Source organism: Xanthomonas sp. WHRI 6108, assembly GCF_040202385.2.
Lineage (GTDB): Bacteria > Pseudomonadota > Gammaproteobacteria > Xanthomonadales > Xanthomonadaceae > Xanthomonas > Xanthomonas arboricola.
Map to the genome: position 1 here is coordinate 3,143,156 of NZ_CP168198.1, position 229,336 is coordinate 3,372,491.

Annotated in this window: 202 protein-coding genes, 1 other RNA gene, 2 pseudogenes and 1 riboswitch (1 of these 206 only partly in view); of the genes and pseudogenes, 114 read left to right on the forward strand and 91 right to left on the reverse strand. The window is 65.9% G+C overall.

Annotated features, from left to right (window positions below; all coding sequences use genetic code 11):
* The 3 genes in view from ABQ039_RS13215 to ABQ039_RS13225 are tightly spaced (at most 1 nt apart) and all read left to right on the forward strand, a layout consistent with a single transcriptional unit that may run on beyond the window.
* Positions 1–160, forward strand: partial view of an EAL domain-containing protein gene (locus ABQ039_RS13215; RefSeq protein ID WP_039519918.1) — the 3' portion only. The gene continues 1,124 nt to the left of window position 1, outside the view; the window shows 160 of its 1,284 coding nt (coding positions 1,125–1,284); its start codon lies off the left edge, out of view; the stop codon is at positions 158–160.
* 1 nt (position 161) lies between these two features.
* Positions 162–968: a protein-glutamate O-methyltransferase CheR gene (locus ABQ039_RS13220; protein WP_016904063.1), complete on the forward strand. Its 807-nt coding sequence runs from the start codon at positions 162–164 to the stop codon at positions 966–968.
* Entirely contained in the window at positions 965–2,092 is a 1,128-nt protein-coding gene (locus ABQ039_RS13225; RefSeq protein WP_026064711.1) for a chemotaxis response regulator protein-glutamate methylesterase, read from the forward strand. The genes ABQ039_RS13220 and ABQ039_RS13225 overlap by 4 nt, the downstream gene beginning before the upstream one ends.
* A gap of 25 nt (positions 2,093–2,117) precedes the next feature.
* On the opposite strand, the gene ABQ039_RS13230 is transcribed toward ABQ039_RS13225, so the two are convergent.
* From ABQ039_RS13230 to gpmA, 4 genes are all read right to left on the reverse strand, one after another.
* Complete coding sequence (locus tag ABQ039_RS13230) at positions 2,118–3,680, reverse strand: phospholipase D family protein (RefSeq protein ID WP_349778042.1); 1,563 nt, start codon at positions 3,678–3,680, stop codon at positions 2,118–2,120.
* A 151-nt stretch (positions 3,681–3,831) separates the two neighbouring features.
* Positions 3,832–5,931 carry a M13-type metalloendopeptidase gene (locus ABQ039_RS13235; protein ID WP_349778041.1) on the reverse strand — a complete coding sequence of 700 codons (2,100 nt, stop codon included), beginning with the start codon at positions 5,929–5,931 and terminating at the stop codon, positions 3,832–3,834.
* A gap of 249 nt (positions 5,932–6,180) precedes the next feature.
* Complete coding sequence (locus tag ABQ039_RS13240) at positions 6,181–6,498, reverse strand: hypothetical protein (RefSeq protein ID WP_102581373.1); 318 nt, start codon at positions 6,496–6,498, stop codon at positions 6,181–6,183.
* Between the two features lie 165 nt (positions 6,499–6,663).
* On the reverse strand, positions 6,664–7,413 hold the full coding sequence (gpmA, locus tag ABQ039_RS13245; protein ID WP_016904068.1) for a 2,3-diphosphoglycerate-dependent phosphoglycerate mutase: 750 nt from the start codon (positions 7,411–7,413) through the stop codon (positions 6,664–6,666).
* A gap of 103 nt (positions 7,414–7,516) precedes the next feature.
* Between gpmA and nfi the strand changes: the two genes are divergently transcribed.
* The 3 genes from nfi to ABQ039_RS13260 all read left to right on the forward strand — a co-directional run bounded on the left by nfi (position 7,517) and on the right by ABQ039_RS13260 (position 10,259).
* Positions 7,517–8,230: a deoxyribonuclease V gene (gene nfi, locus ABQ039_RS13250; RefSeq protein WP_349778040.1), complete on the forward strand. Its 714-nt coding sequence runs from the start codon at positions 7,517–7,519 to the stop codon at positions 8,228–8,230.
* A 424-nt stretch (positions 8,231–8,654) separates the two neighbouring features.
* A complete protein-coding gene (locus ABQ039_RS13255) occupies positions 8,655–9,545 on the forward strand; it encodes a pirin family protein (protein WP_104544089.1) in 891 nt (296 codons plus the stop codon).
* A gap of 252 nt (positions 9,546–9,797) precedes the next feature.
* Complete coding sequence (locus ABQ039_RS13260) at positions 9,798–10,259, forward strand: hypothetical protein (RefSeq protein ID WP_054592994.1); 462 nt, start codon at positions 9,798–9,800, stop codon at positions 10,257–10,259.
* A 91-nt stretch (positions 10,260–10,350) separates the two neighbouring features.
* Here the strand turns inward: ABQ039_RS13260 and ABQ039_RS13265 are convergent.
* Positions 10,351–10,790 (reverse strand): annotated as a pseudogene (locus ABQ039_RS13265) (OsmC family protein).
* A 34-nt stretch (positions 10,791–10,824) separates the two neighbouring features.
* Complete coding sequence (locus tag ABQ039_RS13270; protein WP_184518428.1) at positions 10,825–11,682, reverse strand: pirin family protein; 858 nt, start codon at positions 11,680–11,682, stop codon at positions 10,825–10,827.
* Between the two features lie 229 nt (positions 11,683–11,911).
* Here ABQ039_RS13270 and ABQ039_RS13275 point away from each other — a divergent pair, with 229 nt between their 5' ends.
* Together ABQ039_RS13275 and ABQ039_RS13280 are read left to right on the forward strand one after the other, a co-directional pair.
* Positions 11,912–13,984 carry a carbon starvation CstA family protein gene (locus ABQ039_RS13275; protein WP_054592997.1) on the forward strand — a complete coding sequence of 691 codons (2,073 nt, stop codon included), beginning with the start codon at positions 11,912–11,914 and terminating at the stop codon, positions 13,982–13,984.
* Positions 13,984–14,208, forward strand: a complete 225-nt coding sequence (locus ABQ039_RS13280) for a YbdD/YjiX family protein (RefSeq protein WP_016904074.1) — start codon at positions 13,984–13,986, stop codon at positions 14,206–14,208. The genes ABQ039_RS13275 and ABQ039_RS13280 overlap by 1 nt, the downstream gene beginning before the upstream one ends.
* A gap of 393 nt (positions 14,209–14,601) precedes the next feature.
* Here the strand turns inward: ABQ039_RS13280 and ABQ039_RS13285 are convergent, their stop codons facing one another.
* Positions 14,602–15,306 carry an HAD family hydrolase gene (locus ABQ039_RS13285; protein WP_184456984.1) on the reverse strand — a complete coding sequence of 235 codons (705 nt, stop codon included), beginning with the start codon at positions 15,304–15,306 and terminating at the stop codon, positions 14,602–14,604.
* A gap of 240 nt (positions 15,307–15,546) precedes the next feature.
* Between ABQ039_RS13285 and ABQ039_RS13290 the strand changes: the two genes are divergently transcribed.
* A complete protein-coding gene (locus tag ABQ039_RS13290) occupies positions 15,547–16,311 on the forward strand; it encodes an ankyrin repeat domain-containing protein (RefSeq protein ID WP_184456981.1) in 765 nt (254 codons plus the stop codon).
* Positions 16,312–16,347: 36 nt separating this feature from the next.
* Entirely contained in the window at positions 16,348–17,514 is a 1,167-nt protein-coding gene (locus ABQ039_RS13295; protein ID WP_154832369.1) for an XVIPCD domain-containing protein, read from the forward strand.
* A 178-nt stretch (positions 17,515–17,692) separates the two neighbouring features.
* Here ABQ039_RS13295 and ABQ039_RS13300 read toward each other — a convergent pair whose 3' ends face one another.
* The 8 genes from ABQ039_RS13300 to ABQ039_RS13335 all read right to left on the reverse strand — a co-directional run bounded on the left by ABQ039_RS13300 (position 17,693) and on the right by ABQ039_RS13335 (position 27,618).
* Positions 17,693–18,943, reverse strand: coding sequence for a DUF819 family protein (locus ABQ039_RS13300; protein WP_349778092.1), 1,251 nt, complete (start codon positions 18,941–18,943; stop codon positions 17,693–17,695).
* Positions 18,944–19,164: 221 nt separating this feature from the next.
* A complete protein-coding gene (locus ABQ039_RS13305) occupies positions 19,165–19,380 on the reverse strand; it encodes a hypothetical protein (RefSeq protein WP_024939372.1) in 216 nt (71 codons plus the stop codon).
* A gap of 512 nt (positions 19,381–19,892) precedes the next feature.
* A complete protein-coding gene (locus tag ABQ039_RS13310) occupies positions 19,893–20,501 on the reverse strand; it encodes a nucleotidyltransferase family protein (RefSeq protein WP_046343576.1) in 609 nt (202 codons plus the stop codon).
* A 737-nt stretch (positions 20,502–21,238) separates the two neighbouring features.
* Positions 21,239–22,255: an XdhC family protein gene (locus ABQ039_RS13315; protein WP_046343577.1), complete on the reverse strand. Its 1,017-nt coding sequence runs from the start codon at positions 22,253–22,255 to the stop codon at positions 21,239–21,241.
* Entirely contained in the window at positions 22,252–24,459 is a 2,208-nt protein-coding gene (gene paoC / locus ABQ039_RS13320; RefSeq protein ID WP_104573633.1) for an aldehyde oxidoreductase molybdenum-binding subunit PaoC, read from the reverse strand. The genes ABQ039_RS13315 and paoC overlap by 4 nt, the downstream gene beginning before the upstream one ends.
* Position 24,460: 1 nt before the next feature.
* Positions 24,461–25,411 carry a xanthine dehydrogenase family protein subunit M gene (locus ABQ039_RS13325; RefSeq protein ID WP_039526229.1) on the reverse strand — a complete coding sequence of 317 codons (951 nt, stop codon included), beginning with the start codon at positions 25,409–25,411 and terminating at the stop codon, positions 24,461–24,463.
* Positions 25,408–26,058, reverse strand: a complete 651-nt coding sequence (gene paoA, locus ABQ039_RS13330) for an aldehyde dehydrogenase iron-sulfur subunit PaoA (protein ID WP_374057802.1) — start codon at positions 26,056–26,058, stop codon at positions 25,408–25,410. The genes ABQ039_RS13325 and paoA overlap by 4 nt, the downstream gene beginning before the upstream one ends.
* A 552-nt stretch (positions 26,059–26,610) precedes the next feature.
* Positions 26,611–27,618, reverse strand: coding sequence for an NAD(P)-dependent alcohol dehydrogenase (locus ABQ039_RS13335; protein ID WP_065032554.1), 1,008 nt, complete (start codon positions 27,616–27,618; stop codon positions 26,611–26,613).
* 272 nt (positions 27,619–27,890) lie between these two features.
* Here ABQ039_RS13335 and ABQ039_RS13340 point away from each other — a divergent pair, with 272 nt between their 5' ends.
* On the forward strand, positions 27,891–29,396 hold the full coding sequence (locus tag ABQ039_RS13340; RefSeq protein WP_349778038.1) for a sensor domain-containing diguanylate cyclase: 1,506 nt from the start codon (positions 27,891–27,893) through the stop codon (positions 29,394–29,396).
* A 297-nt stretch (positions 29,397–29,693) separates the two neighbouring features.
* Here ABQ039_RS13340 and ABQ039_RS13345 read toward each other — a convergent pair whose 3' ends face one another.
* On the reverse strand, positions 29,694–30,218 hold the full coding sequence (locus tag ABQ039_RS13345; protein WP_016902371.1) for a single-stranded DNA-binding protein: 525 nt from the start codon (positions 30,216–30,218) through the stop codon (positions 29,694–29,696).
* Between the two features lie 273 nt (positions 30,219–30,491).
* Here ABQ039_RS13345 and ABQ039_RS13350 point away from each other — a divergent pair, with 273 nt between their 5' ends.
* Positions 30,492–31,490: a polyprenyl synthetase family protein gene (locus ABQ039_RS13350; RefSeq protein WP_016902370.1), complete on the forward strand. Its 999-nt coding sequence runs from the start codon at positions 30,492–30,494 to the stop codon at positions 31,488–31,490.
* Positions 31,491–31,760: 270 nt separating this feature from the next.
* On the opposite strand, the gene ABQ039_RS13355 is transcribed toward ABQ039_RS13350, so the two are convergent.
* From ABQ039_RS13355 to ABQ039_RS13375, 5 genes are all read right to left on the reverse strand, one after another.
* Positions 31,761–32,561: a dienelactone hydrolase family protein gene (locus ABQ039_RS13355; protein ID WP_349778037.1), complete on the reverse strand. Its 801-nt coding sequence runs from the start codon at positions 32,559–32,561 to the stop codon at positions 31,761–31,763.
* A gap of 159 nt (positions 32,562–32,720) precedes the next feature.
* Positions 32,721–34,130 (reverse strand): UDP-N-acetylmuramoyl-L-alanine--D-glutamate ligase, encoded by a 1,410-nt coding sequence (gene murD / locus ABQ039_RS13360; RefSeq protein ID WP_349778036.1) that lies wholly within the window; start codon positions 34,128–34,130, stop codon positions 32,721–32,723.
* A complete protein-coding gene (gene murL / locus ABQ039_RS13365; RefSeq protein WP_167763938.1) occupies positions 34,111–35,466 on the reverse strand; it encodes a UDP-N-acetyl-alpha-D-muramoyl-L-alanyl-L-glutamate epimerase in 1,356 nt (451 codons plus the stop codon). The genes murD and murL overlap by 20 nt, the downstream gene beginning before the upstream one ends.
* On the reverse strand, positions 35,463–35,921 hold the full coding sequence (locus ABQ039_RS13370) for a membrane protein (RefSeq protein WP_039813229.1): 459 nt from the start codon (positions 35,919–35,921) through the stop codon (positions 35,463–35,465). The genes murL and ABQ039_RS13370 overlap by 4 nt, the downstream gene beginning before the upstream one ends.
* Positions 35,905–38,514 (reverse strand): bifunctional aspartate kinase/diaminopimelate decarboxylase, encoded by a 2,610-nt coding sequence (locus ABQ039_RS13375; RefSeq protein ID WP_104553034.1) that lies wholly within the window; start codon positions 38,512–38,514, stop codon positions 35,905–35,907. Before ABQ039_RS13375 ends, ABQ039_RS13370 begins: the two co-directional genes overlap by 17 nt.
* 182 nt (positions 38,515–38,696) lie before the next feature.
* Here ABQ039_RS13375 and ABQ039_RS13380 point away from each other — a divergent pair, with 182 nt between their 5' ends.
* On the forward strand, positions 38,697–39,575 hold the full coding sequence (locus ABQ039_RS13380) for a PhzF family phenazine biosynthesis protein (protein ID WP_184608956.1): 879 nt from the start codon (positions 38,697–38,699) through the stop codon (positions 39,573–39,575).
* A 31-nt stretch (positions 39,576–39,606) separates the two neighbouring features.
* Positions 39,607–40,488, forward strand: a complete 882-nt coding sequence (locus ABQ039_RS13385; RefSeq protein ID WP_184608953.1) for a PhzF family phenazine biosynthesis protein — start codon at positions 39,607–39,609, stop codon at positions 40,486–40,488.
* 132 nt (positions 40,489–40,620) lie between these two features.
* On the opposite strand, the gene ABQ039_RS13390 is transcribed toward ABQ039_RS13385, so the two are convergent.
* From ABQ039_RS13390 to ABQ039_RS13410, 5 genes are all read right to left on the reverse strand, one after another.
* A complete protein-coding gene (locus tag ABQ039_RS13390; RefSeq protein ID WP_184608951.1) occupies positions 40,621–41,217 on the reverse strand; it encodes a glycine zipper 2TM domain-containing protein in 597 nt (198 codons plus the stop codon).
* A gap of 144 nt (positions 41,218–41,361) precedes the next feature.
* Positions 41,362–41,802, reverse strand: a complete 441-nt coding sequence (locus ABQ039_RS13395) for an OsmC family protein (RefSeq protein WP_016902361.1) — start codon at positions 41,800–41,802, stop codon at positions 41,362–41,364.
* Positions 41,803–42,082: 280 nt separating this feature from the next.
* Positions 42,083–43,030, reverse strand: coding sequence for an aspartate carbamoyltransferase catalytic subunit (locus ABQ039_RS13400; protein WP_016902360.1), 948 nt, complete (start codon positions 43,028–43,030; stop codon positions 42,083–42,085).
* A 15-nt stretch (positions 43,031–43,045) separates the two neighbouring features.
* Complete coding sequence (gene ruvX, locus ABQ039_RS13405; protein ID WP_024939388.1) at positions 43,046–43,513, reverse strand: Holliday junction resolvase RuvX; 468 nt, start codon at positions 43,511–43,513, stop codon at positions 43,046–43,048.
* Positions 43,506–44,072 (reverse strand): YqgE/AlgH family protein, encoded by a 567-nt coding sequence (locus tag ABQ039_RS13410; protein WP_047126906.1) that lies wholly within the window; start codon positions 44,070–44,072, stop codon positions 43,506–43,508. Before ABQ039_RS13410 ends, ruvX begins: the two co-directional genes overlap by 8 nt.
* 79 nt (positions 44,073–44,151) lie before the next feature.
* On the opposite strand from ABQ039_RS13410, the gene ABQ039_RS13415 reads away from it, so the two are divergent.
* Entirely contained in the window at positions 44,152–45,996 is a 1,845-nt protein-coding gene (locus ABQ039_RS13415) for a DUF4153 domain-containing protein (protein ID WP_349778035.1), read from the forward strand.
* Entirely contained in the window at positions 45,993–46,538 is a 546-nt protein-coding gene (locus ABQ039_RS13420) for a DNA-3-methyladenine glycosylase I (protein ID WP_184608947.1), read from the forward strand. Before ABQ039_RS13415 ends, ABQ039_RS13420 begins: the two co-directional genes overlap by 4 nt.
* A 136-nt stretch (positions 46,539–46,674) precedes the next feature.
* On the opposite strand, the gene ABQ039_RS13425 is transcribed toward ABQ039_RS13420, so the two are convergent.
* From ABQ039_RS13425 to ABQ039_RS13435, 3 genes are all read right to left on the reverse strand, one after another.
* A complete protein-coding gene (locus tag ABQ039_RS13425) occupies positions 46,675–47,349 on the reverse strand; it encodes a YitT family protein (RefSeq protein WP_024940756.1) in 675 nt (224 codons plus the stop codon).
* A 285-nt stretch (positions 47,350–47,634) separates the two neighbouring features.
* Complete coding sequence (locus tag ABQ039_RS13430) at positions 47,635–48,765, reverse strand: PilT/PilU family type 4a pilus ATPase (RefSeq protein WP_016902355.1); 1,131 nt, start codon at positions 48,763–48,765, stop codon at positions 47,635–47,637.
* 112 nt (positions 48,766–48,877) lie between these two features.
* Positions 48,878–49,915 carry a type IV pilus twitching motility protein PilT gene (locus tag ABQ039_RS13435; protein ID WP_003489919.1) on the reverse strand — a complete coding sequence of 346 codons (1,038 nt, stop codon included), beginning with the start codon at positions 49,913–49,915 and terminating at the stop codon, positions 48,878–48,880.
* 322 nt (positions 49,916–50,237) lie between these two features.
* Here ABQ039_RS13435 and ABQ039_RS13440 point away from each other — a divergent pair, with 322 nt between their 5' ends.
* From ABQ039_RS13440 to ABQ039_RS13470, 7 genes are all read left to right on the forward strand, one after another.
* The gene (locus tag ABQ039_RS13440; RefSeq protein ID WP_102251601.1) at positions 50,238–50,930 is read left to right on the forward strand and encodes a YggS family pyridoxal phosphate-dependent enzyme; all 693 of its coding nucleotides are present in this window, start codon (positions 50,238–50,240) and stop codon (positions 50,928–50,930) included.
* 61 nt (positions 50,931–50,991) lie between these two features.
* Positions 50,992–51,837 carry a pyrroline-5-carboxylate reductase gene (gene proC, locus ABQ039_RS13445; protein ID WP_039519851.1) on the forward strand — a complete coding sequence of 282 codons (846 nt, stop codon included), beginning with the start codon at positions 50,992–50,994 and terminating at the stop codon, positions 51,835–51,837.
* 575 nt (positions 51,838–52,412) lie between these two features.
* A complete protein-coding gene (locus ABQ039_RS13450) occupies positions 52,413–52,838 on the forward strand; it encodes an HU family DNA-binding protein (protein ID WP_184608945.1) in 426 nt (141 codons plus the stop codon).
* A 135-nt stretch (positions 52,839–52,973) separates the two neighbouring features.
* Positions 52,974–53,594 (forward strand): M23 family metallopeptidase, encoded by a 621-nt coding sequence (locus ABQ039_RS13455; protein WP_184608943.1) that lies wholly within the window; start codon positions 52,974–52,976, stop codon positions 53,592–53,594.
* 92 nt (positions 53,595–53,686) lie between these two features.
* Positions 53,687–53,995 (forward strand): DUF3861 family protein, encoded by a 309-nt coding sequence (locus tag ABQ039_RS13460; RefSeq protein ID WP_024940752.1) that lies wholly within the window; start codon positions 53,687–53,689, stop codon positions 53,993–53,995.
* 279 nt (positions 53,996–54,274) lie between these two features.
* Positions 54,275–54,595 (forward strand): hypothetical protein, encoded by a 321-nt coding sequence (locus ABQ039_RS13465; protein WP_080639692.1) that lies wholly within the window; start codon positions 54,275–54,277, stop codon positions 54,593–54,595.
* A gap of 55 nt (positions 54,596–54,650) precedes the next feature.
* Positions 54,651–55,247 carry a DUF1439 domain-containing protein gene (locus ABQ039_RS13470; protein WP_016902348.1) on the forward strand — a complete coding sequence of 199 codons (597 nt, stop codon included), beginning with the start codon at positions 54,651–54,653 and terminating at the stop codon, positions 55,245–55,247.
* Positions 55,248–55,391: 144 nt separating this feature from the next.
* Here ABQ039_RS13470 and ABQ039_RS13475 read toward each other — a convergent pair whose 3' ends face one another.
* A complete protein-coding gene (locus ABQ039_RS13475; protein ID WP_184608941.1) occupies positions 55,392–55,934 on the reverse strand; it encodes a type 1 glutamine amidotransferase domain-containing protein in 543 nt (180 codons plus the stop codon).
* 104 nt (positions 55,935–56,038) lie between these two features.
* Positions 56,039–56,506, reverse strand: coding sequence for an SET domain-containing protein (locus ABQ039_RS13480; RefSeq protein ID WP_016902346.1), 468 nt, complete (start codon positions 56,504–56,506; stop codon positions 56,039–56,041).
* Positions 56,507–56,679: 173 nt separating this feature from the next.
* On the opposite strand from ABQ039_RS13480, the gene ABQ039_RS13485 reads away from it, so the two are divergent.
* The 15 genes from ABQ039_RS13485 (at position 56,680) to ABQ039_RS13555 (ending at position 72,369) form a co-directional block, all read left to right on the forward strand.
* Positions 56,680–57,138, forward strand: coding sequence for an SUF system Fe-S cluster assembly regulator (locus ABQ039_RS13485; RefSeq protein ID WP_016902345.1), 459 nt, complete (start codon positions 56,680–56,682; stop codon positions 57,136–57,138).
* 16 nt (positions 57,139–57,154) lie between these two features.
* Positions 57,155–58,612 carry a Fe-S cluster assembly protein SufB gene (gene sufB, locus ABQ039_RS13490; RefSeq protein WP_024938771.1) on the forward strand — a complete coding sequence of 486 codons (1,458 nt, stop codon included), beginning with the start codon at positions 57,155–57,157 and terminating at the stop codon, positions 58,610–58,612.
* Positions 58,613–58,721: 109 nt separating this feature from the next.
* On the forward strand, positions 58,722–59,486 hold the full coding sequence (sufC, locus tag ABQ039_RS13495; protein ID WP_039519836.1) for a Fe-S cluster assembly ATPase SufC: 765 nt from the start codon (positions 58,722–58,724) through the stop codon (positions 59,484–59,486).
* A complete protein-coding gene (gene sufD / locus ABQ039_RS13500) occupies positions 59,486–60,748 on the forward strand; it encodes a Fe-S cluster assembly protein SufD (RefSeq protein WP_024938769.1) in 1,263 nt (420 codons plus the stop codon). Before sufC ends, sufD begins: the two co-directional genes overlap by 1 nt.
* The gene (locus tag ABQ039_RS13505; protein ID WP_104543136.1) at positions 60,745–61,989 is read left to right on the forward strand and encodes a cysteine desulfurase; all 1,245 of its coding nucleotides are present in this window, start codon (positions 60,745–60,747) and stop codon (positions 61,987–61,989) included. The genes sufD and ABQ039_RS13505 overlap by 4 nt, the downstream gene beginning before the upstream one ends.
* Before the next feature lie 205 nt (positions 61,990–62,194).
* On the forward strand, positions 62,195–62,734 hold the full coding sequence (locus ABQ039_RS13510) for a GNAT family N-acetyltransferase (RefSeq protein WP_102581297.1): 540 nt from the start codon (positions 62,195–62,197) through the stop codon (positions 62,732–62,734).
* A complete protein-coding gene (locus tag ABQ039_RS13515) occupies positions 62,731–63,060 on the forward strand; it encodes a non-heme iron oxygenase ferredoxin subunit (protein ID WP_184608938.1) in 330 nt (109 codons plus the stop codon). Before ABQ039_RS13510 ends, ABQ039_RS13515 begins: the two co-directional genes overlap by 4 nt.
* 567 nt (positions 63,061–63,627) lie before the next feature.
* The gene (locus ABQ039_RS13520; protein ID WP_047126918.1) at positions 63,628–65,946 is read left to right on the forward strand and encodes a TonB-dependent siderophore receptor; all 2,319 of its coding nucleotides are present in this window, start codon (positions 63,628–63,630) and stop codon (positions 65,944–65,946) included.
* 48 nt (positions 65,947–65,994) lie between these two features.
* The gene (locus ABQ039_RS13525; RefSeq protein ID WP_047126919.1) at positions 65,995–66,681 is read left to right on the forward strand and encodes a Fe2+-dependent dioxygenase; all 687 of its coding nucleotides are present in this window, start codon (positions 65,995–65,997) and stop codon (positions 66,679–66,681) included.
* Complete coding sequence (locus ABQ039_RS13530) at positions 66,674–67,399, forward strand: tetratricopeptide repeat protein (protein ID WP_184608935.1); 726 nt, start codon at positions 66,674–66,676, stop codon at positions 67,397–67,399. The genes ABQ039_RS13525 and ABQ039_RS13530 overlap by 8 nt, the downstream gene beginning before the upstream one ends.
* 7 nt (positions 67,400–67,406) lie before the next feature.
* Positions 67,407–68,045 carry a PepSY-associated TM helix domain-containing protein gene (locus tag ABQ039_RS13535; protein ID WP_184608932.1) on the forward strand — a complete coding sequence of 213 codons (639 nt, stop codon included), beginning with the start codon at positions 67,407–67,409 and terminating at the stop codon, positions 68,043–68,045.
* A 22-nt stretch (positions 68,046–68,067) separates the two neighbouring features.
* On the forward strand, positions 68,068–68,583 hold the full coding sequence (locus tag ABQ039_RS13540) for a DUF2271 domain-containing protein (RefSeq protein ID WP_039519819.1): 516 nt from the start codon (positions 68,068–68,070) through the stop codon (positions 68,581–68,583).
* A gap of 171 nt (positions 68,584–68,754) precedes the next feature.
* Positions 68,755–69,558 (forward strand): DUF4198 domain-containing protein, encoded by an 804-nt coding sequence (locus ABQ039_RS13545; protein ID WP_126965869.1) that lies wholly within the window; start codon positions 68,755–68,757, stop codon positions 69,556–69,558.
* 67 nt (positions 69,559–69,625) lie between these two features.
* Positions 69,626–70,600 carry an FAD:protein FMN transferase gene (locus tag ABQ039_RS13550; protein ID WP_349778034.1) on the forward strand — a complete coding sequence of 325 codons (975 nt, stop codon included), beginning with the start codon at positions 69,626–69,628 and terminating at the stop codon, positions 70,598–70,600.
* Positions 70,597–72,369, forward strand: coding sequence for a flavodoxin domain-containing protein (locus ABQ039_RS13555; protein WP_349778033.1), 1,773 nt, complete (start codon positions 70,597–70,599; stop codon positions 72,367–72,369). Before ABQ039_RS13550 ends, ABQ039_RS13555 begins: the two co-directional genes overlap by 4 nt.
* A gap of 170 nt (positions 72,370–72,539) precedes the next feature.
* Here ABQ039_RS13555 and xopAW read toward each other — a convergent pair whose 3' ends face one another.
* The 3 genes from xopAW to ABQ039_RS13570 form a co-directional block, all read right to left on the reverse strand.
* On the reverse strand, positions 72,540–73,205 hold the full coding sequence (gene xopAW, locus ABQ039_RS13560) for an EF-hand domain-containing protein (protein WP_102251588.1): 666 nt from the start codon (positions 73,203–73,205) through the stop codon (positions 72,540–72,542).
* A gap of 152 nt (positions 73,206–73,357) precedes the next feature.
* A complete protein-coding gene (locus tag ABQ039_RS13565) occupies positions 73,358–74,167 on the reverse strand; it encodes a HutD family protein (RefSeq protein WP_349778032.1) in 810 nt (269 codons plus the stop codon).
* Positions 74,168–74,527: 360 nt separating this feature from the next.
* Positions 74,528–74,902 (reverse strand): helix-hairpin-helix domain-containing protein, encoded by a 375-nt coding sequence (locus ABQ039_RS13570; protein ID WP_016904771.1) that lies wholly within the window; start codon positions 74,900–74,902, stop codon positions 74,528–74,530.
* A gap of 157 nt (positions 74,903–75,059) precedes the next feature.
* On the opposite strand from ABQ039_RS13570, the gene ABQ039_RS13575 reads away from it, so the two are divergent.
* The 4 genes from ABQ039_RS13575 to murU all read left to right on the forward strand — a co-directional run bounded on the left by ABQ039_RS13575 (position 75,060) and on the right by murU (position 78,783).
* A complete protein-coding gene (locus ABQ039_RS13575) occupies positions 75,060–76,553 on the forward strand; it encodes a M20 family metallopeptidase (RefSeq protein WP_349778031.1) in 1,494 nt (497 codons plus the stop codon).
* A gap of 169 nt (positions 76,554–76,722) precedes the next feature.
* Positions 76,723–76,995, forward strand: coding sequence for a GlsB/YeaQ/YmgE family stress response membrane protein (locus tag ABQ039_RS13580; RefSeq protein ID WP_006452367.1), 273 nt, complete (start codon positions 76,723–76,725; stop codon positions 76,993–76,995).
* Between the two features lie 58 nt (positions 76,996–77,053).
* On the forward strand, positions 77,054–78,076 hold the full coding sequence (locus tag ABQ039_RS13585) for a phosphotransferase (protein ID WP_349778030.1): 1,023 nt from the start codon (positions 77,054–77,056) through the stop codon (positions 78,074–78,076).
* A complete protein-coding gene (gene murU, locus ABQ039_RS13590) occupies positions 78,073–78,783 on the forward strand; it encodes an N-acetylmuramate alpha-1-phosphate uridylyltransferase MurU (protein WP_024938751.1) in 711 nt (236 codons plus the stop codon). Before ABQ039_RS13585 ends, murU begins: the two co-directional genes overlap by 4 nt.
* A gap of 382 nt (positions 78,784–79,165) precedes the next feature.
* Here the strand turns inward: murU and hda are convergent, their stop codons facing one another.
* From hda to ABQ039_RS13605, 3 genes are read right to left on the reverse strand one after another with little or no spacing between them, the layout of a single operon-like run.
* Positions 79,166–79,876, reverse strand: coding sequence for a DnaA regulatory inactivator Hda (hda, locus tag ABQ039_RS13595; protein WP_245102719.1), 711 nt, complete (start codon positions 79,874–79,876; stop codon positions 79,166–79,168).
* Positions 79,873–81,039: an AI-2E family transporter gene (locus ABQ039_RS13600; RefSeq protein ID WP_039813322.1), complete on the reverse strand. Its 1,167-nt coding sequence runs from the start codon at positions 81,037–81,039 to the stop codon at positions 79,873–79,875. Before ABQ039_RS13600 ends, hda begins: the two co-directional genes overlap by 4 nt.
* On the reverse strand, positions 81,036–82,148 hold the full coding sequence (locus ABQ039_RS13605) for a DUF2066 domain-containing protein (RefSeq protein ID WP_046343651.1): 1,113 nt from the start codon (positions 82,146–82,148) through the stop codon (positions 81,036–81,038). Before ABQ039_RS13605 ends, ABQ039_RS13600 begins: the two co-directional genes overlap by 4 nt.
* A gap of 22 nt (positions 82,149–82,170) precedes the next feature.
* Between ABQ039_RS13605 and purM the strand changes: the two genes are divergently transcribed.
* The 5 genes from purM to ABQ039_RS13630 all read left to right on the forward strand — a co-directional run bounded on the left by purM (position 82,171) and on the right by ABQ039_RS13630 (position 86,047).
* Complete coding sequence (gene purM / locus ABQ039_RS13610; protein ID WP_181097655.1) at positions 82,171–83,304, forward strand: phosphoribosylformylglycinamidine cyclo-ligase; 1,134 nt, start codon at positions 82,171–82,173, stop codon at positions 83,302–83,304.
* 14 nt (positions 83,305–83,318) lie between these two features.
* Positions 83,319–83,777, forward strand: a complete 459-nt coding sequence (locus ABQ039_RS13615) for a hypothetical protein (RefSeq protein ID WP_024938747.1) — start codon at positions 83,319–83,321, stop codon at positions 83,775–83,777.
* Between the two features lie 36 nt (positions 83,778–83,813).
* Entirely contained in the window at positions 83,814–84,467 is a 654-nt protein-coding gene (gene purN / locus ABQ039_RS13620) for a phosphoribosylglycinamide formyltransferase (protein ID WP_349778029.1), read from the forward strand.
* A gap of 65 nt (positions 84,468–84,532) precedes the next feature.
* Positions 84,533–85,360 carry a DUF3108 domain-containing protein gene (locus tag ABQ039_RS13625; protein WP_024938745.1) on the forward strand — a complete coding sequence of 276 codons (828 nt, stop codon included), beginning with the start codon at positions 84,533–84,535 and terminating at the stop codon, positions 85,358–85,360.
* 3 nt (positions 85,361–85,363) lie between these two features.
* Positions 85,364–86,047 (forward strand): DUF3108 domain-containing protein, encoded by a 684-nt coding sequence (locus ABQ039_RS13630; protein ID WP_016904621.1) that lies wholly within the window; start codon positions 85,364–85,366, stop codon positions 86,045–86,047.
* Positions 86,048–86,195: 148 nt separating this feature from the next.
* On the opposite strand, the gene ABQ039_RS13635 is transcribed toward ABQ039_RS13630, so the two are convergent.
* The 3 genes from ABQ039_RS13635 to ABQ039_RS13645 form a co-directional block, all read right to left on the reverse strand.
* Positions 86,196–86,519, reverse strand: a complete 324-nt coding sequence (locus ABQ039_RS13635) for a hypothetical protein (protein ID WP_046343664.1) — start codon at positions 86,517–86,519, stop codon at positions 86,196–86,198.
* Positions 86,516–87,790, reverse strand: coding sequence for a UDP-N-acetylglucosamine 1-carboxyvinyltransferase (gene murA, locus ABQ039_RS13640; protein WP_039515184.1), 1,275 nt, complete (start codon positions 87,788–87,790; stop codon positions 86,516–86,518). Before murA ends, ABQ039_RS13635 begins: the two co-directional genes overlap by 4 nt.
* 119 nt (positions 87,791–87,909) lie before the next feature.
* Entirely contained in the window at positions 87,910–88,137 is a 228-nt protein-coding gene (locus tag ABQ039_RS13645) for a BolA family protein (protein ID WP_016905061.1), read from the reverse strand.
* 53 nt (positions 88,138–88,190) lie between these two features.
* Here ABQ039_RS13645 and ABQ039_RS13650 point away from each other — a divergent pair, with 53 nt between their 5' ends.
* The 10 genes from ABQ039_RS13650 to rapZ all read left to right on the forward strand — a co-directional run bounded on the left by ABQ039_RS13650 (position 88,191) and on the right by rapZ (position 95,800).
* Positions 88,191–89,192, forward strand: a complete 1,002-nt coding sequence (locus tag ABQ039_RS13650) for a KpsF/GutQ family sugar-phosphate isomerase (protein WP_024938742.1) — start codon at positions 88,191–88,193, stop codon at positions 89,190–89,192.
* A 49-nt stretch (positions 89,193–89,241) separates the two neighbouring features.
* Positions 89,242–89,790 carry an HAD family hydrolase gene (locus tag ABQ039_RS13655; protein WP_024938741.1) on the forward strand — a complete coding sequence of 183 codons (549 nt, stop codon included), beginning with the start codon at positions 89,242–89,244 and terminating at the stop codon, positions 89,788–89,790.
* Positions 89,787–90,362, forward strand: coding sequence for an LPS export ABC transporter periplasmic protein LptC (gene lptC / locus ABQ039_RS13660; RefSeq protein ID WP_039526175.1), 576 nt, complete (start codon positions 89,787–89,789; stop codon positions 90,360–90,362). Before ABQ039_RS13655 ends, lptC begins: the two co-directional genes overlap by 4 nt.
* On the forward strand, positions 90,340–90,900 hold the full coding sequence (lptA, locus tag ABQ039_RS13665; RefSeq protein ID WP_184456885.1) for a lipopolysaccharide transport periplasmic protein LptA: 561 nt from the start codon (positions 90,340–90,342) through the stop codon (positions 90,898–90,900). Before lptC ends, lptA begins: the two co-directional genes overlap by 23 nt.
* Positions 90,900–91,619, forward strand: coding sequence for an LPS export ABC transporter ATP-binding protein (lptB, locus tag ABQ039_RS13670; RefSeq protein ID WP_016904606.1), 720 nt, complete (start codon positions 90,900–90,902; stop codon positions 91,617–91,619). Before lptA ends, lptB begins: the two co-directional genes overlap by 1 nt.
* 82 nt (positions 91,620–91,701) lie before the next feature.
* Complete coding sequence (locus ABQ039_RS13675; RefSeq protein WP_374057803.1) at positions 91,702–93,099, forward strand: RNA polymerase factor sigma-54; 1,398 nt, start codon at positions 91,702–91,704, stop codon at positions 93,097–93,099.
* 87 nt (positions 93,100–93,186) lie between these two features.
* Positions 93,187–93,504: a ribosome hibernation-promoting factor, HPF/YfiA family gene (gene hpf / locus ABQ039_RS13680; protein WP_016904608.1), complete on the forward strand. Its 318-nt coding sequence runs from the start codon at positions 93,187–93,189 to the stop codon at positions 93,502–93,504.
* A 21-nt stretch (positions 93,505–93,525) separates the two neighbouring features.
* Positions 93,526–93,984, forward strand: coding sequence for a PTS sugar transporter subunit IIA (locus ABQ039_RS13685; RefSeq protein WP_026064839.1), 459 nt, complete (start codon positions 93,526–93,528; stop codon positions 93,982–93,984).
* Positions 93,981–94,931 carry an HPr(Ser) kinase/phosphatase gene (gene hprK, locus ABQ039_RS13690; RefSeq protein ID WP_016904610.1) on the forward strand — a complete coding sequence of 317 codons (951 nt, stop codon included), beginning with the start codon at positions 93,981–93,983 and terminating at the stop codon, positions 94,929–94,931. Before ABQ039_RS13685 ends, hprK begins: the two co-directional genes overlap by 4 nt.
* Positions 94,928–95,800, forward strand: a complete 873-nt coding sequence (gene rapZ, locus ABQ039_RS13695) for an RNase adapter RapZ (protein ID WP_024938736.1) — start codon at positions 94,928–94,930, stop codon at positions 95,798–95,800. The genes hprK and rapZ overlap by 4 nt, the downstream gene beginning before the upstream one ends.
* Before the next feature lie 451 nt (positions 95,801–96,251).
* On the opposite strand, the pseudogene ABQ039_RS13700 reads toward rapZ, so the two are convergent.
* Positions 96,252–96,503, reverse strand: a pseudogene (locus ABQ039_RS13700) (GNAT family N-acetyltransferase); the annotation flags it as partial.
* Here ABQ039_RS13700 and ABQ039_RS13705 point away from each other — a divergent pair.
* The 5 genes from ABQ039_RS13705 to ABQ039_RS13725 all read left to right on the forward strand — a co-directional run bounded on the left by ABQ039_RS13705 (position 96,393) and on the right by ABQ039_RS13725 (position 101,219).
* Positions 96,393–96,716, forward strand: a complete 324-nt coding sequence (locus tag ABQ039_RS13705; protein ID WP_369920304.1) for a PTS sugar transporter subunit IIA — start codon at positions 96,393–96,395, stop codon at positions 96,714–96,716. The pseudogene ABQ039_RS13700 and the gene ABQ039_RS13705 sit on opposite strands and share 111 nt — an antisense overlap.
* On the forward strand, positions 96,709–96,978 hold the full coding sequence (locus tag ABQ039_RS13710; RefSeq protein ID WP_016904613.1) for an HPr family phosphocarrier protein: 270 nt from the start codon (positions 96,709–96,711) through the stop codon (positions 96,976–96,978). The genes ABQ039_RS13705 and ABQ039_RS13710 overlap by 8 nt, the downstream gene beginning before the upstream one ends.
* 58 nt (positions 96,979–97,036) lie before the next feature.
* A complete protein-coding gene (gene ptsP, locus ABQ039_RS13715) occupies positions 97,037–98,767 on the forward strand; it encodes a phosphoenolpyruvate--protein phosphotransferase (RefSeq protein WP_349778027.1) in 1,731 nt (576 codons plus the stop codon).
* 143 nt (positions 98,768–98,910) lie between these two features.
* Positions 98,911–100,272, forward strand: coding sequence for a magnesium transporter (mgtE, locus tag ABQ039_RS13720; RefSeq protein ID WP_024938734.1), 1,362 nt, complete (start codon positions 98,911–98,913; stop codon positions 100,270–100,272).
* A 107-nt stretch (positions 100,273–100,379) separates the two neighbouring features.
* Positions 100,380–101,219, forward strand: a complete 840-nt coding sequence (locus ABQ039_RS13725; protein ID WP_184456883.1) for a prolyl oligopeptidase family serine peptidase — start codon at positions 100,380–100,382, stop codon at positions 101,217–101,219.
* A gap of 37 nt (positions 101,220–101,256) precedes the next feature.
* On the opposite strand, the gene cydB is transcribed toward ABQ039_RS13725, so the two are convergent.
* The 8 genes from cydB to ABQ039_RS13765 form a co-directional block, all read right to left on the reverse strand.
* Entirely contained in the window at positions 101,257–102,273 is a 1,017-nt protein-coding gene (gene cydB / locus ABQ039_RS13730; RefSeq protein ID WP_039519768.1) for a cytochrome d ubiquinol oxidase subunit II, read from the reverse strand.
* Positions 102,273–103,670, reverse strand: coding sequence for a cytochrome ubiquinol oxidase subunit I (locus ABQ039_RS13735; RefSeq protein WP_024938732.1), 1,398 nt, complete (start codon positions 103,668–103,670; stop codon positions 102,273–102,275). The genes cydB and ABQ039_RS13735 overlap by 1 nt, the downstream gene beginning before the upstream one ends.
* Before the next feature lie 185 nt (positions 103,671–103,855).
* A non-coding RNA gene (locus ABQ039_RS13740) (sX9 sRNA) lies at positions 103,856–103,932 on the reverse strand.
* Between the two features lie 221 nt (positions 103,933–104,153).
* Entirely contained in the window at positions 104,154–105,383 is a 1,230-nt protein-coding gene (locus tag ABQ039_RS13745; protein WP_349778026.1) for a dipeptidase, read from the reverse strand.
* Positions 105,384–105,667: 284 nt separating this feature from the next.
* On the reverse strand, positions 105,668–107,056 hold the full coding sequence (locus ABQ039_RS13750) for an amino acid permease (protein WP_349778025.1): 1,389 nt from the start codon (positions 107,054–107,056) through the stop codon (positions 105,668–105,670).
* Positions 107,057–107,313: 257 nt separating this feature from the next.
* Positions 107,314–108,375 (reverse strand): polysaccharide lyase family 1 protein, encoded by a 1,062-nt coding sequence (locus ABQ039_RS13755; RefSeq protein WP_046343682.1) that lies wholly within the window; start codon positions 108,373–108,375, stop codon positions 107,314–107,316.
* Between the two features lie 833 nt (positions 108,376–109,208).
* Positions 109,209–110,150, reverse strand: coding sequence for a proline iminopeptidase-family hydrolase (locus ABQ039_RS13760; protein WP_166770654.1), 942 nt, complete (start codon positions 110,148–110,150; stop codon positions 109,209–109,211).
* A 256-nt stretch (positions 110,151–110,406) separates the two neighbouring features.
* Complete coding sequence (locus ABQ039_RS13765) at positions 110,407–111,171, reverse strand: LuxR family transcriptional regulator (protein ID WP_039515206.1); 765 nt, start codon at positions 111,169–111,171, stop codon at positions 110,407–110,409.
* Positions 111,172–111,366: 195 nt separating this feature from the next.
* Between ABQ039_RS13765 and ABQ039_RS13770 the strand changes: the two genes are divergently transcribed.
* From ABQ039_RS13770 to ABQ039_RS13785, 4 genes are all read left to right on the forward strand, one after another.
* Complete coding sequence (locus ABQ039_RS13770; RefSeq protein ID WP_166770652.1) at positions 111,367–112,752, forward strand: APC family permease; 1,386 nt, start codon at positions 111,367–111,369, stop codon at positions 112,750–112,752.
* A 450-nt stretch (positions 112,753–113,202) separates the two neighbouring features.
* Positions 113,203–114,600, forward strand: coding sequence for a serine protease (locus ABQ039_RS13775; protein ID WP_047129084.1), 1,398 nt, complete (start codon positions 113,203–113,205; stop codon positions 114,598–114,600).
* A 227-nt stretch (positions 114,601–114,827) separates the two neighbouring features.
* On the forward strand, positions 114,828–115,232 hold the full coding sequence (locus ABQ039_RS13780) for a hypothetical protein (protein ID WP_024938724.1): 405 nt from the start codon (positions 114,828–114,830) through the stop codon (positions 115,230–115,232).
* Between the two features lie 248 nt (positions 115,233–115,480).
* Positions 115,481–116,488 (forward strand): MBL fold metallo-hydrolase, encoded by a 1,008-nt coding sequence (locus tag ABQ039_RS13785; RefSeq protein WP_184608905.1) that lies wholly within the window; start codon positions 115,481–115,483, stop codon positions 116,486–116,488.
* A gap of 467 nt (positions 116,489–116,955) precedes the next feature.
* Here the strand turns inward: ABQ039_RS13785 and ABQ039_RS13790 are convergent, their stop codons facing one another.
* From ABQ039_RS13790 to soxR, 6 genes are all read right to left on the reverse strand, one after another.
* A complete protein-coding gene (locus ABQ039_RS13790; RefSeq protein ID WP_184608903.1) occupies positions 116,956–118,473 on the reverse strand; it encodes a tryptophan halogenase family protein in 1,518 nt (505 codons plus the stop codon).
* 175 nt (positions 118,474–118,648) lie between these two features.
* A complete protein-coding gene (locus ABQ039_RS13795) occupies positions 118,649–119,686 on the reverse strand; it encodes a cupin-like domain-containing protein (RefSeq protein ID WP_184608900.1) in 1,038 nt (345 codons plus the stop codon).
* Positions 119,687–119,690: 4 nt separating this feature from the next.
* Positions 119,691–120,455 carry a SapC family protein gene (locus ABQ039_RS13800; RefSeq protein ID WP_184608898.1) on the reverse strand — a complete coding sequence of 255 codons (765 nt, stop codon included), beginning with the start codon at positions 120,453–120,455 and terminating at the stop codon, positions 119,691–119,693.
* 445 nt (positions 120,456–120,900) lie between these two features.
* Positions 120,901–124,059, reverse strand: coding sequence for a TonB-dependent receptor (locus ABQ039_RS13805; RefSeq protein ID WP_024938719.1), 3,159 nt, complete (start codon positions 124,057–124,059; stop codon positions 120,901–120,903).
* 793 nt (positions 124,060–124,852) lie between these two features.
* Positions 124,853–126,844, reverse strand: coding sequence for a M1 family aminopeptidase (locus ABQ039_RS13810; RefSeq protein WP_349778024.1), 1,992 nt, complete (start codon positions 126,842–126,844; stop codon positions 124,853–124,855).
* Positions 126,845–127,045: 201 nt separating this feature from the next.
* The gene (gene soxR, locus ABQ039_RS13815; protein WP_065032607.1) at positions 127,046–127,492 is read right to left on the reverse strand and encodes a redox-sensitive transcriptional activator SoxR; all 447 of its coding nucleotides are present in this window, start codon (positions 127,490–127,492) and stop codon (positions 127,046–127,048) included.
* 100 nt (positions 127,493–127,592) lie between these two features.
* Between soxR and ABQ039_RS13820 the strand changes: the two genes are divergently transcribed.
* A complete protein-coding gene (locus ABQ039_RS13820; protein WP_184608894.1) occupies positions 127,593–128,963 on the forward strand; it encodes an MFS transporter in 1,371 nt (456 codons plus the stop codon).
* A gap of 554 nt (positions 128,964–129,517) precedes the next feature.
* On the opposite strand, the gene ABQ039_RS13825 is transcribed toward ABQ039_RS13820, so the two are convergent.
* From ABQ039_RS13825 to pdxH, 9 genes are all read right to left on the reverse strand, one after another.
* Positions 129,518–130,684, reverse strand: coding sequence for a glutathionylspermidine synthase family protein (locus ABQ039_RS13825; protein WP_184608891.1), 1,167 nt, complete (start codon positions 130,682–130,684; stop codon positions 129,518–129,520).
* A gap of 1 nt (position 130,685) precedes the next feature.
* On the reverse strand, positions 130,686–131,261 hold the full coding sequence (locus ABQ039_RS13830) for a DUF1190 domain-containing protein (protein ID WP_024938714.1): 576 nt from the start codon (positions 131,259–131,261) through the stop codon (positions 130,686–130,688).
* Positions 131,262–131,273: 12 nt separating this feature from the next.
* Entirely contained in the window at positions 131,274–131,678 is a 405-nt protein-coding gene (locus ABQ039_RS13835; protein WP_005995053.1) for a DUF350 domain-containing protein, read from the reverse strand.
* Between the two features lie 37 nt (positions 131,679–131,715).
* Positions 131,716–132,393, reverse strand: coding sequence for a YjfK family protein (locus tag ABQ039_RS13840; RefSeq protein WP_005995051.1), 678 nt, complete (start codon positions 132,391–132,393; stop codon positions 131,716–131,718).
* Positions 132,390–133,472, reverse strand: coding sequence for an ion channel (locus ABQ039_RS13845; protein ID WP_102581276.1), 1,083 nt, complete (start codon positions 133,470–133,472; stop codon positions 132,390–132,392). The genes ABQ039_RS13840 and ABQ039_RS13845 overlap by 4 nt, the downstream gene beginning before the upstream one ends.
* A 25-nt stretch (positions 133,473–133,497) precedes the next feature.
* On the reverse strand, positions 133,498–134,268 hold the full coding sequence (locus ABQ039_RS13850) for a PspA/IM30 family protein (RefSeq protein ID WP_024938711.1): 771 nt from the start codon (positions 134,266–134,268) through the stop codon (positions 133,498–133,500).
* 12 nt (positions 134,269–134,280) lie between these two features.
* On the reverse strand, positions 134,281–134,697 hold the full coding sequence (locus ABQ039_RS13855; RefSeq protein ID WP_005995044.1) for a YjfI family protein: 417 nt from the start codon (positions 134,695–134,697) through the stop codon (positions 134,281–134,283).
* Positions 134,698–134,826: 129 nt separating this feature from the next.
* Positions 134,827–135,282, reverse strand: coding sequence for an aminoglycoside 6'-N-acetyltransferase (aac(6'), locus tag ABQ039_RS13860; protein ID WP_184608889.1), 456 nt, complete (start codon positions 135,280–135,282; stop codon positions 134,827–134,829).
* Positions 135,279–135,878 (reverse strand): pyridoxamine 5'-phosphate oxidase, encoded by a 600-nt coding sequence (gene pdxH / locus ABQ039_RS13865; protein WP_005995039.1) that lies wholly within the window; start codon positions 135,876–135,878, stop codon positions 135,279–135,281. Before pdxH ends, aac(6') begins: the two co-directional genes overlap by 4 nt.
* 340 nt (positions 135,879–136,218) lie before the next feature.
* Between pdxH and ABQ039_RS13870 the strand changes: the two genes are divergently transcribed.
* From ABQ039_RS13870 to ABQ039_RS13950, 17 genes are all read left to right on the forward strand, one after another.
* On the forward strand, positions 136,219–136,761 hold the full coding sequence (locus tag ABQ039_RS13870; RefSeq protein WP_005995037.1) for a shikimate kinase: 543 nt from the start codon (positions 136,219–136,221) through the stop codon (positions 136,759–136,761).
* Positions 136,758–137,870 carry a 3-dehydroquinate synthase gene (gene aroB, locus ABQ039_RS13875; protein ID WP_184608886.1) on the forward strand — a complete coding sequence of 371 codons (1,113 nt, stop codon included), beginning with the start codon at positions 136,758–136,760 and terminating at the stop codon, positions 137,868–137,870. Before ABQ039_RS13870 ends, aroB begins: the two co-directional genes overlap by 4 nt.
* A 187-nt stretch (positions 137,871–138,057) precedes the next feature.
* Positions 138,058–138,309, forward strand: coding sequence for a WGR domain-containing protein (locus tag ABQ039_RS13880; protein WP_006449079.1), 252 nt, complete (start codon positions 138,058–138,060; stop codon positions 138,307–138,309).
* Positions 138,310–138,322: 13 nt separating this feature from the next.
* Positions 138,323–139,387 (forward strand): uroporphyrinogen decarboxylase, encoded by a 1,065-nt coding sequence (hemE, locus tag ABQ039_RS13885; protein WP_184608884.1) that lies wholly within the window; start codon positions 138,323–138,325, stop codon positions 139,385–139,387.
* 792 nt (positions 139,388–140,179) lie between these two features.
* Positions 140,180–140,467, forward strand: a complete 288-nt coding sequence (locus ABQ039_RS13890) for a RebB family R body protein (RefSeq protein WP_024938706.1) — start codon at positions 140,180–140,182, stop codon at positions 140,465–140,467.
* A gap of 35 nt (positions 140,468–140,502) precedes the next feature.
* Positions 140,503–140,772, forward strand: coding sequence for a RebB family R body protein (locus ABQ039_RS13895; RefSeq protein WP_024938705.1), 270 nt, complete (start codon positions 140,503–140,505; stop codon positions 140,770–140,772).
* 30 nt (positions 140,773–140,802) lie between these two features.
* The gene (locus ABQ039_RS13900) at positions 140,803–141,069 is read left to right on the forward strand and encodes a RebB family R body protein (RefSeq protein ID WP_054591479.1); all 267 of its coding nucleotides are present in this window, start codon (positions 140,803–140,805) and stop codon (positions 141,067–141,069) included.
* A gap of 52 nt (positions 141,070–141,121) precedes the next feature.
* The gene (locus ABQ039_RS13905; RefSeq protein WP_022973268.1) at positions 141,122–141,400 is read left to right on the forward strand and encodes a RebB family R body protein; all 279 of its coding nucleotides are present in this window, start codon (positions 141,122–141,124) and stop codon (positions 141,398–141,400) included.
* Positions 141,401–141,506: 106 nt separating this feature from the next.
* Positions 141,507–141,842, forward strand: coding sequence for a hypothetical protein (locus ABQ039_RS13910; RefSeq protein ID WP_184608881.1), 336 nt, complete (start codon positions 141,507–141,509; stop codon positions 141,840–141,842).
* Positions 141,843–141,865: 23 nt separating this feature from the next.
* A complete protein-coding gene (locus ABQ039_RS13915; RefSeq protein WP_024939223.1) occupies positions 141,866–142,111 on the forward strand; it encodes a RebB family R body protein in 246 nt (81 codons plus the stop codon).
* Entirely contained in the window at positions 142,108–142,770 is a 663-nt protein-coding gene (locus ABQ039_RS13920) for a RebB family R body protein (RefSeq protein WP_080689427.1), read from the forward strand. Before ABQ039_RS13915 ends, ABQ039_RS13920 begins: the two co-directional genes overlap by 4 nt.
* 79 nt (positions 142,771–142,849) lie before the next feature.
* Positions 142,850–143,197 (forward strand): hypothetical protein, encoded by a 348-nt coding sequence (locus ABQ039_RS13925; protein ID WP_024939226.1) that lies wholly within the window; start codon positions 142,850–142,852, stop codon positions 143,195–143,197.
* A gap of 19 nt (positions 143,198–143,216) precedes the next feature.
* On the forward strand, positions 143,217–144,287 hold the full coding sequence (locus tag ABQ039_RS13930) for a hypothetical protein (protein WP_184608879.1): 1,071 nt from the start codon (positions 143,217–143,219) through the stop codon (positions 144,285–144,287).
* Positions 144,288–144,409: 122 nt separating this feature from the next.
* A complete protein-coding gene (locus tag ABQ039_RS13935) occupies positions 144,410–144,904 on the forward strand; it encodes a hypothetical protein (protein ID WP_349778023.1) in 495 nt (164 codons plus the stop codon).
* A gap of 173 nt (positions 144,905–145,077) precedes the next feature.
* Entirely contained in the window at positions 145,078–145,764 is a 687-nt protein-coding gene (locus tag ABQ039_RS13940) for a glycoside hydrolase domain-containing protein (RefSeq protein WP_349778022.1), read from the forward strand.
* Between the two features lie 609 nt (positions 145,765–146,373).
* Positions 146,374–146,997, forward strand: a complete 624-nt coding sequence (locus ABQ039_RS13945) for a hypothetical protein (RefSeq protein ID WP_223293132.1) — start codon at positions 146,374–146,376, stop codon at positions 146,995–146,997.
* 223 nt (positions 146,998–147,220) lie between these two features.
* Positions 147,221–148,438: a hypothetical protein gene (locus ABQ039_RS13950; protein ID WP_184608874.1), complete on the forward strand. Its 1,218-nt coding sequence runs from the start codon at positions 147,221–147,223 to the stop codon at positions 148,436–148,438.
* Between the two features lie 398 nt (positions 148,439–148,836).
* Here ABQ039_RS13950 and ABQ039_RS13955 read toward each other — a convergent pair whose 3' ends face one another.
* A complete protein-coding gene (locus ABQ039_RS13955; RefSeq protein ID WP_184608872.1) occupies positions 148,837–150,360 on the reverse strand; it encodes an AraC family transcriptional regulator in 1,524 nt (507 codons plus the stop codon).
* A gap of 445 nt (positions 150,361–150,805) precedes the next feature.
* Here ABQ039_RS13955 and mdtD point away from each other — a divergent pair, with 445 nt between their 5' ends.
* A complete protein-coding gene (gene mdtD / locus ABQ039_RS13960) occupies positions 150,806–152,227 on the forward strand; it encodes a multidrug transporter subunit MdtD (RefSeq protein ID WP_184608870.1) in 1,422 nt (473 codons plus the stop codon).
* A gap of 75 nt (positions 152,228–152,302) precedes the next feature.
* Here mdtD and ABQ039_RS13965 read toward each other — a convergent pair whose 3' ends face one another.
* Both ABQ039_RS13965 and ABQ039_RS13970 read right to left on the reverse strand, forming a co-directional pair.
* Positions 152,303–155,839 carry an ATP-binding protein gene (locus tag ABQ039_RS13965; RefSeq protein WP_221232333.1) on the reverse strand — a complete coding sequence of 1,179 codons (3,537 nt, stop codon included), beginning with the start codon at positions 155,837–155,839 and terminating at the stop codon, positions 152,303–152,305.
* A 243-nt stretch (positions 155,840–156,082) separates the two neighbouring features.
* Positions 156,083–159,649, reverse strand: coding sequence for an ATP-binding protein (locus ABQ039_RS13970; RefSeq protein WP_349778021.1), 3,567 nt, complete (start codon positions 159,647–159,649; stop codon positions 156,083–156,085).
* Positions 159,650–159,745: 96 nt separating this feature from the next.
* Between ABQ039_RS13970 and ABQ039_RS13975 the strand changes: the two genes are divergently transcribed.
* The 4 genes from ABQ039_RS13975 (at position 159,746) to ABQ039_RS13990 (ending at position 162,328) form a co-directional block, all read left to right on the forward strand.
* Positions 159,746–160,402, forward strand: coding sequence for a YceI family protein (locus tag ABQ039_RS13975; protein ID WP_184456847.1), 657 nt, complete (start codon positions 159,746–159,748; stop codon positions 160,400–160,402).
* 2 nt (positions 160,403–160,404) lie between these two features.
* Positions 160,405–160,968, forward strand: coding sequence for a cytochrome b (locus ABQ039_RS13980; protein ID WP_046343717.1), 564 nt, complete (start codon positions 160,405–160,407; stop codon positions 160,966–160,968).
* Between the two features lie 10 nt (positions 160,969–160,978).
* Positions 160,979–161,548 carry a YceI family protein gene (locus tag ABQ039_RS13985; protein ID WP_184608866.1) on the forward strand — a complete coding sequence of 190 codons (570 nt, stop codon included), beginning with the start codon at positions 160,979–160,981 and terminating at the stop codon, positions 161,546–161,548.
* 150 nt (positions 161,549–161,698) lie between these two features.
* Positions 161,699–162,328, forward strand: coding sequence for a cold shock domain-containing protein (locus ABQ039_RS13990; RefSeq protein WP_349778020.1), 630 nt, complete (start codon positions 161,699–161,701; stop codon positions 162,326–162,328).
* Between the two features lie 415 nt (positions 162,329–162,743).
* On the opposite strand, the gene ABQ039_RS13995 is transcribed toward ABQ039_RS13990, so the two are convergent.
* Positions 162,744–162,977, reverse strand: coding sequence for a glutaredoxin family protein (locus ABQ039_RS13995; RefSeq protein WP_024939239.1), 234 nt, complete (start codon positions 162,975–162,977; stop codon positions 162,744–162,746).
* 85 nt (positions 162,978–163,062) lie between these two features.
* Here ABQ039_RS13995 and ABQ039_RS14000 point away from each other — a divergent pair, with 85 nt between their 5' ends.
* Both ABQ039_RS14000 and ABQ039_RS14005 read left to right on the forward strand, forming a co-directional pair.
* Entirely contained in the window at positions 163,063–164,445 is a 1,383-nt protein-coding gene (locus tag ABQ039_RS14000; RefSeq protein WP_024939240.1) for an L-serine ammonia-lyase, read from the forward strand.
* Between the two features lie 171 nt (positions 164,446–164,616).
* Positions 164,617–165,612 carry an alpha/beta fold hydrolase gene (locus tag ABQ039_RS14005; RefSeq protein ID WP_046343724.1) on the forward strand — a complete coding sequence of 332 codons (996 nt, stop codon included), beginning with the start codon at positions 164,617–164,619 and terminating at the stop codon, positions 165,610–165,612.
* A 199-nt stretch (positions 165,613–165,811) separates the two neighbouring features.
* Here ABQ039_RS14005 and ABQ039_RS14010 read toward each other — a convergent pair whose 3' ends face one another.
* From ABQ039_RS14010 to ABQ039_RS14020, 3 genes are read right to left on the reverse strand one after another with little or no spacing between them, the layout of a single operon-like run.
* Complete coding sequence (locus tag ABQ039_RS14010; RefSeq protein ID WP_349778019.1) at positions 165,812–166,900, reverse strand: homoserine dehydrogenase; 1,089 nt, start codon at positions 166,898–166,900, stop codon at positions 165,812–165,814.
* On the reverse strand, positions 166,897–168,114 hold the full coding sequence (locus ABQ039_RS14015) for an O-succinylhomoserine (thiol)-lyase (protein ID WP_349778018.1): 1,218 nt from the start codon (positions 168,112–168,114) through the stop codon (positions 166,897–166,899). Before ABQ039_RS14015 ends, ABQ039_RS14010 begins: the two co-directional genes overlap by 4 nt.
* Positions 168,111–169,142, reverse strand: coding sequence for a homoserine O-succinyltransferase (locus ABQ039_RS14020; RefSeq protein WP_126966169.1), 1,032 nt, complete (start codon positions 169,140–169,142; stop codon positions 168,111–168,113). Before ABQ039_RS14020 ends, ABQ039_RS14015 begins: the two co-directional genes overlap by 4 nt.
* 71 nt (positions 169,143–169,213) lie before the next feature.
* Positions 169,214–169,334: riboswitch (SAM riboswitch) on the reverse strand.
* A gap of 128 nt (positions 169,335–169,462) precedes the next feature.
* On the opposite strand from ABQ039_RS14020, the gene ABQ039_RS14025 reads away from it, so the two are divergent.
* The 4 genes from ABQ039_RS14025 (at position 169,463) to ABQ039_RS14040 (ending at position 174,857) form a co-directional block, all read left to right on the forward strand.
* The gene (locus ABQ039_RS14025) at positions 169,463–170,383 is read left to right on the forward strand and encodes a M23 family metallopeptidase (RefSeq protein WP_126966170.1); all 921 of its coding nucleotides are present in this window, start codon (positions 169,463–169,465) and stop codon (positions 170,381–170,383) included.
* A 135-nt stretch (positions 170,384–170,518) separates the two neighbouring features.
* A complete protein-coding gene (locus tag ABQ039_RS14030; RefSeq protein WP_024939243.1) occupies positions 170,519–172,123 on the forward strand; it encodes a peptide chain release factor 3 in 1,605 nt (534 codons plus the stop codon).
* Positions 172,124–172,198: 75 nt separating this feature from the next.
* Complete coding sequence (locus ABQ039_RS14035; RefSeq protein ID WP_024939244.1) at positions 172,199–172,843, forward strand: hemolysin III family protein; 645 nt, start codon at positions 172,199–172,201, stop codon at positions 172,841–172,843.
* 49 nt (positions 172,844–172,892) lie between these two features.
* Entirely contained in the window at positions 172,893–174,857 is a 1,965-nt protein-coding gene (locus ABQ039_RS14040; protein WP_126966171.1) for an AsmA family protein, read from the forward strand.
* Between the two features lie 527 nt (positions 174,858–175,384).
* On the opposite strand, the gene ABQ039_RS14045 is transcribed toward ABQ039_RS14040, so the two are convergent.
* From ABQ039_RS14045 to mtgA, 3 genes are read right to left on the reverse strand one after another with little or no spacing between them, the layout of a single operon-like run.
* Positions 175,385–175,813 (reverse strand): CBS domain-containing protein, encoded by a 429-nt coding sequence (locus tag ABQ039_RS14045; RefSeq protein ID WP_184608854.1) that lies wholly within the window; start codon positions 175,811–175,813, stop codon positions 175,385–175,387.
* Positions 175,773–176,819, reverse strand: a complete 1,047-nt coding sequence (locus ABQ039_RS14050) for a glycosyltransferase family 2 protein (RefSeq protein ID WP_184608852.1) — start codon at positions 176,817–176,819, stop codon at positions 175,773–175,775. Before ABQ039_RS14050 ends, ABQ039_RS14045 begins: the two co-directional genes overlap by 41 nt.
* A gap of 2 nt (positions 176,820–176,821) precedes the next feature.
* Positions 176,822–177,562 carry a monofunctional biosynthetic peptidoglycan transglycosylase gene (gene mtgA / locus ABQ039_RS14055; protein ID WP_184608850.1) on the reverse strand — a complete coding sequence of 247 codons (741 nt, stop codon included), beginning with the start codon at positions 177,560–177,562 and terminating at the stop codon, positions 176,822–176,824.
* Between the two features lie 74 nt (positions 177,563–177,636).
* Between mtgA and ABQ039_RS14060 the strand changes: the two genes are divergently transcribed.
* The 3 genes from ABQ039_RS14060 to ABQ039_RS14070 all read left to right on the forward strand — a co-directional run bounded on the left by ABQ039_RS14060 (position 177,637) and on the right by ABQ039_RS14070 (position 182,526).
* A complete protein-coding gene (locus ABQ039_RS14060; RefSeq protein WP_024939249.1) occupies positions 177,637–178,527 on the forward strand; it encodes an Hsp33 family molecular chaperone HslO in 891 nt (296 codons plus the stop codon).
* A 153-nt stretch (positions 178,528–178,680) separates the two neighbouring features.
* Positions 178,681–179,514 carry a hypothetical protein gene (locus tag ABQ039_RS14065; protein ID WP_184608848.1) on the forward strand — a complete coding sequence of 278 codons (834 nt, stop codon included), beginning with the start codon at positions 178,681–178,683 and terminating at the stop codon, positions 179,512–179,514.
* Between the two features lie 240 nt (positions 179,515–179,754).
* Positions 179,755–182,526 (forward strand): TonB-dependent receptor, encoded by a 2,772-nt coding sequence (locus tag ABQ039_RS14070; RefSeq protein WP_184608846.1) that lies wholly within the window; start codon positions 179,755–179,757, stop codon positions 182,524–182,526.
* 100 nt (positions 182,527–182,626) lie between these two features.
* Here the strand turns inward: ABQ039_RS14070 and ABQ039_RS14075 are convergent, their stop codons facing one another.
* Positions 182,627–183,235 (reverse strand): TetR/AcrR family transcriptional regulator, encoded by a 609-nt coding sequence (locus tag ABQ039_RS14075; protein ID WP_016902764.1) that lies wholly within the window; start codon positions 183,233–183,235, stop codon positions 182,627–182,629.
* A 137-nt stretch (positions 183,236–183,372) separates the two neighbouring features.
* Between ABQ039_RS14075 and ABQ039_RS14080 the strand changes: the two genes are divergently transcribed.
* A complete protein-coding gene (locus ABQ039_RS14080; RefSeq protein WP_349778017.1) occupies positions 183,373–184,296 on the forward strand; it encodes an alpha/beta hydrolase in 924 nt (307 codons plus the stop codon).
* Positions 184,293–186,767: an acyl-CoA dehydrogenase gene (locus ABQ039_RS14085; RefSeq protein WP_184608842.1), complete on the forward strand. Its 2,475-nt coding sequence runs from the start codon at positions 184,293–184,295 to the stop codon at positions 186,765–186,767. The genes ABQ039_RS14080 and ABQ039_RS14085 overlap by 4 nt, the downstream gene beginning before the upstream one ends.
* A 241-nt stretch (positions 186,768–187,008) precedes the next feature.
* Here ABQ039_RS14085 and ABQ039_RS14090 read toward each other — a convergent pair whose 3' ends face one another.
* On the reverse strand, positions 187,009–187,362 hold the full coding sequence (locus tag ABQ039_RS14090) for a DUF1304 domain-containing protein (RefSeq protein ID WP_024939255.1): 354 nt from the start codon (positions 187,360–187,362) through the stop codon (positions 187,009–187,011).
* Between the two features lie 420 nt (positions 187,363–187,782).
* Positions 187,783–189,144 carry an NTP/NDP exchange transporter gene (locus ABQ039_RS14095; protein WP_184608840.1) on the reverse strand — a complete coding sequence of 454 codons (1,362 nt, stop codon included), beginning with the start codon at positions 189,142–189,144 and terminating at the stop codon, positions 187,783–187,785.
* A gap of 369 nt (positions 189,145–189,513) precedes the next feature.
* Between ABQ039_RS14095 and ABQ039_RS14100 the strand changes: the two genes are divergently transcribed.
* Positions 189,514–190,857: a serine hydrolase gene (locus ABQ039_RS14100; RefSeq protein WP_184608838.1), complete on the forward strand. Its 1,344-nt coding sequence runs from the start codon at positions 189,514–189,516 to the stop codon at positions 190,855–190,857.
* Between the two features lie 588 nt (positions 190,858–191,445).
* Here ABQ039_RS14100 and ABQ039_RS14105 read toward each other — a convergent pair.
* The 10 genes from ABQ039_RS14105 to nudE form a co-directional block, all read right to left on the reverse strand.
* Complete coding sequence (locus ABQ039_RS14105) at positions 191,446–191,925, reverse strand: hypothetical protein (RefSeq protein WP_039519650.1); 480 nt, start codon at positions 191,923–191,925, stop codon at positions 191,446–191,448.
* 220 nt (positions 191,926–192,145) lie between these two features.
* The gene (locus tag ABQ039_RS14110; RefSeq protein WP_374057804.1) at positions 192,146–192,574 is read right to left on the reverse strand and encodes a hypothetical protein; all 429 of its coding nucleotides are present in this window, start codon (positions 192,572–192,574) and stop codon (positions 192,146–192,148) included.
* A 363-nt stretch (positions 192,575–192,937) separates the two neighbouring features.
* Positions 192,938–193,333, reverse strand: a complete 396-nt coding sequence (gene gcvH, locus ABQ039_RS14115; RefSeq protein WP_024939260.1) for a glycine cleavage system protein GcvH — start codon at positions 193,331–193,333, stop codon at positions 192,938–192,940.
* Positions 193,334–193,478: 145 nt separating this feature from the next.
* On the reverse strand, positions 193,479–194,588 hold the full coding sequence (gcvT, locus tag ABQ039_RS14120; RefSeq protein ID WP_184608833.1) for a glycine cleavage system aminomethyltransferase GcvT: 1,110 nt from the start codon (positions 194,586–194,588) through the stop codon (positions 193,479–193,481).
* 162 nt (positions 194,589–194,750) lie between these two features.
* Positions 194,751–195,185, reverse strand: a complete 435-nt coding sequence (locus ABQ039_RS14125; RefSeq protein ID WP_102251534.1) for an NfeD family protein — start codon at positions 195,183–195,185, stop codon at positions 194,751–194,753.
* A gap of 3 nt (positions 195,186–195,188) precedes the next feature.
* On the reverse strand, positions 195,189–196,154 hold the full coding sequence (locus ABQ039_RS14130) for an SPFH domain-containing protein (RefSeq protein WP_024939263.1): 966 nt from the start codon (positions 196,152–196,154) through the stop codon (positions 195,189–195,191).
* A gap of 215 nt (positions 196,155–196,369) precedes the next feature.
* Positions 196,370–196,705: a YnfA family protein gene (locus tag ABQ039_RS14135; protein ID WP_024939264.1), complete on the reverse strand. Its 336-nt coding sequence runs from the start codon at positions 196,703–196,705 to the stop codon at positions 196,370–196,372.
* A complete protein-coding gene (gene mazG / locus ABQ039_RS14140; protein WP_104609323.1) occupies positions 196,702–197,658 on the reverse strand; it encodes a nucleoside triphosphate pyrophosphohydrolase in 957 nt (318 codons plus the stop codon). Before mazG ends, ABQ039_RS14135 begins: the two co-directional genes overlap by 4 nt.
* A gap of 177 nt (positions 197,659–197,835) precedes the next feature.
* Positions 197,836–198,636 (reverse strand): 3'(2'),5'-bisphosphate nucleotidase CysQ, encoded by an 801-nt coding sequence (gene cysQ / locus ABQ039_RS14145; RefSeq protein WP_016905000.1) that lies wholly within the window; start codon positions 198,634–198,636, stop codon positions 197,836–197,838.
* The gene (gene nudE, locus ABQ039_RS14150) at positions 198,633–199,181 is read right to left on the reverse strand and encodes an ADP compounds hydrolase NudE (protein WP_016905001.1); all 549 of its coding nucleotides are present in this window, start codon (positions 199,179–199,181) and stop codon (positions 198,633–198,635) included. Before nudE ends, cysQ begins: the two co-directional genes overlap by 4 nt.
* A 41-nt stretch (positions 199,182–199,222) precedes the next feature.
* Here nudE and bioA point away from each other — a divergent pair, with 41 nt between their 5' ends.
* Together bioA and ABQ039_RS14160 are read left to right on the forward strand one after the other, a co-directional pair.
* Positions 199,223–200,641 (forward strand): adenosylmethionine--8-amino-7-oxononanoate transaminase, encoded by a 1,419-nt coding sequence (gene bioA / locus ABQ039_RS14155; RefSeq protein WP_184608830.1) that lies wholly within the window; start codon positions 199,223–199,225, stop codon positions 200,639–200,641.
* Entirely contained in the window at positions 200,632–201,366 is a 735-nt protein-coding gene (locus ABQ039_RS14160) for a 16S rRNA (uracil(1498)-N(3))-methyltransferase (RefSeq protein WP_046343762.1), read from the forward strand. The genes bioA and ABQ039_RS14160 overlap by 10 nt, the downstream gene beginning before the upstream one ends.
* A gap of 297 nt (positions 201,367–201,663) precedes the next feature.
* On the opposite strand, the gene ABQ039_RS14165 is transcribed toward ABQ039_RS14160, so the two are convergent.
* Positions 201,664–202,662, reverse strand: coding sequence for a glucokinase family protein (locus ABQ039_RS14165; RefSeq protein WP_184456977.1), 999 nt, complete (start codon positions 202,660–202,662; stop codon positions 201,664–201,666).
* Between the two features lie 717 nt (positions 202,663–203,379).
* On the opposite strand from ABQ039_RS14165, the gene ABQ039_RS14170 reads away from it, so the two are divergent.
* The 10 genes from ABQ039_RS14170 to ABQ039_RS14215 all read left to right on the forward strand — a co-directional run bounded on the left by ABQ039_RS14170 (position 203,380) and on the right by ABQ039_RS14215 (position 224,144).
* Positions 203,380–206,040 carry a TonB-dependent receptor gene (locus tag ABQ039_RS14170; RefSeq protein ID WP_054590992.1) on the forward strand — a complete coding sequence of 887 codons (2,661 nt, stop codon included), beginning with the start codon at positions 203,380–203,382 and terminating at the stop codon, positions 206,038–206,040.
* Between the two features lie 208 nt (positions 206,041–206,248).
* Positions 206,249–207,931, forward strand: a complete 1,683-nt coding sequence (locus ABQ039_RS14175) for an alpha-L-fucosidase (protein WP_349778015.1) — start codon at positions 206,249–206,251, stop codon at positions 207,929–207,931.
* A gap of 14 nt (positions 207,932–207,945) precedes the next feature.
* Complete coding sequence (locus ABQ039_RS14180) at positions 207,946–209,001, forward strand: glycosyl hydrolase family 18 protein (RefSeq protein ID WP_016903894.1); 1,056 nt, start codon at positions 207,946–207,948, stop codon at positions 208,999–209,001.
* Between the two features lie 247 nt (positions 209,002–209,248).
* A complete protein-coding gene (locus tag ABQ039_RS14185; RefSeq protein WP_374057805.1) occupies positions 209,249–211,735 on the forward strand; it encodes a family 20 glycosylhydrolase in 2,487 nt (828 codons plus the stop codon).
* 21 nt (positions 211,736–211,756) lie between these two features.
* Positions 211,757–214,438, forward strand: coding sequence for a glycoside hydrolase family 2 protein (locus ABQ039_RS14190; protein ID WP_349778014.1), 2,682 nt, complete (start codon positions 211,757–211,759; stop codon positions 214,436–214,438).
* A gap of 237 nt (positions 214,439–214,675) precedes the next feature.
* Positions 214,676–217,345 (forward strand): glycoside hydrolase family 3 C-terminal domain-containing protein, encoded by a 2,670-nt coding sequence (locus ABQ039_RS14195; protein ID WP_349778013.1) that lies wholly within the window; start codon positions 214,676–214,678, stop codon positions 217,343–217,345.
* 435 nt (positions 217,346–217,780) lie between these two features.
* Positions 217,781–219,241, forward strand: a complete 1,461-nt coding sequence (locus tag ABQ039_RS14200) for a glycoside hydrolase family 125 protein (protein ID WP_184433875.1) — start codon at positions 217,781–217,783, stop codon at positions 219,239–219,241.
* Positions 219,242–219,376: 135 nt separating this feature from the next.
* Positions 219,377–221,719 carry a GH92 family glycosyl hydrolase gene (locus tag ABQ039_RS14205; protein WP_184608816.1) on the forward strand — a complete coding sequence of 781 codons (2,343 nt, stop codon included), beginning with the start codon at positions 219,377–219,379 and terminating at the stop codon, positions 221,717–221,719.
* A gap of 49 nt (positions 221,720–221,768) precedes the next feature.
* Positions 221,769–223,610 carry a beta-galactosidase family protein gene (locus tag ABQ039_RS14210; protein ID WP_349778012.1) on the forward strand — a complete coding sequence of 614 codons (1,842 nt, stop codon included), beginning with the start codon at positions 221,769–221,771 and terminating at the stop codon, positions 223,608–223,610.
* A gap of 318 nt (positions 223,611–223,928) precedes the next feature.
* A complete protein-coding gene (locus tag ABQ039_RS14215; RefSeq protein WP_016904393.1) occupies positions 223,929–224,144 on the forward strand; it encodes a hypothetical protein in 216 nt (71 codons plus the stop codon).
* Between the two features lie 62 nt (positions 224,145–224,206).
* Here ABQ039_RS14215 and ABQ039_RS14220 read toward each other — a convergent pair whose 3' ends face one another.
* Positions 224,207–224,536, reverse strand: a complete 330-nt coding sequence (locus ABQ039_RS14220; RefSeq protein ID WP_104573688.1) for a RebB family R body protein — start codon at positions 224,534–224,536, stop codon at positions 224,207–224,209.
* A 405-nt stretch (positions 224,537–224,941) separates the two neighbouring features.
* Here ABQ039_RS14220 and ABQ039_RS14225 point away from each other — a divergent pair, with 405 nt between their 5' ends.
* Positions 224,942–226,027, forward strand: a complete 1,086-nt coding sequence (locus ABQ039_RS14225) for a sialidase family protein (RefSeq protein ID WP_349778011.1) — start codon at positions 224,942–224,944, stop codon at positions 226,025–226,027.
* Between the two features lie 1,140 nt (positions 226,028–227,167).
* Here the strand turns inward: ABQ039_RS14225 and ABQ039_RS14230 are convergent.
* On the reverse strand, positions 227,168–227,899 hold the full coding sequence (locus ABQ039_RS14230; RefSeq protein ID WP_349778010.1) for a copper homeostasis protein CutC: 732 nt from the start codon (positions 227,897–227,899) through the stop codon (positions 227,168–227,170).
* Complete coding sequence (locus ABQ039_RS14235) at positions 227,896–228,960, reverse strand: N(4)-(beta-N-acetylglucosaminyl)-L-asparaginase (RefSeq protein WP_349778009.1); 1,065 nt, start codon at positions 228,958–228,960, stop codon at positions 227,896–227,898. The genes ABQ039_RS14230 and ABQ039_RS14235 overlap by 4 nt, the downstream gene beginning before the upstream one ends.
* Between the last annotated feature and the right edge of the window lie 376 nt (positions 228,961–229,336).

The following is a 229,336-nucleotide window of genomic DNA, read 5'->3' on the forward strand; positions in this document are numbered from 1 at the left end:
CTGGCGCCTGCTGCGCGAGCTGGGCTGCGACCTGGCCCAAGGCTACCTGATGGGCTCGCCGATGCCCGGGCCGATGCTGTCGGAATGGTGGCGCGAACACGCCGTGCGCATCGCCCGCCTGTGCGGCAACGCACTGCCCAGCGATGCGGATGTCGCCTGACATGAGCACGGCCACCGCCATCACCGAACAGGAATTCGGCCGCTTCCAGCGCTTCATCTTCGAAGCGGCCGGCATAAGCATTTCCTCGGGCAAGAAGGCCATGTTGTGCGGCCGCCTGGGCAAGCGCCTGCGCGAACACCAGTTCAGCAATTACACGCAGTACCTGCAGTTGCTGGAAAGCCGCCAGGACCGCGCCGAGATCCAGACCGCGATCGATCTGCTGACCACCAACGAAACCTACTTCTTCCGCGAGCCCAAGCACTTCGAGCTGCTGCGCAAGCTGGCCGGCGAACATCGCGGCGGCCTGCCGTTCCGCTGCTGGAGCGCGGCCAGCTCCAGCGGCGAAGAGGCCTACAGCATGGCGATGGTGCTGGACGACGCCTTGCAGGGGCGGCCGTTCGAAGTGGTTGGCAGCGACATCAGCACCCGCGTGCTGGCCAAGGCCCGCACCGGGCACTACGCGCTGCAACGTATCGACGGCATTCCGCAGGCGTATCTGAAGCGCTATTGCCTGCGTGGTCAGGGCGAGTACGACGGCACCTTGCTGGTGGAGCGCCGCCTGCGCGACCGGGTCAAGTTCGTGCATGCCAACCTCAACACGGCCCTGCCGATGCTGGGCAGCTTCGATGCGATCTTCCTGCGCAATGTGATGATCTATTTCAACGGCCAGACCAAGCGCGAGGTCATCCTGCGCGTGCTGTCCAACCTCAAGTCGGGCGGATATTTCTGCATCGGTCATTCGGAAAGCCTGAGCGAACTCGACATCGATCTGGTCCAGGTGGCACCCTCGATCTTCCGCAAGGCCTGAGCCAAGGATCCGCCGTGTCGATAGCCCTCAACCGCCCTGCCGCCAGCCCCAGTCCCATCAAGGCCATGGTCGTCGACGACTCGGCGGTGGTGCGCCAGGTGCTGGTGGGCGTACTCAACGACGCGGCCGACATCGAGGTCATCGCCACCGCGGCCGACCCGTTGCTGGCGATCGAGAAGATGCGCAAGCAATGGCCGGACGTGATCGTGCTGGACGTGGAAATGCCGCGCATGGACGGCATCACCTTCCTGCGCAAGATCATGAGCGAGCGCCCCACCCCGGTGGTGATCTGTTCGACGCTCACCGAAAAAGGCGCACGCGTCACCATGGATGCCCTGGCCGCCGGTGCGGTGGCCGTGGTGACCAAGCCGCGGCTGGGGCTCAAGCAGTTCCTCACCGACTCGGCCGAGGAACTGGTCAATACGGTGCGCAGCGCCGCACGCGCCAACGTCAAACGGCTGGCCGCGCGGGTTGCCGCAGCGCCGCTGGAAGCGGAGGTCAAGCACACCGCCGATGTGATCCTGCCGGCGCAAAGCGGGCGCGCGCTGGCGCAGACCACCGAACGCATCGTCGCCATCGGCACCTCCACCGGCGGTACCCAGGCGCTGGAAGAAGTGCTGACCGCCTTGCCGCGCGTCTGCCCCGGCATCGTGATCGTGCAGCACATGCCGGAGAAATTCACCGCCGCCTTCGCCGCGCGCCTCAACGGCCTGTGCCAGATCGCAGTGAAGGAAGCGGCCAACAACGACCGGGTGATGCCGGGCCGCGCACTGATCGCGCCCGGCGGCAAGCATCTGCTGCTGCGCCGCAGTGGCGCGCAGTACTTTGTCGAAGTGATGGAAGGCCCGCCGGTCAACCGGCATCGTCCGTCGGTGGATGTGCTGTTCCGCTCGGCCGCACGTGCGGCCGGCAGCAATGCGCTGGGCATCATCATGACCGGCATGGGCGACGACGGCGCCGCCGGGCTGCTGGAAATGCGTCAGGCCGGCGCGCGCACGGTGGCGCAGGACGAGCACACCAGCATCGTATTCGGCATGCCCAAGGAAGCGATCAAACGCGGCGGCGCCGACCGCATCCTGCCGCTGGGCGCGATGGCGCGCGAGATCGTGACACAGCTGCAGTAGCGCACTGCACGCGCGCGCCGCGGAACTACAACTGCGACTCCAGCGGCAACCAGCCCATCACCGTCGCCGCGCCACGCCGCCACACACTGGCTGCGGGCTCCTGCGACCACACCTCGGGCGGTTGCGCCGCATCGTCGTGCCAGCGCAACTCGCCGTGCTCCAGGGTCACGCGGTAACTCACCGGCGCACCGATCTTGCGGTTGTAGACCTGTTCCAGTTGCGCGGCCACTGCGCGATCGTTGAACAGCAGGCCCATCTCGGTATTGAGATTCATCGAGCGCGGATCCAGATTGAACGAGCCGATGAAGCCGCTGCTGTCGTCCACCACGAAAGCCTTGGTGTGCAGGCTGGCCCCGCTGGACCCGAACAGGCTGCCGTCCGGCTTGCCCATCGGCTTGAGCTCGTACAGGCGCACGCCCTGGGTGAGCAAGGGCACGCGGTAACCGGCGTAGCCGCTGTGGACGGCAACCACGTCGTTTGCCGCCAGCGAATTGGTCAACACGCTGACGCGCACATTGCGCTGGCGCAACTGGCCGATCCAGCGCATGCCTTCCTCGCCCGGCACGAAGTACGGCGAGATCACCTTCAGCTCGCGCTGCGCACGCGCCATCTCGCCGATCAGGATTGGCGTCATCCAGTCCGCCTGCGGTGGTGCGCCTTCGGCCTTTTCCGGCGGGTCGGAGACGATGCGCGCCTGCTCCAGCCAGTGCACCTGGCGCTGGCCCTGCGTCAGGGCCTGCACGCTCGGCGACTGGCGCAGCCGCTCCACGTAGGGATGCGCGCGTGCCGATGCCAGGCCGGCGTCCAGACTGCCGCGCAACGCATCCAGTGCCTGCGGCCGTGCGGTCACCAGCGCGTCCAGCGGCAAGGCATTGGGGCTGTTCCAGTACGCATCGAAGACCTGCTCGGCCTGGCCCACGGCCGGCCCCATCAATGCCGCATCCATGTCCATGAAGTTGGTGTCGCGCGCCGCATCGAAATACTCGTCGCCGACGTTGCGGCCGCCCACCACCGCCATCCGGCCATCGGCAATCCAGGCCTTGTTATGCATGCGCCGATTGATGCTGAACATGCGCAGCACCATCTCCACGCCGCGCATCAGCGTGCCTTCGCGCGCACGGGTGGGATTGAACAGCCGGATCTCGATCAGCGGGTGGCTGTCCAGCGCCGCCAGCACCGAATCGCTGCCGTGGATGTTCATGTCGTCCAGCAGCAGGCGCACGCGCACGCCGCGATCGGCCGCATGCAGCAGCTCGTTGTGCAGCAGGTTGCCGGTGAAGTCGGCATGCCAGATGTAGTACTGCAGATCCAGGCTGCGCCCGGCCGCACGCGCGGTGAGCGCGCGCACCGCAAACGCATCGACGTTGTCGGGCAGGATCACCATGCCGGTCTGGCCGGCATGTGCCTGCTGCAGCGGCGCGACGACCTGATCGATCGGCGTGGCGATCGCCGTGGCAGGCAGCGCATGGCTCACCGCACCGCGTTGACGATCGGCAAAGCGCCCGTAGCCGTACAACGACAGCACGCTGCCCAGCACCAGGATCAGCACACCGATCCCGATCGCCTTGAAGATCTTTCGCCTTGTCACTGCCGCTCCCCGCCGGTCGAAGCGCGGCAGTCTAGACGTTACGCAGGCAGCCCGATGTGCAGACGCAGCCGCAAGCAGGCTCTACAAAGCCGCTAAAACGCGGCAACTGCAGCACGCGCGGTCGCAACCGCACGTGCTGCAGTTGCGCCGATCACCAGATCGCAACGCGTTGCTTGTCCCCACGCACCATCGCATCGCCGGGCTTGCACTGGAATGCCTGCGCGAATGCCGGCATGTTCGACGGCGCGCCATTGGCGCGGAAATTGGCCGGCGCATGCGGATCGGTGTTCAGGCGCACGCGCAGTTCGCCGTCGGTGAAGTTGCGGCGCCACACCGTGGCCCAGTTCATGAAGAAGCGCTGGTCCTGGGTATAACCGTCGATATCCTTGCCGGCGTCGGGTTGTTCCTGCAACGCCATCTGCAGCGCGTCGTAGGCCACGGTGAGACCGCCCAGGTCGCCGATGTTCTCGCCCAGGGTCAGCTTGCCTTTGACATGTACGCCGGGAATCGCCTCATAGCCGTCGAACTGCGCCACCAGCTGATCGGTGCGCTGGGTGAACAGCTTGCGGTCCGCATCGGTCCACCAGGTATCGAAGTTGCCCTTGGCATCGAACTGGCTGCCCGAGTCGTCGTAGCCATGCATCATCTCGTGCCCGATCACCGCGCCGATACCGCCGTAGTTCAACGCCGGGTCGGCCTTGGGATCGAAGAATGGCGGCTGCAGGATCGCCGCCGGAAACACGATCTCGTTGCGCGTGGCGTTGTAGTACGCATTGACCGTCTGCGGGGTCATATGCCACTCGCGCTTGTCGACCGGCTTGCCGATCTTGTCCAGCATGTAGCGGTAGTTGAACGCCTGCGCGGCCTGCATGTTGGCCAGGAAGCCATCGCCACGGGTTTCCAGGCCCGACCAGTCGCGCCATTGGTCCGGGTAGCCGATCTTGGGCGTGAAGCTGGCCCACTTTTCCAGCGCGCGCTGCTTGGTTTCCGCGCTCATCCAGTCGAGTTTTTCCAGCCGCGCCTTGAGCGCCGCCGAGAGGTTCTGCACCAGCTGCTGCATCTGCTGCTTGGACTCGGCCGGGAACGCGGACTGCACGTACAACTGGCCCAGGGCCTCGCCCATCGCCTCGTTGACCGCGTTCAAGGTGCGCTTCCAGCGCGGCAGCATGTCCTGCTGGCCACGCAGCGTCTTGGCATAGAAATCGAAATTGGCCTGCTCGAACGGTTTGGCCAGATACGGCGCTGCCTCATCCACGCTGTGGAAACGCAGGTAGGCCTTCCAGGTGTCCACCGGCGTGTCGGCCAGCATCGCATCGAGCTCGGCGAAGTAACCCGGCTGGCTCAGCGAGAAGGTCCCGGCCGGCACCTTGAGCGCGCTGAAGAACGCCTGCCAGTCGAAATGCGGCGTGACCGCATTGGCGCCGGCCACATCGACCGGGTTGTAGCGCTTGGCCGGGTCGCGCAGTTCGATGCGCGACAGCGAGGCATTGGCCAGGCGCGTTTCGAACGCCATCACCGCCTTGGCCTGGGTTGCCGCCTGCGCTGGCGCAACGCCGGACAATTCCAGCACGCGCGCGATGTAGGCCACGTACTGCTCACGGATCTTGGCCTGCGCCGGATCCGTGTAATAGCCCTTTTCCGGCAGTCCCAGACCGCCCTGGCCCGCGTAGGCGATCATCTGTTCGGAATTCTTGTAGTCGGCATTGGCGCCGAACGAGAACACGAAGCCCTGGCCCTTGGCATAGCTGTCGCGCAACCACGCGGCGATGGACGGCGCATCGGTCAGCGCATCGATCGCCTTCAGCTGCGGCTGCAGCGGCATGATGCCGGCCTTGTCGATCGCCGCTTCGTCCGAGCCGGTGCGCCACAGGTCTGCGATCTTGGCATCCACCGAGCCGGCCGACAGGTTGCCGCGCGCCAGTTGCTCCACCAGCGCGTGCTGGATGGTCAGCGAACGCTCGGCCAGCACTTCGAAACTGCCCCAGCTGGTGCGGTCCGATGGCACCGGATTGGCCTTGAGCCACTTGGCGTTGACGAAGCCGTTGAGGTCCTGGCACGCGTTGATGGCCGGATCCAGATCGTTGATGCCGAAGGCCACGATCGGTGCATCGAGCTTGGACACATCCACCCTGGTCGGTGCGGCCGGCGTTGCGGCCGGTGCCGGCTTGGCGCTGTCGTCGGAACTGCCGCACGCCGCGAGCGTCACCGCGATGGCCACCGCAAGCGACAGTGGCGCGAATTTGCTCAACATCTTTCCATTCTCCAAGGCAGACGACCGCGTCGGACGCAGTCAAAAAAGTAGGCAATCAGCGCAGACACACCAACCACACCATCATCGCAACGGCACCGCAACGCCCTGACGTCCGGTGCCGCGCCTTATCGAAGAACGCACAACGACCGACAAGACACTGCGCGTCAGCCGGGCACGCGCGTGCCAGCGCCATCTACCGCCGCGGGAACCACCCAGCAGTCCGGCGCAGCAGCGCGCCATCGACTGCCATCATTTGCGTGCGTACACCGGCGCCATCAACAGATACACCGGATACGCCAGCGCCATCAGCACCAGCGCGACCTCATGCCCGGACGCTGCCTCCGCCCAGGATTCCATCTGCCGCGACGGCCCCAGGAAACCGAACATCAGCAGCGCCACACCCATGGCGCAGATCAGCAGCGCCACGCCGATCGCCGAAGCGGACACGCTGCCCCAGGCCAGCACCGCAAACGCAGCGCTGCCACCGGCCAACAGCAAACCCAACGTGACCAAATATGCGCGGCAGTAGGTGGCACTCATCTGTTGCCTATTACGCTTGCTGGACATCATGTCTCCCCTGCAAGAACACACGCACGCTGCCCTGCGGTACCCGTTCGATCCGCGAACAGGCGCCGCCTGCGTGTCAAACCCGCACGCCTCGTTCAAACGCGCGTTGCGAAACCCACGCCACGCTGCGCGCCATGCACGCAGCGCAGCCGGCGGATGCGGCGATTACTTCGCCTTGCCCTGGTTGGCCACCGCTTCGGCGGCACGTTTGGCCGCTTCCGGGTCGCCCAGATAGCGGAAGCTTTGCACCTGCAGGTTGTCGTCCAGCTCGAACAGCAACGGGATCCCGGTCGGGATGTTGAGCTCCAGGATCTGCTCGTTGGAGACATCGTTGAGGTATTTGTACAGCGCACGCAGCGAGTTGCCGTGCGCGGTCACCAGCACGGTCTGCCCGGCCTTCAACTGCGGTGCGATCGCGTCGTGCCAGTACGGCAGCACGCGCACCAGCGTGGTCGCCAGCGACTCGGTACCCGGCAACGCGTTGCGGTCCAGGGTGGCGTAGCGACGGTCGTGACACGGATGCCCCGGATCGTTGACGTCCATCGCCGGCGGCGGGATGTCGTAGGAACGGCGCCAGATCTTGACCTGTTCTTCGCCGTGCTTGGCTGCCGTCTCGGCCTTGTCCAGCCCCTGCAGGCCGCCGTAGTGGCGCTCGTTGAGGCGCCAGCTCTTGGACACCGGCAACCAGTCCTGGTCGAGTTCCTTCAACGCGCCCTGTAGCGTGTGGATGGCACGCTTGAGCACCGAGGTGTGCGCCACATCGAACTGCAGGCCTTCGTCCTTCATCAGCTTGCCGGCCGCAGCGGCTTCCTGGCGGCCTTGCTCGGTGAGTTCCACATCCACCCAGCCGGTGAAACGGTTGTCCAGGTTCCATTGGCTCTGGCCATGGCGCAGCAGTACGAGTTTGCGGGTCACTACGGTTCTCCGATTGGGGGCCGATCAGCCTGCGATTGTAACGGCAGCCAGCGCATCGCAGGCGTGCACGACACCGCCACGCCCGGCGCGCGATGCTGCAGCCATGCAAACGATCGATCCCGTCTTTGCCGGTTGGGATGGCAGCGTCATCCAGGCGCGACAGTTGCAACAGCAACTGGCACACCGCGTGGTGCTGCAGGACCAGGCCGGCGCAACACCGCAGCTGCTCGCCGGCTTCGACGTCGGCTTCGAAGACGACGGCCAGACCACACGCGCAGCCGCGGTGCTGCTGGATGCAGACACGCTGCTGCCGCTGGAGACGCATGTCGCGCGCGTGCCCACCTCGATGCCCTACGTACCGGGGCTGCTCAGCTTTCGCGAGCTGCCGGCCTTGCTGCAGGCGCTGGCACTGCTCTCGCGCCCGCCCGATCTGGTCTTCATCGACGGCCAGGGCATCGCGCATCCGCGCAAGCTCGGCATCGCCGCGCACTTTGGCGTGGTGACCGGCTTGCCCAGCATCGGCGTGGCCAAGCAACGCCTGGCAGGCAGCTTCGTCGAGCCGGGACCCGAGCGCGGCGACCACAGCCCGATCCTGCTGGGCGGCACGCAGATCGGCTGGGCGTTGCGCAGCAAGCTGCGCTGCAATCCGCTGATCGTCTCGCCTGGCCATCGCGTCTCGATGCAGGGCGCGCTCGACTGGGCGCTGCGTACCCTGCGCGCCTATCGCCTGCCCGAGCCCACGCGCCTGGCCGATCGGCTGGCCTCGCGGCGCGGCGAGATCGCCCTGTACACCGCTGCGCCCTCACAACTGCTCTAGCGCGCGGCAGTCAATCGCGATCGACACGCTGCGTGCCTGCAGCCGTCGTCCACGACGAACGAGCTCGGTGCGCCCGCGCTGGCCGCCAGCGCGCCATGCAACGACGTTCCAGTGCGCGGCATCCAGGCCTGGCGCGCATCGGCGCTAGCGATACCGGCGCGAACTCTTTCGCAATCGAGCGATGATGCTTGCTGCGACAAGGCACGTCATCGTCGCGAAAGATTTCATTCCTCCCATCAATGCAGCACATCGCTGCACGCGGCTCGACTGCCATCGCGCGGCATGCGCCGCTCGCCCTTGAAAACACGTCGCCCGCCTCGTACGTGACACTGCCTCCGGGACGATCTGTCTTGGTGGAGCGCTCGCCCGGCCGCGTGCGCGCATGCAAAGCTGGCGGCCACTCCAGCCACTGCGAGCCGCCGCCATGACCACCTTGATCGCTCCCCGCGTGCACGACATCGGCGGGCTGGAAGTCCGCCGCGCCGTGCCCACGTTGCAGGCGCGCAGCGTCGGCCCGTTCGTGTTCGTCGACCACATGGGCCCGGCGGTGCTGGAGCCGGATCACGGCATCGACGTGCGTCCGCATCCGCATATCGGCCTGGCCACGGTCACCTTCCTGTGGTCCGGCGAGATCGGCCACCGCGACACCTTGGGCTCGGACCAGGTGATCCGCCCCGGCGACGTCAACTGGATGACCGCCGGCCGCGGTATCGCCCACTCCGAGCGCACGCCCGGCCCCGAGCGCGCCCGCACGCATGCGCTGCACGGCATGCAGACCTGGATCGCACTGCCGCGCTCGGCCGAAGAAACCGCGCCCGCCTTCCATCACCACGCCGCCGCCAGCCTGCCGCAGCAACGCCGCGATGGCGTATGGCTACGCGTGATCGCCGGACGTGCGTATGGCGAGGAATCGCCGGTGCAGGTGTTCAGCGGCACGCTCAATGTCGCGCTGGATCTGCAGCCGGATGCGGAGATCGACCTGGACACCGGCCATGCCGAACGTGCGCTCTACATCCTGGAAGGCGAGGCGCAGCTGGATGGCGCCGACGTGCCCACGCGCCACCTGATCGTGCCCTCGCCCGGCAGCCGCGGACGCCTGCGCGCCAGGACGCCGCTCAAGGCGATGCTGCTCGGCGGCGAGCCGCTGGATGGCCCGCGCCACCTGTGGTGGAACTTCGTCTCCAGCTCCAAGGAGCGCATCGAGCAGGCCAAGGACGACTGGCAGGCCGGTCGCTTCGGCAGCATTCCCGGCGACGACAAGGAATTCATTCCGCTGCCGGAAACCCCGGCCCCCAAACCGGTCAACTACCCCTGACCGCAGGCTGTCGCGCGAGCGCCGCGCAACCCACCCAGGTCTCGAAACGGAAGTGCCGGTGTGCACGACCGATTGCAGCCCAGCCTGCGAATTGCGCTTGAGCTTGCAGCCACACCTGTGGTAGTGATGCCCCCATAGGTTGGGGACAGGTTGCGTGCGGGCACAGCCGGGCGGGGAGCGCACGGGGCTGATGCGGCGACACGCGCGACGACGCTGTCCCTGCGCAGACATCCAACGCCGGGGAACACTTGAATGAAGTCCGCATCCTGCCTTGTCGGCCTGAGCCTGTTGCTGGCCGCCGCCACCGTTCACGCCCAAACCTCACCGGTCTGCCCGCCGCTACCGCCAGCCTCCGGGCTGCAGTGGAGCGAGCTTGCAGGCGCGGACTATCTGGTCTGCAAGGCCATGACTGCCGACGGTCGCCAGGTCGTCGGGGTGATGCTGACCACCCGCGACCCGGCGATGACGCTGGCGCGCGACCGACGCGCGGAGAAAGGCCAGATCCAGCAGGAGGAGTTCTACTGGTACAAGCTCGACCTGGGCGGCCGCGAGCTGCCGGGCATGGAGTCGCGCCGCGTCACCGTGGTCGAGCTGGGCAAGAAGCGCTACGCGCAGCTATGGATCGACGGCGCCAACAGCGAGGAACTGGCCTCGATGCAGTCGCTGGTGCAGAACATGGACCTGCAGCCGGCCAGCCTGGCACTGCAGCGCTGAGGCAAGCGGTCGTGACGCGCCAGGGTATGCCGACCTGACGCGGTCTTTCAGGAGAGCCGGCGGAGCACCCGCATGCGGCTCGCCTGCGCTTTCAAACGCCTGCCGCCGCAGCTGACGCGTCGCCGTCGCCCTGCAATGCCGTATCGATCCTCACCTCGCCGGTGAGCAGGCGATGGATCGGGCACTTGTCGGCCACCTCCAGCAGGCGCGCACGCTGCGCATCGTCCAGCGTGCCTTCCAGCTCGACCTGCCGCGTGATCCGCGTGCCCGCAGCGCCGCGCTGGGTGTAATGCAGATGCACATGCACCGCCGTCAACGGCCACTGCTTGCGCGCGGCCACCATCGACACCGTGATCGCGGTGCAGGCACCCAGGGCGCCCAACACCTGCGACTCCGGATCCGGCCCGGCGTCGGCGCCGCCATTGGCCGGCTGGGTGTCGCCGCTCCAGCTATGCCTACCATCATGCCATCATGGATGCTCACGGTGTACGGCACCGCGCCGGTGCTGACACTGACGGGCCGGTCACTCATGCCGCTAACCCCGCGGTGGCTGCAGCGCGCCGGCTCAAAACCGGCCTTCCTGGAAATCGACGAAGGCCTGCATCAGTTCCTGCTTGGTGTTCATCACGAACGGGCCGTGCCGCATCACCGGCTCGTTGAGCGGGCGGCCCGCCACCAGGATCAGCTGCGCACCGTCTGCACCGGCCCGCAGCGTCAGGCGCTCGCCGCCGCCGAGCACCGCCAGTTGCTGCGCCGGCAGCACACGCGCGGCATTGCCCTCGCCCACCGTCACCGCGCCTTCGAATGCGTAGGCAAACGCGTTGTGGCCACTGGGCATTACATAGTCCCAGGCCGCATCCGGTGCCAGTGCGATATCCAGGTACACCGGTTCGGTGGCCGGTTGCACGATCGGGCCACGCACCTCGCCCACCGCGCCGGCGATCACCTTGACCGTGACGCCAGGCGCCGGCTGGGCGACCGGAATGCGTTCCGGGGCGTACTCCTGGTATTTGGGGTCGGTCATCTTGTCGCGCGCCGGCAGGTTCACCCACAGCTGGAAGCCGCGCATGCGCCCGGATTCCTGCTCGGGCATTTCCGAATGGATCAGCCCGCGCCCGGCGGTCATCCATTGCACGCTGCCCGGGGTCAGCAGCCCCTCGTTGCCGTGGTTGTCCTTGTGGCGCATGCGCCCGTCCAGCATGTAGGTCACCGTCTCGAAGCCGCGGTGCGGATGGCTGGGAAACCCGGCCAGATAGTCTTCGGCCTTGTCGGTGCCGAACTCGTCCAGCATCAGGAACGGGTCTAGGTCCGGCAGCTGCTGGGTGCCGATCACGCGGGTCAGCTTGACTCCGGCACCGTCGGAGGCAGGCATGCCACGGATGGTGCGCAGCACGTGCGCCGCTGCGGTGGTGGTGGTGCTCATCGACCTCTCCCTGCGTGAATGACTGGCTCGAATAATGGATGCAGCCGGCACGCGGCCCAACCGCGACCGGCGCAACCGATCGTTCCAAAACCCGCCGGCACCGCCGCGCGGTCCGGCAGGCGTCACCACGACGCTCTACAACTAAAGTTTTACCTCGGCCCGGAACGGCGCCATTGACCCCGGGCGGGCAGAGGGTGACCCTTGGGTGAATCGTTCCTGAGGGGCATGCATGAAAGGGTTCTCAAAGCTGGCCTGGGGCGCGCTGGCGCTGCTGGCCGCGTTCTGTCTGGGCACCGTGGCGCTACGCCGCGGCGAACACATCAACGCGTTGTGGATCGTGGTGGCGGCGGTGTCGATCTATCTGATCGCCTACCGGTTCTACAGCCTGTTCATCGCCGACAAGGTGATGCAGCTGGACGTCACCCGCGCCACGCCCGCGGTGGCCAACAACGACGGCCTGGACTACGTGCCCACCAACAAGCACGTGCTGTTCGGCCATCATTTCGCCGCGATCGCCGGTGCCGGGCCCCTGGTCGGCCCGGTGCTTGCCGCACAGATGGGCTACCTGCCCGGCCTGCTGTGGCTGGTGGTCGGCGTGGTGTTCGCCGGCGCGGTGCAGGACTTCGTGGTGCTGTTCCTGTCCAGCCGCCGCAACGGCCGCTCGCTGGGCGATCTGGTACGCGAGGAAATGGGCCAGGTGCCCGGCACCATCGCCCTGTTCGGCGCCTTCCTGATCATGATCATCATCCTGGCGGTGCTGGCGATGGTGGTGGTCAAGGCGCTGGCGGAAAGCCCGTGGGGCATGTTCACCGTCATCGCCACGATGCCGATCGCGCTGATGATGGGCGTGTACATGCGCTACATCCGGGTCGGCAAGATCGGCGAGATCTCGGTGGTCGGCCTGATCCTGCTGCTGGGCGCGATCTGGCTGGGCGGCAAGGTCGCGGCGGATCCGAGCTGGGGCCCGGCATTCACCTTCACCGCCAAGCAGATCACCTGGATGCTGATCGGCTACGGCTTCGTCGCGTCGGTGTTGCCGGTGTGGCTGCTGCTGGCGCCGCGCGATTATCTGTCCACCTTCCTCAAGATCGGCACGATCCTGGCGCTGGCGATCGGCATCCTGGTGGTCATGCCGGATCTGAAGATGCCGGCACTGACCCAGTTCGCTTCCACCGGCGACGGCCCGGTCTGGAAGGGCGGTATCTTCCCATTCCTGTTCATCACCATCGCCTGCGGCGCGGTTTCCGGTTTCCATGCGCTGATTGCCTCGGGCACCACGCCCAAGCTGCTCGCCAATGAAGGCCACATGCGCTACATCGGCTACGGCGGCATGTTGATGGAATCGTTCGTGGCGGTGATGGCGCTGGTGGCCGCATCGATCATCGAGCCGGGCATCTACTTCGCCATGAACAGCCCTGCCTCACTGGTCGGCAGCGACACGGTGGCGGTGGCGGCCAAGGTGTCCGAATGGGGCTTTGCGATCACGCCGGAGGTGCTGGAAGCCACGGCACGCGACATCGGCGAGCACAGCATCCTGGCACGCGCCGGTGGTGCGCCCACCCTGGCGGTGGGCATCGCGCAGATCCTGCACCAGCTGCTGCCGGGCGAAGACACCATGGCATTCTGGTACCACTTCGCGATCCTGTTCGAAGCACTGTTCATCCTGACCGCCGTGGACGCCGGGACGCGTGCGGGCCGCTTCATGCTGCAGGACCTGCTGGGCAATTTCATCCCGGCGCTGAAGAAGACCGAATCGTGGGCGGCCAACATCATCGCCACCGCCGGTTGCGTGGCGTTGTGGGGCTACCTGCTGTACACCGGCGTGATCGACCCATTCGGCGGCATCCAGACCCTGTGGCCGTTGTTCGGCATCTCCAACCAGATGCTGGCCGGGATCGCACTGATGCTGGGCACGGTGGTGCTGTTCAAGATGAAGCGCGACCGCTACGCCTGGGTGACCCTGGTGCCGGCGGTGTGGCTGCTGATCTGCACCACCTATGCGGGGCTGATCAAGATCTTCGACAGCAACCCGGCGCAGGGCTTCCTGGCGCAGGCGCACAAGTACCAGGACGCCATCGCCAGCAACACCATCACCGCGCCGGCCAAGACGGTGGCGCAGATGCAGCAGATCGTCACCAATGCCTACGTCAATACCGGGCTGACCGTGCTGTTCCTGTTCGTGGTGGGTTCGATCCTGATCTACGCAATCAAGACCATCGTGATTGCGCGCCGCAATCCGCAGCGTAGCGACCGCGAAACCCCGTACGTGGCCTTGCAGCCACACCAGATGGCGGATCTGTAATGGGCACCCAACTCGTTCTCGCCAGCCAATACCAGGTGCATCGCCGCATCTGGCGGCGGCTGATCCAGACCGCACGCCTGTGCTGCGGCATTCCCGATTACGACAACTACGTGCGCCACATGCTGGAAAAACACCCCGACAAACCGGTGATGGACTACCCCACCTTCTTCCGCGAGCGCCAGGACGCGCGTTACGGCGGCAAGAGCGGGTTTCGCTGCTGCTGACCGGATGATCGGATAGGTGGCGACTCGGAACGCAACAGGGCGCGATGCGAATCGCGCCCTGTTGCGTTGATGGCTTGGGATTGCTGCAGGGCCCTTGCCCGCCCACCCTCGCGGGACACGCCGCAAGTACGTCCGTGTAGGCTCTTACGCGGCATCCATGCCGCGTAAGGTCCCGCGACGGTGGGCGGGCAAGGACCCGTCGAGAGGGTCGGTGTGCGTGGTTGCAAGCAGTGCATGAGGTGCATTGGTCGGATCGGTGTGCGTCGACCAGCGTCTCACCACCCCTCTGTCATTGCAGGTCGATTGCACGGTCCGGCCCGGTCGGTTGCAGAATGAGAGGGCTGCGATTGCGCCACCATCGACACTGCGTCCAAGACGTCCTGCCGGCAGCTCTCAGCTAGCGCGTTTTTGCGCCAGCCGCTCGAACAACGCAGGCAACTCGCGCATATCGTCGAACACCGCCAGCACACCGATGCGACGCAGGGTGTCGGCGTGGCCCTGCGGAATATGGCTGGCGCCGGTAAACCCCAGCACCTGCATGCCGGCCGCCAACGCGGCAGTCGCACCGGTGGGGCTGTCTTCGATCACCAGGCAGCGCTCCGGCGCAACGCCCAGGGTGCGTGCGGCCAACAGATAGACATCCGGCGCCGGCTTGGGCCACTCGACCATGTCGGCACTGAAGATGTGCCCTGCCGCGCGTGCGGTGAGCCCCACCCGCTCGACCGAGGCGATCACATTGTGGCGGCGGCTGTTGGAAGCCACCGCCAGCGGCAACGGAATCTGCTCCAACGCGTCGCGCACGCCGGCAATCGGCTGCACCTCGGCCTTGATCAAGGCTTCGCTGCGCGCCTGGATCTGTGCCAGCAAGGTCTCCGGTAGCTTTACTGCGAAGTGTTCCTGCACGCGTAGCAATACCTCGCGCGTGGTCTGCCCGAACGTTGTGCCGAGCAACTGCTCCAACGCTTCGGCCGGCACGAAGGCCGCCAGCGCCTCGCGCATCACCCGGTCGGCCAGTATCTCGCTGTCGACAAGCACGCCATCGCAATCGCTGATCAGTAATTCGTAGACCATTGCACCCATCTGCTCGCAAAGCACCATTATGCCGGCCGCGTTGTGACCGTTGGCTGTGGCGGAGTGCATGCGCGCGTGAGACTCGTCGTGATGCATCGGCGACATGCCGATACAACGACGACAAACGGCCTCGACCAGCGAAACCCGCGGCGCCGGCATGTCACAAAATCTTACCGCGCGTCGTCCAGGCAGCTGGTAGGATCGGCCCGGCTGCGGAAGGACACACCGCAGTGCCACCAGGAATGCGATCAGGAGAAGGAGATTTCGATGCAGACGCGATTCCCCACCCTGCTCGTTCTTGCGACCTCGTTTTTCGCGGTCTCATGCACCGCCTCGCCCGGTGCCAAGGAGCAAACCACCATGTCAGCTACGCTGCAGGACCACACCGTTGCCTTCCGCGACCCCGGCCTGACCGATATCGCCAACGCCATCGCGCACGGTGATGTCGCCCGAATCCGCACGCTCGCACCGACAGTCGATCTCGCCGCACACGGCGACCAGAACGTCACCTTGCTCGAGTGGGCGATCTGGAACGAACAACCCCGTGCCCTTGCGGCATTGCTCGATGCCGGCGCAGATCCGTCGTTGCCGGGCATGGACCAGGAAACGGTCGTGCATATGGCGGCCATGGCGAAGGATGCGGAATATCTGAACATCCTGTTGCAGCACAAGGCGCCGGTCGATGTGGTCAGCGCGCGCGCCGGGTGGACGCCGTTGTTCCGCGCCGTGCAGAGCAAGCGCGATGCGCAGACCGCGTTGTTGATCGAAGCAGGCGCCGATCTACAGCGCGTCGACAATACCGGCAACAGCGTGCTGCACCTGGCCGCACAAAGCGGCGCGGCAAGCCCGGCAGTGCTGCAATTGCTCGAGGCCGGGGTGGATCCCACGCTGCGCAACGCGCAACAGAAGACCTTCCAGGCGTATTTCTTCACCACCCCGGACCGCCTGCTCAATGCCGCCGGCCAGCAAGCCAGGTCGGACGTGCGCGCATGGTTGAGCGCCCACAACATTCCCGTGGAAAGCAGCCGCTAAGCGGGCTTTTCGCACGACGAACGCAAGGAGCCGCGCATGAGCCCGTCAAATTCCTCGTCCACCCCATTCGCAGAGTCGATGCGTGGACAGCAACCGCAGCCGGAAGACCGCCAGTTCCCGGCGCTGCTGCAAGACCTCTATGCCACTGCCTCGCAGCGACGCGAAGGCGGCGCCGAAACCTTTGCGCCGCTGCCCAACGGCTGGACGCGCATGGACGACAGCACGCTGCAACGGGCGGGCATCGACCCCGGCCTGCTGCACGATGCCAAGAGCGGCTTCGATGCCGCGTTCTACCGCAACGAACAGGGCCAGGTGGTACTCGGCTTCTGCGGCACCGACGAAGGCAAGGACTGGAAGCACAATCTTGGCCAGGGCCTGGGCTTCGACGACGCGCAATACGCGTCTGCCATCCAGCTCGGCAGCCAGGCCAAGCAGGCGTTCGGCGACCAGGTGGTGATCTCGGGGCATTCGCTCGGCGGCGGCCTGGCGGCCGCGTCGGCGATGGTCAACGACATCCCCGCCGTGACCTACAACGCCGCCGGCGTCAACGACCGCACGCTGGAACGCCAGGGCCTGGATGCCTCGGCAGCCAAGGACTACGCCAGCAGCGAGTTGATCCGCGGCTACCACGTCAAGAACGAGATCCTCACCCATCTGCAGGAAGACAGCATTCCGCTGAAGTGGGCGATGCCCAATGCGGCCGGCCATCAGATCGAGCTGCCGGAACCGGACCCATTGTCGTTCGGACGACGCCTGGTGCCGGGCATGATGTTGAAGCATCGCCTGGACCTGCACGGCATGGACTCGGTGATGAAGGCACAGGAGATGCAATCGCCCGGGCAGGCGCAAGGTGCAGGCAGCCAGTTGTTCAACGACGCGGTGGTGCGCCTGGACGGCCAGCGCGAACGCCTGGGCCTGCGTGACGACACCGCGTTTCTCAACACCGCCGCCAGCGTGGCCGCGCGTGCGAGCAGCGACGGCCTGCAGCGGATCGACCACCTGGTGCCCAACCGCGACGGCGACAGCCTGATTGCGGTGCAAGGCCGGATGGACGACCCGGCGCATCTGCGTAGCCATGTGCAGACTGCCTCGGCGGCCAACGAGCCGGCGCACGGCAATGTCGATCAGCTGCAGCAGCACAATCAGCAGCAGTCGCAGCAAAGCACGCAGCAGGAAGCGCAGCGGCGCGGCCTTCAGCAGTAACCATGACCGGGCACTGGCGCTGGCCAGTGCCCGCCTCAAGGCTGACAGCACCTCGCAAGCGCTCGCCGAAGGGATGTAGCCAGTACATCCGGCACTGCGCCAATGCGTGATACCTCCAGGTAACCCCGGCACTTCCTGCCCCCCCCCCCGACGACTACACCGACCGTGCGACGGTCGGTCAGCCCGCTCCCGCCATCGCGCGCAAGGTGATGCCGACCAGATAGGCCAGATAGGTGCCGGTGGCGTAGCCCATCGTGCCCAGCAGCACGCCGACCGGGGCCAGGGCCGGGTGGAACGCGGCGGCCACCACAGGTGCCGAGGCCGGCCCACCGATATTGGATTGCGAGCCGATCGCGAAATAGAAGAATGGCACCCGCAACAGGCGGCCCAGGCCCCACAGCAACCCGATATGCACCGCGATCCAGATCAGCCCGAGCAGGAACAGCCAGGGCCGGTCCAGCAGCGCCAGCAGATCCATCTGCATGCCGATACAGGCGATCAGGAAGTACAGCAGCAGTGAACCGATCCTGGAAGCTCCGGCTCCTTCCAGCGTGCGCGCACGGGTGAAGCTCAGCAGCAAGCCGATGCTGGTTGCCAGCACCACCACCCACACGAACGGCGTGTCCAGGCTGAACTGGCTGGACCAGCGCAGCTTGGCCTTGCACCACGCAGCCAGCGGACTGGCCAGCGCGTGCGCCAGCCCGACCCCGCCGAACGCCACCGCCACGATCAGCATCAGGTCGGCCAGGCTGGGAATGCGCGCGTGTTCGGCCTGGAACCGCGCCATGCGCTCCTGCAGCGCATCCAGCGCGCGGGTATCGGCGCCGCTGCGCGCATCGATGCTGCGCGCGCGCCCGGCCAGGAAGATCAGCGCCGCCATCCACACATAACCGACGCCCACATCCACCACTGCAAACTGCCCGAAGGTGGTGGCATCCACATCAAACACCTCGCGCATCGCCAGCATGTTGGCCCCACCGCCGATCCAGCTTCCCGCCAGCGCGGCCATGCCGGCCCAGGTATCGCCGGCCACCGTGGCCGGATGCACCCAGCCCATCACCCAGAACGCCACCACCGCGCCCAGCATGATGCTCAGTGACGCACCCAGGTACATGGCGACCAGCTTGGGCCCCAGCCCCAGGATGGCGCGCAGGTCGATGCTCAGCGTGAGCAGGATCAGCGCGGCCGGCAACAGCACGTCGCGCGCGATCGGGTTGTACAGGCGGGTATTGGCACCGTCGATCAGGCCGACGGTGTTGTAGATGCCCGGCAGCAGGTAACACAGCAGCAGCGCCGGCACCACGGCGTAGAAGCGTCGCCACATCCCCTGCTCGCGCGAGGAGGTCCAGAACACCGCTCCCAGCGTGGCGGCGATCAGGCCGAAGACCACGATATCGTTTTGGATCAAGGCAGAACCGGCGGCATTCACTAGGGGCGACATTCTCGACAGGGGCCGCCAAGGTGCGGATCGCAGCAAGAATGGCCGATCGGTCGTGTCCAGTCGACTGGATCCGCAGGCGACTCCCGGCGTGACTGCAAGGCCGCCGGCTGGCGCACTGCGCTAGGGTTGCCGGGTGCAAGTGGTCGGCCACCCTGCCCGGGCAGGATCGTCAGCGTCTTCCTTGCGCTTCCTGCAAGCGGCCGGCTCGGTCAGCCGTAGCGGCGCACCACGCGTTCGCCTTCGGCGGTCTTCAACACCACGCCGCTGGGCTGACCGGTGGTCATGCAATGCAGCTTGGCCATCAATTCGGCATTTTCCAGCGCGCCCTGCTCGCGCAGATAACGCAGCGGCGACCACTGCGGCCGGGTCACCCACCAACCGCCCTGTTCGGGATGAATACGCACAACATAACGGGACTCGTCCATCAGGGCCTCCGGCCGGCAGATGCAGCGGTACAACGACAGAAGTGGGCGGCGCGCAATGGCGCAGCGCACCAGCGATGGGAGTGCCGGGGTCCCGTTGGGGATGCCGGCGCGCCCTTACTCAAGGGGCCGCGGGAGAGTGGCCTAGGGCCCCGCGTCCGGCATAGCCAGCATGTCTTTTTGCTAATGCCAACGCCGTCGGGCGGACACTGGCATGAAGGTAGGAAAATTCTTACGTGACACCGATCGAAGCTGGCGCTAAATTCGCGCTCGAGCGGCGACCAGACGTCGCGGCTGGCCGTCAACGGGCGCAGACGGCGCGGGGGAATTCGTCGCTCTTGAAGATGCCTCGGGGGAGGGGTCGCATGCATCTGCTCAGGAAGTTCCAGTTTCCGGTCAAGACCGCGATGGTGGTGGGCTATGTCCTGGTGATCAGGGAAGCGCTCGTGCTGTGGTCGTGAGACAACCTAGCCACCAGGCTGCCGGATAGCGCGTCAAGCACCCGTCACGGTGTCTCAATCCGCATCCACCCAGCCACGCTGTTGCGCTGCGACCAGGTCGGCGGGCGTGTCCACGTCCAGCGCGAGCGCCGGGGCGCTGACGCAGCCCAAGCTCTGCACGTCCAGGCCGGCGAACAAGCCGCGCAGGCCGCTGTCACCGTGGAGCGGCACGTCGGCCCAGGCCGCATGGGTGACCACCGCCGGGATACCACGCACACCGGCGTACCCGCTGGTGGCGCATCCGGATGCGGCCCGGTCCGCTTCTTCCAGCAAGGCGCGCAGATGCGGCGTATCCAGCGCGGGCTGGTCGCAGCCCAGGATCAGGCTGCGCCTCAGCGACGTATCGTCCTGCACATGCTGGCGCAGCGCCGCCAGGCTGGAGCCCATGCCGGCGGCCCAGTCGGCATGACGTAGCACTTCCACCTCCAGGCCTTGCAGGACCTCGCTCAATGCGTCGGCATCGGCGCCCAGCACCACCACGCAGCGGCGCGGCGCCGTCTGTAGCGCGATGCGTGCGAAACGCCGCAACAACGGTTCGCCGTCGCGCAACAGCAATTGTTTGGAACGCCCTAGCCGACGTCCTGCACCCGCGGCGAGCAGCAGCGCAACGTGATCGCTGCTCATGCGTCCGATGCCAGGGCGCGCGGCGAACGATGGCGCGACGTACGCAAGGTCGGGCACACATCGACGAGCGCACTGCTCCGGACCTGGCCGAGATGACCGGCAACAAAAGGCGACGGCAATCGAGCTGCGTCGCCAGAGACGTCGTCGTAGTGATCAAGTAATTCGGTCATGGCGACGTGGTGTGCATATTGGGGATGCGCCAGCCTAAAGAGGTAACTGTGCGCGCGGAGTGACTAAATGCAACGCATTCTCCGATCCAGGTAATGACGCTTTCCGACGTCTACCACCCGACCGTTGCGCATTGCACTGCTGCGGCAGCATGACGAAGAAATGTGCGGAGCTGCAGTAGCGCTGCGATCACGACGGCAGCGACTGATTGCCAGCGTTGGATGGCGCAGTTACCGGCAGAAGCGCGGATCACAAGAGCATGCCTTAAAAGGCATATCAAAAATTACTTACCCTCCAGACGGATACTTTTCAGCACCAGAAACTTTATCGACAACCACGCATCCACCATCTGGCGACTGCACATTGAAATTCGTATCGAAGTTAATGCAAACGCGCGATTGAAGTGCCCTTCCGACCTCACGGCGACACGGCTCGGAGTGGCTAACGGAACGTAGCGAGCGGTCGTCAAGCCGATGCGGATGGCGCCAAGCAATCGCAGTATGAGTGGTACCTACGACTACTGTCCGCGCTCTGCATGGCGGTGAGCGCCGCCGTCTTGGTGGCCGTTCCTAGCCAGCCAACGCAGCAGTAGCCTGCCCATCGGCGACCGCCTGGGTGGCTTCGGCAATGATGCCCAGTGCAATCGTATGCGGGGAGGAGCGCCCCATGCGCCAGCCCGCCGGCAAGCGCAATCTGGCCAGCGCGGCATCGTCATAGCCGAGCGCACGCAGTGCTTGCAGGCGTGCTTCCCGCTTCTGGCGGCTGCCCAGGATGCCGATGCAGGCAGCCCTGGAGGCAAGCCCGCGGCAGGCGACCTGCAGGTCGCTGTCGCCGTCATGTGCGAGGCTGTAGAGCGCCGTGTCCGCATCCAGATGCAGGTCCTGCAGCGCGTCGCCCAATGCACGGCGATCGTAATGGTCGGCGGCCAGGCCGGGCGGTGGTTCGCTGGGACCATGCGGCCGCAGCACGCGTACCTCGATGCCCATCTGGCTGGCCAGCGACACCAGCACTAGCAGCGCAGGATCGGCACCGACCAGCACCAGCCGCAGCGGCGGCCGGTGCGTACGCAGGAATTCATCGGGACGCAGGTCCTGCGCGCTGACCGGGTAACGGACGGCGCCGGTGCTCCGATCCAGCGCGACATGGAACGGGCGACGGTGCTGGCGCGCATTGCGCCAGCGCGCCAGATGCTCGCCCAGGTCCTGGACCGGCCAGACCAGCACGCCGATACGGCCGCCGCAGCTGAGCTGGATGTCCAGCACCTGGCTGCCCTCGCCGTAGTCCAGCCAGCGCGGCATGCCGTCGCGCAAGGCGGCGCTGGCCTCGTGCGCCACTGCCGCTTCCACGCAGCCGCCGGAGACGTAGCCAGCCACCCGGCCATCGGCGCTAATGGCCATCTCGCTTCCCAATGGGCGCGGCGACGAGCCTTGCACGTCGATCAGCGTGGCAATGGCCACGCGCTGCCCCGCCCGATGCCAGGCGGTCAGCGTGGGCAGCAGGTCATCGTGCAGTGCATAGCTCGGCCATGCCGGCCACGCCGGCTCGGCCGGCGCTGCATGCGTGACCGGGGCCACCACCGCACTCACGCGCGCAGCAACTCGGGCAGATGCGGCAGCAGCTTGTCCAGCGTCACCGGGTAATCGCGGACGCGCACGCCGGTGGCGTTGTAGACCGCATTGGCGATCGCCGCTGCCACGCCGCAGATGCCCAGCTCGCCCACACCCTTGGCCTTCATCGGCGACGACATCGGGTCGCTTTCTTCCAGGAAAACCACCTCCTGATGCGGGATGTCCGCATGCACCGGCACTTCGTAACCGGCCAGGTCGTGATTGACGAAGAAGCCCAGCCGCTTGTCCACCGCCAACTCTTCCATCAGCGCTGCACCCGCGCCCATGGTCATGCCGCCGATGACCTGGCTGCGCGCAGACTTGGGGTTGAGGATGCGTCCGGCCGCGCACACCGCCAGCATGCGGCGGATGCGCACCTCGGCGGTGGCGACATCCACGCCGACTTCGACAAAGTGCGCGCCGAAGGTCGACAGCTGATGCGTCTTGGAAAGCTCGCCGAACTCGATCTTGTCCTCCACCACCAGGGCGCCATTGGCCGCGGCATCACCGAGCGCGATGCGCTTGCCGCCGGCACGCACATGGCTGTCGGCGAATTCGGCCTTGGCCGGGTCCAGCCCCAGCTGCTTGGCGACGGCTTCGCGCAGTTTCACTGCCGCGGCATACACACCGGCTGTTGAACTGTTCGCACCCCACTGGCCGCCGGAACCGGCCGAAGCAGGAAAGCTGGAATCGCCGAGGCGCACATCCACCCAGTCCAGCGGCACGCCCATCATCTCCGCAGCGGTCTGCGCAATGATGGTGTAGGAGCCGGTACCGATATCGGTCATGTCGGTTTCCACTACCACCCGGCCGCCCTGCTCTAGCCGCATGCGTGCACCGGAGGTCATCACCGGCGCGTTGCGGAACGCGGCCGCCACGCCCATGCCGACCAACCAACGCCCATCGCGGTTGCTGGCCGGCTTGGCCTTGCGCTTGGACCAGTCGAAACGCTTTGCGCCGTCTTCCAGGCACTTGACCAACTGACGCTGCGAGAACGGACGCTGCGGGTTTTCCGGATCCACCTGGGTGTCGTTGACGACGCGGAACTTGACCGGATCCATGTCCAGCTTCTCGGCCATCTCGTCCATGGCCACTTCCAGCGCCATCAGACCCGGCGCTTCGCCCGGCGCACGCATCGCGTTGCCTTCGGGCAGATCGAGCACCGCCAGGCGCGTGGAAATCAACCGATTGGCGCCGGCATACAGCAACTGGGTCTGCGCGGCCGCGATTTCCGGGCCGCCCTCGGGCAGGTCGCCGGACCAGCTCTCGTGCGCGATCGCGGTGATCTTGCCATCACGCTGCGCACCGATACGGATGCGCTGCACGGTGGCCGGGCGATGCGTGGTGTTGTTGAAGATCAGCGGCCGCGGCAGCATCACCTTGACCGGGCGTCCGACCTGGCGCGCGGCCAGCGAGGCGAGCACCGCATCGGCACGCAGGAACAATTTGCCGCCAAAGCCGCCACCGATGTACGGCGACATCAGACGCACGTTTTCGCGCGGGATCCCCAGCGTCTTGGCCAGATCGCCCGCGCTCCAGTCGATCATCTGGTTGGAGGTCCACACGCTCAGCTTGTCGCCTTCCCACATCGCGATCGATGCGTGCGGCTCCATCATCGCGTGCGAATGATCGGGCGTGGTGTACTCGGCATCCAGCTGCACCGGCGCTGCCACAAAGGCGCTATCGAAATTGCCGACCGCACTGTTCGGTGCCCCGCCCTCCTTGGTGACCTTGGCGCCATCGCGGGCCTTTTCCAGATCGTAGGCGCCGACATGGCGACCGTAGTCGACCTTGATCAGCTGGCCTGCGGCACGTGCCTGCTCGAAGGTCTCGGCAACCACCACCGCAATGGCCTGGTGGTAATGCTGGATCTCCGGGCCGCCGAGCAGTTTGGCCGTGTTGTACTTGCCTTTCTGCAACTTGCCTGCATTCTGCGCAGTCACGATGCCGAGCACGCCCGGCGCATTGCGCGCGGCGCTCAGATCGATGCTGCGAATGCTGCCTTTGGAGATGCCGGCGCCAACGATATGGCCATAGGCGGCACGGCCAGGCAGATCGTGATGCTCATATGCATACGGCGCCTGCCCGGTGGTCTTGAGTGGACCGTCGATACGATCGACCGGCTTGCCGACCACCTTGAGCTGGTCGATGGGATTGGTACTGGCGGGAGTGTCGAATTTCATATCAGGCCCTCGTGTCGGCCAGGATCGCGGTCAAGGTGCGCTCAACCAGCGGCAGCTTGAAGGCGTTGTGTTCGGTGGGTTGTGCGCCGTCGAGCAGCACGGAGGCAATCGCACGTGCGCCCTGGCGCGACTGTGCTTCGGCCGCCTCGCTGCGCCACGGCTTGTGGGCGACACCGCCGACGCCGACACGCACGCTGCCATCGCGTTGCACGACCGCCGCAACCGACACCAGGGCGAATGCGTAGGAGGCGCGATCGCGCACCTTGCGGTAGACATGCGTGCCGCCGAGCGGTTTGGGCAGGCTCACCGCAGTAATCAATTCGCCACGTTCCAGCACGGTTTCCAGGTGCGGTGTCTTGCCAGGCGCACGATAGAACTCGGATAACGGCACCGCTCGCGTCTGCCCATCCGGACGCACCGTTTCAACCACCGCATCCAGCACGCGCATGGCAATGGCCATGTCGCTGGGATGGGTGGCGATGCACTCCTCGCTCACGCCGATCACCGCCAGCTGACGGTTGAAGCCACCGATCGCCGCGCAACCGCTGCCCGGCAGGCGCTTGTTGCATGGCTGGTTGGTGTCATAGAAATACGGGCAACGCGTGCGTTGCAGCAGATTGCCTGCGGTGGTGGCGCGGTTGCGCAACTGCCCCGACGCACCTGCCAGCAATGCGCGCGACAGCACGGCGTAATCGCGACGCACACGGGCATCGGCTGCCAGATCGGTATTGCGCACCAGGGCGCCAATGCGCAGGCCGCCATCGGGTGTTTCCTCGATGGTATCCAGGCTCAACCCGTTGACATCGATCAGGTGCGAGGGCGTCTCGATCTGCAGTTTCATCAGATCGAGCAGGTTTGTACCGCCAGCGATGAACTTGGCACCCGGCTGGCGCGCGGCCTTGGCCGCAGCGTCGGCGGGCGAAGTCGCACGCTCGTAGCTAAACGCCTTCATGCGCGCTCTCCCGCAACATCATTGATCGCATCGACGATGTTGGAATACGCACCGCAGCGGCAGATGTTGCCGCTCATGCGCTCCTGCAATTCCGGCGTGGTGAGCCTGGTCTTGGCGGTCAGATCGTCAGTGACATGGCTGGGGATGCCGCGCTTGACTTCGTCCAGTACCGCCACCGCCGAACAGATCTGCCCGGGCGTGCAGTAGCCGCACTGGTATCCATCGTGCTTGACGAAGGCCGCCTGCATCGGATGCAACTTGTCCGGCGTGCCCAGTCCTTCGATGGTGGTGATCTTGCCGCCCTGATGCATCACCGCCAGCGACAGGCAGGAATTCATCCGCTCCCCATCGACGATCACGGTGCAGGCACCGCATTGGCCATGGTCGCAGCCCTTCTTGGTGCCGGTCAGATGCAGGTGTTCGCGCAGGGCATCCAGCAAGGTGGTGCGATTGTCCAGGGTCAGCGTCACCGGCTTGCCGTTGACTTCGAACGCGACCTGGCTCGATGCGTTGGCAGGCTCGACTGCCTGCCGCTGCGACATCGCATTGGCGGCAGTGGCCGCCATCGACTGGGTTGCGGCAACGCTGGCTGCCGACGCCGTGCCAGCGATCAGTACCTCGCGACGGGTCATCTTGATATCTCTCATGGCTGGCATCTCCAACAATGCTGGCTTATACAGTTCTTAAATAATGTGCAGCGCGGCCGGTCACAATCGCGTGAGCATGCGGCGAGTGTGTGCGGGCGCGAATCGGCGGTATGGCCCGATTCTAGAGGCGCTGCAGGCGGGCATTGACGGCATGGACTGCATGCGCCTATGAAACGCGCTCATCATTGTTGGAATGGGTTGCGTACTCGCTGCACAACGATCGTGCGTGCTGCAGGCAGCTCGCGTTTGGCAGCGCGCCTCAGGTTCTGGAGTAGTTCGAGACCTTTACAGGTGCTGACAACGACGACGTCATCTGCGTCAGCGCGCTGGCTTCGGTATCCACCACGCGGTGCTTGTCTTCCGAATCCGGATGCGCTGCATCGAAAACATCCGGATGCGAACGACCGCTCTTGAGCGGCCGCCAGCGCGTGGCGATCGGCCGTCAGGCGAGTGTGGATAGCGTGGAATCGCGATGTGTGCAAGTGATCCATTCCGATCCCACGCAGCGGCCGCGCCCGCCTGACGGCAAGCGCGGCACGTTTTCAACCGCTTCTAGAATTCCAGCACGATCTTGCCCAGATGGCCGCCTGCCTGCTGCAGCGCGAAGGCGTCGGCGATATCGTCGAGCGCGAAGGCGCGATCGATCACCGGCCGCAGCGGCAAGGCATCCAGTGCACGCACCAGCTGCTGTTGATGCGTGCGACTGCCGACCACCAGCCCCTGCAGGCGCTGCTGCCGGCCCATCATTTCCGCGGTCGGCACCGGGCCCGCGGCACCGGTCAATACGCCGATCAAGGCGATATGTCCGCCAACCCGCGCAGCGCGGATCGATTGCGCCAACGTGCCCGGCCCACCGACCTCGACCACGTGATCCACGCCACGGCCATTGGTGATCTCCAGCACCTGCGCCGACCACTCGGCATGCTGTCGATAATTGATGACATGGTCTGCGCCCAGCGCGCGCGCCTTGGCCAGTTTTTCGTCGGACGACGATGTCGCGATGACGGTGGCACCCATCGCCTTGGCGAACTGCAATGCAAAGATCGATACGCCGCCGGTGCCGAGCACCAGCACGCTGTCGCCGGCCTTGAGTCCGCCGTTGACCACCAGGGCGCGCCATGCGGTGACGCCGGCCGTGGTCAGGGTCGCCGCTTCGGCATGGCTGTAGCCGGCCGGGGCGTGTGTGAACGCATGGGCGGCGGCCACCACCGCAGAGCGTGCATAGCCATCGACGCCATCGCCGGGCGTGGTGGCAAAGCCGGCATGCAGCGGCTCGCCATCCAGCCACTCGGGGAAGAAGGTGGACACCACATGATCGCCAACGGCGAACTCATCCACCTCAGGCCCGACGGCCTCGACCACGCCGGCACCGTCGGACATGGGGATACGGCCGTCAGCGGTCGGCATCTGCCCTGACACCACGCCAAGGTCATGGAAATTCAACGAGCTTGCATGCAGCCGCACCCTGATCTGACCGCGTGCCGGCTGCCCGGGGTCGGGCAAGGCAACACCATGTAATGCATTCAGGCCTGCAGGCTGAGCTAAACGAATCGCGCGCATGGGGCGCTCCTTGCTGTGATCGATCTTCGGGATAACACGCCGGGCGTTATCCGCATGCAGTCGAGCTGGCTTTGGAATCTGTTCTGGGCTCGCGATTTCGTAGCAGCATCGAGCGCGTAACGACAGCAGGCTGGACAGCAACGCAGTCGCATACCGGGCGAGCTGCCGTGCAACGCATGAGGCATCAATCACAGATCGGCATTGCGCCTCACGATGCAAACGATTCCACCCAGCGCCCACGGCTAAGCTGGCACGGCGGTTGCAACGTTCTGATGTCCAGACAGGTAACTCCCGTGACATCACCCGGCAAGCGGCGACGGCAACGAGCACAACGCATCGCGCTGCACTTCGTGCTGGGCATTTCGTGCCTGCTGCTGCTTGGTTCGGAATACTGGTCCATCCACGACGAGCGTACGAGTGCGCTGCGTACCGCCGAAGCGCAATCGTTGAATCTCGCCAATTCGCTGGCGCAGCATGCCAGCGATACCCTGACGATCGCCGATGCCGTGCTGTCGGGACTGGTGTCGCGGGTGGAGCACGACCAGGGCTCGGCCAGTGCGGGACCGGTCATGCATGACTTTCTGGTGCATGAAGCGCGTCGCTCGGACCGGCTGCATGGCATCTTCATCTATGCAGCCGACGGCAGCTGGGTGAGCTCGTCACTGGACAGCACGCCCAGGAAACACAACAACGCCGATCGCGCCTATTTCAAATATCACCGCGATCATCGCGACGCCTTGTCGCTGGTCGGGCCGCCGGTGCAGAGCCGCTCCGATGGCAGTTGGGTGCTCACCTTGAGCCGGCGCCTCAATACCCCCCGCGGCGAATTTGCCGGCGTGGTCCTGGTCACGCTGCAACTGAAGTATTTCCAAAACTACTACAGCACCTTCGAGGTCGGCCCGAACGGCACCATCGGCATGACCAATGACGACGGCATCGTGCTGGTGCGCCGGCCCGACAAACCGGGCGTGATCGGCACCTCGATCGCAGGCACTTCGATCTACGTCACCATGCGTGCGCGCAGGCATGGCACGGCCACCTATCGTTCGCCGATCGACGGCGTGGAGCGCATTTCCAGCTTTGCGCCAGCGCAGGCCTATCCATTGACCGTATTGACCGGGGTCGCCGTCGATGACGCGTTGGCCAACTGGCGGCAATCCGCACGCCAGCGAATCCTGATCGCCGCGCTGGGATGCGTATTGTTGTTGGGCGTCGGTATCTGGCTGGATCTGCAACTGCGCCGCATGCATCGCAACGAGGACAAGCTCAGCTCCGAAGCCTGGATCGATGCACTCACCGGCATTGCCAACCGCCGTGCGTTCGACCACCGGCTCTCGCGTGCCTTGCAGCAGGCTGTGCATCGACAGGCACCGCTGTCGGTGCTGATGATCGATGTCGATCATTTCAAGCTCTACAACGACACCTACGGCCACGTTAACGGTGACGCCTGCCTGCGCCTGGTCGCAGGCGCGATTGCCGGTTGCTCACGGCGCAGCGAAGACATTGCCGCGCGCTACGGCGGCGAAGAGTTCGGCATGATCCTGCCGCAGACAGATGCCGCCGGCGCACTGCGGCTGGCCGACGCAATTCGCAGCGCCGTCGCCGGGCTCGGGCTGATGCATCTGTCCAGCCCGACCAGCGCACACGTCACCGTCAGCGTCGGCGTCGCGACGTTCGAACCGGGCGAAACGCCACGCACCCCGGATGCCTTCGTGCAAGACGCCGACTCGGCCTTGTATCGCGCCAAGCAGAACGGCCGCGATCGGACGTCGGCGTAGCGCACCTGACAGTAAAAACTGCGCGCAACGCCAGGTGGGCGCGGCTCATGTCCGGAATCGGCACGTGTCAGGCAGACACCCCATAGGTGCGCGGCGTTCTCAGCCACCTGACGATTGCGCGCGAGGTGCTGTTAGCCACGCTTGGTCGAGACTGGTGAGCGGCACCGTCGTACCGACCAGGTCTGCACGTCCAGGGAGCTTCGGAACAGCCCGGCCTGCGTCGATGCAATCAGCAACCGGCAAGCAAAAGGCCCGCACGATGCGGGCCTTTTGAATGACAAACAGGCTGGCTGCCGATCAGAACGGGATATCGTCGTCGGCAAAATCGTCCATCGGCGGTGCCGACTGCTGCTGGGCCGGCTGCTGACGACGCGGGGCGTAATCCTGACCGCCACCCTGACCACCACCGCCACCGCCTTGCTGCTGGCGCGGCGCCTGGCTGCGCTGCGGGCGATCGCCGCCCATGCCGCCACCACCGCCGCCTTCGCCACGGCCGCCGAGCATCTGCATCTCATTGGCGACGATGTCGGTGCTGTACTTCTCCACGCCGTCCTGGCCGGTGTACTTGTCGTAGCGCAGTTCGCCTTCGACGTACACCTGCGAGCCCTTGCGCAGGTACTCGCCGGCGATCTCGCCCAACTTGCCGAAGAACACCACGCGGTGCCACTCGGTGCGCTCCTGGTTGTTGCCATCGCGGTCCTTGCGCATGCTGGTGGTGGCCAGACTCACGCGCGTGATCGCCATGCCGGCCTGGGTGTACTTGGTGTCGGGATCGTTGCCGAGGTTGCCGACGAGGATGACTTTGTTGATGCCGCGGGCCATAGATGCTTCCGAGATGGTGCGCCGGCGCCAATGGGCGCGGCGGTGAATGTCTTGGTGCCAATGTTACCGCACCTGCCGGCCACGGTCCCGGCGGATCGCCGCAGCGCCGGGCCGGGAAATGCCGCGCCGGCAGGTCGGAATCCGGACGCTCCCGGACAGGCCCGACGCTGGCGCCGCAAGGGTTTGCGGCCACGCCGGAGGCCTTTGGACACGGCCAGCGGGACGGATCTGGCCCAGACACCTATAATCGGCGCACATCACGAACGCCTGCGCATGACCATCGCCGAAGACCTCCCTACCGTCCTGGGCCTGCCCCAGATCCAGTCCCTCGCCGCGCCCGACATGGCCGCGGTCGACGCGCTGATCCGCCGCCGTCTGGCCTCGGATGTCGTGCTGATCAACCAGATCGCCGATCACATCATCTCCGCCGGCGGCAAGCGCCTGCGTCCGATGCTGGTGATGCTGGCCGGCCACGCCGCTGGCGGCTCCGGTCCGGAGCACCATCAACTGGCGGCGATCATCGAGTTCATCCACACCTCCACATTGCTGCACGACGACGTGGTGGACGAATCGGACCTGCGCCGCGGGCGCAGCACCGCCAATGCGCTGTGGGGCAACGCGCCCAGCGTGCTTGTCGGCGATTTCCTCTATTCGCGCAGCTTCCAGTTGATGGTGGAGCTGGATCGAATGGAAGTCATGCAGATCCTGGCCGACACCACCAACCGCATCGCCGAAGGCGAGGTGCTGCAGCTGCTGCACGTGCACAACCCCGACACCGACGAAGCCGCCTACCTGCGCGTGATCGAGCGCAAGACCGCGGTGCTGTTTGCCGCCGGCACCCGCCTGGGCGCGCTGGCCTCGGGCGCGGATGCGCAGGTGCAGCAGCGCCTGTACGACTACGGCATGCAGTTAGGCTTTGCCTTCCAGATTGCCGACGACGTGCTCGACTACGCCGCCGACGCCGCGGACCTGGGCAAGAACCTGGGCGACGACCTGGCCGAAGGCAAGGCGACCCTGCCGCTGATCCACGCCATGGCGCACTCGGATGCGGGCACCCGGGAGCGCCTGCGCCAGATCGTCGAACAAGGCGATGCGAGCGCAATGCCCGAAGTGCTGGCGGCGATTCATGCCACCGGCGGCCTGGATTACAGCCGCCAGCGTGCGGCCGAATATGCCGCCGCTGCCGAACAGGCGCTGGACACGTTGCCGCCCAGCCCCGCGGTTGCCGCATTGCGTGGCCTAGCGCGGTATGCGGTGCAACGCACGCATTGAGCCGGGCGGCGGCAGGTTCGCCTGCCGCGCTCACTGAACGGGCTGACAGCCGACGGGCACCCTCGCCTTTCCGGCGGAAACGCTGCCGCAACCCATGCCGGGGCTGCGGCGCCTTGTCACACGGCCTCTGAACGCATCACACACCGACGCTGCGTGCGCGATCCGATCCATGTCCGGGATCGGCACCCCACTCCCGCATCGCATGTCTGCGCGCCATCCGCCACACCCGACGACCGCCAGTGCGGCGGTCAGCCGCCTCTGGCCACCTCGTCAATCGCCAAAGCGTTCGTCGAGGAAATCGCCGAGCATGCGGTAGGCACGTTTCGCCGCACGCGGGTTGTACAGGCAGCCTGGCGGGCTGTTGGCATCGGCTTCGGCAAAGCAATGCACTGCGCCGCTGAAATTGACGAACTGCCAGTCCGCGCCGGCCGCATTCATCTCGGTTTCGAAGGCGGCGATGTCCGCCTTGCTCACGCTCTTGTCGTCGGCGCCATTGAGCACCAGCAGCGGCGTCCTGGCCGAACCGGCCGTCGCCGGGCTGGGCGTGGCGATGCCACCGTGCAGGCTGACCACACCGGCCAGCTGCGCACCGGCGCGCACCAGCTCCAGCACCGTGGTGCCGCCGAAGCAAAATCCCACCGCACCGATGCGCGATGCATCCAGCGGCGCCTTGCCGGCCTGCGCCTTGAGCACATCCACCGCCTTCAGCGCGCGGGCGCGCAGCGTCGGCGGGTCCTTCTTCAGCGCACCGGCAAACTGCCCGGCCTCGCTGTCGTTGGCCGGACGCTTGCCTTTGCCGTAGACGTCGGCAACCAGCACCACGTAGTCGTCGCCGGCCAGTTGCTTGGCCTTGGTGACCGCCGAATCGTTGACCCCGCGCCAGTTCGGCACCATCACCAGCCCTGGGCGCTTGGCGGCACCGGCGTCGTCGTAGACCAGCACGCCGCTGAAGGTGTCCTTGCCGATCGTCCATTCCAGCGGTTTGGCCTGCATCGCTGCGGCGGCGGGCAACGCCAGCGACGCCAAGACACCGAACAACCCAACGCCACGCCATCTCCATTGCTTGTGCATGTGTCTGCTCCCGGGAAGGTCCGGCGAGTGTAGGCGCTGCCGCCGTGCAGGCCGGGTCAGCGTGGATGCCGACGGACCGATCGCGTCGGCGTTCTGCCACGGCCGTCGAAAAACCCCGGGGCGGATGGCGCCGTCGCTCCGCGTGCGCGCAACGCAGCGCTACTGCACGCCCAAGCCGGGAATCGCGCTGATCGCCGCCGGATCGAATCCGGCCAGCTGGGCGAAATGGCGGCCGCGCGCGACGTAGTCGCTATAGGCGCCGAAGCTGGGCGCACCCGGCGACAGCAGCACCACGCCGCCCTGCTCGCCCAGCGCCTGGCGCGCCAGCCGCATCGCGTGTTCCAGGTCGTCGGCAGCATGCAGGCCGAAGCGGCCGCTTACGGCCAGCGGCGCCAGCAACGCATGGATCCGCGGCCCGTTCGCGCCCATGGTGACGATTTCCAGCGGCGCCTGCTGCGCCATCTGCGCGGCAAAATCCTGCCAGTCCAGCCCGCGATCGTGGCCACCGACCAGCAAGGCCACACGGCGTTGCGCAAAGCAGGCCAGCGCCGCCAACGAGGCATGCGGGGTGGTGCTGATGGAGTCGTTGACGTAGCTGATGCCGTCCACGCTGCCGAGCAGCTGCAGGCGGTTCGGCAACGGGCGGAAGCCCGCTGCGGCCGGCGCCAGCGTGGCAGCGTCCAGCCCCAGGGCTTCCAGCGCTGCCAGCACCGCGCACAGGTTGCGCCGATTGTGTTCGCCGGGCAGCGGCACGTTGGCGGTGTCGAACACCGGCTGCTCGCCGCGATACACCACATCGCCGCGCAGATGCCAGCCATCGGGATGGTTGAACCAACGCACCTCGCTGTCGGGTAACTGCAACTGGGTCAGATGCGGATCGGCGGCATTGAGCAAGGCAATGCGCGGGCGGCCTTCGGTGACCAGCGCCAGCTTGTCGCGCACGTAGCGCGCCTCGTCGCCATGCCAGTCCAGATGCTCGGGAAACAGGTTCAGCACCAGCGCCAATTCCGGACGCGCGCCGCTGCGCCCCACTTCGCCGGTCTGATAGCTGGACAACTCGATCGCCCAATAGCCCGGCGGCGGTTGCGGCGCCAGCACTTCCAGCAAGGGTTGGCCGATATTGCCGACCAGGGCGGTGCGATGGCCGGCCGCGCGCAGCAGATGCGCCAGCAGCGCGGTAGTGGTGCTCTTGCCCTTGGTGCCGGTGACGCAGATGGCGCCAGGCACATAGCCGTCAGGCTGCGCATGCTCGGCAAACCACAACGCGGTGCCGCCGATGAATTGCGTGCCGTGCTCGGCTGCGGCGGTGTGCGCCTCGGGGCGATACGGACTGATGCCGGGCGATTTCACCACCACATCGAACCGGCCCAGCGCCCGCGCGCTGGCGTCGGTTTCCACATGCAACGCAGCATCGGCCAGCGTCTCGAGCTCGCGCGCTTCGTCGGCGTTGCAGAACACCGTCAGCGTTTGCGTGGGCAACGCGGCGCGCAGTGCGCGATACGCGGCGCGCCCTTCGCGCCCCCAGCCCCATAACGCAACCGCCTTGCCCTCAAGCTGCGAAATTCGCACGCACGCGCTCCCACAGCGCCGACGGAATCCGGTGTTCGCCGTCGATCGCCAGCAACGGCTCCAGCTGCAGCGCCTGCTGGTCCAGCTGCGGCTGGATCTCGCGGATGAAACGCAGCACCAGCGCGTCCTCCTTCCATTCGGCACGGCTGGCCAGCACCGCCATCGCCGCGCGCGATTCGCGGCCTTCGCCGACGCATTCGAACGGCTTGTGGTCCTGGAATTCCAGCAGCGCATCGTAGCCGCCGGCCTGGGTTGCATCGTCGAGCAGATTGCGTCCGAAGATCTTGACCAGCCGCGTCTTGGGCATGAACGGTGCCAACGCCAGGAACACGAAATGGCACTTCGGGCAGACCCCGCACCAGCGGTGCACCGGGCGCTCGCCCATGATGTGGAAGTTGCGGTTGCAGCTGGAAAAATGCGCGTCGTAGTGATCGGTCTTGGCGAACTGGCGCGCCACCGCCAGCTCCGACAACGGCCGCAGCAGCGAGTAATAGCGCAGGTCGGCCGCCACGTGCCGCTGCACGTAATCGCCGAACGCCTGCTCGAACGCCCAGCCCTTGGACCACTGGTGATTGACCTCGCCGGTGCCGGGAATCTGGCTGCCGTAACTGGCCGAACGCTCGTTGGAAAACACCACCTGGTCCACGCCATTGAGCAAGGCCGACAACACCAGGATGGCCGAGTTCACCGCCGTGACCGGGATATGCCCGTTCCAGGCGCCCTGGCGATTGAGCTCGAACAATTCCGGCGCCAGCACGCGGCCGATATTGAGCACTGGCAGGCCGGTGCGCTCGGCGCAGGCACGGATCAGCTGCGAGCCGCCGATCCAGCTGACGGTCTGGTCGACACCGGCATGCCGCAGCGCTTCGATGCTGACCAGCGAATCCTTGCCGCCACCGATCGCAACCAGGGCATGCTCGCGCAGGCCCAGCGCCGGCGCATCGGCAGCAGCCGGCGCAGCCACCGGCAAGTGGATCTTGCCGTGCAGGTTCAAGCCATTGCGATAGGCGAACTCGCCCAGGCCGTGCAGGTAGACGCTTTCCACCAGCGCAGCGGTATCGGCATCGATGCTGTAGCTGTCGATGGCAATGGTCGGCGGCACTGCGGCCTTGTAGTAACTCACGCCCGCAATGAGGTGCAGCAACTGCAAGGCCTGTTGCACGGCGGCGGCACGCGCGCCGTCCAGCACGAATGGCGCGCCGGGCACGGCAACGGTTTCCACAAGTTCCGGCCCCTGATCGAAGGCATACACCAGCGTCGCCACGCCGGTCTGCGCGTCGAGTGCGCAACGCACGAAACGGAAGGTGGAAATCTGGTGTTTGTCGAAAGCGCTCATGGACTACCTGCAGGAACACGTACGCGACGCAGATAACGCCGGCACAGGACATATTCAATCATGGAAAACGGCACCGCAGCCCACAGCAGCGGCAGGCAACCGAACAGCACCGCCAGCAACAGCACATCCGGACGTGCAGCCGTGGCATCGCCGGACACCGCGAAGGCGATGGCGAGATACAGCGCCACCACCGGCACATAACTCAGCGCGCTCAACAGCACCGTGCGCACCGCCATTCCGCCACTGCGACGCGTGGGACCGCGCGCGTCGCGCCGACGTTGCCAACGCCCGGCCAACCATGCGCCGATACCGGCGGCGACCAGCGCGGGCAGCGCCCATTTGAAGGTGTCGCTCCACGGCATGCCCAGGCTCAGTTGCTGCAGCGCGGTGGCGAACACGATCGCAGCACCACCGGCCAGCGTACTGAGTGCAATGAACTCAGCCTGCGGGCGCATCGATCACCTCTTCGCGCGGCAATTCGCGCTGGTTGTAAGTGCTGGCCATCGAGTAGCCGTAGGCACCGGCATCGGCCAGCAGCATCACATCGCCCGGCGCGGTGGCGGCAGGCAGACGACGGCGCTTGCCGAACACATCGGAGGATTCGCAGATCGGCCCGACGATATCGAAGCTGCCATTGGCCGGCGCATCGAGCTGGCTGAGGTTTTCGATGTCGTGCCAGGCGTCGTACAGCGCGGGGCGGATCAGCGTGTTCATGCCTGCATCCAGGCCCACGCGCTGCACGCCGTCCTTCTCGATCACCTGGGTCACCTGCGCCAGCAGCACGCCAGCTTCGGCCACCAGGTAGCGGCCCGGCTCGATCGCCAGCCGGTAGCCCGGATGCACCGCCTTGACCTCGGCCAGGCCCTTGGCCCACAGCTCCAGATCGAACGGTTCGTCCTCTGCGCTGTACGGAATCGGCAGGCCGCCACCGATATCGATGGTCTCCACCGTGCCGATGCGGCGCGCGAAGCCGGCCAGTTCGTCGTACATCATCCGCCAGTGTTCGCCGGTCTCCACGCCACTGCCCAGGTGCGCATGCACGCCGGTGATGGTGACCTCCAGCGTGCGCGCCACTTCCACGAACTCATCCACGCGCGTGGACGACAAGCCGAACTTGGACGCCTTGCCGCCGGTGTTGACCTTCTCGTGATGGCCGTCGCCATGCCCCAGGTCGATGCGCAGCCACACGTTGCGGCCACGGAACACCTCCGGCCAGCGCCGCAATGCTTCGACGTTGTCGACGGTGACGGTCACGCCCAGCGCAAATCCGGCTTCGTATTCGGCCTTGGGCGCGAAACTCGGGGTGAACAGCACGCGTCGCGGCGACAGCTCGGGCAAGGTATCGAACACGCGGCGCAGCTCGCCGTGCGAAACGCATTCCAGCCCGAACCCGGCCTGTTCCAACGCCATCAGGATCGCCGGATGCGCATTGGCCTTGATCGCGTAATAGCGCTGATCCACCGCCGCAATCTGCGCCAGCGCCTGCGCCCGCGCACGCACCGTGGGCAGGTGATAGACGTAACGCGGCGTGCCGGCCTTGGACAGTGTCAGCAGGTGCGCGCGCTCGGCATGCCACCACGGCGTGGGCCGCGGGCGCACCGAGCCGATGATCTCGCGCCAGCGCGGCCCGAACACCTCGCCTTCGCTCACCGGCATCGCACCGCTGTCGATCAGTTCCGCATGCAGGATCGGCAGCAGGCCATCGGCATCGGCTTCGTCGATGACGAAGGTCAGATTCAAGTCGTTGGACGACTGCGAGATCATGTGCACGCGCTCCTGTCCGAACGTGGCCCACACGTCGGAGAGCTTGTGCAGCAGCGAGCGCATGCCGCGCCCGACCAGGGTGATCGCCGCACACGGCACGATGATCTTGACCTTGCAGATCTGCGACAGATCGGCCGACAACGCCGCCAGCACATCGGTGTTGACCAGGTTCTCGGACGGGTCCAGCGACACGGTGACATTGGTCTCGGCCGAACCGATCAGGTCCACCGACAGGCCATGTTTCTTGAACAGCGTAAACACATCGGCCAGGAAGCCCACCTGCTGCCACATGCCGATGCCTTCCATCGACACCAGCACGATGCCGTTGCGCCGGCTGATCGCCTTGACGCCCGGCACCGGCTCGGCATTGCCGTCGATGCTGGTGCCGGGCAGATCGGGGCGCTCGGTATCCAGGATCGCCATCGGCACGCCGGAATCACGGCATGGCTTGATCGACCGCGGATGCAGCACCTTGGCACCGGTGGTGGCGATTTCCTGCGCCTCGTAATAGTCCAGGCGGGTCAGCAGCCGCGCGTCCGGCACGTCCTTCGGGTTGGCGCTGAACATGCCGGGCACATCGGTCCAGATTTCCACCCGGCTGGCGCCGAGCAGCGCACCGAAATACGCCGCCGAGGTATCCGAACCGCCCCGCCCCAGGATCGCGGTGCCGCCATCGGCGTGCCGCGAAATGAAGCCCTGGGTGATCAGCAGGCGCGTGGGCTGCGCAGCGAAACGCGCGCGCCAGTCGGCGTCGGACTGCCACTGGCAGGACACCGACAGACGCTTGGACCATTCGCTCTGATTGGGCTGCGGCGGCAGCGCCGACAGCCACTGGCGCGCATCCAGCCAGCCCATGTCCAGGCCGCTGGCATGCAGATACGCCGCACCGATGGTGGAAGACAGCAACTCACCCTGCCCCAGCACCTCGGCCTGCCAGTCCAGCGTGCGGGTTGCCGCGCGCGCATCGCCGATCAATGCATGCAGCGCGGCAAGGCGCTCGCCCAGCACTGCATCGGCATCCAGTTCCAGCTCGGCCAGGAACTCGCGATGACGCTGCTCCAGCGCCGCCACGCGCTGCGCGCTGTCGGCGGCGCCATCGGCAATCGCGGTGAGTTCGTTGGTCACGCCCGACAGTGCGGACACCACCACCAGCACGCGGCCGCCGGTCTCGTTGGCCCGTTTGCTCGCCAGTTTCCCAATCGTGTCCCAGCGATGACGACGCGACACCGAGGTGCCGCCGAACTTGAGGACGATCCAACGATCGGTAGAGTGGGGAGCTGACATGGAGATAGGCGTTTAGGATGAGGGGGAAGACGCCCGGTACGCCGGGCGGAACCTCCGATTCTACTGCCAATGCCGCCCCATGACCCCGTGTACGGTCACAGCCTGCCGGCGGCCACGGCCATCACCGCAACGGTTTGCGCTGCAACCATCGACGCGCCTTCCATCACCGAGATCCATGCCCCATGAGCAAGCACCGCTACCTGCAACTGGATGTGTTCGGCGGCCAGGACGGCCACGGCAATCCGTTGGGCGTGGTCCTCAACGCGCAGACGTTGTCGTCGGAGCAGATGCAGCAGATGGCCGCCTGGCTGAACCTGTCGGAGACGATCTTTTTCCTGCCGGTCAGCGCGCCCGATGCGGACTACCACATCCGCATCTTCACGCCACGTGCCGAGCTGCCGTTCGCCGGCCACCCTAGCGTCGGCGCTGCGTGGGCGGCGGCGACGCACGGGCTGGTGGCGTTCAAGCCTGATGGCCGGATGCGCCAGCAATGCGCTGCCGGCGTGCTGCCCGTAGAGGTGATCGACCGGCATGGCGCCGTGCTGGTGCGGCTGCGGGCACCGCGTGCGCAAGCAGTCGAAACCGGCGATGCGCATGTTGCGGCATTGCACGAGGCCTGCGCCGGCCTGCGCATGGCCGAACGCCCGGCCGCACTGTGGAACAACGGCCCCGGCTGGTGGCTGCTGGAACTGGCCGACGCGCAGGCGGTACGCCAGGCGCTGCCCGATCTGGCGGCGATCAGCCGCCTGACCCAGGCCAGCGCAGCCACCGGCCTGGCCATCTACGCCCCGCAGGCCAATGACGATGCGGACCTGGTGGTGCGCGCCTTCTGCCCCGGCGACGGCATCCCGGAAGATCCGGTCACCGGCAGCGCCAACGCCTGCATTGCCGCGCGCCTGCACGGCGAAGGCCGCGTGCCGGGCCAGGCGTCGCGCTATGTCGCCAGCCAGGGGCGCGAAGTCGGCCGCGACGGCCGTGTGCACGTGGAGGTGGATCACGAAGGCGAAGTCTGGATCGGCGGAACGACCAGGCAAGTGATCGAAGGCCGCATCGATTGGTAAGCTGCCGCGCCCTGTTCGCCGAGCCGCCACCATGACCACTCGCCGTTTCCTGCAATTGGATGTGTTCTCCGCCCGCCCCGGCAGCGGCAACCCGCTGGCGGTGGTGCTGGATGCCCAAGGCCTGGACGATGCCGCGATGCAGGCCATCGCACGCTGGACCAAGCTGCCGGAAACCACCTTCGTGTTTGCGGCGCCGGATGCGCACAGCAGCTATCGGCTGCGGATGTTTTCCCCGCAAAAGGAAGTTCCGTTTGCCGGCCACCCCAGCGTCGGCACCGCCCACGCGGTGCTGGAAGCCGGCCTGGCCGCACCGGACGACGGCGTGCTGATCCAGGACGGCATCGCCGGCCAGCTGCCGCTGCGCGTGGAGCAGATCGCAGGCCACCGCAGCATCGCCATCCGCACCCCGCGTGCGCACGTGGCCGAGCAGGTGGAGGCCGACGACCCGCGCCTGCGCGGTGCGGTGGGCGGCTGGCCACTCGGCAGCCTGCCGCCCGCCTTGATGGACGGCGGCCGCACCTGGTGGGTGGTGGAGCTGGCCAGCGAAGCGGCGCTGCGCGGCCTGCAGCCGGACTGGGACGCGATCGCCGCGCTGGCCGAATCCACTGGCAGCATGGGCGTGTTCGCCTATGCCCGCGCCGCAGCGCCCGGCGCCTACGATCTGGCGGTACGCGCCTTCGTCGGCAATGGCCGGCGCTTCGAAGATGCCGCCTCCGGCGCGGCCAATGCAGTGCTCGCCGCCTGGCTGGACAACCGCCAGGCACTGCCGGGCAAGGAACGGCGCTACGTGGTCAGCCAGGGCCGCGAGATCGGCTTCGACGCCTTGCTGGAATTGCGCATCGACGCCAATGGCGATGTGTGGTCTGGCGGCCAGGTGCAGACGGTGATCCGCGGCACGCTGGATTGGGCGTGATCGCGCCTGATCCCGCAGGCTGAAGAGTGCTTGCGCGGAAACAAAAAAAAAACGCTGCGGTGGCCCGCAGCGTTTTCGTCATTCCATCGGCCGATCTCGATCGCCTGAGCGCAGCGTGCGGCAGCGCGGCGGTCAGTCCGGGCGCACGTCCACGCGCACGCGGATGCGGTCGCCCGGGTTGTAGTCGCTACGCGTGTGGTAGGTGCGGCCGGCGTATTCGTAGGTCACGTCGTAGCCATCGACACGGTCGCGTTCGCGCCGGTAGGACACCGGCTCGCAGACGCTGACGTTGCCCTGATAGTTGCGATTATTGGCTTCGTAGATCGAGCGGCCCGCCGCGACGCCGGCCATGGTGCCGACCGCGGTGCCGACCAGGCGGCCATTGCCGCCACCGACCTGGCTACCAAGCACCGCACCGGCAATACCACCGATCACGCTGGCCACGCCACGGTTGGACACACCGGCCTGGCCATAGCTGCCGCCATCGCGGTAGTAGCCGTCGTTGCGGGTGTAGTAGCCATCAGCCGGGCGGTTGTAGCAGCGCTCGCTGCTGCGCTCGTTATACGAATCGGTCACGATGATCGGGTCCACGCGCACTACCCGCGCATATTCGTAGCGACCATCCTCTTCGCTGCCACGTCCGTAGTAGCCGCTGTCATAGCGCTGCGCCGTTGCATTGCCTGCAACTGCCAGACCCATCACCAGAGCACCAAGCACAAGAGTTTTCATTGCGGCAGCTTCACAGGGAGGACACGCTGCCGATGCTCGGCCTGCGCCAGTGAAACCGCCCTGAACCAAACCGCCCTTGCGACGCCCTATTCAGGTCGCCGCCAGCTGCGTGCGCCGGCAGCCATCGCCGGCGCACGCAGGGAATCACGCCTGGTTGGAAAACTCGCTTTCCAGACTGATCGGCACAGCGCTCAGCGCCTTGGACACCGGGCAGTTCTTCTTCGCGGTGTCGGCCAGTTCGCGGAACTTGGCTTCGTCGATCCCCGGCACCACGGCCTTGAGCTTGAGACGGATCTGCGACAGCTGCGGGCCGCCTTCCATCGACAGATCCACGTCTGCGCGCGTATCCAGCGAGGTCGGCGGAAAACCGGCTTCGCTCAGCTGTGCCGACAGTGCCATGGTGAAGCAGCCGGCGTGCGCGGCGGCAATCAGCTCTTCCGGGTTGGTGCCCTTCTCGTCGCCGAAGCGGCTGCTGAAGGCGTAGCGGGTCTTGTCCATCAGCCCGCTTTGCGGCGTGCTGAGCTGGCCCTTGCCGGTCTTGAGGTCGCCTTCCCAGTGAGCGGTGGCGTGACGCGAAATACCCATTGCGATCTCCTGCGATGAAAGGAGCGGCCACGATAGGCGAGTGGATGTTATGGCGTGGTGGCTGGATTCGGGATTCGGGATTCGAGAATCGGGATTCGAGAATCGGGAATCGGGAATCGGGAATCGGGAATCGGGAATCGGGAATCGGGAATCGGGAATCGTAAGAGCAGGCCGCGTGCGGGTTCTGATGGCAAGGGCTTTGCGAGAGTCTGCGCGAAGACGCTCGGCCGGCGGCGACCGCGACCGCAGTGTGGGTGCGCAGTCGCGTCGCCGGGCTCGCTCAACCCAGCAGGGTTTCCAGTACGGCCATGCGCACCGCCACGCCGTTGGCGACCTGGCGCAGCACGCACGATTGCGCGCCGTCGGCGACTTCGTCGGTGATTTCCACGCCGCGGTTGATCGGGCCCGGATGCAGCACGGCAGCGTCGCGGCCGGCGCGTGCCAGGCGCTCGCGGGTCAGCCCATAGACGGCGTGGTACTGCTCCAGCGACGGCACCAGGCCTTCTTCCATGCGCTCGCGCTGCAGGCGCAGCATCATCAAGGCGTCAGCACCTTCCAGCATGGCGTCGAAGTCCTGCCCGACCACGCAACCATCCAGCATGTCGTCGTCGGGCAGCAGGCTGGCCGGACCGCAGACGCGGATCTCGCCGGCGCCGAGCGTGCGCAGTGCATGCAGGTCCGAGCGCGCAACGCGCGAATGCTTCACGTCACCGACAATCACCACCTTGAGCTTGGAAAAATCGGTGCCCTTGGCCTGGCGCAGGGTGAGCATGTCGAGCAGGCCCTGGGTGGGATGCGAACTGCGTCCGTCACCGGCGTTGATCAAGGCGGTGCCCTCGCCTGCGGCCGCGGCCAGCGCTTCCACCGCACCGTCGTCGGGATGGCGCACCACGAAGCCGCGTACGCCCATCGCCTCGAGGTTCTTCAGCGTGTCGCGCGCGGTCTCGCCCTTGCGGGTGGACGAAGTGGAGGCATCGAAGTTGAGCACGTCCGCGCCCAGCCGCTGCGCAGCCAGATGAAACGAGCTGCGCGTGCGCGTGGACGGTTCAAAGAACAGCGTGCACACCGCGGTGCCGGCGAGCACGCTGCGCTTGCCCACGCGCCCCACCGCCGCATCGCGGATCTGGCCGGCACGATCGAGCAGCTGCAGCAGCGTGGTGCGCGGCAGTCCTTCCAGGGTGAGCAGGTGGCGCAGGCGTCCGTCCGAATCGAGTTGCATGGTGGTCATCGCAGGTCGGGAGTGTCAGGGAAGAAGAGTGGCTTGGTCGGGCGCGGCCAACCAGCGTTCGACGATCACCGCCGCCGCCATCGCGTCCAGTGCCTCGGCATCGCGGCGGCGCTTGCGCCCGTCGGCGCGCTCGCGCGCGAAGCGCTGCGCGGCTTCGACCGAACTGGAGCGCTCGTCGATCAGCACCACCGGCAGCGCATAGCGCTCGCGCAGTTGGCGGGCGAAGGCATGCGCACGCTTGCGTGCGGGCTGGTCCTTGTCGTCCAGGGTCAGCGGGTCGCCGACCACCAGGCCGTCGGGGCGCCATTGCTTGTGCACGCGGTCCAGCGCGACCCAGTCCGGGCCATTGGCATGCACATTGATGACGGCAACTGCACGCGCACCGGCACCGAGCGCAGTGCCGATGGCCACGCCGATGCGGCGCGACCCCACGTCGAAGCCCAGCACCGTGCCATCCGGGCGGATCGCGCCCGCCTCAGGCATGCCCGGAATAATCCGTCAGCCGGAACAGATCCACGCCGATGCGCCCGGCAGCGGTCTGCCAGCGATCTTCCAGCGCGGTGGCGAACAGCACATTGGCATCCGACGGCGCGGTCAGCCAGCTGTTCTCGCCCAGTTCGAATTCCAGTTGCCCCGCGCCCCAGCCGGCACAGCCCAGCGCCACCAGCGCATTGCGCGGGCCTTCGCCGGCCGCCATCGCTTCGAGAATGTCGCGCGAGGTGGTCAGGTAGACACCCTGCCCCACTTCCAGGCTGGAATCCCAGTCGCGCGCATCGTCGTGGATGACGAAACCGCGCTCCGGGTGCACCGGCCCGCCGCTGAGCACGACCTGCTCGCGCAGGTGCTCGTCGACGGTGTCGATGCCCATCTGCGACAGGACCTCGCCCAGCGTGTATTCGGAGGGCCGGTTGACCAGCACGCCCATGGCGCCGTTCTCGTCATGCTGGCAGATCAGCGCAACGCTGCGCGAAAAGGTGGGATCGGACAGCGCCGGAAGCGCGATCAGCAGTTGGTTGGCCAGAGGCGTGGGCAAAACAGACATGGCCGCATTCTAGCCGTTCGTTCTGCCGCGCGCAGAGCCGATGCGATACTGGGGGGCAGACTAACGCCAAGGACCGACGATGCAGACCACACCAGAATCCGTCACCGCGGTCGCCGATGCGCCATTGCCCCGCCGGATCCGCACATTCATCGTGCTGATCGCACTGCTGCAGGGCGGCCTGCTGTATCTGGCCGCACTGGGCCAGCAACACGGCGTGTGGCTCTTCACCGACTTGGGCGCGCGGATCTGCTGGTACACCGTGGTGCTGACGGTGCCTGGCCTGGTGCTGCTGAGCGTGCAGGATCTTCGCGATTGGCGGTTGTGGCAGCACGTGGCGGCAAGCACGCTGGTATTGGCCGCCCTGGGCAGCTGGGCGGCGTGGAGCGCCACCGGCGCGCCGACCCTGCAGATCGCCACGGTGCTGTGGTCGTTCGGCTTCACCGTCACGGTCGGCTGGTTCGTCGCCCTGCCCTGGCTGCAGCACCGGCAACTGCACGGTCATTGGCGGGCGGGCTACCACGCCCTGTTCGAATACGCCTGGCAGAACGCGCTGACGCTGGCGCTGGCACTGCTGTTTGTGGGGGTGTGCTGGATGGTGCTGGGGCTGTGGGCCAGCCTGTTCGCGCTGGTCAAGATCAGCTTCTTTGCCGAACTGTTCCGCGAACAGGCGTTTGTCTACCTGGCGACCGGCGTCATCACCGGGCTGGGCATCCTGATCGGGCGCACCCAACACCGCGCGGTGCAGGTGTTGCGGCAGATCCTGTTCGCCCTGTGCACCGGTCTGCTGCCGCTGCTGGCCGGCATTGCGCTGCTGTTCCTGCTGGTGCTGCCGTTCACCGGGTTGCAGGCGCTCTGGCAGACCCGTTCGGCCGCCACGATCCTTATCAGCCTGGTGTTCGGGCTGGTGCTGTTCACCAACGCGGTGTACCAGGATGGCAGCGGGCTGCCGCCGTATCCGCGCTGGTTGCGTCGGATGATCGAGGCCGGCCTGCTCAGCCTGCCACTACACGCAGCGCTGGCCGCATACGCGGTGGGCCTGCGCATTGCGCAGCACGGCTGGACCAGCGACCGCGTCTGCGCCGCATTGCTGGCCGCACTGGCGCTGGCCTATGCGGTGGCCTACGCGTTGGCGGTGTTGCGACCACGCACCGATCGTTGGCTGCCGCAGCTGGCCGGCGGCAACAAGGTGCTGTCGTGGGTGGTGATCGGCCTGGCCGTGCTGGTCAACACTCCCGTGCTCGACCCCTACCACATCACCGTGCAGAGCCAGATGCAGCGCCTGGCCAGCGGCACGCAAGAGAGCGTAGACAAGAACCTGGAATTCCTGCGTTTCAAAAATGGCCGCCGCGGCTATCTGGCGGTGCAGTCGCTGCGCCAAACCCCCGCCTTTGCCGGCAACCCCGCACGCAAGCAGAAGCTGGAACAGCTGTTGGCGCGCACCAGCCGCTGGGGCGGCAATGACAGCGTGGAAGATCAGAAGGACAAGCAGCTGACCGACCTGGCCAAGATCCGCCAGCATGTGACCGTGGCAGCCGGCCAGGCAGACCCGCCGGCGGACTGGTGGCAGTACCTGATGAGCTCCAAGCCGCTCTCGGGCGCTTGCACCCAGGGCAACAGCAACTGCGTGGTCAGCAGCAGCGACATCGATGGCGACGGCCAGCTCGATCTGCTGCTGTGCAATCTCAACGGCGACTATGCGGTCGCCTGCGAGCTGCAGACCCGCAACCGGCATGGCTGGTATCAGGCCGGTACGGCACAGCTCTATTCGCTCGACGACGAGGCCATGAGTGAAGTGAGCCAGGCGCTGCGCAGAGCTCAGATCCAGACACGGCCCACCCGCTGGCCGGACCTGGCGCTGCCGGGAGACCGACGCATCCACATCCGACCCAGCGAAGAAGGCATCCGTCCGGAGTCCCGGCCATGAGCGGCTATTGCGCCATCGCACCGGGCCACCCGATTCATGGCCATTACCACGACCACGAATACGGCTTCCCGCAGCGCGACGAGCGCGAGCTGTTCGAGCGCCTGGTGCTGGAGATCAATCAGGCCGGGCTGAGTTGGGAAACCATCCTGCGCAAGCGCGGCAACTTCCAGCGCGCCTACGACGGCTTCGACGTGGACACGGTGGCCGCCTATGGCGAGAGCGACATTGCGCGGCTGCTCGGCGATGCCGGCATCATCCGCAACCGGTTGAAGGTGCTGGCGGCTATCCACAATGCGCAGGTCATCCAGCAGTTACGCGCTTCGCACGGCAGTTTCGCGCAATGGCTGGATGCGCAGCATCCGCTCGACAAAACCGCCTGGGTCAAGCTGTTCAAGAAGACCTTCCGCTTCACCGGCGGCGAGATCACCGGCGAGTTCCTGATGAGCCTGGGCTACCTGCCAGGCGCGCACCATGCCGATTGCCCGGTGTTTAAGCGCATCCAGGCGCTGTCGCCGCCGTGGCTGCAGCACGGCAAGGCCTAACGGCGGCATCAGCGCGCAGACGCCGGCAGGCAGTTGCCCTGCCGCAGCTGCCGCGGGCATGCGCATATACCGCTCCGGCGTGATGGGTGCCGCTGCCGATCGCAGCGGCACCAAGGGCTTCAGGTAACGCGTTGGATCAAACGCCCATATAACGATGCGGGCGGTGATTGAACATCAGCACCAGGCTCAGCATCAACGCGCCCAGCGCCGAATACAGCACCTTGTCCGGGGTGAGGACACTGAAGGCGACCAGCATCAGCATCGCATCGAAACTCATCTGCACCTTGCCGGCGCTCCAGCCGCGCTCGCGCTGCAGGTACACCGCCAGGATGCCGATGCCGCCCAGGCTGCCGCGATGGCGAATGAAGAACAGGATGCCCAGGCCCGCCAGCGCGCCGCCGACGATCGCCGAAAACAGCGTGCTGATGTGCGCGTAATCGGCCCAGCGCGGCAGCAGGTCGGTGAGCGCACCGCAGGCGCCTACCGCGGCAAAGGTCTTCAGGGTGAATTCCCAGCCCATGCGGCGCACGCTCAGCCAATAGAACGGCAGGTTGACCAGCACGAACACCAGGCCGAAGTTCCAGTGCAACGCGTAATGCAGCAGGAAGGCCACGCCGGCCATGCCGCCGATCATCAGGCCGCCCTTGGCGAAGATCGCCAGGCCCAGCGAAGCCACCAGCGTCGCCAGCACCATGCCCTGCACGTCCTCGGCCACCGAGTGATGGAACGCGTGGTCGTCGGCCGGGGTGCCGGCCGAATCCGGTGGCGGCGTCAACGGACCGGAAGTCATCACTGTGCCGTCGTCGGGCAACGGCTGTTGCTCCGGACGGAGATCGGAATCGGGAAGGCTCACGGGCTGGGCACTGCGGTGGGGTGCGGATATTAGACACTATCGGCCCGCCTGGTTACATCTGAAACATCACCCAACGCGTGCGTTGCGCCGCTGCACGTTCATCGGCCATGGCGGCGCCCGCCGCCGGCATCGCGCGCAAAACAGCTGCAAGCAGCACGCTGGATCGGATTCAGCGCAGACCATCCCGCTTCCTTCCATGCACGCCTGGCCATCCGCCACGGCGTGCAGCGCTCCTGCAGGCGCTCAGCGAACCTCGGCGATCTCCACGCCATCCAGGCCCTGCGCCAGGGTCTTGGCGTCGCCGCCCTGCGACAGCTTGATGCGCAGGCGCACCTCGTTCTGCGAGTCGGCGTAGCGCAGCGCGTCTTCGTAGCTGATCTCGCCGGCCTGGTACAGCTCGAACAGGCTCTGGTCGAAGGTGCGCATGCCCAGGTTGGTGGACTCCTTCATGATCTCCTTGAGCTTGTGGATCTCGCCGTCGCGGATGTAGTCCTGCACCAGCGGCGTGCCCAGCATGATCTCCATAGCCACGCGCCGGCCGCGGCCATCCGGAGTCGGAATCAACTGCTGCGCGACCACGCCCTTGAGATTGAGCGACAGGTCCATCAACAACTGGTTGCGCCGGTCTTCCGGGAAGAAGTTGATGATGCGGTCCATCGCCTGGTTGGCGTTGTTGGCGTGCAGGGTGCACAGCACCAGATGGCCGGTTTCGGCGAAAGCCACGGCATGATCCATGCCTTCACGGGTGCGCACCTCGCCGATCATGATCACGTCCGGCGCCTGGCGCAGGGTGTTTTTCAGCGCGTTTTCCCAGCTGTCGGTATCGATGCCGACTTCGCGCTGGGTGATGATGCAGCCCTCGTGCTTGTGCACGAATTCGATCGGGTCTTCGATGGTGATGATGTGCCCGGTGGAATTCTGGTTGCGGTAACCGATCATCGCCGCCAGCGAGGTGGACTTGCCGGTGCCGGTGGCGCCGACGAAGATGATGATGCCGCGCTTGGTCATCGCCAGCGTCTTGATCACCGGCGGCAGGCTCAACTCTTCCACCGTGGGGATACGCGTTTCGATCCGGCGCAGCACCATGCCGACCTGGTTGCGCTGATAGAAGCAGCTCACGCGAAAGCGCCCGACCCCGGACACGCCGATGGCGAAATTGCACTCGTGGGTCTTTTCGAATTCTTCGCGCTGCGACGGCGTCATCACGTTCAACACCAGATCGCGGCTCTGTTGCGCGGTCAGCGGGGTCTGGGTGATCGGACTGATCTTGCCGTGCACCTTGATCGCCGGCGGCATCCCCGAGGTGATGAACAGATCCGACGCCTTCTGGTGCGCCATCAGCTTGAGGAAGGAGGTGAAGTCGATGGTGCTCATGGCGTGCTCCTCGGGAGCAGGGATTCGGGATGGGAGATTCGGGATTCGCAAGAGCGGGGTCCGGTCAGGGAGCCGCCGTTGCGAATCCCCAATCCCGAATCCCGAATCCCGGCTACTCGAATATCCGCTTGTCCTTGGCGTACTCGCGTGCCTGGTTACGCGTGATCAGGCTGCGCTTGACCAGGTCCTGCAGATGCTGGTCCAGCGTCTGCATGCCGTATTGCTGGCCGGTCTGGATCGAGGAATACATCTGCGCCACCTTGTCCTCGCGGATCAGGTTGCGGATGGCCGGGGTGCCGACCATGATTTCCCAGGCCGCGGTGCGTCCGCCGCCGACCTTCTTCAGCAGCGCCTGCGAAATCACCGCGCGCAGCGACTCGGACAGCATCGAGCGCACCATCGGCTTTTCGCCGGCCGGGAACACATCGATGATGCGGTCGATGGTCTTGGCCGCCGAGCTGGTGTGCAGGGTGCCGAACACCAGGTGGCCGGTTTCGGCGGCGGTCAGCGCCAGGCGGATGGTCTCCAGATCGCGTAATTCGCCGACCAGGATGATGTCCGGATCTTCGCGCAGCGCCGAGCGCAGCGCCTCGTTGAAGCCGTGCGTATCGCGGTGCACTTCGCGCTGGTTGATCAGGCACTTTTGCGAGGTATGCACGAATTCGATCGGATCCTCGACCGTGAGGATGTGGCCGTATTCGTTCTTGTTGATGTAGTCGATCATGCCGGCGAGCGTGGTCGACTTGCCCGAACCGGTCGGGCCGGTGACCAGGATCAAACCCTGCGGCTGGTCGATCAACTGGCGGAAGATCGGCGGGCAGCCCAGGTCTTCCAGCGTCAGCACTTCGGAAGGAATGGTACGGAACACCGCACCGGCGCCGCGGTTCTGGTTGAACGCATTGACGCGGAAGCGCGCCAGCGACGGAATCTCGAACGAGAAGTCGACCTCGAGGAATTCCTCGTAATCGCGACGCTGCTTGTCCGACATGATGTCGTAGACCAGCGCGTGCACCTGTTTGTGGTCCAGGGCCGGAATATTGATGCGACGGACATCGCCATCGACACGGATCATCGGCGGCAAGCCGGCCGACAGATGCAGGTCCGATGCCTTGTTTTTGACGGAAAACGCCAATAGTTCAGCGATATCCATGCGCTGCTTTTCCCCTAGGCTGCGATTGGAAGGTACTCCCCGAGCGGCAGTATAGCGTTCTGGCTGCTGGCGGGAAGCGGCGCGCGGCCGGTTCAGGCCGGCACCGTCGGGCACGCCTGAAGGCGTTGGTTTGCGGCCGCGGTGCGGGCACGGTCCTTGCCTGGGCCAGCGCCGCGCCGATCGCCAGCTCGCCCCGCCTGTGGGCAGGCTCGGCGCGGGCTGGCGCCACTGCAGCGTCATCGCCGGCCCGATCCGACGCGCCGGCTGGAAGGACGCAGCCGGGGGCGGCACTATAGCGTTCCTTTCCTGCCTGGATTGCCACGTGCCGGCTTCGTCGCTGCAGCAGATTCTCGATGCCATCCACGCCGTCGCGGCTCGGCACGCGCGCGCCGATGTGCGCCTGCTGGCGGTGTCCAAGACCCGGCCGGCAGATGCGGTTGCCGCGCTGGCGGCGCAGGGCCAGCGCGCATTCGGCGAAAACTACGTGCAGGAAGCGCAAAGCAAGATTGCCCAACTGCAGACGCTCGGCCTGGAGTGGCACCTGATCGGCCACCTGCAATCCAACAAGGCCGAACTGGCCAGCCAGTGGTTCGACTGGGTGCAGACCGTGGACCGCGCCAAGCTGATCGCGCCGCTGGCCAACCATCGGCCGGCCGGTCGCGCACCCTTGAATGTGCTGATCCAGGTCAACATCGACGACGAGGACAGCAAGCACGGTTGCGCGCCGGAGGCGGTCGACGGCCTGGCCGCGGCCATCGCGCTGCAGCCGCGGCTGCAACTGCGCGGCCTGATGGCGATTCCCGCGCCATTCCCCGAGCAGGCGCGCCGCATGGCAGCGTTTACCCGCATGCAGGCACTGTTCGATGACCTCAAGCGCCGCTACCCGCAGGTGGATACCTTGTCGATGGGCATGAGCTCGGATTTTGCCGAAGCGATCGCGGCCGGCGCGACCATGGTGCGGGTCGGGACTGCGTTGTTCGGCGAACGCGGCTCGTCGGCTGCTGCAGCATCCTGACCGTCCGTCCCGATCGGTCTCGCGTAGCACATCGCCGTTTCCTCTTACTTAAGGTGTCGCAATGACTCTGCCCTCCTCGCCCGCGCCTTCCGCTGCAATCACCGCATTCGTCGGCGGCGGCAACATGGCGCGCAGCCTGATTGCCGGGCTGATCCGCCAAGGCGTGCCCGCGGCCAGCATCCGCGTCGCCGAGCCGGTGGCCGAACTGCGCGATGCGCTGTCGCGCGACTTCGGCGTGCATGCGGTGGAGCAGGCGCGCAGCGCCGTGGACGGCGCAGCCATCTGGGTGCTGGCGGTCAAGCCGCAGGTGCTGCCAGCGGTATGCGCGCAGCTGGCCGATCTTGCGCAGGCGCAGCAGCCGCTGCTGCTGTCCATCGCCGCCGGCATCACCGCTCCGCAGCTGGAGCGCTGGTCCGGCGGCGAGCTTGCGGTGGTGCGCGCAATGCCCAACACACCCGCCCTGCTCGGTGCCGGCGTCACGGGCTTGTATGCCAATCCACGCGTCTCCGACGCGCAACGCGCGCAGGCAACCGGCCTGCTGGAGAGCGCCGGCGTCACCGTCTGGATCGACGACGAGGCGCAGATGGATGCGGTGACCGCGGTCTCCGGCAGCGGGCCGGCCTATGTATTTCTGCTGGCCGAAGCGATGGAAGCCGCCGCGCAGGCGCAAGGCCTGCCAGCCGACACCGCACGCACGCTGGTGCTGCAGACCCTGCTCGGTGCCTCGCGCATGCTGACCGAATCGGGCGAAGCACCGGAGCTGCTCCGCCGCCGGGTGACCTCGCCCAACGGCACCACGCAGGCGGCAATCGAGACATTTCAGGCCGGCCAGTTCGAAGCGCTCACCGCCAAGGCGATTGCCGCAGCGACCGAGCGCGGCCGTAGCCTGTCGGCGGCCAATGATTAGTCGACCGGTGACGGGACATCGTCCAAAGCAGGAATGTCTCGCAGCGGCCAGCCGTGACGCGCGCGGGAGTGCCACGGCGACCGTGCAGTGGAACCGTCACGACACGTCGCGCATCGGCGCCTGCCAGGTGCAGGAGAAAAACCGGCGCACGTGACTGGCGCAGATGGCAGCAACAGCGCGAACGCAGCGGGTCGACGGATCGAAGCCGGCAACGCCAGACGTCTCCTGCAAGGCGTAGCCACGCAGCAACGCTGATCGCGGCAGCGAACGCCACCGCCAGCTGCACGCCGTAGCCACTCCTCAGCGGCGAGCGCGATGCAAAACGCACACAGGGCTTCGCGCAAACGATCTGCTGCTATGCGTCAGACACCGCATCGCCCTGCGCCTCGCAGCCGTGTGGACAGCGCTTTCGCGGAGGTTTTCTGCCGCCGGTGAACGAATCCCCGTCAAAAGACGCTTTTTTTCGGTTGTTTCATCGTTTCCCTATTGGCGGCGCGCAGCAGTTGCCCTACATTTCGCGTTGCCGACTGGGTCGGCAGACCCAACACCACCAACGATCACGGAACACATAACTCATGGCAAAAACCGCCGCTAAGAAGGCTGCCCCCAAGAAGGCAGTGAAAAAGGTCGCCGCGACCAAGACCGCAAAGCCGGCCAAGGCCACTGCTGCCAAGTCCGCTGCGCCGAAGCCGATCAAGGAAGCGCTGAGCAAGACCGGCCTGGTCGCGCACATTGCCGAATCCACCCAGCTGGCTCCGAAGGACGTCCGCGCTGTTCTGGCGACGCTGGAATCGGCCGCTCATTCGTCGCTGAGCAAGAAGGGCGCGGGCTCGTTCACCCTGCCGGGCATGCTGAAGCTGACCAGCGTCCATGTGCCGGCCAAGCCGAAGCGCAAGGGCATCAACCCGTTCACCAAGGAAGAGCAGACCTTTGCAGCGAAGCCGGCCAGCTTCAAGGTCAAGGCTCGCCTGCTGAAGAAGTTGAAGGACGCCGCGCTCTAATCGAGCACGCCTGCGTTGTCACGAAGGCGGCCTGCGGGCCGTCTTTTTTGTGCGCGCGCGTGACCGGCCGCATCACTCCCCACATGCCGCTCATCGCCGCTTGCCTACCCTGCACGCTGATTTGCAACGCAGCAGGTGCATGTGACCGATCCGTCGTCTCCTCGCCCACCCACACCGCCGTCATCGGCAATCCGCAGCCCCGCGCGCCGGGTGCGCCGGCTGCTGGTGTCGATCGCGCTGCTGTGCGCCCTGGGTGTGGCCGCACGCTGGGCATGGCAGTTGCCGGTCGCCGAACAACTGCGTACCAGTTGGGAGCTGTCGCGCATGCCGCCACCCGTGCAGTTGTCGGTTCCGGTCGAAGGCGTGCAGGCGCGCCGCATCGCCGACACCTTCGGCGCACCGCGCGGTCGCGACCGACGCCATGCCGGCGTGGATATCTTCGCGCCGCGCGGCACGCCGGTGCTGTCCGCAACACGCGGGGTGGTCAGCGCCATCCGCGATCAAGGCCTGGGCGGCAAGCAGGTCTGGGTGCTCGGGCCGGCGATGGAGCGCCATTACTACGCGCACCTGGACGATTGGGCCGCCGGGTTGGCCGTTGGCGATGTCGTCGAGCCCGGCACAGCGCTCGGCATGGTCGGCACCACCGGCAACGCGCGCGGCACGCCGCCACATCTGCACTATGGTGTCTATGGGCGCAACGGTGCGTACGATCCACTGCCGCTGCTGCGCAAACCCGTGCCACAGCCGGCACAGTGAGCATGCTGGAACACTGCGTCATGGCCTGAGCTATCGAGGCCGTTGCTGGCTACGCCTATGGTGGAGTCAGCCCAAGGAACGACGCCCCCTCCATGTCCCGAAAACGCTATCGCATTACGGTCACGCCCATCGAGAGCGATGGCCGCCCCTGCAGCGATCGCTGCACCATCGAATTCGAACAGCGCTCGCGGGCCGACTGGATGCGGCTGCTCGAGGAGCTGCACCTGCGACGCGATCTGAGCAGCGACGAATGCGCGGCGCTGACGGTCGGCTCGCAGCTGCTGGAAGACCTGGCCGCCCGCCCGCGCGCGCAGCCAAGCGATGCACTGGAGGCCTTGCGGCCAAAACTGCAGTTGCTGCTGGAACGCCTGCAACGCGTGCAACCGGCCGCCGGCACCTGAGACCGGCGTCGCGGCGACCGCTACACTGCGCGCATCGGGGACGGGAGATGCGCCATGCGTGGGTTGGGGATCGTCATGCTGGCAACGGCAATCGCCGGTTGCAGTTGCCATCGCAGCGCTGACAAAGAAACGGGCAACGCGGCAGCGTCCTCGCACGTTGACGCGGCGACGCAAACGCCGACTACCGCCACCACAGACAACACGCCCGCACGACCCGCAAGCGATGCCACCCCTGACGATGCGGTTGCGCGCGCCAACTTCGCCAAAGCAAGCGCGACCGTGCAGCGATACCTGGGCGCGTTGCCAGGTGCGGCACGTGGCGATGCCGATGCACTGTGGAGCGGCGGTCGTCCTGCCCCGGTGCCGGACGATGCGGCGCTGCGCGGTATCGGCAATATCCAGTCGATGCGTATCAATAACGACGCGCCCATCGCACTGGATCAGGAACAGCCCCCGCGCCGGATCGAAGTGCCGGTGCAATTGATCGTGCGCACCGACACCGGCACCCAACGCCTGGTCGGCGCCTACCGGCTGCAGCCGCGCAGCGGCAGCGACGACTGGGAGATCTACTCGGCCACCCTGCACCCGGTATTGCGCTAACCCACGGTTCACCGGCACCGACTAAGGTGATCGCACCTGTTGCCGGAGTCACCCGATGAAACTGCGTTCGCTTGCCGGATCCATGCTTGCCCTCGCTCTGGCGCTACCCACGACCAGCGCGTGGGCAACGCCGCAGATCCAGGGACACCAGATCAGCGTACAGGGCAGCGACCTGCAGCAATTCCTCGGTGGCCGCTTCCCGCAGACGCACGATGCACTGGGCGGCCTGGTCGAGATGACGGTCAGCAATCCGGCACTGTCACTGCCGCCGGGCGACCGGCTCAAGATGGCCTTCGACCTGGCGCTCGCCACTGCCGGCGGCGCGCCTGCACCGGTCGGCAATGTGACCTTGACCAGCGCACTGCGCTACGACACGGCCAAGCAGGGCTTTTATCTCGATCAACCCACCATCGATGATTTCCGGCCGGCCAACGCTGGTGCAAAACTCGACCACAGCACCCGCCAGCTGCTCAATGCCTGGCTGGCCGATTACGCGCGCAAGGAGCCGATCTATCGCATCGATCCGGCCATCGCGGCGGTGATGGGCAATGTGCAGGTGGAGTCGGTCGGCATCCAGAACGGCCGCGTCGCGGTGAATTTCAACCAGAACATCGAGCAACTGGTGCCGGCCGCTGCATTGTCCGGGAAATAGGCTGACGCGCCAGTTGCGACGCATGGCTTGAAACACGCCGTCATGCCGTCACGCCGGTCTGCGCAAGCGGCCCTCGGATCAAGACAAAGGCCCGGCATCACCACGCCGGGCCTTTGTTTTCATCTCAACGTTGCAAGGGACCGATCAGGCCACCAGGGCCTTGGCCACTGCAGCGGTAAAGGCCGGGATATCGTCGGGCTTGCGGCTGGTGATCAGCGACCCGTCGACAACCACCTCCGCATCCTGCCAGCGTGCGCCGGCATTGCGCAGGTCGGTCTTGACCGACGACCACGAGGTGACGTCGCGGTCGCGAACCAGATCGCTTTCCACCAGCAGCCACGGGCCGTGGCAGATCGCGGCGACCGGCTTGTCGGCACTGGCAAAGGCCTGGATGAATGCGATCGCCTTGGCGTCACCGCGCAAGGTGTCGGGGTTGAGCACCCCGCCAGGCAGCACCAGCGCGTCGTAGCTGTCGACCTTGGCCTGATCCAGCCGCTGGTCCACCTGCACCGAATCGCCCCAGTCGGTCTTGTTCCAGGCGCGGATCTGCGCAGCGTCGCCGGGCGCAATCACATCGACCGTGGCGCCCCAGGATTCCAGCAGGCGCTTGGGCTCAATGAGTTCGGATTGTTCGAAGCCATCGGTGGCCAGCACTGCGATGGTCTTGCCGGAGAGCGAATACGACATGCGGGGACTCCTTACTGAAAAGAAGCCCGCACGCTAGGCGCGTACCTGTTGCGCATGAGTGAATCGATGTGTGCGCCGCGTCAGTGCGACGCCGGCACCGGTGCTCAGCGCTTGGGCTGCAGCATCGTGCCGGTGCAGTTCTTCGACCCGCAGCGGCATGCCCAGATCTTCTTCAAACGCGGCGTATGCCGCTCGGCCAGGGTGATGCCGTAGTTATAGGTGAGCTCTTCGCCGGCCTTGATCGCGCGCTTGGCCTCGATGAAGATCTTGTCCTTGCTGCGGTCGTCGCCTTCGGCCTCTTCGATCACCGCTTCGCAATTGGGATTGCAACTGTGGTTGATCCAGCGCGCGACATTGCCTTCGTAATTGGCATCCAGCACGTAGTCGTCGCTGAGCGTGAAGAGGAAGGTGTGGCCACTCTCCACATCGCCAGTGTCATCGGCATCCACTTCCGCGTGCGTGCGCAGCCGCCCCTTGTACTGGATGATGCGCTCGCCCTTGCGGAGCGCGGCGAGGGCGAACATGCCATTGCCGTGGATACGTGACTTGCGGGCGGCAACTTTGCGCGACATGAAGGGGTCCAGTGATGGGGCCGCTCATTGTGACTGCAGCGCGACGATGCGCCAAGCACAAGCGCAGCAGTACCCGCAACGGCTGCTGCTTGCCGGCGGCTGAACCAGGCAGGTGGCCCTGCCCTGGCTAAAAGCGTACAATTTCGGTCCGCTTTCGGATTTATCGCCTTCCCATGTTGCGCGTCACCAAACTCACCGATTACGCCACCGTCGTGTTGACCGTCCTGGCAGCGCGCTGCGGCCAGGTGCTCAGCGCCAGCGAACTTGCCGAGCAGGCCGGCCTGGAAGCGCCGACCGTGAGCAAGATCCTCAAGCCGCTGTCGCAGGCTGGCCTGGTCGAAGGGCTGCGCGGCGTGCACGGCGGCTACCGGCTGGCGCGCGCGGCCAGCGAGATCACGCTGGTGGAAATCGTCGAGGCGATGGAAGGCCCGCTGGCGATCACCGAATGCAGCCAGGACCACAGCCAGTGCGGCATCGCGCAGACATGCGGGGTGCGTTCCAACTGGCGCCTGATCAACGACGTGGTCGGCGATGCATTGCGTCGCGTCACGCTCGCACAGATGTTGCAGCCCCTCTCTCTCCCTGGCGACAGCCGTCGGCGTTCCATCGCCGCACGCGTCGCGACCACCTGACCCTGTAGGCAGCCCGATGGCCACCGAACTTGCACCCCCGCAGAATGCCGAAATTATCGAACGGCTGGGCCGACGCTATGACGCCGGCTTCATCACCGAGATCGAATCGGACTCGCTCCCACCCGGCCTGGACGAGGACGTCATCCGTGCCTTGTCGGCCAAGAAGGACGAGCCGCAATGGATGACCGACTGGCGTCTTGAGGCGTATCGGCACTGGCTGAAGATGCCGATGCCGGAATGGGCGAAGCTGAAGGTCTCGCCGATCGACTTCCAGGCGCTGAGCTATTACTCCGCGCCCAAGGGCCCGAAGTACGCCTCGCTGGACGACGTGCCCAAGGAACTGCTCGACACCTACGACAAGCTCGGCGTGCCGTTGCACGAGCGCGCCCGGCTGGCCGGCGTGGCGGTGGATGCGGTGTTCGACTCGGTCTCGGTCGGCACCACCTTCCGCAAGGAACTGGCCGAAAAGGGCGTGATCTTCTGCTCGATGTCCGAAGCGATCAAGGAACATCCGGAGATCGTCAAACAGTATCTGGGCAGCGTGGTGCCGGTCGGCGACAATTATTTCGCCGCGCTCAACTCGGCGGTGTTCTCCGACGGCAGCTTCGTGTTCATTCCTGCGGGCGTGCGTTGCCCGATGGAACTGAGCACCTATTTCCGCATCAATGCCGGCCACACCGGGCAGTTCGAGCGCACCCTGATCGTGTGCGAGGACAAGGCCTACGTGTCGTATCTGGAAGGCTGCACCGCGCCAATGCGCGATGAAAACCAGCTGCACGCGGCGGTGGTCGAGCTGGTGGCGCTGGAAGATGCCGAGATCAAGTATTCGACCGTGCAGAACTGGTACCCGGGTGACGAGGAAGGCCGCGGCGGCATCTACAACTTCGTCACCAAGCGTGCCGAATGCCGTGGCGCGCGCAGCAAGGTCACCTGGACCCAGGTCGAAACCGGCTCGGCGATCACCTGGAAGTATCCGTCCTGCGTGCTGATCGGCGACGACTCGGTCGGCGAGTTCCACTCGGTGGCGCTGACCCATCACCGTCAGCAGGCCGACACCGGCACCAAGATGATCCACATCGGCAAGCGCACCAAGAGCAAGATCGTCAGCAAGGGCATCAGTGCAGGCCGCGGACAGAACACCTATCGCGGTCTGGTCAAGGTGGACCGCAATGCCGACGGCGCGCGCAACTACACCCAGTGCGACTCGTTGTTGATCGGCAAGCAGTGCGGCGCGCACACCTTCCCCTATATCGAGGTGAAGAATCCCGGCGCCACCGTCGAGCACGAGGCCACCACCTCCAAGATCAGCGACGACCAGCTGTTCTATTGCCGCGCGCGCGGCATCAGCCAGGAAGACGCGGTGTCGCTGATCGTCGACGGCTTCTGCAAGCAGGTATTCCGCGAGCTGCCGATGGAGTTCGCGGTGGAAGCCAAGAAGCTGCTGGAAGTCTCGCTGGAAGGCAGCGTCGGCTGACGCTGCCTGCAGGGATTCGGCATTGGAGATTGGAGATTCGCAACGTCCCGCTCCCTGCCATCCCGGCTCTTCTGCTGTTACCAATCCCAAATTTCGAATAACCAATCCCATGCTTACGATCAACAACCTCCACGCCAGCATTGCCGGCAAAGACATCCTCAAGGGCCTGTCGCTGGACATCCAGCCGGGACAGGTGCACGCCATCATGGGGCCCAACGGCGCGGGCAAATCCACGCTGGGCAACGTGCTGGCCGGGCGCGACGGCTATGAGGTCAGCGCCGGCACCGTGCAGTTCGAAGGCAAGGACCTGCTCGAGCTGCCGCCGGAAGAACGCGCGGCCGCCGGCCTGTTCCTGGCCTTCCAGTACCCGGTGGAAATTCCCGGCGTCAACAACACCTACTTCCTGCGTGCCGCACTCAATGCGCAGCGCAAGGCGCGTGGCGAAGACGAGCTGGACTCGATGCAGTTCCTCAAGCTGGTGCGGCAGAAGCTGGCCGTGCTGCATCTGAAGGACGAGCTGCTGCATCGCGGCGTCAACGAAGGCTTCTCCGGTGGCGAAAAGAAGCGCAACGAGATCTTCCAGCTGGCCGTGCTCGAGCCCAAGCTCGCCATCCTGGACGAGACTGATTCGGGACTGGACATCGATGCGCTCAAGAGCGTGGCCGACGGCGTCAACGCGCTGCGCTCGCCGGAGCGTTCGTTCCTGGTGATCACCCACTATCAGCGCCTGCTCGACTACATCACCCCGGACGTGGTGCATGTGCTGGCCGAAGGCCGCATCGTGCAGAGCGGCGGCCCGGAACTGGCGCTGGAGCTGGAAAAGCACGGCTACCACTTCCTCAAGGACCGCGTAGTGCCCGAGGCGGCTGCCTGATGAGCGCCCTGCTGGAATCCCTCGCCCGCGGCTTCAGCGGTAACGATGCGCGCCGGGTCGAACTCGATGCCGCGCTGCAGGCCGGCCTGCCCGGCCCGCGCGCCGAAGCCTGGAAGTACACCTCGCTGCGGCAGCTGGAGCGGCGCAGCTTCCAGCCCGCGCCGCTGGTGCCGACGCTGATCGATGCCGCGCTGCTGGACGAGATCCCGTCCCCGCGGCTGGTGTTCGTCAACGGCCGCCCGTCCGACGCATTGAGCGACCTGTCGACACTGCCGGACGGCGTGCAGCTGGACACCTTGTCAGCGTCGCTGGCCGCCGGCGACGAGGCGCAGCAGTTGCTCGGCCGCCGTTTCGACGGCAGCGATGAAATCTTTGCGCGCCTCAACGCCGCACTTGCCGACGAAGGCGTGCTGGTGCGCGTGCAGGACGGCGCGCAGATCGAGACGCCGCTGCATCTGGTCTTCATCGGCGTGGCCGGCGAGCACGACCTGTCCTGGCACCACCGTCACCTGATCGAACTGCGTGCCGGTGCGGCACTGAACGTGGTCGAGCACCACCTGCATGTCGGCGATGCCGCGCATCTGCACAACAGCCTGATGCATGTGCATCTGGCCCAGGATGCGGTGTTGTCGCATGCGCGCGTGCAGGCCGACAGTGCACACGCAACGTCGCTGCTGCGCACCGATGCGGTGCTGGCACGCAATGCGCGCTACCAGCGCGTGGACCTGGAACTGGGTGCCAACCTGTCGCGCCACGAGCTCAACGTGCGCCTGGAGGGCAACAATGCCCAGCTCACCGCCAATGGCGTGCTGCTCGGCAACGGCCGCCGCCATGTCGATACACGGCTGGGCATCGCGCACATCGCACGCGACACCACCTGCGAGCTGGTCTGGCGCGGCGTGGGTGCCGATCGCAGCCGGGTGGTCTTCCACGGCGGCATCAACATCCGTCCCGGCGCCGATGGCACCGACGCGCGGCTGTCGAACAAGAATCTGCTGCTGTCGGCCAACGCCGAGATCGACACCCAGCCGGTGCTGGTGATCGATGCCGAGGAAGTGCAGGCCGCGCATGGCGCCACCGTCGGCCAGCTCGACGACAATGCCTTGTTCTATCTGCGCTCGCGCGGCCTGCCGCAGGCCGAGGCGCAGCGTTTGTTGAGCGCGGCGTTCTGCCATGAGCCGCTGCGCGTGCTCCCCGCCGCGCTGACTGCGGTGCTGGCGCTGCAGCTGGACCGCGCACTGGCCTCGGCAGGCGTGGCATGAACGCGCCCGCCGCCACGCAACTGGCCGCGCCGGACTGGGAGCGCGTGCGCTCGGATTTCCCGTTGTTGATGCGGCAGGTGCATGGCAAGCCGCTGATCTATTTCGACAACGCCAACACCGGGCAGAAGCCGCTTCAGGTCATCGCCGCGACCGACGAGTTCTATCGTCGTCAGAACGCCAATGTGAGCCGCGCGGTGCATGCGCTGGGCACCGAGGCCACCGACGCCTTCGAAGGCGCGCGCAGCAAGCTCGCCCGCTTTCTCAACGTGCGCGCCGACGAACTGGTGCTGTGCAGCGGCACGACCTTTGCGATCAATCTGGTGGCCTATTCCTGGGCGCTGCCGCGCCTGGGCGTTGGCGATGTGATCCTGATTTCGCGCATGGAGCACCACGCCAACATCGTGCCGTGGCAGCTGGTGGCGCAACGCACCGGCGCGACCATTCGCGTGGCCGAGATCACCCCGGACGGCGCGCTGGATCTGGACGCCTTGCGCAAGGCGATGACGCCGGAAGTCAAGCTGCTGGCGATCACGCATGTGTCCAATGTGCTGGGCACGGTCAATCCGGTGCGCGAGATCTGCCGCGAGGCGCGCAAGCGCGGCATCGTCACCGTGGTGGACGGCTCGCAGGCCGCGCCGCATCGGCGTATCGACGTGGCCGGCATCGGCTGCGATTTCTACGCCATCACCGGCCACAAGATGTGCGGGCCCACTGGCACCGGCGCGCTGTGGGCACGGCGCGAACACCTGCAGGCGATGCCGCCGTTCCTGGGCGGCGGCGAGATGATCAAGGAAGTCAGTTTCGAGGGCACGGTGTTCAACGATGCCCCGCACAAGTTCGAAGCCGGCACCCCCAACATCGCCGGTTTCATCGGCCTGGGCGCGGCAGTCGATTACCTGGAATCGGTCGGGCTGGCGCACGTGGAAGCGCGCGAAGCCGAGCTGCTGGCGCATTTCACCGAAGAACTGCAGCGCATCGACGGCCTGCGCATCTTCGGCACCACGCCGGACAAGGCCGCGGTGGTGTCGTTCCTGATCGAAGGCGCGCATGCCCACGACCTGGCCACCCTGCTCGACCTGGAAGGCGTCGCGGTCCGCTCGGGCCAGCACTGCGCGCACCCGCTGCTGCAGTACTACGGCGTCGCCGCCACCTGCCGTGCCTCGCTGGCGTTCTACAACACGCATGACGAGATCGAGCGCTTCGTTGCTGCGTTGGTGAAGGTGCGTCGCCTGCTGGGTTGACGGCGGTGATTGGGGATTCGGCATTGGGGATTCGGAAGACCCCTTCGCCGCCTTGCAGCGCGTGCGCCAGACCTCTGTGCGTTGGCGCACGTGCCCATGGCAAGACACAGAGCAACGCCCCAATCCGGACATCCGACACGGTGCAAGAAACAGCGTTCTCGCGCTTTTACGAATCCCCAATCACGACTCCCGCTAAACTGCTCCCATGCAGACCACCACCTTCCGTACCGCCACCGTCGACGACATCGACGCCCTTGTGTCGCTGGTGACCTCGGCCTATCGCGGCGATGTCAGCCGCGTTGGCTGGACCACCGAGGCCGATTTTCTCGACGGCGCGCGGATCGATCCCGCGGTGCTGCGCGAGGACCTGTTGCGCGACCGCAGCCTGGTGCTGCTGGTCGAACAGGACGGGCGCCTGCGGGCCTGCGCGCATATCGCCGACGACCACGGTGCCGGCTACTTCGGCATGTTTGCGGTGGATCCCTCGCTGCAGGGCGGCGGGCTGGGCAAGACGCTGCTGGCCGAGGCCGAGCGTATCGCCTACACCGAGTGGCAGCTGCCGGTGATGCGCATGACGGTGATCGACATCCGCGATGAGCTGATCGCGTTCTACGAGCGACGCGGGTATCGCCGCACCGGCGTCTTCAAACCGTTCCCGTATGGCGACGCGCGTTTCGGCGTGCCGCTGCGCCAGGACCTGCGCTTCGAGGTGCTGGAAAAACCGCTTGGCGGCGCAGCGCCGTGAGCGACACCTGGACCTTCGTCTGCGCCAGCGAGGCGCTGCTGCCCGGCGAACTGCAGACCGTCTGGGATGAGGTGACCGACACCCCGATCGTCATCTTCAACCTCGACGGCGAGCTGTACGCGCTGGAAGACCGCTGCAGCCACGAAGACTACGAATTGTCGCCGGGTACGTTCGACCCGGCAGAAGGCAGCATCGAGTGCCTGCTGCACAGCGCCCGCTTCGGCATCCGCGACGGCCGCCCGCTGTGCGCACCGGCCTACACCGCGGTGCCCAAGTTCCCGGTCAAGCGCGAACACGGCGGCATCTGGACCCGCGACGACCGCTGACACCAGCCGGACCCGTGCGTGACACGGCCGCCATGAGCGCAGACCGCTCAGGACGCTGATCCGCAGTCCCGTCCCGTTCGGCGCGTGCCCGGCGTGCGCAGATCCGCGCCCCGCAGGAAAAGGATGCGCTGCCACGCCAGCGAGCGCGACAAGTCGTGCAAGCGACACCTCGGCCCACCAGCAGGCGCAAACCCGCGTGGTTCCCCATTCAAGCCTGCATTGAGTGCCGCAAAGGCCTGACGCTCAGCCAGCGCAATTGCCCGGTGCGTGGTACCAGCCGACAAAGATTGCAAAGAAGAATGATTTGCATTTAAGATCGCAGCCCTTCAGGCCTTCTTAACAACTGGCCTGCCCTGCGATCCCCATGCGCCCAGCTCTGCTCGACACTTTTTTCCCGATCCTGCCCCGCATGCGCCTTGCTGCGCAGCGCCTGTGCGTGTCCGGAGACTGGTCCGGCCGACTGGCCGCCTCCGGCTAGCGGGCGCGCGTTCCCCGATCTGCCTTCCCATCCCGCATCCGCCGAGCCATCGCCAGGCCGGAGCCTCTCTTTCTTCTCCGAGACGCCTCATGACTCCCAGGATTTCCCCGCTCACTTCGGCCGTGTTGCTGACGCTGTCCGCTCCTGCCCTCGCCCAGCCTGGCGATGCGCCGGCGCCTCCGGGCGCGGTCGATCTGGACGCCATCCGGGTGCAGCAGGAACGCGCGCAGAAGCCGTCCTCGCCCAAGTACACCGAGGTGCTGCGCGACACGCCGCAGACGATCACCGTGGTGACCAAGCAGACCATGGACCAGCAGAACCTGCTGTCGCTGCGCGATGTGCTGAGCACCCTGCCCGGTATCACCTTCGGCGCCGGCGAAGGCGGCGGTGGCTATGGCGACAGCATCAACCTGCGCGGCTTCACCGCCAGCAGCGACATCACCACCGATGGCGTGCGCGACAGCGCGCAGTACAGCCGCAGTGACACCTTCAACCTGGAAGCGGTGGAGCTGATCAACGGCGCCAACTCGGCGATGTCCGGCGCCGGCTCGGTTGGCGGCAACATCAATCTGGTCACCAAGACCGCCGGCCAGGGCGACTTCACCAACGTCGTGGTCGGTGGCGGCAGCGACCGCTATGGCCGGCTGACTGCCGACAGCAATTACGACTTCGAAAACGGCACCGCGGTGCGCCTGAACGCGATGGGCCACACCCAGGACGTGCCGGGGCGCGATGAGGAGTTCCGTCATCGCTGGGGCTTTGCACCGTCGGTGGCGTTCGGCCTGGGCTCGGATACCCGCTTCACCCTGAGCTACCTGCACCAGCACGACAACAACCTGCCGCAATACGGCGTGCCGTTCGCGCTCAGCCCGTTCAACGATGGCCCGCTGCCGGGCGTGGACCCGGAAACCTTCTTCGGTTACCGCAATACCTCGCGTCAGGAAATCGACGTGGACATGCTGACCGGCGTGCTGGAAATGGATTTCGACGACAACGTCAAACTGCGCAGCCTGGCGCGCGTGCAGCGCGTCGACCAGACCACCAATGCCACCGCACCGCAGGGCACCTGGTGCCTGCCCAACGGCACCGACCCGTACACCGGCCGCGCCTGCGTCGGCCAGCCGGCGGCCAGCTGGAACCCCAACAGCGGCCCGCGCGGCCTGGTCCGCGAGACGGAAAACTTCATCGCGCACAGCCAGACCGACCTGACCGCCACCCTGCACACCGGCGCCATAGAGCACCGTGTGGTCGCAGGCGTGGCCTTCAGCAAGGAAGACTTCGAACTCAATAGCGGCACCACCTTCCGCAATGCCGATGGCTCCACCACCGGCATCACCTACCCGGTGCAGTCCTTCGACAATCCGTACAACATCTGGACCGGCCCGCAGAATTACTTCCGCACCGGGCGCAGCAAGGGCAGCCTGACCAATCAGGCGGTGTACCTGTTCGACACGCTGCAGTTCAACGAACAATGGATGCTCAACCTGGGCGGCCGCTACGAGCACAACGAAGGCGACAGCACCACCTACACCGTCAACGCTGCCGGCAACGTCACTGGTGTGAGCGCGGGCTTCCCGGCCGGCAGCGAAGAGGACCTGTTCTCGTATCGTGCCGGCCTGGTATTCAAGCCGGCTGAGAACGCCAGCCTGTATCTGTCCTACGCCAACAGCAAGACCCCGTCCAAGGCCTCGGTCAACGGCTCGTGCACGCCGATCGCCACGGCCACGGCCGGTGCCAACTGCAATGTCGAACCGGAGACGGCGGTCAACATCGAACTGGGCGGCAAGTGGGACGTGCTGGACCAGCGTCTGGCACTGACCGCTGCGCTGTTCCGCAACGAGCGCGAAAACTACAAGGTCAACAGCGGCGATCCGCTGATCCCCGAGCAGGTGCTGGACGGCAAGGCACGGGTGGACGGCATCGCGCTCGGCGCCGCCGGTTACCTGACCGACCGCTGGTCGATCTTCGCCAACTACACCTTCCTGGACAGCGAAGTGCTGCAGAGCGTGTCCAACCGCACCGAGAGCCTCACCGGCGACCCGGTGGCCGGACGCGACCTGGTGCAGACCCCGCGCAATGCCGGCAACATCTGGACCACCTACACGCTCAATCAGTGGACCTTCGGCTACGGCGTCACCTACCAGGGCGGTTTCTATCCCAACAACGCCTCGGCCGCGGCCTATCGCAAGACCGACGACTACTGGGTGCACCGCGCGATGGTCGGCCTGCGCGTCAACGACTGGCTCAGCCTGCAGTTGAACGTCAACAACCTGTTCGACGAGGAGTACTACACCAGCGTGCGCAACAACCTCACCGTCAATGCGGCCGGCACCGTCACCGCCGGCAGTGGCTGGGCGCTTCCGGGCGAAGGCCGCTCGGCGGTGTTGAGCGCCACCTTCAGTTTCTGACCCACTGACACGCCGCCCGCACAACGCGGGCGGCGTGGAGACCACCGCATGTTGCTGCCCATTCCCGATGTTCTCAGCCCCGCCCAGCTCGCCGAGCTGCGCGCGCGGCTGGACGCGGCCGACTGGGCAGACGGCCGCATCACCGCCGGCCATCAGTCGGCGCAGGCCAAGGACAACGCACAACTGCCCGAAGACAGCGCCGTCGCACGCGAGGCCAGCGCGCTGGTACTGGACGCGCTCTCACGCAGCAGTACATTCTTTTCGGCGGTCTTGCCGCGGCGCATCTATCCGCCGCTGTTCAATCGCTACAGCGGCGGGCAATCGTTCGGCTACCACGTCGACAATGCGATCCGCTACGACCGCAGTCGCGGCGGCGCAGATCCCGTGCGCACCGATGTCTCCGCTACCTTGTTTCTCAGCGACCCGGACAGCTACGACGGCGGCGAGCTGGTGATCGAAGACACCTACGGCACGCAGTCGGTGAAGCTGCCGGCCGGGCACCTGGTGATCTATCCCGGCACCAGCCTGCATCGGGTGATGCCGGTGACCCGCGGCGCGCGTGTCGCCTGTTTCTTCTGGACCCAAAGCATGCTGCGCGACGATGCGCAGCGTCGCCTGCTGTTCGAACTGGATGTGTCGATCCGGCGGCTCACCCAGGACACCCCTGGCCATCCGTCGCTGATCCAGCTCACCGGCGTGTATCACAACCTGTTGCGGCAATGGGCCGATGTCTGAGCCCGCACTGGACCCGGCGCAGTTGATCGAGCTGCTGCGCAAGGCCGCCGAGCGCCAGGATCTGGCCGCGCAACTGCTGCTCGCCCAGCTCTACGCCGAAGGCCGGGGCATCCCCGCCGATCCGGCCATGGCGATGCTGTGGTACGAGGTCGCCGCCAATGCCGGGCATGCGGAAGCGATGAACCAGCTGGGGCGCTGCCACGAACTGGGCTTCGGCACCGCGTGCAATGAGGTGCTGGCGGCGCTGTGGTACCGCCGCGCCGCCGAGCACGGGCTGGATTGGGGCATGTACAACCTCGCCCATCTGTACGGCTCCGGCCGCGGCGTGGCGCAGGACCACGCGCAGGCGTTGGCGCTGTATCGCACCGCCGCCGAACGCGGACATGCCAAATCGATGAACTTCGTGGCACGCTATCTCGACCAGGGCCTGGCCTGCGCTGCCGATCCGGTCGCCGCGCGCCATTGGTACCGACGTTCCGCCGAAGCCGGCGATTTCCGCGGCCAGGCCGGTTACGCGACCTTGCTCGCAGACGCCGGCGACATCGATCAGGCCGAGCGATGGATGCGCCGTGCGATCGCCGGCGGGCATGCCGGCTTCCTGCAACAACTCACGCCATTGCTGGCGGGTGCAACGCAGCCACGTCTGCGCGCGTTGCTGGGCGAAGTGGCCGCGCGGCAATCTTACCTGCAGCCGTCGCTTGCGGCGGGTGTGGCCTGAGCGCGCCATGGCGACCTCCAACGACACTCTTGCCACCACCCAGCAACGCCGCGGTTTCTGGCTGCGCATGCTGCATCAATGGCATTGGATCAGTTCGGCGCTGTGCCTGATCGGCATGCTGCTGTTCACCATCACCGGGCTGACCTTGAACCATGCCGCGCGCATCGAAGCCAGCCCCTCGACCGAACACCGCACGCTCACGCTGCCGCCGGCCCTGCTGAAGTCCCTGGGCAGCCGCGAGGACGGCGATGCCCCGCTGCCGCCACGCGTGGCGCAGTGGCTGGAGCGTGAGCTGGACATCAGCATCGGCACGCGCGCGGGCGAATGGTCGGCCGACGAGGTGTATCTGGCGCTGCCGCGTCCTGGCGGCGATGCCTGGCTGAGCCTGGACCGCAGCACCGGCGCGATCGAATACGAGCGTACCGGGCGCGGCGCCATCGCCTATCTCAACGATCTGCACAAGGGACGCAATGCCGGGCCGGCCTGGGGCTGGTTCATCGACGTGTTCGCCATCGCCTGCCTGGTGTTCTGCATCACCGGGCTGTTCCTGCTGCATCTGCATGCCCGCCAGCGCCGCATGACCTGGCCATTGGTCGGCCTGGGTCTGCTGATTCCGTTGCTGCTCGCCCTGCTGTTGATCCACTGACTTTTTCCTACCGGAGACGATCATGCGCGCCACCCTGACCATCGCCCTGAGCGGCCTGCTCGCCATGCCGGCATACGCCGCCACGCTCGACATCAACGTCGAGATCCCCAAGCTCAACGTCGCCGAATATCACCGCCCGTATGTGGCGATCTGGCTGGAAGGTGCGGACCAGAAGGTCGCCGCCAATCTGGCCGTCTGGTATCAATCCAAGGACACCGCCGAAGGCCACGGCACCAAGTGGCTGCCGGACCTGCGCCAGTGGTGGCGCAAGAGCGGGCGCACCCTCGAGGTGCCGGTCGACGGCGTCACCGGCCCCACCCGTCCGGCCGGCGCGCATGCGCTGTCGTTCTCCGACACCAAGGGCGCATTGAAGTCGCTGCCGCCCGGCCAGTACACGCTGGTGGTGGAAGCCGCGCGCGAGGTCGGCGGCCGCGAGCTGGTCAAGGTGCCCTTTACCTGGCCGGCAAAGTCTGCGCAGACCGCCAAGGCCAGCGGCAGCAGCGAGCTCGGCGCCATCAGCCTGGTCGCCAAACCCTGAGCATTGCCTGCTGGTGGCGGCCGCGCGCAGCACACGCGGCCGGCCACGGCGCAGCTGCGCAATGCATCGCGTTGCCAGACACATTCGCTTCCCACGCATCCACGCAGCGCCATACCTGCGCGCTGATCAGACACGTGACCCACCGTCCTCATCGTCCTTCAAGGAGTTGTCATGAAACGTTCGCTCGTCCTGATCGCCATGCTCGCCGCACTGCCGCTCAGCGCACTCGCCCACAAGGCCTGGTTGCTGCCGTCGCAGACCGTCATCGCCGGTGAGGCGCCGTGGATCACCGTGGATGCAGCGGTGTCCAACGACCTGTTCTACTTCAACCACGTGCCGCTGCGCCTGGACAACCTGAGCATCACCGCGCCCGATGGCAGCGCGCTCAAGCCGGAAAATCCGGCCACCGGCAAGTACCGCAGCGTGTTCGACCTGCAGCTCACCCAGCCCGGCACCTACAAGCTGAGCATCGTCAATGCCGGCCTGTTCGCCAGCTGGAAGGAAGACGGCAAGCCCAAGCGCTGGCGTGGCGACGAAGCCCGCTTCGCCACCGAGGTGCCGAAGAACGCGCAGGATCTACAGGTCTCGCAGTCCTTCAACCGGGTGGAGACCTTCGTCACCCGCGGTGCGCCGACCACCACGGTCTTCAAGCCCGCCGGCAAGGGCATCGAGTTGATTCCGGTGACTCATCCCAACGATCTGGTCGCCGGCGAAGCGGCGCAATTCACGCTGCAGCTGGATGGCAAACCGGCCGCCGGGCTGGAGGTAGAGATCGTGCGCGGCGGCACCCGCTATCGCGATGCGCAGAACGAGATCAAGCTCAAAACCGATGCCAAGGGCGGCTTCAGCGTGACCTGGCCGGAACCGGGCATGTACTGGCTGGAAACCACCACCGAAGACACCAAGACCTCGCTGCCGCAGGCCAAGCAGCGCCGCCTGGGCTATGTCGCCACTCTGGAAGTGTTGCCGCAGTAATCTGCCGGCACGCGGCAGGAGTGCACGCAGCGTGCACCCTGCCGCCCCATCTTCATAAGGTCCGTCCATGTCCGCATCGTCTTCCGCCGACCACGCCATTGCCACGCTCGGCGGCCGCAGCATGGGCACCACCTGGAGCGTGAAGCTGGTGGCGCCGCGCGGACGCGATCTGCACCCCTTGCATGCGTGCATCCAGGCCGCGCTGGATCGCGTGGTCGCGCAGATGAGTACCTGGGAGGCCGATTCGGATATCAGCCATTACAACCGCGCACCGGCGGGCAGCTGGCATCACCTGCCCGACGAATTCCACGCAGTGCTGAGCGCAGCATTGGAGACCGCACAGGCCAGCGAGGGTGCCTTCGATCCCACGGTTGGCCCGATGGTCGAGCTATGGGGCTTCGGCGCCGCCGGCACGCGCCGGCGTGTGCCGGAAGCGCAGGCGATCGCATTGGCGAGCCTGCGTTGCGGCTGGCAACGCCTGCAGCTGGATGGCAAGCGGGTGCTGCAGCCGGGCGCAGCGGCGCTGGATCTGTCCGGCATCGCCAAGGGCTTCGGTGTGGACTGCGTGCATCGCGCATTGCTGCAGTCGGGTATCGACAGTGCATTGATCGAGGTCGGCGGCGAATTGTTCGGCTACGGACGCAAGCCCGATGCCAGCGCGTGGCGCGTGCTGGTCGAATCCGCCCCCGACGAAGATGCCGGCAGCGCGCTGCCGGCACGCGTGCTGGTGCTGGACGGTCTGGCGGTCGCCACCTCCGGCGATCGCTGGCACCGCTTCGATGCCGACGGCACACGCTATACGCACACCTTCGACCCACGCACCGGCGCGCCCGTTCCGCATGCCCCTGCGGCGGTCACCGTACTCGCGCCCGATGCGATGCAGGCCGATGCCTGGGCCACCGCGATGACCGTGCTTGGCGTCGATGCCGGTCTTGCCCATGCACGCAAGGCGGAGCTGGCCGTGCGATTCCTTGCACGCAAGGACGGCATCCTGCTCGAATCCATGAGCCCGGCATTCGAACGCCACCTGTCCGCGTCATGAGCAACACCACCTCACGCGTGTGGCTGGGCAACGGGCTGGCTCTGCTGGCGCTTGCGGTCATCGTTGGCTGGCTGGCCGGCCTGCATGAGGGCGCATGGTGGAGCCCACCCACGCCGCATCGCTGGCAACTGGCAGCGCTCGGCCTGGCAATGTATCTGGGCCTGTGCGCGGTCGTGCTGCTGCGTGCCCGCAAGCGCGTCGGCGCACAACGCGCAGACGCTAGCGGCGTGTTGATCGTCTGGGCAAGCCAGACCGGATTTGCGCGTGAGCTGGCGCAACGCAGCGTTGCCGCGCTGCAATCGGCCGGCGTCGGCGCGCATGCGCTGCCGATCGAAGCCGTCGATAGCGATCAACTCGCACGCGTGCCGCGGCTGCTGTGCATCGTCAGCACCACCGGCGAAGGCGATGCGCCCGACCATGCGCAGGCCGCCGAGCGCGCCTGGCGTGCCCACCACGCGCAGGATCTGACGGCGGTGCAGTACGCAGTGCTGGCGCTTGGCGACCGTGGTTACGCGCACTACTGCGCGTTCGGCCGACGCCTCGACGATCGCCTGCAGGCGCGCGGCGCCACTCGCCTGTTCGAACGCATCGAGGTCGATAACGCTGACCCCAACGCCCTGCAGCACTGGCAACGCTGTCTGGCGGAACTGGCACCCGCACTGGCGACGCAACCCGACTGGAGCCTGCCCACCTACACCACCTGGCAGCTACGCGAACGTGTCCACGTCAATCCCGGCAGTGCGGGTGCGCCGATTTACCGGCTGCGCCTGACGCCATGCGATGGCGCATTGCTGCAGTGGAGCGCAGGCGATATCGCGGAGATCGCACCGCGTCACGCCCCGGATGCGGTGGAGTCCTGGCTGCGGCGTAACCACTACGATGGCGCGCAGCAGATCGACGGCCGTCCCCTGCGCGACTGGCTCGGCAGCGCACAACTTCCCATCGATGCCGATGCCGCTCTCGGTATCGATGTGGGTGCAGGTGCCAGTCTCAGCCATAGTGCTGGTGCTGGTGCTGGTGCCGATGCCGATGCCGATGCCGATGCCGAAGTCAGAATCGACCCAACTACGGACACAGGTAAAGGCACTGATACAGCTACGGGAACAGCCAAAGGCACAACTTCACCACTGGACGCAGATGCGTTGGTGCGCAGTTTGGTCACCCTGCCCCATCGCGACTATTCGCTTGCCTCCATTCCCGAGGAAGGCCATGCAGAACTGCTGGTACGCGAGCATCGGCACGCCGACGGCAGCCTGGGGCTGGGTAGCGGCTGGCTCTGCGTCCATGCACCGATCGGCGCAGCCATCGCGCTGCGCCTGCGCAGCAACCCCGGCTTCCACCCGCCCGCACCCGACCAGCCAATGCTGCTGATCGGCAATGGCACCGGCATCGCCGGTCTGCGCGCGCATCTGCGTGCACGCATCGCAGCCGGCGCGCGGCGCAACTGGCTGCTGTTCGGCGAACGCAATGCCGCGCACGACGCGCTGTATGCCGACGAGTTGCAGCAGTGGCATCAGGACGGCTGGATCGAACGTCTGGAGCTTGTCTACTCGCGCGATCAACCACAGCCACCGCATTACGTCCAACACGCACTGGCCGCCGCCGCCGATCGCCTGCGTCATTGGATCGATCAAGGTGCCTGCATCTACGTCTGCGGCAGCCTGCGCGGCATGGCACCCGAACTCGACCGCACGCTGGATTGCATCCTCGGAGCCGATGTCAGACAGGAACTGCTGGGCAGCGGGCGCTATCGCCGCGACGTGTACTGAACCATCGCACGCGGCACCGCCAAAAGCGCTCAACAAAGCGATTACGCAGACACTCACAGCGCGTCTGCTGCTGAAATCCGCAACATCCCTGCTTGCGGTGGCTGCGCGCTAGACGCACCGGCTGATCCAGGACCGCGCTCCGGCTTCCCCATTCTCTCTCGATCACCGCATTACGCTGCCAGATCGACCAGATTGCTCGTTGTCGCGCTGCCGCCAATGCTGCGGTACTGCCCCACGGCCATCTGCATCAACGCTGCATAGGCCTGCTGTGTGCCGTCGCTGCTGGATGCATCGGCCGATGACGGCGGTCGCGGCGGCGGATCGCGTGGCTGCATCGCTTCCTGCAGTTCCTGCAGACTCAGCGCCCCGCTCTTGTCGCTGTCGAGCAAGTCAAGCAGCTGCGTGCTCGACGCACTGTCGCCATTGACCAGCGTGCTCAATTCACCGCTGCTGACACTGTCGTCGCCATCGCTGTCCAGGCCGGCAAACAAGGACTGCACATCCTGTCCTTGCTCACCCGGCGGTGGCGGAGGCGGCGGCAAGGCCTGCGCCAGTTCGCTCTCGCTGACGGTGCCGCCACCATCCTGATCGAGCATGCTCAGCAACCCGTCGATGTCGATCTTGCTGTCGTCATCGCTATTGGACGACAGCGCGGTCGATAGCTCGGACGCGGTCAGGCTGCCATCGCTGTCGCTATCGATGGATTTGAACAGCTGCGTCAGCGGATTGGTTTTTTCCGCCTGTGCGGCGGATGCGGCGTTGCCGGTGGTCGCACTGCGGCTTGCATAGGACGTGTAGGCGGCATAGCCGGCTCCGACCGAGCTGATGGTACTCATTGGTTTCCCCCTGGAATTGCCGGAACCACTCCCGGCGCCTGCACTGTTCCCTAGCCAGTTGGCACAGCGATGCCGTCGCTTGTCTGCCTTGACACGAATGCATCCGGGCGCGTGCCAGGAGGCGCGCCCTGCTCGCAGATACGTGAAAGGCCCTAGACCGGGCTCACCCGGATCGCCAGCAGCTCGCCGCCGCCGTCGAGCACATGGCGCGTGCGTGTGGAGGCACTCAGCCACGCGGTATCGCCGGCAGCCAGTGGTGGCAGGCCACTCTCGCGCCCGAAGCTGGCCTGGCCTGCCAGCAGGTGGATCGCCCAGGCGCTGCGCGGGTCGGCGAAAAACAGCATGGTGCCGACCAGCGGCCGGTGCAGCAGTTCGGTCTGCAGCCGATCGCGCCGCCACATCAGGTTGAAATCCTGGGTCGGCCCGTCGAGCAGCGTGGCATGTACCGTTTCCTCGCCTGCAAATCGGACGCGCTGGTGCGGCGGCAGCAACTCGCAGCTGCGATGACTGCTGCCAGGAACGTCGGCAGCGGCGCCGGCGGCATGGTCGCCCTGGTCGCCCTGGTCGCCGCCACTGGCCTTATTGCCATTGCAATTGCCACTGCCGCTGTCGCTTTTGCTGACGCCGCCGCCAGTAGCCGTGCCGATGCCAATGCCTGCACCGGTGCCTGTGCTGGTGTCGTTGCCTGTGCTTGTGTCGGTGTCGCTGACCCTACCGCTGACAGCATCGCCAAACTGCAGCCGCATGCCATTGCCGTGCAACAGCACCAGCTCGCGATCGATGCCCGGGAACGCGGAAAACGCCGCATCCTGCTCGATCTCGGCAATCGACAGGCGTAGCGACCACGCATCAGCGTCGCCGAGGCGCAGGATCTCGCGCGTCCAGCCCAGTTGATTGCGCCACCGCTCACGGCGGTACTCGGTGGCCGGAATCACCCGGCTGCTCAGGTCTGTCAGCTGCATGGGCGCATTGTGCCGCAAGCGCGGCGCCAAGCCGTCATGCGGTGCTTCAGGGCTACTGAAGTGCCTGAGCCTCAATGCCAAGTTTCAACTCGAGGGTGTGGCCGATACCCACGAAGCGGCTGGTGCCTCACGGAGTGAGTAGCGCTTCATGCGGAGGGCGCTGGTTTCCCGCAGTCATCGATGCTTGCGTGCGCTCGCAACCCACGCGGACCCAAAACGAAAAACGCCCGGCTGCACATCCAAGTGCAACACCGGGCGATTCCACGTCCTTGTCGGCTTCCAGCCATCCCCCAGACATCCTGTCCAGTTAGGTTGCGGCCACGCATCCTCGCGTCGAACCGTATCTCGGATCCTTTCCCGTTAACGCCGTCCCACCGGTTTCACCGCCGCCCCCTTGGCAGCCTTCTTGGCGGGAGCCATCGTGGCTCCCACTTCGATCAGGTCTCGATTCCGTTCGACCGTCTTGAGTCCGATGCCCTTGACCAGTGCCAGTTCCTCGGCACTCTTGAAGGGACCGTTTGCCTGTCGGTGCTCGACGATTGCCTCGGCTTTTGATCGCCCGACGTTCGTCAGCACCTTGTCCAATTCCTCAGCAGACGCGGTGTTGATATCGACCTTATCGAGTGCATACGCATTCGAGGACAACAGCAACGCCAGTAGCAGGGACTTCAGGGCTACGGTAAATGACTTCATTGCAACGCTCCTTGTGGCTTGGGTGATGGTCCTAGCCAGCATTCCTGCCGGCCGAGCCAGTGTCCCGCGCCACATGCAGCAATCCTATCGCCAACGAACTTTTCACACAGCCGGTGAACTGCGCGCCGCCTTGTAGGGAAATACCTACCCCCAGGCACGGGCGTAGAATGTGCCATTACGTCACGTATTCGGAGCCTCCATGGACAGCGCCAAGATCGACCAATTCATCAGCGACACCTGGGACCGCGAGATCGTCCCGCAATTGGTCGATTACATTCGCATCCCCAATAAATCGCCGATGTTCGACGCCGATTGGATCGCGCACGGCTATATGGAGCAGGCGGTCACCCTGATGGAAACCTGGGCGCGCGCGCAGGCGATCGAGGGCATGCAGGTCGAGGTGGTGCGCCTGGAAGGCCGCACGCCGTTGATCTTCATCGAGATTCCGGCAACCGGTGCCGAATCGGGCGACGATACCGTGCTGCTGTACGGCCACCTGGACAAGCAGCCGGAAATGACCGGCTGGGATGCGGACCTCGGCCCATGGGAGCCGGTGCTGCGCGACGACAAGCTGTACGGCCGCGGTGGCGCCGACGATGGTTACGCGATCTTCGGTTCGCTGGCGGCGGTACTGGCGCTGCGCACCCAGGGCCTGCCGCATGCGCGCTGCGTGGTACTGATTGAGGCCTGCGAGGAATCCGGCAGCTACGACCTGCCGGCCTACGTCGACCATCTGGCCGCACGCATCGGCAAGCCATCGCTGGTGGTGTGCCTGGATTCGGGCTGCGGCAACTATGAGCAGCTGTGGTGCACCACCTCGCTGCGCGGGCTGACCGGCGGCAACCTGAGCGTGAAGGTGCTGGAGGAAGGCGTGCATTCGGGCGATGCCTCCGGCGTGGTGCCGTCCAGCTTCCGCCTGCTGCGCCAGTTGCTGTCGCGGATCGAGGACGAAGCCAGCGGCCGCATCCTGCTGGAGGGATTGCATGTGCAGGTGCCGGCCGAACGGCTGGCGCAGGCCAAGGCCGCGGCGGCGACGCTGGATAGCGCCATCTTCGACAAATTCCCGATGGTCGAGGGCCTGGTGCCGATGCACGACGACCTCACCGAGCTGGTGTTGAACCGCACCTGGCGCCCGGCGCTGTCGATCACCGGTGTGGATGGCATGCCGCCGCTGGCGTCGGCCGGCAACGTGCTGCGTCCGCAGACCGCGGTGAAGCTGTCGCTGCGCCTGCCGCCGACCGCCGACGGCAAGGCCTGTGGCGAACTGCTGAAAGAGGCCTTGCTGCGCGACCCACCCAACGGCGCACAGGTGACCCTGGAACTGGAAAAGGCCTCATCGGGCTGGAATGCGCCCGAGATGGCGCCATGGCTGGCAAAAGCCATCGACGACGCCAGCCTGGCGTTCTTCGACAAGCCGGCGATGTACATGGGCGAAGGCGGCTCGATCCCGTTCATGGGCATGCTGGGCGAGAAGTTCCCCGGCGCGCAGTTCATGATCACCGGCGTGCTCGGCCCGCATTCCAATGCGCATGGCCCCAACGAGTTCCTGCACATCCCGATGGGCAAGCGGGTCACGGCCTGCGTGTCCAAGGTGCTCGCAGAGCATCACGCCGCCTGCCTGCGCGGCGAGACCAGCGGCTCGCCGGTGGCTGCCGACAGCGGCACCCGTCATGGCGGCCATGGCTGCTGCTGATTGACCCCTGGACCGCCCCGCGCATGCCGGGGCGGCCCAGTGGCATTGCCGTGCGCTGCGGCACGCGCATGGACATAACCCCAACGCCTTCGTCGCAGTCGGTGCTGCCCATGTGGTTGCCGTAGCGGCGAATGCTAGTCTGCCGCTCCCACTTCCCTCGGTGCCTGCGATGAACAATCTCTTCGGTAGCGACAGCTGGCTTTACATCATTCTGGTCGGCTTCGTGGTCGGGCTGCTGGCGCGTTTCATCACGCCCGGCACGCAGCGACTGGGTTGCCTGCTGACCATCGTGCTGGGCATCGCCGGTGCAGTGGTGGCCAGTTGGTTCGGCCGCTACATGGGCTGGTACCACGCCGGCGAACCGGCCGGTTTCCTCGGTGCGTTGCTGGGTGCGATCGCGATCCTGGCGCTGCTGCGGCTGTTCAGCGGCAGCAAGCGTTGATCGACCCGGCGTCGCTGCCGACCTGGCTGCGCTTCACTTCACGACACGGCATTTACCCATGACGTCATCGTTGACTCCCGATACCGCGCGCGCTGCGCTCCGTCTGCAATGGGCGAAGCAGGCGTTGAACGACCCTGAGGTCACGCTGCAGCGTGCCTCGGTCGATGCGGGATTCCGCAGTTACTGGCGTACCCAAGGACGCGGCGTGGACCGCATCCTGATGGATGCGCCACCTGCATTGGAAAACGTGGCGCCCTGGTTGCGCATGCACGCCCTGCTCGGCGCGCACGGCGTGCGCGTGCCGCAGGTGCTTGCGCAGGATCTTGAGACAGGCTTCCTGCTGCTGGAAGACCTGGGCGTGCCGACCCTGGCGCAGGTGCTGACCGACGCCAATGCCGACGCGTTGCTGGATGCTGCGATCAGCCAGTTGCTGCTGCTGCAGCGCATTGCGCCGCCTGCTGACAGCGGCGTGTTCGGCGAGGCGCTGCTGCAACGCGATGCAGGCCTGTTCGAAGAATGGTTTCTTGGTCGCCACCTGGGCCTGCAGCTGGATTGCGGTCAGGCCGAACAACTGCAGTTGGTGCAGCGCCGCTTGATGGACAACGCACTGGCGCAGCCGCGCGTCTTTACCCATCGCGATTTCATGCCGCGCAATCTGATGCCGGTCGGCGACGGGCCAGCGGTGCTGGACTTCCAGGATTGCGTGATCGGGCCGATCGCCTACGACCCGATCAGTCTGTTCAAGGACACCTCGGTGAGTTGGCCGCTGCCGCGCGTGGATGGCTGGCTGGAGCGCTACCACGCACGTGCCGCAGCGGCTGGATTGCCGGTGCCGCCGCTGGCGCAATTCCTGCGCGATGCGGACTGGATGGGCGTGCAGCGGCACCTGAAGAATCTCGGCATCTTCTCGCGCCTGAGCCATCGCGACGGCAAGCACTGGTATCTGGATAACGTGCCGCGTTTCATTGTGTATCTGGACGAGGTGTTGCCGCGTCATCCGGAACTTGCGCCACTGATCGGCCTGCTGGAAAACCTGGTCAAACCTGCCCTGGCGGCACGCTCCGCGCAGGCCGGCGCATGAAGGCACTGATCTTCGCCGCCGGTTTCGGCGAGCGCATGCGTCCGTTGACCGAGCGCACGCCCAAGCCCCTGCTGTCGGTCGGCGGCACACCGCTGATCGTCTGGCATCTGCGCAAGCTGGCCGCGCTGGGCGTGGACGAGGTGGTGATCAATACCTCGTGGCTGGCCGAGCAGTTTCCACAGGGACTGGGCGATGGCAGCGCGTTCGGGCTGCGGCTGACATACTCCTTCGAGGGCGACACCCCGTTGGAAACCGGCGGCGGCATGTTGCATGCGATGCCGTTGCTGGGCGAGGCCCCGTTTCTGCTGGTCAACGGCGATATCTGGACCGATTTCGATTTCGCGCGGCTGTCGGCCGCACCGGCGGGCCTGGCGCAGTTGGTGCTGGTCGATCAACCCGCCTATGCCGCGCGCGCAGACTTTGCGCTGGATGCCGATGGCAAGGTGCGCGCAGATCTGCCCACGACGCTGACCTACGCCGGCATCGGCATGTATCGACCGGCGTTGCTGCGCGATTGGCAATCGGTCATCGGCCAGCTCCCGGAGCACACCGGCACCGCGCCGCGCTTTGCGCTGGCGCCGATCCTGCGCGCGCAGATGGCGGCAGGCCTGATCGATGGCATCCACCATGCCGGGCGCTGGACCGATGTCGGCACGCCGCAGCGATTGGCGGAGCTGGATGCCCGGTTGCTGCGCGACGGCGGCTGATCGCAACCACGCCGCTGCAAATGCCCGGCCGCGCGTCGCGCATTGTTCGAACCCCAAACACCGACCATCTCGACGGGCCTTGCAGCCAACCCACCGGCGCCGCTCCTGCTCTTGTCCATGCGCACCGACCATCACGACGGGTCCTTGCCCGCCTACCGTCGCGGGACCTTACGCGGCATGGATGCCGCGTAAGAGCCTACAAGGACGTACTTGCGGCGTGTCCCGCGACGGTGGGCGGGCAAGGGCCATGCAGCCAACCCGCAGATCAGCTGCTCTACAAGCTTCAGGCGATGTGCCTCGAATGCCCGGACACGGCGATAGATGTGCAGATGGCAAGCGCTAAGCAACCTGCGCCTACCTAGCGCTGAGCGCAGTAATTCCGTCAGCCGCTCGAAGAGCCGCGATCCTCCAGCACCCGCCGCAGGAACGGCACGGTGATGCGGCGCTTGGCAGCCAGCGATTCGCGATCTAGCCGGTCCAGCAATGCCACCAGTCCTGCCAGTTCGCGTTCGCTATGGGTCAGCAGCCAGTCGATTGCCGCCTCGTCCAGTGCCAGTCCGCGCCGTTGCGCACGATCGCGCAACACCGCCGCGCGCCCTGCGTCGTCGAGCACCGGCAGGCTGATGCGGACGCATTGCGACAGCCGCGAGCGCAGATCCGGCAATACCAAGGCCAGGCCGTCGGGCATGTGCCGCGCGGTGTACAGCAAGGTGGTGCCGGCAGCGCGCGCGCGGTTGTGGAAATCGAACAGCGCCACTTCGTCGTCGCGCTGCCCGGCAATGCTTTCCACGCCGTCCAGTGCGACCAGGCTGCGCCCTTCCAGCGCTTCCAGCGCATCGCGCAACCGGCCAGTGGCAGCATGCAGAGGCAGGTACGCTGGGGCGCGCCCGGCCTGCTCGGCGGCGGCGCACAACGACAGCGCCAGATGCGTCTTGCCGGTGCCGGCGGGGCCGGCCAGATACAGCCAGTCGCTCACCTGCCCGACTGCCAACGCCTGCAGCTGCGACAGCAGGCCGTCGGGCGCAGCGATGTAACTATCGAATCGCTGATCGGGCGGCGCGCGTAGCGCCAGTGGCAACTGCGGAACGCTCACAGCCGATCGGTGTCCTTGCTTGGGTCGATGATCACGCTGCGCTCGTTGGTGGACTGCAACACGATGCCGGCACGTTCGCCCGCATACAGATCGCTGCGCGTGTACTGCTCATGCGCATAGCGCAGCAGCACATTGGCCACCGCCGCCACCGGCAGCGCCAGCAGCATGCCGAGGAAGCCGAACAACTGGCCGCCCGCCATCACCGCGAAGATCACCGCCACCGGATGCAGGCCGATCTTGTCGCCGACGATGCGCGGCGTCAGCACATAGCTTTCCAGCAGCTGGCCGACGGTGAACACCACCCCGACGCCGATCAGCAGCTTCAGGTCGAAACCCTGCGCCTGCACCACCGCCGCCAGCAGGGCCAGCACGATGCCGGTGGTGGCGCCCAGATACGGAATGAAGCTGATCAGGCCGGCGATGATGCCGATCAACAGGCCCAGATTGAGCCCGATGATGGACAGGCCGGCGGCATAGATCGCCCCCAGCGCCAGCATCACCAGGAACTGGCCACGAATGAAGCCACCCAGCACGTCGTTGGATTCCTGCGCCAGCCGGCTCACGGTGCCGATGTAGGCGCGCGGAATGACCGCGGCTACACGCTCGACCAGGCGGTCCCAGTCGCGCAGGAAGTAGAACGCCAGGATCGGCAGCAACGCCAGGTTGATCACCCAGGTCACCATCGCAAAGCCCGACCGCTGCACGTAGCCAAAGAAGGTCTTGGCGGCGCCACCGGCCTGCTCCCAGTGGCTGCGGATCCAGTCGATCAGGCGCTCCGGGTCCAGCCAGCCCATCAGCTCCACGCCGGTCTTGGCTTCCAGCCACGGGATCGCGGTACTGATCGCCCAGGCACGCATCTGCGGCAGCGCGTCGATCAGGGTCATGATCTGGCGCTCGATCATCGGCACCAGGATCATCAGTGCCAGCACGAACAGCAGCAGTGCCAGCACGAATACCAGCACCACCGCGATGTTGCGGGAGCGGCCGGCGCGCTCGATGCGGTCCACCAGCGGGTCGCCCAGCCAGGCCAGCAGCAGCGCCAGCACGAACGGCGTCAGGATCGGCGACAGCAGCGATACCACCCACAGCACGCCGACAGTCACCGCCACCCATTTCAGGCGACGCAGAAACAGGGCGATCTCGGCTTCGGGAGTCAAAGTCATTTCAGGCGGTACTCGGCGTGCTCGTTTTCGAGAATGATCGGGCCCTCGGTCGGCACCGACACGGGCACCAACGGGCTGTTGTCGCCGAGCATACGGTTGAGGCCGGAAATGCCCGTGAGCAATTCCAGGTCCACTTCCATGCGGTCGCCATTGGCACTGACCGGGCGGATGCTGCGCACCACCGAAACGCCCTGCAGTGCGGCAGAGACGCGCAGGTAATCGTCGGCGCTGCCGATCCCGGTGATCACCGCGCGGTAGACCCCGGGCACCCCCGAATCCACCCGCTTGGCGTAGCGCTTGACTAGCGCATCGGCCGCGCCGTCGGCACCGGCAGCCATCGCGCGACGCGCGTCGGCGTCGCTGCTGGTCCAGCTGGACAGCACGTTGCCGTTGTCGACGAAGACCCAGTCGGCGGTCCAGCCGGCGTCATTGCGGTAGAGCTTGCCGATCAACTGCATCGGCGGGCTGTACTTGGCCGAGGCGCGTGCCACCGTGGCGGTGTCCTTGCGCCAGATCGCGCCGGCCAGCACCTGCTCGGCGGCGGCACCGCCGGGCAGGCCGAGCCGGTAGCCGCGCTCGATCGCCCGGTCCAGCACGCTGCGCGCGGCATTGGCCTGGCCCACGCCGACCAGGCGCGGGCCGCTGCCGTCGTCGATGGCCAGCCACAGCACAGGCTTGGGCCGCGGCAGCGGCCACACCGGCAGGCCCAGTGCGGCGATCAGGCCATCCACGTCCGATTGCCGGAAGCGCGCCACCAGCACGGTGCGAAAGGTCGGCGCGCCGGTGCGCGAGGTGCCCTGGTCCTGACGGTAGTCGTAGTTTTCGACATAGCCCGGCGCGCCGCGCAATGCCTGCGAGACGCCGGGGCGGCTCATCACGCCGCGGTCGCCGGAGACCTTGCCCAGCACCGCACCGAGCGCGCGCGCCAGCGCACCTGGGCGATCGGACTCGCTCTGGCTGTTGACCGGCACTTCGGCCTCGTAGGCACTTTGCGCCTTGGCGACGTCGCCTTCGGTGCGTAGATCGGCCTGCGCAAAGGCTGGCGCGAGGGGCATGGCGACCACGAGGGCGAGAAAGAAAGCGAGACTGCGGCGCATCGACGGTTCCATGACGTAAGCGTATCCGGGTGAATTGTTGCCCGAATGGGACGCCAGCGCCAACGTGGCTGCTAAAATCGCCGCCTTTACAGCCGAGCCCTCCCCGCCCGTGACCAGCCCAACGCCTTCCAATCCCTCGCCCATGACCTACCGTGAGGCAGGTGTCGACATCGATGCCGGCAATGCATTGGTCGAACGTATCAAGCCGCTGGTCAAGCGCAGCTTCCGGCCGGAGGTGATGGGCGGACTGGGTGGTTTTGGCGCCTTGTTCGACCTGTCCGGCAAGTACCGGGAGCCGGTGCTGGTGTCCGGCACCGACGGCGTCGGTACCAAGCTCAAGCTGGCGCAGCAGCTGGGACGGCACGACACCATCGGCATCGACCTGGTTGGCATGTGCGTCAACGACGTGCTGGTGCAGGGCGCCGAGCCGTTGTTCTTCCTGGATTATTTCGCCACCGGCAAGCTGGACGTGGACACCGCCGCGGCGGTGGTCGGCGGCATCGCGCGTGGCTGCGAGCTGTCCGGCTGCGCCCTGATCGGCGGCGAAACCGCCGAGATGCCCGACATGTATCCGCCGGGCGAGTACGACCTGGCCGGCTTCACCGTCGGCGCGGTGGAAAAATCGCAGCTGCTGGACGGCGCGCAGGTACGCGCAGGCGACGTGCTGATCGGCATCGCCTCGTCCGGCCCGCATTCCAATGGCTACTCGCTGATCCGCAAGATCTACGAACGTGCCGGCTCACCGGCCGAGCTGGTGCTGGACGACGGCGTCAGGCTGATCGATGCGCTGATGGCGCCGACCGCGCTGTACGTCAAGCCGATCCTGGCGCTGCTCAAGTCGCAGGGCGACAGCATCCACGCCATGGCGCACATCACCGGCGGCGGGCTGACCGAAAACATCATCCGGGTGATCCCCGACGGCCTGGGCCTGGACATCGACGCCAAGGCCTGGACGCTGCCGCCGGTGTTCGCCTGGCTGCAGCGCGAGGGCGCGGTGGCCGATGCCGAAATGTGGCGCACCTTCAACTGCGGCATCGGCTTCGTGCTGATCGCCGCACCCGAGCAGGCTGCCGCGCTGGAACAGGCGCTGGATGCGCAGTCGCTGGCGCACTGGCGCATCGGCCAGGTGGTCCCGGCGCAAGGCGACGAGCGCGTGCGGATCGGTTGATCGAGGAGAGCTGCATGGACGCTTCCCCACGCGCACTGCCGGCATCGGCCAGCGCTGACGATCTCCAGCACCTGAAACTGCTGTCGGTCTTTCACTATGTGCTGGCCGCGATCACTGCGCTGTTTTCGCTTTTCCCGTTGATCCATCTGTTCATGGGCATTGCAATCATCACCGGGCACCTGCCCATGACACATGCCAGTGCGGACGCACCATCGATGGATCCGCGATTGTTCGGCTGGTTCTTCGTGGTGTTCGCGGCTGTGTTCATTGGCTGCGGCCTGACGCTGGCGGCGTTCATGGCCTACGCGGGCCGCTGCATCGCCCAGCGCAGACGGCATCTGCTGTGCCTGATCGTGGCCGGCATTTCCTGCTCCTTCATGCCGTTCGGTACCGTCGTCGGCGTGTTTACGCTGGTGGTGCTGCTGCGCCCGCAGGTCAAGGCCTTGTTCGCGCCGACCGCCACCGCCGCGTGACGCGCCCTGCCCCATGACTTCAGCGAATCCAGCCCCATGAGCCTGCGTCTGGCCGTCCTGGCCTCCGGCCGTGGCAGCAACCTGCAGGCCATCCTCGATGCCATCGGCAGCGGCCGGCTGCCGGCCGAGGTCGTCGGCGTGTTTTCCGACCGCCCGCACGCGCCGGCACTGCACAAGGTCGATGAGGCATTGCGCTGGAGCGCCAGCCCGCGCGACTTTGCCGACCGTGCGGCCTTCGACGCTGCGCTGGGCGATGCAATCGCCGCCGCGCAGCCGGACTGGGTGATCTGCGCCGGCTACATGCGCATCCTCGGCGAGCCGCTGGTGCGTCGCTTTGCCGGGCGCATGCTCAATATCCACCCCTCGCTGCTGCCCAAATACCGCGGCCTGCATACCCATGCCCGCGCACTGGAAGCCGGCGATACCGAACATGGTGCCAGCGTGCACCTGGTAGTGCCGGAACTGGATGCCGGGACGGTGGTCGCACAGGCGCGCGTGCCGGTGCTGCCCGACGACAGCGCCGAGCAGCTGGCCGCGCGCGTGCTGGCGCGCGAACACCCGCTGCTGCTGGCCACGCTGGACCTGCTCGCCAGTGGGCGCGTGGAGGTGCGTGGCGATGGCGTCCATATCGACGGTCAGTGCCTGTTTACGCCACTGCGACTAGAGTCCGCTGACACCGCCTTCGCCTGAATGCGGATACGCCCTCCTCATCCTGTCTCGGACATCCTGGCGGCCCCGTGCCTCCCTCCCAGCGCATGAAACTCCTCCCGATCGCGACCGCGCTGTTGACCACCGCCCTGCTCGCCCCGGCCGGTGCCGGCCGTGCGCAACAGGCGCCTGCCGTGCCTGCGCCAGCGGCTCCTGCTCCAGCTGCGGCGGCGCCAGCGGCACCGGCCTCTGCAGCGGCCCTGCCTGCCAGCACCTGGACGCCGCCGCCACTGCAACCCTTCGTGGCCACCTACCAGGCGTTCTACCGCGGCAAGGAAGCCGGCGATGCCACCATGCAGGTCAGCAACGGCGAAGGCAGCCAGTGGCGTATCGACATGTCGGTGCGCGGCCGCAAGGGCTTTGCCAGCATCCTGGGACTCAATCTGGAACAGAGCACGGTGTTCCGTGTCGATGGCGACACCTATGTACCGTTGAGCCAGAGCACGGTGCGCAAGGCGATGTTCTTCGGCAAGAAGGTCACCGGCGTCTACAACTGGCAGACCGCCAGCGCCCAGTGGGACGGCGATCTGAAGAAGGAGCGCCAGCAGGCGATTCCCCTGCAGCGCGGCGACCAGAGCGCGCTGTCGCTAAACCTGTCGCTGATGCGCGACGCGCAACCCGGACGCAGCCTGAGCTATCGCTACGTCGATGTCGGCCGGGTGCGCAAGTACGACTACAAGGTCGCCGATGCCACCGAAGTGGTACAGGTCGGCGACCTGAGCTACGACGCGTTGCGCGTGTACCGCGTCAACAGCGGCGACAACGAAACCATCCTCTGGATCGCCAACGGCGTTCCCACGCCGGTGCGCATCCTGCAACGTGACAAAGGTGAGGATCAGGTCGATCTACGCCTGGTCGAATATCAAGGAGCCTGACCCATGCACACTGTTTCCCGCACCTGTTCGCTGATCGCCGCTGCTGCACTGGCCGTGGCCAGCCTGCCCGCGTTCGCCATGCAGCCGTTCCAGGCCGATTATTCGGCCAACTACATGGGCATGCAGGCCAACGGCACCATGACCCTGGCCGCCGCCGGCGCCAATCAGTGGCGCTATACGCTCACCATCCAGAACCAGCTGGCCAACCTGACCCAGAGCACGGTGTTCGAAGAGAGCAACGGCCAACTGCGTCCGGTCAGCAGCAACGACACCTCGTCGATGATGGTCAAGCGCCGCAACGTCACCGCCAATTACGACTGGAAAACCAGCCAGGCGACCTGGGGCGGCGACATCAAGCCGGACCGTCGTGGCCCGGTGAAGTTGCAGCCCGGCGACATGGATGCGCTGCTGATCAACCTGGCGATCACCCGCGACCTGGCCGCCGGCAAGCCGCTGAACTACCGCATGGTCGACGAAGGCCGCATCAAGCCGATGAGCTACAAGGTGGTCGGCAAGGAAACCATCACCGTCAACGGCAAGCAGGAACAGGCGACCAAGGTGTCGCGCGTGGACGGCGACAAGGAACTGATCGCCTGGGTGGTCAAGGACCTGCCGGTGCCGGCACGCCTGCTGCAGAAGGAAAAAGGCCAGGACGCGCTGGATCTGACCATCAAGGGCCTGCGCTAAGCGCCGGGCACGCTCCTACCAGAGCATGGGAACCTGCTCGACAGGCATCCTGCCTCCGACAGCGATGAAGAGCCCGGCTGCGAGCCGGGCTTCCTCCTTCCGATCGGCGTGCGGCGGACGCTGCGCAGCACGCAGAAACGCTCGACTCTCAGGGCTTGGCCGCCGCCTTGTCGTCGCCGCTGGAGAACACCGTGCGGCAGTCCACGCGGATCTGCTCGCCGGTGCTGCGCCAGTAGAACAGGTCGCAATGGCGCTTGCCTTCGACAGTCTTCTTGACCGCCACTGCATAGAACGACTGCGCGATCTCGTCGCGGCTGGCGGTGCCGTCGTTGTTCCAGTCCATGTCCTTGAACTCGACGCCCTGGGTGATCGCCATGCCCACCGACCAGGCATAGGCCAGCCACGCCAGGATCAGCACGATCACGCCGAGCAAGATCTTGCGCCGGGTGGTGAAGCGCCCGCGCAGGATCATGCGATGCGCCGGATGGTCGCGCCCAGCGCCCCCAGCTTCTCCTCGATGTTTTCGTAGCCACGGTCCAGGTGGTAGATGCGATCGATGGTGGTGTCGCCGTCGGCGACCAGGCCGGCCAGGATCAACGATGCCGAGGCGCGCAGGTCGGTCGCCATCACCGGCGCGCCGCTGAGGCGCTCGGTGCCGCGCACGATCGCGGTATGGCCTTCGACCTGGATGTCCGCGCCCAGGCGCAGCAATTCGTTGACGTGCATGAAGCGGTTTTCGAAGATGGTTTCGTTGATCACCCCCACCCCGTCGGCCACGCAGTTGAGCGCCATGAATTGCGCCTGCATGTCGGTGGGGAACGCCGGATATGGCGCAGTGGTCAGGTTGACCGCCCGCGGGCGCTTGCCATGCATGTCCAGCGTGATGCTGTCGGCAGTGGTGGTGATGCTGGCACCGGCTTCGGTGAGCTTGTCCAGCACCGCGTCCAGGGTGTCCGGACGGGCGCGGCGCACGCTGACGCTGCCGCCAGTCATCGCCGCGGCGACCAGGAAGGTGCCGGTCTCGATGCGATCCGGCAGCACCGCATGGTGTCCGCCGCCCAGGCGCTCCACGCCCTGCACCACGATGCGCGGCGTACCGGCGCCTTCGATCTGCGCACCGAGTGCGATCAGGCAGTCGGCCAGGTCGGTGACTTCCGGCTCCATCGCCGCGTTTTCCAGCACGGTGGTGCCTTCGGCCAGCACGGCGGCCATCAGCACGTTCTCGGTACCGGTGACGCTGACCATGTCGAACACGTAGCGGCCGCCCTTCAGGCGCCCGTTGCTGGTGGCCTTGATGTAGCCGTTCTCCACGCTGATCTCCGCACCCAGCGCCTGCAGGCCCTTGATGTGCTGATCGACCGGGCGTGAGCCGATCGCGCAGCCGCCGGGCAGCGACACCTCGGCGGTGCCGTAGCGCGCCAGCAGCGGGCCGAGCACCAGGATCGAAGCGCGCATGGTCTTGACCAGTTCATAGGGCGCGACCTGGTGGGTGACCGAGCGCGGGTCGACCAGGATCGAGCGGCCCTTAGCCAGCGTGCCTTCGTCGATGGTGACCTCGGCGCCCAGTTCGCTGAGCAGTTTCACCGTGGTGATCACATCGTGCAGATGCGGCACGTTGCTGATCTCCACCGGCGCATCGGCCAGCAGGGTCGCGCACAGGATCGGCAGCACCGCGTTCTTGGCGCCGGAAATATTGACCTCACCGTGCAGCGCTTGGCCGCCGGTCACTACGATTTTTGCCATGGGAGCTTGGGGAATCCGAAAAGGGATGTCGGGGGAATGAGAAGGGTGGCCAGGAGCCGGCCGGGCCGCTGGCAGTCGGGGCGCAGGCGCAGCCCGACCAGCCAGGACCCGGCTGACGCTCAGCCTTCGTCGGGCGTCAGCGTCTTGAGCTGCAGCGCGTGGATCGCGCCGCCCATCAGTTCGCCCAGGGTCGCGTAGACCATGCGATGACGCGCCAACGGGGCCTTGCCGGCAAATGCGGGGCTGATCACGGTCGCCTCGAAGTGCACGCCGTCGTCGCCGTGCACGTCGACGCGGGCTTCGGGCAAGCCGGATTCGATGAGTTTACGGATGGTTTCGGCGTCCAAAGGGCGTTTCCTCATAAAATGAGCGCACATTCTACTCTTCACCCGAGTCCCGCATGGCCGTCTCGCACCTGCCCTCCGCCACCGTCAGCGACGCCAGCCTGGTCGCCAGCGGCCAGCGCGTGCTGGAGATCGAGCGCGAGGCGCTGGCCAGCGTGGGCGCGCGGATCGGCAGCGACTTCGCCGCGGCCTGCCGGCTGGTACTGGCCTCGCGCGGGCGCGTGGTAGCCACCGGCATGGGCAAGTCCGGGCATATCGCACGCAAGATCGCCGCCACCCTGGCCTCCACCGGCACGCCGGCGTTCTTCGTGCATCCGGGCGAAGCCGGGCACGGCGACCTGGGCATGATCACCGAGGCCGACATCGTGCTGGCGCTGTCCTACTCCGGCGAATCGGACGAGGTGCGCATGCTGCTGCCGGTACTCAAGCGCCAGGGCAACCCGATCATCGCCATGACCGGGCGCCCGAACTCCTCGCTGGCGCAGGCCGCCGACGTGCACCTGGACGTGAGCGTGTCGGCCGAAGCCTGCCCGCTGCATCTGGCACCCACCTCCAGCACCACCGCCTCGCTGGCGATGGGCGACGCGCTGGCCGTGGCGCTGCTGGACGCGCGCGGTTTCACCGCCGACGATTTTGCGCGCTCGCACCCGGCCGGCAGCCTGGGCCGGCGCCTGCTGCTGCACATCACCGACGTGATGCACAGCGGCGATGACCTGCCGCGCGTGCGCGAGGACGCCAGCCTGAGCGAGGCGCTGATGGAAATGAGCCGCAAGCGGCTGGGCATGACTGCCGTGGTGGACGCGGACGGGAGGCTGATCGGCCTGTTCACCGACGGCGACCTGCGCCGTGCGCTGGACAGCGACATCGACGTGCGCAGCGCCGGCATTGCCCAGGTGATGACGCGCAACCCGCGCACCATCGGCGCCGACCAGCTGGCCGCCGAAGCCGCACGGCTGATGGAGGATTACAAGATCAACGGTTTGATCGTGGTCGACGCGCAGCAGCGCGCGGTGGGCGCATTGAACATTCACGACCTGTTGCGCGCCAAAGTGGTTTAACAGGTTCAGTTTTCTACCGTTGGAACCCCGTTCTCACCGATTCGTGCCGATGCCCTATTCCCCTTTGCAGCACCTGCCCGCCGACATCACCGACCGCGCCGCGCGTATCCGCCTGGCCTGTTTCGACGTCGACGGCACCCTGACCGACGGCCGCTTGTACTACGACCATGCCGGCAACGAGAGCAAGTCGTTCAATGTGCTCGACGGCCAGGGGCTCAAGCAGCTCGACCATGCCGGCATCCATGTCGCGCTGATCACCGCGCGCGCCAGCCTGTCGGCGGAAAAACGCGGCCAGGATCTGGGCCTGCACGTGCAGATCGGGGTCAAGAACAAGCGCCTGGCAGTGCTGGCCCTGTGCCAGGAGCATGGCCTGTCGCTGGACCAGGTGTTGTTCATGGGCGACGACCTGCCGGACCTGCCGGCCCTGCTGGCGGTCGGCCTGCCGGTGGCACCGGCCAACGCGCACCCGTGGATCGCCGAGCGCGTGCAGTGGCATACCCGGGCACGTGGCGGCGAAGGCGCCGCGCGCGAGGTCTGCGATGTGGTGCTGGCCGCGCAGGGCCAGGTCGAGGGCATCATCGAAAGGTTCTCCGCATGAGCTGGAACTGGCGCACCACCCTGGGCGTGGCGCTGTTCGCCGCCGCGGTCATTTCCGGCTGGTCGGCGTGGCAGCAGCGCGCGCGGCCGGTCGCCGCGGCGACAGACGATGCGCGCGCCGACTACGTGCTGCGCGACTTCGAACTGATTGCGCTGGACAAGGAAACCGGCAAGGAATCGATGACGCTGCGCGCGCCGGAGATGCATCGCAACCGCGCCGATCGCACTTCCGAAGTCACCACCCCGGTGTTCCTGCTGCCTGACAACACCAATCAACCGTGGACGCTGCGCTCCAAGACCGGCTGGATCAGCCCCACGGGCGACGAGCTGCGCCTGCGCGGCGATGTCGAGGGCGACAGCCCCACCGGCGGCGCGACCCCGCCGACCACGTTCCGCACCCAGAGCCTGGACGTGTTCCCGAAGCAGAACCTCGCCAAGACCGCGGCCCCGGTGAGTATGAGCCGGCCGGGTATCATGCAGAGCGGGGTCGGCTTCGAGGCCGATCTCAAATCACGCCAGTACAAGCTCCTTTCTCAGGTCAAGACCCGCTATGAACCGAATGCTGCCCGCTAAACTGGCGTTTGCCGCGCTGCTGCTGCCCGCCCTTGCGATGGCCAAGACCAGCGACCGCAATCAGCCGATGGCGATCGATTCCAATGCCAACGATTGCAACATGCTCGACGACAGCGGCAAGTGCCGCTTCAGCGGCAATGTGGTGATCACCCAGGGCACGCTGGAAATCCACGCCGACACCGCCGACATCTTCCAGAAGAACGGCCAGACCGACCGTGTCGTGCTGACCGGCAAGCAGGCCACGCTGAAGCAGCAGATGGACGACGGCGCGATGATGAACGGCCAGGCCGACAACATCGAGTACCAGGTCGCCAACGAAGTCATCGTGCTGACCGGCAATTACAAGGTCGACTCGCCCAAGGGCACCAACGCCGGCCAGCGCATGGTCTACAACACCAAGACCGGCAATATGCAGAGCGGCGGCGACGGCAGCCGCGTGCGCACGATCATCCAGCCCAAGACCGCAGCGCCGGCGGCAGCAGCGCCTGCGGCGGCGCCGGCCGCCAAGCCCGCGGCCAAGCCGCAGGGGAAGAAGTAATGCTGGTCGCCACCGGTCTGCGCAAGAAGTACAAGCAACGCGAAGTGGTCAAGGAATTCGGCCTCACGCTCGAGGCCGGCGAGGTGGTCGGCCTGCTCGGCCCCAACGGTGCCGGCAAGACCACCTGCTTCTACATGATCGTCGGCCTGGTCGAGGCCGATGCCGGGCGTATCGAGCTGGACGGCCGCGACCTCACCGCCGAACCGATGTACGCCCGCGCCAAGCTCGGTGTCGGCTATCTGCCGCAGGAGCCGTCGATCTTCCGCAAGCTCACCGTGGCCGACAACATCCGCCTGGTGCTGGAGCTGCGCGAAGAGCTGGATGGCGCCGGCCGCGAGAAGGAGCTGGTCTCGCTGCTGGAAGAGCTGCAGATCACCCATGTGGCCGACCAGCTCGGCGCCAGCCTGTCCGGCGGCGAGCGGCGGCGCTGCGAGATCGCGCGGGCGCTGGCGGCCAAGCCGCGCATGATGCTGCTCGACGAACCCTTTGCCGGCGTCGATCCGATTTCGGTCGGCGAGATCCAGCGCATCATCATCCACCTCAAGGAACGCGGCATCGGTGTGCTGATCACCGATCACAACGTGCGCGAAACCTTGGGAATCTGCGACCGCGCGTATATTCTCGCCGAGGGGGGCGTGCTGGCGCAGGGGGCACCAGATGCGCTGCTAGCCAATCCCGACGTCCGTCGCGTGTATCTGGGGGAAACTTTCCGCCTTTGAGCGCGTCGCCGCGCCATCGATTCTTCCAGTCAGTGCCCGCATGAAAGCCCGGCTCCAGACATCGCTAGGACAGCAGTTGGTCATGACGCCGCAGTTGCGTCAGGCGATCAAGCTATTGCAGATGTCCACCACCGAGCTGGAACTGGAAATCGCCGAAGCGGTGGAGACCAATCCGCTGCTGGAATGGGCCGACGAGGCCGCGCATGCGGCCAACGAGCTGCCGGTGGACGCGTCGTCGGCCGCCTCCACCGACGACACCCCGCGTGAGGAACCGGCACCGGCCGAGCGCGATGACGACTGGTCACAGGACGAACTGCAGTGGACCGGGTCGGGCAGCGGCGGCAGCTTCGACGACGACGAGTCCGGCGATGCCGCCGAGCGCGTGGCCGAATCCGAAACCTTGGCCGACCACCTGCTGTGGCAGCTGCACCTGTCCCCGCTGTCGCCACGCGACCGCCAGATCGGCGCGCTGCTGATCGATGCGCTGGATGAGGACGGCTACCTGCGCGAGCCGCTGTCGGCGATTCTGGAAACGCTGGCGCTCGGCGCGGCGGTGGACGAGGCCGAAGTGCTGACCGTGCTGCACCAGATCCAGCGCTTCGACCCGGTCGGCGTGGGTGCGCGCACTCTTGGCGAATGCCTGGCACTGCAGCTGGCGGTGCTCGACCCGGCCACTCCGGGGTGCGAGCTGGCGCTGCAGATCGTCGCCGGCCCGCTGGAGCGCCTGCCGCGCAGCGGCGTGGCCGGCCTGGCGCACGAACTCAAACGCTCCACCGCCGATGTCGAGCAGGCGGTCCAGCTGGTGCGCTCGCTGGACCCGCGCCCGGGCAAGCAGATCGGCGACCTGTCGCAGGACACCTACGTGGTACCGGACTGCGTGATCTGGCGCCAGCGTGGCGTGTGGCGGGCCTCGCTGGCCGGCCGCGCGCAGCCCAAGGTCACCATCCACCGCGGCTACGAGAACCTGATCCGCAGTTGCGGCGAGTCCGACGCCGGCTACCTGCGCGGTCAGCTGCAGGAGGCGCGCTGGCTGCTCAAGAGCCTGGAGGCGCGCGGCGAGACCCTGCTGCGGGTGGTGCGCTGCCTGCTGCAGCACCAGGCCGGGTTCCTGGAATTCGGCGCGCAGGCCCTGCGGCCGCTGACCCTGCGCGAGATCGCCGGCGAGCTCGGCCTGCACGAATCCACTATTTCCCGCGCGATCGCGCGCAAATACGTGCGCACCCCGCGCGGCACCATCGCGCTGCGCTCATTCTTCGCCTCCGGCATCGACACCGACAGCGGCGGCGAGGCTTCCAGCACCGCCATCCAGGCCATGATCCGGCGCCTGATCGAGGCGGAAAACCCGCGCAAACCGCTGTCCGACGCCAAGTTGGCCGATCTGCTGAAAACTTCCGGCGTACCAGTGGCGCGGCGCACCGTTGCGAAGTATCGTGAGGCCATGAACATTTCCGCCTCCCACGAACGCGTCCGTATCGCCTGACGTTGCATCCACCGCAACGCCGGCCTGCGCCGGGTAAGTCGGAGCACCGGAAAGGTTCATTGGCCCACCGACCAATGGAGGTATCCGATGCGTATCGAGACGTATGGCCACCAGCTTGAAGTGACCCCCGCGCTGCGGGAGTACGTGGCAAGCAAGCTGCAGCGACTGCAGCGCCATTTCGACCAGCACTGTGAAGTCCGAACCCAGCTGGCCGTTCGCAAGCCAGACCATCACGTGGTCGCCACCGTCAACCTCCCCGGTCGCACCCTGCACGCAGATGCCAGCGGCTCCAGCATGTATGCGGCCATCGACCTGCTGGTCGACAAGCTCGACCGCCTGGTGCTCAAGCACAAGGAAAAGAAATGTAACCACCATGCACGCGAGGTGCGCGACAATCCCGCATGACGCTTCCCGCTTGATGCCCTCATGCCTTTAACCGATCTGATGGCGGCCGTGCGCACCGTGGTGTCGCCGGCCGCCGATCGCGACACCGTCCTGCATGCCGCCGCCGACCTGCTGTCCTGCCGCCAGGCCGGTGCCGACGAGCTCTACGCCAACCTGTGCGAACGCGAGGCCCTGGGCAGTACCGCCATCGGCCACGGCATTGCCATCCCGCACGGGCGCTGCCCCAACCTCACCGAACCGCGTGGCGCCTTGCTGCGCTTGGACACGCCGGTGGCCTTCGGTGGCGACGAGCCGGTGGACCTGATCTTTGCGATGGCGGTGCCGGCGCACTACACCCACCAGCATCTGATGCTGCTGTCGGAACTGGCCGAGCGGTTCTCCGATGCGGACTTCCGTCAGCAGTTGCGCGCCGCCCCCAATGCCGACGCCTTGATGGCGCTGCTCACCGACGCACCGCCAGCACAGGCCAGCGCCGCATGAATACCAGCATCACCGCACGCGAACTGTTCGACCAGCAACGCGACAAGCTGGCGCTGCGCTGGGTGGCAGGCCAGAAAGGCGAGCACCGCGAGATCGAGGCCGGCAGCAACAACGCACGCCGCCCCTCGCTGGCCGGCTATCTCAACGTGATCTATCCCAACAAGGTGCAGATCCTGGGCACCGAAGAGCTGGCCTGGCTGGACTCGCTGGATGCGCGGCAACGCTGGGAAACCATCGAGAAGATCATCCAGGTGCAGCCGCTGGCGCTGGCGATCAGCAAGAACCAGTCCTGCCCGGAAGACCTGCGCGCGGCCGCCGACGAATCCAACACGCCGCTGTGGATCTCGCCCAAGCGCGGCCACGAGTTGCTCAATCACCTCTCCTACCACCTGGCGCGCACGCTGGCGCCGCGGGTCACGCTGCATGGCGTGTTCATGGAGATCTATTCGATCGGCGTGCTGATCACCGGCGAGGCCGGCTCGGGCAAGAGCGAGCTGGCGCTGGAACTGCTCAGCCGCGGTCACCGGCTGGTGGCCGACGACGCGCCCGAGTTCACCCAGATCGCCCCCGACGTACTCGACGGCACCTGCCCGGAACTGTTGCAGGACCTGCTGGAAGTGCGCGGCCTGGGCGTATTGAACGTGCGCGACATGTTCGGCGACACCGCGGTGAAGAAGAACAAGTACCTGCGCCTGATCGTGCACCTGACCCGCCCGATGACCGAGCCCACCCCGTCGGGCTACGAACGCCTGACCGGCGATTCCGGCAGCCGGCACGTGCTGGATCTGGACGTGCCGCTGATCACCCTGCCGGTGATGCCCGGGCGCAATCTGGCGGTGCTGACCGAAGCGGCCACGCGCCTGCATATCCTGCGCACCAAGGGCATCGACCCGGCGGCGATGTTCATCGCCCGCCACAGCAACCTGCTGGAGCGACGCACGCCATGAGTACCGCGCCCTCCACGTTGATGATCGTGAGCGGGCTGTCCGGCTCCGGCAAATCGGTCGCGTTGAAGACCTTCGAGGATCTGGACTACTACTGTTCGGACAACCTGCCGGTGGAGCTGCTGCCGGATTTCGTGCGCAGCCGCCTGCGCGGCAATCCGCTCGGCGACCAGCGCCTGGCGGTGGGCATCGATGTACGCAGCCGCAGCGACCTGACCCAGCTGGCGCAATGGCGCCAGGCCGCGCAGGAATACGGGATCGAGGCGCGGCTGCTGTTTTTCGAGGCTGGCGACGAGGCGCTGATCAAGCGCTATGCCGATACCCGCCGCCGCCACCCGCTGAGCCATCTGGGCCTGGCCTTGCCGGAAGCGATCACCCGCGAGCGGCAGTTGACCGAACCGCTGCGTACGCAGGCCGACGCCATCATCGACACCAGCGCGCTCAACGTGCACCAGCTGCGTCGCCGCGTGGTCACCGAATTCGCGCTCGGCAGCAGCGACCGGCTGTCGCTGCTGTTCGAATCGTTCGCCTACAAACGCGGCGTGCCGGCCGAGGCCGACTTCGTGTTCGATGCGCGCGTCCTGCCCAATCCGCATTGGGACCCGGAACTGCGCCCGCTGACCGGCCGCGATGCCGGCGTGCGCGAGTATCTGGACAAGGAACCGGACGTGGTGCGCTACAGCGCGCAGATCGTGGACCTGCTCGATACCTGGCTGCCACGGCTGCGCAACGACACCCGCAGCTACGTGACCATCGCCTTCGGCTGCACCGGCGGCAAGCACCGCTCGGTGTATCTGGCCGAACGGATGGCGCGGCATGCGCGCGAGCAGGGCTGGCCGGAGGTGGCGACGTTTCACCGTGAGCAGGATTGACGGGCGGGGATTGGGGAATCGGGATTGGGGAATCGTTAAAGCGGTGTCATGCGGCTTGAAATGTGCGAACGGTCGATGACAGCTGTGCTTTGAAGCTTGGCCTTGCGGGTTGGCCTCGGCATCGGGTCCCCGCCCCGCGCTTGCTGTCGAGGCTTTGATCTTGGTGGCTCATTTGGAGCTGCAGGCCGTCCTTGTCACTGCTGCTTCCTTAGTTTTGCTGCGGGCACAGATCTATCGGCCTGACGCAGGCATTGGGTTTGCGGGAAAAACTTTTGATCGGTGCATTCGTCTGCGCGTTCTGATCGGGGACTGCCTGGCAAGTGCGCGCTGCAGCGTTCGCTTGTGATGCGGTTCGCATTGGCAGACTCCGGACGTCGCGATCATTGCCATGCGGGCAGCGGCGCGCTTGCTGCATGCGCTGCACGCGACACGCTGCAGCGGTCCTAAACGGCTATTCATTTCGCAACACATCGGTGTCGGCAAACGCTATCGCGCGGTCATGCCGACCTGTTAACGTTTCGGCATGGCCTGTGGCATTCTCCTCATTACTCATCCCGGCATCGGCGCGGCGTTGTTGAACGTGGCGACGGGGCTGTTGCGGCAGTTGCCGCTGAAGACCGAAGCGTTCGATGTGCCGCTCGATGCAGACCTGGACGCCTTGTTGCCCCAGGCCTCGTCGGCGATGCGACGGGTCGACAGCGGCGACGGCGTGCTGGTCATGACCGACCTGTACGGCGCCAGCCCCAGCAATCTCGCCAGCCGGTTGGCAAAGCTCGGCACGCCGGTTCGCCGGGTGTCCGCGCTCAGCCTGCCGATGCTGCTGCGGGTGATGAACTACCCCGAACAAGGATTGCAGGAGCTGCCCGCCACCGCGGCGGCAGGCACCCGCAACGGAGCGATCATCGACGATGCTTGAACGCGAACTCATAGTTTCCAATCGACTCGGACTGCATGCGCGGGCAACCGCCAAGCTGGTGCAGACGCTGTCGTCCTATCGCAGCAACGCCACCCTGGCGGCCAAGGGCCGCGAGGTGAATGCCAAGAGCATCATGGGCGTGATGCTGCTGGCCGCCGGCCAGGGCACCAGCGTGGTGGTGCGGCTGGATGGCGAGGACGAAGCGCAAGCCCTGCAGGCGCTGGTGGACCTGTTCGAGCGTCGTTTCGACGAGGACAGCTGAGCATGCGCCGCGTCGGTGCGGGGCTGACCGACAGGGCGCGTCCGCGCCAGGGCCGCACATGAGCCTGCGTTTGCGTGGACATGCCGCCTCGCGCGGCAATGCACTCGGACGCGCGCGCGTGCGCCAGAGCCACACGCTGGAAGTGGCCGAACAACGCGTGCCTGCCAGCCAGGTGGAAACCCAGCTGCAGCGTCTGCACGTGGCGATCGACGCGGCACGCACCGAGATGCAGCAGCTGCGCGACCGCCTGCATGGCGCGCTTGCGCGCGAGGTCGGCGAATTCCTCGAACTGCATGCGCTGCTGCTCGACGACCCGGAACTGCTGCAAGGCCTGGACGAGTTGATCCGCACCCACCGCTACAGCGCCGACTACGCCTTGCGCGTGCAGCGTGACCGACTGGCGGCGGTGTTCGACGGCATGGAGGACGCCTACCTCAAGAGCCGCATGGACGACCTGGATCACGTCATCGGCCGCATCCATGCGTTCTTGCACAAGCGCGCGCCCGACCTCAAGGGCGTGGCCGGCGAGATCCTGGTCTGCGACAACGTGGCGCCGTCGGAGCTGGCGCAGCTGCAGGCGCAAGGGGTGGTCGGCATCGTCACCACCGCCGGCAGCGCGCTGTCGCACAGCGCGATCCTGGCGCGCAGCCTGCACCTGCCGCTGGTGGTGGGGGTGAGCGATGCGGTCCAGCGGATCGACGATGGCGATGTGTTGATCGTCGATGCCGGCTCCGGCCAGGTGATCGTCGATCCCAAGCCCGAGCATCTGCGCGACTACCGCGAGCGCCTGCGCGCGCTGGCCAAGGAACAGCGCGAACTGGGACGGCTGCGCTCCAAACCCACGCGCACACGCGACAACGTCGATATCACGCTGCTGGCCAATGCCGAATCGCTGGAGGACGTGGCCAAGGCGCACGCGCTCGGCGCCAGCGGCCTTGGCCTGTATCGCACCGAATTCCTGTTCCTGCAGCGCAGCGAGTTGCCGGACGAAGAAGAACAGTTCCACACCTATCGCGACACCGTGTTGGGCATGAGCGGGCGACCGGTCACCATCCGCACCCTGGATCTGGGCGCCGACAAGGCCGACCGCACCGGCCTGACCTTGAGCGATGAGGACAACCCGGCGCTGGGCTTGCGCGGGGTGCGGTTGTCGCTGGCCCGCCCTGCGGTGGCGCAGGCGCAGTTGCGCGCGATCCTGCGCGCCTCCGGCTACGGGCCGGTGCGCATCCTAGTGCCGATGGTCAGCGGCCGCGAGGAAGTCCAGCTGCTGCGCCGGCAGATCAAGAAGCTGGCCGCGCAATTGCGCGAACAAGGCCACGAGATCGCCGAGCACATTCCGCTGGGCGCGATGATCGAAGTGCCGGCTGCGGCCCTGGCGCTGGACTGCTTTATCGACGACATCGATTTCCTGTCGATCGGTACCAACGATCTGGTGCAGTACCTGCTCGCGGTGGATCGCAACAACGAGGCACTGGGCGAGCTGTATTCGCCGTTGCATCCGGCGGTGCTGCGCCTGATCGCGCAGGTGATCGCCACCGGGCGCGCGTACGCCAAGCCGGTGGCGGTGTGCGGCGAGATCGCGGGCGACCCGCGTTTCGTGCCGATGTTGCTGGCGCTGGGGCTCACCGAGTTCAGCCTGCATCCGGCCACGCTGCTGGAAGTGCGCCGTGCGGTGCGCGACATCCACCTGGGCGAGTTGCGGGTGCAGGGCGACAAACTGCTGCGCGCGCGCGACCGCAAGGGCATCGAGAAGTGGCTGGCCACCGTCGCGCAGGGCCTGGCGCGCTAAGCGATCGCGTCATCGCGCGGGCGATGTTCTAACGCGTTGCGAGCGGCACTGTATGTTTCGTCACCGTGCGCAAGCGATAATGCCGTGCTGACTCAGCAGCGCGTCTTCCATCGGGACGTGTCCACTCTTCCAGGGAGCCGCGCATGGCCGAAGCCGTCCGCCACGACAAGACCGCGCGCCAGCTGCGACTGCTGTCCGATGCGCTCGATAGCGGACGCCTGGGCCCGGTACGCCGGCTGGTCAATACGCTGGCGCCGGCGGAGATCGGCAACCTGCTGGAGTCGCTGCCGCCCGGCAAGCGCGAAGTGGTGTGGGGGCTAGTCGACCCGGAAGACGACGGCGAAGTGCTGCTGCATGTCGGCGATGAAGTGCGCGAAAGCCTGCTGGCCGACATGGACACCGACGAGATCGTCGCCGCGGTCGAAGACCTCGACATCGACGATCTGGCCAATCTGGTCGAAGACCTGCCCGACACCGTCATCGACGAAGTGCTCAAGTCGATGGACCGCGAGAACCGCGAGCGGCTCGAACAGGTGCTGTCGTACCCGGAGGACACTGCCGGCCGCCTGATGAATCCGGACGTGGTGACGGTGCGTGCCGACGTCAATGTCGATGTGGTGCTGCGCTATCTGCGCCTGCGCGGCGAGCTGCCCGACCACACCGATCACCTGTACGTGGTGAGCCGGCGCCATCAGTACCTGGGCCGGGTGTCGCTGGCCGCGCTGGTCACCCACGAGGACAGCACGCCGGTCAATCGCCTGATCGACGACGAACAACCGGCGATCGATGTCGGCGATGGCTCCGACGAGGTCGCACGGCGCTTCTCGGACCACGACTGGATCTCCGCGCCGGTGGTGGACGACAACAACATCCTGCTCGGCCGCATCACCATCGACGACGTGGTCGACATCATCCGCGAACAGGCCGAACACCAGGCCATGAGCGCGGCCGGTCTGGACGAGGACGAGGACATGTTCAGCCCGGCGCGGCGCGCCTTCCGCCGCCGCCTGATCTGGCTGGGCATCAACCTGTGTACCGCGTTCATTGCATCCAGTGTGGTCAGCCGCTTCGAAGGCACGATCGAGAAGCTGGTGGCGCTGGCGGCGTTGATGCCGATCGTGGCCGGCATGGGCGGCAACGCCGGCACCCAGGTGCTGGCCCTGATGGTGCGCGGCCTGGCGCTGGGCCAGATCGGCTCTTCCAACGTGATGACCCTGCTCAAGAAGGAGCTCACCGTCGCGCTGATCAACGGCCTGGTGCTGGGCGTGGGCCTGGGCCTGATCGTGCTGGCCTGGTTCCAGCAGCCGATGCTGTCGCTGGTGATCGGCACCGCGCTGACCTTGAATATGCTCACCGCCGCATTCGGCGGGGTGCTGGTCCCGGTGACGCTGAAACGCCTTGGCTTCGATCCGGCATTGGCCGGCGGGGTGATCCTGACCACGCTGACCGACGTGATGGGGTTCCTGAGCTTCCTCGGCCTGGCGACGCTGATCCTGCTGCCGTAGTCGCCGTGTCGGGCCATGACGATCAACGTTGTACCGAGCACACCGCAGCGACAATCAGATGAATATTCGACAGAAATCGCCGCAGCGCGACATGCCAGCACAGCTGCATGCGGCGATACTGCGGGTATGTCATCGGTCTGGGGGTGTGCGTGATCCGTCGTTGTCTTGTTCTTGCGATTCTTGCGCTGCTGCTGGCCGGCTGTTCCAGCATGGCTGAGCGCCACCACGACGGGCGCCGCGGCCATTTCGTCACCCGCACGCTGCAGCTGGAAGGACGGCTCTACCGCTATCAGGTGTTCGTGCCGACCTCCAAGGCGCCGCAACCACGCCCCATCGTGCTGTTCCTGCATGGCTCGGGCGAACGCGGCGACAACGGGCGCGATCAGGCAGAAGTGGGCGTCGGGCCTTACCTGAGCGAACACACCGCCGAGTTCCCGGCGCTGGTGGTGCTGCCGCAGGTGCCCGATGACGAGGAGTGGCTGGGCATCAATGCACGCATGGCGATCGCCGCGCTGGATGCGGCCAGCGCCGAATTCGGTGCCGACCCGCAGCGCACCTATCTCACCGGCATCTCGATGGGCGGCTATGGCGCCTGGGAAATCGGCCTGATGCAGCCGCAGCGCTTTGCCGCGATCGTGCCGATCTGCGGTGCGCTCAAGGCGCCACGCGATGAGCGTCGCACGCTCTACGTCAGCCTGGTGGCCAAGGAAGCCGACCCGTACACCGCTGCGGTCACCCAACTCAAACACGTGCCGATCTGGATGTTCCATGGCGCCAAGGACGACTCGGTGCCACCGCATGACGACCGTGCGCTGTACCGCGCCGCCAAGGGCATCGGCGCCAACGTGCGCTACAGCGAATATCCGGACGGCAACCACAACGCCTGGGATGCGACCTACGCAGACCCGGCGATGTGGGAGTGGATGTTCAAGCAACGCCTGCGCTGAGCGGGCGGCGCATCGCGCCGATGCGGTCTGCGCCCGCTCAGTGGTGATAGCCGGTATCGGCGGTGATCTTGCCGCGGAACACGCGGTACGACCACACCGTGTAGCCCAGGATCAGCGGCAGCAGCACCACCAAACCGATCAGTGCGAACAGCTGCGACGACGGCGGCGCGGCGGCCTGCCAGATGGTGTAGACCGGCGGCACCAGATACGGCCACATGCCCAGCACCAGGCCGAGGAAACCGAGCACGAACAGGCCCATCGCCAGCAGGAACGGCGGCGTATCCGGCCGCCCCGCTTCGGTGCAACGCCAGAGCGCGAAGCCGACGATGGCGACCAGCACCGGCACCGGCATCAGCCACAGGTAGTGCGCGCCGCTGAACCAGCGGTCCATCACATGCGATTGCAGCGACGGCAACCACGCACTGACCAGGCCGATGAAGATCAGCACGCTGATGGTCAGCGGCCGGCTCAACTGCCGCGCGAGCTGCTGCACATGACCTTCGGTCTTGAGGATCAGCCAGGTGCTGCCGAGCAGCGCGTAGCCGAACACCAGCGCCGCGCCGGTCAGCATCGCGAACGGACTGAACCAACCCCAGATGCCGCCGACGTAGCGGTCGTCTTCGATCGGCAGGCCCTGCACCAGCGCGCCCAGGATCACGCCCTGCGCAAACGTGGCCAGGATCGAGCCGGCAGCGAAGGCATTGCTCCACAGCCGCCGCGAGCGATGCGCCTTGAAGCGGAACTCGAACGCCACCCCGCGGAACACCAGCGCCATCACCATCAACAGCACCGGCAGATACAGCGCCGACAGGATCACCGCATACGCCTTGGGAAACGCCGCCAGCAGCCCTGCCCCGCCCAGCACCAGCCAGGTCTCGTTGCCGTCCCAGATCGGCGCGGCGGTATTCATCATCAGATCCAGCTGCGCTTCGTCCTTGCGGAACGGCGCCAGGATGCCGATGCCGAGCACGAAGCCGTCCAGCACCACGTACATCAGCACCCCGAAGCCGATCACCGCGAACCACGCCACCGGCAATACGCTGCTCATGTCCATCATGCGGCTCCGTCGATCGGTTCGTCGGCCGCCGACAGCGGCCGTGCCGGGGTGTGTTCGCCGTGGTCCAGCTGCGGCGCGTCATGCGGGGTCGGGCCGATCTTGCCGATCTTGACCAGGTACCAGATGCCCCAGCCGAACACGAACGCATAGCCGACCACGTACACCGCCAGCGAGATTGCGGTCATCAGCGTCGATTGCGGGCCCACGGCATCGGCAGTGCGCAACAGCCCATAGACCACATACGGCTGCCGCCCCATCTCGGTGACGAACCAGCCCGACACCAGCGCGATGAAGCCGCTCGGCAACATCCAGCGCCAGGTCGCCAGCAACCAGCGCCACTGCAGCAACTTGCCGCGCCACCAGGCGAACGCCGAGACCCAGGCCACCAGCAGCATCAACGAGCCCAGCCCGACCATGATGCGGAAGGCGAAGAACACCGGCAGCACCGGCGGGCGATCGGCCGCCGGCACCGAGGTCAGCGGCGCGATGCTGCCTTCCGCACTGTGGGTCAGGATCAGGCTGCCCAGGCGCGGAATCGCCACCTCGTAATCGTTGCGCTCGGCCTGCGCATTGGGCAGCGCGAACAGCACCAGCGGAAACCCCTTGCCCTGGCCTTCGTCATGCCAGTGCGCTTCCATCGCCGCGATCTTCATCGGCTGGTGCTTGAGCGTGTTCAAGCCATGCATGTCGCCGACGAAGATCTGCAGCGGCACGGTGATCGCCGCGAAGGCCACCGCCAGCTTGAGCATGCGCAGCCCGGCCTCGCGGTGCACGCCGCGATGCAGATACCACGCCCCCACCGCACCGACCACGAAGCAGGTGGTGATGAACGAGCCCAGCGCCATATGCGCAAGCCGGTACGGGAACGAGGGGTTGAAGATGATCTTCAGCCACGCCACCGGATGCACGATGCCGTTGACCACCTCATAGCCGGCCGGAGTCTGCAGCCAGCTGTTGGACGACAGGATCCAGAACGTGGAAAACAGCGTGCCCAGCGCCACCATGCAGGTCGCCAGGAAATGCAGGCGCTCGGAAATACGCCCCCAGCCGAACATCATCACGCCCAGGAAGCTGGCTTCGAGGAAGAACGCGGTCAGCACCTCGTAGCTCAACAGGGGGCCGATCACGCTGCCGGCGATCCGGCTCAGCTCCGGCCAGTTGGCCCCGAACTGGAAGGCCATCACGATGCCGCTGACCACGCCCATGCCGAACGACACCGCGAAGATCTTCTGCCAGAAGAAATACAGCTCGCGCCACACCGGCAGCCGGGTGCGCAGCCAGCGCCATTCGAGAAATGCCAGCAGGCTGGACAGCCCGATGGTGAACGCGGGAAACAGCACGTGGAATGCGATGACGAATCCGAACTGGATCCGCGATAACAGCAAGGCATCCATGGAGAATCCTCCAGGAAAAAGATGGGGCAGCATCAGCGCACAGGTTGCAGGTCGATTGCCGAACACCAGTGCCGGTCGATCGCGACCTCTGCGCTACGGGATCATGATAAGGACGGTCGTGCTCGTTCCCGATGCGACACGGCGTCGCATCTGCGGCAAATTGCCGCGCTTGTGCAGCCAGCAGCGGCCCACAACCCGCAGCGGTTGGTCGTCAGGTGGGCGCGGGTGGCGCGCCCGGAACCGCAGCGCGGGCGTGGCTCATGCCGATTCGTAGCACCGGCCGCGCCTGCCTGACGTTGTAGCCTTGTTGGCCCTCTCGGCGATGCTACACCCGGTGTGCACTGCAGCGCGCATTCCTTGCACGCAGACGCGTTGCACACAGGCCGGTCACCGCGATGCACCCGGCTCTCGCAGATACACCGGCACGCGATGGAAGGTCACCGCGCTGCCCCACCGCATCCGCACGCAGGGCACCGGAGAACGCTACGGCCGCACCCGCTCCCAGACCCGCAGGAAATTACCGCTGTACACATCGACGATGCGTTGCGTGGGCCAGCCGGCATCCAGCATCGCCTGCGTGAGCCTGGGCAGATCCGCGCCGCTGCGCAGACCGGTCGGCAGGCTGGAAATGCCCCCATCGAAATCGCTGCCGAAACTCAGGTGTTTCCACGGATCCTCGACAATCCCCATGGCAGCGATCTGTCGGGCGAAGGCTTCGTAGTAGCCGACGACAAAGGCGAGATCGGCATCCATGTTCGGCTTGCCGTCGGCCAGATAGGCATGTTGCAGAAAGTACGGCGCCAGGATGACGCTGATGCAGCCACCGGTCTGGACGATGGCGCGGATCGCCGCGTCGTCGAGCCCGCGGTCGAGATGACGCGACGGCCGCGTTTCGGCGCCACGGGTGACACTGCGCGAGGCGGCATGCGAGGCGAAGGCCGGCACATTGCGACGGATGCAGATGGCGCAGGCATCGAGGACGCCCTGGCTGGAGGTGTGCGAAAGATCCACCAGCAGTCCGGCATCGATGCAGCGCTCCACGACCTTGCGGCCGAATTCCGACAGCCCCGCGCCCTCGATCCCGCGCCACGGATTGAGCGGCGCATAGCCGGCCTGGGAGATGTCGGTATGGCTGAAATGGTTGAGCGTCACACAGGCGGCGCCGGCCCTGGCAGCGATGTCCAGGCGCTCCAGCCGCAGCGCCTGGCTGCGGACTCCGCGTGGGCCGAGCATATGCGCGCCCTCCAGCGACAGGATGGCGCAGCAAAGACCCTCGGCCCGAACCGCGCGCAGCTCGGCGGCGCTGCGTGCCAGCCGCATCCGACCCTTGCTCGCGACCACCATCTCCTCGACATAGCGCTGATGCTCCACCCAGTTGTTCCAGGGGTCGAGAAACGGCGCACCGAAGAGGTTCTCCCACAACGCGTGGGCGCTGAAGCAGGCAGCGCCGTAGCCGCCGGCCAGAAAGTCCGGTCCGCTGACGTGGTACATCAGCGGTTGGTTGCGACCTCTTGGCGAGGTCTTGGACATCAGCCAGAGGATCAGCGAGCGTCGCTGCGCTTTCCAATCGCCCTTCCAGTAATCGAAGCCACCCAGGCGCGACAGATACAGGGAGTCCAGATGCGTATCGACCGGATAGGCCAGCGCATGCACTGCCTCCAGTGTGCGGGCGGCAGGCAAGGCAGCAGAATTCTCGGACGAAACGGCATGCATGCACGAACCCGGCGATGATTGCTGAAACAATCAAGGAATGAAGCGATGCATTTTCATCGTCGCGCGCTGGCGCGCCGATGATTCCAGCCAACCAATGCAACGAACAGAATCGGCCGAATGACAGTAGCCGAGCTGGATCGGCAGATCCAGCCACTCGCCTGTCTAATGGAGAAGGAAACCGCAAGACTGCTTGCGTGTTCTCGCTTCGACGGTGTGCAACAGCGCACTGCCGCCGTGGTTGCGCCGCTGGACGATCACGCACTCAGCCGCGTTGACCTATACGCTCATGTCCGCGCACGCACGCGTCGCGCCACTTCGCTGACCACGGCGATGAAGACAGTCAGACCGACCATCGACAGGAACTGCGCGCGGGTGTCCGCCGAAGACGCCAGCAGCACGAAGATCACCGCCAGGATCGCCAGGGCCAGCAGGGTCAGAAACGGATAACCCCGCATGCGGAACGGCAACGCGATGCCGACGCGGTCGGCGCGTGCGCGCAGGATCAGCTGCGACAGCAGCGAGATCGTCCACACCAGCAGGCAGGTGGCGCCGACGATGTTGAGCAGCATCGGCAACACCTTGTTGGGGTACAGCAGTTCCAGCGCGGCTGCGGCAAATCCGAACAGCACGCTGGCGATGACCGCCACCAGCGGCACCTGCTCGCCGCTGGTCCTGCCAAGCAGCCGTGGCGCTTCGCCGCGCTGGGCTAACGAGAAGATCATCCGCGAGGCGCCGTACAGATTGGCATTGAGCGCCGACAGCAAGGCCACCACGGCGACCAGGGTGATGGCGGTGGCCGCGCCGGGAATGCGCGCCACCTCCAGCACGGCGGCAAACGGCGAGCTGAGCGCCGCGCTGGTCCACGGCACCACCGCCACGATCACGCTGATCGAGCCGATGTAGAACACCAGGATGCGCCAGGCCACGGTGCGAATCGTGCGTGCCAGGCTGCGGCCCGGGTCGGCGGTTTCCGCAGCGGCCACTGCCACGATTTCGGTGCCGCCGAAGGCGAACACCACCACCAGCAACGCCGAGCCAATGCCGGCCAGCCCCTTGGGTGCGAATCCGCCGTTCTGGGTGAAGTTGGACAGCCCCGGCGACACCACGCCGGGCAACCAGCCGGCCAGCAGGGCCACACCGATCAGCAGGAACACCACGATCGCAACGACCTTGAGGATGGCGAACCAGAATTCGAACTCGCCGAAATTGCGCACGCCGAGCAGATTGATCGCCGTGAAGGTGGCCATGAACACCACCGCCAGCAATGGCACCGACAACGCCGGCCATACCGAGGCGAGCAGGCCCGCCGCGCCGACCGCTTCGGCGGCGATCACCACCACGATCTGCAGCCACCACAACCAGCCCACCGTCGCACCGGCGGTCGGCCCCATCGCGTCGGCTGCGTATACCGAAAACGCACCGCTGGCCGGCTTGGACGCGGCCATTTCGCCCAACGCGTTCATCACGATGATCACCAGCGCTCCGGCGATCAGGTACGACACCAGCACTGCCGGCCCCGCCGCGTGGATCCCCACGCCCGAGCCCAGGAACAGCCCGGCGCCGATCGCCGTGCCCAGGCCCATCATCATCAATTGCCGCGGTTTCAGCGCGTGGCGCAAGGTGGGCGCGGCGGACGGAGCGTGCTCAGCAACGGGATCGGTTGGAAGCGGCATGGACGGGCTTGCATGGATGGGATCGCGACACGATACCGCGTCGCGGCGCCTGCCGCGCCTCTTGACGCCGGCGCCGGAGCGAGGTCGATCAACCTTGGGGGCGCTTGCCTGCATCCACCGCCAGGGATCACCGCCACGTGCAACCACCGGTGGCCGCCGTGCCTGGCCGCGAACCGGCCAGGCGCGAACCAGCTGCATCCCACAGACAAGAATCCCCGGCCAGGCCGGGGATCCATGTGACCGCACCCTGTTGTCGCTTACTCGGCCAGGTTGGTGCCCGCACCGGCGGTGGCGATCACCTTGGCCTTGACCTGTGCGGCCGGGGTGATGCTGTAGGTGTAGCCCAGCGGTTCGGGGAACACCTTGGTGGTGATCCAGTTGGTGGCGTTGGCGTACGGCTTGCTGCCATCCGGGGTGCCCCAGGTGATGCCGCTGCCGACGTAGTTGTTGATCAGGTCCCAGTAGCCGATCTCGCTGCTGTCGCGCGAGGTCACCGGGTTCTTGATGTTCTCGAAGTAGTTGGACTCGATCTTGGCCACCCCGCCCATGCGCACGTTGATGCCCGAGGTGGTGACGTTGTTGAAGTAGTTGTTGTAGATGTGGCTCAGCCCACGCCGTTGCAACGGCACGCGCGATTCGACGTTCTCGAAGCGGTTGTGGTGATAGGTGGTGCGCGCAGCCGAATTCTTGGTGTCGCTGTCGCTGTATCCGTTGAGCGCGACCTTCTGGTAGTTGTAGACGTGGTTGTAGGACACGGTGACGTGATGGACGCCCTTCTTCATGTCGATGCCGCCATCGAAAGACGCATCGCCGGCGCCCGAGCACTTGGTCAAGGAGGCGAACACGGTGTTGTGGTCGACCCAGATCTTGGACGGCGAGCCGCTGGAATTGCCTTCCAGCGAGATCGAGTCGGCATCTTCACCGCCCTGCAGCAGGCCGATGGTCATGTTCTGGATGATGACGTTGCTGGAGTTGCCCACCACCCAAAGCCCGAAGTTGGCCGACGAGCCGTTGGCCCCCTTGATGGTGATGTTGCTCTTGTTCTTGATCTGCACGGTCTTGGCCGGCAACTTCCACTGCGCGCAGACGTCCTTGATGCTGCTGAAGTCGAACTTGCCGGTGTAGTTGAGCACCAACCCGCCGCTGCCGGAATAACTGTCGATCGCAGCCTGCATCGCCTCGAAGGTGGTCACGGTGACCGGTGTCTTGTTGCCGCCGCCGGTGGTGCCGGCACCGTACCCGACCGGGCCGGCGATGGCGCCCGCAGCGCAGGCGGACAGGGCAAGCGCAACTGCGCCCTGAAATGTCTTGATGATCATGCAGCCTCTCCCAAAGTGTGGAAAAGCGATGCGTGCTGCCTGCGCCGGAGCGACGACAACAGCAAAGCGGTGCGTGGGGGCCGCATTCTTCGCGCGATTTAACACATAAAACAATTATCCATCACTGAAACTTTGACGCACCACGGTGTTCTCCGTGCAGGACATGCAAAAGAGACAGCACGAGACACCCGGGACAAGACACCATTGTGGCGTGCACGGTGTTTTGCTCTGTATGCAGATGTGTTTTTCATGCATGCAAACGCAGGCCGATGCCGGTTTGCTCACGCGCGCTTTCGACCGCAGTTGCTGGTGGCAAATGCGTTTTCTAAGCATCGAAGTGCGACACACAATGCTGCGCGGTGGTCACTGCACACGAACGTGTGTTGTGAGCGTCATTGGTGCGTAGCAGCAGCGCCATCGCAGGCACATGCGGTCTGCGAGGCTTGTGAGGTTTGTGTGGTTTACGCCACGTCAGATGGCGCTTTGCAGAAGACGATGCGTGCTTGCGCTTTTGGCGCAATCGCGACAATGGGCGAGCACTGGCGCTACGACCAGCCTCTTTCGACATTGTCAGGCCGCTTCGGTCCGACCACGTGGTGCGTCAGGTGGTGTTCGACCGTAGCTGGCAATCCGCATTGGATGTGTCGGCTCAACGACACGCGGTTGAGGCACAGCTGCGTGTATCGACAGGGGGACTCTTCAATCATTGCTCGCGCTGACGCATGTAATGCGCAAGCAAGGCAGCGCATGCTCAATCGCGACGCGTCGCAGCGGCGCACCGCAGCCGGGCACGCTCAGCTTCACGGCACTTACATACACCCCACCCCATCCACTCAAACAGCGCGGCTGGCCTGTATGGAGGCATGCACCAGCTGCTCGCCGGGCCACGGCGTCTGGTCGTCGAGGAAGTTGCCGACCAGGCGCATGCACGCCGGGCGTTCTTCCACATGTGGCATATGGCTGGAATTGGCGAACACATGCCACCGCGCGTCCGGAATCAGGCGTGCGTACGGCTCCACCGTTTCCGGTGTGGCCTCATCGTACTTGCCCGACAGCACCAGCGTGGGCGCGTTGATGCGATGCAGGCGCTCGATGATGCTCCAGTTGCGCAGGCTGCCGACCACGTGAAATTCGGTCGGGCCGTTCATGGCGTGATACACGGTCGGGTCGGCATCGATGGCGGCGAAGGTGCGCGCCACTTCGGCAGGCCAGGGCAGCACGCGGCAGACGTGCTGGGCGTAGAACACCTGGCTTGCGGCGCGATAGGCCGGGTCGTCCAGGGTGCCGGCCGCTTCGTGCGCGTCCAGCGCCGCCTGGATGTCCTCGGGCAGGCGCGCACGCAGCCGCAGCGCCGCAGCGCGCCACAAGCCCATCGATGCCGGGGAGTTGGCGATCACCAGCGCACGCAGGCCGGCCGGCCGCCGCACCGCATGCTCGGCCGCCAGCATCCCGCCCCAGGACTGCCCGAGCAGCGCGTACTGCGACAACCCCAACTGCGTGATCAAGGCCTGCAACTCGTCCAGAAACAGCCCCACCGTCCAGAAACCGGGGTCTGCATCGGGAAGATGGGTGGACTTGCCGTTGCCGAGCTGGTCGTAATGGATCACCGCGCGGCCATTGGCCGCCAGGTCCTTGAAGCTGTCCACATAGTCATGGGTGCAGCCGGGGCCGCCGTGCAGCACGATCAGCGGGCAGGCGTCGCTGCGCAGGTCGCCGGTGATGCGGTACCAGGTCCGGTACCCACGGAATTCGACGTAACCCTCGGTGGACTGCATGACCTGCGCCTGCTAACGGCAAGAATGAGCGCCGAGCCTAGCGAGGCAACCGCCGCGCGTTAACTGGCAAAACTCCCAGGTTCGTGGCGCTTTCGAAGATCGGGGCCGGCTGCGCGGGCGATGCGATCCAGCTGAACGCGTATTTGGTCGCCAGGACGGGCATCAATCAGGGCAGAGATTGCGCCTGCCGATCGCAAATTCTCGCCGCAGCGAAATCGTCTATCGCGGCATGTCGCCGCAGCCGAGCACGTCGGGCTTACGGCTCCAGCAATCGATAGTGCATGCCGCGCACGACGGCCTCGACGCGATTGCGCGCGCCCAGCTTGCGCGCTGCCGAGTTCAGATGCAGGTTCACCGTGGCGGTGGAACGGTTGAGCGCAGCGGCGATGCTCTTGGCTGTCAGCCCCTTGGCCGAATACTGCAGGCATTCGCGCTCGCGGCGGGTCAGCACGATGTGGTGGCAGCGGCGTTCCTGCGGATCGAGCAGTTCCTGCGCGCGTGCCTGGAAGGTATGCGCCAGCAGCAGGAATGGCGACAGCTGCGCTTCGGCCAGCCGTGGCGCCTCGGCCGCGACCGCATCGACCGCAGCACTGAATGTCGCGAACGCGCCACCCGGCAGGTGCAGGGGCACGGTGACACCGGTTCCCATACCGCTATCGCACAGATAACGCGTGACCTGCCGATGCTGGCTGCCGACGTATTCCACGCCCTCCATCTCGCCGTCGCTGCGGTAGGACCACACGAATGGCGTGGTGCGGCGCGTCGCACGCTGCTGCACGGGGTCGTGCTGGTAATAGCCGTGCTCGCACCAGATGTGCTGCATGTCGCCCGGCGCATTGCGCTGCATGAACACCGACGGGGTGATCAATGCCCCTTCCAGACTCAGGGGGACCGGCGCGTAGTCGTAGACCAGTGACTGGAAGCCCAGCCCGCAGACGTCGGAAAACACCCGGTCCAGGCAGGCATTGAGCGTGTGCAGCGCCTGCAGGTCGCGGCCCAGGCTGGCCAGAGTGTCGAACATGTGGGGTCCTTCGGTGTCGACGTACGCCGCTGGATGACATCCGGCATGGAAAACCTAGCATTTTTACCAATGGATGGGCTTGGCGGCCACATTATCGTCACAATGCCAGTCAGCTGGCTGCACTGCAGCATCGACCTGCAGACGCTCCCACGGCGCCTGCGTCGCGACTCGGCATCCCTTTCAGCGGACACCTGCATGACCGACACCCCCCGCCGCAACGATGCGGCCGCGCTGGAACGCTTTGGCTACACCCAGGAGCTCAAGCGGCAGCTGACGCTCAAGGACCTGCTGATCTACGGGCTGGTATTCATGGTGCCGACCGCGCCGTTCTCCATTTTCGGCGGCGTGTTCGACATCAGCGCCGGGATGGTGCCGCTGACCTACCTGCTCGGCTTCGTGGCGATGCTGTTCACCGCGTTGAGCTACCAGCAGATGTCGCAGGCGTTTCCGGTCGCCGGCTCGGTGTATGCGTATGTGGGACGCGGCCTGAGCAGCGGCATGGGCTTTCTGGCCGGCTGGGCGATCCTGCTGGATTATCTGCTGGTGCCAACCCTGCTCTACGTGGTCGGCGCCAACGCCATGCACAACGTGTTGCCGGCACTGCCGCAGCCGGCGTGGATCGCCTTCTTCGTGGTGCTCAACACGCTGGTCAACCTGCGCGGCATTGAAACTACCGCGCGTGCCAATCGCTTCTTCCTCTACGCGCAGCTGGTGGTGCTGGCGGTGTTCGTGGTGCTGGCCAGCCTGGCGATCCAGCGTGGCGTCAATGGTGCGCACTGGAACCTGCGTCCGTTCTACAACCCGCAGGCCTTTTCGCCGCAGCTGATCTTCAGCGCCTTGTCGGTGGCGGTGGTGTCGTTCCTGGGCTTCGATGCGATCTCCACGCTGTCCGAAGAAGCCCGTGGCGGCAATCGCGTGGTCGGGCGCGCGACCCTGCTGGCGCTGTTGCTGGTGGCGGGCTTGTTCGTGCTGCAGACCTGGCTGGCCGCGCTGCTGCAGCCCACCCTGCAACGCTATCCCGACGCGCAGGCCTCCAACGATGCGTTCTTCGAGATCGGGCGCCTGATCGCCGGGCCGTGGTTGCAGATCGTCATTGCGCTCACGGTCGCGATCAGTGCGGCGATCGCCAACGCGTTGGTGGCGCAGGCGGCCACCTCGCGCCTGTTGTTCGCCATGGCGCGCGACCGCCAGCTGCCGGCCTTTCTGCGCTACATCCATCCACGCACCGGCGTGCCGCAGCGCGCCATCCTGCTGGTGGCAGGCCTGAGCATGGTGCTGGGCGAAGTCTTCGTCGGACAGATCGCGCTGCTGTCCTCGTTGTGCAATGTCGGCGCACTGACCGCCTTCATCCTGTTGCACGTGGCGGTGCTGTGGCATTTCCGCGGGCAGGGCCGCCGCGTGCTGTTGCATGTCGCCACGCCGTTGATCGGCATCGTGATCCTGGCCTATGTGCTGATCAATGCCGACCAGCATGCGCAACTCGGCGGCACGGCCTGGATGGTGGTCGGGCTTGCAGTGTTGGCGTTTTTGAAAGCCAGCGGTCGCTCGACCGACTTCCGCGCCAGCGACGCGTTGGAATAATCCGTCGCGAGCCGATATGCAGCCTTGCTGCTGGCTGCCGGCGTGCGTCGACATGCCTGCTTGCAGGGACGTAGCGCGCGCCTTGTTAAAGCCCGCCGAGGTTATGCGCAGTCGCCATCCCGCATGCAGCGTAGCTACCTGCATCGCCTGACAGCTTGATCAAGGCGGCGCTGCCGGTGCGCTGCGCGACCGCAGTTGCCGCAGGTAGAGCGGCGTACGTGTTGCAGATATGCGGCGCCATGCGCATGCGCAACGCTACTGGCAGGCGCGCACACGTCAACTGCTGCATGCAAAACACGATGATCTTTTTATCGAATGCCAATCTCTGAACGAGATTTTCAGCACATATTCAGCTTTAAACATTCGCTAGTCTCGTTCGGCGCCAACGATGGCGCCCGCACGCTGTGGCCCCCGCTGCAGCCTGTCGTTCCCTGATGAGAAGGACTACCCATGAATCGCAAGAATGCCTTGTACCTGGCGCTGTTTTCCGCCGTTTCCGGCGCTGCACTGGCAACGCCGCCGACCGAAATGGATGCGGCGCCGGTGAGTACCGCGCCGCAGGCGGCCAAGCTCGGCGCGGCGACGTTGCAGTCGGCAAGTCTGCGTGGCGGCATCCTGCCCACGCGTGTGGTGCAACTCACTGCGCCCACCAGCACCGAGATCGGTCGCGTGCGTGAGCGTCGCATCGCACAGGTCAAACATGGGCAGCCCTTGCAGATCGGGTTTTCGCGCGCGGTTGCCAAGCCTTTGGTGAATCTGGCCACGCTTGATTGGCAGATGGCCAAAGACGGCTCACGCGTGGCGACCCTGAAGGTCGGCTCCGCGCAGGCGGCCTCGCTGCGTGCATCGCTGATCCTGCGTGGTGCCGGAGCCACGCCGGGCGATCCGTCCAAGGTGACGCTGCGCTTTGCCGGCGACGATGGCCGGGTGTTCGAGCAATCCGGTGCCAGCTTCGCCGCCAGCGGCGACGCCATCGGCTGGTCGCCCACCGTCAGCGGCGAGAATCTGTTGGTGGAGCTGTCGCTGCCGGCCGGCCAGTATCCGGAGAACTTCAGCCTGAGCATCCCGCAGCTGTCGCACCTGGATATCAGCCCCACCGCCAGCGCGCGCGACATGATGACCATCGCCATCGGCGAGAGCGATTCCTGCCAGAACGATATCGTCTGCCGCGCCAATCCCACCGCTGGCTTCACCAATGCCGCAAAGGCGGTGGCGCGCATGGTGTTCACCACCAGCCAGGGCTCGTTCCTGTGCACCGGCACGCTGCTCAACAACACCAACTCGCCCAAGCGCAACCTGTTCTGGACTGCAGCGCATTGCATCAGTACGCAGACGGTCGCCAACACACTGCAGACCTACTGGTTCTACGACGCGGCCACCTGCAACGGCAATACCGCCAGCTCGCAGGCCACCACCTTGACCGGCGGAGCATTCCTGCGCCACGCCAATACCACGCGCGATACCGCGTTGCTGGAGCTGAAGACCGCACCGCCAAGCGGCGCGTTCTACGCGGCATGGAACAGCGCGGCGATCGGCGCGACCGGCACCTCGATCGTCGGCATCCACCACCCGTCCGGTGACGTCAAGAAGTATTCGCTGGGCACCGTCAATGGGCTGAGCACCAGCATCGACGGCAAGAGCCCGCTGTACCGTGTGGTCTGGAACGATGGCGTCACCGAGGGCGGCTCGTCCGGCTCGGGCCTGTTCACCGTCGCCAGCGGTGGCGCCTACCAGCTGCGCGGCGGCCTGTACGGCGGCTACTCGTTCTGCACCGCGCAGACCGATCCGGATTACTACTCGCGCTTCTCGGACGTGTATTCCAGCATTTCCACCTACTTCGGCCCGTAAGCGGGTGCTGCGCGTGGCAGGCGGGTAGCGCCTGCCACGTGCGACTGCGCCTGGCCTGTGCAGAGTGTGGTCGATTGTTTGATGTGCTGTGTGGATCGATCTGTACGGGTTGATGTTTTGTGCGCTGACCTTTGAACCCCATCGGTCACGCGCGTCTTTCGTCATGCACTTCATCTGCAGTGCCCGGATGATGCAGACTTGGTAGCTCGTCCTTCACCTGGATCGGCATGCCCGTTCAACGCACTCCTTGTGTCATCGCCGCAGCTGCCCTCCTGGCCTTGTCGCTACAGGTCACCGCCCATGCAGCCGGCAAGCCCGCCAATCGCGACGACGTCAAGGCCTACGCGCTGCAGCTGTGCCTGGACAACAACTATGAGCGTAGCGGCAAATACACCGCCGACCAGCTGCGCGATCGCTCGTATCTGCTGACGACCTACGCGCTCGACAATGCCAAGACCGGTGCCACCGACCGCCTGCATCGCTTCGTGGCCGAGCAGACGGCGGACTTCCATCGCGCCGAAGTGCCGATGAAGGACGAAGCCCGCCGCGGCCCGTTCAACAGGATCTTCGCGCAATGCATGGCGTTTTATCGTTCGCCTGCGTTGAACGCGTTCATTGCACAGGAACTCTGAAGGCAATCGATGTAAACCCACCGTTGGAAGGCAACGGATGGATCGGTGTGGCGGATTCGGTGCGGGCCATCGGATCGAGCAGTACACGCGCCGCGTGCGTCGCAGTTGCTGCTCTCCTGCATCGGGCGTGGGCATGCCAGTGCCGAGGTTTGCGTGAGCCATTCGCAAACCCGGCAGCCCCACGCTAGTCTGAGGCACTGCCACGCCCCGCCTGGCACATCCTCTTTCCCGCTTCGACAGGAGCCGTCATGTCCGCCGCTTCGCCACGCCCTTCCCGTCGCCAGGTGCTGCGCATCGCGCTGGCAGCGGCCACGCTGAGCGTGACGAGCCAGCTCGGTGCCGCACTACGGCGCGCACCGAAGGAAGACCCTGCGCCGTCCGATCCGGCGTCACCGGCGCCCTTCCCGGCCAAGGGCAGCGTGCTGGTGCTGCTCGGCACCAAGGGCGGCCCCACGCCATCACCACTGCGCGCCGCGGCCGCCAATGCGCTGGTCATCGACGGGCAGCCCTACCTGATCGACTGCGGCAATGGCGTTGCACAGCAACTGGCCAAAACCGGCATCCGCCTGCCTGCGCTGCGCAACATCTTTCTGACCCATCACCACTCCGACCACAACGCCGACCTGCTCAACGTGGTCTGGCTGGCGTGGGCCAGCGGTCTGCAGACACCGGTGCATCTCTATGGCCCGCCCGGTATCGCCAGGATGGTGGATGCCTTTGTCGAGATGAATGCCATCGACATCGATGCGCGCATCCGCGAAGAAGGCCGCCCGCCGTTCAAGCAGCTGATCCATGTGCACGAGTTCGACCAGCCCGGCACGGTGCTGCAGAACGACCAGGTCACCGTCACCGCGACGCTGGTGGATCACTACACGCTCAAGCCGGCGTTCGCCTATCGTTTTGCCGCGCGCGACCGCACGGTGGTGTTCTCCGGCGATACGCGTTACCTGCCTGCACTGGCCGAATTCGCGAAGGGCACCGACATCCTGGTGCACGAGGTGATGTATCTGCCCGCGCTGGAAAAGATGCTCAAGACCAACGACAACGCACCGACTTTGCTCGACCATCTGCTCAAGAGCCATTCCACCAGCGAAGAAGTGGGCAAGATCGCTTCAGCAGCCAACGCAAGGATGCTGGTGCTCAATCACTTTGTGCCTGGCGGCGACCCGACGATCACCGATGCGATGTGGAGCGAGGGCGCGCGCAAGCACTATGCCGGGCCGATTGTGGTCGGCAAGGACTTGATGCGGTTGTAGTGGAGCAGCCGGGCACTGCAGCGATGGATCCGGCTGCGCACTGTCGTCAGCGCACTCGACCTGTATCCGGCGGTGAGATTGCCGACCGCTATCAAGCGGTAAGCAATCTCCAAACACCGCGTAGAGCGGGCATGGCACAGCAGGCGACACTGGATCTGTGGTCTTGTGTGTCCAAGAGCGGCTAACACGTAACAAGCAGTCGCCAGGTGGACGTGGACGGCGCGCTCGGAACCGGGGTGGAAGGGCGCGACGAGCGTTTCCGGTGACGCTCAATCGCGCGCGAGCGCGCTCCTACATTGGTCTGGCCCGTGCCGACTGCCCGTACCGGCCTGCCTTACCGACTGCATGGAGCATGCCGCCCGTGCCGTGTCGCGTTGCCGAGCCGGGCCAGGACGTGCTGGCGCCGTGCCGGTTGTGGGCAGCGGCTGCGCCTGCCTGCCGGCGGCGCCCCAGCCTTGCCAGCCGCTCTACGCCACCACCGGACTGCGCAGGCCCCACACGCCCGCACCTGCCTTGCAATACGCGTCGATAAACGCCTGCTGCGACGGCATCTGCTCCACCGCGTGCCGGATCGGCTGGGCGATGCCGTCGAGCAGGCGACGCAGATCGCGATCGGACAACGCGCGCGCCAGCGGATGATGCTGCTCGGGCACGATGCCCTGCCCCATCAGCACATGGGTCCAGGAGTCGACGCGGAACAGTTCATCGGCCGCTTGCCAGGCGTGTGCGCGTTCGCGCCAGGCGCGCAGGCGCAGCGCCAGCGATTCGGGCAACTCCATCGCGCGGCATTGCCGCCATAGCGGTTCCTCGCGCTGGGTGGCGTGGTAATGCAGGATGATGAAGTCGCGCACATGTTCCATTTCGGCGCGGCTGATGTCGTTGAACAGCTCCACCTGCGAGGGCGCAATGCCATCCGCCGGGAACAAGCTGATCAGGCGCACCACGGCGGCGATGGTGAGATGGATGCTGGTGGATTCCAGCGGCTCGATAAAGCCGCTGGCCAGGCCCAGCGACACCACGTTCTTGTTCCAGGCCTTGAGGCGGCGGCCGGTGCGGAACGGCACCAGCCAGGGGTCTTTCAGCGCAGGCGCGGCCACATCGCGTAGCAACTTGGCATGCGCCTCGTCGTCGGACAGGTGTTTGCTGGAAAAGACCAGACCATTTCCGACGCGATGCTGCAGCGGGATATGCCAGCGCCATCCGGCTTCGTGCGCGATGGCGCGGGTATACGGCACCGGCGGGCCAAGCGCTTCGGTCTGCACCGCAACGGCGCGATCGCACGGCAACCAATGGCTCCAGTCTTCGTAACCGGTGTGCAACGCCTGCTCGATCAGCAGGCCGCGAAAACCGCTGCAATCGATGAACAGGTCTCCCTCGAGCACCTGCCCGTCTTCCAGCAGCAGGCTGGCGACATCGCCACTGTCCGGCTGCAATGTCACCTGCTGGATCCTGCCCTCGATACGCCTGACGCCACAGGCTTCGCTGCGCGTGCGCAGGAACCTGGCATAGAGTGCGGCATCCAGGTGATAGGCGTAGTTGACCGCAGGCTCACGCAGCAAGGCGAAACGGTCGACGCGCGAAGCAACGGTTTCCAGGCAGTAATCGCCAAAGCTGCCCGGCATGCCGCGGCGCTGGCTCTCCAGCCACAGATGGTGGAAGGCGCACACCAGCGTGCTTTGCCCGGTGATGCCGAACGGATGAATATAGCGCTCGCCCTGGTGGCGCCAATGCTCGAAGGAGATCGACAACTTGAAGGTGCCGGCCACCGCGCGCAGGAACTCCTGCTCGTCGATCTGCAGGAAGCGATGGAAGCTGCGGATCGGCGGCACCGTGGATTCGCCCACGCCCACGGTACCGATCTGCTCGGACTCGACCAGCGTGATCTCCAGCAGCTTGCGGAATTGATGCGACAGTGCGCAGGCGGCGATCCAGCCGGCGGTGCCGCCGCCGGCGATGACGACCTTGCGAATCGGGGCCTGGCTCACTGCGCGCTCCTGGGTGATGGATCCGGGATGAGGTCTTGATCGATCGTCTGGACAACGCAGGTGGCCCGCCGGGAGCGGAACGCGTGAGTGGCACCTGCCAATGCCGCACATCGGCCCTGCCCGCCCGGCAGCTGCGCAGTTGTCCGGCCAGTGGCCTTGGAGCCGATCGCGCGCATCAGTGGTTGAGCCTGCCGAGCAATAGCGCGCGCAGCTGTCGCGCCAGCGTGGGGTCGATCGGGCCCAGCGCATGCCGTGCCTGCTCGGGCAGGTGCTCGCCCGCGCGCTCGGCAGGGCCGAACACGTAGTAGTCGAACAGGGCGCGCCAGGCTTCCTTCTCCGCTGCCGGGCGGTCGCGGATGGCCCACAGCGCGTGATACAGCGCGGGCATCGGCGCCGGCAGATGCGCGGGCACGCTGCTCCACCAGTAGTTGACCAGCACGTTGAATGGCTGCAGCGATTGCACGTGATGCCACCACATGCCGGGAATGAACACTGCATCGCCCGGCTCCAGCACGACGGTGCGCGCCTGCGCCAGCGCCTGGGCGAAGCGTGGATACCGCAGCAGATCCGGATTGGCGATATCCACCATGCTCACGACCTGCCCGCCCGGCGTGGGATCCAGCGGGCCGGGATACAGGTTGGCCACCTGTTCGGGCGGAAACAGCGTGAAGCGACGTTGCCCCACCGCGCAGCAGGCCAGGTTGTTGGGCGCATCGTAATGGCAGGAAGCAGTGACGCGATTGCCGATCCAGATACTCGGCTGCACCGCGATGCCGCTGGCGGCGAAATCCAGATCATTGCCTGCGCGCAAGCCCGGGAGATTGTCGTCAATAGGCAACGACGCCAGGTAATAGGTAGGCGGCTGCGGATCGTCGCGATGCGTCACGATGGCTTCCAGCAAGCTGCTCAAGCTACCGCGCTGCACCTCGAAATTCAGCGCACTGCAATCGTCGGTATAGAACGGCCGGCCGGCGATCTCCGGGCCGCCGCGGGAATACTGCAGGGGGCGTCCACTATCGTGCGCGCGCAGCAGCGCCATCGCCTCCTCGGGGCTGCGCAGCCCGGCCTGCACCAGCGACCAGTCGCGTGCGACGCCACGCAGCACCACCGGCTCGGCGGCATCGCACAGCGCGGCAAGCGGCAGCGCGTCGAGGTGGCAATCGCTGCGCTCGGCGACGGCCGCAAGGGAGGAGAAGGCTGCGCCGGTCGTCATGCGCTCAGGCGAACGCAGCAGTCGCAGACGACGCACTATGCGCCTGCTGCAGGCGGCGCTGCTTCTCGGCCATCAGCCGACGTACGTTGTGCAGCGAGGCCAGCATCAGGAACGCAGCCTCCAGATAGCCGGCCCGATGCAGTTGCTGCAACGAGGCCGCATCGAGTGCGGCAAGCTGCTCGCGGTCGATGGCGAACAGGCCTTCCAGCTTGGTGGCGTGGGTGGCATCCAGCGTGACATCCAGCTGCACCGGCTGGATCAGCCCCAACGCATCCAGTGCGGCCGCCATCGCCTGGCCGGCATCCACACCGTCGCGGATGCCGCGCAATACACCGATGATGTGCTCCAGGTACGGGCTATGGCCGCCCTGCGGAAGAAAGACCGCCTCGCCTTCGTGACGGCTGATGCGCGGGTGCTCCAGATCGACGTGGATCACCGGCTCCTGCACCAAGGCGCCCTCGATGCGCTGCTCCTGGAAGCCGATCAGGAACGGGCCCTTGGCGACGATGCCGGGCAGGTAGCTGGCAGTCCAACGGCCGTCCTGCAGGAACAGATTCTCGTCCTGTGCAAAGCCCAGCAGCGCCACCGACTGGTAGCCGCCGGTGGCCGGATCCTTGCGAAAGAACAGCGGATACTCGCGCTGCAGCTCGGCGTATTCGGTGACGAACGCCGGCACCAGGCCCAGCGCATCGCCGAACTCGGCACCGAAGCGCAGCACGACGCGCAGATCGTGATGCGCCACATTATTGAGCACTGCGTATCGCGTCATCTGAAACTCCAACGGTGCTCCGCCACGGAGTACCGCATTGCGTGGAATGCGTCGATCGCGCGGCCAGGTACCGCACTTGCTGGTGGCGAGCATTGCCAAAAAGCGGCAGACCGGCAAGCGGCACAGCAGCATCGGGGCCAGGCCTGCAGCAACCTATATCGCCGGTGTGACCCGGCGGCGGCCGTGTGTGGGTGCAAGCAAGCGCCGCGTGTGCCGGCGACACCAAGGGATGCGCGGCGGCATCCAGCTCGCGCCTGCGGTTGCGGCCGCCGGACCGGTGCCACGCAGGCTGACGACTCGATGCGGCCACGTGGCGCAGCCAGCGAACGCTCGCCGGCCGCCTTCGAAAAAGCGCGCGGCTGGCCCGCACCAGCCTGCACGTCGGCATCTGCCCCACCAGGCACCGGCTGCGCTCACCGGGAGGGAAGTGAGCGCAGCCGGTGGGTCAGAACGCGTAACGCACACCCAGCGTGTAGCGTGGCTGCTGGTCGATCAGGCGGATGATCTGCTTGTCCGAGCGCCCATGCCAACGCACGTCTTCGCCGGTGAGGTTGATCGCCTCAAAGCCCACGGAAAGTTGCTTGCTGAAGCTGTAGCTGACGCTGAGGTCCCACTGCTGATACGCCTCGACGTAGTACGGATTGCGGTTGGCATTGTCCTGGTTGGCGGCGATCAGATACTCGTCACGCCAGTTCCAGGCCAGGCGCGCGCTCCATCCGTATTTTTCGTACATCAGCATCACGTTGGCGGTGTCGCTGAGGCCAAGCAGCGCGAACTGGTCGCGATCGATCACAGTGTTGTCGAAGCCCACATCGCCTTCGACGATGGTGTAGTTGGCGTAGATGCCGAAGCCGGTGCTGTCGAAGAAGTACTGCCCGCCCAATTCCCAGCCGTGGATGTTGGCCTTGTTCTGGTTGACCGGGCGCGACACGTCGAACTGATACAGCGGATCGGAGGCATTGCCCACGATATCGTAGGCATTCTCCAGTGCCAGGCTCTGCGCGGAGCTGCCGTTGTAGGCGGCCAGCCCGCCGGTGGCCGCGGCATTGCGCAGCAGCGCCATCGCCGCAAACAGCGAGGTGTCGTTGGCCGAGCACGCCGCCGCGACGTCGTTGCCGGAGGCGCCCACCTGCGCCGCACAGGCGCCGCTCTGCAGGAACGCCAGCGCGGCCTGCGCGTCAGGACCGGAGGTGGGATCGCTCAGACCGTACAGGGATTCGCGCGAGACCGTGTTGCCGATGAAGTTGCTGACGCGCTTGTTCCAGAACGTGGCCGACACGTAGCTGGCATCGGCGAAGTACCACTCCAGCGCCAGATCGAGGTTGTCCGATTCCAGCGGGTCCAGTTGCGGGTTCTGCGAGCTGCCGCCGGCACGGTTGGACGGATTGATCAGGATCGAGCCATTGGGCGTATTCGGCGTCGGGCCGGCGATCAGGTTGTTGTAGGGCGCGCGTGCGATGGTCTGGCCGAACGAGGCGCGCCCCTTCAGCTGATCGGAGATGTCGATGCTGAAGTCCAGATTGGGCAGGATGTAGTTGTAGCTGGTCTTCTCGCTGAAGGGCTGCTGCTCGGTGGAGCGCAACAGCTGGAAGTCGTTGTTGGCCTGCCACAACAACGCCGTGGGCGTGGCCACCTGCGAGGTGGATTCCACATCGGTGCGCTCGTAGCGCAAGCCCAGCCGCGTATTGGTGGTCATGCCGGAGATGTCGCCCTTCAGTTCCAGCTGCACGTAGGCGGCGCGGGTCTTCTCTTCGACCTGGTTGTCGGCGCTGTATTGCGGGTTGTAGCGGGTGGTGGCGCCGTACTGGCTGCCACCCCACAGCGCCAGCTGATCGGCATCGCCGCGCCATGCATTGGGCGCGGCGCCATTGGCGTTGAAGTCCTTGAACATGCCGGTGATGCTCACCGGCCGCAGCAGCGCCTGCATGCCCGGCTCGTTGCCGGCGTTGGCCACGCCCCAGTCACCCAGCGTGGAATTGGTGTCGCTGGTGAGCCGGTTCATGGTGGTATTGGCGGTACTCACGCCGAACTGGAAGCGCCCGTCCTCGAAATCGAAGGTGCCGTCCATGCGGCCTTCCTTGATCTCGGTGACCTGCGATTGATAGAAGATGCGCAGGACCTGCGAGCCAAGCTCGGCGGGGGTGAAGTCCGGGTTGAGCACGCCGTTGGTGCCGGCCAGGGAATCGGCCGCGGTGGGATACCAGGTGCGTGCGCCGATCGGCAGGCCATTGTTGAAGCGCAGCTCCTGCCCCCATTGACCGCCGCAGGACGGGCCGTTGCTGCAGTTGTTGGTGCCGGCGAAACTGAAGTACGTGGCGCTGCCGCCGGTGACCGGGTCGTTGGGCAGGCTCTTGGTCTTGGAGTTGTGCGCATCGAAGGACAGCTGGAAGCGGTCGCTCACCTGCCAGTCGGCATTGAAGCCGAGCGAGCCGAGCGTGTACTTCTGCTCGTTGCGCTGCTGCTCCATGCCGAAGTCCTTGGCGCCGTTGGGCACGTCGCGCAGATACACCGGCGTGGCCACCGCCTGGCCGGTATCAAATGTCAGATCGGTGAAGCTGTTGGCGCGCTGCAGCCAGATGCCCTGCTCGCCGCGCTCTTCGCGGATCTCATTGGACGAATAGGTGTAATCCAGCGTCAGGGTCAGGCTGTCGCTGGGCGCGAACTGCATCACCGCCTGGCCATTGGTGCGCTCGCGCTGGAAGTCGGCGAAGGCGTAGCGCAGATCGTTGGGCATGCCGTACAGCTGGCCGATCGCCGGCGCGTTGGTCACCACCGCATCCGGGCGCAGGGCCGGGTCGGTACCGGTCCAGCGCTGGATGTTCCAGGTGTTTTCGGTGGCCTGCACCGAGCCGCCGTGGCGCTTCTGGTAACTGCCGCTCAGGCCGATGCCGAAGGTCTTGTCGGGATTGGTATAGCTGAAGATGCCGGAGACTTCAGGAGTGAGCGAATCGCCGAACGGCTGCGAACGATCCGACACCATCTTGGCGCCGGCATTGGCCACCACGCCTTCGTGGTTGAACGGCTTGTCGGTCTGGATGTTGATGGTGGCGCCGATACCGCCGCTGGGCGCGGTGGCACGGCTGGTCTTGAACACCTCGATGCCGGTGATGGCTTCGGAGGCGAGCTGGGCGAAGTTGAACGCGCGCGTGCCCACATCCACACCACCGATCGGGGTCTGGCCCGGCGCGCCGAACGCATCGGCACCGGGAATCAGGCGGCCGTTGAGGGTGACGGTATTGAACTGCGGGCCGAAGCCGCGCGCGGTGACCTGCGCGCCTTCGCCATCGCGGCGCTCGATCGAGATACCGGTGATGCGTTGCAGCGACTCGGCCAGATTGGTATCGGGAAATTTGCCGATGTCTTCGGCGCTGATCGCATCCACCACGCCGGCAGCATCGCGTTTGATGCCCATCGACTGATCCAGGCTGCTGCGGATGCCGGTGACATTGACCGCATCCAGGGTGGTGGCGGTTTGGGCGCCGGACTGCGGTGGCGGCACCTGCTGCGCGGCAACGTCCTGCGCAAAGGCGGGGTTGATCACCAGGATGCCACCGACGAAGGTAAACATGGCCTTCGACTTGAACTTGCTCAACGTACGACGCATCGATCTATCCTCGGGTCTGGAGTCCAACACCCACGGCCGTGGTCGCGGAATGCGACGCGGCGCTTGCCTGGCCACGCGCCTGGACGGCACGCGACATACATCCCTGCACAGCACTTGCTCTGATCCGCCGCCTCGACTGCCGGCGCATCCCCCCTGATGCAAGCCATGTGCGTGCCACGTCCTCACGGACGCGCCGTGCACCTGGCGCTGTACCGCACCTGCGACTGCCTTCCCAACCAGTACGCCTGCACCACGTGTCTCGCCCTGCGCCTCTGCATGCAACCGCGTACCAGCGGGCAATGCAGGACTGATAGCGCTAACACGGGGCGCAGCCTAGTCACGCGTGGCGGGGCTTGTCACCGTGCGTTGCAGCAAACACACCAAGCCACATGCAGGCACAAAACACCGCGTGCGCTTGAGTCCGCAGCGCGAAAGTAGGCGCAGCGTGGCTGTAAGCGTTACCAGCCAGTGGTGGCGATAACTACGCCGCAACGGCGCAGTTGCATGTCGTCGCCTGGCCGCAGCAACACCATACGAAGCAGTTGCGCAAAGCAGAGCGAGAATCGCAGCGCGGCCGCCTTCAACCGCGATGTGCTGAGGCGCACACGCGTGGCAGTGGACGCCGATGCGAGCACGTCATTGCGCGCTTGCGCGCGACATCGGACTGCAGGGCGCAACAAAAAAACGGCGCAATCGCTGCAATCGATTGCGCCGCTGGTGACGGTGAACCGCGTGGGCGGAACGCTCGCAGCATCTGCGCCATTGCAGCGCAGACGCCAGCGATCGGCAGCCGCTAGCCGATCGTATCGACCTGGTTGTCGCCACGCTCGGCATCGGGCAATGCATGGTCCGGATCCAGCGTCACGTGCAGCACTTTCTGCGTGGTCGGCAGCGTCAGCATGGGCGCGGTGTTCTGCAGCCAGATTTCCACCGGCACGCGGCGGTCCAGATGGCTGCCGTCGGCCAGGTCCACCCGCACGGTGACCGGCATCACCAGTTTCTGGCGGCTGCGCAGCGTGAGTTGCAGGCCCTTGGCAGGATCGTGATCGACGTAATGGGCCTCGCTGATGCCCATATCCAGCTGCCAGTTGTTGAGATACCAGCCGCGCCACCACCAGGCCAGATTCTCGCCACTCTCGCTTTCCATCAGCCGGAAGAAATCCGACGGCGTCGGGTGCTTGTAGGCCCAGGTCGCGATGTACTTGCGGAAGGCCGGGTCGAAGCGCTCCGGCCCCAGGATCTGCTCGCGCAACAGCACCAACCCCAACGCACCCTTGAAATAGGTCAGCGAATGCCGGTAGGTCTCGCTGGTGGAATCGGCGTTGTCCATCAATGTCGGCGCACCGGCATCGGCCAGCAGCGGCAGGATTTCGTCGACCGGGTTGCCACCCTTGGGCGCATATTCCGAATCGCGCTTGGGCGCGTACTCGCCCTTGTTGAAGGCATCGGATGCATAGACGTCGATGAAGGTGTTGAAGCCTTCGTCCATGAACGCGTGGCGGCGCTCGTTGGAGCCGACGATCATCGGGAACCAGGTGTGGCCGATCTCGTGCGCGGTGATCCAGAACAACTCCTTGCCGCTGTCCTCGAAACCGTCGAAGACGATGCCCGGATACTCCATGCCCGCACCGTACCCGCCCAGGTTGATCGCGGCCGGCCACGGATACGGGTACCACTGCGAGAAATGTTCGATCGCGCCCTTGACGTATTCGGTGGAGCGGTTCCACTTGTCCGCGCCCACGCCCTCCAGCGGATACACCGACATCGCCAGCGACTGCTTGCCGCCCGGCAGCTTGATGCGCGCGGCATCCCACACGAACGCAGGCGAGGCGGCAAACGCGACATCGCGGGTGTTGTCCATATGGAAGCGCCAGGTGCGCGTGGCGTTTCCCGCAGGTTTGGCAGCGCGCGCGCTTACTTCCTCGGGCGTGCGGATCAGCACCGTACGATCGCTGCTGCGTGCCTGCTGCAGGCGTTGCTGCTCGCTGCGGCTGAGCACCTCGGCCGGATTGGTCAGCGCACCGGAACAGGCAACCAGGAAGCCCTCCGGCACGGTCACCGCGTAGTCGAAGTCGCCGTACTCCAGATAGAACTCCGAGCCCAGATACGGCTGCGTGTCCCAGCCGCGCAGATCGTCGTAGACGGCCATGCGCGGATACCACTGCGCAATCTCGTAGATCTCGCCCTGCTTGCTGGCACTGACCGCAGTGCGCCCGCCCCAGGTGCCCGGAATCGTGTAGCGGTAGCGGACATGCACGGTCAGCGCCTTGCCCTGCCCCGCCAACGGCTGCGGCAGGTCCACCCGCATGCGGGTGTCGTCGACGACGAAATGCGCAGGCTGGCGACGCCCTCCATCGTCGATCTCGACACTGGCGATCTGCATGCCGTCGGTGAACTGGGTGCGGCGCGACGGCCGGCTGGCGGCAGCGCGCGCATCGGCGCGGTAGATGTTCTGGTCCAGCTGCAGCCACAGCACGTCCAGCGTGTCCGGGCTGCGGTTGGTGTAGTGGATCGCCGCCTCGCCCGTGAGCGTGTGGGTCGCCGGGTCGATGCTGGCGTTGAGGCTGTAGTCGGCACGGTTCTGCCAGAACAGCGGGCCGGGGACGCCGCTGCCGCTGCGGTAGGCGTTGGGTGCATCGGGCAGTTGCAGCGGTGCGAACAAGGCCAGCGGATCGAAGACGCTTGCCGGCGCGGCGGCGCTGGTGGCGGGCGCGGCGTGCGCGGACGAGGTGATGCATGCCAGCGACAGCGCAACGGCGAGCGAACGGCGCAAGGTGGGGAACATGCGTGAAGTCCTGCGGCGGAGGGGATCCCCATCCTACGGTCGCCTTCGCCAGGCACGGCACTGCCATTGGTCCCGGTTACGGCATCTAACTTCTCGACGGTGACAGGCTGTCCGGGGCGCAGCAGCCGCGGCCCGCGCGCGATCTGCAGATGCCGATCGCACCAGCCCTGCCCTGGCGGCGGCTAGCCCGCGCTTGCCACCTCAATCGGCAGCAAGCCGCGACAAGCGCAACGCGCCATCCCCACCCTCGGCCAGCGCATCGCCCGGGTTGCTCAACCGGCAGCGGCGCAGCGACAGACAGCCGCAACCGATGCAGTCGGTGAGCTGGTCGCGCAGGGCCTGCAGCTCGGCGATGCGCGCATCCAGTTGCGCGCGCCAACGTGCCGACATGCGTGCCCATTCCGCACGCGTGGGCGTGCGCTGGTCCGGCAGCACCGAGAACGCATCCAGCACCTGCTGCAACGGCACGCCGAGCCGTTGCGCCACGCGAATCACGGCGATGCGCCGCAACACGTCGCGCGCATAGCGGCGTTGATTTCCGGCAGTGCGCAGGCTGCGGATCAGCCCCTTGCGCTCGTAAAAATGCAAAGCCGACACCGCCACGCCACTGCGCTTGGCCACCTCGCCCACGGACAACTCACGCTGCATTGCCTTGACCTCAACCTTGGTTGAGGCAGGATGCTGCGCGGCCATGACCGGTGCAAGCCCCGTGGTCATGGCTCTACACATTTCAGTTTCTGGATGCTCGATGCCCGCCGATACCGCCCTGCCCGCCACGCCACTCAATGAGGCCCAACCCACTTCCATCCTGGCCGCGCCGTATCGCGCCGCAACGCTGGGCATGGTGGCACTGGTATCGCTCAATGCCTTCGAATCGCTGGCGGTGGCCGCCGCCATGCCGACCGTCGCGCGCGAATTGAATGGCTTGCCGCTGTATGCGCTGGCGTTCGGCGGCACCCTGGCGACCAGCGTGGTCGGCATGACCGCCGCCGGGCGCTGGAGCGACCGACGTGGCCCGGGCGGCGCGCTGGCCTACGGCCTGCTGTGCTTCGTGATCGGCCTGCTGGTGGCAGGGCTGGCGCCGAGCATGCCGGTGCTGATTGCCGGCCGCCTGCTGCAAGGCCTGGGGGCCGGCGCGTATTCGGTGGCGCTGTACGTGATCGTCGGGCGCCTGTATCCGGAAGCCTTGCGGCCCCGCGTGTTTGCTGCGTTTTCGGCCGGCTGGGTGGTGCCGTCGTTGGTCGGGCCGGGCATCAGCGGATTGATCGTGCAGCACGTGGGCTGGCGCTGGGTGTTCCTGTCGGTGCCGCTGCTGGCGATACCGGCCGGGCTGATGCTGTGGCCGGCGATCCGCGGGCGCACCTGGTCCAGCGACGCAGCCGGCGTGTCGGATTCCGCGTTGCGCTGGGCGGTGGGTGCGGCCTTGGGTGTGCTCGGCGTGTATCTGGGCGGGCAGCTGCACGGCGCGAGCGCGTTGCTGGCGATGCTGCCGGCACTGGCGCTCACCGTGTGCTGCGCCTGGCAGCTGTTGCCGGCCGGCACGCTGCGGCTTGCGCGCGGGCTGCCCAGCGTGATCGCGCTGCGCGGGATCGCGGCGGCGGCCTTCTTCGGCTTCGAGGCGTTCCTGCCATTGCTGCTGTCGCGCGAGCGCGGCTTGTCGCCACTGCTGGCCGGCGTGGCGCTGAGCGTCGGCGCGCTGGGCTGGTTCAGTGGCTCCTGGTACCAGGGCCATAGCCGCGCCGGCTGGTCGCGCCCACGCCTGCTCAAGACCGGTGCGTGCTTCATGTCGCTGGGCATCGTGATCAGCGCGGGGGCGGTGTGGCCGGTCATCCCGGTGCCGGTGGCGATTGCCGGCTGGGCGCTGACCGGCCTGGGCATGGGCCTGTTGTATCCGAGCCTGTCGGTGTTGACGTTGTCGCTGTCGCCGCCGGCGCAGCAAGGCGCCAACAGTTCGGCGCTGCAGTTGAGCGAGGCGATTGCGGTGGCCGGCATGCTGGCGCTGGCCGGCGCCTTGTTCGCCGCGCTGCTGGCCTCGGCGACTGCGGCTGCCTACCTGAGCGTGTTCGCCCTGGCATGGCTGCTGGCGGTGGCGGGCCTGTTGGTGGCGCGGCGGGTGTAATGGGTGAGCGGTGTGCGCGGTGTATCGAAGCAAGAGAACACTGATCGCGAGGCTGACGTGTCGCGCTCAGTCGATGTGTATCACCCGCATCGCATGCAGCGCGCGTACGGTCTGCACGACTTGCTGGATCCGCCTGCTCGGCACGTCGCGTTGGCATGACGCAAACCCGGCACATCTCATTGCCCACAGCGCAACCGACTTTGCCGATCCTGTCGAGATCGCTGCGATCGGGACCGGAAAAACGTATCCGCGAGCGGCTGGTCATTTTTTCGCCACCCATCTTGACAGCGTTGCAGGCCGGGGCCTGCACCCACTTGTCCACAGCCTTGTGCAAGTTCCATCCACAGGGGGTGTGGAAAACCTGCGCTGCGCGGCAGGCAGCGCAGGGCTTGCGCGTCACTGCAGCATGTGTCACGCGATACGGGGCAACAGCTGCCTCATACAGCGCGGGCCGTTACGTACAACCTGGCCATGCGGAAGCAGCGCTTTACTCACGACCACATGCAAGGGCGATAGCGCCGCGTCGCAGCGGCGCTGCCTCACCCACTGCTGCATCAGTCCACGATCACGTGCGGCACGAAGCGCGAGGTGTCGCGGGTGATCGGACCATCGTCGTCGCGCATGCCCAGCCCGGCCGGACGATCGGCCACCACCCAGCTGCCGACCAGCGCGTGCCGGCCATCGAACACCGGCAACGGATGATGCGCCTGCAGGATCGCCGGCCCGTCCACATACGGGCCATCGGTCTGCGCAGCATCGCCCTGTGCGCTGACCAGGGAAATATTGGCGCCCTCGCGCGACAGCAGCGGCTTGCGTACCCAGCCTGCCGTGGCCGCTTCGCCGGTTTGCGCAAAGCGCGCCGGCAGCAGGTTGGGATGGCCCTGATGCCGCTCCCACAACAGCGGCAGGATGCCTTTGTTGCTCAGCACCGATTTCCACGCCGGCTCGATCAGGCGCACGCGGTTGGCGCACAACGCCGGGCCGAAGCGTTCTTCCATCATGAATTCCAGCGGATACAGCTTGAACAGCGTGTGGATCACCCGGTCCTGCTCATCGGTGAACCAGCCATCGGCGCTGAGGCCGATGTCTTCGATGGCCACTTCCTCGGTGCTGATGCCCACCTGATGCGCGCAGTCGCGCAGGTAGCGCACCGTGGCGCGGTCTTCCAGCGAATCGCGCACCGCGGAGAAATGCATCTGCGCACCGATCGCACCATCCACCGCCAGCGCGCCCAGGGTTTCGCACAGCAGGTCCTGGATCAGGTTGTACTGATCGGTGCCCTTGGGCAGCGCACCGGCGGCGATCTGCTGTTCCAGCCACAGCCACTGGAAATACGCCGATTCGTACAGCGAGGTCGGCGTGTCGTAGTTGAGCTCATACAGCTTGGCCGGGCCGTTGCCGGCATAGGCCAGGTCCATGCGGCCATATAGATGCGGGTCGCGGTTCTTCCACGAGTTGGCGATCCAGTCCCAGTAGAACGGCGGGATCGCCAGCTGCGTCATCAGCTGCTCCGAGCCCACCACCTCGTCCACCAACTGCATCGCCATGTCGTGCAGTTCTTGCGTGGGCGCCTCGATGTCGTCTTCGATCTGCTGCAGCGTAAACGCGTAATACGCGCTTTCGTCCCAGTACCGCTCGCCGTCGATGGTGTGGAAATGGAAGCCGAGCGACTCGGCCTGCTCGCGCCAGTCCGGGCGCTCGGCAATTGCGATCCGTTGCATGTCAGCCGCCGTATCCGGAGCTGCGCCCGCCGCTGCCGAACGAACTGCGCGCCGCCGCACTGGAGCCGAAACCCGAGCGCGACACTGTGATCGCCCGCGACGGCATGTCGATGGCGCCGCTGCGCCCGCGGACGGTGCCGACGCGGTTGCTGGCCAGATCGCCGTTGGGCTTGTAGTACCCGCCGCTGCGGTAATCGCGGTACAGCGGAATCGAGCCGCCATAGCGGTAGCCGCCGCCACCGGTCATGTTGCCCAACGCGTAGCCCAGCAGGAACCCGCCCATCGGCGGGATCCAGCTCTGCTGGCCCTGCGCCGTCTGCACCGCCGTGCAACTGCCGAACTGCTCGTCGCACTCGTAGCGCGTATTGAAGCGCGGCGCGGCCTGTTGGTGCTTGGTCACCGCCTCGTCGTAGGCCTTGAGGCATTGCTGGATGTCGGTCTGTTCCTGCTTGATCTGGTAGCAGTCGGAAGCCGACTGCAGTACCACGCCGGTTTCCGGTTCGGAGCCGCAGCCGGTGACGAGGGCGGCCGGCAATGCGGCCATCAGGGTGAGCTTGAGATTGCGTGATCGCTTCATGCCTGCGCTCCGTTACGGCGTGATCGCCGCGGCATTGATCAGCCCGACCGCGATCGACACGCCGGCCGAAAAGATGCCGGCGGCGGTGACGTTGTCGGTGATCTGCCGCGAGATGCGCCCGGCCACTAGGTTGGCCAGCAGATACGCCACGACCTGGATGCCGCAGGCGACCGCGCCCCAGATCAGCGCATCGACCAGGCTCACCGAATGGGTGATGGCCGAATGCAGCGGCAATGCCACACCGATCAGGTTGCCGGCCAGGGCGGTGGCCGCAGCCACGTTGCCCTGCCGCAGCAGGGTGAAATCCTTGTGCGGGGTGACCAGGGTCACCAGCACCACCGCCACGATCAACACGCCCAGGCCGGTGCCGAAGTAGGAAAGAAACGCGAGAAAACTCTGCAGGTTGATCGGGTTCATGACAGGACCAGGGTAAGTGGAAGACGAGCGCGCACGCTCAGGTGATATCCAGATCGGCGACGGTGACATCGATGCCGACCGCATAGGTGACGCAGAACTCGTTGGGGCCGGAATCTTCGCCGGTGACCAGCAGGAATTCCTCGCGCTGCAGCTCCGGCACATCGCGGCTGTAGAGCATGGCGTAGTGGGTCAGATCGCCATCGCGGCGCGGCGGCTGATAGCGGTACAGCACCTCGTCGTAGGCAATCGGCGGGATGCGCGCGGCATCGTCGGTGGACTGCGTGGCGCGTTGCCAGCGCTTGCCGGCGTACTCGATCTGCGCCGCACCCAGATGCGGATGCTGCATCACGAACTCCTGAAACGCCTGCTTGCTGGGCGGATTGACCGTCTCGCAATACACGAAGGCCTTCATCGCCTCCAGATCGCCGCCAACCGTGGTGACCTGCAGGAACGCGTCGTCGTCCAGATAGAAACGATGCAGGGCATAGCCATCGCCCAGATTGACGTGGCCGTAGCACGGAATGCCTTGATGCCCGCCCGGCAACTCGGCGGTCATGGCCTCCGGTGCCATGCGGTACAACGTGGTATCGATCTCCAGCTGCCCACCCACGCGCAAGCCCAGCGGCAGCGCGTGACCGATGGCGCCAGTGCCGGAGCCGGGCAACGGCGGCGGTTGTGGTTGACCGAACAACTTGCTGAAAAAACTCATCGTCATGCACCTTGTGGCGATGGGGAACGGGACACCGGCTCAGCGCGCAGGGCCTGCCAGGCGATGGCAGGCACGGGAACGCGCTGTTGGGCCAGGTAATACAGCATGGCACCGGCCGGCACCGCGGTGTGTGCGGGCGGGTTCAAGCGCAGCGCGCCATCGGGCGCGCGCAGGCCCAGCAACAGGGCGCCGCGCTGGCCGAAATCGGCGGCCAGCAGGCGGTAATCCAGCGGGTCGACATCGGCAGGAACCGCCAGGCTGAACTGGGTCGGGCCATCGTCCACCGACAGCAGTTCGGCCGTGATCGCCGCGCTGCCCGGATCCTGCGCCGCGCGGGCCAGGATCTCGGCGGTCATGGGCCGCGTGCATTCGATCGCCGGATAGTGGCAATTGACCAGCCGCGCGGCGCTGCCCGAATCGAAGTGCGCCACGACGTGCGCACGCGGCGCATGCGCCATCAGCGCGAACACCGCCGCCAGGGTCTGGTCGTCCGAGGGCGGGTTGACGATCACCCGCGCCGCACCGGCGATGCCGGCACGCAGGTAGACCTCGGTATGCGTGTAGGACTCGGCGGCGATGAAGCGCATATGGTCGGGCATCGGGTTCTCGGCCACGCCCTCGGCGATCAGCACCACGCCTTCGTCGTCGGTAGCGGTATCGGACAGCAGCAGTTCCAGCAAGCGTGTGGACGCGGCGCCCTGCCAGCCGATCAGGATGGTGTGCCCGTGCAGATCGGCGTAAGCCATCTTGCCCATGTGGTGGCGCCTCCAGAAGGTGATGAGCACGCCGCTGGTCTTGGCCAGCACCGTGGCGAACAGCGCCACCGCGCCCGGCATCAGCACGAACGCGGCGATATAGCGCCCGGCCACCGAACCCGGCGACAGGTCGCCGTAGCCGATGGTGGTGGCGGTGGTCATGTAGTAGTACGGAAACGCGTCCAGGCCAACGAGCTTTTGCTCGCCGGCCAGCAGCAGCAACACCCAGCTCAGCCCCATGTGCGCCAGCAATGCCAGCGCCACCATGCCCCAGCTGACGCGGCGCACGTGGCGCCGCACTATCCGCAACAGCTTTCCGACGATGATCATGGCGCGTCCTGTGCCGTGCGGCGGATCAGCTGTCGCTGCGCGGAACCTGCTGCACGTCGCGCACTTGGCCGATCAGCGGCGCGCTGCCGCCGGCGGTGTCGTGGCCGAGCTGGGCCGGCTTCTTGAAGCGTGCCAGCACTGCGGCGGCGTTGGACTCGCCTTCCATCAGGCCGGCCGCAGCCAGACGCCGATTCAGATCGCCGTCGCCACTGGCTGCCTCCAGCTCTTCGGCCGATTCGATGCGTGCGGAGGTCTCGGCCTGACGCGCCTTGATCCGCTCCAGCGATTCCAGTGCCGAGCCCATCTTGCTGCTGGCACCGGAATGGCGCGCGGCAATCGCCGCCTGCGCCTTCTGCACCGCATCGGTGGCCTTGACGGTGTCGATCTGCTGGCGCATGCCGCGCAGCTGGTTCTCGGTCTTCTGGATGGTGGCCTTGAGCGTCACCACCGACTGGTCCAGCGAGCTCTTGGAGGCCTTGTCGCCGGCGTCCTCGCTTTCCAGCGCCGCCAGCTTGACCGCCACGTCGTGCGCCAGTGCCTCGTCGTTCTTGGCCAGCGCACCTTCGATATAACGCGTGTATTCGGCCATCTTGCCGGCGCGCGCGTCGATCTTCTGCTGGGCGAGCTTGCTCTGCGCCATCAGCTTGGTCAGCTCCTCGCGCGAGCGCGTGAGCTGGGCGCCGGCATCGCGCATTTCCTGGTCCAGGATGCGCAGCGCGTTGGCGTCGACCGCCTTCTGGCCGGTTTCGTGTGCAGTGCCACGCAGCAGCGTGATCAGCTTTGAAAAGATACTCATGACAACACGCCTTTAGGAAAAGAACGGCTTGAGAGATTCGGCGGCATCCAGCGTATTGGCCGCCAGGGTCTGGATTTCCTCGTCGATCTGGTCGAGCGTGGACGACGCCGACAGTTCGCCGAAGACCACATAACTATCCTTGCCGTCGACCTGCACCAGGCCCAGGTTGGACAAGGGATTGAGCGGGTTGAGCCGCAGGCAGGCGTCGTTGAACGCCGCGCGGTCGCTGACCTGGTCGGCATTGGCCAGCAGGGTGGAAACGAACACCTGCGAGCCGGAGGCGGCGACCTGGATCTGCATGTCGCCGTGGTCGGCCAGGGTGAGGTTGATGGCTGGCTCCAGCCCGTCGATCAGCTCGACCTCGATCGGCTGGTCGCGGTAGCGCTCGGCCAGCAGGCCGTGCAATTCGACAGTGGTGTACTGCGTCATACGATGTCCTGTCCTTTGGTCATGCAGCGGTGGTGATGCAGTTGCCGCTGCGGTGATGCAGCAGCCGTGCAATGGGCGGACATACTACAGACTGTCCGCGACCGGCAGAAAGGGCCAGAAGTCAGCCGGTCAGGCCAGCTGCAGGCGGTAGTAGACCACCCGTTCAGTTGGCTCGAAGCCGCATGCCGCATGCGCCGCCTGGGCACCGCTGTCGTCCAGCCGCGCATCGGAGGCCAGCTCCGCGCAGCCCTGCTCCCGCGTCCACGCCACTGCCGCGGCCACCAGCGCGCGACCGAGCCCGCGGCCGCGCCAGGCCGGACTCACATACCAGCCTTCCAGAAAGCCCACCGGCGTGCTTTCGGTGCCATTGACGTAGTCGTGGCGCACCGACACCTCGACGAACCCCAGCGCCGCGTCCGCGTCGTCCACCACCAGCAGGTGGCTGGCGTCTGCCTGCGCCAGCGCGGCCTGCAGCTCGGCGACGCCATCGTCGGCATCGGGCCACAAGGCCAGGCGCAGGGCCAGCAAGGCCTGCGCATCGGCGCCCACCGCCGCGCGCACCCGCCAGCCGGCCTGTGTGCTCACGGATACAGCATCCGCTTGCTCCAGTGGCTGGCCGCATCGGCCTCGTAACGCCAGCGCTCGTGCAGGCGGAACTTGGCGCCGTACCAGAACTCGAATGCCTGCGGCACCACCCGGAACCCGCCCCAGCCCTCCGGGCGCGGCACCGCGCGGCCTTCGAAGGTGGCTTCGACCTTGGCGATGGCCGCGTCGAACTCCTCACGCGAGCCCAGCGTCTGCGACTGCAGCGAGGCCCAGGCGCCGATCTGGCTCATGCGCGGGCGCGAGGCGAAGTAGGCATCCGATTCCTCCGCGCCGACCAGTTGCACGCCGCCCTCGATGCGCACCTGGATGCCGGCCTCGCGCAGGCTGCGCCACAGAAACAGCAGGGCGGCCTGCGGATGGGTCTGCAGGTCGCGGCCCTTCGCGCTGTCCAGGTGGGTATAGAACACGAACCCGCGCGCATCGAAGGCCTTGAGCAGCACGGTGCGCGCGCTCGGCCGGCCGTCCACGTTGGCAGTGGCCACGGTCATTGCGCTGGCTTCGAGTTCGGCGCCGGCCTGCGCCTCGGCGTACAGCGCGGTAAAGGTGGCAAGGGCTTCTGCGTACAGATCGGTCATGACGGTGCGAGGGCAGCAAGATTGACGCCTATTGTGGGCGCATCGGGCCTGCTTCGCCTATGCGCAGCGGTCGACAGACCTGCGCCCGCTGTAAGAACCTGCCGCTGATGCCTGAAAGCAGGTCGTGCGCATTGGGGCGTCTTCGCGCCACTGACGCTGGCTGCCAAGCATTCGCCACGGGTTGCGTGCGGACGCTCCATCTTCAGCGGTCGTCCCAGCCGTTGTCCGCGCAGCGTGGGTGTCGATGCTGCTGCGCGCAGCCGGCGGTCGCCGCGCCGGAATGGTTTCAGTCCATGCCGATCGGCCCGATGCGCGGGCCCGAATGCTACGATCCCTGCGCATGAACCCCGCTTCCAATCTCGTGATGGTCGGCCCGATGGGCGCCGGAAAAAGCTGCATCGGCCGCCGTCTGGCCGAGCGCTTCGGGCTGGAGTTCGTCGACGTGGACCAGGCCATCGTCGAGCAGGTCGGCAGCAGCATCCCGGCCATTTTCGAACAGCACGGCGAAGCGCGGTTCCGGCAGCACGAGGTCCAGACCCTGCAGACGCTGCTGGAGCAGGACAACAAGCTGATTTCCACCGGCGGTGGCGCGGTGCTGGATCCGCTCAACCGCCAGCGCATCCGCGCGCGCGGCTTCGTGGTGTACCTGCACGTCAGCGTGCCGGCACAGCTCACCCGGCTGGCGCGCGACCGCAACCGGCCGCTGTTGCAACGCGCCGACCGCGAGCAGGTGCTGCATGCGATGGCCGCGCAACGCACCCCGCTGTACCAGGAGGTCGCCGACCTCAGTCTGGAAACCGATCATTTCTCCCCCGCCGAGGCCACCGCGCAGCTGGTGCTGCGCCTGGCCGCGCAATGGCGCATGTCGAGTCCCCCCGCATGACACTTCCCCGTTCCTCGCGCAGCGTCGATGTCGACGGTGCGCAGCCGTACACCATCACCATTGCGCCCGGCCTGCTGGCCGATGGCGCGCGCCTGGCCAGCCATGTGCGCGGCCGCCACGTATTGCTGCTCAGCGACTCGCAGGTGGCCCCGCAGTACGCCGCCGGCGTGCGCAAGGCGCTGCTGCAGGCGCGCCCGGACCTGCAACTGGGCGAGCTGGTGATTGCCGCCGGCGAAGCCTCCAAGACGCTGGACAATTTCGGCGCCGCGATCACGGCATTGGCCGAGCTGGGCGCCACCCGCGACGCCTGCGTGTTCGCACTCGGCGGCGGCGTGGTCGGCGACCTGGCCGGATTCGCGGCGGCCTGCTGGATGCGCGGGGTGGACTGCGTGCAACTGCCCACCAGCCTGCTGGCGATGGTGGATTCCTCGGTCGGCGGCAAGACCGCGGTGGACATCCCGCAGGGCAAGAACCTGGTCGGCGCGTTCCATCCGCCACGCGCAGTGATCGCCGATACCGACACCTTGCACACCCTGCCCGCGCGCGAGCTGCGCGCCGGGCTGGCCGAGGTGATCAAGTACGGCGCCATCCGCGACCCGCTGTTCTTCCAGTGGCTGCATGCCGAACGCCGCGCGCTGCTGGAGCGCGATGCCGACGCGCTGGCGCAGGCGATCGCGCGCAGCTGCGAGCACAAGGCCGACATCGTGGCGCGCGACCCACTGGAAAAGGGCGAGCGTGCCCTGCTCAACCTGGGCCACACCTTCGGCCATGCGATCGAGACCGAACAGGGCTACGGCGCGCCCGGCAACGACAACCTCAACCATGGCGAAGCGGTCGCGGTGGGCATGGTGCTGGCCGCGCGGCTGTCGGCCGCGCTGGGCATGAGCGATGCGCAGAACACCGACGCGCTGCGCGCGCTACTGCATGACTTCGACCTGCCCACCGACATTCCGCCCGGCCTGTCCCCGCAGGCCCTGCTGGGGCGCATGCGACTGGACAAGAAGAACATCGCCGGCCGCCTGCGGCTGGTGTTGTGGCGCGGCATCGGCAAGGCCGAGGTGGTACCCGATGTCGACGAGGCGGCAGTGCTGGAGATCCTGGCGGGCTGAGCAACGCCGCTTGTCTCCGGCACATTCGTAGGAGCGCCCCCGGGCGCGACAGGGCTTGCCGGTAAATCCCGTCGCGCCCAGGTGCGCTCCTACGTCATCCCTGCTTGCCAACCTCCCTTCGCAAGCGGAGCAACCCGGCGCGCCCATTGCCCCCAGCCTTCAGCACCGCCCGGCTACAATCGGCGCCATGCGCATCCACTTGCAACACGATCCTGGCGGCAACGCGCCGCTCCGCTACGTCCAGCTGACCCTGCAACCGGATCTGTTCGGCGGCTGGGAGCTGCTGCGCGAAAGCGGCGAGATCGGTGGACGCTCGCAGTTGCGACGCGACCAATACCTGCTGCAGGACGAAGCGGACCGGGCCTTCGACAAGGCGCGCGACACCCACCTCAAACGCGGCTTCCAACTCATCACCGGCGGCGCCGACGCGCCGCGCTGAGGACACACCTCCCATGCTCAAGAACGATCGCCTGCTGCGCGCCCTGAACCGTCAGCCCGTGGACCGCACCCCCGTGTGGCTGATGCGCCAGGCCGGCCGCTACCTGCCGGAATACCGCGCCACCCGCGCGCGCGCCGGCAGCTTCCTCGGCATGGCCAAGAATCCCGAAATCGCCTGCGAAGTGACGCTGCAGCCGCTGCAACGCTTTCCGTTGGACGCGGCGATCCTGTTCTCCGACATCCTGACCATTCCCGATGCGATGGGCCTGGAGCTGTATTTCGTCGAAGGCGAGGGCCCCAAGTTCCGCCACCCGGTGCGCGATGCCGCCGCGATCCATCGGCTGGGCGTGCCGGACATGGAGACCGAGCTGCGTTACGTGATGGATGCGGTGCGCCTGATCCGCCGTGAGCTGGATGGCGCGGTGCCGTTGATCGGCTTCTCCGGCAGCCCGTGGACACTGGCCTGCTACATGATCGAAGGCGGCGGCAGCAAGGAATACGCGCGCATCAAGGCCATGGCCTTCAACGCGCCGGAGGTGCTGCATCACCTGCTCGGCACCGTCACCGATGCGGTGATCGCCTACCTGTCCGCGCAACGCGCGGCCGGTGCACAGGCGTTGCAGGTGTTCGACACCTGGGGCGGCGTGTTGTCGCCGGCGATGTACCGCGAGTTTTCGCTGCCCTACCTCACCCGCATCGCGCGCGAGCTGGAACGCGGCGACGGTGCCGAGCGCACCCCGCTGGTGTTGTTCGGCAAGGGCAACGGTGCCTACGTGAGCGAGCTGGCCTCCAGCGGCGCCGAAGCGGTAGGCGTGGACTGGACCATCGCGCTGGCCGACGCCGCCCAGCGCGCCGGCGGCCGCGTCGCGCTGCAAGGCAACCTGGACCCGGCCACCCTGTACGGCTCGCCCGAGGCGATCCGCGCCGAGGTCGGCAAGACCCTGGACAGCTACGCCCAGGGCAATGGCGGCTCGCGCGAAGGCCATGTCTTCAACCTCGGCCACGGCATGTCGCCCGACATGAATCCCGACCATGTGGGCGTGCTGGTGGAAGCGGTGCAGACGCTGAGCAAGCGGTAATCCAAGGCACGGGTCGACAGCGCACCGGTGTGCTGTCGACCGCCGCTCAGCGCGCGCGCCCGGGGAGTGCACGCTGAACGCGATGACCGGCGGCGGCTGCATCAGCAATAGATCGGCAGCACCGCCGATACGTATGGGATGCTGCCAGGCCGCGCCAGGCACGCGGCACAGTGACGAAGGCAGTCTTCAGCGATAGCAAGACCAGCCTCCATGCCGTCACCCGGATCACGTCTGCATCCGCTCCAAACACGGCCCTCGCGCCTCGTTCCGTTGAACGTGATCTCGCCACTCCAGTGATGTGCGCAGTGAGCGCCCTGCCGACGTCACTGCGACGTGATGCGCGCCGAGCTCAGCCGCAACGCGGTCAATCATCGATGCGCGTGGGCTCCGGTTTCGCGGGGTACCGACAGCGTACCGGCCGGCCATTGACTTGCCGCAGAGAGTCGCCAAGCGGACGCGAGCGTTGCTGCCTTGCGTCAGCAGCAGCCTGTGCTCGCCTGTTCTGCATGGTCCTTCCGTTACTCCCTTTGCGATTCACCACGACATTCCCCGCACGCGGTTCCAAAACGCGTCATTACATCGCATGCCGCCCTAAAGCGGATCGGCTTCACGTCGATAAGCCCGGCATTGCCGTCGTTTAGACCAATTTTCCCGGAGCAAGGAGATTTACTGTTTCTCCACGGTGATGCGGTGCCACTGCAACACATCTCCGGACAGGCAGGCCGCCTGCCGAACCTCGACATCGTCACGTTTGTTCAAACGCTCCACTCATTCGAGAACAGGGAGAAACGCATGGCATTTCCAACCGCCGTCAACGACCAGATCACCGACTCCGTCACACAAGCCAATACCAAGGTGCTGGGCGATGCCCCCGCCATCGCCATGGGCAATCTGTACCAGGCCACCGCGCAGGCACTGGCCAATGCCGCCCATAACGCGACCAATGCGCAGCAGCAGAGTTATGTCACTGCGCAGTCGGCCACCACCATGGGCGTGGCCACCCTCTATTCCATCGACACCGCCACCACCGGGGTTGCGACCAAGCAGGTTCTGAGCACCGGCATAAAGGGCCTGGGCTAAGCCGACCGTGATTTCTGGCACATAAGGAGCAAGCAATGGCATTTCCGACCGCAGTCAATAATCAGATCACCGATTCCGTCACCCAGGTAAATACCAAGGTCCTGGGCGACGCACCGGCGATCGCGATGGGCAATCTGTATCAGGCAACCGCGCAAGCGCTGGCCAATGCCGCCCACAACGCCACCAACGCGCAGCAGCAGAGCTACGTCACTGCGCAGTCGGCTACCACGATGGGCGTGGCGACGCTGTACTCCATCGACACCGCCACCACCGGCGTCGTCAGCAAGCAGATCCTGGGCGTCTGACGGCCCGGCTAACGCCAAGGACATTCGCCAATGGCATTTCCCACCGCCGTCAACGACCAGATCACCGACTCGGTTACCCAGGCCAATCTGCAGGTATTGGGAAGCGCTCCAGCCGCAGCCATGGGCAATCTGTACCAGGCCACCGCGCAGGCGCTGGCCAACGCGGCCCACAACGCAACCCTCGCGCAACAGCAGATGTATGTCACCGCACAGGCAGCAACCACGATGGGCGTTTCGCTGCTGTATTCGCTCGATACCGGCACCACGGGTGCCGCCACCAGGAAGATCCTCGGCTAACCGCTAACGCCGCAGCGTCTTCGTTGTTTCCCTACCTCAAGGAACTATCACAATGGCCTTTCCGACCGCCGTCAACAGCCAGATCACCGATTCCGTTTCCCAGGTCAACACCAAGGTCCTCGGCGATGCGCCGGCGATTGCAATGGGCAACCTGTTTGTTGCCACCAGCCAGGCGCTGTCCAATGCCGCCCACAACGCCACCAACAACCAGCAGCAGTCCTACGTGACGATGCAGGCGTCGACGACCCAGGGCGTGTCCACGCTGTATTCGATCGATACCGCGTCCGATGGCGTCGCCACCCGGGAAATCCTGAGCGCCGGCCTCCGGTAATCGGCAGCCAGGCGCCGCTGTCACAGCGAGAGCGGCGCCTGGTTCGATACGCGAAGCCTTTGCAACCACCACGCAGTTCGCTGGCCGAATCGAGAAAGGACGTCTCATGCTGCAACTACGTCATATCCCCACGTCCAACACCCTGGACGTCGTCGTCAGACTGATCCGGGGCCGCACCATTGTGGCGACGTTCGCGCCGCACCAGAAGGCGGTGATCAACGTCGAGTTCGACGGCATCCTGCCTGTGATTCCCGGAGTGCAGCCGTTGGTCTACCGCCGGAAGCTGGACAGCGTGATCAACGTGCCGCAGGGCAATTTTGCATTCCTGGAACGCGTGCCCGATGGCGTAGCCTTGCAGTACGCGTGCAGACACGAACCACAGAACACCGTGCTGTTCTCGGCGTCGGCTGGCGTCGCACAGCGCAGGCCGTCGTTGGCCTAGGACACTGATGCCAGTGCCCCGTCATGGAGCCAAGCGCGCAGGCTGCAAGCGTCGCCAACCTGATCGGTACCGCCGCTACAGGTGCGGCGATGGCGATCGGCCAGGCGCCGGCCTTCGCGATGGGGGCGACCTATCTGGCGCTGTCGGATTCCATCGCCCTCGCAATGGAAAACGCAGTCGCCAACCAGCAGCGCGGACAGGTGCTTGCCGATGCAGCCCTTACTCAAATCCTTGCCTTAATCATCCAGAAGGGAGCGACTTCGTCATGATCGACGACAGTAGCGTGAACAGCCAGGTCGTCGATGCGGTGAGCAGCATCGTGACGCTGACCACCGGTCAGGCGCCCGCACAGGCGCTCGGCATGCTCGATGCCGTGATGCTGGAGACGCTGGGCATGGCGATGCACAACGCCGTCAACCGGCAGCAAGGCGCCGGCATGATCAATGCAGCAGCGATCACCGCCGCCTGCGCCAAGATGATCTCGGCACCGTTCCCGGTGGCGCCGCCACCACCGCCTGCACCACCCGGACCACCACCGACGGTCGCGCCGTTGCCCGGCCCGCCCCCCGTACCGCCCCCGCCTGCAGCGCTCATCGCCGCCGCAGCGGCGGAAGCCAAGGTGGCCGTCGACGTGCTGAAAACGCAAGCGCAAGGCGCCTCGGCAGATGCTGCGACCGCAACCGCCGACCTCTTGGAAGTGCATGCGCTGAGCGTACCGCCGCCCCTGCCCGCTACTCCCCCCGCCTCCGGTGCCGGCCCCGATGATGCTGCCACTTCTGATGCTCCTGCTGCTGCAGCCGCAACTTCACCCGCAGCTGCAGCTACAGGCACACCCCCTGTCGTTGCTGCATCTGCATCTGCTGCTCCTGTTGCACCTGCATCTGCATCTATCCCTGCACCTGCACCTGCGCCGCCTGCTCAGTCATAGGGCGTCCGCAGAGATGAGGTCAGCCCCCCCTACCACCAGGCCTCATTGAAAGGCGGCCGATCATTCCATGGGAATCAAGATGGAACCGACAAAGGTCAATGCGCAGGTCATCGATGTCATCAACCAGGTGCAGCTGGCGACCATGAGCCCGCAGGTCGTGCTGACCAGCGGAGCCGGCAAAGCCTACCAATCGGTGGCGCAGTCCACTGCCATCGCGGTGCAGGACGCCACCGACGCGTTGCGCAATGTCTCCACGATCGCCACCACGGCCGTTGGCGTCGCGATGGCGCAGTACCTGGCCACCGGCGATGACAAGTACGTCACTGCACTTACCCAGGCGCAGGCACTGATGCAGGGCGCCACCGACGACTTCGCCAGGATCGGTTCGGCGGCCGGGCTGGTGCTGAAGAATTTCCCCGCTGGTTGAACTCACAAGGAGTCACGCAATGTCCGTTTCAATCGCAGGCCGCCTGATCTCGATGCCGACGATGCTCTCGACGCTGGGCAGGCAGTGCCTGGCCTTCATCGATGGAGGCACGCAGTGGCTGGCCTGGGCGATCCAGTCGCCCGGTGTGCGCTACGACTTTCCCGACGAGAGCAGCCTGCTCGACGAAGTGCAGCAAGGCCTGCATGGCTCGCGCCTGGCCTTGTTGCCACAGCTGGAGCTGAAGGTCAGCCCGGTCAAGCTGATGACCTTGAGTCCGACCGACCTGGGCACGCTGGCGCAGGCCGAAGCAGGCGACACCGGCTCGGTGGTCAAGGCGCAGCTGCAGCGCATCTTTCGCGACAACGCCCTGTACACCGCAAGCGACCTGGCCGCAGGCCGCAGCCTGCTGACCCAGTTGAAGGTCGATGGCGCCGGCGTGTTCCAGTCGCTGGACCTTGAAGAAAGCCTGGCGCTACGCCAACTGGCCGCCGAAGCGCCGCCAGCCGACGTCACGCCAGCACTGCAGCAGGAGGCAGCAGCATTCGCCATCGAGCAGGCGCGCACGCCGCTGGAATTCTGTGACTACTACCGCTTCTATCTGGCCTGCACTTCCACCATCGCCGCTGAGGACGAACGTGCGCATGCGGCGGCCTCGGCGCTGCAGACGCTGCTGCCGCAGCTGTTCACCACCCTGGATTGCCCACAGGTGCAGGGGTTACCTTCGCCCAACGAGGTCGAGCGCAGCGTTGCCGAATGGCTGGCACGCGGTCGCCAGATCGGCTTCGCGCGGCTATCGCTGGCGGCCCAGCAGATCGTCCAGCACACCCGCTACCGAGGCGACGGCGACGACCAGGCGGCGAGCGATGCGATCCGCCTCTACCTTCAGTCGGCGCAGGCCTTCCTGGCGGCCAACCGGCCCAGCCGTGGGGTGCTGGGCCAGGATGGCAGCAGCTGCGTGTTCACCATGCAGAACGATGCCCTGGCTGCACTGCTGCAGGTCAACGGCGGCATCATCTCGCTCCGCGACTTCGGTGCCGCACCTGCGTCACCCACCACCTCGCAAGACACGGATGCGGAGGTCACGCAGTGAGCACACCGCCCCCGCCTGCTGCGGCCGGCGACCAGGCCCCGCTTGCGACCAGCGCCGCCGACGCGGCGCGCGAAGCGGTGCATGCAGGTCGCGCCGCTGCCCTAGCGGCCGCACGCCAGGGCATGGCGCAGGCCGAAAACGCACTGGGTGAGAGGCTGCGCGCGCTTGCAGCGCAGCGCCCAACCGAAACCGCACCACTCGCCGCGCCGATGCGACCATCGCGTGCCGATGCCGTCACACCGCTCCATTCCGCGTCCACTTCAGGAGATACCAGCATGTCCGACGATACTCAGCCCACGCCCCCGTACCAGACACCAGCCTCCACTGCGCAATCGTCAGGATCCTCGCAGATCGAAGCGGCGCTGAAAGCGGCGCAAGCCCAGATCGATCAGGCGATGGCGGCCAGCGATAGGGCAGTACGGGCGGCCATGCAGGCCGCAACCGCCGCGACCGCCGCAGCTGGCAATGACCAGGCGATCGATAGCGCAAACCAGGCACTGCAGCAGGCAGAACAGGCCGCCGCTGCGGCGGTGACCGCCGCGCAGCAGCAGACCGAGCAGGCAATGGCGGCGACGTCGCCGGCCACTCCGAACGCCGACGACGGAATAGCCAGCTGACGGAGCGATGCGTTTCGGCGTTGCGATGAAGCCGGTCTCGCGATGAACCCGTCCGGTCTCATTGGCGCCGGTCTGCCGGCTCCCCGCCGCCACGTTGATCCAGCAGCGCAGCCCCACTTGCCGCGGCCATCTAGCCCCGGCCCAGCCAACGCCCGATCCGAAGGAATTCCGACATGACCGTCTACACAGGCTTCGACACCGATCAATTCCCCGGATTGCCCGCCCTTGACTGGCTCAAGACCCAGGCCGAGCTGGCGTGGTGCGGCTACTACCTCGCACCGGCGCCAAGCCATGCCGACACCGGCTGGATGGGCCAACGCGCTGCGTTGATCGCACAAGGCTGGGGCCTGGCGCCCGTCTACCTTGGTCAGCAGACGATCGGCCCCGGTTCGCACGACGTCACCGCCCGGCAGGGCAGCCTCGATGGTGCACAGGCCGCAGCGCTGGCACGCGCCGAAGGCTTTCCCGATGGCGCGGTGGTCTATCTCGACTGGGAAGATGGCGGCAGCCCGCCACAGGCAGCCATCGACTACATCCGTATGTGGATCGCCGCGCTGTTGGGCAATGGTTTTTCGCCCGGCCTGTACTGCTCGCACGCGCGCGCAGTGGAACTGCTGTCGCGGATAGGCCCCTGCCCCTCCCCGCGCGTCTGGGCCTGGCGGGTCTCCACGGCAGGGCGTCACCTCTACGCCGGCGACATCCGGCACGTCCAGCCCTCCGATCCGGCCGGCTGCGGCTATTCCCAGGCCATGCTCTGGCAATACGAACAGGATGCGGTGCTGTCGCTTCCTGGTACGCCGTGCGATGGACTGGAAGTTGACCTCAGTTATTCGAGTTTAGCCGATCCGAGCTCGGCGTGATTGCGCGTATTTCCTGCATCGGGAAAAAGCAGGAACCCATAAACTCCAGCAATGCATGAAGATCCCTTGCAACCAACCCGACACTCCCTGCATCGATAGACGACACCACGCGTCACCCCACTTTCCCCCGCACTGATTCAATGCATTAAACGACCGGATAAGCGCATCACCTGCGTCAATCAATCCGCCAACGCACTCGTCGAAACCAGGCCAAAGCCGAATCCGGATCAACGCCTGGTGCGGACCTAGCTCCATGGAATCACATCAATATTCCATAGCAACCCTCGCCCAAAGGGACCTGCAACGATTGGCTAGCGCCCTCGGAAAGAATAATAACTGTGGATTTTCCCCAATAAAGTATAGCGAAATCGGCGGTATTAAAAAACGCTCCGACACCCCTGTCCAAGAGCCCACGTCTGTATCGAGCGTGCATGCGCGTATCCCCGCAGACCGGGATCATGCCGATCTAACCGCATAAAACCTAGCGCCTGCAGCAGCCAGCCCACGAGTACGCATTACCACAGCGGCAAGAGAACTCCGCCATCAGGTCGCTCGATCTCGGTACGGCATATGCCGGCCTGCACCTTCCGCCTCGAAAGGAGATGTGAAATGACAGTAATAGTTGATTTGATGTCAGAACAAACCAATTCCGTCGGCATCGCAGGCATCTCACGACACCAAGGACGTTGGAGGCACCGGCCAGACATGCGCTATGAAGTCGACCCCGACCCGACCTTGATCGCTTGGACCGAGCAAAACATGGGAATCGGATCCTCAAGATTATCGCGCTCTCCCCTGTTACAGCAATTTACAGGTCATACGGCCGTTCTGTCTCGTCTTCGCGGGCGGGTCCAGTTCGTCAGGGGACTGGTACCGAATGTGTCGGGTTATCCATGGGCGTTCTTTGGCCAAGGCGGTGGAGGCCACTGGCAAGATGATAGCGCCATGCTTGACGACCCGACCTGCGTCAGTTTCGAGATACCTGTAACAGAGGAGGATGCCGGAAATTTCCCGCGATGGTTCCGTGCTGTGGCTCCGGAAATCAATGTCTTCGCACTGAAGAATGGTGACGGATTCAATAGCTTCAATTGCGTCCTAGCCTCTCTCACGCTGCTCATCAACTACCTTCTCGAGTCGGAGAACGACTATTCCTCCTATGTCATCCAACTGACAAAAGTACGCGACTCGCTTCAAGGCCATTTGATGCAAAACATCATGGGTGGATTTATATAAATCCACCACATGACACGCCCGCCGCAATCACAACCCCGGTCAACAGCAGTGCATTGAATAATCACGCAACTCGACTACAGCGAAAGTTTAGCAGCAAAAGCCACATTTCACTCCGTGAATGCATCAAGAGTTCACCCTCATACCACCGTAGTGCACGAGCCCCGTAATCCACACATAGATTAATACAGCGACCCAACCACCCGAGATTCTGGAGACATCAAGAATGTCAACATTCACAGTATTTTTTTGCGGGACAGGATCGAACAGCCTGGATTACGACAGTGCAAACTACAGCGAAGGACAGCTTATCTCCACATTGGCACGCAACCATCTCGGGGTGGAGTTCGACGATTGGCTCATAGCGGATGGACCGGGCAGCGGGAATCAACAAGAAAACGATAAATGGACAGTCCCGGGGAACTACACTGATGCTCGGGGTACTACTTTTGGCTCGGGCTGGGAGGAGAACGTCAAGCACGCGATTGCGGTGATCAAGAAGGACCCCAGCCATATGAGGGCCTTAATGACAGATGCGGAAATACGCATCCTACAAAGGGAAAAGGCAGCTGCCGAAGCAGCTGGACTTGAGCCGCAGAACACTTTTGGTGGCTGGACCCCTGCCAATAAGCACCGAAAAATCGTTCCCCAAGCCTTACAAAAGGCGCGAGCAAAAGTCCTGCGAACACCACTGCCTGACCGCGTCAACCTCATTGGCTGGAGCCGTGGCGCAGTTACCTGCCACATGATGGCCAATGCAATGTATGCCGACCCGCAGCTCCGCCACATCTGCGTCAACATTTTCGCGATAGACCCGGTACCCGGTCCTTTGAATTTCCAGTTAAACAGGACAACACTGAATACCAACGTGCTGGAGTACCGCGCCGTATACGCACGCGATGAGAGGGCGCGCGGCTTTACTCCGATCATCCCGGACGTAAAAGTAAAGAAGGAACTAATCCTCATGCCTGGTGCCCATGCGACCCTTGTCGGAAACGCATCCAAGAATGGCAAGGGCGGCGGCAACCAGATCTTTCCGGAACCAGGACAAATGGTGCGGCATCTTGCGGAGACATTCCTGCGGGATAATGGGACGCAGCTCGGCTCATGCCTGAATCTGAAGGATACCGGCTTATTGGAACTCTACGAACAAATTCTCAAGGACGATAGAAGCTACATCGCAATGCGGCAACTGGGCTACGGCATGGGATGTGTGGAAACGGAAAGCGGAGACCGATGGGCAGCCGTGGGTTCCGGTGCGGTTGTTGCGGGCCTGACATCGCTACCGATGCTGCACCCCGATCCGATCTTTGTAAATTGGCACCATCGCAGTGTTTACATCAAGCACTATGCCGATCTGACAGGAAGGCCGGAGGCCATTGAAAGGGACTTGCTGGCTCAGTGGTTCCCGGTAACCACAGGGCGGTTCATTAGTCGTCCCTGAAAGACCTCACTCGCCCGACCGCCCCAATGCGTTACAGGCAGCCCAACCGTGCCACAACTGCGCTTTTTCGCTACGCTGGACCTGATCGCTAGCAATCCGGGACCATCCTTGCACTGCCGTACCCGTGGCCGAATGATGCCAGCTCGTTGTCGGCAGCGCAGGAGTGAAGCGGGATTGGATGGATTGCTGATGCACGCGATCGATGCCGCGCATGTAGTAGAGGTAGAGACAGCCGATGGGCACGACCCGGCGCGATCTTTTCGGGCGCCGCAAGTCGGCCACCCCAACCAATCGGTGCTTGAATAGAATTTTTTCTGAGAGGCGGCGCATTTGTAAGCAACCGCATGCTGGGCCCAGCCGATGAACCCAGCACGAAGTTGGGGCCTCATATCTGACGGTCAATCCTGGCCATAGACCCTACGGAACTCACGCGGGCTTACCCCAACCAGCCGTCGGAAGCTCTTTTCGAAATGGCTCAGGTCGCCGAAACCGACCTTCAGCGCCACTTCGGTAATGCGCAGCTTGCGCTGCTGATGCAAAAGCTCCTTGGCCTTTTCGATCCGTAGCTGCTGCAGCATCGGTTTGAACGGGGTGCCGAGTTCGTCGCGGAACAGAAAGCCCAGATGCGACTGGCTAACGTGCGCCTGCCGTGCCAGATCGCCCAGGGTCAGCGGCTCGGCATAGTGCTCGCCCAGATGCACCAGGGCGCGCCGCAGTGCGTCGTGCAGGGTGGCGAGACGTTGCCCGGGGCGATGCGGAAGGCCGTCGATCCAGTCGACAGGCGTTCCCGGCGGCGTGGGCTCAGCCGGAAGATCGGCCGGTTGCGACATCGTCGCGCATGCATGGTGCTGCGCTCCCTGCACCCGGCCTTCCAACAGACGCGGTGCGTGGCGCTGGATGTCGGCGCTGCCGATCGGCCTGCCGGCTGTCATGACCGCCAGGCGCAGCACCACCCGCTCCAGCTCCTGGAGGTTTTCCGGCCATGGGTAGTGGGTCAGGGCGTCCATCAACACCTCGGTGACCACCTGACCGTGATCCAGGCCATGCCGATCCAGCACATGCTCGACGTGAAAGCCGATATCTGTCCGTCGCTTGCGCAACGAGGTAAGTTCGATCGACAGGACATCCAGTTGCGACAGCAGCGCCCGCGAGAAGCGTCCGGCACGTACGCGGCGCGACAGATCAGCGGTCGTGGAGGCGACCACGCGTGGCGAGTCCTCGCCGTCCACGGCGGACCATGGCACGCCGAGGCCACAAAGCTGCCCGGCCAACTGGCGCTGTAGCGCGTCGTCGAGCTCGTCCACGCTCTGCAGGAACAGCGTTCCCCCGGCCCCGCGCTTGAACCATGCCGCCGGTGCGTTGCTTGGAGCGGCGCAGTCGATCGCAACGAACGGCCCCTCCCGCCAGGGTGAAGCTGCATGCAGCAAAACGGCCACCGCTTCCTTCTCGGTTCCGAACTCGCCGCGCACGATGACCGGCAAGCGACTGTATGCGCCGTGCTCGACAAATTCGTCGATCGTCAAGACCTCTTCGCTCACGCCCACGATCGACAGCGCGCGACCAAACCGGTCTTGCGCGATTGCCCGCGCGGCATCGCGCTTGATCAGGTACGCACAATACTTTGCGATCTGCTGGCACAGCGTCATCGCCTCCGGGGTCATTCGTTCTTGAGCCGGCGTGACATTCAGTGTGCCGAGCACTTGCCGGCCGTGCTGGACGGGAAAACACTGCGTGGGCGGGGGCTGGGTTTCTGCCAGAACCGGACCCGGTGGACCGTGATGCTCCACCGCGACAAACTTACATACCGCGCCGTTCGTGATCGCGCTCTGCGACAGTTGTGCAGCGATCTTTCCCAGCATTTTCTCCAAGGGATCGCCTGGGAAATAGGCGCGCTGCACTACATCAAAGACTTGCTTTTCCATGGATGCTTTCGACCTGATCTACTGGCGCGCTCGGAAGGCGGCCAGACCCAAGTCGCGCCATCCCTGACCAGACCGTCGGCAAAGCTCCAAGCGTGCATTCCGCTTTTTCTACGAACGCTCCTCTCGCCCGCCCTCGGTCGATCCACCCTGATGTGAGACAACGCTCGCTTGCGGTGACTGGACGGTGGCAGGCGCAAAACGATTCGCCAGCAAAGCAACCGCTTGGTGCAAGCCAGATCTGGCATTAGCACGCCGCCACAGCCCGTTCCCGACGATTCGTAGCATCGGGCTTGTCCGCAATTGGATTGGGTGCGGCGCGTCTCACTCGTTGCCGCTGCGGCGATGCGACGCTGCGACGGGCTCAAGCAATGGCGTCGTATATAGTGTTGCGACGTTCTGCACGCGCGCGCAGGGATAATGCGCTGTCTTCCCGATGGCGATGCTCATGTCCCAACCCGTGCCCACCTTGCGCGCCTACGACACCATCAAGCCGCTGCTGTGGCTGGTGTCGCTGGCGATCTTCATGCAGATGCTGGATGCGACCATCGTCAATACGGCGCTGCCGTCGATGGCGCGCAGCCTGCACGAAAGCCCGCTGCAGATGCAGTCGGTGGTCTTCAGTTATGCATTGGCGGTGGCGATGTTCATCCCTGCATCGGGCTGGATTGCGGACCGCTTCGGCACCCGGCGCACCTTCCTTGCGGCGATCATCGTGTTCACGCTGGGCTCGCTGCTGTGCGCCGCCGCGCAGCAGCTGCCGCAGCTGGTTGCGGCGCGCGTGGTGCAAGGCATTGGCGGGGCGATGCTGCTGCCGGTGGGCCGGCTGGCAGTGCTCAAGACCGTGGCGCGCGCCGACTTCCTGCGCGCGATGAGTTTCATCGCGATTCCTGCATTGATCGGCCCACTCGTCGGCCCCACGCTGGGTGGCTGGCTGGTGGAAGTCGCCTCGTGGCACTGGGTGTTCCTGATCAACCTGCCGATCGGTGTGATCGGGTTTGTTGCCGCACTCAAGATCATGCCGGACCACTACGGCGATGCACGCCAGCGCTTCGATCTGATCGGCTATCTGATGCTGGCGTTCGGCATGGTGGCACTGTCGCTGGCGCTGGACGGCATCTCCGAGCTCGGCCTGCGCCATGCCTTTGTCATGCTGCTGGCCATCGGCGGGCTGGCCGCGTTGGCCGGTTACTGGCTGCATGCGGCCAGCACGCCGGCGGCGTTGTTTCCACTGGCCTTGTTCAAGGTGGCCAGTTATCGCATCGGCATCCTGGGCAACCTGTTTGCGCGGGTGGGCAGCGGCTCGATGCCGTTCCTGATTCCACTGTTGTTGCAGGTCGGCCTGGGCATGAGCCCGATGAATGCCGGGCTGATGATGGTGCCGGTGGCGTTGGCCGGCATGGCGGCCAAACGTGCAGCGGTGAAGCTGGTCGGTCGCTTCGGCTATCGCCGCGTATTGATGCTCAATACCGTGCTGGTGGGCCTGGCGATGGCGAGCTTCGCGCTGGTCGATGTCGGCCAGCCGCTATGGCTGCGGCTGGTGCAGCTGGCCTGCTTCGGCGCGGTGAACTCGCTGCAGTTCACCGTCATGAACACCGTGACCCTGCGCGACCTGGATCGTGAGCAGGCCAGCCCCGGCAACAGCCTGCTATCGATGGTGATGATGTTGGCCACCGGGTTCGGCGCGGCGGCAGCGGGCAGTCTGCTGGCCGCCTTCAACACGCATCTGGGCGACAGCCACGGCGCCACTGCCGCATTGCATGCGACCTTCCTGTGCGTCGGTGGCATCACCTTGTCGTCGACGCTGATCTTCTGGCAGTTGGCCGAGACGCGGCCACATCCCAGGCAGGTGGAAGAAGTCGCCGAATGACGCGGCCGCTGCGCCATCGACCAGCGCCGCGCGCCAGCGCAGCGCCGTGTGCGATTTCAACTGCGGTGCACGGCTCTAGATCTGCTCGCGCGGGCGTTCGCGCCGCAATGCCTCGGCGATGGTGTCGGCCAGCATGTCGCCGGTGAGCGGCTTGCGCAGGAAACTGTCGAACCCGGCTTCCTGCGCGGTGGGCTCGGCCTCTTCGTCCGAGCGTGCGGTCACCGCCACCAGCGGCATGTCGTAACCGAACACGCGCAGCTGCCGCGCCAGGGCGAAGCCGTCCAGCCCGGGTAGGTCCAGATCCAGCAAGGCCAGGTCGAAAGGGTTGTCGGCCGCTTCGGTCAGCGCGGCCAGCCCGTGCGGCGCATGCACCACCGAGTGCCCTTGCGAGCGCAGCAGGCCGACGATGACCTCGGCGATGGTGGGGTCGTCTTCCACCAGCAGGATGCGCTGCGGGGCGACCGCGCCTCCGGTGCGCGCCACCTCGCCACCGAGCGTGGCGTTGGAAGCGACCCAGCGCAGCGGCAGATCCACCACGAAGCGCGTGCCCGCGCCGAGCCGGCTGATCACTTCGATATGCCCGCCCATCGCCATCGCCAGTTCCTGGCAGATGGCCAGGCCCAGGCCGCTGCCGCCATAGCGCGAAGTGGTCTTGGCGCCGTCGCCCTGTTCGAAGCGCTGGAACAGGCGCGCTTTCTGGTCGGCGTTGATGCCCGGGCCGGTATCGGCCACTTCGAAACGCAGCCCCTGATACGAGCCCAGCGTGGTCAGCTTGAGCCCGACCACGCCGCGCTCGGTGAACTTGATCGCATTGCTGAGCAGGTTGAGCAGAATCTGGCGAATGCGGGTGACATCGCCACTGGCGGTGATGTCGCCAAGCAGCCCTACTTCCAGGCTGAAACGCAGGCCGCGCTCCTGCGCCAGGGGCGCCATCAGGCCTTCCACCTCGGCCACCAGCTGGCGTACCGAGAACGGCTCCAGATCCAGTTCCAGACGGCCGGATTCGATCCGCGCCAGGTCCAGCGCATCGTTGACCAGGCGCAGCAGATGCGCGCCGGCACGACGGATCGATTCGGTATAGCTGCGCTGCTTGTTGTCCAGCGAGGTCTTGAGCAGCAGCTCGCTCATGCCCAGCACACCGGTCATCGGGGTACGCACCTCGTGGCCGAGCGTGGCCAGAAAGCGCGTCTTGGCCAGCGACGCCTGCTCGGCCAGCTCCTGCTTGTGCACGGCCAGCTGCCAGGCGTTCAAACGCCGCAGGCGGCGGCGATACAACAACACCGCCGCGGCGATGGCGCAGAGCGCGAGCACGCCCAGAAACACCAGTCCCCATGGCGACAACCACCAGGGCGGCAGCACCTGAAAACGTAGCGTCTGGCTGGCCGACCAGATGCCGTCGGCGGTGCGCCCCTGCACTTCCAGCGTGTAATGCCCGGCGGGCAGCCGCGAGAACTGCCGCTCGCCGCTGGGACCGACATCGATCCAGTCCGGATCGTAGCCACTCAACCGAAATCGGTAGCTGTTGGATTCGGAATCGGCCAGGCTGAGCAGGCGCGCGACGATATGCAGATCGCGGTCGCCATCCTGCATCGTCAGCGGCTCTTGCCCGGTGATATCCAGACCACGCTCCCCGCGCCGCAGGCCCACGCGTTCGATGATCAACGGCGGCCTGCGGGTGCTGGGGCGCATCGTGGCCGGGTCGAACACCACCACGCCGTCGGGCGATGCAGCGACGATGCGCCCGCTGCCGGCCTGCACCAGCGTGTTGATCTGCAACTGCTGGTTGGGGAGCCCATCGTGCACGCCGTACACGCGCACCAACCTGCTGCCGGGGTCGATCCGGATCAGCCCGCGTTGACTGGACACCCACGCCACGCCCCTGGCGTCGACCACCAGGCCGTTGGGTGCCACCAACGGAAACTCCTGCTCCTTTCCGACCGTGTCCAGGTGCTTGAGCCGCTTTCCGTCCCACAGATACCGCCGGATCTCGCCGGCCAACCCGGTCCAGAGCACGCCCCCCTCTCCCAGCCGGAACAGATAGGTCGGCAGGGACGGTGTACCGTCGACGGGGACAAACCGGTCGGCGGCGGGGTCCCAGCGCCGCAGGCCGGCGTTATTGCTCAGCCATATCTGACCATCCGGGCCGAGGCGTAGGTCCAGGATGGTCAACACCTCCAGTCCATGACTGCCATTGACGATGGTCCGCAGCAGTTGCCCGTCCTGGTTGCGGATTTGCAGGCCATATTCCAGCACTGTCACCCATAGGCGGCCCTGCGCGTCCTCAGCCATCCAGCCCGGACGGTCCGCCGCACCGTCCGGATCGGGCTCGACGTCCTCACGTAGCTGCAAGCGTTTGACCTGCCCGCTCTGCGGGTCATACCGGACCAGTTTTCCTTCGACGCCGATCCAGACCAACCCGCGCCGGCTTTCGAGCATGGAGTCGGGCGGACGGGCATCGATTTGCGTCAGATGCGTCTGCAATTGGCCGGTCGCCGCATCGAGATACTCCAGCGCATGCCGCGAGCCAGCCAGCCAGACACCGCCCGCAGCCGAAGACGCCGTCGCCAGCACCGACGGATTGGTCAGCGACTGTGGATCAGCACCGTGGTGGGCCAGTACCGCAAAGGTGTCCCAATGCGGAGGCAGGTGCCACAGGCCACCTTCAAGCGCCGCAAACCACAGCCCGCCCTCCCGATCCTCGTAAGCGGTAATCCAGTTGCGCCTGACCAGGCCATGCGCCGACAGGCTGTAGACCGGCACGCTGCTGATGTCGGTTCCTGCGGTGGACAGGCCCAGGCCGCTCTCGGTGTCCAGCCAATAGCGCCCGCTGCGGTCGTGCAGCAACACTCCCATCACCCGCCGCTTGCTCACGGCCTTCTGCCACGGCTGGGGCCGCGCCTGGCCGTCGGCGTCCACGCGAAACGCATCGCCGACCACATCCGAGACCCATAAGGTGTTGCCGCTGCGCTCCATGTGCAGCCGGTTGACCGCCTGCGTGGTTCCGGGCAACGACACCCGCTGAAAATGCGCGCCGTCCCAGCGCGCTAGCCCGCCATGGGTCCCGATCCACAATGTTCCGTCGGGCGCGACCTCGAACCCGATCACGCTGTCGGACGGCAGGCTGGTCGGGTCGCTGGGCACGTTGGAAAAGCGCTGCATGCTGCCGTCGGGACGTCGCCGATACAGCCCGTGGGCCGCAGTACCAAGCCAGATATCGCCGTTCGGGGTGTAGGCCAGCGCCCACACCGTGATTTCGCGCAGCTCCGGAAACTGCGGGTTCTCCAGCCGCCTGAACGCGCGCGTCTTGGGCTCCAGAAAACCGGCTCCGCCGTTCTCGAATCCCATCCACACCCGATTGTCGCGATCGACGCAGATGGTCCAGATCGCGTTGCTGGTCAAGCCGTCTTCCATCCGCCAGATGCGGTAGTTGCGCCCATCGAATCTGGCCAGGCCGTCATCGCTGGCGATCCAGAGATAGCCCTGCTGATCTTCGGCCAGCTCACTGACGGTGTCCGAGGGCAGCCCGTCGGCGACCGTGACCTGGCTGGGCACCGGCGTGAGCAGCGCGCCCGTGGCCGCCCGCGCAGGTGGCACCGTGACGTACACACACAGCGACACCGCTGCGATCAACCAGTAGGAAAAACACGAAAAAAGGCGCACGGGACAGGTTTCACGACAAGTCGCCGCATAGTGCGGGCCGCACGCGGTGCGAGCAAGCCCGAGCGGGCTTGTCGCGTCGCTCGTCCGTTTTCACCTCCCGTCCCGAACCAGCGCATGCAGGGGGGCCTCGATCCGGTTCAACGCTGTTGCATCGGCGCCAGGCGGCAACCGTACGACCGGGCAAGCGATGACAGCTCAGCCGACGGCCGGGACGTCATGCGCAGCGGCGGCATCGGCCAGCACGCGTGCCAACGCCTGTGCAAGGAGCTCGCCGGTGACCGGCTTGCGCAGGAAGCCATTGCAGCCGGCGGCCATCGCCTGCGGTTCTGCGTCGGCATCGGCACGTGCGGTGACCGCAACGATCGGAAAGCGCACGCCGCGCGCGCGCAACTGCGCCACCAGCGCCGCACCGTCGATGCCCGGCAGGTCCAGATCGCACAGCCCCGCGTCGAAGCGGCGCGTACTCACCTCGGCCAACGCCGCCAGACCATGCAGGACATGGGTGACCTGATGGCCACGCGTCTGCAACAGGCCAACGATCACCTGCGCCACGGTCGGGTCGTCTTCGACCAGCAGCAACTGCAATGGCGCCTGTGCCTGCGGCGAGCTTGCCCGTGCAGGCGCAGGCACTGCGGGGAGCGCACTCACCCAGCGCAGCGGCAGCTCCACCACAAAACACGCCCCTTGCCCCAGTTCGCTGCTGACCGTCACCGCACCGCCCATCGCCGCTGCCAGTTCGCGGCAGATCGCCAGGCCCAGGCCGCTGCCGCCATGCCGGGCCAGCGTCACGGCGCCTTCGGCCTGCTCGAAGCGCTGGAACAGGCGCCCGCGCTGTTCTGCACTCATGCCCGGGCCGGTGTCGCACACTTCGATCCGGATGCCTTGCCCGTGGCTTTGCGGCACCACCCCCACACGCAGGCTGACGCTGCCACGCTCGGTGAACTTGACCGCGTTGAACAACAAGTTGAGCAGGATCTGTTGCACCCGGCTGGCATCGCCATGCAATGCAGGCGGCAGCGCGTCATCCAGCTCGCAGGCGAAGGCCAGCCGCTTCTGCTCGGCGCTCGGGCGCACCAGCTCGGCCACCTGCCCGATCAGCTGACGCAGATCGAAGTCGCGGTAATCCAGCGGCAGCTTGCCGGCCTCGATCCGCGCCAGGTCCAATGCATCGTTGACCAGCCGCAGCAGATGCTTGCCAGCCAGCTGGATCGCGCTGGCATAACCCTGCTGGCGTCCGTCCAAGGGCGTCTGCAGCAGCAACTCGCTCATGCCCAGCACACCGGTCATCGGCGTTCGCACTTCGTGCCCCAGGGTCGCAAGAAAGCGTGTCTTGGCCAACGATGCCTGCTCGGCCAGCTCGCGTTTGTGCTGGGCCAGCTGCCACTGCGCGCGCATGCGCACACGGCGGCGGTAGGCTGCCGCAAGCAATGCGCCCAGCAGCAGCACAAGCAGGCAAATGAGCGCGATGCCTGCGTCACTGCGCCACCACGGTGGATTGACCGAGAACCGCAGCGAGCGCATCTGTGAGCGATTGCCCAGCGGATCCACCCCTTGCAGTGTGAGTTCGTAGCTACCGGCAGGCAAGCTGGCGAATTCCCGGATTCCCGCGTTGCCCGAGGTCTGCCATTCGGTGTCGAAGCCTTTCAAGAAACTGCGATAACGATTGGACAGCGGGTCGCTGTACGACAGCAGACGGCTGACGATCTGTAGCTGCCGATCTCCAGGGCCAAGCTGAAACGGGCGATCCATTGGCAACGCGACGCGTGCACCATTGCGTAGCACACTGACATGTTCCAGCTGCAGTGCCGGAACAAACGGTGCGATATCGGGCATTGCGGTATCCAGCAGCACGGTGGAGCCATCGCTGGTCGCCCCGATCAGGCTATCGCCCGCCATTAGCAGACAATGCTGAATGAACTCCTGGCTGGTCAATCCATCGCGTGTACCGATATTGCGTAGGCGTGCCGGCGTCACCGAAGGGTCGATCCGCCATAGCCCGCGCAAGCTGGAAATCCAGACCCTGCCACGCGGGTCGATCCGCATTGCGGACGCATCGAACCCGGTCAGGCCATCCACCTGGCCCACCTGACGCACGCGCACCCAACGTGTTGCGGTTTTTTTCCATTGTTCTGCACCGACGGCCCGATACACCCACACCATCTCCGGCGATTGGCTGGCAAACGCCTGAATCTGCGCCCCTTCCAACCCTGGGACCGGCACGAACTGGTGTGACGCTTCGTCCCAGGCAAACATGCCGCCTTCGCCTGCAACCCAGACGCGCCCGTCCGGGCCCTGTTCCAGCTGCTGTACGGCGATATCGCGCAAACCGTGCAAGTCCTGCTGCGTGATGCGCTGCAAGACACGACCGCTACGCAGATCGCGCTGCTGCAGCATGTCGATGAAGGCCATCCACACCGTATCGCCATGCTCGATGATCCAGTCAGGCGCCGATAGCGCCGACGCCGGTTCGGGGCCATCGGACGGCCAGTGGATGAATTCACCGGTCCGCAGGTCCATGCGGGAAAGGCCAAAGCTCAAATTGCCTAGCCAGACACGTTGCAGGCGATCCTCCAGCGCCGACACCAACTCCATGTCCTTGAGTTGCGACGACTGCAACCCTGTCTGAAACGTGTCGCCAGTGCTTGGATCGACCCGCAACAAGCGACCTTCCGCATCGACTTGCCACAGACCACCGGAACGTGTGGCAGGGGCCAGGTTGCAATAGATGGCATCACCCGTCGGCACCGCGGGTTTGAGCACGGCAGTGCGCTTCCAGTCTGCCGGCAAGTACCCAAGGCCGGTGCCATGCATCGGAACCCATAGCCCGCCATCAGCGGCTCCAAGCAGGCCAATGACATTCCGGCGTGACAAAGCCCCCTCTCCGCTGAAGGCTGGGACCGGCGGACGCTCGCCGCGGGTCCGCCACAGACCGCGTCCGCTTCCCAACCAGAATTCGCCGTCCGGGGCAGCCACTGCACCCCAGAATTCGTTGCCGGTGCCGAACATCGTCCCCCAGGGAAGCGGCTGCCATCGATCGTCGGATCCCATGACGTGCAGCCCCGACTCGCTGCCCAGCCACAGACGGTCGCCCGCCCATTGCAGACCGAAGATGGCAGACTGCCGGTTAGGCTCGTCCGGGACATAGACGCGATGCAGACGTTTTCCGTCGTAATACGCCAGTCCACTGGTGGTTCCGATCCACAGCCGCTGCCGGTTGTCCGCCGCAAGATTCATGACCATGGCCTGGTCAAGGTCGCCATCGAGCGTACCCAGATCCACCGACGACATCACGCCGGAAGTATCGATGCGAATCAGCGCGCCGGTCGTGGTTCCGGCCCAGATGTCGCCGTCGAACGCAGTGATGCTGTAGATCTCGCCGTCCTTCATCGACGGATAGTCAACAGCGCGGTAGTGCCGAAAATGGCCTCGTCCGGCATCCATGACGCTCAGCGTCTTGCCGCAGCCGATCCATATCCTGTCAAGCGCGTCGATGTGCAGCGCCTGGATCGCGTTGCAGGGCAACGATGTCGGGTCGGAAGGATCATGTCGCCAGGTCCTGAATCCTGCGCCGTCGTACCGCACCAAACCATCCAGGGTGCCAAGCCACAGATAGCCGGCGCGGTCCTGGTGGATCGCAACCACCATGGTCGATGGGAGTCCGTCGCTGGGACCCACGATCCGGAAACGCGGAATCTCCGGAATCTTCGCCACACAGGGCATTGCGCCCAGCAGCAAGACCAACAAAACAGCAAGCGCACGCATGTGGGCATCCTTTCCACGTCCAGCCCGCATGCTCGCAACGGATCGTTGCGAGCGCAAGCCAAGCGCGGTGCAGCGGGATATGTCTAGAATCCGCCCATGACAACCCTCGCCCGCCTGTTGCTGCTTCCCGCCCTGGTCGTGACCAGCCTTGCCGCGACCGCCGCGCCGGTGCGTTACGCGCTGGATCCGGTGCACACGCGGGTGCTGTTCGCGGTCGAACATGCCGGCTTTTCCAAGGCGTTGGGCACCGTTTCCGGAACCAGCGGCACGCTGGTGTTCGACCCGGACGACTGGGCCTCGGCACGGCTGGACGTGACCGTGCCGCTGCACCGCACCGACCTGGGCGATGCCAAGTGGAACGAGGCCACCCTGGCACGCAACCTACTCGACGCCGAGCGCTTTCCCGACGCGCATTTCGTCTCCACGCAGGTGGAAGCCAGCGGCGAGAACCACGCCAAGGTCACCGGCAACCTGACCCTGCACGGGGTCACCCGCCCGGTCACCCTGGACGTCACCCTCAATGCGCTCAAACGCCATCCATTGCCGCCGTTCCGCCGCACCGCCGGGTTTTCCGCCACTGCCACGCTGAGCCGTGCGGAGTTCGGCATCGACGCGTGGAAATCGATGATCGGCGATACGGTGGAACTGCGCATCGAAGCCGAAGCCGTGCGCGAAGGCCGCGCCGACGACGACACGCCGCAACCCCAAAACGCACCCGCCGCCCCTGACGCTGCGCCCAGCCCGGAATCCTGAGCATGACCCTGAAGAACATCGAACGCTGGGGCGGTGTCAGCCAGACCCTGCACTGGCTGATCGCACTGCTGATCCTGGTGCTGGGCATCGTCGGCCTGACCATGGGCGAATTGCCCAAGACGCCGAAATACTTCTGGGTCTACACCGCACACAAGTCGGTGGGCCTGACCGTGTTGGCACTGGTGATCGTCCGGCTGGCCTGGCGCCTCTATGCGGGCGCGCCGCCGCCGGTGGCCGGCACTCCACGCTGGCAGGAACGCATCGCCGGGCTGACCCACTGGCTGCTGTACGCGATGATCTTTGCGATGCCGCTGTCGGGCTGGTTGTACGACTCCACCAGCGGCCTGCGCCCGTTCCGCTGGTTTGGCCTGTTCGCCGTGCCCAAGCTCAGCCCGCCGGACGAACAATTGCGTGCGGTTGCGCACTTCATCCACGAGTGGGGCTTCTGGCTGTTGATTGCCGTGGTGCTGGCGCATGCCGGCGCTGCGCTCTACCACCACCTGTTCCAGCGTGACGCCACCTTGGTGCGGATGTTGCCGCGTGGCTGGCTCTCTTCCAAACCCTAAAGGATTCCCCATGTCGTCCAGGTTGTTCGCCTCTCCCCTGCTGGTCGCCGCCTCGCTGGTGGCCACGTTCGCCACCGCCCCGGTCCTCGCTGCCGACTACGTGCAGGCGCCCGGCTCGTCGCTGGTGTTTGCCAGCAAGTACGACGGCGAAGTGTTTACCGGCAAGTTCCCCGGTTTCGACACCACGCTGAGTTTCGACCCGGCCAATCTTGCCGGCGCCAAGCTCGATGTGCGCATCCCGCTGGCCAGTGCCATCAGCGGCAACAACGACCGTGACTCGACCCTGCAGGGGCCGGACTTCTTCAATGTCGCCAAGTTCGCCACCGCGCGCTACCGCGCCGACAAGTTCCGTGCACTCGGCGGCAACCAGTACGCGGCCGACGGCACGCTGGAACTGCGCGGCGTCAGCAAGCCGGTCACGCTGACCTTCACCTGGACACCCGGCACGCAGCCGGTGCTGGCCGGCAAGGCGCTGGTCAAGCGCCTGGACTTCGGCGTCGGCGGCGGCGACTGGGCCGATACCAAGACCATTCCCAACGAAACCGCGATCAGCACCAAGGTCGTGTTCAAGGCGAAGTAACGCCACCGGCCGCAACCGGACGCGGCCATTGAACGGCGGACTACCTCGTCGGGTCCGCCGTTTTTTTGTGCCTGACGGCCGGATGACACCGCGCGACAGCTAGACTCGGCATCCATCCCAGGGACGCCGCTGATGCGCACGCATGGAACCTTGACCCGCTGGAATACCAATCGCGGCTTCGGCTTCATCACGCCGGCGCAGCCGGGGGATGATTTGTTCGTGCACATTTCAGCGTTTCCCCGCGGCTTCGAAACGCCACGCATCGGCGAGCTGATTTCCTTTGAGATCGAACCGGGCAAGGATGGGCGACGGCAGGCCGTGCGCGTGATGCGCGCTGGCCAGCATGCAGCCGGACGTGTTGCGCGCCGGCAGCATGCGGCAGCGCGATCACCATCGCCCCATCACTCGCTCGGGTTGGGCAAGATCATGCTGTTGCTTGTGGCAGGTGCTGGCGGCTATGCGTATCTCAGTCGGGACGCGCTGATGCCAGTCCCCGCCCCCACTGAAACTGCGTCAGCAGCACCGGTACCGGCACCGGCAACCAGGACGCAGCGAGGCCGCGCAACGCTCCAGAGCTCACCCGCACGAACGGCAGCTGCAGCAGCAGGCACAACGTCGGCCACACCCGCACCCACGCCGCACTACAGCTGCGGCGGCCGCAAACACTGCTCGCAGATGACCTCCTGCGACGATGCCACCTGGGTGCTGCGCAACTGCCCCGACACAACGATGGACGGCGACCACGATGGCGTGCCCTGCGAGCAGCAGTGGTGCCATTGAATCAATACGGCTGACACCTTGAACGGGCGGCCGACACGATTCGTTTGTTAGCCCCATCATGTTGGATGCAGTCAAAAGCCGAGGTTAAACGCTGAGTCGGTCGAAGGCGCGGTGCCCTCACCAGACAGATGCCGGTTGTGTTGTTGAAAACCATACACACCGACCAGCTCGACGGGTCCTTGTCCGCCCACCGTCACGGCAACTTACGCGGCATGGATGCCGCGTAAGCGCCTACACGGACGTACTCGCGGCGCGTCCCGCGAGGGTGAGCGGGCAAGCGCCCGGCAGCCAAGCAGCAGGTCGGCCGCCTTGCAGCGAAGGCCCAGATCATCCGCTCCGCACCAGACGGGCACGACGTCGTTTTCAGCCACTCCAGATCCAAAATCTGGCGCGTACCGGAGGCGAACACGCCGCTTCATCGCGTGCCGGCATTCAACCACTCGCGCAACCGCCGGCTGTCGAATGGCCAATCCAGCTCGCGCCCGTGCGCATCGCCCACCACCGGCACGCGCTCCCCGTAAGCGGCCTCAAGCGCCGCATCGCCGTCGATGAAGACACTTCCGAACTCGCCTGCGCGTGCCTGCGCCAGCACTTCCACGGCCTGGTCGCACAGGTGGCAATCGTCGCGCTGGTACAGGATCAAGGCCATCGGGAGCTCCCATGCTGCGCTGCAGCCGTGCCGCAAGCGCCGAGCGACTAGAATAGCCGCCTTTACGCTCACCTCTCCGGCAAGCATGGCTGTCAGCACGTTCGACCTGTTCAAGATCGGCATCGGTCCGAGTTCCTCCCACACCGTGGGGCCGATGCGCGCGGCCGAGCGCTTCGTGCATCGCTGGCTGCTGGATGCCGGCCGCCTGCAGGACGTGGTGCGCATCCGCGCCGAAGTCTTCGGCTCGCTGGCCCTGACCGGCCGCGGCCATGGCACCGACAAGGCCGTGCTGCTCGGCCTGGAAGGCCACCGCCCCAACCTGATCGACCCGGACATCATCCCGGCCACGCTGGAGCGCATCCGCACCAGCAAGCGCATCAGCCTGATGGGCCAGCACGTCATCGCCTTCGACGAAAAACGCGACCTGCCGATGAACAAGCGGCAGAAGCTGCCCTACCACACCAACGGCATGCGCTTCACCGCCTACGATGCCGATGAAGCGGTGATCGCCACGCGCGATTACTACTCGGTCGGCGGCGGCTTCGTGGTCAACCAGGACGATGCCGCCGACGACCGCATCGTGGCCGACGAAACGCCGCTGCCCTACCCCTTCCTCAGCGGCGACGAACTGCTCGCGCAGTGCGCACGCAGCGGCCTGAGCATCGCCGCGCTGATGTTCGAAAACGAAAAGAGCTGGCGCAGTGAGGACGAGATTCGCGCTGGTCTGCGCGAGCTGTGGGCGGCAATGCAATCCTGTGTGGAGCGCGGTATCCGCCAGGAAGGCACGCTGCCGGGCGGCCTGAACGTCTCGCGGCGCGCACCGGCGTTGTATCGCGAACTGTCGTCCAAACCGGAAGCGGCGATGCGCGATCCGCTGACCACACTGGACTGGGTCAATCTCTACGCACTGGCCGTCAACGAGGAAAACGCGGCCGGTGGCCGCGTGGTCACCGCGCCCACCAACGGCGCGGCCGGCATCATCCCGGCGGTGCTGCATTACTTCGACCGCTTCTGCCCCGGCGCATCCGAGCAGCGCATCTTCGACTTCCTGCTCACCGCTGCGGCCATCGGCATCCTCTACAAGGAAAATGCCTCCATTTCCGGCGCCGAGGTCGGCTGCCAGGGCGAAGTGGGCGTAGCCTGTTCGATGGCCGCCGGTGGCCTGGTCGCCGCGCTGGGCGGCAACCCGGGGCAGATCGAAAACGCCGCCGAAATCGGCATGGAGCACAACCTGGGCCTGACCTGCGACCCGATCGGCGGCCTGGTGCAGATCCCCTGCATCGAACGCAATGCAATGGGCGCGGTCAAGGCGATCAACGCCAGCCGCATGGCCATGCGCGGTGACGGCAAGCACAAGGTGTCGCTGGACAAGGTCATCAAGACCATGCGCGACACCGGCCGCGATATGCAGGACAAGTACAAGGAAACCAGCCGCGGCGGCCTGGCGGTCAACGTTATCGAATGCTGAGCCGGGCGCGGCCCCGGGCAGCGCCATGTATTGCAGTCACTCTCCAGGCATCGCGAAACTGGGCAATGCGTCCAACGGCAGCGGCCGCCGATGCAGTCGCATGCCAGTGCTGTACGTCCCCACCACATGCCGCCATGTACCGTCTGACGCTGGATTCCGACGGAGATCGCGATGCGACAGCTTGCCTGCACTCTCGCCCTGGCCCTGGCCTGCGGCCCTCTGATGGCACAGGAAGCCAGCTACGGCCCGCGCCTGGAAGGCTTCGACTACCCCTATCCGGTCAAGACCTTTGCGTTTACCTCGCAACGGCAGCCGCTGGAAATGGCGTACCTGGATGTCGCGCCCACCGGCAAACCCAACGGGCACACCGCCGTGCTGCTGCATGGCAAGAACTTCTGCGCCGCCACCTGGGAACAGACCATTGCCGCGTTGAGCACCGCCGGCTACCGCGTCATTGCGCCTGACCAGGTGGGCTTCTGCAAATCCAGCAAGCCGGCCGCCTATCAGTTTTCCTTCGCGCAACTGGCCGACAACACCCAGGCGCTGCTGAAGAAGCTGGGTATCGAACGTGCGGTGGTGGTCGGCCATTCGATGGGCGGCATGCTCGCCATCCGTTACGCGCTGATGTATCCGCAGGCCACCGAGCACCTGGCCTTGGTCGACCCGATCGGCCTGGAAGACTGGAAGGCCGAAGGCATTCCGTGGCGCAGCGTCGATGCCTGGTACGACAACGAACTGAAGATCAGCTTCGAGCGCATCAAGAAGTATCAGATGGAGGTCTACTATGCCGGCCAGTGGAAGCCCGAGTTCGAACGCTGGGCGCGTATGCAGGCCGGCATGTCGCTGGGCAACGGCCGGCAGGCGGTTGCCTGGAACCAGGCGCTGACCTACGACATGGTGTTCAACCAGCCGGTGGTGTACGAACTGCCCAAACTGAGCGTGCCGACCACGCTGTTTATTGGCCTCAAGGACCGCACCGCGATCGGCAAGGACACCGCACCGCCCGAGGTCAAGGCACGTGTCGGCGATTACACCAAGCTGGGCAAGCGTGCGGCCGAGGCGATTCCGAACGCGAAGCTCGTCGAGTTCGCCGATCTCGGACATTCGCCGCAGGTGCAGGACCCGACACGGTTCAATGCCGCATTACTGAAGGCGATTGCGCCGTAAGCAATGCCAGCGGCGGTGCGATTGGCATGACCAACGCATCCTCGGAAGCTGCAGCTTGCGCAAGGGCGAGCTGCAGCTGAGCCGTTTGCAAGGTGCAGAGCAGTCGGCAGGCCATCAACACGCGTGGCGATCCAATCGACAGCGCGCGCCCCACAGCCGCGCTCAAAGAGCGCCGGCGCCTCTCCATGTCCTTAACCGGCTACCCAGCCACAATCCGCAATACATCATCCAGCAACGCCGCCGCCGTGACCTCGGCACCCGCGCCCGGCCCCTGGATCAGCAATGGCTGCTGGCGATAGCGATCGCTGCTGATGGCGACACGGTTATCGGTGCCGGCGCCGCCGGCCAGCGGGTGATCCAGCGCCAACTCGCGCAAGCCGACGCTGGCACCATGTGCGTCCACACGGCCGACGAAGCGCAGGCAACGCCCCGCGGCACGTGCCTGCTGCCAGCGCGCGCCGACCACCGTATCCAGCGCGCCCAGTTGTGCATCCAAGGCATCGAGCGGCAACCGCGCAATGCTTGCGGGCACCAGCGATTCCACATGCACCTGTTCGGCTTCCAGCTGCCAGCCCGCCGCGCGCGCCAGGATCAGCAACTTGCGCCGCACGTCCTCGCCCGACAGATCGATGCGCGGATCCGGCTCGGTATAGCCGGCCGCCATCGCCTCACGCACGCAATCGGAAAATGCGCCGGTACCGTCGTAGCGATGAAACAGCCATGCCAGCGATCCGGACAACACCCCTTCGATCGAGTGGATATGGTCGCCACCCGCCACCAGTGCGCGCACGCTGCTCAGCACCGGCAGCCCCGCCCCCACGGTGGCGCTATCGCCGTAGTGCGCACCGCTGGCGTGACGCGCCGCGTGCAAGGCCTGTGCGCGCGACAACGCAGTGCCCTGGCCCAATTTGTTGGCAGTGACCACGTGTACGCCACGCAGCAGCCATTCCGCATGCCAGTCGGCAACGACCTCGCTGGCGGTCGCATCCACCAGCACATCGCCGGCACGCAAGGCGGTGGTTTCCGCCCAGGGTTGCAGCACGGCCTGCCCACGCGGCGCGGCATTGGCCTGTTGCAAGGCCTGTGCGGCGCTGGTGCCGCAATCGTGGGCAATACGCGAGTTGGCCAACCAGTCAAAGCGCGGCAACTGCAGCTGGCGCTCCTGCAGCGCAGTGTAGCGCGCCACGAACGCGCGCCCCACCGTCCCGGTTCCCAGCAAGGCCAGCCGTGGTGTCGGCGTCACCGCTGCCGCCGAAGCGCGGCGCGAAACAGGCAGCACAGTGCTCACGCGTCGACCTGTTTGCGGCTTGCGCTGGTCAGCGTCGCTTCGGCACGCGCCAGGCCGGCGCGCAGGTCGATCAACAGGTCTTCTGCAGACTCGATGCCGATCGACAGCCGCAGCAGGCCATCGGAAATCCCGGCGGCAGCGCGGGCTTCGGCGGTCATCGCCGCATGCGTCATCGAGGCCGGATGCGCGATCAGGCTTTCCACACCGCCCAGCGACTCGGCCAGGGTGAAATAACGCAGGCCATCGACAAACGCGCGCACTGCGGCTTCGCCACCGTCGAGCTCGAAACTCATCATCGCGCCGAAGCCCTTCTGCTGACGCGCGGCCAGTGCATGACCCGGATGTGCAGTCAGCCCGGGGAAATACACCTGGTTGACCACCGCATGCCCGTCCAGCAGCTCGGCGATGGCGTCGGCGTTTTCCTGATGCACGCGCAGGCGCGCATCCAGCGTGCGCAGACCGCGCAAGGTGAGGAAGGCATCGAACGGCGAACCGGTCAGGCCCAGCGCATTGGCCCACCACACCAGCTGCTGATGCAGTTCGGCATCGCGCGCGACCACCGCACCGCCCACCACATCGCTGTGGCCGTTGATGTACTTGGTGGTGGAGTGCAGCACCAGGTCCGCCCCGAACTCCAGCGGCTTCTGCAGCGCCGGCGACAGGAAGGTGTTGTCCACCACGGTCAACGCGCCAGCCTTCTTCGCCGCCTCGATGACGAAGCGCAGATCGGTGATGCGCAACAGCGGGTTGGACGGGGTTTCGATCAGCACCAGCTTGGGCGACTGCGCCAAAGCATCGGCCAGCGAACGCGGGTCGGTAAGGTCGGCGGTGATCAACGCGAAGTGGCCCTTCTTGGCCAGCGCGTTAAACAGGCGCCAGCTGCCGCCGTAGGCATCGTGCGGCACCACCAGGGTGTCGCCCGGCTGCAGCAACGCATTGAGCACCAGGTTGATCGCGCCCATGCCGGTGGAGGTGATCACCCCGCCCGCACCGCCTTCCAGCTCGGCCAGCGCTTCGCCGAGCAGATCGCGGGTCGGGTTGCCGCTGCGCGTGTAGTCGTACTGGCGCTTGTTGCCGAAACCATCGAAGGAGAAGTTGGACGACAGCACGATCGGCGGCGTCACCGCACCATAGGCAGTGTCGCGATCGATACCGGCGCGGACGGCGGCGGTGGCGGCGGTACAGGGGGCGTCGGCGGGGTCACGAAAGCTCATGCGGTTTCTCCGGTGATGCGAAGGGCAGTGGCGAGGATCGCGTCGATGCGATCGATTTCTTTCAGGAAGGCGTCGTGGCCATACGGCGAGCGCAGCACGCGCAGACTGCCGCGCGGCCCCAACCCTTCGACCAGGCTGACCAGGTCGGCCAGCGGCACCAGGCGGTCGCCCTCCACCGCAACGACGACGGTGGGCACGCGTACCTGCGCCGGGTCGATGCGGTGCAGGTCGATGGATTCGGACAGCCGCAAGTAGGCGGTCACCGGCGTGCGCGCGACGTACTGCGCGCCGGCGGCATCCAGATAGTCTTCGGCGGCCACGCGCACGCGGCCGTTGATCACTTCCGGCGGCGCGTCGAAGCGCTCGCTGAATTCTTCCGGGGTGCGGTAGCTGAGCATGGCGAACTGCCGTGCCAGCGCCAGCCCATGGTTTTCGGCACATTGCAGCTGACCCAGCGCCACCGCGCGGCGCTGCAACGCACGCCAGGCGGCGGCATAGGGATGGGCGCGATGCGCGCCACTGACCGCAACCAGGGTACCGACACGAGCGGCATGGCGGGTCGCGAACTGCAAACCGACCAGCGCGCCGTACGAGTAGCCGACAAAGCCATGCAAACGCGCGATACCCAGCGCATCCAGCAAGGCGGCGATCGCATCGGCCTGGTCGGCGGTATCGATCGGCGCATCCAGCGTGCCGTCGGCACCGAGAAAGTCGAACGCCAGCAGGCGGCGCGATGCCGGATCCAGCGCGCGGCCGGCACCCACCAGGCCATCCACCCAACCCTTCTCGGGGAACAGGTCGCTGGCGGCCAGATGGCGATGCGCGGAAATCCCGCCGGCCACGAACACCACCGGCGCATTGGCGGCGCCGATCAGTTCATAGCGCAGCCGCAGCTCGCGCATGCCGGCATGGCGCATCGGCAAGGCAATGACAAGCTCGCCGCGTACGGCAATCAAGCCGTCATCGGTGGTGGCGGGTGTCTCGGCGTAATCGGTCGGTGATGGCGATGCTGTATTCACGAGGCTCATGGCGATATCCGGGGTGGATCGGCCATCGAGCTTCGCGGGAGCTCGCGTTCGACGTGCGCAAGGCACGATTCGAACCATCTTTCGGCGGACGCGGAGGTCCCCGCAGGATTTGGCACCAAACGCGGGCGCTTGCGCGCTCCGCTGGCTGCCCCGGCATCAAAGGGCCTGTCCCTCCGCCGGTCTCGATGGTGAAGCCAAGATGCCACCACTTTTTTGCGGTGTCAATCTCTTCATGCGGATGGAAAGATATATTTTCATCCGATACCACTGCGGCCTGTGATGGACCGCATACTTGAGGTCCCTCCGTTCGAGCCGATCGCGTGCCCCACCACGTGCCTCGCAGCACCCTGCCCGCCCTCGCCTGGCCTTTCTTGCTCGCGGTTCTGGCGTGTGCCGCACCCGCCAACGCGCAGCAACGCTGGCATTGGCCCGGTGCCGCAAACACGGCTGCGAGCTCGCCATCAGTCGCAGCGGCACAGACGGCGCCCGCATCGCCCGGCACCGGCCCCTCATTGCAACTGGAATGGCAGGCGCCGGCCTACCTGGCCTGGGTCAGCAACCCGCTGGCCGGGCCCGCACAGGTTCAACTGAGCGCACCGCCCAGCGAGGATTACCGCGCCGTGCCGCAGTTGCCGTTGACGGTGCAACTGGCTGCGCACGAGCGACGCCTGCTCGCCCGGCTGTATCCGGTCAGTAACCAGCGCAGCCTGGGTGGGCTTGGACTCAAGCTCGACCTGGTGCCCGGCGATCCGCAGGCCCGCCCGCAGCAGCAAGTGCGCTACCAGCTCCCGTTCCGCGATGCGCCGGTCCAAGTGGACCAGGGCTTTGGCGGGGCCTTCAGCCATACCGATGCGCCCAACTGGTACGCGGTGGACTTCGCGCTGCCGCAGGGCACGCCGGTGCTGGCGGCGCGCGCGGGCACGGTCATGGAGGTGCGGCGCGATGTGAGCGAAGGCGGCCCGCATGACCAGGCCGCCGGCGCCGGCAACCTGGTGCGGGTGCTGCACGCCGACGGCAGCATGGCCATCTATGCCCACCTGGCGCCCGATGGCGTGGCGGTACGCCCGGGCCAGGTGGTGCGCACCGGCGAGCGCCTGGGCACCTCGGGCAGTACCGGCTTCAGCACGGCCCCGCACCTGCATTTTTCGCTCCAGCGCAACGCGGGCATGCGCCTGATCTCGTTGCCATTCCGGATGCTGGGCCCGCAGGGCGAGTTGCAGTTCCCCTCGCCGGCACCGTAAGTGGCGGCACCCAGGAGCGCCAACCTGCGGCCCGGAGAGCCCCTGACCGGCGCTACAGAGGCCGGCTGCGGCGAAGCCGCTATAATCTCCGGCTTCCTCAGTTTCCGCAGGCGTCCGACCGGGCGCGCTCAGCCCATGTCCGACGTCTCCAACGAAGCCGCGCGCCGCCGCACCTTCGCCATCATTTCCCACCCCGATGCGGGCAAGACCACGCTGACCGAAAAGCTGCTGCTGTTCGGCGGTGCGATCCAGATGGCCGGCTCGGTGAAGGGCCGCAAGGCCGCCCGTCACGCCACCTCGGACTGGATGGCGCTGGAAAAGGAACGCGGCATCTCGGTCACCTCCTCGGTGATGCAGTTCCCGTACGAGGGCAAGATCGTCAACCTGCTCGACACCCCCGGCCACGCCGACTTCGGCGAGGACACCTATCGGGTGCTGACTGCGGTGGACTCGGCGCTGATGGTCATCGACGTCGCCAAGGGCGTGGAAGAACGCACCATCAAGCTGATGGAGGTCTGCCGCCTGCGCGACACCCCCATCATGACCTTCATCAACAAGCTCGATCGCGAGGGCAAGAACCCGATCGATCTGCTGGATGAAGTCGAGACCGTGCTCGGCATCCAGTGCGCGCCGGTGACCTGGCCGATCGGCATGGGCCAGCGCCTGAAGGGCGTGGTGCACCTGATCACCGGCGAGGTGCACCTGTACGAACAGGGCCGCAACTTCACCCGCCAGGATTCGACCATCTTCCCGTCGCTGGATGCGCCCGGCCTTGCCGAAAAGATCGGCACGCAGATGCTGGCCGAGCTGCGCGACGAGCTGGAACTGGTGCAGGGTGCCAGCAATCCATTCGATCTGGACGCCTATCGCGCCGGCCAGCAGACCCCGGTGTTCTTCGGCTCGGGCGTCAACAACTTCGGCGTGCAACCGCTGCTGGACTTCTTCGTCGAACATGCACCGCCGCCGCAGGCGCGCGACACCACCGGCCGCCGGGTCGAGGCGACCGAAGCCAAGCTCAGCGGCTTCGTCTTCAAGATCCAGGCCAACATGGACCCGCAGCATCGCGACCGCGTGGCCTTCATGCGCGTGTGCTCGGGCAAGTTCACCGCCGGCATGAAGGCCCTGCATGTGCGCAGCGGCAAGGACGTCAAGCTGGCCAACGCGCTGACCTTCATGGCCTCCGACCGCGAAATCGCCGCCGAAGCCTGGCCGGGCGACGTGATCGGTATCCACAACCACGGCACCATCTCCATCGGCGACACCTTCACCGAAGGCGAATCGCTGTCGTTCACCGGCATTCCCAACTTTGCACCGGAGCTTTTCCGTCGGGCACGCCTGCGCGACCCGCTCAAGCTCAAGCAGCTGCAAAAGGGCCTGGCGCAGCTGTCCGAGGAAGGCGCCACGCAGTTCTTCCGGCCGTTGATGAGCAACGATCTGATCCTCGGCGCGGTAGGCGTGCTGCAGTTCGACGTGGTGGCCTACCGACTCAAGGACGAATACGGCGTGGATGCGATCTTCGAGCCGGTCAGCGTCACCACCGCACGCTGGGTACATTGCGACAACGCCAGGAAGCTGGAGGAGTTCCGCGAGAAAAACGCTGGCAACCTGGGCATCGACGCGGCCGGCCAGCTGGTGTATCTCGCACCGACGCGTGTGAATCTGCAGCTGGCGCAGGAACGTGCGCCGGACGTGCGCTTCTCTGCCACGCGCGAACACGCGCATGCCAAGGCGATCGATTGACCGCGGCTTGAACCGGCGCCTGCGACCGCACTTGCCGGCGATGCGAATTGCTCGCAATTGCGGTACCTTTTTGGCATGAACGCAGACGCCTCCCCCTCGACCGACCTGCGCGACGAGATAGCCAGCGCCGTGACCCACGGCCTGGGTGCCATTGCCGCACTGGCCGGTGGCTCGGTGCTGATCACGCTGGCCGCCGTCTATGGCGACGGCTGGCAACTGGCCACCTCGATCGTGTTCAGCGCCACCCTGGTGTTGCTATACGTCGCCTCCACGCTGTTTCATGCCATCCCGCACCCGGGCGCCAAGGCGCGCCTGCAGGTGCTCGATCACTGCGCGATCTATCTGTTGATCGCCGGTACCTACACCCCGTTTACGCTGATCAATCTGCGCGACTCCTGGGGCTGGGGATTGTTCGCCGCGATCTGGACGATCGCCGCCGCCGGAGTGGTCTTCAAGCTGTTTTTCACCGGTCGTTTCCGCCTGCTGTCGACGGTGCTGTATCTGGCGATGGGCTGGCTGATCGTGGTGGCGATCCAGCCCTTGCTGCGCTCGGTCGATACCTGGTCTCTGTGCTGGCTACTGGCCGGCGGACTCTTCTATACCCTTGGCACGTATTTCTACCAACGCGACACCCAGCGCTATTTCCACGCGATCTGGCATCTGTTCGTACTGGCCGGCAGTGCCTGTCACTTCGTTGCGGTGATTGCGCAGGTGATGTGAGACGCGATCTGCGGCACGTTCGCGCGCCGTGCACGAGGCATCGCCAACCATGGCCCGCGTGAACAACGTGACCGACACCTCAGCTGCACCATCGCCCCCCAGCCCACGTCGTCGACGCTGGCTGGTCGGGCTTGCCATCGTCTCCGCCGCCGTGGTGATCTTCGTGCTGCTGTTCCAGTGGAACTGGCTGCGCGGTCCGGTCGAGCGCGTGGTCAGCGCCAAGACCGGTCGCCAGTTCCATCTCGGCTATCTGGACGTGAAGCTGGGCCGCACGACCACCGTGCGCGGCAATCGGCTGAGCCTGGCGAACGCAGCATGGTCCAAGCGCGGGCCGATGGCCGAGCTCAACTCGGCCGAGATCGATGTCGAGTTGTGGCCACTGCTGCGCGGCAAAGTGCGTCTACCGGAAATCCGCCTGGATCACCCAACCCTCTTGCTGGAAGCCGGCGACGACACCCATCCCGGCAACTGGGTATTCGATCAGGACAGTGGCGATGGCACCATGCCGCGCCTTGGCCGCCTGCTGGTGAACAACGGGCGCCTGCAATACATCGATGCAGCCAATCGCTCTAACGTGGATGTGGCAATCAACAGCCTCGCACCACCGAGCAGCGACCAACGTGCAGCGCCGATCGGCATCGACGGCAAGGGCCGCTGGAAGGGCTATCCCTTTACGCTCAAGGGCAATACTGCCTCGCCGCTGGAACTGAGCCAGAGCGAGCACCCATTCCGCATCGATCTGCGCGGCAGCGCCGGCGCCACCCGCACCCACGTGCGCGGCACCTTGACCAACCCGTTCCAGTTCCAGGTCTTCGATCTGCAAATGGCGCTCAGCGGCCAGGACATGCAGGACCTGTATCCGCTGACCGGCGTGGCCATGCCGTCGACGCCGCCATACAAGCTAGACGGTCATTTGCGCCGCAACGGCCAGCTCTGGCGCTACGAAAAGTTCACCGGTACCGCCGGCGACAGCGATCTGTCGGGCACTGCAGAAGTGGACCTGCGCAACAAGCGTCCGTTCCTGCGTGCCGATCTAGCGTCCAAACGCCTGGACTTCGACGACCTGGCGGGCTTCGTCGGCGCGCCACCGAAGACCGGCGCGAACGAGTCGGCAAATGCAGAACAGAAAAAACAGGCGGCACAGCTCGCAGCCAGTGCACGCGTGCTCCCCAGCACCCCGTACGACTTGTCGAAGCTACGCGCGATGGATGCGCAGGTACGCTGGCGCGCGCAGCGCATCAATGCGCCATCGTGGCCGCTGGACGACATGGATGCCTCGCTGACATTGAAGGACGGCTTGCTGCAGCTGGACCCGCTGAACTTCGGCGTTGCCGGTGGCGATATCCGCTCCATCATCCGCATGGATGCGCGCAGCGAGGTGATCACCACGCACCTCAAGGCAGGTCTTCGCGGCATCCGGCTGGATCAACTCTTCCCCGATACCGCCCTCGCCAAGCAGGCCTCGGGTGCCATCGGTGGCGAATTCGATTTGCGTGGACGCGGCAACTCGATCGGCGCGATGCTCGGTACCGCCGACGGCACGATCGGCGTGGGCATGGGCCGCGGCCATGTCGGCAATCTGATCATGGAGCTGGCCGGGCTGGATATCGCCGAGTCGCTCAAGTATCTGGTCACCAAGGACCGACAGATTCCGGTGCGCTGCATCTTCGGCGACTTCGGCGTGCAGGACGGCCTGATGCAATCGCGTGCGCTGGCCTTCGACAGCACCGACACCATCATCATTGGCGAAGGCAGCATCAGCTTGAAGGACGAGACGCTGGACCTGCTGCTGCGCCCACGCCCGAAAGATCGCAGCATCCTGAGCCTGCGCTCGCCATTGCGGATTGGCGGCAGTTTCAAGGACCCGACCTTCCGTCCGGACTTCAAGGCATTGGGTCTGCGCGGCGCGCTTGCGGTCGGACTGGGCATGATCGCTCCACCCGCCGCCTTGCTCGCAACCTTCGAACCGGGCCCCGGCAAGGACAGCGACTGCGGCGGCAAGTTCGCAAAGTAAGTGCACTACAGCACTTTGGGCCGCCAGCAGACCTGTCCAGCGCTGTAGCGATGTTGGCAAGGTGTCGATCACACGCAAGTGCATTGACGGATGCAGTGACCCCAAAACTGCAGTAATGGCCAGGATCGAAAGGAACTGATCAAACCGCAGTCCTCGAACGACTGCGCGGCCTGCACTGCTTGCACCATGCAGACCGCCCCTCTCGACAGGTCCTTGCCCGCTCACCGTCGCGGGACCTTACGCGGCATGGATGCCGCGTAAGAGCCTACAAGGACGTACTTGCGGCGTGTCCCGCGATGGTGGGCGGGCAATGGCCTTGCAGCAAACTCCCAGCGTCGAAAACACCGCACCAGAGAGTTTGCTGACTGTTTTATCGAGAGCGATGCACCCCGACCATCTCAACTGACCCTTGCGACCAGGCCGCAGATCAAACGCTCCAAAGCTGATCTATCTGCTCGCCACACTTCTCGAGCTATGTCGATCAACAGCGTTCAGGACAAGACGCAGGGAACGTCGCCGGCACGGCCCTAGCTGGCGATGTAACGCTGCAACTGATCGATATCGCGCTGCTGGTCCTCGATCACCGCCTTGACCAGATCGCCGATGGAAATCACGCCCTGCACGCGGCCGTTGTCGACCACCGGCAGATGCCGGAAGCGTCCGTCGGTCATCAACTGCATGCAGCGCTCCACCGTGTCCGACGGCGACACTGTCACCACCTGAGTGCTCATGATGTCGGCAACGCTGGTGGTCGATGAGGCGCGATCGCGCAGCACCACCTTGCGCGCGTAATCGCGCTCGGACACGATGCCGACCAGGCGTGGCCCGTCCATCACCAACACCGCGCCGATGCCTTTGTCGGCCATCAGCCGGATCGCCTCGATCACTGCAGCGTCTGCCGCTACCGCGAATACCTCAATCTGCTTGGTCCCCAACAGCTGTCGTACGGTCTGCATGGCCCGCTCCGCGCTTGGTCTGGTGGTCGCAGCCTACTCCCACCGCGCCGCAGTGGGTATCGACCAGGTAGAGCGGACGCTGCTTGGCCTCGTCGTACAAGCGGCCCAGGTATTCACCGATCAGGCCCAGGGCGATCAGCTGGATGCCGCCCAGGAACAGGATCACCGACATCATGGTCGGCCAGCCGGCCACCGGGTCGCCCATCAGCGCCGCCTTGATCACCACCCAGCCACCGAACAGGAATGCCACCAGCGCGGTGAGCAAACCCAGATAGGTCGCCACGCGCAGCGGCACGGTGGAAAAACTGGTGATGCCATCCAGCGCGAAGTTCCACAGCCGCCACACGGTGAATTTGCTGCGCCCCGACAGCCGTGGCGCACGCCGGTACGGCAATGCCACCTGGCGAAACCCGACCCAACCGAACAGCCCCTTCATGAAACGGTGGCGCTCGCGCAGCTGCTGCAAGGCTTCCACCACTCGCGGCGACAACAGCCTGAAATCCCCCGTGTCGGCCGGAATCGGCGTGCGCGACAACTGCCGGATCACCCGGTAGAACGCATGCGCCGCACTGCGCTTCAGCCAGCTCTCGCCCTCGCGAAAAATCCGCGTGCCGAAGATGTTGTCGTAACCGGCGCGCCACAGCGCGACGAACTCGGGGATCAACTCCGGCGGGTCCTGTCCATCGGCATCGAGCAGCACCACCGCACCGGGCAGCACATGGTCCAGGCCTGCAGAAATCGCGACCTCCTTGCCGAAGTTACGCGACAGCCGCACCGCACTCACCTGCGCATCGGCATCGGCAAGTGCCTGCAACACGCTCCAGGTGCCATCGCTGCTGCCATCGTCGACATACAGCACATGCGTCTGCACCCCACTCAGGCCCGCCAGCACTGCGCATAGGCGCGGGTGCAGCTGTGGAATGCTGGTCTCCTCGTTATAGGCTGCAATCACCACCGTCAGGCGGTCTCCTGCCACCGGCAGCTGCACGGGTCCGGACGTGCGCATGCTCACGGCGCCTGCAGATACGCAGGGCCACCCAGCTGGCGCGCCTGCCGCTGGATCCATACCGTCCGCCGTTGCACATAGGCGCCGGGCCGACGCGCGTCATAACGGCGTGGCGAGGGCAGCACCGCCGCCAGGCGCGCCGACTCGGTCGGTGACAACCCAGCCGCATCCTTGCCCCAGAATTGCCGGGCAGCGGCCTGCGCGCCATACACCCCGTCACCGAACTCGGCCACGTTGAGATACATCTCCAGAATGCGCTGCTTCGGCCACAGCAACTCGATCAGCACCGTGTACCAGGCCTCCAGGCCCTTGCGTACCCAACTGCGGCCCTGCCACAGGAACACGTTCTTGGCGACCTGCTGACTGATCGTGCTGGCCCCGCGCACGCGTCCACCGCGCGCATTGTGATCGCGCGCCTTTTCGATCGCCTGCAGGTCGAAGCCGTGATGCACCGGAAACTGCTGATCCTCCGCGGCCACCACCGAAATCGGCAGGCTGGCGGCGATCCTGTCGTAGTCGCGCCATTGCTGGTGCAGCGAAAAATCCCAGTCGCCCTCGCCCCAGGCTTCCAGATAGCGCCCGACCATCATGCTGCTGATCGGCGGATCGATCACCCGCAGCACCAGTACCTGCAGCACGCTCGCGGCGGCAAACAGCAGCGGCGCTGCCAACAGCCAGCGCAGCCAGCGCCGCGCGCGCCGCGGTGGCGCCACCTGCTTGCCATCCAATGCATCCGTCCCCATTGTTCGCTACGACCTTTCATCCCGATGCTCGTTGCATTATCCGGCAACCTGCGTCCCTTACGTCCGATGTTCCCATGACCGATCACGATCAGCTTTCCCGTTTCCTGCTGCCTGCTGCCGGCGTGCGCGGCGTCCATGTCCGCCTGACCCAGGCCTGGCACGACATCCAGGGGGCCGCCGACTACCCGCCCGCCGCACGCCAGTTGCTCGGCGAGGCAGCGGTGGCCGCCGCCCTGTTCACCGGCCACACCAAGGTCGACGGGCGTCTGTCGGTGCAGCTGCGCGGCAACCAGACGCTGCGCACCCTGTTCGCCGAATGCACCGCGGCCGGCACCTTGCGCGGCATCGTGCAGCTGGCCGACGGCGCCGATGCGCCCGCCGACCTGCGCGAACTGGGCGAGGCCGCGCTGCTGGCCATCACCATCGAGAATCCCGGCCTGGACCCGCGCGAACCGCAGCGCTACCAGAGCCTGGTCGGCATGCAGGCGCCGGATCTGGCCGAAGCGTTCGAAACTTATTTCCAGCAGTCCGAGCAACTGCCGACCCGCCTGCTGCTGGCCGCCGGCCCGGATCAGGCCGCCGGCCTGTTGCTGCAAAAGCTGCCAGGCGACGAGGGCGACACCGATGGCTGGACCCGCATCGGCGCGCTGTTCGACACTCTGGGCGCACCGGAATTGCTCTCGGTCGCCAGCGAGGACCTGCTGCACCGGTTGTTCCACGAGGAAGACACCCAATTACTGGGCAGCAAGCCGCTCAGCTTCGGCTGCTCGTGCTCGCGCGAGCGGGTCGCCTCGATGCTGCAGTCCCTGGGCGAAGACGAGGCCCGTGCCGCTGCCGAGGCGACCGGCGAGGTCGAGGTCCGCTGCGAGTTCTGTGGGCGTGAGTATCACTTTCCGTTGACCGCACTGGACGTACTTTTCAGCGAGGCGCGCCCCCTGCAGGAGGCGCCGGAACGGTTGCAGTAGAAAGGATTGACAGGTGTGATACGGGGATCGTGAGTACTTGTTAAATAATCATAAACACCCTAGCATTCCGACTGCCCGCTTCCGGGAACTTAACAACTGCCGCTGGGTCTGAACTCTGGTATGCGACACCTACTGCGCCTTCCGCTTGCTCTGATGGTTGCCTTTGCGGCGGCTACGGGTGTGCATGCGCAGTCGACCCAGCAGGTACGTGAAAGCACCATCCTGCCGGTGTGGAACAAGGGCAGCGGCAAGGTCGAAGCCTTTCTGTACCTGGAGCCCACCGGCGAGCAGAGGGCCGGTGCACGCTGGCACTTCGGCCGCAATTCGCTGGACGCGGCGTTCGGCCTGACCTCCGGCGATTCGCTGGGCCTGATCTGCAACAGCAGCCGCGGCACCAACATCAACGGACTCGCCAGCCACTGCCTGCTCGCAGGCATCGGCGATGACGAAGAAGACAGCGCCGCCGCATCGCGCCGCGTGTCGGCAACCCTGGGCTTCAACCGTGGCGGCGCACGCGCCGGCGTCACTGCCGGTACCGGCCGCGATACCCTGCCGGCCTGGTTGGTCGGCGCCGGCAAGGCACCGCTGACCCGCGTCGAACAGAACGACCTGACCGTGTTCGGACAGAAGAACATCGGCCGCGAAGGCTTCGTTTCGATCGGCGGCACCTATGCGCGCGCGCGCCTGGTACCGCTGGCCGACGTTTCGCCGGCGATCGCCGACCAGTGGGACAGCAAGACCCTGAGCGTCGGAGGCGGCTACGGTGCCTTCAGCGCCAACGTCATCGGCCGCGTCGTCGACGTCCCCGGCCAGCCGGAAAAGTGGGAAGGTCTGGGCCTGGGTCTGACCTGGCGCACCCCCTGGAGCGGCCAGCTGACCGTCGGCGCAGAGAACGTCATCTCCCGCGGCAAGAACCCGTTTGCGCCGAGCAACGAGAGCAACAGCGACGGTACGATCCCGTACGTTCGGTATGAGCAAGACCTCTAAGTAATTGATTTTAAACTATTTTACCTGACGCCACCGGCTTGCAGCCGGTGGCGTTTTGCGTTCCAGCACTCGGCCTGCGGCAGCCTTTCACGTCTTTCTTCTTTTTCGTTAACGGGACTTTAATTTCTCGCATAACGCATATACCATCGGTTCACCCTGACGTTTTGGATCCGCTTCTTTCGGACCCCCGACAGGCAAACAACCCTTGGCAGTACCCAAGATCACTTGGAGAGAGAGCTAATGAATTGCAAGTCCAACAAGCTGCGCGATGCAGTCGTCCTCGCGCTTGTCGTGGGCGTCGGCGGTACCGGTACCGCCATCGCTCAGGAAGCCGGCACCACCAACCTCGACAAGATCGAAGTGACCGGTTCGCGCATCAAGAGCGCAGACGTTGAAACGTCGCAGCCCGTTCTGACGCTGACCCGTCAGGACATCGACAAGCAGGGCGTCACCTCTGTTGCCGATGTGTTGCAGCGCGTGGCAGCCAACGGCGCGGCGCTGAACCGCACCTTCAATAACGGCGGCGACGGCAGCTCAGGCATCGCGCTGCGCAACCTCGGCAGCGCACGTACCCTGGTGCTGGTCAACGGCCGCCGCTGGACCACGGGTCTGGACGGCAGCGTCGACCTCAACACCATTCCGACTGCGATGGTTGAGCGCATCGACATCCTGAAGGATGGCGCGTCGACGATTTACGGCTCCGATGCCATTGCCGGCGTGGTGAATATCATCACCCGTAAGAACTTCGACGGTGCCGAGGCAGGCGTCAACGTTGGCCAGTACAGCGATGGCGATGGCCAGCGCCAGGCCTACGACTTCACGATCGGCACCACCACCGATCGCGCAAGCCTGCTGCTGGGCGCTTCGTACGTGCAGGAAGAGTCCGTCATGGCGGGCGATCGGCAGATCTCCGCTGGCGGTCCTCCGTTCTTCAGCGGCCAGAGCGGCACCGGATTCCCGGGTTCGTATGTGCGCAATGGTGCGCGCCGCATCCTGATCAATGGCGTCGAAACGCCTTACGTGGCCAATGTCCACGGTTACAACACCGCGCCGGACAACTACCTGCTGACCCCGCAGGAACGCACCTCGCTGTTCGCCCAAGGTACTTTCAACTTCACCGACAACGTGACGTTCCGCACCGAGGCGATGTACAACGAGCGCAAGTCGGAGCAGTTGCTGGCGGCAATGCCGGTCACCGGCCTGACCTTGAGCGCCGATAGCCTCTACAACCCCTTCGACCAGAACCTGACCGGCGTCAACCGCCGCTTTATCGAAACCGGTGGCCGCTCGTTCAATCAGAACGTCAAGAACTGGCACTTCTACGGTGGCCTGGAAGGTTTCTTCGAATTTGCCGACCACAGCTTCGACTGGGATGTGGGCTATCGCTACGACAAGTCCGATCAGAACGATCTGACCTACGGCCTGTTCAACCTTGCCAACCTCAACAACGCCTACGGCCCCTCCGAGCTGCGTGGCGGCGTGCCGGTCTGCGTCACCGCACCCGGTGGCGACGTGATTCCCGGATGCGTCCCGGTCAATCCGCTGGGCCCGCGCGGCTCGATCAGCCAGGCGGCGCTGGATTACACCGGCTTCACCGCGCACGACTCGTCCTCGGTTGAATCCAAGGGCTACACCGCAAATCTCAGCGGCGACATCGTCGACCTGCCGGCTGGCCCGCTGGCCTTCGCGGCCGGCTACGAATACCGCAAGGAAAGCGGCCAGTTCGATCCGGACGCCTTCATTGCGGCGGGCCTCAGCACCGGCAACGGCGCACGCCCGACTGCAGGCTCCTACAGCCTGGACGAGTTCTATCTGGAACTGTCGGTCCCGGTGCTGGCCGATCTGCCGGGCGCCCAGCTGCTGGACTTCAGCCTCGCGACGCGTTACTCGGACTACAGCAACTTCGGCGACACCGTGAACAACAAGTTCGGCTTCCGCTGGAAGCCCATTCAGGACTTGATGATCCGCGGCAACTACAGCGAAGGCTTCCGCGCGCCCAGCATCAACAACCTGTTTGCCGGTAACGCCGACTCGTTCGAAACCTACGCCGATCCCTGCTCGATCCAGGCTGGGCAGCTCAGCAACCCGGTCGTGGCACAGAACTGCACCGCAGCCGGCGTGCCTGCCAATTTTGTGCAGCCCGGTGCAGGCACCGGCGCCAAACAGACGCTGGAGCCGTTCACCTACACCTCCAACGAGCAGTTGCAGCCGGAAACCTCGACCAGCCGCACCCTGGGCCTGGTGTTCAGCCCCAGCTTCGCGCAGGGCTTGAATGTCACCTTGGACTGGTGGCAGATCGAGATCGAAAACGCGATCACGCGTCCGGAAGCACAGTTCATTCTGGACAAGTGCTATGGCGGCAGCGCCGGCGAGCAGGCTGAATATTGCGGTCTGATTACCCGTGACCCCAACTACAGCGATGGTGCCTATACCGTCACCAACATCAATATGCCGCTGTTGAATCTGGCGTCGTACAAGGTGGAAGGCTGGGATCTGGGTATCAACTACCGCTTGCCGGAGACGGCGTTCGGCCAGTTCACCATCAGCTGGGATTCGACCTACCTGTCGAGCTGGGAAACCAAGGCGACTGCCGATTCCGAACTGGAGCAGTTCCAGGGCCGTTACCTGAATCAGGATCCGTACTGGCGCATTCGTTCCAATCTTTATGTCGATTGGTCCCTCGGCGATTTCGGCATCAACTGGGGCATTCGCTACAAGTCCGGCATGGAAGAAGTCTGCCCGCTGTCTGCAGCGCTGGCCCAGGCGTATTGCTCGGAGCCTGATCGCGTCACCGCCGACGGCGCATCGCCGCGTAACCACATCGGCGCGACGACGTATCACGACATCCAGGTGCGTTACAACACGCCTTGGAATGCAACCGTGTCGGTCGGCCTGAACAACGCGTTCGACAAGGATCCGCCGGTCGCGTACAGCACGTCCTACAACATGTTCGATCCGCAATACGATCTGCCGGGCCGCTACATGTACATGCAGTACCGCCAGCGCTTCTGATAGAGCCTGCGGCGTAAAACAACTACGGCCCCGAATGGGGCCGTAGTTGCGTCTGGAGTTTAAAAACCGGGAACCGGACGCGGCATCCAACGCGTGCCGGTCACCCCGGAATCAAGGTCTGGATCACATGCTCGACATAGGCCTCAAAGTCTTCGCGGGCCTGCTTGGGCTGCTGCAGTTGCAGCGAGAGCTGCAGGAAACCGACGTAGGCGGCGTAGGCCAGGCGGGCGCGGTGTTGGGCATCGGTGCGGCTCAGGCCGGCCTGGCGGAACGAGGCGATCAGGTAGTCGAGACGGCGCTGCGAGACGCGGTCGATGACCGGGCGCACGGCCGGGTGATCGAGTGCCTTGAGCAGCTCGCTGTAGATGACGTGCGGCTTGACTTCGTGCGCGACCAGTTGAAACAGCGCGCGCAGGCGTGCGCTGGGGTCCGGGACGTCTTCCAGGCTGCCGAATACTTCCTTCTGTTCGAAGATTTCCCAGCGTTCCAGGGCTGCCTGCAGCAAGGCATCGCGCGAGGGAAAATGCCAGTAGAAGCTGCCCTTGGTCACCCCGAGACGGCGTGCCAGTGGCTCCACCGCGACGGCGCCCACCCCTTGTTCGGCGATCAGGTCCAGTGCGGCCTGCGCCCAATCGTCCGCGCTGAGGCGGTTGCCGCGACCGGAGGTGGCGCGGGGCGTGGTGAGGCTTGGGTCGGTGATGTCATTCATTGCCGCGATTTAACCATACGCTTGAGTCAGTTGCAGTATGCATCACAAAAAGGACATACAACTGCCACGATTCAATGGCTTAACCGTCCATACGAAGGAGTATTGACAGCCGCATAGGCAGATCCATACCATGAGGTATGGTCACTTCTTCTCCTAGCCTCGCCCATAGTGCTTCTACCTCGCGCATCGAGGCTGGCGAGACATCGCTTGCGGTGTCGGTGCGGGGCGCGGACCACACGCCGACGGTGCTGCTGGCACATGGCTTTGGACAAACCCGGCACGCGTGGGAAAGCACTGCGGCCCGACTGGCCGAAGCTGGCTACCGGGCGCTGGCCTACGATGCGCGCGGCCATGGCGATTCCGGTTTCAACGACGCAGACCTGCCCTACTCGGCCACGCAGTTCACCGATGACCTGATCGTGCTGGCAGGCGAGCAGGCCGAGCCACCGGTGCTGGTTGCCGCATCGATGGGCGGCTTGTTCGGCCTGCTTGCCGAGGCGCGCTGGCCAGGTCTGTTTCGCGCGATCGTGCTGGTCGACATCACGCCGCGCTGGGATACCGCGGGGGTGGAGCGCATCCTGCGTTTCATGACCGCACATCCTGATGGCTTTGCATCGCTGGATGCCGCCGCAGATGCGATTGCCGCCTATTTGCCACAGCGCCCACGCAAGACGGCCGAGCAGTTGCAGGCCTTGCTGAGGCAGCGCGCAGACGGGCGCTGGCACTGGCACTGGGATCCACGGCTGGTCGATGAACTGGCGGGACAGGATCCGCACGCACAACAACAGACCTTGCTGGACGCCGCCGCGCGGGCGCGTTGCCCGATGTTGCTGATCAGCGGCGGTCGCAGCGACCTGGTCACGCCGGACACCATCAAGGAATTCCTGTCGGTCGCGCCGCATGCGCAGCACGTGCATCTGCCTGATGCCACGCACATGCTGGCCGGCGACGACAACACCACGTTTACCGCAACCGTGTTGCATTATCTGGACGCACTGCCCCCGGTTGGCACCATCGCAGCGTCCAACATTACCGAGCATGTCACTGGAGCAAGACCATGAGCATCGTTGCACCGTTTCTCCTCGTCATCCTGGCGGCGGGCATCGCTGCCTATCACCGCATGCGCCTTGCCACCTGGGTCGCGCTGAGCGCCTGTGTGCTGGTGGCCTGCTGGTTGCTGGGTGCCAATCTCACCGCAACCATCGTCGCTGCCGTGCTGGTGGTGCTGGTTTCCGCGCCAGTGCTGTTGCCGTTCCTGCGCAAGCCGCTGCTGACTACGCCGCTGATGGGCTTCTTCCGCAAGGTGCTGCCGCCGCTGTCGCAGACCGAGCGCATCGCGCTGGAAACCGGCTCGGTGGGCTTTGAAGGCGAACTGTTCACCGGCGACCCGGATTGGCAGAAGCTGCTCAACTATCCCAAGCCGCAACTGAGCGCCGAAGAGCAGGCCTTCCTGGATGGCCCGGTCGAAGAGCTGTGCAGGATGGTCAACGACTGGGAGATCACCCACGTCCACGCCGACCTGCCGCCGGAGCTGTGGGAATACATCAAGAAGAACAAGTTCTTCGGCATGATCATTCCCAAGCAGTACGGCGGGCTGGGCTTCAGTGCGCTGGCGCATCACAAGGTGATCCAGAAGCTGTCCTCGATCTCCAGCGTGGTCAGCTCCACCGTCGGCGTGCCCAACTCGCTCGGGCCGGGCGAGCTGCTGCTGCATTACGGCACGCCGGAACAGAAGGATTACTATCTGCCGCGCCTGGCGGTCGGCGCAGAAGTGCCGTGTTTCGGCCTGACCGGTCCGTTCGCCGGTTCCGATGCGACCTCGATCCCCGACTACGGCATCGTCTGCAAGGGCGAGTGGAATGGCGCCAACGTGCTCGGCGTCAAGCTGACCTTCGACAAGCGCTACATCACCCTGGCGCCGGTGGCCTCGCTGATCGGCCTGGCATTCCGCGCCTACGATCCGGATGGCCTGATCGGCGACAAGAAGGACATCGGCATCACCCTGGCCCTGTTGCCGCGCGAGACCCCCGGCGTGGAAATCGGCCGTCGCCATTTCCCGCTCAATTCGCCGTTCCAGAATGGCCCGATCCACGGCGAGGAAGTGTTCATCCCGCTGAGCCAGCTGATCGGCGGCGTGGAGATGGTCGGTAAGGGCTGGAACATGCTCAACGAGTGCCTGGCGGTGGGCCGTTCGATCACCCTGCCCTCCACGGCCAGCGGTGGCAGCAAGTATGCCGCCGTGGTCACCGGCGCGTATGCGCGTATTCGCAAGCAGTTCGGCCTGTCGGTCGGACGCTTCGAGGGCGTCGAAGAAGCGCTCGCGCGGATCGGCGGCAAGGCCTATGCCATCAGCGCGTTGTCGCAGGCCACCGCTGCGGCGGTGGACCGTGGCGATGTGCCATCGGTGCCGTCGGCGATCGCCAAGTATCACTGCACCACCATGGGCCGCGAAGTGGTCAGCGACATGATGGATGTGATCGGCGGCAAGGGCATCATCCTGGGGCCGCGCAACTTTGCCGGCCGTGCCTGGCAGGCGGCGCCGATCGGCGTGACCGTGGAAGGCGCCAACATCATGACCCGCAGCCTGCTGATCTTCGGGCAGGGCGCAATCCTGTGTCATCCGTGGGTGATGAAGGAAATGCAGGCGGCGCAGGATCCGGACACGCGTCGTGGCCTGGAAGAGTTCGACCAGAGTCTGTTCGGGCATATCCGCTTCGGCATCTCCAATGCGGTGCGTTCGTTCTGGTTCGGGCTGACCGGTGCGCGCATCGGGGCAGCGCCGGGCGATGCGTACACGCGGCGCTTCTTCCGCAAGCTGGATCGTTATTCCGCCAACCTGGCGCTGATGGCCGACGTGTCGATGCTGATGCTCGGCGGCAAGCTCAAGTTCAAGGAATCGCTGTCCGGCCGTCTGGGCGATGTGCTGAGCCACATCTACCTGACCAGTGCGATGCTCAAGCGCTATCACGACGAAGGCGCGCCGGCGACCGATCAGCCGCTGCTGGCCTGGGCGTTCCATGACAGCGTGCACAAGATCGAAACCGCGCTGTCTGCGGCGCTGCGCAACTTCCCGATCCGTCCGGTGGGCTGGCTGATGTGGGTGCTGATCTTCCCGCTGGGCCGTCGTGCTGAAGCACCGGGCGACCGGCTGGGACACCGCGTGGCATCGATCCTGATGACGCCGAACGAAGCGCGCGACCGTCTGGGCCAGGGCGTGTTTCTGACCCCCTGCGCCAACAATCCGGGCGGACGTATCGCCAGCTATCTGGCCAAGGCCGTGCTGGCCGAGCCGGTGGAGCGCAAGTTCCTCAAGGCGCTCAAGACCAAGGGCATCGAGGCGCTGGATTTCACCGCGCAGCTGGACGAAGCCGTGGCCGAAGGCGTGATCACCGGCGACGAGCGCAGGCAGCTGGAAGAGTTGCGCGAGATGATGATGGACACCATCACCGTGGACGATTTCGACCCGCACGAACTGCGTGCGGCCAGCTACTACGACAGGCCGCAGGCCCAGCAGCCGCGCGAAGCGGCATAAGGCGCAGGCCAAGTGACGGCAGACGACGGCGGGCTTCGGCCCGCCGTTGTCGTTTGTGGAGATTGCCTGTGGTGGAGGCCGAGCACTCGCAACTGCGCTGCCTGCCGCCAGTGTCTTCGACCAGTTCCCAGCAACTGCAATCCGGTGGACACCTGGTAGGGGCGGGCTTGCCAGCGATGAAGCCTACCTGTAACGCCTCATCGCGGGCAGGCCCGCTCCTACAGGAAGCGAGCACACGGCCTCAGCGCGGCAACCACAGCAACGCTAGGGCAATCAGCGCGGGCAAGGCCTGCACGAAAAAGATGCGGCGGTTGACGCTGTAGGCGCCATAGAAGCCTGCCACGACGACACAGCCCAGAAAGAAGCCCAGCACGTCGGTGCGAGCCTGCAACGCGCCCCAGAACAGGCCCGCTGCCAGGAAGCCGTTGTACAGGCCCTGATTGGCCGCAAGCACGCGCGTGGCCTGTGCCTTCTCGGGAGTATTGCGGAAGGTCTTCAGGCCCAGCGGCCGCGTCCACAACGCCATCTCCAAGACCAGAATGTAGACGTGCAGCAGAGCGACGCACAGGCCGGCAACGATGGCGAACAGGGACATGGCGGATCGGCGTGATGGATGTGGCGACCAGCATAGCCGCGATCGCGGCCCTGCTGCTCGGAACAGGCGACGGAACCCGGCGCGCCGGCAAGAGACGGGGGGAATGTGCAGGACCTGCATGCATGATCGGAGCGTCGCGACTGAGGATATCGGCGGCGTGTCCTGCAATAGCCTGATCTATCTGCTCGCCACGCTCTCCCAAAGGTAAAAGCGGCTAGTCCAAACAGCGACATCGCTAATGCATGTCATGCCCTGCTTGCCAGTGCACACCGACCATCTCGACCGGTCCGTGCCCGCTCACCGTCGCGGGACCTTACGCGGCATGGATGCCGCGTAATGTCCTATAAGGACGTACTTGCGGCGTGTCCCGCGAGGGTGGGCGGGCAAGGGCCCTGCAGCCAGGCCATTTGTTGACCGCTCCTAGTCGGAGACCTGATTGCCAGTCTCCGCATCGCGCTCTGCGGGCAGTTTGCGCGCCTCGCGCAGCAGGCCGAACGCGCCAAGGGTCATGCCCGATGCCACCAGCAGACCGACGCCGAACACCGCGCTGGAGCCGAATGCCGACACCAGCTTGTGCACCCAGACGAAGGTGAGATCGCCACCGCGGTAGATCACGGTGTCGATCGCAGCGCCGGCCTTGTAGCGCCATTCCCGATCCACCCGCGTGTACAAGGTCTCGCGCGCCGGCTTGGCCAGTGCGAACTCGCTGGAGCGGGTGATCACCTGCACGATCGCAAGCATCATCGGCAGCGGCGAGGCCGTCAGCACGGCATAGCCCAGCGTGATCGCCACGCCCGGAATCAGCAGCGCCGGTGCGATGCCGAAACGCGACAGCAGCGCGCGCGTCACCAGCAGCTGCAACACCAGGGTAAGCGCGTTGATCGCCAGGTCGATGCTGGCGTAATAGGCGGTGGCCGCCGCTGCGTCCGTGTAGAGCCGGCGTACCAGCGCTGCCTGCTCGTTGTAGAGCAAGGTGCCGACGCCCACGCCGAATAGCACCATGAAAGCCAGCCAGCGTAGCAACGGCTCGCGCACGATCAGCTTGAGCCCGCCCAGCACATCGCCGCCCATCGGCACCTCGCCGGAGCCCAGCTGTCGCTCCTGCTCGCGCGCAACCGCCCACAGGCGCAGACGCAGCACGCAGACCACGCACACGGTCAGAAACCCGGCCGAGACCAACATCAGATGCGCGATGCCGATGCGCTCGACCAGCGTGCGGGTGAGGATCGGCCCGAGAAACGCGCCCAGCGTGCCGGCCGCACCGATGTAACCGTAGTAGCTGCGCGCTTCGGCATTGCTGAAGACGTCGGCCATGAAGCTCCAGAACACCGCCACCGCAAACAGGTTGAAAACGGTCACCCACAGGAAGAACGCCATGCCGCGCCCGGGCACGCCGCTGTCGAACAACACGTAGAACAGCAACAGGGTCGCGATGAAGAAGCCATACACCGCCGGCAGGAACACCCGGCGCGGGTAGCGGCTGACCAGCGCGCCGTAGACCGGCTGCAGCAACACCATGATCAGGAAGGTGCAGGTAAACAGCACCTGCAGGGTGAAGTCCTTGAGCGGCACGCCATGCGCGGCGAAGAAGGCGGTCATGCCGGTGGGGAAAATCGCTTCCACATCCGCCGACGCACTCATCGCCTCGCGCACCGGGCGCAGCACGTAGTAGCCGCTGAGCAGGCAGAAGAAATACAGGAACGACCACGCCAGCGGCGGCGAGCTGCGCAATGCCACGCTCAGACGGCCAGCCGCAGAGCGCGGCGAAGACAGGCTGGTCATCGGGTAAGGCTCGCTCGCATCGACGAGCGCGACAGCAGGGACATGGCAGCGGCAACACCCGCGAAACAAGCGCGCAAGTTAGCCGATGCCGCGCTGCATCACCAGCAGCAGCGGGCGGCACCGACTAAATCGATTGCCTGCGGAGACGGCACGCCGCTTGCAGCTGTCTCCGCACGGGCTCCCGATTGCGTTGCAGAGGGTCCTGGCAGTTCGATTTATGAACCTAAAATCATCAATAGGATCAACACGATGCCCATTCATCTTCTGGCAGTTTGTGCTATTGCAAAGCGCGGCGCTAGAATCGTCGGAGGCAGTGGAACAGGCGGGACAACCATGACTCAAATGCGCAGGCGCCGACGGTTCCGACCGTTGGCCATCGGGCTGCTCGGGGCGTTATTGCCTCTGGCCCTCTCTTCCACCGCGCAGACACCCGCGCCGGCTGCTTCTGCGCTGCAGCCGGCCACCGTCGTGCAGTCGCCCACCGCCCCGCTGCAATACCGTGCATCGCTTCCGGCCAGCCAGGTGCTGGCCCCGGCGGCCGGGTTCGATGTGGCCGCGTTCGAATCGATGGCCAACCAGTTGACCTACGGCAATCGCCTGCCGGGCATGGCGATGGCGATCGTGCAGGGCGGCAAGGTGCTGAGCGCGCGCGGCTATGGTGTCACCGACGTCAATCACCCGCAGCCGGTCGATGCGCATACCGTGTTCCGTCTGGCATCGCTGTCCAAGGCCTTCGCCGGCACCATGGCTGGATTGCTGGTCAACGACGGCGTGCTGCGTTGGGACAGCAAGGTGGTGGACTACGTGCCCGGCTTTCAGCTCAGCAATGACGTCGCCACCCGGCAGCTCACCGTCGCCGAGGTGCTGAGCCACCGCGTCGGGCTGACCCGCAACGCCTACGACAACGATATCGAATCCAACGTCGACTACTACTCGCTCAGCCACAAGCTTGCCGCCGCACCGTTGCGCTGCGCGCCCGGCGATTGCTATGCGTACCAGAACGTGGCTTTCAGCCTGGTCGGCGATGTGGTGTTCGCTGCGTCCGGCAGCTTCTACGAGCAGTCGGTGGAGCGCCGCATCTTCAAGCCGCTGGGCATGAACGATGCGAGCATGGGTCTGGCCGGTATCCAGGCCAGCCCGCGCTGGGCGCGCCCGCATGTGCGCAGCCGCAATGGCTGGGTGTCGTTGACGCCCAAGCCGACCTACTACCGTCTGGCCCCCGCTGCCGGCGTCAATGCCAGCGCCAGCGACATGGCGCAGTGGCTGCTCGCGCACACCGGCCACCGCACCGACGTGCTGCCTGCGCCGCTGCTGGCGACGCTGCACGCGCCGCTGATCTCCACGCCTGGAGAGATGCGCTCGGGCTGGCGCCACGAGCGTGTGGACGCTGCCAGCTACGCGCTGGGCTGGCGCGTGTTCGACTACGCCGGCCATCAGGTCGTCTTCCATGCCGGCGCAGTGCAAGGCTATCGAGGCCTGGTCGCGTTGCTGCCCGAACGTGATCTCGGCATCGCGATCATGTGGAACGGCGAAAGCGGCCTGCCCTCCGGCATGCTGCCCACCATTCTGGATCGTGCGCTGGGTCTGCCCGCCAAGCGTTGGCTGGATATCGATGTGGATGGCGACTTCGGCAGCGAGAACATGCTGGCCGAGCGCCCCGATTCTGCCGGCAAGGGCGCCTCGTCGGGCAAGTCGGTGGCATCGCCGCGCTGAGTTGGCGTTGCGGCGACCTCGCACACAGGCGGCTTCGGCCGCTTGTGTCGTTTCCGGCCTGCAGGATCGAGTCGGGCGTGTCGACATCGGTGGCCGGAAGCCGGGCATCGCTCCATGCCATGCGATGACGATCATGGCAGGCGCAGATCTGAGTCACCTTGTCGGGTAAGCGCGTCAGACCTGACTGAAAAGCGAGAGCGTGGCTGCCCACGATGCGGCCCAATGCATCTACTCCCGCTTGGCACGACCAACACACCGCACCGCTACGCCAATCGATGGCGGCACGACCGATCGGGACAGACGATGGTCAGTTGGGCGGGCGGCGCAGCGGCCCAGCCCACCGGCAGCGTTGGACCGGAGAAAGCGGGTGGCGGGTGGCAAGCGGCGATAGTGCGGCGATAGCTACAACGTCCCGGCCTGACATCCCGTCACGCACAGCGCAACGCATCCGGCGGCGATAGCTTCGGCTGCCTGCGTGCGACCGGGACTCCCCCATCAAGGATGCGCTGGATCCGCCAATAAAAAAGCTCCCTCCCCGCTGGGCGTCGGGGAGAGAGCTCGATGTTTACGGCGATCGGGTGGTGCAGATCAGATCAGCGGCGCCGGGGTTGCGGGCAGCGCGACCGGAGCGGCCTTCTTCTTGCGAACGGCCGGCTTCTTCTTGGCGACCTTCTTCACAGCAGGCTTCTTGGCGGCAGTCTTCTTGGTGGCGGACTTCTTGGTCGCCTTCTTGGCAACTGCCTTCTTGGCGGTCTTCTTTACCGCTTTCTTGGCGGTCTTCTTGACGGCCTTCTTGGCGGCCGTCTTCTTGGTCGCCTTCTTTGCAGTCTTCTTCACTGCCTTCTTGGCGGCAGTCTTCTTGGTTGCCTTCTTTGCAGTCTTCTTCACTGCCTTCTTGGCGGTTGCCTTCTTTGCAGTCTTCTTGACGGCCTTCTTGGCAGCAGTCTTCTTCACTGCCTTCTTGGCGGTTGCCTTTTTGGCGACCTTCTTGACTGCCTTCTTGGCGGCAGTCTTCTTCACTGCCTTCTTGGCAGTGGGTTTCTTTTTCGCAGCTTTTGCAGTGGCCATGTAATTGGCTCCTCGTCAGTGAACTATGGAGGTGAAACGCCCAGTTGAAGCAAACCCCGCAACGGCACGCCGTCGTCGGGAACCGTCCGCAGGTAATGCGCGACGGGACGGATACAGAAACACCCGCATCGAACAGCGACGCGGGTGCGTGATCGGAGCGACTGCTGCTTTTTCGGAGAGAAGCGGACCCAACTCCACCGTGGATAGCGCTTCGGTGGACTTAGGGAACAAGCGTGTCGGCTTGATGTCGATTCTGCTCACTCTCTTTCGCAGCAACGTCTGCTGGGCGAAACCTAATCACGCTTTTTTTTACTGTCAACACTCTTTTGCATTTTTTTTTCAACGCCTCGTCGCGGCGCGTCCCGTCGAGCGTGTCCAAAGACGCCGTGCGATGGCGCGCGCCGCTGACCTTGGCATGCAGCGGCGCAACGACGTTTTCAAAAAAGCACTTCTTTTGTGCTGTTTTTTTTTTGCAATGCAGACGCGCACGCTGTTGCCCACTGCACCGACGTAGCAGCGCACGCCTGCTCGCCGCAGTGCGCGCCGCCTGTCCGCCAGCTGAAAATTTTTTATCGACCAAGCTTGCCCAAGGCCTCGCACAAGCAAAAATGCGCAAACTTATTGCGCGTTTTTCGACCCATGCGTGCATCCGCGTGCACTGCCAACGGCATCCGTTGCGCACCGTGTCCAAGGTTGGATGCAGGCGACGCTGCAAATATTTTTCACCGGCTGCACGCCATCTCCTCACGACCGGCTCACGTCGGAAATCCGACACCACGACGGTCGCAACGCAGTCGACGATGTCGCGCGCGCATGCCGCTGGCGAGTGCACGGTCGTCGAACATCGGCAAAGGCTTCGACTGCGAGCGACAGCCGGCACCGGCCGGACGCGTGCAGCGCGGCAGGACGCACGCCATCGGCAGGCGGGATCGGCGCGCGGCCATCGCCACGCAGACAAAAAAATGGCCGCTCCAACGAGCGGCCATCCGGGTGTGCGACGGGCGAGGCGCGGTCAGTGCGCGTCGTCTTCCAGCAGCTCGGCGTAGTCGTCCGGCGACAGCAGGTCGTTGAGCTCTTCCTTGTCGTCGAGTTCGACCACGAAGATCCAGCCTTCGCCGTAGGCATCTTCGTTGATGGTTTCCGGCTTGTCGCTGAGTGCGCTGTTGACCTCGACGACGGTGCCGCTGACCGGGCTGTAGACGTCGGAGGCGGCCTTGACCGACTCCACCACCGCCGCGCCGGTACCGACCTGCACGGTGTCGCCGACGCCGGGCAGTTCGACGTAGACCAAGTCGCCCAGCAAGCCCTGCGCGTGGTCGGAGATGCCGACGGTCACGCGGCCGCTGCTTTCGACGCGGGCCCACTCGTGGGATTTGAGGAACTTGAGGTCGCCAGGGATCTCGCTCATGGGTGTGCTCCGGGGAAACTGTTGGGTTGGGGACAGGTGGCTAGTTTAGACCGCACGACAACACAGGTGCACGCGCGTATCGGCCGGTGGGTGGCGATGGATGTCGCACGCTGCCGGACGTTTGCACGCCCGGCAGAGGTCTGACTCATTCGCCAAGGACGCCGGGCTGCGCCTGGCCGTCGCGGACGAACGGAAACTTCACCGCGCGCAATGGCACCTGCTTGCCACGGATGTCCACGCGCAGCGCGTCGATGCTGCCGGCCGGCACGCGCGCGAACGCGATCGCCTTGCCGAGCGTGGGCGAGAAGGTGCCGGACAGGATCTCGCCTTCGCCGCTGGCGCTAAGCACGGTCTGGCCATGCCGCAGCACGCCCTTCTCGTCCATCACCACACCGATCAGCTGACGCGGTGCGCCCTGCGCCTTTTGCGACTCGAGCACGGCGCGACCGATGAAGTCGCGGCCGTCGTCCAGGACGATCGTCCAGGCCAGCGCGGCCTCGTACGGACTGACCGTGTCGTCCATGTCCTGGCCGTAGAGATTCATGCCGGCTTCCAGACGCAAGGTGTCACGTGCGCCCAGACCGGCCGGCTTGACGCCCTGCGCGAGCAGCGCGTTCCAGAACGCCACTGCTGCCTCCTGCGGCAACACGATTTCGAAACCGTCTTCGCCGGTGTAGCCGGTGCGCGCAAGGAACAGTTCCACGCCATCGCGCGAACGCGTCTGCAGCGCAGCGAAACGGCCGAGCTTGCTCGCCGCTGCGGTATCGGCCGGATCCACCAGTTCGATCACCTTGGCGCGCGCGTTGGGGCCTTGCACGGCGATCATCGCAAAGTCGCCGCGCTCTTCCACGCGCACCTGGAAAGCTGCGGCCTGTTCGCCGATCCAATGCAGGTCCTTTTCGCGGGTGGCGGCGTTGACCACCAGGCGGAAGAAGTCCTCGCGCAGGAAGTAGACGATCAGATCATCGATCACCCCGCCCTGCGGGTTGAGCATGCAGGTGTACAGCGCCTTGCCGGAGACCTTGAGCTTGTCCACCGAGTTGGCCAGCAGGTAGCGCAGGAACTCGCGCACGCGTGCACCGTGCAGGTCGACCACGGTCATGTGGCTGACATCGAACATGCCGGCGTCGCGACGCACCTGGTGGTGCTCGTCCAGCTGCGAGCCGTAATGGATCGGCATGTCCCAACCGCCGAAGTCGACCATCTTGGCGCCGAGCGCACGATGGGTGTCGTAGAGGATGGTCTTCTGGGTCATGCGCACCGGTCCAAGGGAAAGAGGACCATTATCGCCGCCTGGCCGTGCCTGGGGAAACGGCGCAGGCGATGCGGCAACGCGCCGCCGACACCTGGACCTGGCCGCGCCCTATCGCACCGCGCTGCAGCATCGCTGCATGGGCACGACGCGTGCCCTGCCCGATCAACCGGCCGCCTGCACCTGCAAGGTCATGCCATCGACGCCGACGATGCGCACCGGTGTGCCGGCCGGAAGGTCCGGGCCGCTGACCACCCAGAACGCGTCGTCGACCTTGGCACGGCCGCGTCCCTCCCGGATCGCCTGGTCGAGCACCACGCAGCGACCGATCAACTGCTCGGCACGTCGGTTGAGCAGGGGCCGATCACTCTGCCGGCCCTTGCCGCGAAACCAGCTGCGATACACCTGCACCGATACGAAACTCAGCAGCACGAAGGCAACGATCTGCAGCAGCAGCGACATACCCGGCAACGCGAGCACCAGCACGCACACCGCTGCGGCGGCAATGCCCATCCACAGCAGGAACGCGCCGGGCACCAGCGTCTCGGCAGCAATCAACAGCAACGCCAGCACCGCCCAGGCCACCACGTCCCAACGCATGGCTCAGCCTCCCACGCGCGGCGGCATCGGCGGCACGCGCACATGGCTCGCGTCGGGTTTGTTCAGCGCTTCCTTGGCCAGCTCGGCGATGCCGGCGATCGAGCCGATGACGCCGCTGGATTCCATCGGCATCAGCACGAACTTCTGGTTGGGCGCGGTGGCCAGCGCCTTGAACGCCTCCACATACTTCTGCGCGACGAAGTAATTGATCGCCTGCACGCTGCCATTGGCGATCGCATCGGAGACCATCTGGGTGGCCTTGGCTTCGGCCTCGGCCAGTCGCTCGCGCGCCTCGGCGTCGCGGAACGCGGCTTCCTTGCGGCCTTCGGCTTCGAGCACGGCGGCCTGCTTCTCGCCTTCGGCGCGCAGGATTTCCGACTGGCGCGAGCCCTCGGCTTCGAGGATCTGCGCGCGCTTCTCGCGCTCGGCCTTCATCTGCCGCGCCATCGAGTCGATCAGGTCGCGCGGCGGCTGGATGTCGCGGATCTCGATGCGGGTGACCTTGATGCCCCAGGGATTGGTGGCCTGGTCGACCACGCTGAGCAGCTGCGCATTGATGGTCTCGCGCTGGCTCAGCGATTCGTCCAGATCCATCGAGCCGATCACGGTGCGGATGTTGGTCTGCACCAGCGCGATCGAAGCGATCTCCAGGTTGGAGACCTCATAGGCGGCCTTGGCGGCATCGAGCACCTGGAAGAACACCACGCCATCCACGCGCACCACCGCGTTGTCCTTGGTGATGACGTCCTGGCTAGGGACGTCGAGCACCTGCTCCATCATGTTGATCTTGCGCCCCACGCCGTAGACCACCGGCACCAGAAAGTGCAGACCCGGACTCATGGTGTGGGTGTAGCGGCCGAAGCGCTCCACCGTCCACTGGAAGCCCTGCGGCACCATGCGCACGGTCTTGAACAACACGATGACGCCAGCGACCAGAACGGCGATGGCCAAGAAAGAAGTCGGAAACATGAGCAGCCCCTTGCGATGACGAGTCGATCCTTGGCTTGAGTATGCCCTAGCGCCACCTGTCCCCACTGCGCGCCCTACCTTCGGCAACGGCGGTCACGACCCTGCATGCGGCGCTGTGGCTGACCACCTCGGGCAGCGTGTCGGCGTTGCGCAGCACGCCGCAACGCGCAGGCGACCGCGCTTTGTAAAGTGCAGACGTTGCTGCGAGCGCGCGCTCAGGCGCCGCGCGGCGAAAACATGATGATCGCCATGCCGAGCAGGCAGCAGGCTGCGCCCAGCAGATCCCAACGCGTCGGCGTCACCCCGTCCACCCACCACAGCCACAGCAGCGCACTGGCGATATAGACCCCGCCATAGGCGGCATACACCCGGCCGCTGGCATCGGGATGCAGGCTCAACAACCAGACGAAGACGGCCAGGCTCAGCGCCGTCGGCAGCAACAACCAGATGCTGCCGCCCTTGCGCAGCCACAGATACGGCAGGTAGCAACCGACCAGCTCGGCAACGGCAGTGGCCGCGAACAGCAACAGCGTGGTCGGTGCAGCAGTCATGCGCGGCCGGGCTTGTCGACGCCTTGCTTGCCAGCGTCGGCCTGCTGCAGCTCCGGAGTGTCGCGCGCCTGCTCACCGGCCGCGGGCGCGTCAGTGACAGGCGTTGCGGCAGGCTGACCCAGAGCGGGCGGATCACCGCCGCGTTCGCCGCGCTTGACCTGTTGCCACAGCGCCTCCTGTTGCTGCAGCGACAGCGCAGCCAGGGAGGTGCCGTCCGCCTGTGCCTGTGCTTCCATCGCGCGAAAGCGGCGCTCGAACTTGAGATTGGCATGGCGCAGCGCTGCACCCACGTCGACCCTGGCATGGCGCGCCAGGTTGGCGCAGACGAACAACACATCGCCGAGCTCGTCTTCCAGCCGCGCCTGGTTGTCGGCGACCGGGCCACGCGCGAACTCCACGCGCAGTTCCTCGATTTCTTCCTGCAGCTTTTCCAGCACCGGGGCCGGGCCGGGCCAATCGAAGCCGACCCGCGCCGCACGCGCCTGCAGCTTGGTGGAGCGTTGCCATTCCGGCAGGCCGCGTGCGATGCCGGCAAGTGCGGAGTCATCCTGATGGCCGGCCGCGCGACGTTCGTCGCGCTTGATCTGCTCCCAGTTGGCGCTTACCGCCTGCGCATCGTCGGCACGTTGCTCGGCAAACACGTGCGGGTGGCGACGCACCAGCTTGTCGCTGAGCGTGGCGACCACGTCGGCGAATCCGAACGCGCCCTGCTCGGCGGCCATCTGCGCATGGAAGACCACCTGCAGGAGAAGGTCGCCTAGCTCGTCGCGCAGAGCCGGCAGGTCGTTGCGATCGATGGCGTCGGCAACTTCGTAGGCTTCTTCGATGGTGTACGGCGCGATGCTGGCGAAGGTCTGCTCCACATCCCACGGACAGCCGTGCTCACGATCGCGCAGGCGCGCCATCAGCTGCAGCAGGCGCTGGAGGTCGCCGGTCGGCGGGGACTGAGACATGGGGTGTTCCTTGCAGGTGTGGTGCAGTGGAGTGGCGTGCCTGGGCGATGCCGCGGGCACGTGCCGGGTCACCTGGCGGCAGACGATAGGCAGGGACCGCATTGGACGTGACTGCATCGGGATTGCGCGCAGCCGCAGGATCCAACCCGCGAGCGCGCAAGCGGCGGTCGGCAGTGCTCACACCAGCCAGCTGCGCCACGGCAGATTGGGATCGCCCAGCGCGATGAAATCGCCATTGAGCAAGGTGTCGCGGCGGTTGTAACGGAACGGTTTGCCGGTGCCGCCGGCCAGCAGCACACCGCCGGCGGCGTGCAGCACGCACTGGCCGGCTGCGGTGTCCCACTCGGAGGTGGGGCCGAAGCGCGGATACACGTCCAGGTCGCCTTCGGCGATGCGGCAGAACTTCAACGACGAGCCTTGCGCGACTACATCGATCTCGCCCATGCGCTCCAGCGCGGCGGCGGTGCGCGCGTCGCGATGCGAGCGACTGGCCGCGACCCGCAGCGGCGTGGCCGCCGGCGTGCGCGTGTGCAGCATCTCGTCGCGGTCGCCATCGCGGCGGTAGGCGTTCTCGCCCCGTGCGGCGTACCAGACCCGGCCATCGACCGGCGCCTGCACCACGCCGAGCACCGGTGCGCCCATATGGATCAGTGCGATGTTGACGCTGAACTCGCCGTTGCGCTTGACGAACTCGCGGGTACCGTCGAGCGGGTCGACCAGCCAGTAGCTGGTCCAGAACTGGCGGTCTTCCCAGGCCACGTGCGCGGATTCTTCCGACAGCACCGGCACGTCCGGGGTGACCCGGCGCAAGCCTTCGACGATGACACGGTTGGCGGCAAGGTCGGCCTGGGTCAGCGGGCTGGCGTCGTCCTTGATCTCCACCGCGAAATCCTGCGCATAGACATCCATGATCGCCGCCCCCGCCTCGCGGGCGATGGCGATCACGGTTTCGCGCAGTTCCATCGGGATGCGGATCATGGGTTGCGCTCCAGCCACTCGCGCGCAATGAACAAGGCGGCCAGCGAGCGGCCTTCGGAAAAATCTTCGCGCAGCATCAATTCGTCCAGACGGGCGATCGGCCAGGGCACCACCTCCATCTCTTCCGGCTCGTCGCCCACCAGGCGCTCGGGATAGAGGTCGCGTGCCAGCACCAACCAGGATTGGTGACTCATATAAGTAGGAGCGAGCGTCATCGCACGCAGCACCTGTACCTGGCGCGCGCCGTAACCGGCTTCTTCCTTGAGCTCGCGGTCGGCGGCCTGCTCCGGCGTTTCGCCGGCATCGATGCGGCCCTTGACCAGGCCCAGCTCGTAACGATGTACGCCGGCGGCATACTCGCGCACCAGCAGCACGGTCTGCGCGTCGAGCATCGGCACCACCACCACCGCGCCGTGGCCCTGGCTGAGCTGGCGCTCGTAAAGGCGACGCTCGCCGTTGGAAAATTCCAGATCCAGCTGCTGGCGACGGAACGGCCCGTCGCCCAGATCGGTGATCTTGTGGATGGTCGGCAGGCGCGGGCTCATGCGTCGCACGCAGCGGCGGGGCCGACCGATAGAATAGGCGTATGCATCGACATGTTCATGAGCCCGAAATCCTAGCAGACCCGGCAGCCTCCCAAGCTGACGAACATTGGCGGCAACGCGATCTTGCCGTGCTGTGGCACCCCTGCACGCAGATGCGCGAGCACCCGCACACACTTCCGCTGGTACCGATCGCGCGTGGCGACGGTGCGTGGCTGATCGGCCACGACGGTCGCCACTACCTGGACGCGGTCAGCAGTTGGTGGACCAACCTGTTCGGCCATAGCGAACCGCGCATCGGCGCGGCCATCGCGCGCCAGGCTGGCGAACTGGAGCAGGTGATGCTGGCCGGCTTCACCCATGCGCCCGCCGTGCAGCTGGCCGAGCGCCTGTTGGCGATCGCGCCGCGCCAGTCCGGCCGCGCGCCGTTGTCCAAGGTGTTCTATGCCGACAATGGCTCGGCCGGCGTGGAAGTGGCCTTGAAGATGGCCTTCCACTATTTCCATAACCGCGGCGAGCACCGCCGCACGCGTTTCGTCGCGCTGGAAAACGGCTACCACGGCGAGACCATCGGCGCGTTGTCGGTCGGCGACATCCCGCTGTATCGGCGCGTGTATGCGCCGTTGCTGCTGGAGTCGATCTTTGCGCCCTCGCCCGATGCCTACCTGGCCGAGCCCGGACAGAGCGCGGAAGACTACGCATTGCAGGCGGCCGATGCGCTGCAGGCGGTGTTCGAACACTCGCCCGACGAAATCTGCGCGCTGATCCTGGAGCCGCGCGTGCAGTGCGCAGGTGGCATGCGCATGTATCACCCGGCCTATCTGCGCCGCGCACGCGAACTGTGCGACGCGCATGGCGCGTTCCTGATCGCCGACGAGATCGCCACCGGCTTCGGTCGCACCGGCAGCCTGTTCGCCTGCGAACAGGCCGGGATCATGCCCGACCTGTTGTGCCTGTCCAAGGGGCTGACCGGCGGATTCCTGCCGCTGTCGGCGGTGCTGGCCACGCAGCAGTTGTACGACGCGTTCCTGGACGACTCGCGCGAACGTGCGTTCCTGCATTCGCATAGCTACACCGGCAATCCGCTGGCATGCGCCGCCGCGCTGGCAACCCTGCAGATCTTTGCAGACGACGATGTGATTGCGCGCAACCAGCGCACCGCCGCGCACATGACCACGCTGGCTGCGCAGATCGGCGAACACCCCGCGGTGGCCGACGTGCGCCAGGCCGGCATGATCGTGGCGTTCGAACTCACGCAGGGCGGCGACAAGCGCACGCCATTCCCGTCTGCGGCGCGGGTGGGCCTGAAGGCCTATCGCGCCGCACTCGACAAGGGCGTGGTGCTGCGCCCGCTCGGCGACGTGCTGTACTGGATGCCGCCGTACTGCGTGGACGACGCGCAACTTGCGCTGCTGGCTGCGACCACCCGCCACGCCATCGAGGAGGCCGTTGCATGCGCCTGACCCGCTCCCATGTCGCACTGCCGCTGCACTGCGACCAGGAGGTGACGCTGCCGGAAGAGTCGGCCAATCACCTGCTGCGTGTGCTGCGACTGCGCGAGGGCGATGCCTGCGTGCTGTTCAACGGCGACGGCAGCGACTACCACGCGCGCATCACCCTGGCCGGCAAACGCGAGGCGCGCGCACTGGTGGAACGTGCCGAGCCGCTGCGCAACGAGTCGCCGTTGTCGATCACCCTGATCCAGGGCATCGCGCGTGGCGAGAAGATGGATCTGATCCTGCAGAAGGCCACCGAGCTGGGGGTGACGGCGGTCGTGCCGGTCAACGCCGAGCGCACCGAGGTCAAGCTGGATCCGGCGCGCATGGAAAAACGCCTGGCGCATTGGCGCAGCGTGGTGGTGTCGGCCTGCGAGCAGTCCGGGCGTGCGCGCATTCCCACGGTCGCTGCGCCGCACGGCCTGCAGGATGCGGCGCAGGCCAGCGACCCGCAGGCGCTACGGCTGACACTGGACCCGCACGGCGAGCATCGCCTGGGCAGCCTGGCGCTGGGTGCGCAACCGCATGTAATCGTGGCGATCGGCCCGGAAGGCGGCTGGTCGCCGCGCGATCGCGCCACCCTCGCCGAGGCGGGTTTCAGCGGCCTGCAACTGGGGCCGCGCATTCTGCGCACCGAAACCGCGGGGCTGGCGGCAATTGCGGCACTGCAGTCGCGGTTCGGAGACTTATAGCGCCATGACATCGTAGGAGCGCACCTGGGCGCGACCGGGCTTTATCGGGAACGCGTCGTCGCGCCCGGGTGCGCTCCTACCGGGATGTGGAGTTGATCGGCGTTGCGTCGTCCGCTGCATGTCGATGGCTCCGTCCACTGCGTCCCGGCCCTAAACCCGCGCCGACTCGTAGGAGCGCACCTGGGCGCGACCTGGCGTTATCGAGAATGCCTTGTCGCGCCCGGGTGCGCTCCTACGGGATGTGGAGTTGATCGGTTTGGTGCAGCCAGACTGCTGCACCTGGCGATGCGCGGGCGCTCAGCGGCCGTGCTGCAGGAACCAGCTGGCCGCGCCGATCACACCGAGCTGGCCGTGCTCGACGATGCTGACCGGCACCTGCTCCAGCGCCGGACGCAATGCGCCCTTGTCGAGCAGACGTGCGACGAAATCGCTTGCGGCCACGAATGCGGCGATCTGCGGCAGGAATCCACCCGCCAGATAGACACCGCTGCGCACGCCATAGAGCAGCATCATGTCGCCGACCACGCTGCCCATGAAGCCGCAGAACGCCTGTAGCGCATCGCGTGCCAGCACGTCCTCGCCAGCCAGCGCGGCGGCGGTGACATCGGCCGGGCTGGCGTGCAGCGCCGGCACACCCCGTAGCGCGGCCAGTGCGGTGTAGAGATTCAACAGGCCCGGGCCGGAGAGCAGGTGCTCGGTGGCCACATGCGTGCGCGTGCGGCGCAACTCCTGCAGCAAGGCCACTTCCAGATCGCTGGCGGCAGCAAGCGCGGCGTGGCCGGCCTCGGTCGGCAACACCACCGGGGTGGCGCCGTTGGGAATCCACAACGCCGCGCCCAGGCCGGTGCCCGGGCCCAGGATCAGCGCCGGGCCCGGCGCACCCTGCGGCGGACCGGACAACTGCAGGACCTGATTGCCGACCATGTAATTGGCCGCATGCGCCACCGCTTCGAAATCGTTGACCAGATGCAATGCCTGCATGCCGAGCTGGCGGCGGATCTGCTCCGGCGCCAGCACCCACGGCAAGTTGGCGGTGATCACGCTGCCGTCTTCCAGCGCATACCCGGCACTGGCGATGACACCACGCTGCACCGGCGCGCAGCCCAGCTCCGCAAAGAACGCGGCCATGATCTCGGCCAGGCCCGGGTAGTCGGCACACCGGTACTTGCGGTAGTCCAGCACCGTGACCGGTTGGCGTGGATCGGGGCTTTCGCACACCAGCGCCAGACGCACATGCGTCCCCCCCACGTCTGCGGCAACGAAGGTGTCGGGGCGCGGAAAGGCCACCGCTTCCATTGGACTGCTTGCGCTCACGCATTCTCCTGATAAGTGGCCGCGGGCTGGCGTCATGCCCGTTGTCCGACGAACGGTAACGGGGTAGACAACGTTGTCAGTAATCGCCTTGTAACGCAACCGTGGCGATCACGATTTAAACAGGATGCCGCCAATTTCATCATTCACTCAAATTCCACGTTTGCGACAGCGATTTCAGCACAAAACGGCACCCGCTATTTGCAAAAGCGCCATTCCCCATAGAAACAGCTGATCAAAACCGCGAGCCGCCGACGGCGCATTGCGCAACGGTATCGGCGCAGTGCATGGCATCGCGGAGAAATGCTGCATTGCAGCGCAATCGCAGCCGCTTCAGAGATCTGTGACGATGTGTTGACAACGCTGTCAACGCTACGCGAGACTCGATCCAAATCGGGGTTCTGGCAGGAGGGGCCATGGACTGTTCGGTACTCAGGAACGGGCTACTCCCTCGCCGGTGCATTCCAGATTCGTGAGCGGGACATCACCCGATGTTCGACTCGCTGAAGTCGCATTCGCTCTACCGCTTCACCACACGGGGGACACCTCCTCTACCACGCGAATCACCCGGGCCCGCCTCTCGCGACGCGTGCCAGTGCGATCACCGCGATCGGTCAGGGCGTGTTGTTTTGCCGGCCACGCCGAGCGCGTGACGCCTTCCAGAGGCGGCGCGCTCACAGCACTAACCAACGAGGTTTAGCCATGCACAGCCGCACCACGACGTTAGCACTCTGTATTACCGCCGCTCTGTACTGCTCCGGCTCTGCAATGGCTGCCGGACAAGAACAACAGGCTCCTGCCGCCACGCCGTCGGCGACCACCGAGCTGGATACCATCACCGTCACCGGTTATCGCGCATCGCTGGAGAAGAGCCAGTCAGTCAAGCGCTCGGCCAACTCGATCGTCGATGCGATCAGCGCCGAAGACATCGGCAAGTTCCCGGACATCAATGCCGCCGAATCGCTGTCGCACCTGCCGGGCATCAGCGTCGATCGCCAGTTCGGCGAAGGCGAAAAGGTCAGCATCAACGGCACCGACCCGGCCTTGAACCGCGTGCTGCTCAATGGCCAGACCATCGCCTCGGGCGATTGGGGCGGCAACCCGACCGACACCAGCGGCCGTACCTTCAACTACACCCTGCTGTCGCCGGAAATCATCGGCCTGATGGAGGTCTACAAGACCCCGGAAGCGCGCATCGACGAAGGCTCGATCGGCGGTACCGTGATCGTGCACACCCGCAAGCCGCTGGACCTGCCCAAGAACACCATCCGCGGCTCGGTCGGCTACAACTACAACGACCGTTCGGAAGAAGGCAATCCGCGCGGCTCGGCGCTGTGGAGCTGGAAGAACGACGACGAGACCTTCGGCGCGTTGATCTCCGCCACGCATGACAAGCAGGACCTGGCACGCGCCGGTATCGAATACTTCGGCTACACCACCGGCGCCAACATTCCCGCCAGCGCCACCATCACCGGCGACGGCAGCGATGTCGCCACCGCCCGTGTACCGGCCGGCATCAACAGCGCATTCTTCCAGCAGACCCGCGAACGCAGCGGCGTGCAGGGCGCGTTGCAGTGGAAGCCGAACGAGCAGAACGAATTCAACCTGACCGGCCTGTACATCAAGGGCAAGTACAACAACTTCAGCGAATCGCGTTACGTCTGCCCGGCGTGCAACAACGACCTGCAGAAGGTCACCAGCGCCAATGTGCAGAACGGCGTGGTCACCTCGGCGACCTTCGGCGATGGCGCCGCGGGGCAGCCGTACGCTCAGCTGGACGCGAACTACCGCGAGAGCACCGTCACCACCAAGAGCCTGAACCTGCGTCACGACTGGTCGGGCGAGAAGTGGGTGTTCACCACCCAGGTCGGCGACACCAAGGCCACCGGCGGCAAGAACCCCGAGTACCTGATGAAGTTCCTGATGACCGACGGCGGCTATAACTACGCCTTCGATGGTCAGAACACCGCGGTGAACTACGACAACGGCGGCGCCTCGAACTGGACGCTGCCCGGTTCGCCGGCCGGCCTGCCCGCCGGTTCGCAGGACTCCAGCGCGATGCAGGCCGGCGGCATCTTCTATCAGAAGAGCACCGACGAAGAGAAATACTTCCAGTGGGATGCGGCCCGCGACCTGGAGCTGGGCCCGTTCACCAAACTGCTGTTCGGCTACAAGTACATCAACCACAACAACGGCGTGGACGCACGCGGCAATCGCATCAATACCACCGATGCGATCTCGCTGACCCAGTTCAACCCGGGCACCACCCCGAGCGGTCTGTACGACGGCCTGGGCGCAAGTGGCGACCTGACCACCTGGCCGACCGCCAGCCTGAACTCGATCCGCAACTATCTGCTGTCGCAGCCGCAGGGTCCGTACCGTCCCGATTACGGCTCCTCGTTCGAGGTGAAGGAGATCACGCAGAACTTCTACACCCAGTTGAATTACGAGACCGGCAAGTGGCGCGGTAACGTCGGCGTGCGCCTGGTCGACACCACCGACAAGTCGCTGTACTGGCAGACCGCCGATGGCGGCACCAACTACTCGCGCGTGGCCGAGACCAACGACTACCGCAAGGCGCTGCCGAGCTTCAACATCGCCTACGACATCACCGACGACGCCGTGCTGCGTTTCTCGGCTGCCAAGGTGATCGCACGTCCACGCTATGGCGACCTGGCCGGCACGTTCAGCATCAACAGTGCGAACGGCAACCTGACCGCCGGTGGCGGCAACCCGGACCTGAAGCCGTACGAGTCCACCAACTACGACCTTGCTGCGGAGTGGTATTTCGCGCCGTCCAGCATGCTGTCCGGTGAAGTGTTCTATCGCGACATCAGCTCCTACATCGTCAACACCACCAGCCAGCAGCAGCTGACCGATCCGATCAGCGGCAATTCCGGTCTCTACACGGTGACCTCGCCGATCAACGTCTCCGACGCCAAGGTCAAGGGCGTGTCGGTGAACTACCAGCAGTCGCTGGGTCTGGGCTTCGGTGTGCAGGCCAACTACACCTTTGCCGAATCCGATTCGAGCTCGGGCCTGAACCTGCCGTACCTGTCGCGCGATACCTACAACATCATCCCGTACTGGGAGCATGGCGACTGGATGGTGCGTGTGAACTACAGCTTCCGTTCCAAGTACTTCACCCAGATCGGCCGCCTCGCCTCGCAGGACTTCGCAGACAGCTACAAGCAGCTGGATCTGACCGCCTCGTATCAGATCACCGATTACATGGGCATCACCTTCGGCGCGACCAATCTGCTGGATTCCACCTACCGGCTGTTCAGCAACACCCGCTCGACCCCCACGGCGTTCTACAAGAACGGTCGCGGTTATCAGGCCCAGTTGAACTTCAAGTTCTGATGTAGCACCGGCGCGCCACCGACCCTCCACGGTGGCGCGCTTTTTTTTGAGCGGTGTGTTGCATGCAGTGCACCGCTCGATGTTGTACCAAGGAGTGGTACTGGCCACGCCCCTTCGCGGTTGAGGGAGCATGGCCAGGCCCGCTTTTGCCATCCACGTGCCGGCTGCGCTGCAACCGACACGTCTCGCTTGAAGGAGTGCAGTTCCCATGACGACCGATAGCCGCCCAGCGGCTCCATCCCGCCGCCACGCCGGAGCTGCACCCAGAACGCGAATGCTCGCGCTCGGTCTGCTGCTCGCGTTGCCTGCTGCCACGCTCAGCGCGCAATCGCCCACCGCGCCCACCGCCACCACGCTCAGCCCGGAACAGATCGACCAGCAGTGGCTCAGCGCCACCGCCAAGTACGCACCCGAACGCGAGCACCTGGTGCGCGAAGCCGAAGCCGGCGCACGCAAGGGTCCGTTCCGCCCCGACTGGGCTGCACTCAAGGCCTATCAATCGCCGGCGTGGTACGACAATGCCAAGTTCGGCATCTTCATCCATTGGGGCGTGTTCTCGGTGCCGGCGTTCGGCAGCGAGTGGTATTCGCGCAACATGTACCTGGAGGGCTCCAAGGAATTCGCCCATCACGTGGCGACCTACGGGCCGCAGGCGCGCTCCGGCTACAAGGATCTGATTCCCAAGTTCACCGCGCCCAAGTTCGATCCGAATGGCTGGGCCAAGCTGTTCCGGCAATCCGGCGCGCGCTATGTGGTGCCGGTAGCCGAGCACCATGACGGCTTTGCGCTGTACGACTCCAAGTTGTCGGACTGGACCGCGGTCAAGATGGGTCCCAAACGCGATCTGCTGGGCGAATTGTCCAAGTCGATCCGCGCGCAGGGATTGCACTTTGGGCTGTCCTCGCACCGCGCCGAGCACAACTGGTTCTTCGATGGCGGGCGCAAGTTCGATTCGGACGTCAACGACCCGCGCTATGCCGCGCTGTATGGCCCGGCGCAGGTGCGCCTGCCGGGCAAGGACGACGCCGATGTGGCCAACGACTGGACCCCGGTGTCGCAGGCCTGGCTGGACGACTGGCTTGCGCGTACCACCGAGCTGATCGACACCTATCAGCCGGACCTGATCTATTTCGACTGGTGGATTGCCCACCCCACGTTCCGCAGCAGCCTGCCGACCATGCTGGCCTACTACTACAACCAGGGCGCGGCGCGCACCGAAGCCGATCGCGGCGTGGTGGTGAACTACAAGCTGGGCGCGTTTCCGGAAGGGGCCGGCACGCTGGACATCGAGCGCGGCCAGCTCACCGGCATCCATCCCACCCATTGGCAGACCGACACTTCGGTGAGCAATGCGTCGTGGGGCTATATCGAAAACGACACCTACAAGTCGCCGACCTTCATCATCCACATGCTGGCCGATGTGGTGGCCAAGAACGGCAACCTGATGCTCAACATCGGCCCGCGTGCCGATGGCTCGATCCCGGATACCGAGCGCGGCATCCTGCTGGCGATCGGCAAGTGGCTCAAGACCAACGGCGGCGCGATCTACGACAGCAAGCCGTGGCGCGTGTATGGCGAAGGCCCGACCGAGGTGGTCGGCGGCACCTTCCAGGACGTCAAGACCAAGCCCTACACCGCCGAGGATTTCCGCTTCACCACGCGCGATGGCGCGCTGTATGCGATCGAACTCGGCTGGCCGGCCGGCGGCAAGGCGGTGATCCGCTCGCTCACACCGGCCGACGGCGTGCGCGGCGTGACGCTGCTGGCCAACGGCAAGAAGGTGCCGTTCGAGCAGCAGGCCGACGGCCTGCATCTGCGCCTGCCGGCCAAGCCGGTCGGCGAGCACGCCTACGTGCTGCGCATCGATCTTTCTTCTTCCTCCACTCCCTGACGGATGCTGTTTTCATGAGCAAGCGATTGACCTGGATCCTGCTGGCGCTGGCGCTGGTGTGCGCGCCGGCCCTGGCCAAAACCCCCACGGCGTTGTTCTATCTGATGAACACGCAGAAATCGACCAACTCGTTCCTGGCCAATGTCGACAAGATCGACGTGGTGGTGCCGACCTGGTACGGCGTCGACCAGAACGGCCTGGTCAACGGCACGCCTAACATGTACCTGTACGACATCGCCAAGCAGAAGAACCTGCGGGTGATGCCGATCCTGTCGATGACCACCGGGCGCGACGGCTTCCACAAGCTGATGCACGACGAGGCCGCCAAGAAGCGCATGATCGAATCGCTGCTGATCCACGGCAAGCAGCACAAGTACTACGGCTTCCAGTTCGATTTCGAGAACATCGCCTGGACCGATCGCGACGCCTACACGCTGATGGTCAAGCAGACCGCCGATGCGCTGCACAAGGCCGGCTTCAAGATGTCGGTGGCGGTGGTGCCCAATGCCCCGGGCCATGCCGAAGGCGGCCAGTTCTCCAAGTGGATGTGGGAATACTGGCGCGGCGCGTACGACCTCAAGGCGCTTGGCCAGGCCGTGGATCTGGTCAGCATCATGACCTACGACCAGCACACCCGCTGGACCACGCCGGGCCCGGTCGACGGCATGGTGTGGATGAAGAAGCACCTGGATTACGCGATCACCCAGGTGCCGAAGGACAAGCTCTCGCTCGGCATCGCCACCTACGGCTACCGCTGGTACACCGGCAATCCGGTCAAGGAAGACGGCACCGAGGCGTCGAACATCTCCGCCACCTATATCGATGCCGACGAATCGTTTCCGCTGGCGATCGAGCAGAACGCCACCGTGCAATGGGATCCGGTCGAGCAGGAATCGTGGTTCTACTTCTACCGCGACGACATGCGCGAGTGGGTGTTCCGCCCGGATGCGCGCAGCTTCAAGGCACGCTACGACCTGGTGAAGCAGTACGGCCTGGAAGGCTTCAGCTGCTGGGTGCTGGGCGCCGAGGACCCGAAGGTGTGGGACGAGTTGCCGACCGCGCAGCGCTGACCGCGTCATCGCACTGCTGCACGACAGGACGGGCGCGGTCGGTGTTCACATCGGAATGCATCCATTGCAAGCCGATGCGTGCACTGCCCGCGCCCGTTCTGCAACACGCCATGCGGAGCGCGGTCGCTGCGCGACACCACACACCGCGCACCCCGACGAAGCGTGCGCCAGTCCCTGCGCCATCCGGCACGGCTTTGCTACTGTGCGTGGCTGCCGTATCTCCCCCGCCATACCGGGATGTGATTGCATGATGTCGAACTCCGCACCGAGCCTGCGCTCACCGTTATCCGGGCCGCCGTCGCCGCGCAGCCTGTCGTCGCGCCCGCTGTCATCGCACCGACGTTCCTCACGCCTGCTTGCGATGGCGCTGACGGCGATGGTGCTGGCGGGCTGCGGCCAACGCGATGCAGCGACCGCACCTGCAGCCAACCCCGGCAACACCGCAACACTGCCTGCGACCACCGCACCGCTGCCCCTGATTCCCGCCCCGGCCGAAGCCAGGCGCGGCACCGGCAGTTTCCGCGTCGGCACCGGCACGGTGATCTCCATTCCCACCGGCAACGCCGAAGTACGCCGCAGCGCCGAGTCGCTGGCCAGCCTGTTGCAACGCACCCGCGGCCTGACCCTGGAAGTGCGCACCGAAACCAGCGCCTCGCCGCACAGCATCCGCCTGGAGCGCACAGCGCAGGCGCCGGTGGCACACAAAGAAGGCTATAGCCTGGATGTGGACGGCAACGGCATCCGCATCACCGCGCGCGATGGTGCCGGCCTGTTCTATGGCGCGATCAGCGCCTGGCAATTGATGACGCCGGATGCGGGCAAGGGCGATGTCACCGTACCGGCGGTGGCGATCCGCGACTGGCCGCGCTTTGGCTGGCGTGGCCAGCATCTGGATGTGGCCCGCCACTTCCACGACGTGGACACCGTCAAGCATGTGCTGGACGCGATGGCCGCGCACAAGCTCAATGTGCTGCATTGGCATCTCACCGACGACCAGGGCTGGCGCATCGAAATCAAGCGTTACCCCAAACTCACCGAGGTCGGTGCCTGGCGCACTCCGCCCGGCGCCGGCCAGCATGGCACGCCCGAGCGCTATGGCGGTTTCTATACGCAGCAGCAGATCAGCGAGATCGTCGCCTATGCGGCGCGCCTGCACATCACCGTGCTGCCCGAGCTGGACATGCCCGGGCATGCGCAGGCCGCAGTGGCCGCGTATCCGGAAGAAGTCGGCGTGCCCGGCCAGCGCACGCAGGTGGGCGTGGACTGGGGCGTCAACCCGTACCTGTTCAACACCAGCGAACGCAGCCTGAGCTTCATCACCAACGTGCTGGACGAGGTGCTGACCTTGTTCCCGTCGGCGTATATCCATATCGGTGGCGACGAGGCGGTCAAGGATCAGTGGGAAGCCTCGCCCGCGGTGCGCGCGCAGATGCGCAAGCTGGGCGTCAAGGATGCGCACGCGATGCAAGGCTGGTTCAACGAACAGCTTGCGGCCTACCTCACCCAGCACGGCCGGCGCATGATCGGCTGGGACGAAATCCTCGAAGGCGGCGTGCCGGCCAGTGCCTCGGTGATGTCGTGGCGCGGCACCGAAGGTGCGGTGACCGCCGCCAGGCAGGGCCACGATGTGGTGCTGGCGCCAGGCGACTGGCTGTACCTGGACAACCTGCAGACCACCCGCAGCGACGAACCCAACGGCCGCCTGACCGTACTGCCGTTGTCCAAGGTCTACGCCTTCGACCCGGTGCCCGACACACTGACCGCCGAGCAGGCCACGCATGTACTCGGCGCGCAAGGCGCGTTGTGGTCCGAATACATTCCCTCGCGCTGGCATGTGGATCACGCGCTGTTCCCGCGTCTGTCCGCCATCGCCGAAGTGACCTGGTCGCCGGTGGCTGCCCGCAACTGGAAGGATTTCCTGGCGCGCCTGCCGGCGCAGCTGCAGCGCTACAAGGCGCTGGGCATCGACTACAGCGACGGCGCCTTCGCCGCCGATATCGCACTGGAAAGCGGCCCCAACCCGGTGCTCGCTGGCGGCCCGGCCAAGGTGGCACTCGGCATCCAGGCCGGTGCGGGCACGCTGCACTACACCGTCGACGGCAGCGATCCCACGCCGGCATCGCCACGCTATGCGGCGCCGTTTACGATCCAGCTGCCGACCACGGTCAAGGCCACCGCCTTCGATGCCGGCGGCACCGCGCTGGCGGCCACGCGCAGCCGTACTTTCGATCGTGCCGGGTTGTTGCGCGTGGACACCCAGGGCCTGCGCGATTGCGTGGACACCGGTGCGCTCGGCCTGCGCCTGCCGTTGCTGCCGGAACTGACCGCTGCCGACACGCCGGTCTACAACGTCGACCTGTTCCATGCCTGCCGGCTGTATCCGCAGGCGCGCCTGGATGGCGTCGGCGCGATCCGGATCGAGGCCGCACGCCTGCCGAACAATTTCGGCCTGGCCCACGAACAATCCAAGGTGGTGCAGTACCCCGCCAAGACGCGCCGCGGCGAGCTGGAAGTGCGCCTGGGCTGCGAGGGCGAGCTGATCGCCAGCGTGCAATTGCCCAACAGCGCCACGCTGGGCGAACAATTCACGCTGGAAACCGCACTGCCTGCACGCACCGGCATCCACGATCTATGCCTGCGCTTCACCGCGCCGGTTCGCGGCCCGCTGTATGCCATCGGCGCCGTCCAGTTGATTGAAACCACCGCGCAGGCGCCCCCCGCCGCCACGCGCTGATCCATCCAAGGAGAGTCATCCATGCCCCTGTCCCGTCATCGTTGCGTTCCCGCCCCCGCCCGCCTCGGGCTTGCCCTGGCCGTTGCCATCTCGCAGGCCTGGGCCGCGCCGCCCACGGCGACGCCCCTGGACAGCGGCTGGCAGGTGCGGCTGGTGCCGGGCCAGGAGCAGGCCAGGACCTATCCGAAAGCAGCGGCGTGGTTGCCGGCGCAGGTGCCGGGCGCGGTACAGACCGATCTGATCGCTGCCAAGATCGTGCCGGACCCGTTCTATCGCGACAACGAAGGCAAGATCCAGTGGGCGGGCCTGAGCGACTGGCAATACCAGACCCGCTTCAACGTGGATGCGGCAACGCTCAAGCGCGAGCATGTCGAGCTGGTATTCGACGGCCTGGATACGTTTGCCGAGGTCACCCTCAACGGCAAGCCGCTGCTCAGCGCCGACAACATGTTCCGGCAGTGGCGCGTGGATGCCAAACCCCTGCTCAAGCGCGGCGACAACGTGCTCGAGGTCAAGCTGTTCTCGCCGATCAAGAAGATCCAGCCGTGGCTGGCCAAACAGCCGTACGCGCTGCCGGGCGCCTACGATTCCGCCTTTGGCGACGAACCCGAGTCGCGCCACAGCTCCACCTATGTGCGCAAGGCGCCGTACAACTTCGGTTGGGACTGGGGCCCGCGCATGGTCAATGCCGGCATCTGGAAAGACGTGCGCGTGGAAGCCTGGGATGCGGTGCGCGTGGACGGGCTGCATATCGCCCAGCAACGCGTGGATGCCGACAGCGCGCAATTGCAGGCGCAGCTGGAACTGCAGGCCGGCCGCAGCGGGCCGGTGCAGGTGACGCTGGACGTGCTCGGCCCGGATGGGCAGAAAGTCGGGCAATTCACCCAGCAGGCGGTGGTCGACCCCGGCCAGAACCGCATCGATCTGCCGATGCGCATCGCCAAGCCCAAGCGCTGGTTCCCGGCCGGCTACGGCGCGCAGGACCGCTACACCTTCGTGGCCAGCGTGCGTGATGCCGATGGCGACAGCCAGCAGATCAAGCGGGTGACCGGCCTGCGCTCGGTGGAGCTGCGGCGTGAGAAAGATAAGTACGGCAAGAGCATGGAGATCGTGATCAACGGCATCCCGATCTTCGCCAAGGGGGCCAACCTGATTCCGCTGGATGCGTTCCCCGCACGTGTGAGCCCCGAGCGCATGCGCAGCACCTTGCAGGATGCGCGCGATGCCAACATGAACATGCTGCGCATGTGGGGCGGCGGGCATTATCAGGACGACCGCTTCTACGAGGTGGCCGACGAGCTGGGCATCATGATCTGGCAGGACTTCATGTTCGGCGGCGCGGTGCCGCCGTACGACGTGGATTTCCGCGAGAACACCCGGCAGGAGGCGATCGAACAGGTCAAGCGCCTGCGCGACCATCCCAGCATCGTGCTGTGGTGCGGCAACAACGAAGTGCAGACCGGCTGGGAAAACTGGGGCGACCGGGTCAAGTTCAAGCAGTCGGTGGACCCGGAAGAACGCAGCCGCATCGAGCGCGGCATGACCACCTTGTTCGGCACCGTGTTCCGCGAAGTGGTGGCCACCTACGACAGCGACGTGCCGTACTGGTCCACCTCGCCGGGCACCAACTTCGACGGCGCCGCCGACCAGGCCAACGATGGCGACATGCATTACTGGAAGGTCTGGGGCGGCCCCGCGCTGCCGGTGACCGAATACCTCAACGTCACCCCGCGCTTCATGTCCGAATACGGCCTGCAGTCGTTCCCGGACATGCGCACCGTGCGTGCCTTCGCCGAACCCGGCGACATGGATCCGGAATCGCCGGTGATGCGCGTGCATCAGAAGTTCGACAAGGGCAACGGCAACAAGCGGCTGATGCTGTACATCCGCCGCGAATTCGGCGAGCCCAAGGATTTCGAGAGCTTCGTCTACCTGAGCCAGCTGATGCAGGCCGAAGGCATCAACCTGGCCGCCTCGCATCTGCGCGCCTCGCGCCCGCAATCGATGGGCTCGTTGTACTGGCAGCTCAACGATGTGTGGCCGGGTGCGTCGTGGTCCAGCGTGGACTACTACGGCCGCTGGAAGGCGCTGCACTACCACGCCCGCCGCTTCTACGCGCCGGAGCTGATCGCCGCATTGCGTAACGACAAGGGCCAGACCGAGGTGTCGCTGGTCTCCGACCGCACCACCCCGCTGGCCGCGCGTTGGCGCATGCGGGTAATGAGCATGGACGGCAAGCTGCTGAGCAAGCGCGAGGAAAAGGCCACCGTCAAACCGCTCAGCAGCCTGCAGGTGGGCAACTTCAGCGACAAGCAGTTGCTGGGCAGCGCCGACCCCAAGCGCAGCTACGCGGTGTTCGAGTTGTTCGACGGCGACAAGCTGCTGTCGCGCGAGGTGGTGTTCTTCGCGCCGGCCAAGCAGCTGGCGTTGCCGGCCGCCAAGATCGACAGCCAGTGGCGCGCCGATGGCGATGGCTATGCGCTGACGCTGTCCAGCAACACGCTGGCACGCGAGGTCTGGCTATCGTTCGGCGATGTGGATGCCACGCTGTCGGACAATGCGTTCGACCTGTTGCCGGGCGAGCCGTTGACCGTGCACGTGAGCAGCAAGGCCGCGCTGGCGCAGTTGCAGTCCACGCTGCAGGTGCGCGATCTGGCCAGCACGCTGGCCGGCGCGCCACCGGAGCCGGCCGAGACGAAGTAAGCCGCGCCGGGACAGGCGTCTGACGATGGCGCAGCGCTCGTCTCAGGGCGCTGCGCCATCGGCCAAGCCGGCGCGTGGCGCAGTGACTGCAGTCCCGGGCGCAGGTCTCGTATCTGATCCGTGCCTGATCGGCGGCAATCACCAACCCGAGTGTCACCAACCGCTGCCCGCGGTCTCGCTGCGGGCAATCCAAGAACAACGCGTGACGGCCAGTCGCCGCCCCGCAGGAGTGAGCAGATGTCGTTGTCCGTGTTTCCATGCCGCCTGGCGGTCGCGCTGAGTCTGGGTCTGGGCCTGCCGCTGGTCGGCGCGCCGGCGTTGGCCGCAACACAACCCGATGCGACGCCGGAGCAACGCGCCGCCGCGCTGGTCGCGCAGATGAGCCGCGAGGAAAAAGTCGCGCAGGCGATGAACGATGCACCGGCGATTCCGCGCCTGCGCATCCCCGCCTACGAATGGTGGAGCGAAGGCCTGCACGGCATCGCACGCAATGGCTACGCCACGGTGTTTCCGCAGTCGATCGGTCTTGCGGCCAGCTGGAATACCGCGTTGATGCAGCAGGTGGGCACGGTGGTGTCGACCGAAGCGCGCGCCAAGTTCAATCAGGCCGGCGCCCCGGGCAAGGATCACAAGCGCTATGCGGGCCTGACCATCTGGTCGCCCAACATCAATATCTTCCGCGACCCGCGCTGGGGCCGTGGCATGGAAACCTACGGCGAGGATCCCTTCCTCACCGGGCAATTGGCGGTGGGCTTCATTCGCGGGCTGCAGGGCGACGATCTGGATCACCCGCGCACCATCGCCACGCCCAAGCACATCGCGGTACACAGCGGCCCGGAGCCGGGCCGACATAGCTTCGATGTGGACGTGTCGCCGCGCGATGTGGAAGCGACCTATACGCCCGCCTTCCGCGCCGCCCTGATCGACGGCCAGGCCGGCTCGGTGATGTGCGCCTACAACTCGCTGCACGGCACGCCGGCCTGCGCGGCCGACTGGTTGCTCAACGGCCGCGTGCGTGGCGACTGGGGCTTCAAGGGCTTTGTGGTGTCCGACTGCGATGCGGTGGACGACATGACCCAGTTCCATTACTTCCGCCCGGACAATGCAGGCTCGTCGGCTGCAGCGCTCAAGGCCGGGCACGATCTCAATTGCGGGCATGCCTATCGCGAACTCGGCACCGCAATCGAACGTGGCGAAGTGGACGAAGCCCTGCTCGACCAGTCGCTGGTGCGCCTGTTCGCCGCGCGCTATCGCCTGGGCGAACTGGAAGCGCCGCGCAAGGATCCGTATGCAAAGCTCGGTGCCAAGGATATCGATAACGCCGCCAACCGTGCGCTGGCGCTGAAGGCCGCTGCCGAATCGATCGTATTGCTCAAGAACGAGGCCGGCACACTACCGTTGAAGGCCGGCACGCGGCTGGCAGTGATCGGGCCGAATGCCGATGCGCTGGCAGCGTTGGAAGCCAACTACCAGGGCACCTCGTCCACGCCGGTCACCCCGCTGCTCGGCCTGCGCGAGCGCTTCGGCGCGCAGCAGGTGAGCTATGCGCAAGGTGCGCCGCTGGCCGCGGGCGTACCCGGCATGATTCCGGAAACCGCGCTGCGCAGCGACGGCAAGCCGGGCTTGCGTGGCGAATATTTCGATAATGTCGAGCTGGACGGTGCGCCGCGCACGGTGCGGCAGGATCGTACGGTGAGTTTCAACTGGGATCAGGTCGCCCCCGCAAAGGGCGTGCCGGCCGATCGCTACGCGGTGCGCTGGAGCGGCGAACTGCTGCCGCCGAGCGCGGGCGACTACACGCTGGCGGTGCGGGTGGCGCGCTGCTTCGACTGCGCCGGCCACGACCCGGTGCGGCTGTACATCGACGACAAGCTGGTGGTCGCCGGCAATGCCGAAGACAAGCACGTGCCGGCCGGCATGCACAACGCCGACGGCCGCAGCGTGGAGACCGTGCTGCACTTCGACGACACCCGCCCGCGCAAGATTCGCCTGGAGATGGAACACCGCGGCCAGGACCAGGGCGTGCGCCTGGAGTGGCTGGCACCGGCGGCCGCGCAACTGGCCGAGGCCGAGCAGGCGGTGGCGCAGGCCGATGCGGTGGTGGCCTTCGTCGGCCTGTCGCCGGATGTGGAAGGCGAGGAACTGCGCATCGACGTGCCCGGCTTCGACGGCGGCGACCGCAACGACATCGCCCTGCCCGCCCCGCAGCAGGCGCTGCTCGAACGGGCCAAGGCCTCCGGCAAGCCGCTGGTGGTGGTGCTGATGAGCGGCAGCGCAGTGGCCTTGAACTGGGCCAAGACGCATGCCGATGCGATCGTGGCGGCGTGGTATCCGGGCCAGTCCGGGGGCACCGCGATCGCGCGCATGCTGGCCGGCGACGACAACCCCGGCGGGCGCCTGCCGGTCACGTTCTATCGCTCCACCAAGGACCTGCCGCCCTACGTCAGCTACGACATGAAGGGCCGCACCTACCGCTACTTCAAGGGCGAGCCGCTGTTTCCGTTCGGCTACGGCTTGAGCTACACCAGCTTTACCTACGCCGCGCCGCAGCTGTCCACTGCAACCCTGCAAGCCGGCAGTTCGTTGCAGGTGACCACCACCGTGCGCAACACCGGCACGCGTGCCGGCGACGAAGTGGCGCAGGTGTATCTGCAGTATCCGGATCGCCCGCAGTCTCCGTTGCGCAGCCTGGTCGGCTTTCAGCGTGTGCATCTGAAGCCCGGCGAGCAGCGCACGTTGCGCTTCACCCTGGATGCGCGCGCGCTGAGCGATGTGGATCGCGCCGGGCAGCGTGCGGTGGAAGCCGGCGATTACACGCTGTTTGTCGGCGGTGGCCAGCCCGGCACCGGCGCGGCTGGCGAGGCCGCAGCGTTCTCGATCTCGGGGCGTTCGCCGTTGCCGAAATAAGTGCGGCATCTGCGCAACATGCAACAGGCGTCGGCTGTCATGGCCGGCGCTCGGCAGCAGCCACCTGGACGCCTGCAAGGCGTCGCTGATACGCCCGGCGGTCAGCGCGTAGCATGCTGGCCGAGGTGGTCCGGGCGGCATGCGCAGGACGATGGCCACTGCGCGGTGCCGGTCTAGCCGCGCGGACATGCGCTCGAGCGAAGGACGGTGCTGCGCGAGCGCGCATGCGGTGGACCAGCCGCCGCAGGCACGGCCGCAGGCCACGCGTACGGCGCCGAATTGTGCGGGCGCACTATGCACATTCGGCGCACACGTTGTATGGTCATCGGGAATTGGTCATGCATAGGTCTCATCATCGGCCCGGCACGTGATGCCGCCGCTGCAAGGATGTCCGCTGCGTCGACCGCTTGCTGAAATCCCAGGGAGCTCCAGGTCATGCACACCCGCCGCGACATCCTCCAGTTACTGGGCGCCAGCGCGGGCGCCGGCCTGCTCGCCGGCGCACTGCCCGCCTTCGCCGCCCCTGTTGCTGGCACCTCCACGGCTGCCGGCAACTTCGTCAGCAAGCGCCCGCCCAAGGCGCAGCGCCGCTTCGTCAGCAAGGCGGTCGAGCAGCAGATCGTGCAGATCAAGGCGCGCATCGCCGATCCCGAGCTGGCCTGGCTGTTCGAGAACTGCTACCCCAACACGCTGGACACCACGGTGGAAACCGGCACCCGCAACGGCAAGCCGGACACCTTCGTCATCACCGGCGACATCCATGCGATGTGGCTGCGCGACTCCTCCGCCCAGGTGCACCCGTACGTGCCGCTGGCCAGGCGCGACCCTGCCTTGCGGCGCATGTTCCATGGCCTGATCCAGCGCCAGGCCGCGTGCATCCGGCTGGACCCGTACGCCAACGCCTTCCTGCCCGATGGCCAGACCCAGCGCCTGAAGTGGTCGCTCAACGACATCACCGAGATGAAGCCCGGCGTGGGCGAGCGCAAGTGGGAGATCGATTCGCTGTGCTACCCGATCCGCATCGCGCACGAATACTGGCGCGCCACCGGCGATGCCGCCCCGTTCGACGACGACTGGCGCGCGGCGATGCAGGTGGTGGTCAGGACCTTCCGCGAGCAGCAGCGCAAGGACAACCGCGGCCCCTACGTGTTCCAGCGCCCCTCGCCGCTGGCGACCGAGACCCTGGTGCTGGAGGGCTACGGCCAGCCGACCCGGCCCAACGGCATGATCCACTCGATGTTCCGCCCCTCCGACGATGCCTGCGTGTATCCGTTGTTCGTGCCGGCCAACCTGTTCGCGGTGGCCTCGCTGCGCCAGCTGGCGACGATGAGCACGGCCCTGCATCGCGATGCCGCGTTCGCCGCCGACTGCACCGCGCTGGCCGATGAAGTGGAAGCGGCGACACGCAAGTTTGGCCAGCAACGCGACGCCGATGGGCAGGCCTACTGGGCATTCGAAGTGGACGGTTACGGCAACCAGTTGTTCATCGACGACGCCAACGCCCCGGGCCTGCTCAGCCTGGCCTACCTGGGCTGCTGCGACCGCGCCGACCCGGTATTCCTGCGCACGCGCCAGCTGGCCTGGAGCGAACGCAACCCGTATTTCTCGCGCGGCAGCGCGGCCGAAGGCGTCGGCAGTCCGCACAGCGGCATGGGCACGATCTGGCCGATGTCGATCATCCAGTACGCGCTGGTCAGCGACGACGACGCACAACTGCGCCAGTGCCTGCAGTGGCTCAAGACCACCCATGCCGGCACCGGCTTCATGCACGAGGCCTTCGACAAGGACAACCCGAGCACTTTCACCCGCGACTGGTTCGCCTGGGCCAACACCTTGTTCGGCGAACTGATCATCGACCTGCACCAACGCAAACCCCAGCTGCTGCGCAGCGCCTGATTTTGCGAAGGGCCCGCCCTTCCAACGCGGACCTGCAGAGCGCTTGATCTTCCCTTCTCCCGCCGGGAGAAGGTGCCCGAAGGGCGGATGAGGGTACGGCCCGCCCCACTTCGTGACATCCAAGAGCACATCACCATGGCAACACGACGCGGTTTTCTCCAAGGCGCCATCGCGGCGGCACTGTTCGGCAGCGCCGGCCTCTCCGGGCTTGCACGCGCACGCGCCGGCAACTACGCACTGCCGGCCGATGCGCGCATCCGCGCCGAGCTCACCCGCCATGTCGATGTGTTCATCGGTACCGGCGGCCATGGCCACACCTTCCCCGGTGCGACCCTGCCGTTCGGCATGGTGCAGCTGAGCCCGGACACCTACAACGCGGTATGGGATTCGTGCTCCGGCTATCACGAGTCCGACGGCTCGATCATGGGCTTCTCGCACACGCACCTGTCCGGCACCGGCATCGGCGACATGCTGGATTTTCTGCTGGTGCCCGCCACCGGCGAAGTGAAACTGGTGCCCGGCGCACTCGACGCACCGGACAGCGGTTACCGCTCGCGCTACGACCATGCCGACGAAGCCGCCTCGCCCGGCTATTACCGCGTGCGGCTCAAGGACAGCGGCGTACATGCCGAACTCACCGCCACCGCACGCGCCGGCCTGCACCGCTACCACTTCCCGAAGGGCAAGCCGGCGCATGTGCTGCTGGACCTGTGCCACGGCATGCAGGACAAACCCGGCATCCCCACCCGCATCACCGACGCGCAACTGCGCGTGGTCGACGACCGCACGCTCACCGGTGGCCGGCGCGTCTATCAATGGGCGCAGGGGCGCTACATCTATTTCGCCATGCGGCTGTCGCGGCCGTTCAAGCAGGTGCAGCTGTACAACGAAGACCAGCCGCTGGCCGCAGGCACGCGCAACGTGGACGGCGTGCACCTCAAGGCCGCATTGCACTACCCCGACGCAGCCGACGCACCGCTGCTGATCAAGGTCGGCATCTCCGCCGTCAGCGCCGACAATGCGCTGGCCAACCTGGATGCAGAACTGCCCGACTTCGACTTCGCCCGCGTACATGCGCAAGCCGTGGCCGCCTGGGAAAAGGAACTGGCACGCGTACGCATCGACAGCGATGACGACGCGCAGCGCCGCATCTTCTACACCGGCCTGTATCACAGCCTGCTCGCGCCCACCCTTTTCAGCGATGTGGATGGCCGCTACCGCGGTATGGACCTGCAGATCCACACCGCCCCCAAGGGTTATCACAACTACAGCACCTACTCGCTGTGGGACACCTACCGTGCCGCGCATCCGCTGCTCACCCTGGTGCAGCCCGAGCGCGTACCGGACCTGCTGCAATGCCTGGTGCGCGGCGCCAACGAATGCCCGGACGGCGTGGGCATCTGGCCGCTGCAGGGCGTGGAAACCGGCTGCATGATCGGCTACCACTCGGCCGTGGTGCTGGCCGAGGCGCATGCCAAGGGCTTCACCGGCATCGACTACACCGCCGCCTGGCCGGCCTACCGCAAGCGCGCCATGGACGACACCACCCATGGCCTGGCGTATTACCGCAAGCTCGGCTACATCCCCGCCGACAAGGTCGACGAAGCGGTCAGCCGCACACTGGAATACGCCTACGACGACTGGGCCTGCGCGCATCTGGCACAGGCCGCCGGTGCCACCGACGATGCACGCGCACTGCGCGAGCGCTCGCGTAACTACCGCAACGTGTTCAATCGCGACAGCGGCTTCGTGCAGGCGCGTCTGGAAGACGGCAGCTGGGCCACGCCGTTCGACCCGCGCGGCATGGGCCATATCAACAAATGGCGCGATTTCACCGAATCCAACGCCTGGCAGGCCAGCTTCCTCAACCAGCACGATCTGTACGGCTACATGGACCTGTACGGCGGCCGCGACGGCTTTGTCGCCAAGCTCGACGAGCTGTTTTCCACCAGCTCCGAACTGCCCGCCGATGCGCCACCGGATATCGACGGCCTGGTCGGCCAGTACGCGCACGGCAACGAGCCCAGCCATCATGTGGCCTATCTGTTCGCCTACGCCGGCCAGCCGTACAAGACCCAGGCGATGGTGCGCCGGCTGCTGCGCGAGCAGTACCACGACGCACGTAATGGCCTGTCCGGCAACGAAGACTGCGGGCAGATGAGCGCCTGGTTCGTGCTCAGTGCGCTCGGGCTGTATGCGGTGGACCCGGTCAGCGGCAACTACGTCCTCGGCAGCCCGCTGTTCAAGCGCGCAGAACTCGATGTCGGCAACGGCCGCACGCTGCGCATCGTCGCCAACAACAGCAGCGCGCAGAACGTGTATGTGCAGGCGCTGAGCTGGAACGGCAAACCGACCAACCGCAGCTGGATGCGGCATGCCGACCTGGCCGCTGGCGGCACGCTGGAATTCACCATGGGCGCCAAACCGAATCCGGCCTTCGGCGCGAACAAGGAGGATCTGCCGCCTTCGTTTGCTTGATATTTGTCCTTACTCGTCACTCGTCACTCGTTACCGCCGAGAATCGCCCATGTTGCGCAGCACCCTCAGCCCCCTCGTCCTGGCCCTCGCGCTGGCGCTTCCCGTCGCCGCCAGTGCCGCCGACACCCACACCTGGCCCAGCTTCGGCACGCAAGGCACGCAGTTCGTGCGCGACGGCAAGCCGTATCAACTGCTCTCCGGCGCCATCCATTTCCAGCGCATCCCGCGTGACTACTGGAAAGACCGCCTGCAGAAGGCGCGCGCACTGGGCTTGAACACGGTGGAGACCTACGTGTTCTGGAACCTGGTCGAGCCGCAACAGGGCCGGTTCGACTTCACCGGCAACAACGATGTGGCCGCCTTCGTACGCGAGGCCGCCGCGCAAGGCCTCAACGTGATCCTGCGGCCCGGCCCCTACACCTGCGCCGAGTGGGAAGCCGGCGGCTACCCCGCCTGGTTGTTCGGCAAGGACAACATCCGCGTGCGCAGCCGCGACCCGCGCTTCCTCGCCGCCAGCCAGGCCTATCTGGATGCCGTGTCCCAACAGGTGCGTCCGCTGCTCAATCACAATGGCGGGCCGATCATCGCCGTGCAGGTCGAGAACGAATACGGCTCCTACGACGACGACCACAACTACATGGCCGACAACCGCGCCATGTACGTCAAGGCCGGCTTCGACGACGCCTTGCTGTTCACCTCCGACGGTGCCGACATGCTCGCCAACGGCACCTTGCCGGATACCCTGGCGGTGGTGAACTTCGCCCCCGGCGAGGCCAAAAGCGCGTTCGAAAAATTGATCAAGTTCCGCCCCGACCAACCGCGCATGGTCGGCGAATACTGGGCCGGCTGGTTCGACCACTGGGGCAAGCCGCACGCCAGCACCGACGCAAAACAACAGACCGAAGAGCTGGAGTGGATCCTGCGCCAGGGGCATTCGGCCAACCTCTACATGTTCATCGGCGGCACCAGTTTCGGCTTCATGAATGGTGCCAACTTCCAGGGTAATCCCAGCGACCATTACGCCCCGCAGACCACCAGCTACGACTACGACGCCATCCTGGACGAAGCCGGCCGCCCCACCCCCAAGTTCGCGCTGATGCGCGACGCCATCGCCCGCGTCACCGGCGTACAGCCGCCCGCGCTGCCCAAGCCGATCGCGATCGCGGCGCTGCCGGAGACGCCGCTGCGCGAATCCGCCTCGCTGTGGGACAACCTGCCCGCCCCGATCGCCATCGACACCCCGCAGCCGATGGAGCACTTCGGCCAGGACTACGGCTACATCCTCTATCGCACCACCGTCACCGGCCCGCGCAAGGGGCCGCTGTACCTGGGCGAGGTGCGCGATGTAGCGCGGGTGTATGTCGACCAGAAGCCGGTCGGCACTGTCGAGCGCCGGCTGCAGCAGGTCTCCACCAATGTGGATATTCCGGCCGGCCAGCACACGCTGGATGTGCTGGTCGAAAACAGCGGCCGCATCAACTACGGCCCGCGCATGGCCGACGGCCGCGCCGGGCTGGTCGACCCGGTGCTGCTGGACAACCAGCAGCTCACCGGCTGGCAGGCCTTCCCGCTGCCGATGCGCTCGCCCGACAGCATCCGCGGCTGGACCCGCACCCCCGTCGCAGGCCCGGCCTTCCACCGCGGCACGCTGCGCATCGGCACACCGACCGACACCTATCTGGACATGCGCGCCTTCGGCAAGGGCGTGGCCTGGGCCAACGGCGTCAACCTGGGCCGCCACTGGGCCATCGGCCCGCAGCGGGCGTTGTATTTCCCGGCCCCGTTCCAGCGCAAGGGCGACAACGCCGTGGTGGTGTTCGACCTGGACAGCACCGCCAAGCCCGGCGTGCGCGGCCTGCAGCAGCAGGTGTGGATCACGCCGAAGGAGTAACCGGCACGCGGGTGGCGGGCCGCTGGCGATTGCGCACCTGTCCGGGACGGCGATCGCAGGCCGCACGCCCATCCCCCGTCGACGCCCAACCCAACCGCCAGGCAACCCGCCGGGCGCCCCCGGAGCGCCCCCCTTCAGACCGCCGCGCGCCCGCCGCTATCTGGAGGTCCGCCGCCCGCGCAGCGTCTGCTACCAATTGTGGTATCGGACCGATCGCATTCCAGGCAAGATCACCGGCTCACGCCGTTGTGGAAGGCAGTGGCGCATTCCCGTCGTCCTATCGGGCGACGGTCAGATCGTGAGTTCCAGGAGCGTTTCATGTCGTCGTCCACCGTTACGCAAGACCCTGTCTCCGCGGTTCCGGAGCAGACCCAGCACGCCTTCGCCGAACACGTCCACAGCAAGCCCGCGCCCAGCCAGCCGATCGGCAGCACCGAAGCGGCGCACCTGATGACCTTCCTGTGCCAGACCCACTCGGCCAAGCAGCCGCAGATCCTGTTGCCGCCGCAGGCGCGCGACGACGACGCGGCCTGAGTGCACCGACGCACTCGTGTCAGCAACATTGGCGACAGCGCTGCCGCTGTCGCCAGCCGCCATTATTTGCCGGTGTTGAACGCATTGAGCACGGTGAGCAGACTGGTCAGATTGTCGGCGACACCCGCCTGCGCGACCTTCTCGACATCCGCCGCCGAGGCGGTCGTATCAAGGCTGTAGATCTGCATCACGCCCTGGTTGGTGGCGGCCTGCGACAGCGTGTTTTGCTGCTGTTGCGCCGATACCGCGTTCTGAAACAGGATGCCGGTCGAATGCGCCATGCTCTGGTAGATCGTGCCCATCGCCATTGCAGGCGCCTCGCCAATGACCTTGACGTTGGACTGCGTGACAGCATCGGTGATCTGGTCGTTGACTGATGTTGGAAAAGCCATACCTGTGCTCCTGAGTGGACGGATACACGGTACTGCGCGTTGTTGCACGCCAATCGGCCCTGACAGCCGGTCGCAGCTGTTTACCGCGTCGCAGTGCGCCGACCAAGCGCCAGGCACACCGCACACCGTGTCATCTCGATAACGGCCTGCTCGCGTACGACTGAATCCTCGCAACGCCGCTTCGCGATGGGCGTCGCAGGCGTAGCAAAGTCCTGCGTCATGGCGGTGGGCAGGGGCAACGCGGTCAGGCCGAGTGCGGCCAGCCAGCGCGACGGGAAAGTGGGCGTGACGACATCGCGGGTCCTCGCCGTGGTGGGCGACGATGGCCCGTGGGATGACCAGAGCACATGGTATTTAATAGATAATAAATAGGTATCTTTAAAATCCGCACAGGACTTCACCACGATGCTCCCGTCACGCCTGCTGACCTGCCTTGTTGCGAGCCTTGCCGCCTGCGCAGTTCAAGCCGAATCGCCCATGCCGATGCCCTCGCCCATCGTGCTCAGCGAGTTCATCGCCGACCCGGCACCGACGCCACAGGCGCACGCCTCCACGCTGCTGGAAACCCGCGACGGCACGCTGCTGGCGGCGTGGTTCGGCGGCGCGCACGAGGGAGCGGCCGATGTCGGTATCTGGCTCGCACAACGCGGCGCGCAGCACTGGCAGCCGCCGCGACGCATCGCCGATGGCGCGCACGCAGGCACCAATGGCGCCGCGCTGCCGGCCTGGAATCCGGTGCTGTTCCAGTCCGGCACCGGCCCGGTGCAGCTGTACTACAAGCTCGGCCCAAATCCGCGCGATTGGTGGGGCCTGCGCACCACCTCCGATGACGACGGTGCGCACTGGTCGCCGCCGCAGCGCCTGCCCGACGGCATTCTTGGCCCGATCAAGAACAAGCCGGTGCAATTGCCGAACGGACGCATCCTTGCGCCCAGCAGCAGCGAAGACCGCGGCTGGCGCGCGCATCTGGAATGGAGCGACGACGACGGCGCGCACTGGCAGCGCGGCATGCCGCTCAACGACCCGAGTGTGATCGGTGCGATCCAGCCCAGCGTGTTGCTGCATGCGGACGGGCGCGTGCAGGTACTGGGGCGCAGCCAGCAGAACAAGTTGTTCAGTACCTTCTCGCAGGATGGCGGCCTGCATTGGCAACCGATGCAGTTGCTGGACGTGGAGAACCCCAACTCCGGCACCGACGCGGTGATGCTGCGCGACGGCCGCGCTCTGCTGGTCTACAACCCCGGTATCGCCGGCAAGGACTGGTGGGATGGTCGCGGCACGCTTGCAGTGGCGCTATCGACCGACGGCGTGCATTGGCAACGCGCACTCACGCTGGAAAACAGCGCAAAAGACGAGTTCTCCTATCCGGCGGTGATCCAGACCCGCGATGGCCTGGTCCATATCAGCTACACCTGGAAGCGCCAACGCATCAAGCATGTCGTGATCGATCCGGTGAGGCTCGGCGGCAATGCAGATGGCACGATGCCATAGTCACTTCTGCTTTGTCCGGAAGTAAGCGAAGCGCACGGTGTCCTTCGCTCGCGGGACACGCCGTAAACCCGTCCCTGGGGGCTCGGTGGCGGCATCCATGCCGCCACACGGTCCCGCTAGCGGCTAGGACACCGCACCAGAAAGGTTGTTGGCTGTTTTATTGAAAGCCATGCGTACCGACCATCGAGACTGGTCCTTGCCCGCCTACCGTCGCGGGACCTTACGCGGCATGGATGCCGTGTAAGAGTCTACATGGACGTACTTGCGGCGTGTCCTGCGATGGTGGGCGGGCAAGGGCCCTGCAACGAAGCAGCAGATCAGATGCTTTGCTCTCACTTCTTCCACAGCGCCCGTCTGAGCTCAACACAACATGCTCCTGAGCATTGCCGCCGTTTCAACGCAGCAAAGCCTGGTAGTAGTGCACTGATGGAATTGCACAAGCAACTCGCCGACCGCCGCTCCTGCTCTTGTCCACGCACACCGACCATCGAGACTGGTCCTTGCCCGCCTATCGTCGCGGGACCTTACGCGGCATGGATGCCGCGTAAGAGCCTACACGGACGTACTTGCGGCGTGTCCTGCGATGGTGGGCGGGCAAGGGCCCTGCAACGAAGCACCAGATCAGACGCTTTGCGTTCGCTGCTTCCACAGTGCCCTGTCTAAGCTCAACACAACATGCTCTTGAGCTCGGCCACCGTTTCAACGCAGCAAAGCCTGGTGGTCGAGGGCGCAATGCCCTCACCACTTCCGGGACACGCCGTGAATCCATCCGTGGAGGCTCCTTGGCGGCATCCATGCCGCCAAGGGTCCCGGAACCGGCAAGGGCATCGCGCCTGCTAAGTTGGTCGTGCGCTGATGGAACTGCACAAGCGACGCGCCGACAACCGCTCCTGCTCTTCTCCATGCATACCGACCATCTCGACAGGTCCCTGTCCGCCTACCGTCGCGGGACCTTACGCGGCATGGATGCCGCGTAAGAGCCTACATGGACGTACTTGCGGCGTGTCCCGCGATGGTGGGCGGGCAAGGGCCGGCAGCCAAGCTACAGCTCACATGCCACGTCTTCGCTTCACCTAAATTGCCCCGCCCCAGCGTGCAAAAAGGTCCAGCTCACGTGCTCCACAATCGGCATACAGCGTCTCACAGCTCCTGCAACACCCCCACGATCCGCCGCACACGCACCACATCGGTACGCTGGTAGTCGCCGCCCAGATCGGAGATGTACGCGTGCGGCGCATGCACCTGCGCCGCAACCGGCCCACGTGAGGAGGCATGGAACTCGCGCGCGCCGGTGTTGGCGCGCAGCGCACGCACATTGCTTTCGGACACGCCCGCGCCCGGCATGATGCTGATGCGGTCGCCCGCCTGCCGCACCAATGCGGCAATGGTGTCGACACCTTCAAGCGCGCTCGCACGCGCACCGGAGGTCAGCACACGCTCGCAACCCAGCGTGATTGCATCTTCCAGCGCGCGCGACGGATCGGCACTGACATCGATCGCACGATGAAAGGTCACGCCCAGCGAACCGGCTGCGGCGATCAACACCCGCATCGTGCCCATGTCGACCTGCCCGTGCGGATCCAGCGCGCCCAGCACCACGCCATCGCAGCCCAGCCGCACGCATTGCTCCACATCGCGCCGCATCACCTCCACCTCCGCCGCGTCGAAGACGAAGTCGCCCACGCGCGGACGGATCAATACGTATAGCGGAATCTGCAATCGCTCACGCACCACTGCCAGCGTGCCGAAGGATGGCGTCAGCCCGCCACCATCCAGGCCCCCGCAGAGTTCGACGCGCATCGCACCGCCTTCCTGCGCCGCCAATGCCGACCCCACCGAATCGGCGGCTACTTCCAGCCCCAACGCATTCATGCTGCAGGCTCGGTGGTGTAGTGGCTTTCGCCGGGCACCAGCAGATCCTGCCGCTGCGCATCGCAGACCGCGTAACTGAAACCCTTCTGGATCGCGAACGCCCCCACCTCGCCGCGCTTGTTCATCGCCAGAAATCCTACCTGCAAGGTGCGGGTGAGTTCGGGCTTGCGCCGGATCAGCCGCATCACCACCTCTCGGCAGGCATCGGCCGGCGACTTGCCCTGGCGCATCATTTCCACCACCGCAAAACTGCCGACATTGCGGATCACCTCTTCGCCGACGCCGGTCGAGGTCGCACCGCCCACCTCGTTGTCCACGTACAACCCCGCGCCGATGATCGGGCTGTCGCCGACCCGGCCGTGCATCTTCCACGCCATGCCGCTGGTGGTGCACGCGCCGGACAGGTTGCCGTGCGCATCCAGCGCCAGCATGCCGATGGTGTCGTGATTGTCCTTGCCACCCGGCAGTTTCGCATCGCGCCAGGCGCGGTTTTCGATATTGGCTTCCGGCGAATATTTCGAGGTCTTCAACCACTCTTTCCACGCCGCTTCCGAGCTCGGCGTGAGCAGCTTGGTCTGCGGAAATCCCTGCTCCAGGGCGAACTGCCGGGCACCATCGCCGACCAGCATCACATGCGGGGTTTTTTCCATCACCGCGCGCGCCACCGAAATCGCATGCACCACATCTTCCAGCGCCGCCACCGAGCCGCAATTGCCCAGGTGATCCATGATGCAGGCGTCCAGCGTCACCCGGCCATCGCGGTCCGGATAGCCACCCAAGCCAACAGTCGAATTACTCGGGTCTGCTTCCGGCACGCGCACGCCGGCTTCCACCGCATCCAGTGCGATACCGCCGCTGCCAAGGATTTTCCAGGCCGCCTGATTGGCGGCAATGCCGAAATCCCAGGTGGAAATCACCCGCGCCGCGCCGCGCGGCAGCGCGGTAACGCGTCCGGCCGTGCCGGCACCGGCGGCCGCCTGCGCACGTGCGCCCCACCCGGCCAAGCCGGAAGCGATCGCACCAAGCGTGGCGCTCTTGAGAAAGTGACGACGTTGGATCATCCGGGCGAACTCCATGCAGGAAGAAGACAGGCAACCGCAGTGCGCGGCCATAGCCTTCCATCATGCGGCAGCACCGCGCGCGGATAAACCGCCTTGCGGCGCCCAGCAGTGCGGATTCGCGCATAACGCGCAGCAATGACTGTAAAGCCCCTCTCCCACAGCGGCGAGAAGGCACGGCTTGCGCGCGGGCCTTGGAGCGCCCGCGCTGCTGGCGCGGGCCGGGACGCGGAGCGGAGGTCGGGGTGAGGGTACGGGGCGACCGGCACCGCCCTGCAGCGCCGTGCCCTCATCCGGCGCTAGGCGCCACCTTCTTCCAATGGGAGAAGGGAAGCATCAAGCCCCTCTCCAACGGGAGAGGGGTTGGGGTGAGGGTACG

What these genes read in the sequence shown, in the direction of transcription:
- ABQ039_RS13220 (WP_016904063.1), top strand. Translation starts at nt 162, where the DNA reads ATGAGCACGGCCACCGCCATCACCGAACAGGAATTCGGCCGCTTCCAG.
- ABQ039_RS13235 (WP_349778041.1), bottom strand. Translation starts at nt 5,931, where the DNA reads ATGTTGAGCAAATTCGCGCCACTGTCGCTTGCGGTGGCCATCGCGGTG.
- ABQ039_RS13240 (WP_102581373.1), bottom strand. Translation starts at nt 6,498, where the DNA reads ATGTCCAGCAAGCGTAATAGGCAACAGATGAGTGCCACCTACTGCCGC.
- nfi (WP_349778040.1), top strand. Translation starts at nt 7,517, where the DNA reads ATGCAAACGATCGATCCCGTCTTTGCCGGTTGGGATGGCAGCGTCATC.
- ABQ039_RS13255 (WP_104544089.1), top strand. Translation starts at nt 8,655, where the DNA reads ATGACCACCTTGATCGCTCCCCGCGTGCACGACATCGGCGGGCTGGAA.
- ABQ039_RS13260 (WP_054592994.1), top strand. Translation starts at nt 9,798, where the DNA reads ATGAAGTCCGCATCCTGCCTTGTCGGCCTGAGCCTGTTGCTGGCCGCC.
- ABQ039_RS13270 (WP_184518428.1), bottom strand. Translation starts at nt 11,682, where the DNA reads ATGAGCACCACCACCACCGCAGCGGCGCACGTGCTGCGCACCATCCGT.
- ABQ039_RS13275 (WP_054592997.1), top strand. Translation starts at nt 11,912, where the DNA reads ATGAAAGGGTTCTCAAAGCTGGCCTGGGGCGCGCTGGCGCTGCTGGCC.
- ABQ039_RS13280 (WP_016904074.1), top strand. Translation starts at nt 13,984, where the DNA reads ATGGGCACCCAACTCGTTCTCGCCAGCCAATACCAGGTGCATCGCCGC.
- ABQ039_RS13285 (WP_184456984.1), bottom strand. Translation starts at nt 15,306, where the DNA reads ATGGTGCTTTGCGAGCAGATGGGTGCAATGGTCTACGAATTACTGATC.
- ABQ039_RS13290 (WP_184456981.1), top strand. Translation starts at nt 15,547, where the DNA reads ATGCAGACGCGATTCCCCACCCTGCTCGTTCTTGCGACCTCGTTTTTC.
- ABQ039_RS13295 (WP_154832369.1), top strand. Translation starts at nt 16,348, where the DNA reads ATGAGCCCGTCAAATTCCTCGTCCACCCCATTCGCAGAGTCGATGCGT.
- ABQ039_RS13305 (WP_024939372.1), bottom strand. Translation starts at nt 19,380, where the DNA reads ATGGACGAGTCCCGTTATGTTGTGCGTATTCATCCCGAACAGGGCGGT.
- ABQ039_RS13310 (WP_046343576.1), bottom strand. Translation starts at nt 20,501, where the DNA reads ATGAGCAGCGATCACGTTGCGCTGCTGCTCGCCGCGGGTGCAGGACGT.
- paoC (WP_104573633.1), bottom strand. Translation starts at nt 24,459, where the DNA reads ATGAAATTCGACACTCCCGCCAGTACCAATCCCATCGACCAGCTCAAG.
- ABQ039_RS13325 (WP_039526229.1), bottom strand. Translation starts at nt 25,411, where the DNA reads ATGAAGGCGTTTAGCTACGAGCGTGCGACTTCGCCCGCCGACGCTGCG.
- paoA (WP_374057802.1), bottom strand. Translation starts at nt 26,058, where the DNA reads ATGAGAGATATCAAGATGACCCGTCGCGAGGTACTGATCGCTGGCACG.
- ABQ039_RS13335 (WP_065032554.1), bottom strand. Translation starts at nt 27,618, where the DNA reads ATGCGCGCGATTCGTTTAGCTCAGCCTGCAGGCCTGAATGCATTACAT.
- ABQ039_RS13340 (WP_349778038.1), top strand. Translation starts at nt 27,891, where the DNA reads ATGTCCAGACAGGTAACTCCCGTGACATCACCCGGCAAGCGGCGACGG.
- ABQ039_RS13345 (WP_016902371.1), bottom strand. Translation starts at nt 30,218, where the DNA reads ATGGCCCGCGGCATCAACAAAGTCATCCTCGTCGGCAACCTCGGCAAC.
- ABQ039_RS13350 (WP_016902370.1), top strand. Translation starts at nt 30,492, where the DNA reads ATGACCATCGCCGAAGACCTCCCTACCGTCCTGGGCCTGCCCCAGATC.
- ABQ039_RS13355 (WP_349778037.1), bottom strand. Translation starts at nt 32,561, where the DNA reads ATGCACAAGCAATGGAGATGGCGTGGCGTTGGGTTGTTCGGTGTCTTG.
- murL (WP_167763938.1), bottom strand. Translation starts at nt 35,466, where the DNA reads ATGAGCGCTTTCGACAAACACCAGATTTCCACCTTCCGTTTCGTGCGT.
- ABQ039_RS13370 (WP_039813229.1), bottom strand. Translation starts at nt 35,921, where the DNA reads ATGCGCCCGCAGGCTGAGTTCATTGCACTCAGTACGCTGGCCGGTGGT.
- ABQ039_RS13375 (WP_104553034.1), bottom strand. Translation starts at nt 38,514, where the DNA reads ATGTCAGCTCCCCACTCTACCGATCGTTGGATCGTCCTCAAGTTCGGC.
- ABQ039_RS13380 (WP_184608956.1), top strand. Translation starts at nt 38,697, where the DNA reads ATGAGCAAGCACCGCTACCTGCAACTGGATGTGTTCGGCGGCCAGGAC.
- ABQ039_RS13385 (WP_184608953.1), top strand. Translation starts at nt 39,607, where the DNA reads ATGACCACTCGCCGTTTCCTGCAATTGGATGTGTTCTCCGCCCGCCCC.
- ABQ039_RS13390 (WP_184608951.1), bottom strand. Translation starts at nt 41,217, where the DNA reads ATGAAAACTCTTGTGCTTGGTGCTCTGGTGATGGGTCTGGCAGTTGCA.
- ABQ039_RS13395 (WP_016902361.1), bottom strand. Translation starts at nt 41,802, where the DNA reads ATGGGTATTTCGCGTCACGCCACCGCTCACTGGGAAGGCGACCTCAAG.
- ABQ039_RS13400 (WP_016902360.1), bottom strand. Translation starts at nt 43,030, where the DNA reads ATGACCACCATGCAACTCGATTCGGACGGACGCCTGCGCCACCTGCTC.
- ruvX (WP_024939388.1), bottom strand. Translation starts at nt 43,513, where the DNA reads ATGCCTGAGGCGGGCGCGATCCGCCCGGATGGCACGGTGCTGGGCTTC.
- ABQ039_RS13410 (WP_047126906.1), bottom strand. Translation starts at nt 44,072, where the DNA reads ATGTCTGTTTTGCCCACGCCTCTGGCCAACCAACTGCTGATCGCGCTT.
- ABQ039_RS13415 (WP_349778035.1), top strand. Translation starts at nt 44,152, where the DNA reads ATGCAGACCACACCAGAATCCGTCACCGCGGTCGCCGATGCGCCATTG.
- ABQ039_RS13420 (WP_184608947.1), top strand. Translation starts at nt 45,993, where the DNA reads ATGAGCGGCTATTGCGCCATCGCACCGGGCCACCCGATTCATGGCCAT.
- ABQ039_RS13430 (WP_016902355.1), bottom strand. Translation starts at nt 48,765, where the DNA reads ATGAGCACCATCGACTTCACCTCCTTCCTCAAGCTGATGGCGCACCAG.
- ABQ039_RS13435 (WP_003489919.1), bottom strand. Translation starts at nt 49,915, where the DNA reads ATGGATATCGCTGAACTATTGGCGTTTTCCGTCAAAAACAAGGCATCG.
- proC (WP_039519851.1), top strand. Translation starts at nt 50,992, where the DNA reads ATGACTCTGCCCTCCTCGCCCGCGCCTTCCGCTGCAATCACCGCATTC.
- ABQ039_RS13450 (WP_184608945.1), top strand. Translation starts at nt 52,413, where the DNA reads ATGGCAAAAACCGCCGCTAAGAAGGCTGCCCCCAAGAAGGCAGTGAAA.
- ABQ039_RS13460 (WP_024940752.1), top strand. Translation starts at nt 53,687, where the DNA reads ATGTCCCGAAAACGCTATCGCATTACGGTCACGCCCATCGAGAGCGAT.
- ABQ039_RS13470 (WP_016902348.1), top strand. Translation starts at nt 54,651, where the DNA reads ATGAAACTGCGTTCGCTTGCCGGATCCATGCTTGCCCTCGCTCTGGCG.
- ABQ039_RS13475 (WP_184608941.1), bottom strand. Translation starts at nt 55,934, where the DNA reads ATGTCGTATTCGCTCTCCGGCAAGACCATCGCAGTGCTGGCCACCGAT.
- ABQ039_RS13480 (WP_016902346.1), bottom strand. Translation starts at nt 56,506, where the DNA reads ATGTCGCGCAAAGTTGCCGCCCGCAAGTCACGTATCCACGGCAATGGC.
- ABQ039_RS13485 (WP_016902345.1), top strand. Translation starts at nt 56,680, where the DNA reads ATGTTGCGCGTCACCAAACTCACCGATTACGCCACCGTCGTGTTGACC.
- sufB (WP_024938771.1), top strand. Translation starts at nt 57,155, where the DNA reads ATGGCCACCGAACTTGCACCCCCGCAGAATGCCGAAATTATCGAACGG.
- sufC (WP_039519836.1), top strand. Translation starts at nt 58,722, where the DNA reads ATGCTTACGATCAACAACCTCCACGCCAGCATTGCCGGCAAAGACATC.
- sufD (WP_024938769.1), top strand. Translation starts at nt 59,486, where the DNA reads ATGAGCGCCCTGCTGGAATCCCTCGCCCGCGGCTTCAGCGGTAACGAT.
- ABQ039_RS13505 (WP_104543136.1), top strand. Translation starts at nt 60,745, where the DNA reads ATGAACGCGCCCGCCGCCACGCAACTGGCCGCGCCGGACTGGGAGCGC.
- ABQ039_RS13510 (WP_102581297.1), top strand. Translation starts at nt 62,195, where the DNA reads ATGCAGACCACCACCTTCCGTACCGCCACCGTCGACGACATCGACGCC.
- ABQ039_RS13520 (WP_047126918.1), top strand. Translation starts at nt 63,628, where the DNA reads ATGACTCCCAGGATTTCCCCGCTCACTTCGGCCGTGTTGCTGACGCTG.
- ABQ039_RS13525 (WP_047126919.1), top strand. Translation starts at nt 65,995, where the DNA reads ATGTTGCTGCCCATTCCCGATGTTCTCAGCCCCGCCCAGCTCGCCGAG.
- ABQ039_RS13530 (WP_184608935.1), top strand. Translation starts at nt 66,674, where the DNA reads ATGTCTGAGCCCGCACTGGACCCGGCGCAGTTGATCGAGCTGCTGCGC.
- ABQ039_RS13535 (WP_184608932.1), top strand. Translation starts at nt 67,407, where the DNA reads ATGGCGACCTCCAACGACACTCTTGCCACCACCCAGCAACGCCGCGGT.
- ABQ039_RS13540 (WP_039519819.1), top strand. Translation starts at nt 68,068, where the DNA reads ATGCGCGCCACCCTGACCATCGCCCTGAGCGGCCTGCTCGCCATGCCG.
- ABQ039_RS13545 (WP_126965869.1), top strand. Translation starts at nt 68,755, where the DNA reads ATGAAACGTTCGCTCGTCCTGATCGCCATGCTCGCCGCACTGCCGCTC.
- ABQ039_RS13550 (WP_349778034.1), top strand. Translation starts at nt 69,626, where the DNA reads ATGTCCGCATCGTCTTCCGCCGACCACGCCATTGCCACGCTCGGCGGC.
- ABQ039_RS13555 (WP_349778033.1), top strand. Translation starts at nt 70,597, where the DNA reads ATGAGCAACACCACCTCACGCGTGTGGCTGGGCAACGGGCTGGCTCTG.
- xopAW (WP_102251588.1), bottom strand. Translation starts at nt 73,205, where the DNA reads ATGAGTACCATCAGCTCGGTCGGAGCCGGCTATGCCGCCTACACGTCC.
- ABQ039_RS13565 (WP_349778032.1), bottom strand. Translation starts at nt 74,167, where the DNA reads ATGCAGCTGACAGACCTGAGCAGCCGGGTGATTCCGGCCACCGAGTAC.
- ABQ039_RS13570 (WP_016904771.1), bottom strand. Translation starts at nt 74,902, where the DNA reads ATGCTGGCTAGGACCATCACCCAAGCCACAAGGAGCGTTGCAATGAAG.
- ABQ039_RS13575 (WP_349778031.1), top strand. Translation starts at nt 75,060, where the DNA reads ATGGACAGCGCCAAGATCGACCAATTCATCAGCGACACCTGGGACCGC.
- ABQ039_RS13580 (WP_006452367.1), top strand. Translation starts at nt 76,723, where the DNA reads ATGAACAATCTCTTCGGTAGCGACAGCTGGCTTTACATCATTCTGGTC.
- ABQ039_RS13585 (WP_349778030.1), top strand. Translation starts at nt 77,054, where the DNA reads ATGACGTCATCGTTGACTCCCGATACCGCGCGCGCTGCGCTCCGTCTG.
- murU (WP_024938751.1), top strand. Translation starts at nt 78,073, where the DNA reads ATGAAGGCACTGATCTTCGCCGCCGGTTTCGGCGAGCGCATGCGTCCG.
- ABQ039_RS13600 (WP_039813322.1), bottom strand. Translation starts at nt 81,039, where the DNA reads ATGACTTTGACTCCCGAAGCCGAGATCGCCCTGTTTCTGCGTCGCCTG.
- ABQ039_RS13605 (WP_046343651.1), bottom strand. Translation starts at nt 82,148, where the DNA reads ATGGAACCGTCGATGCGCCGCAGTCTCGCTTTCTTTCTCGCCCTCGTG.
- ABQ039_RS13615 (WP_024938747.1), top strand. Translation starts at nt 83,319, where the DNA reads ATGGACGCTTCCCCACGCGCACTGCCGGCATCGGCCAGCGCTGACGAT.
- purN (WP_349778029.1), top strand. Translation starts at nt 83,814, where the DNA reads ATGAGCCTGCGTCTGGCCGTCCTGGCCTCCGGCCGTGGCAGCAACCTG.
- ABQ039_RS13625 (WP_024938745.1), top strand. Translation starts at nt 84,533, where the DNA reads ATGAAACTCCTCCCGATCGCGACCGCGCTGTTGACCACCGCCCTGCTC.
- ABQ039_RS13630 (WP_016904621.1), top strand. Translation starts at nt 85,364, where the DNA reads ATGCACACTGTTTCCCGCACCTGTTCGCTGATCGCCGCTGCTGCACTG.
- ABQ039_RS13635 (WP_046343664.1), bottom strand. Translation starts at nt 86,519, where the DNA reads ATGATCCTGCGCGGGCGCTTCACCACCCGGCGCAAGATCTTGCTCGGC.
- murA (WP_039515184.1), bottom strand. Translation starts at nt 87,790, where the DNA reads ATGGCAAAAATCGTAGTGACCGGCGGCCAAGCGCTGCACGGTGAGGTC.
- ABQ039_RS13650 (WP_024938742.1), top strand. Translation starts at nt 88,191, where the DNA reads ATGGCCGTCTCGCACCTGCCCTCCGCCACCGTCAGCGACGCCAGCCTG.
- ABQ039_RS13655 (WP_024938741.1), top strand. Translation starts at nt 89,242, where the DNA reads ATGCCCTATTCCCCTTTGCAGCACCTGCCCGCCGACATCACCGACCGC.
- lptC (WP_039526175.1), top strand. Translation starts at nt 89,787, where the DNA reads ATGAGCTGGAACTGGCGCACCACCCTGGGCGTGGCGCTGTTCGCCGCC.
- lptA (WP_184456885.1), top strand. Translation starts at nt 90,340, where the DNA reads ATGAACCGAATGCTGCCCGCTAAACTGGCGTTTGCCGCGCTGCTGCTG.
- lptB (WP_016904606.1), top strand. Translation starts at nt 90,900, where the DNA reads ATGCTGGTCGCCACCGGTCTGCGCAAGAAGTACAAGCAACGCGAAGTG.
- ABQ039_RS13675 (WP_374057803.1), top strand. Translation starts at nt 91,702, where the DNA reads ATGACGCCGCAGTTGCGTCAGGCGATCAAGCTATTGCAGATGTCCACC.
- hpf (WP_016904608.1), top strand. Translation starts at nt 93,187, where the DNA reads ATGCGTATCGAGACGTATGGCCACCAGCTTGAAGTGACCCCCGCGCTG.
- ABQ039_RS13685 (WP_026064839.1), top strand. Translation starts at nt 93,526, where the DNA reads ATGCCTTTAACCGATCTGATGGCGGCCGTGCGCACCGTGGTGTCGCCG.
- hprK (WP_016904610.1), top strand. Translation starts at nt 93,981, where the DNA reads ATGAATACCAGCATCACCGCACGCGAACTGTTCGACCAGCAACGCGAC.
- rapZ (WP_024938736.1), top strand. Translation starts at nt 94,928, where the DNA reads ATGAGTACCGCGCCCTCCACGTTGATGATCGTGAGCGGGCTGTCCGGC.
- ABQ039_RS13710 (WP_016904613.1), top strand. Translation starts at nt 96,709, where the DNA reads ATGCTTGAACGCGAACTCATAGTTTCCAATCGACTCGGACTGCATGCG.
- ptsP (WP_349778027.1), top strand. Translation starts at nt 97,037, where the DNA reads ATGAGCCTGCGTTTGCGTGGACATGCCGCCTCGCGCGGCAATGCACTC.
- mgtE (WP_024938734.1), top strand. Translation starts at nt 98,911, where the DNA reads ATGGCCGAAGCCGTCCGCCACGACAAGACCGCGCGCCAGCTGCGACTG.
- ABQ039_RS13725 (WP_184456883.1), top strand. Translation starts at nt 100,380, where the DNA reads ATGCGGCGATACTGCGGGTATGTCATCGGTCTGGGGGTGTGCGTGATC.
- cydB (WP_039519768.1), bottom strand. Translation starts at nt 102,273, where the DNA reads ATGGACATGAGCAGCGTATTGCCGGTGGCGTGGTTCGCGGTGATCGGC.
- ABQ039_RS13735 (WP_024938732.1), bottom strand. Translation starts at nt 103,670, where the DNA reads ATGGATGCCTTGCTGTTATCGCGGATCCAGTTCGGATTCGTCATCGCA.
- ABQ039_RS13745 (WP_349778026.1), bottom strand. Translation starts at nt 105,383, where the DNA reads ATGCATGCCGTTTCGTCCGAGAATTCTGCTGCCTTGCCTGCCGCCCGC.
- ABQ039_RS13750 (WP_349778025.1), bottom strand. Translation starts at nt 107,056, where the DNA reads ATGCCGCTTCCAACCGATCCCGTTGCTGAGCACGCTCCGTCCGCCGCG.
- ABQ039_RS13755 (WP_046343682.1), bottom strand. Translation starts at nt 108,375, where the DNA reads ATGATCATCAAGACATTTCAGGGCGCAGTTGCGCTTGCCCTGTCCGCC.
- ABQ039_RS13760 (WP_166770654.1), bottom strand. Translation starts at nt 110,150, where the DNA reads ATGCAGTCCACCGAGGGTTACGTCGAATTCCGTGGGTACCGGACCTGG.
- ABQ039_RS13765 (WP_039515206.1), bottom strand. Translation starts at nt 111,171, where the DNA reads ATGTTCGACACTCTGGCCAGCCTGGGCCGCGACCTGCAGGCGCTGCAC.
- ABQ039_RS13770 (WP_166770652.1), top strand. Translation starts at nt 111,367, where the DNA reads ATGACCGACACCCCCCGCCGCAACGATGCGGCCGCGCTGGAACGCTTT.
- ABQ039_RS13775 (WP_047129084.1), top strand. Translation starts at nt 113,203, where the DNA reads ATGAATCGCAAGAATGCCTTGTACCTGGCGCTGTTTTCCGCCGTTTCC.
- ABQ039_RS13780 (WP_024938724.1), top strand. Translation starts at nt 114,828, where the DNA reads ATGCCCGTTCAACGCACTCCTTGTGTCATCGCCGCAGCTGCCCTCCTG.
- ABQ039_RS13785 (WP_184608905.1), top strand. Translation starts at nt 115,481, where the DNA reads ATGTCCGCCGCTTCGCCACGCCCTTCCCGTCGCCAGGTGCTGCGCATC.
- ABQ039_RS13795 (WP_184608900.1), bottom strand. Translation starts at nt 119,686, where the DNA reads ATGACGACCGGCGCAGCCTTCTCCTCCCTTGCGGCCGTCGCCGAGCGC.
- ABQ039_RS13800 (WP_184608898.1), bottom strand. Translation starts at nt 120,455, where the DNA reads ATGACGCGATACGCAGTGCTCAATAATGTGGCGCATCACGATCTGCGC.
- ABQ039_RS13805 (WP_024938719.1), bottom strand. Translation starts at nt 124,059, where the DNA reads ATGCGTCGTACGTTGAGCAAGTTCAAGTCGAAGGCCATGTTTACCTTC.
- ABQ039_RS13810 (WP_349778024.1), bottom strand. Translation starts at nt 126,844, where the DNA reads ATGTTCCCCACCTTGCGCCGTTCGCTCGCCGTTGCGCTGTCGCTGGCA.
- soxR (WP_065032607.1), bottom strand. Translation starts at nt 127,492, where the DNA reads ATGCAGCGTGAGTTGTCCGTGGGCGAGGTGGCCAAGCGCAGTGGCGTG.
- ABQ039_RS13820 (WP_184608894.1), top strand. Translation starts at nt 127,593, where the DNA reads ATGCCCGCCGATACCGCCCTGCCCGCCACGCCACTCAATGAGGCCCAA.
- ABQ039_RS13825 (WP_184608891.1), bottom strand. Translation starts at nt 130,684, where the DNA reads ATGCAACGGATCGCAATTGCCGAGCGCCCGGACTGGCGCGAGCAGGCC.
- ABQ039_RS13830 (WP_024938714.1), bottom strand. Translation starts at nt 131,261, where the DNA reads ATGAAGCGATCACGCAATCTCAAGCTCACCCTGATGGCCGCATTGCCG.
- ABQ039_RS13835 (WP_005995053.1), bottom strand. Translation starts at nt 131,678, where the DNA reads ATGAACCCGATCAACCTGCAGAGTTTTCTCGCGTTTCTTTCCTACTTC.
- ABQ039_RS13840 (WP_005995051.1), bottom strand. Translation starts at nt 132,393, where the DNA reads ATGACGATGAGTTTTTTCAGCAAGTTGTTCGGTCAACCACAACCGCCG.
- ABQ039_RS13845 (WP_102581276.1), bottom strand. Translation starts at nt 133,472, where the DNA reads ATGATCATCGTCGGAAAGCTGTTGCGGATAGTGCGGCGCCACGTGCGC.
- ABQ039_RS13850 (WP_024938711.1), bottom strand. Translation starts at nt 134,268, where the DNA reads ATGAGTATCTTTTCAAAGCTGATCACGCTGCTGCGTGGCACTGCACAC.
- ABQ039_RS13855 (WP_005995044.1), bottom strand. Translation starts at nt 134,697, where the DNA reads ATGACGCAGTACACCACTGTCGAATTGCACGGCCTGCTGGCCGAGCGC.
- pdxH (WP_005995039.1), bottom strand. Translation starts at nt 135,878, where the DNA reads ATGACCGATCTGTACGCAGAAGCCCTTGCCACCTTTACCGCGCTGTAC.
- ABQ039_RS13870 (WP_005995037.1), top strand. Translation starts at nt 136,219, where the DNA reads ATGAACCCCGCTTCCAATCTCGTGATGGTCGGCCCGATGGGCGCCGGA.
- aroB (WP_184608886.1), top strand. Translation starts at nt 136,758, where the DNA reads ATGACACTTCCCCGTTCCTCGCGCAGCGTCGATGTCGACGGTGCGCAG.
- ABQ039_RS13880 (WP_006449079.1), top strand. Translation starts at nt 138,058, where the DNA reads ATGCGCATCCACTTGCAACACGATCCTGGCGGCAACGCGCCGCTCCGC.
- hemE (WP_184608884.1), top strand. Translation starts at nt 138,323, where the DNA reads ATGCTCAAGAACGATCGCCTGCTGCGCGCCCTGAACCGTCAGCCCGTG.
- ABQ039_RS13890 (WP_024938706.1), top strand. Translation starts at nt 140,180, where the DNA reads ATGGCATTTCCAACCGCCGTCAACGACCAGATCACCGACTCCGTCACA.
- ABQ039_RS13895 (WP_024938705.1), top strand. Translation starts at nt 140,503, where the DNA reads ATGGCATTTCCGACCGCAGTCAATAATCAGATCACCGATTCCGTCACC.
- ABQ039_RS13900 (WP_054591479.1), top strand. Translation starts at nt 140,803, where the DNA reads ATGGCATTTCCCACCGCCGTCAACGACCAGATCACCGACTCGGTTACC.
- ABQ039_RS13905 (WP_022973268.1), top strand. Translation starts at nt 141,122, where the DNA reads ATGGCCTTTCCGACCGCCGTCAACAGCCAGATCACCGATTCCGTTTCC.
- ABQ039_RS13910 (WP_184608881.1), top strand. Translation starts at nt 141,507, where the DNA reads ATGCTGCAACTACGTCATATCCCCACGTCCAACACCCTGGACGTCGTC.
- ABQ039_RS13915 (WP_024939223.1), top strand. Translation starts at nt 141,866, where the DNA reads ATGGAGCCAAGCGCGCAGGCTGCAAGCGTCGCCAACCTGATCGGTACC.
- ABQ039_RS13920 (WP_080689427.1), top strand. Translation starts at nt 142,108, where the DNA reads ATGATCGACGACAGTAGCGTGAACAGCCAGGTCGTCGATGCGGTGAGC.
- ABQ039_RS13925 (WP_024939226.1), top strand. Translation starts at nt 142,850, where the DNA reads ATGGAACCGACAAAGGTCAATGCGCAGGTCATCGATGTCATCAACCAG.
- ABQ039_RS13930 (WP_184608879.1), top strand. Translation starts at nt 143,217, where the DNA reads ATGTCCGTTTCAATCGCAGGCCGCCTGATCTCGATGCCGACGATGCTC.
- ABQ039_RS13935 (WP_349778023.1), top strand. Translation starts at nt 144,410, where the DNA reads ATGGCGCAGGCCGAAAACGCACTGGGTGAGAGGCTGCGCGCGCTTGCA.
- ABQ039_RS13940 (WP_349778022.1), top strand. Translation starts at nt 145,078, where the DNA reads ATGACCGTCTACACAGGCTTCGACACCGATCAATTCCCCGGATTGCCC.
- ABQ039_RS13945 (WP_223293132.1), top strand. Translation starts at nt 146,374, where the DNA reads ATGACAGTAATAGTTGATTTGATGTCAGAACAAACCAATTCCGTCGGC.
- ABQ039_RS13950 (WP_184608874.1), top strand. Translation starts at nt 147,221, where the DNA reads ATGTCAACATTCACAGTATTTTTTTGCGGGACAGGATCGAACAGCCTG.
- ABQ039_RS13955 (WP_184608872.1), bottom strand. Translation starts at nt 150,360, where the DNA reads ATGGAAAAGCAAGTCTTTGATGTAGTGCAGCGCGCCTATTTCCCAGGC.
- mdtD (WP_184608870.1), top strand. Translation starts at nt 150,806, where the DNA reads ATGTCCCAACCCGTGCCCACCTTGCGCGCCTACGACACCATCAAGCCG.
- ABQ039_RS13970 (WP_349778021.1), bottom strand. Translation starts at nt 159,649, where the DNA reads ATGCGTGCGCTTGCTGTTTTGTTGGTCTTGCTGCTGGGCGCAATGCCC.
- ABQ039_RS13975 (WP_184456847.1), top strand. Translation starts at nt 159,746, where the DNA reads ATGACAACCCTCGCCCGCCTGTTGCTGCTTCCCGCCCTGGTCGTGACC.
- ABQ039_RS13980 (WP_046343717.1), top strand. Translation starts at nt 160,405, where the DNA reads ATGACCCTGAAGAACATCGAACGCTGGGGCGGTGTCAGCCAGACCCTG.
- ABQ039_RS13985 (WP_184608866.1), top strand. Translation starts at nt 160,979, where the DNA reads ATGTCGTCCAGGTTGTTCGCCTCTCCCCTGCTGGTCGCCGCCTCGCTG.
- ABQ039_RS13995 (WP_024939239.1), bottom strand. Translation starts at nt 162,977, where the DNA reads ATGGCCTTGATCCTGTACCAGCGCGACGATTGCCACCTGTGCGACCAG.
- ABQ039_RS14000 (WP_024939240.1), top strand. Translation starts at nt 163,063, where the DNA reads ATGGCTGTCAGCACGTTCGACCTGTTCAAGATCGGCATCGGTCCGAGT.
- ABQ039_RS14005 (WP_046343724.1), top strand. Translation starts at nt 164,617, where the DNA reads ATGCGACAGCTTGCCTGCACTCTCGCCCTGGCCCTGGCCTGCGGCCCT.
- ABQ039_RS14015 (WP_349778018.1), bottom strand. Translation starts at nt 168,114, where the DNA reads ATGAGCTTTCGTGACCCCGCCGACGCCCCCTGTACCGCCGCCACCGCC.
- ABQ039_RS14020 (WP_126966169.1), bottom strand. Translation starts at nt 169,142, where the DNA reads ATGAGCCTCGTGAATACAGCATCGCCATCACCGACCGATTACGCCGAG.
- ABQ039_RS14030 (WP_024939243.1), top strand. Translation starts at nt 170,519, where the DNA reads ATGTCCGACGTCTCCAACGAAGCCGCGCGCCGCCGCACCTTCGCCATC.
- ABQ039_RS14035 (WP_024939244.1), top strand. Translation starts at nt 172,199, where the DNA reads ATGAACGCAGACGCCTCCCCCTCGACCGACCTGCGCGACGAGATAGCC.
- ABQ039_RS14040 (WP_126966171.1), top strand. Translation starts at nt 172,893, where the DNA reads ATGGCCCGCGTGAACAACGTGACCGACACCTCAGCTGCACCATCGCCC.
- ABQ039_RS14045 (WP_184608854.1), bottom strand. Translation starts at nt 175,813, where the DNA reads ATGCAGACCGTACGACAGCTGTTGGGGACCAAGCAGATTGAGGTATTC.
- ABQ039_RS14050 (WP_184608852.1), bottom strand. Translation starts at nt 176,819, where the DNA reads ATGCGCACGTCCGGACCCGTGCAGCTGCCGGTGGCAGGAGACCGCCTG.
- mtgA (WP_184608850.1), bottom strand. Translation starts at nt 177,562, where the DNA reads ATGGGGACGGATGCATTGGATGGCAAGCAGGTGGCGCCACCGCGGCGC.
- ABQ039_RS14060 (WP_024939249.1), top strand. Translation starts at nt 177,637, where the DNA reads ATGACCGATCACGATCAGCTTTCCCGTTTCCTGCTGCCTGCTGCCGGC.
- ABQ039_RS14065 (WP_184608848.1), top strand. Translation starts at nt 178,681, where the DNA reads ATGGTTGCCTTTGCGGCGGCTACGGGTGTGCATGCGCAGTCGACCCAG.
- ABQ039_RS14070 (WP_184608846.1), top strand. Translation starts at nt 179,755, where the DNA reads ATGAATTGCAAGTCCAACAAGCTGCGCGATGCAGTCGTCCTCGCGCTT.
- ABQ039_RS14075 (WP_016902764.1), bottom strand. Translation starts at nt 183,235, where the DNA reads ATGAATGACATCACCGACCCAAGCCTCACCACGCCCCGCGCCACCTCC.
- ABQ039_RS14080 (WP_349778017.1), top strand. Translation starts at nt 183,373, where the DNA reads ATGGTCACTTCTTCTCCTAGCCTCGCCCATAGTGCTTCTACCTCGCGC.
- ABQ039_RS14085 (WP_184608842.1), top strand. Translation starts at nt 184,293, where the DNA reads ATGAGCATCGTTGCACCGTTTCTCCTCGTCATCCTGGCGGCGGGCATC.
- ABQ039_RS14090 (WP_024939255.1), bottom strand. Translation starts at nt 187,362, where the DNA reads ATGTCCCTGTTCGCCATCGTTGCCGGCCTGTGCGTCGCTCTGCTGCAC.
- ABQ039_RS14095 (WP_184608840.1), bottom strand. Translation starts at nt 189,144, where the DNA reads ATGACCAGCCTGTCTTCGCCGCGCTCTGCGGCTGGCCGTCTGAGCGTG.
- ABQ039_RS14105 (WP_039519650.1), bottom strand. Translation starts at nt 191,925, where the DNA reads ATGGCCACTGCAAAAGCTGCGAAAAAGAAACCCACTGCCAAGAAGGCA.
- ABQ039_RS14110 (WP_374057804.1), bottom strand. Translation starts at nt 192,574, where the DNA reads ATGCACGCATGGGTCGAAAAACGCGCAATAAGTTTGCGCATTTTTGCT.
- gcvH (WP_024939260.1), bottom strand. Translation starts at nt 193,333, where the DNA reads ATGAGCGAGATCCCTGGCGACCTCAAGTTCCTCAAATCCCACGAGTGG.
- gcvT (WP_184608833.1), bottom strand. Translation starts at nt 194,588, where the DNA reads ATGACCCAGAAGACCATCCTCTACGACACCCATCGTGCGCTCGGCGCC.
- ABQ039_RS14125 (WP_102251534.1), bottom strand. Translation starts at nt 195,185, where the DNA reads ATGCGTTGGGACGTGGTGGCCTGGGCGGTGCTGGCGTTGCTGTTGATT.
- ABQ039_RS14130 (WP_024939263.1), bottom strand. Translation starts at nt 196,154, where the DNA reads ATGTTTCCGACTTCTTTCTTGGCCATCGCCGTTCTGGTCGCTGGCGTC.
- ABQ039_RS14135 (WP_024939264.1), bottom strand. Translation starts at nt 196,705, where the DNA reads ATGACTGCTGCACCGACCACGCTGTTGCTGTTCGCGGCCACTGCCGTT.
- mazG (WP_104609323.1), bottom strand. Translation starts at nt 197,658, where the DNA reads ATGTCTCAGTCCCCGCCGACCGGCGACCTCCAGCGCCTGCTGCAGCTG.
- cysQ (WP_016905000.1), bottom strand. Translation starts at nt 198,636, where the DNA reads ATGATCCGCATCCCGATGGAACTGCGCGAAACCGTGATCGCCATCGCC.
- nudE (WP_016905001.1), bottom strand. Translation starts at nt 199,181, where the DNA reads ATGAGCCCGCGCCTGCCGACCATCCACAAGATCACCGATCTGGGCGAC.
- bioA (WP_184608830.1), top strand. Translation starts at nt 199,223, where the DNA reads ATGCATCGACATGTTCATGAGCCCGAAATCCTAGCAGACCCGGCAGCC.
- ABQ039_RS14160 (WP_046343762.1), top strand. Translation starts at nt 200,632, where the DNA reads ATGCGCCTGACCCGCTCCCATGTCGCACTGCCGCTGCACTGCGACCAG.
- ABQ039_RS14165 (WP_184456977.1), bottom strand. Translation starts at nt 202,662, where the DNA reads ATGGAAGCGGTGGCCTTTCCGCGCCCCGACACCTTCGTTGCCGCAGAC.
- ABQ039_RS14170 (WP_054590992.1), top strand. Translation starts at nt 203,380, where the DNA reads ATGCACAGCCGCACCACGACGTTAGCACTCTGTATTACCGCCGCTCTG.
- ABQ039_RS14175 (WP_349778015.1), top strand. Translation starts at nt 206,249, where the DNA reads ATGACGACCGATAGCCGCCCAGCGGCTCCATCCCGCCGCCACGCCGGA.
- ABQ039_RS14180 (WP_016903894.1), top strand. Translation starts at nt 207,946, where the DNA reads ATGAGCAAGCGATTGACCTGGATCCTGCTGGCGCTGGCGCTGGTGTGC.
- ABQ039_RS14185 (WP_374057805.1), top strand. Translation starts at nt 209,249, where the DNA reads ATGATGTCGAACTCCGCACCGAGCCTGCGCTCACCGTTATCCGGGCCG.
- ABQ039_RS14190 (WP_349778014.1), top strand. Translation starts at nt 211,757, where the DNA reads ATGCCCCTGTCCCGTCATCGTTGCGTTCCCGCCCCCGCCCGCCTCGGG.
- ABQ039_RS14195 (WP_349778013.1), top strand. Translation starts at nt 214,676, where the DNA reads ATGTCGTTGTCCGTGTTTCCATGCCGCCTGGCGGTCGCGCTGAGTCTG.
- ABQ039_RS14200 (WP_184433875.1), top strand. Translation starts at nt 217,781, where the DNA reads ATGCACACCCGCCGCGACATCCTCCAGTTACTGGGCGCCAGCGCGGGC.
- ABQ039_RS14205 (WP_184608816.1), top strand. Translation starts at nt 219,377, where the DNA reads ATGGCAACACGACGCGGTTTTCTCCAAGGCGCCATCGCGGCGGCACTG.
- ABQ039_RS14210 (WP_349778012.1), top strand. Translation starts at nt 221,769, where the DNA reads ATGTTGCGCAGCACCCTCAGCCCCCTCGTCCTGGCCCTCGCGCTGGCG.
- ABQ039_RS14215 (WP_016904393.1), top strand. Translation starts at nt 223,929, where the DNA reads ATGTCGTCGTCCACCGTTACGCAAGACCCTGTCTCCGCGGTTCCGGAG.
- ABQ039_RS14220 (WP_104573688.1), bottom strand. Translation starts at nt 224,536, where the DNA reads ATGGCTTTTCCAACATCAGTCAACGACCAGATCACCGATGCTGTCACG.
- ABQ039_RS14225 (WP_349778011.1), top strand. Translation starts at nt 224,942, where the DNA reads ATGCTCCCGTCACGCCTGCTGACCTGCCTTGTTGCGAGCCTTGCCGCC.
- ABQ039_RS14230 (WP_349778010.1), bottom strand. Translation starts at nt 227,899, where the DNA reads ATGAATGCGTTGGGGCTGGAAGTAGCCGCCGATTCGGTGGGGTCGGCA.
- ABQ039_RS14235 (WP_349778009.1), bottom strand. Translation starts at nt 228,960, where the DNA reads ATGATCCAACGTCGTCACTTTCTCAAGAGCGCCACGCTTGGTGCGATC.